The following is a 230,686-nucleotide window of genomic DNA, read 5'->3' on the forward strand; positions in this document are numbered from 1 at the left end:
CGTGGGGGGGGGGGGGGGGGGGGGGGGGGGGGGGGGGGGGGGGGGGGGGGGGGGGGGGGGGGGGGGGGGCCCCCCCCCCCCCCCCCCCCGGCCGGGTGGCCGCCCTACGCCGAGGGCAGTTCCTTCAGCTGGATGTTGCGGAAGGAGACCTGGTCGTCCGCCCCGTGGTTCTGGAGGCCGATGTAGCCGTCCTTGAGGCTGCGGACCGGGTCGGTGTTGGTGAAGTCGTTGATCTTCACTCCGTTGAGGAAGATCTGGAGCCGTTCACCCTGCACCTTGATCTCGTAGCTGTTCCACTGGCCCGGCGGCCTCAGCACCTGGTCGCGTGCCTTGATGTTGGCCGCCTTGAAGGTGTAGACGGAGCCGGTGGTGCGGTCGACGGCGTCGGAGGCGTCGATCTGGACCTCGTAGCCGTTGTTCACCGCGGACCAGGGGTCGTCGGACTCCGGGAAGCCCACGAAGACGCCGGAGTTGTCGTCGCCCGCCATCTTCCAGTCGAGCTTCAGGGAGTACGACTTCAGCTCCTTGGCCTGGTAGGTGAGCAGGCCCATGCCGCCCTGGGAGCGCAGTTCGCCGTCGACGACGTCGAACGTGCCGGGTCCTGCCTGCTTCCAGCCTTCGAGCGTCTCGCCGTTGAAGATCGACCGGTAGCCGGTGCTGGGCTTGCAGTCGCCCTTGACCTGGCCGGCGGCGTACCGCACCCCGCCGAGGAGGAGCTTTCGGAAGTCCGCGTCGGCGTACGACTCCTTGGTGTGGCCGAGGCCGGTGTAGAAGGAGCGGCCGCCCTCGTAGGCCTGGCACCAGGTGATCGGGTGATCGCCCTTCATGGTGCCGCCGGTGTAGGTGGTCTCGTCGAGCGTGGCGAGGACCTTCACCTTGTCGCGCGGGTTGGTGCGGTAGTTGTACAGCTCGTCGGTCCGCTCCCAGGCCTCGCCGAGGTGGGCGGTGGCCGGGTGCTTGTGGTCCTCGACGCGGACGGTGACGGGCTGGATGGCGGGGTGGCCGGAGAAGTAGGCGCCGACGAGTCCGCCGTAGAACGCCCAGTCGTACTCGGTGTCGGCGGCGGCGTGGACGCCCATGTAGCCGCCGCCGGTGGCGATGTAGTTCTCGAAGGCCTTCTGCTGGTCGCCGTTCAGGACGTCACCCGTCGTCGACATGAAGACGACGGCGTCGTAGCGGGCGAGGTTGGCCGTGGTGAACTGACCGGCCTCCTCGGTGGCGTCGACCGTGATGTTGCTGCCCTTGCCGAGTTCCTTCAGGGCGGCGATCCCCTCGGGGATCGCGTCGTGGCGGAAGCCGGCGGTCTTGGAGAAGACCAGGACGCGCTTGGCCGTCTTGTCGGGCGGGGTGTTGGAGAGCTCGAAGTCGTCGATGTCGTAGAGCGCGCCCTCGCCGCCCTTGAACACCAGGAACAGTTCGGTGGCCTTCTTCGGGGCGCCGCGCAGGGGGACGTCGATGTCCTGGAAGGTCTCCCAGCCGCCGGTCACCGGCACCGGTGCGGAGCCGAGGATCTTGCCCGTCGCCGAGCCGGTGCGCACTTCGAGGAAGCCGCCCACGCCGCCGGAGGAGATCCGGGCGGTGAGCTTGGTGGAGTCGCCCAGGATGTACGGCTTGAAGGAGATCCAGTCGTCGTTGTGGATGTCGCCGACGGTCTTGCCGCCCTCGGCGTTCGCCTTGTCGAAGGTGTTGATGCCGGACGAGGCGTTGAAGTGCTCGGCCTGGCGGTGGCGCGGCTGGAGCTGCGACTGGTCGTGGCCGGTCAGCGCGGCCTGGCCGCCACCTCCGCCGTCGGTGTACGAGGCGTCGATGACTCCGAAGATGTTGGCGTTCGGGTCGTGCCCGCCGTCCATCTCGGTCTTGATGGTGCCGGTGCAGCCGTGTTCCGTCGTGATGGGGTGGCCGTGGCTGTCATGGCCGAGCACGAAGCGGACCTCGACCTTGGAGCAGTCGATCGTGCCGTCTTCGGGGTCGGTCACGGTCACCTTGAACGGGATGTCGTCGCCGAAGGTGAACAGCTGGCCGTCACCCGGGAGTTCCAGGCTCACCTTGGGTGCCGTGTTGCCGACGGTCACGTGCACGCTGGCCGAGCCGGTGCGCCCGGAGGGGTCCTTCGCGGTGACGGTGGCGGTGTAGGTGCCGTTCTTCTTGTACGTGTAGGTGGGGTTCGCGGCGGTGGAGGTTCCTCCGTCGCCGAAGTCCCAGGCGTACGTGAGGGCGTCGCCGTCACCGTCGGCGGTGCCGGCGGAGGAGAACTGCACCTTCAGGGGAGCCGTGCCCGACGTCTTGTTCGACGCGGCCTCGGCGATCGGGGAGCGCCCCCCGGTGGCGTTCTCGATGCGGTAGAGCGCGGAGTGCTCGTCGCCACCGAACCAGGAGAGGCCGTAGTCCAGGACGTACAGCGCACCGTCGGGTCCGAAGGCCATGTCCATGATCTGGGTGCCGGACCACGGGATGTCGTTGATGGACTGGACCTTGCCATCGGCGTCCTGCTCGATGCGCTTGATCCACTGCCGGCCGAACTCGCCGGCGAAGAAGTCTCCGTCGTACGCCTCGGGGAACTTCACGGGCGAGTCGAGGTCCGCGTCGTAGTGGTAGACCGGTCCTCCCATCGGGGACTCCGAGCCGGTGCCGAACTCCGGGACGGACCCGCCGTCGTACGGAATCCAGGCGGCCTGGGCCGGCGGCAGGTCGACAATGCCGGTGTTGTGCGGCGAGGTGTTCTTCGGGGCCGCGCAGTCGAAGGCGGCGCCGGAGGTCTTGGTGGCGAAGTCGTAGTCCATGTAGGGGTCGTTGGCCCCGGTGCAGTAAGGCCAGCCGAAGTTGCCGGCCTTGGTGACCCGGGCGAACTCGACCTGTCCGGCCGGTCCGCGCTTGGGGTCGGCGGCGCCGGCGTCGGGCCCGTAGTCGCCTACGTAGACGATGCCGGTGGGCTTGTCGACGGTGAAGCGGAACGGGTTGCGGAAGCCCATCGCGTAGATCTCGGGGCGGGTCTTGTCCGTCCCCGGCGCGAAGAGGTTGCCGTCCGGGACGGTGTACGAGCCGTCGTCCGCGACCTTGACGCGGAGGATCTTGCCCCGCAGGTCGTTGCTGTTGCCGGCGGAGCGGCGGGCGTCGAACGCCGGGTTTCGGTCGGGGCGCTCGTCGATGGGGGTGAAGCCGTCGGAGGCGAAGGGGTTGGTGTCGTCTCCGGTCGACAGGTACAGGTTGCCGTCGGCGTCGAAGTCGATGTCACCGCCGACGTGGCAGCACATGCCCCGGGACGTCTTGACGTCCAGGACCTTCTTCTCGCTGCCGAGGTCGAGGGTGCCGTCCTCGTTGAGGACGAAGCGGGAGAGCCGGTTGACCCCGTCGAACGGGGCGAAGTCCGCGGCGGTGCCCGTCTCCGGGGCGTCGCCCGCGGGGGTGTCCAGCGGGGGCGCGTAGTAGAGGTAGATCGCCCGGTTCTCGCTGAAGTCCGGGTCGACCCCGATGCCCTGGAGACCTTCCTCGTCGTGCGAGTAGACGGGGATGACGCCGGAGATCCTGGTGTTGCCGGCACTGTCGGTGATGCGCAGCTCGCCGCTGCGCGAGGTGTGCAGCACGCTGCGGTCGGGGAGCACGGCGAGCGACATGGGCTCGCCGGTCTCGGCCGCGCCCTTGGCGAGGGTGACCTGCTGGAAGTCCTCGGCCGCCGGGGCCGGTGCGGGTTCCTCGTGGGCGACGGCCGTGCCCGAGGCGGCACTCAGGCTGAGGGTGGCGGCGGCGAGGAGGCCGCCGGTGAACAGGGCGAGGGATTTGCGGACGCGGAGCCTTGTCCGGGTCCTGCTTCTTGTTCTGTGCACGAGTGTCCTCCGGAGAGTGCCGGTGGTACGGGCGGGTGCTGCCGTGCGGTGAAGCGCGGGGACTGCCGCGCAGGTCAGCCGGGCCTGTGCGGCGTCGGTGACGGGGGTATGACAGTGGCCTATGTCATGTACACGTCTAAAACGGTAGACCTGTTCGTCCGGGACGGAAAGCCCTTGCGCAGCGAAGTTGTTGAACTTTTTCCTTGGCCAGGACAAAGAGGAGTGTGGGCAGGGAGGAGCGGCCCAGCGGCGTGTGCGGTGCCGCCGGGCACGATCGAGCCCCTCCGGTGCTCGAGGAGCGGGGGTCCGGGGGCGGAGTCCCCGGACCCCCGCCTCTCAGCCGTTGCCCCCGAACGCCGCGTCGAACGACGCGCTCGGCGGGTCAAAATCGAACCGCTTCAGCGACGCCAGCGCCTCCGGCGCCCCCGCCAGCCGGTCCATCCCGGCGTCCTCCCACTCCACCGACACCGGACCCTCGTACCCGATGGACCGCAGCATCCGGAACACGTCCTCCCACGGCACGTCCCCGTGCCCCGCCGAGACGAAGTCCCAGCCGCGCCGCGGATCGCCCCACGGCAGGTGGGAGCCGAGCCGGCCGTTGCGGCCGTCCAGGCGCTTGCGGGCCTCCTTGCAGTCGACGTGGTAGATCCGGTCCCGGAAGTCGTACAGGAAGCCCACCGGGTCCAGGTCCTGCCAGACGAAGTGGCTCGGGTCGAAGTTCAGCCCGAACGCCGGCCGGTGGTCCACCGCCTCCAGCGCGCGGTGCGTCGTCCAGTAGTCGTACGCGATCTCGCTGGGATGCACCTCGTGGGCGAACCGCACGCCCTCCGCGTCGAAGACGTCGAGGATCGGGTTCCAGCGCTCCGCGAAGTCCTCGTACCCCCGCTCGATCATGTGCGGCGGGACCGGCGGGAACATCGCGACCAGGTGCCAGATCGACGAGCCCGTGAAGCCGATGACCGTGTCCACGCCGAAGGCGGCTGCCGCCCGCGCGGTGTCCTTGATCTCCTGCGCGGCCCGGCGGCGCACCCCCTCGGGCTCCCCGTCACCCCAGATCCTGGCGGGCAGGATTCCCTGGTGACGCTCGTCGATCGGGCTGTCGCAGACGGCCTGGCCGACCAGGTGGTTGGAGACCGCCCAGCACTTCAGCCCGTACTTGTCGAGCAGTTGGTGCCGGCTGTCCAGATAGCCGGGATCGGCCAGGGCCTTGTCCACCTCGAAGTGGTCTCCCCAGCAGGCGAGTTCGAGGCCGTCGTAGCCGAAGTCACGGGCGTACCGGCAGACGTCCTCCAGTGGGAGATCGGCCCACTGACCGGTGAACAGGGTGAAGGGACGGGGCATGCGCAGGACCTCCTACAGCTGTACGGGAGTGAGGACGGAGTTCTTCGCGGCGCTCTCCTCCACCGCCGCCAGCACCCGCTGCACCTGGAGCCCGTCGGCGAACGAGGGTACGGGAGCCGCCCCTTCGGCGATCGTCCGCACCGCGTCTCGGGCCTGGTGGACGAACGTGTGCTCGTAACCGAGTGCGTGCCCCGGCGGCCACCACGCCTCCAGGTACGGATGCTCCGGCTCGGTGACCAGGATGCGCCGGAAGCCGGCCGTGGTGGCGGGCTCGGTGTGGTCGTGGAAGGACAGTTCGTTCAGGCGCTCCAGATCGAAGGCGAGCGAGCCGAGCTCCCCGTTGATCTCCAGGCGCAGCGCGTTCTTGCGCCCCGCCGCCATCCGGGTCGCCTCGAAGGACGCCAGGGCGCCCGAGGCGAGCCGGCCGGTGAACAGCGCCGCGTCGTCCACGGTCACCGTGCCGGACTCCCCGGCTGCCCCGACGCCGCCCAGACCCCCCGACGGGCCGGCGAGCAGCGGGCGTTCGCGGACGAAGGTCTCGCTCACGGCCGAGACCCCCACCAGCAGCTCCCCCGCCAGGTACTGGGCGAGGTCCACGATGTGCGCGCCGAGGTCGCCGAGCGCGCCGGAGCCGGCGTGCTCCTTCTTCAGCCGCCAGGTGAGCGGGGAGGCCGGGTCGACCAGCCAGTCCTGGAGGTAGGTGGCCCTGACGTGCCGCAGGGTGCCGAGCCGGCCCTCGGCGATGAGCGTGCGGGCGTAGGTGAGGGCCGGCACCTTGCGGTAGTTGAACCCGACCATCGCGGTCTGGCCGCGGGCGGCGGCCCGCGCCGCCGCCTCGGTCATGGCCTCCGCCTCCGCGACCGTGTTGGCCAGCGGCTTCTCGCACAGCACGTGCTTGCCCGCCTCCAGGGCGGCGATGGCGATCTCCGCATGGCTGTCGCCGGGGGTGCAGATGTCGACGAGCTGGACGTCGTCCCGTGCGATCAGGGCCCGCCAGTCGGTCTCCACCGCCGCCCAGCCGTGCCGGTCGGCGGCCGCCTCGACCGCCGTACGGTCGCGTCCGCAGATCGCGGCGAGCACCGGCCTCATCGGCAGCTCGAAGACATGGCCCGCGGTGCGCCACCCCTGTGAGTGGGCGGCGCCCATGAACGCGTATCCGACCATGCCGACCCCGAGCGTCGGTGCGCTCGCCATCGGCCGGTGCGTCGGCGGCGCGGCCGCCTCCTGCTCCGTCTCTTCCCTACGGGCCATCCGGGCTTCCTCCTCGTCGGTGGTTCGGTCGGTGCGGCGGGAGGGTCAGCACCCTCCCGCGGGACGGCTCAGTTGAAGCCCGTCGGCAGGTACTGGTCGACGTTGTCCTTGGTGACCACGGCGGAGTACAGGGTGAGGTTGGTCGGGATCTCCAGCTCCGCGAGGCCCGCCACGCCCTTGGCCTGGCCGAGTGCGCGGGCCAGGTCGACGGCGGAGGCCGCCATGGTCGGCGGGTAGAGAACGGTGGCCTTCAGCACGCTGTTGTCGGCCTTGATGGCGTCCATGGCGGACTTCGCCCCGGCCCCGCCGACCATCAGGAACTCGTCGCGGCCGGCCTGCTGGATCGCGCGGAGCGCGCCCACGCCCTGGTCGTCGTCGTGGTTCCACAGGGCGTCGAACTGCTTCTGCGCCTGGAGGAGCTGGGACATCTTCGCCTGGCCGGACTCGACGGTGAAGTCGGCCGCCTGACGGGCCACCAGTTCGATGTTGGAGTAGTTCTTCAGCGCGTCGGCGAAGCCCTGGCTGCGCTGCTTGGTGAGCTCCAGACTGTCGATGCCGGCCAGCTCGACGACCTTGGCGTTCGACTTGCCCTTGAGCTTCTCGCCGATGAACGTACCGGCGTTGAGACCCATGCCGTAGCTGTCTCCACCGACATAGCAGCGGTACGCCTGCGGGGAGGCGAAGATGCGGTCCAGGTTGATGACGGGGATGCCCGCCCGCATGGCCTCCAGTCCGACCTGCGTGAGCGCCTTGCCGTCGGCCGGGAGAATGATGAGGACGTCGACCTTCTTGTTGATGAGGGTCTTGACCTGGCCGATCTGCGCGGCGGTGTCGTTGGAGCCCTCGGTGGTCTCCAGGGTCACCTCGGAGTACTTCTTCGCCCGCGACCTGGCGTTCTCGTTGATGGCGTTCAGCCAGCCGTGGTCGGCCTGCGGTCCCGCGAAGCCGATGGTGACGGGCTTGCCCGGCTTGTCGTCCGCGGCGGGCGCGTCGCTCTGCGCGGCGGTGTTCTTCTCCTTGGGCTCGTTGCTGGTGCAGGCGGTCAGGAGGGCGCCCGCGGAGACTGCGGCGGTTCCGAAGAGCAGTCCTCTGCGACTGGTTTCTGGCATGGCTGTCAAACCCTTCATCCATTGCGGCGTGGGATGCGAACAGGGGGTCGTGCGGGGGGGGAGAGAGAGACGGGGGGTCAGGTCTCTCCGTGGGCCGACGTCCGGCGCTGGACGAGGACGGCGGCGACGATGATCGCGCCCTTGGCGATCTGCTGGACATCGCTCTGCAGGTTGTTGAGCGCGAAGATGTTGGTGATCGTGGTGAAGACGAGGACGCCCAGGACGGAGCCGACGATGGTGCCGCGGCCTCCGCTGAGCAGGGTGCCGCCGATGATCGCGGCGGCGATGGCGTCGAGCTCGTACAGGTTGCCGTTGGTGTTCTGGCCGGAGCCGGACAGGATGATCAGCATGAAGGCGGCGATGCCGCAGCAGAGCCCGGACAGCAGGTAGAGGTAGAGCCGCTGCCGGCGGACATCGATGCCGGCCAGCCGCGCCGCTTCCGCGTTGCCGCCGACGGCGACCGTGCGGCGGCCGAAGGTCGTACGGTTCAGCACCAGCCAGCCGACGACGGTGACCGCGGCGAACAGCATGACCAGCGGCGGGATGCCGAGGACGTACGCGTCCGGCAGTCCCAGGTCCAGGACCGACTTGACCGTGACGATCTGCGTCTTGCCGTCGGTGATGTTCAGGGCCAGTCCGCGGGCGGACGCGAGCATCGCCAGCGTCGCGATGAACGGCACCAGCCTGCCGTACGCGATCAGCACCCCGTTGACGAGTCCGGCGCCGAGACCGACCAGGACGGCGGTGAAGAGGATGCCCGCGAAGCCGAAGTCCTGGGTGGCGAGCGTCGTCGCCCAGACGGAGGCGAGGGCGACCATGGCGCCGACGGACAGGTCGATGCCGCCGCCGATGATGACGAAGGTCATGCCGACGGTGACGACACCGATGACGGATGCCTGGGTCAGGATGAGCTGGAGGTTCCCGGTGTCCAGGAAGGCGTCGGGTTCGGTGATCCCGCCGACCACCACCAGTGCGGCGAGGACGCCGAGCAGGGAGAGGTTGCGGACGTCCGCGCGCAGCCCGAAGGTGCGCGGGGATCCGTCCTTCTTCGGGGACGCGGGGGCGGTCACGGGCGCGGCGCCCTTGTCCGGCCCGCTCTGCTGCGCCGATGAGACGGGCTGCGTCATGACGTCGGGCTCCCTTCCATCACGAGGTCGAGTACGCGGTGCTCGTCGAGCTCTCCGGCGTCCGCCGTATGGACCACGCGGCCCTCACGCAGGACGAGCACCCGGTCGGCGAGGCCCAGGACTTCGGGCACTTCGCTGGAGACGAGCAGGACGGCGAGGCCTTCGTCGGCCAGCCGGCGGATCACGGCGTAGAGCTCGGCGCGGGCGCCGACGTCCACCCCGCGGGTCGGTTCGTCGAGCAGCAGCACCCGGCAGCCGCGCAGCAGCCAGCGGGCGAGGACCGCCTTCTGCTGGTTGCCGCCGGAGAGGGTGCGGACGGGTGTGTCCGGGTTGTCGGGGCGCAGGGAGAGTTCGCGGGTGGCGGCGCGGGCCGCCTTGCGCTCCGCTCCCCGGTCGAGCCAACCCGCTCTGGAGAAACGGGACATGGAGGAGACCGAGACATTGCGGGTGACGGATTCGAGCATCAGCAGGGCCTGTGCCTTGCGTTCCTCCGGGGCCAGGCCGATGCCGGCGGCGACCGCGGCGCGTACGCTGCCGGGCCGCAGCGGCCTGCCCGCGACCGTGACCCGTCCGGCGGTGGCCTTGCGGGCGCCGTAGATGGTCTCCAGGATCTCGGATCGCCCGGAGCCGACGAGGCCGGCGAGGCCGACGATCTCGCCGGGCCTCAACTCCAGGTCGACGGGGTCGAACTCACCTTTCCTGGTGAGGCCTTGGACCGTGAGGACCGGGGCGGGGGCCTGCGGGGCGCCGTCGGGAGCGGCTTCGGGCCGGGGCGGGAAGACGTACTCGACGTTGCGGCCGGTCATCAGGGCAACGATGTCGCGTGTCGGCGTGGACTCGGCGGGGAGTCCGACCGCGACGGCCCGGCCGTCCTTGAGCACGGTCACCCGGTCGCCGATCCTTCGGATCTCCTCCAGGCGGTGCGAGATGTAGACGACGGCGACGCCGTCGGCGGTGAGTGAGGCGACGATCCGGAAGAGGTTGTCGACCTCGTCGGGGTCGAGGGCCGCGGACGGCTCGTCCATCACGATCAGGCGTACGTCGTGCGAGAGCGCCCGGGCCATCGAGACGATCTGCTGCTGGGCCGCGGAGAGTTCACCGACCGCGCGGGCGGGGTCGATCTCCGGATGGCCGAGCCGTCTCAGGAGGGCGGCGGCCGCGGTGCGGCCCTCGCGGGTGCGGACGACGAAGCCGGCGCTGGTGGGTTCGTGGCCCAGGAAGACGTTCTCGGCGACCGACAGGCCCTCGACCAGGTCGAGTTCCTGGTAGATGGTGGCGATCCCGAGGCGCATCGCGGTGATCGGCGACTTGAGTACGGCAGGGGCGCCGCGCCAGGTGATCTCGCCGTCGTCGGGCTGGTGGGCCCCGGCGAGGACCTTGATGAGCGTGGACTTGCCGGCGCCGTTCTGGCCGAGGAGGCAGTGGACTTCGCCGGCCTGGACCTCCAGGTCCACGCCGTCGAGGGCGCGCACACCGGGGAAGGACTTGGTGATGCCGGACATGGTGAGCAGCGGTGGTTCTGGAGCCATGACGAATCCCCTCGGCGGATGGGGTGCCCCTGCGCGGGCGAGTCCGGAGGCAGGGGGAAGGGCCGGTGAGCGGGCAGGGCGCAGTGCGGTCCCGGGGGTGCTCCCCGGACCCCGGCCTGGGCGCGGGGCGGTGCCTTTGTTGCCGTCGGGCCCTGACGCGGGCCGGTGGAGGGCGGGGCGGTGGAGGGTGGGGCGGTGGAGGGTGGGGCGGGTGAAGGATCAGGCGGGTGAGAAGAGGTGGTCACTGATGAGCCTGGCCGCGCCGATGACTCCGGCCGCGGGTCCGAGCTCGCCGAGCACGATGGGGAGGTTTCCGGTGGCCAGCGGCAGGGACTGCCGGTAGACCTGGGTCCGGACGCTGGCCAGCAGCGTGTGGCCCAGTCCGGTCACCCCGCCGCCGATCACCACCAGACCGGGGTTGAAGAAGCTGACGAGTCCCGCGATGACCTGTCCGACCCGGTTGCCGCCTTCGCGGATCAGGTCGAGCGAGGTGGCGTCGCCGGCGGCCGCGGCTGCCGCGACGTCGACGGCGGTGAGTTTCCCGGACGCCTCGAGCCGGGCCGCGAGTTCCAGGGACTGACCGGCGCGAGCCGCGTCCTCGGCGTCGCGGGCCAGTGCGGCGCCGCTGAAGTGTGCTTCCAGGCAGCCCCGGTTGCCACAGGCGCAGGGGCGGCCGTCGGGTTCGACCTGGATGTGGCCGATGTCGCCGGCGCTGCCCGTCGTCCCGCGGTGGACCTCTCCGCCGACGACGATGCCGCAGCCGATGCCGGTACCGATCTTGACGCAGAGGAAGTCGCCCACGGAGCGGGCGACGCCCGCGTGCTGCTCCCCCATCGCCATCAGGTTCACGTCGTTGTCGACCATGACGGGGCAGCCCAGTTCCTGGCTGAGCGCCTCGCGGACCGGGAAGCCGTCCCAGCCGGGCATGATCGGCGGTGCGACCGGGATGCCTTCGGGGAAGCGGACCGGTCCCGGTACGCCGATGCCCGCGCCGTCGAACCCTTCGGCGAGCCCGGAGGCCCGGAGCTTGGCCGCCATGGCCAGCACCTGCTCGAAGATGGCAACGGGCCCTTCGCGTACGTCCATGGGGTGGTTGAGGTGGCCCAGGACCTCCAGCTCCGCGTTGGTGACCGCCACATCGACCGATGTGGCGCCGATGTCGACGCCGAGGAAGCGCAGGGCCGGGGCGAGCCGGATGTTGTGCGAGCGACGCCCGCCGCGGGATGCGGCGAGTCCGTCGGCCACGACAAGGCCGGTCTCCAGCAGTCTGTCCACCTCGACGGCGAGCTTGGAGCGGGAGAGATCGACCTGATCCCCCAGCTGTGCCCGTGAGTTGGGCCCGCCGTCGCGCAACAGCCGAAGCAGTCGCGCCTGATGCGCATTCGCGGGTCGTGCCGTCATCCGTCTCACGCGCCCCTCCCCGCCACATCGGCCTGTCCGTCGGGCTTTGGAGGGGAACGTAGCAGCGGTTGCCGGGAGTGGGAAGAAGTTGCGCAGGAATCCACTACAACTTTCTCCACCCTGAGGACAAAGGGGGGTGCGAGGGGGCCGCCCCGCCGGGCCGTCACACGGAAACGTCCCCGATCGCGGCCGCGCCGGCGATCGGGGACGTGGGGGGTGGGGCGTGAGGGGCTTTCGTTTGGATCGGGCTCGCGAGCCCAGCCTGATCCAGACGAAAGCCCCTCACGCCTCTTCGCGCTGGTGGTACGTCTGACGGGTGTGCTCGGTGTGGGTCCGCATGATCGCGGTCGCCCGCTCCTCGTCGCGCGAGGAGATCGCGCCGATCAGGGAGCGGTGCTCGGTCCAGGACTGGGTGCCGCGCTGCCGCGCGACGGGGGTGTAGTACCAGCGGACCCGGCGGTCCACCTGCCCGGCCAGTTCGGAGAGGACCACGTTGCCGGCCAATTCCATGACCTTGGCGTGGAAGGCGGCGTTCGTCGCCACCGCGAGGTCCACGTCGTCGTCGGCGACGGCCTGCTCCCCCTTGGCGCAGAGCTCCTCCAGGGCGGCGATGCCCGCCGTGCCGGAGTTGGCGGCGGCGAGGCGGGCCGCCTCGGCCTCCAGGAGCGTACGGACCGAGAGGAGCTGGTCCGCCTCCTCCTCCGTGGGCTCATGGACGAACGCACCCTGGGCGGGCCGCAGGTCGACCCATCCTTCGGTGTTGAGCCGCTGCAACGCCTCACGCACCGGCTGCCGCGACACGCCGAGATGCCCGGCCAGCTCGCTCTCGACCAGGTGCTGGCCGGGGCGGAGCGCCCGCGTGGTGATGAGTTCGAGCAGCGCCTCGTAGACGCGCTCACGCAGCGGGCCGGGCCGTTCCAGCTTGGGCACGGCCCCTGGCGGCAGTCCTGTGGACAACATCGCGGTCCCCCTCCGGGCGACGAGCAATTGCTTATCGTCTACAGTCTACCGAGCACAGCGCCCCTCAGGGGCAGCGGATCACCTGTCCCGCGTAACTGAGGTTCCCGCCGAAGCCGAAAAGCAGCGCCGGAGCGCCGGTGGCGACCTCGCCCCGCTCCACCAGCTTGGACAGGGCCATCGGGATCGAGGCCGCGGACGTGTTGCCGGAATCCACGACATCCCGGGCGATGACGGCGTTGATGGCGCCGATCTTCCTGGCGACGGGTTCGATGATCCTCAGATTGGCCTGATGCAGCACCACCGCGGCCAGATCCTCGGGGGTGATTCCCGCCTTTTCGCACACCTTGCGGGCAATGGGCGGGAGCTGTGTGGTGGCCCAGCGGTAGACGGACTGCCCCTCCTGGGCGAAGCGCGGCGGCGTGCCCTCGATCCGTACCGCGTCCCCCATCCCCGGCACGGAACCCCACAGCACCGGCCCGATGCCCGGCCGGCCGTCCTGGCCGGCGTCGGCGACCACGACGGCGGCACCGGCGCCGTCACCCATCAGGACGCAGCTGGAGCGGTCGGTCCAGTCGACGATGTCACCCATCTTGTCGGCGCCGATCACGAGCGCGCGCGTGGCGGCGCCCGCCCGGACGGCATGGTCGGCGGTGGCGAGGGCGTGGGTGAAACCGGAACAGACCACGTTGATGTCCATCACCGCGGGCGAGGACATACCGAGGCGCGCGGCGACCCGGGCCGACATGCTCGGCGAGCGGTCGATCGCGGTGGAGGTGGCGACCAGCACCAGGTCGATGTCGGCCGGCTGGAGGCCGGCAGCGGCGAGTGCCTTGGCCGCCGCGTGCGCCGCCAGCTCGTCCACCGGTTCGTCGGGGCCGCCGAGGTGCCGGGTCTTGATGCCGACACGGCTGGTGATCCACTCGTCGCTGGTGTCGACCATGGCCGCCAGATCGTGGTTGGTGAGCACCTTGGCGGGCTGATAGTGGCCGAGCGCCACGACACGTGAGCCGGTCATGTTCAGGTTCCCCTCGCTACATATGGCAGGAACCATCCAGTCTTGGTCGCTACCGCCCGGTACAGGGGCACGTGATCCCACAGGAATACCGGCCGGAGGTTGGAGGGCCTGACAACAGCCTTGACCGAACCGGAAAGCATACTGTAGACAATATTCTGTCGACCAGACAGTCGCAAGCTGCCCCTCAGCTCCTCCGCTTCCCCCGCACGTGCCGCTGCTTCCCCGCTCCAGCCTCGCTCGGTCAGCTACCGGACGGAGAGCCCCGTGAAAGTCGCAGTTGTCGGTGCCGGCGCTATCGGTGCCTATGTCGGGGCCGCGCTCCACCGCGCCGGCGCCGACGTCCATCTCATCGCCCGCGGGCCGCATCTGGCCGCCATGCGCCGTGACGGCGTACGCGTCCTCAGCCCCCGCGGCGACTTCACCGCACGTCCCTCGGCCACCGACGACCCGTCGGACGTCGGCCCCGTCGACTTCGTGTTCCTCGGGCTCAAGGCCCACTCCTACGCGGCGTCGGGCCCCCTGGTCCACCCGCTGCTGCACGACCGTACGGCGGTCGTCGCCGCGCAGAACGGCATCCCGTGGTGGTACTTCCACGGCCTCGCCGGCCCGCACGCGGGGCGTCGCATCCACAGCGTCGACCCGGCCGGCACGGTCAGCTCCACGCTGCCGCCCGAGCGGGCCATCGGCTGTGTCGTCTACGCGGCGACGGAGATCGAGGCGCCCGGCGTCGTCCGCCATCTCGAAGGGACCCGGTTCGCCATCGGGGAGCCCGACCTGACCCTGTCACGGCGCTGCCACGAGTTCAGCGAGGCCATGGTCGCGGGCGGGCTCAAGTGTCCCGTCGAGGCGGATCTGCGCAAGGACATCTGGATCAAGCTGATCGGCAACATCTCGTTCAATCCGATCAGCGCCCTGTCCCGGGCCACCATGGGCCAGATCTGCCGCCACCCCGACACCCGCGCGCTCGTGGAGTCGATGATGCGCGAGACCCTCGACGTCGCCGCCGCTGTCGGCTGCCGGCCCGAGATCTCCGTGGAACGGCGCATCGCGGGCGCCGAACGCGTCGGCGACCACAAGACCTCCACCCTCCAGGACCTGGAGAAGGGCAAGCCCCTCGAACTCGACGTGCTGCTCGCGGCCGTCGTCGAACTGGCCGACCTGGCCGGGGCCCCCGTCCCGACGCTGCGCGCCGTCCACGCGCTCGCCGACCTCCTCGCCTCCACCTCCTCGGGCGCAGCGGCGCCGGCAGGGAGCGCATGATGAGCGACCACCGCAAGCGACGCGCGCCCAAGCAGTACGAAAGGCTGACGCACCCCCTCGTCCGGGGCACGGACGGTGTTCTGCGCCGGGCGAGCTGGGACGAGGCCCTGGACCGCGCGGCTGCCGGGTTCCGGCAGGCCCGCCGGGATCACGGCCCCGATGCCTTCGCGATGCTGTCCTGCTCCCGCGCCACCAACGAGATGAACTACGTGGCGCAGAAGTTCACCCGGGTGGTCATGGGCACCAACAACGTGGACTCCTGCAACCGCACCTGCCACGCCCCCAGCGTCGCCGGGCTCTCCGCCGCCTTCGGTTCGGGCGGCGGCACCTCCTCGTACGAGGAGGTCGAGCACACGAACCTCATCGTGATGTGGGGCTCCAACGCCCGCTTCGCGCACCCGATCTTCTTCCAGCACGTACTGAAGGGCGTCCACAACGGCGCCCGCATGCACGTCGTCGATCCGCGCCGCACCTCGACGGCCCAGTGGGCGGAGAGCTGGCTCGGCCTGAACGTCGGGACGGACATCCCCCTCGCCCACGCCATCGGCCGCGAGATCATCCATGCGGGTCTGGTCAATCAGACGTTCGTGGACCGCGCGACGACGGGTTTCGAGGAGTACGCCGCGCTCGTCGAACCGTGGACGCTCTCGGCCGCCGAGCAGGTGACCGGGGTGCCCGCGGAGGCCATCCGCGATCTGGCCCACGCCTACGCCACCGCCGAACGGGCCCAGCTGTGCTGGACACTCGGCATCACCGAGCACCACAACGGCACCGACAACGTCCGCGCGCTGATCAACCTGTCGATGCTCACCGGGCACGTCGGCCGGTACGGCTCCGGCGTCCAGCCGCTGCGCGGCCAGAACAACGTGCAGGGCGGCGGCGACATGGGCGCCATCCCCAACAAGCTGCCCGGTTTCCAGGACATCCTCGACGACGCCTCGCGGCACAAGTTCGAGCGGACCTGGAACGCCGTCATCCAGCCCCGGTACGGCAAGACGCTCACCGAGATGTTCGAGTCCATGGAGAGCGGCGAGCTGCGCGCGGTGTACTGCGTCGGCGAGAACCCGGCGCAGTCGGAGGCCGACAGCGAGCAGGCGGTACGGCGGCTGCGGTCCCTCGGCCACCTGGTCGTCCAGGACATCTTCCTGACGAGGACCGCCGAACTCGCGGATGTCGTCCTGCCCGCGACGGCCGCCTGGGCCGAGACGGACGGCACGACGACCAACAGCGAACGCCGGGTCCAGCGCGTACGGGCGGCCCTGGTGCCGCCGGGCGAGGCCCGGGAGGACATCGACATCATCTGCGCCCTGGCCCGGCGCCTCGGCCACGACTGGACGTTCACCGACGCCGAGACCGTCTGGGACGAGCTGCGCTCGCTCTCCCCCGACCATTTCGGGATGACATATGACCGGCTGGAGGAGCACCAGGGCCTCCAGTGGCCCTGCCCCGACACGGACAGGCTCCCGTCGAGCTTCCTGCACGGCCGCCTCTGGGAGACCGATCCGGTACGCCGCGGCCCGGCCGCCCCCTTCGGCCTCGTCGCACATGATCCGCCGGTCGACCTCACCGACGAGGCGTACCCGCTGCGCCTGACGACGGGCCGCCGCCTCGACTCGTACAACACCGGTGTGCAGAGCAGTGGTTACGCGTCGCCCTTGCGGCGTGGCGAGTACATCGAGCTGTGCCCCGAGGACGCGGTCGCCTACGGAGTCACCACCGGCGAGGAGGTGCGGGTGTCGTCGCGCCGGGGCAGTGTCACCGCGCCGGTGTGGATCGATCCCGGGCTGCGCCCGGGGCTCGCCTTCATGACGATGCACTTCCCGGACGAGGTCGACACCAACGCGCTGACGATCGAGGCGAACTGCCCGATCGCCGGCACCGCCGAGTTCAAGGCCTCCGCCGTCAGGATCGAGAAGCTGGTGCCCGCATGGACCTGAAACACACGGACGCCGTCGCGACGGACGCCGAACGGGAGGCAGTGGACGGGCTGTTGGGTCCTGCGCCGTCCGGCTGGGACGGCGGCACGACCCGTAGCGGCGAGGACCTGCACTGGGCGCGGGGCGGCGCCTCGGCCGCGAAGGACCGGCGCGACCAGCTGCTGCCCGCCCTGCACGCGGTGAACGACCGGATCGGCTGGATCAGCGAGGGCGCGCTCGGTTACATCTGCCGTCGGCTGACGGTGGCCCCCGCCGAGGCGTACGGCGTCGCGACGTTCTACGCGATGTTCTCGCTGCGCCCCCGCCCGGCGAAGGTCCTCCACGTCTGCACGGACCTGGCCTGCGCGGCCCGCGGCTCGGCCGAGGCCGCCGCAGGGCTGACGGCGGGCCTGGGCCCGGCGGGCACGCCCGCGGAAGGCGCGGTCTGGCAGGAGAGCCCGTGCCTGGGCCTCTGCGAGCGGGCCCCGGCGGCGCTGCTGATCCAGGCGGGCGAGCCGTCGCCCACGAGCGCCGCCCCTCACCGCACAGCGGTCATCGCCCCCGCCACCCCGGCCGCCCTCGCCTCGGCGGCCCGTTGCCCCGCCGACGTGCCCACCGAGCCCCCACCGGAAGCCGCCGTCCCCCAGGCCGGCCACCCGGACCTCGTCCTCCTCAAGCGCGTCGGCACGACGGACCCCGCGTCCCTCGACGACTACCGGGCAAGCGGCGGCTACACCGCCCTGCGCCGCGCCTTCGCCCTCGGCCCCGCGGGCGTCATCCGCGAGGTGCTGGACGCGGGCCTCGTCGGCCGGGGCGGCGCCGCGTTCCCGACCGGCCGCAAGTGGGAGGCCACGGCCGCGCAGCCCGACACCCCGCACTACCTCGTGTGCAACGCGGACGAGAGCGAGCCGGGGACCTTCAAGGACCGGGTGCTGATGGAGGGCGACCCGTACGCCCTCGTCGAGGCGATGACCGTGGCCGGTTACGCCACCGGCGCCCGGCGGGGCTTCGTCTACCTGCGCGGCGAGTACCCCCGGGCGTACGAACGCCTGAGCCACGCCCTGGCCGCCGCCCGCGCCAGGGGGCTGCTCGGCCCGGACATCCTGGGCCAGGGCTACGCCTTCGACATCGAGATCCGACGGGGCGCGGGCGCGTACATCTGTGGTGAGGAGACCGCGATCTTCAACTCGATCGAGGGACAGCGCGGCGAACCGCGGTCCAAGCCCCCGTTCCCGGTGGAGAAGGGCCTCTTCGGCAAGCCGACCGCCGTCAACAACGTGGAGACGCTCGTCAACGTCCTGCCGATCCTGGAGCACGGCGCCGCCGCCTACGCGGCCACCGGCACCGGTGCCTCCACCGGCACCAAGCTGTTCTGCGTATCGGGGCAGGTGACCGTGCCCGGGGTCTACGAGCTGCCGTTCGGCGCGAGTCTGCGCGAACTGCTGGAGCTCGCCGGCCCGCCGCGGGATCTGCGCGCGGTTCTGCTCGGCGGCGCCGCGGGCGGCTTCGTGCGCCCCGACGAGCTGGACATCCCGCTCACCTTCGAGGGCACGCGGGCCGCCGGTACGACGCTCGGCTCCGGCGTCGTACTGGTCCTGGACGGATCGGTCGAGCTGCCCCGCATCCTGCTGCGGATCGCCGGGTTCTTCCGCGACGAGTCGTGCGGGCAGTGCGTGCCGTGCCGGGTCGGGACCGTCCGGCAGGAAGAGGCGCTGCACCGGATCATGGACCGTACCGGTGCCGCGGCCGCCGACGACATCGCGCTGATGCGTGAGGTCGGGCAGGCCATGCGTGACGCGTCGATCTGCGGTCTGGGTCAGACCGCGTGGAATGCCGTCGAGTCCGCCATCGACCGTCTGGGGGTCTACCAGTGACCGCTGTACCGCTCCAGCTCCCGCGCCGGCTGATCGAGTTCACGCTCGACGGCCGGGAGACCCGCGTCCCCGAGGGCTCGACGATCCTGGACGCCTGCCGGGCCGCGGGCAAGGACATCCCGACCCTGTGCCAGGGCGACACGCTCACCCCGAAGAACGCCTGCCGGGTCTGCGTAGTCGAGGTGGCCGGGGCCCGCACCCTCGCCCCGGCGTGCTCGCGCCGGGCCGAGGCGGGCATGACGGTGCTCACCGACAGCGAGCGGGCCCGGCACAGCCGCAAGGTCGTCCTGGAACTGCTCGCCTCGTCCACCGATCTGTCGACGACGCCGCGGGCCGCCGGGTGGATCAAGGAGTACGAGGCGAAGCCCGGGCGCTTCGGCGCCGACGCGGCGCGCCTCAACGAGGAGCCGAAGGTCGACAACGACCTCTACGTCCGGGACTACGACAAGTGCATCCAGTGCTACAAGTGCGTCGACGCGTGCGGCGAGCAGTGGCAGAACACCTTCGCGATCGCGGTCGCGGGCCGCGGCTTCGACGCCCGCGTCTCGACCGAGCACGGGGTGCCGCTCACCGACTCGGCGTGCGTCTACTGCGGCAACTGCATCGAGGTGTGCCCGACCGGAGCGCTGTCCTTCAGGACCGAGTTCGACATGCGGGCGGCCGGGACGTGGGACGAGCCGGCCCAGACGGAGACCACCACCGTCTGCGCGTACTGCGGAGTCGGCTGCAACGTCACCCTCCATGTGCAGGACAATGAGATCGTGAAGGTCACCTCGCCGCACGACAACCCGGTGACCCACGGCAACCTCTGCATCAAGGGTCGTTTCGGCTTCCAACACGTACAGAATCGGGTCTGACTTCATGGGACGGGTCACCGAGCGCCGCCGCACCATCCGCATCCGGGACGGAGCGGTCTCCACCCGCCCGGACACCCTCGTCGCCGAGGAGCCGCTGGAGATCCGGCTGAACGGCAAGCCGCTCGCCATCACGATGCGCACCCCGGGCGACGACTTCGCGCTCGCGGCCGGCTTCCTGGTGAGCGAGGGCGTGATCGGCGAAGGCTCCGAGGTGCGGTCGATCGTGTACTGCGCCGGGGCGACGGCCGACGGGGTGAACACGTACAACGTGGTGGACGTGCAACTCGCCCCCGGTGTGGTGGTCCCCGACATCACGCTGGAGCGCAACGTCTACACGACGTCCTCCTGCGGTCTGTGCGGCAAGGCCAGCCTGGACGCCGTGCGCACCACGACCCGGCACCCGGTCGCCGACACTCCCCCGGTCCGCGTCGGACCCGAGCTGCTGGCCGCCCTCCCCGACCGGTTGCGCGCCTCGCAGCGGGTCTTCGACCGGACCGGGGGTCTGCACGCGGCGGCGCTCTTCTCCGAGACGGGTGAGCTGATCGACGTACGGGAGGACGTCGGCCGGCACAACGCGGTCGACAAGCTGGTGGGCCGGGCCCTGACCGACGGGCGGCTGCCGCTGTCCCGGGCGATCCTGCTGGTCTCGGGCCGGGCCTCGTTCGAGCTCGCGCAGAAGGCGGTGATGGCCGGCATCCCGATGCTGGCGGCCGTCTCGGCGCCGTCGTCCCTCGCGGTCGACCTGGCGGCCGAGACCGGCCTGACCCTGGTCGGCTTCCTGCGGGGTCCTTCCATGAACGTGTACGCGGGCGAGCACCGCATCGCCCTGGAGGCGACGGCCGTCCAGGGCTGAGGAGCTCCGACCGCTGCACGGGTCGGGGGTCGGCCGGCGGGGAGCGCCCCCTGCGCCGGCCGGCCTCCGACGAACCCTCAGCCCACCGGGGCGGTCTCCCGCGCCACCGCCCCGTCCGGAGAGATCTCCTCCCGCGGGTCCCGGGCGCGCCGCTTCGCGATCACCGCGCACACCATGAGCTGCATCTGGTGGAAGAGCATCAGCGGCAGCACGGCGAGGCCCGCCTGCGCGCCGAACACGACGCTGGCCATCGGCAGTCCCGAGGCGAGGCTCTTCTTGGAGCCGGCGAACTGGATGGCGATGCGGTCCTCCCGGCCGAAGCCGAGCCGCTTCGCCCCGTACCAGCTCACCATGAGCATCAGCGCGAGCAGCACCGCCTCGGCGCCGAGCAGAGCTCCGAGCCGCGCCGGGGTGACCTGGTGCCAGACGCCGGCGACCATGCCCTCGCTGAAGGCGGTGTAGACGACCAGCAGGATCGAGCCGCGGTCGACGTAGCCGAGGACCTTCCTGTGCCGGGCGAGGAAGCCGCTCAGCCGGCGCCTCAGCAGCTGGCCCGCGACGAACGGCAGCAGCAGTTGGACGCCGATCCTCAGCAGGGCGTCGGCGGAGAAGCCGCCGCCGCTGTTGCCGAGGAGCGCCGCCGCGAGCAGCGGGGTGACGAAGATGCCGGCGATCGAGGAGAAGGAGCCCGCGCAGATCGCGGCGGGCACGTTGCCGCGGGCGATCGAGGTGAAGGCGATCGACGACTGGATGGTCGAGGGGACGAGGCAGAGGAAGAGGAAGCCGCTCTGCAGCTGGGGCGTCAGCACGTACGGCACGAGTCCCCTGCTCGCCAGGCCCAGCAGCGGGAAGGCGACGAACGTGCAGGCCAGGACGGTGAGGTGGAGCCGCCAGTGCTTGAGGCCGTCGAGGGCTTCGGCGGTGGACAGCCGTGCGCCGTAGAGGAAGAAGAGGAACGCGACCGCCCCGGTGGAGGCCCCTCCCGCCACATCGGCGGCGGTGCCGGAGGCCGGCAGCAGCGCCGCGAGTACGACGGTTCCGATCAACGCCAGGATGTACGGGTCGACCGGCAGCCAGGAGGGCAACTGCGGCGTTCGGCGGCTCATGTGCTCCACGTGTCTCTCGGTCGGAATCGTGCCCTCCCCATCCTGCTCCCGCTCGCCGACATCGGGAATCCCGTATACCGCTCTGACTGTGATCACGGATCGCGATAGCGTGGTGCCATGTACGACCCCGCGCAGCTGCGCACCTTCCTCGCCGTCGCCCAGACGCTCAGTTTCACCGCGGCCGCCCGCCGGCTCGGAGTGCGGCAGTCCACGGTGAGCCAGCACGTGCGGCGGCTGGAGGACGCGACCGGGCGTCAGCTGTTCACCCGGGACACGCACCGGGTCGACCTCACCGTGGACGGTGAGGCGATGCTCGGCTTCGCGCGGACGATCCTGGAGGCCCACGAGCGGGCGTCGGCGTTCTTCACCGGCACCCGGTTGCGCGGGCGGCTGCGCTTCGGGGCCTCGGAGGACTTCGTGCTGACCCGGCTGCCGGAGATCCTCCAGTCGTTCCGCCGCGACCACCCGGAGGTCGAGCTGGAACTGACCGTCGAGCTGTCGGGGACCTTGCACCAGCGCCTGGCCGCGGGCCGCCTCGACCTGGTGCTGGCCAAGCGGCGGACCGGTGACACGCACGGGGAGCTGGTCTGGCAGGACGCTCTGGTCTGGATCGGTGCGCCCAAGCTGCGGATCGACCCGGGACGGCCGGTGCCACTGATCCTCTTCCCTCCGCCGGGCATCACCCGGGCGCGAGCGCTGGAGGTCCTGGAGGAGCAGGGCCGCTCGTGGCGGATCGCGTGCACGAGCGGCAGCCTCAGCGGGCTGATCGCCGCCGCCCACGCGGGGCTCGGAGTGATGGCGCACAGCCGCGGTCTGGTCCCGCCGGGGCTGGCCCCGGTGCCGGCGGGGGCGGGGCTGCCGGAACTCGGCGACGTGGACTTCGTCCTCCTGCACGGCAGACGGCGGGGTGGTGCGCAGCAGGCAGCGGAGGCGCTGGCCGCGGCGATCCTGGCGGGCGGCGACCGCCTGGTCCGGCCGCGCGGCGGTCTGGGTGCGATCAGTGCGCAGGGGCGCGCATGACGGGGCGCGGGGAGGGGGAGGATGCACGGGAGGCGGCGGGTCCTGCCGGAGCGGCCCGGCCCGGTCGGCGCCGCGGATGCGGACCGATCGCCCGTATCCGTACACAACCGCGTGATCGCGGCGTACAGATTCGGTGGAGATTCACGCGCGAGCCACTTACTCCATGGTCGGAAGCACGCCCGGGCCTTGCCCATCTGGCCGGATTTCACCACCTGCCCCCTGCGTACCGCACCTGGAAGGGGCCGTTCCCGGCCCTCCCGCGGCGGCGTCCTGTGGGGTAGCGTCACGGCGCTGTGCGGAGCGCCACAAGGAGCAGGTCATTGCGTGAGTTCACTGTCCCACCCATGGCGGCCGCGCCCCACGTAGGCGGGCTCGCCGATGTCGTGTTCGACTACGCCGAGGAGGATCCGCACCGGGTCGCGCTCGGCCGGAAAGATGCGGACGGACGCTGGCGGGATGTCACATCGGCGACGTTCCGCGACGAGGTGCTGGCGCTGGCCAAGGGGCTGATCGGCCACGGGGTCCGGTTCGGCGACCGGGTCGCCCTGATGTCGCGGACGCGGTACGAGTGGACCCTCTTCGACTTCGCCCTGTGGGCGGTGGGCGCGCAGTCCGTCCCGGTCTATCCGACGTCGTCGGCGGAGCAGGTCCTGTGGATGCTGCACGACGCCGAGGTGTCGGCGATCATGGTCGAGCACGAGGACCACGCGATGACGGTCGCGTCGGTGATCGACCGGCTGCCGCAGCTGAAGCGGCTCTGGCAGCTGGACGCCGACGCGGTGACCGAGCTGGTCGAGGCCGGTGCCCACATCGACGACGAGGTCGTGCACCGGCACCGGCGGGCGGTGACCCCCGAGTCCGTGGCGACCGTCATCTACACCTCGGGAACCACGGGACGCCCGAAGGGCTGTGTGATCACGCACGCCAACTTCATGTTCGAGACGGAGACGATGGCGTCCCGCTGGGAGTCGGTCTTCCACTCCAGGCCGGGCGACGAGGCGGCGACGCTGCTCTTCCTTCCGCTGGCGCACGTCTTCGGCCGGATGGTGGAGGTCACGGCGATCCGCGGCCGGGTGAAGCTGGGCCACCAGCCGGAGCTGTCGGCGAAGGCGCTGATGCCGGACCTGGTGTCGTTCCGTCCCACCTTCATCCTCGCGGTCCCGTACATCTTCGAGAAGGTCTTCAACGGTGCCCGGCGCAAGGCCGAGACCGAGGGCCGGATCGGGCCGTTCGACAAGGCCGTCGACATCGCCGTGAAGCACGCGGAGGCGATGGAGGCACGGGCGTTCGGCACCGGTCCCGGGCCGTCCGCCGCGCTGCGGATGCAGCACCAGTTCTTCGACAAGGTCGTCTACAAGAAGGTGCGCGAGGCGATGGGCGGCCGCATCCGGCACGCCATGTCGGGCGGCTCGGGGATGGAACGGCAGCTCGGGCTGTTCTTCGCGGGCGCCGGCGTCACCGTGTACGAGGGGTACGGGCTGACCGAGACGACCGCCGCGGCCACGGCCAACCCCCCGGAGCGCACCCGGTACGGCACGGTGGGCCAGCCGATCCCCGGTACGACGGTGCACATCGCCGACGACGGCGAGATCTGGGTGCACGGCGCCAACGTGTTCGGCGGGTACCTGGGCGACCCCAAGTCGACCGACGCGGTGCTCAACGACGGCTGGCTGGCCACCGGCGACCTGGGAGCCCTGGACGAGGACGGCTATCTGACGATCACCGGGCGCAAGAAGGAGATCCTGGTGACCTCCGGCGGCAAGAGCGTCTCGCCGGCCGGTCTGGAGGAGCGGGTGCGGGCGCACCCGCTGGTGGCGCAGTGCATCGTGGTCGGCAACGACCGGCCGTACATCGCGGCGCTGGTCACCGTCGACCAGGAGTCCGTGGAGCACTGGCTCGCGATGCAGGGACGGCAGCCGCTGTCCCCCGGGGAACTGGTGCGGGATCCGGATCTGGAGATGGAGGTCCGGCGCGCGGTGGTGGCCGCGAACACGGCGGTCTCGCAGGCCGAGTCGATCCGCACGTTCCGGATCCTGGCCCACCAGTTCACCGAGGAGCACGGTCTGCTGACACCGTCGCTCAAGCTGAAGCGCAAGGCGATCGAGGTGGCGTACGCGTCCGAGGTGGACGCGCTCTACCGCTGAGGGCCCCGCCGCGCGAGCGGCTCCGCGCGCGCGGAGCCGCGGCGGCACGCCCCGGGGGTACCGTTCCGGTGAAACGGGGCGCGGACGGGAATGCGCGGGCCGTCTTGATCGTTGATCCTGGGAGTCCCACCCCACAACGTTAGGATCGACCGCTCGTGAGCCAGGTCCCCTCCCTCACCCTCAACAACGGCGTCGAGATGCCGCAGCTCGGTTTCGGAGTCTGGCAGGTGCCGGACGACGAGGCCACGGCGGCGGTCGCCGCAGCCATCGAGTCCGGGTACCGCAGCATCGACACCGCCGCGATCTACCAGAACGAGGTGGGCACCGGAAAGGCCATCGCGGCCTCCGGTGTCGCCCGCGAGGAGCTCTTCGTCACGACGAAGCTGTGGAACTCGGACCAGGGTCACGACGCGACGCTGCGCGCCTTCGACGCCTCCCTCGACAAGCTGGGCCTCGACTACGTCGACCTGTACCTGATCCACTGGCCGGTGCCGGCCAAGGACGCGTACGTGGACACGTACAAGGCGTTCGAGAAGATCTACGCCGAAGGCCGCGCGAAGGCCATCGGCGTCTCGAACTTCCTCCCCGAGCACCTGGAGCGCCTGCTGGGCGAGACCTCCGTGGTGCCGGCCGTGAACCAGATCGAGCTGCACCCGCAGCTCCAGCAGGCCGAGTCGCGTGCGCTGCACGCCCGGCACGGCATCGCGACCGAGGCCTGGTCCCCGCTGGGTTCGGGCAAGGGCCTCCTGGAGGTCCCGACGGTCGTCGCGGTCGCGCACAAGCACGGCCGCACCCCCGCACAGGCGGTGCTGCGCTGGCACCTCCAGACGGGCAACGTGGTGATCCCCAAGTCCGTGACACCGTCGCGGATCGCGGAGAACATCGACGTGTTCGACTTCGAGCTGGACGCCGACGACCTGGCCGCGTTCGCGGCGCTGGACGAGGGCAAGCGGCTCGGCCCGAACCCGGGCGAGTTCAACGCCGGCGCTTGAGGCAGCGCCGCTGACAGACCTGTGACCGCCGCCCGGCCCTGAGCCGGGCGGCGGTTTTCGCCGTACGAGCCGCAGGAAGGGAACACCGGACATGAGCGGGGACGCCGCGCCCGTCGTCGGGGCGGGTCTTTACCGGCTGCGCAATGTGGGCAGCGCACTGGTGCTGGAGGTGCGGGACGCGGCGAAGGGCGGCGGCGCGCCGGTGCAGCAGAACGACGTCGACGGATCGGCCGCCCAGCACTGGGAGTTCACCCCCGTTCACGAGGGCGCGGCCCTGCACCACGTGGTCAACGCCCACAGCGGCAAAAGGCTGGACGTGCGCGGAGCCTCCACGGAGAACGGGGCCGTGATCCAGCAGTGGCGGGCGAACAACTTCGGTGCCCAGGAGTGGCTGGTCGAACGGCACCTGGAGGCCCCCGGCACGGTGACCCTGGTGAGCTTCGTCAGCGGACTGGTCCTGGAGGTCGCCGACGGCAGCACGGCGAAGGGCGCGTCGGTCCAGCAGTGGGAGGACACCGACTCCCCCGGTCAGTGGTGGCGTCTTGAGCCGGTGTCCGGCACTTCCTGAAGCCGCGTGTTCAGGCGCGTCGGCCCAGGTGGACCGTACGGGCCATCAGCAGGTAGGTGTCGCGGCGCAGGTGCAGGCCGGCCGGGTCCTCGGGGTCGAGCAGCCGGTCGAGCGCCGCGATGTCCTCGGCGTCGAGCCGGTCGCCCAGCCCGTCGCGGCGGCGGGCGAACTCGGCGATGACGTGGTCGCGCGCCACGTCGCCGAGCGGTGCGGGCAGGTCGAGCAGGAAGCTGCGGGTGCCCTGCGGGGCGAGGCCCACCGCGGTGAACAGGGCGGCCCAGTCCTCGTTCTCGCGCGTGGCGCCGGGCAGATCCGCGCGCATCTCCTCGAACGCCTCGGCGTGCGCCGCCTCCATGCGGGCCTCCAGGCCGGGCCGGCCGAAGCCGAGGTCGCGCGGGAGCTGGCGGGGCTGCAGTCCGCCCTCGACGAGCGCGACGGTGCCGCCCGGGTTCAGCAGGGCGGCGAAGCCGGCCAGCACGGCGCGCTGATCACCCATGTGGTGCAGCGTGTTGCCCGCCCACACCAGATCCGCCGACCCCAGACCGGCCAGACCGGCCGGGACGTCGGCGTGCAGGGTGGTGACCCGGTCTCCGAGCCCGAGCCGCTCGGCGCGGTTCCGGGTGCGCTCCAGGAGCGCGGGGGTTCCGTCGACGGCGACGACCTCCGCCCCGGGGAACGCCTCGGCGAGCAGGCAGGAGATCACGCCGGGGCCGCTGCCGATGTCCAGGATCCGGCGCACCTTCGGGGCGTCGGGCAGACCGGCGACCCAGCGGGCCGCCTCCGTGTACTGCTCGCTGCTGAGTTCGGCGTTCTGCTCCAGCAGCGGGCCCATGACGCCCCAGTCGAGGTCGAGGGGGTCCTGGTGACTCCCGTGCGCCGCGCCGTGCCCGTGTCCGTGGTTGCCGTCGTGGTGGTGACCGTGCCCGGTGTGGTTGCTCATGGGAACAGCCTCACCACACCGCGGACGTGGGGCAAACTTTGTTGCTGTTACGGCAAGCCGCCTGCCTTGCGGTACTCCTGCGGGCTGACGCCCCGTACCCGTTTGAAGGCGGTGCTGAAGGCGAACGCCTGGCTGTATCCGACCTGGTGGGCGACCGCCTCGACGGTCGCGTCCGTCTCCCGCAGCAGGTCCGCCGCGACGGCGAGGCGCCAGCCGGTCAGATACGCCATCGGGGGCTCCCCCACCAGCTCGGTGAAGCGCCGGGCGAGTCCGGCCCGGGAGACCCCGGTCCGGGCGGCCAGCGCGGCCACCGTCCACGGGTGGGCGGGTTCGTTCTGGAGCAGCCTCAGCGCCTGTCCGACGACGGGGTCGCCCATCGCCCGGTACCAGGCGGGGGCTTTTGCGCCCGGCCGGGAGAACCAGGTGCGCAGGGCGTCGATCAGCAGGAGGTCCAGGAGCCGGTCCAGCACCACGCTCTGCCCCGGCTCGTCGCGCGCGATCTCCTCGTCGAGCAGCGCCGGCAACGGTCCGCTCCGGCCGCCGGAGGGCAGGACGACCAGCGGGGGCAGCGCGTCCAGGAGCCGGCGGCTGATCTCCCCGTCCAGCAGGTACGTGCCGACGAGCACGGTCGTCGACCCGTCCGGTGCGTTGCCCCAGGTGCGTACCCCCAGGTCCATGGCCTGCGAGAGCGGCTCCCCGCGCAGGGTGGCGCAGGTGCCGCCGGGGCCGATGCGAGCCCGGGGTTCGGTGTCCGGCAGGTCCGCGACGGTGTACGGCTCCGGGCCACGCGCGACGGCCAGGTCTCCGGGGCGCAGCAGCACGGGCTCGGTGGCTCCGGCGGGGATGATCCATGCCTCGCCCGCGGTCACGGACATCAGGCAGAGCGGGGCCCGGTCCTCGATCCGTACGGACCAGGGCGCCTCCATCACCATCCGCAGCAGGAAGGCGCCCCGGGCCCTCGGCCCGTCCAACAGTCCGGCGAGTGCGTCCATGCGGGGCAGCGTAGACGCACGCGTAGGGAGCTGAGCGGCTCGGGGATGGAACGCGTGGGGCGGGGCGGAGAGCCTTGGGTCATGACACGGAACACGGAGAACCAGAAGCAGCGATTCCCCGCCACGCGCCCGGTGCTGGTCACGAGCGGGACGGGCAAGACGGGCCGCCGCGTGGTGGAGCGGCTGGTGGCGCGCGGGGTGCCGGTGCGCGCCGGATCACGGCGCGGCGAGGTCCCCTTCGACTGGGCCGACCCGTCGGGGTGGGAGGGCGCGCTGAGCGGTGCGGAAGCGGCGTACGTCGCGTACTACCCGGATCTGGCGGCGCCGGGCGCGCCGGAGGCGATGACGGCGTTCGGGGAGATCGCCGGGCGGTGCGGGGTGCGGCGGCTGGTGCTGCTCTCGGGGCGGGGCGAGCCGCAGGCCGTGGTGGCGGAGGAGGCGTTGCGCGCGGCCGCGGGGGACGCCGGGCTCACAGTGGTGCGCTCGGCCTTCTTCGCGCAGAACTTCAGTGAGGGGGCCCTGCTCGAAGGGGTGCTCGGCGGTGAGGTGGTCTTCCCGGCGGGCGGGAGTGCCGAGCCGTTCGTGGACGTCGACGACGTGGCCGATGTGGTGGTCGCCGCGCTGTGCGGCGACGGCGGAGCGGGCGCGGTCCACGAACTGACCGGCCCCCGGGCGCTGACCTTCGCGGAGGCCGCCGCCGAGCTCGCCGGGGCGACGGGGCGCGAGGTGCGCTACCTCCCGGTGACGGGCCCCCGGTACGCGGCGATGCTGGAGGAGTACGGCGTTCCCGAGGCCGAAGCGGGTTTCCTGGCCGGGCTGTTCACGTTCCTGCTGGACGGGCACAACACGCCGGTGACCGACGGGGTGAAGCAGGCACTGGGCCGCGACCCGAAGCCGTTCGCCGCCTTCGCCGCCGAGGCGGCGCGGGACGGTGCCTGGGACGCGTAGCCGGTGGCCGCGTCCGCCCGCGCCCTACCGTCGGCGGAACGCCAGCAGCCGGTACTGCGGGTCCGCGCGTCGGCGGTCGGGTCCGGGCAGTGCGGTGAGGACCTGGGCGAGCTGTTCGGCCGCCGCGCCGGGCAGGGCGAGGCGCGAGGTGTAGTACCCACGCCGCACACCGTCCGCGGCTCTCAGCGGGGTCCGGCCCTGTCCGTGGCCACGGAACACCGCGCTGCCCCCCACGTCCAGGCCGTGCTCGGCGCCGTATTCGATGATCCGCTCCATGCCGTCGGACGGACCGAGCGCCAGATACGGGGCGAACGCCTCGTCGATGTCGCTGCCGACATCGTGTCCCGCGTCCTTGTCGACCGTGGTGACGAACACACCGCCGGGCCGCAGCACCCGCGCCGCCTGCGCCACCACGGCCCGAGCCGCCCCCTCCTCGCGCAGCAGGTGCAGCAGCCAGACGGCCGTCACCGCGTCGACCGCCGCGTCGGGCAGGGGCAGCCGGCGCGCGTCGGCGAGCACCACGGCACCGACGCGCTGCCGGGCGACACGGGCCATGCCCCGGGCGGCGTCGGAGCCGAACACCCGCAGCCCGGGGCGGCCGCCGGCGATCCGCTCGGTGACCAGTCCCGTACCGCAGCCGATGTCCAGCAGGGTGCGGGCGGCGGGCGGGACCAGACCGAGCACCGCGGCCGCTGCGGCCTCCGCCCGGGGCACGCCGCCGCGCGTGGCGTCATAGACGGCTGCCTCGTCGTCGTAGTTCAGCATCCGGCCGACTGTACGACACGGCCCGGGTCGCGCGCCCCGGAGACGACGCCTGTATTGCCGGTGGGCCACGTGGGCCATAACTTGCCGTTATGGAGCTTGAGTTGCGCCATCTGCGGACCGTACGTGCCATCGCCGACACCGGAAGTCTCACCAAGGCGGCCGCCGCTCTCGGGCTGGCCCAGCCCGCCCTGAGCGCGCAGCTGCGGCGGATCGAGAAGGCGCTCGGCGGCCCGTTGTTCGAGCGGGATCACACGGGTGCGCGGGCGACGCTCCTGGGCGAACTGGTGCTGGAGCGGGCACGGGTGGTGCTGCCGGCGGTCAGCGAGCTCCAGGAGGAGGCGGTGCGGTTCGCCAACGCGTGGGGTGCCATGGAGCGGTTCCGGCTGGGCGGTACGCACGGCCCGCTGCTCGGCGGGCTGGTCGACCGGCTGGCCGCGGCGCACCCGACGGCGCCGGTGTCCACGTACACCTCGTGGTCGGTGGCGGAGCTCGCCTCGCAACTGGTCGACGGCAGACTGGACTTCGTCCTCATCGGGGCCTGCGGTGAGAGTCCGCCGCCGGCCGCCGACCGGCTGGAATGGCGGGTCATCGGGATCGATCCGGTCTTCGTGATGCTGCCGGAGACCCATCCGCTGGCCGGTGAGGCCGAGTTGGACCTCTCCGCGCTGGCGGACGAGTGCTGGGCGGACGTGCCGGGCGACGGCTGTTTCGCGGACTGTTTCGTCGCGGCCTGCGCGCGGGCCGGCTTCAGCCCGGTGTCGGTGTACGAGACGGACACCGCGTCGGTCGTCCATCTCGTGCAGGTGGGGCGGGCGCTCGGGCTGTGCCGGGCGACGTTCCCGCCGACCCCGGGGGTGGTGACCCGTCCGGTGGCCGGTTCGCCGCTCAGCTGGCGCCATCTGCTGGGCTGGCACCCCCGGTCCGCTGCCGCCCGCACGGCGGCCGGAGCGGTGACCGGGCACACCCGGGCGGCGTACGCGCAGGCGGTGGAGCGCAGCGGCAGCTACACGCGCTGGCTCGCCGCGCATCCGCGCTTCGGTGCCGCGTCCTGACCGCCGGACGGGCCCTACTCCGCGCCGTGTCCGGGGGCGACGGCCTCGACCCTGGCGGCCAGGGCCAGGTCCTTCTCGGTGACCTTTCCGCCCGCGTCGTGCGAGTTCACGGACAGGGCGACCGTGTTGTAGCCGAGCGTCAGGTCGGAGTGGTGGTTCAGCTCGTCCTGGATCCGGGCGACGTGCACGGTGAGGCCGGTGGCGGCGAAATGCGAGGGGAGCCGGTAGGTGCGGGTGATCCGGTCCCCTTCCAGCGTCCAGCCGGGCAGTTCGCGCAGCCGGTTCTCGATCTCGTCCTTCGGCAGCGGTGCGGCGGGCATGCGGTGCTCCCTCGGTGGGGTCTTGCTGGTCAACGATGCCGGTGACGTTACGGTCTCGGTATGACAACTGTCGCGCTTGACACGGGGGTAGGGCCGCTGCTGCGCAGCTGGCGGGAGCGTCGCCGGATCAGCCAGCTGGAGCTGGCGCTGCGGGCCGATTCCTCGGCCCGGCACATCTCCTTCATCGAAACGGGCCGCTCCCGCCCCAGTGAGGAGATGGTCCTGCGCCTGGCGGGCCATCTGGACGTGCCCGTGAGGGAGCGCAACGCCCTGCTGGTGGTCGCCGGTTACGCGCCGCGCTTCACGGAGACCGCGCTCGACGACCCGGCGATGGGCGCGCTGCGTGAGGGCCTGGACCGGCTGCTCCGGGGGTACGACCCGTACCCGGCGTTCGTCGTCGACGGCCTGTACACCGTGGTGGCGGCCAATCAGGGGATGACCCGGATGCTGGACGGGGTGGCGGAGCATCTGCTGGCCCCGCCGCTGAACGCGATGCGGATCACTCTGCACCCGGAGGGGCTGGCTCCGCGGATCCGCAACCTGCGGGCGTGGCGGGCCGATCTGCTGGCCCAGATGGAGCGTCAGATCGCGTTGGTCCGGTCGGCGGAGCTGCGTGCGCTGTACGAGGAGGTCGCGGCCTACCCCGTACCGGCGGAGGTGGCCGGCGAAGCGGACCGGACCGGGCCCTCGTCCTCGGTGCCCTTCGCCCTTCCGCTGGTGATCGAACACGGCGGGCAGCTGCTCTCCTTCGTGGCGTCCATCGCCACGTTCAACACCCCGATGGACGTGACGGTCGCGGAGCTGGCCATCGAGACGCTGCTGCCGGCCGACGAGGCCACCGCCGCGTATCTGCGGAGCCTCACTTGTTGACGACGGGGCGGGTCCACGGGGCCTCGGCCCGGGCCAGGACGTAAGCGGCCAGGCACACCACCACCAGCACCGCCACGGCCAGCAGGAGCGGCAGGATCGGATGCCCGTGGAGGACGCAGACGGCCCCGACGAGGGCGCCGGCCAGCATGGCGGCCGCTGACAGGACCCGGCGGCCCGCCTTGCTGCCCGGCCCTCCGGCGAGCCGGCCGTCGGAGGCGATGCCGGTGATGGTCAGGGTGAGGACGGTCGTCTTGAGATCGGGGACCGCGAGCGCGCGGGCGACGGCGTTCTGCAGGCCGAGGCCCAGGGCGAGCAGTGCGACGAGGGTGAAGCGCACGCCGCCGGTGTACGGGCTGCCCGAGATGAGCGTGACGACCAGGGCGGCGAGGACACACGCCGTCTCGGCGCACAGGGCGTGCAGCAGCATGCGCCCGCGATGTGTGTGGGATCCGTGGACGATCCGCCCTCCAATCACCGCCCCGGCCACGAACCCGCCGAGGGCGACGAACGAGGCGGCCAGCGAGAACCCGGGGGCCCCGGCGAACGCGAACCCGGCGAAGACCACGTTGCCGGTCATGTTCGCGACGAAGACCCTGCCCAGTTCCAGATAGCTGACGGCGTCGACCAGCCCGGTGACGACGGTCAGGGCGAGCATCAGCGGCGGCAGCGGTCCGTGCCGGTCGTTCATGTCCGGTACGAGGGTGGTCCATGCCTCACGCAGCACTACGGGCACGGGCATGGACACGGGGCGCGCTCCGATCACGGGTGGGTGATCAGGATCGTGCCGTCGTGCCCCTGCCGCGTGCCACAGCCGGCGCGCGTCGCCCCCGTGCCGCTCGAACGGCGCAGGGGCGACGGGCCGGCAGGCGGGCACCTCGCCGTGCGAAACCCTAGACGCGTGCCCCGTTGTCCAGCGGGCCCCGGCGCGCGGCCCCCGACTTCTTGCGCGGGCCGCGTGCGGGCGGTGGCGCCTTGCTGCCGCGCTCCAGGAGGAGGGCGGCCGGGACGGCGGTCATGACCGACGAGTACGTGCCGACGACGATGCCGATCAGCAGGGCGAGGGCGAAGTCCGCGAGGGAGTCGCCGCCCAGCACCGCCAGCGCGACGAGGATGAACAGCGCCCCCATGCCCGTGTTGACGGTTCTCGGCACGGTCTGCAGTACGGCCCGGTTCGCCACTTCGGAGAGGCGCTTCCCGCGGGCCTTCGCCCACAGCTCCCTGACCCGGTCGAAGACCACGACCGAGTCGTTGACGGAGTACCCGATGACCGTGAGGAGGGCCGCCAGGAAGATGCCGTCGACGGTACGTCCCAGCCAGGCGAAGGCCCCGACCAGGATGATCACGTCGTGGACGAGCGCCCCGACGGAGGCCACGGCGAACGTCCACCGGAACCGGATCGCCAGGTAGCCCAGTTGGACGACCACGGCGATGGCCAGGGCGATCAGGGCGTTGCGCCGCAGTTCGTCGCCGAGGCTGGGGCCGATGAGTTCGTCGCGGACCTTGGTGGTCTCTCCGCCCTCCTCTGCGAGAGCGGCACGCAGGGCGTGTTCGCCGTCGTTGTCGAGCTCCCCGGTGCGCACCGAGATGTCGCCGGCGCCCGCCGTGGTGACCTCCGCGTCCTCGAAGCCCGCACCGGCCAGCGCCGTGCGCGCGCTCTCCACGTCGACGGGGCGGCTGGTGGAGTACTCGACGAGCCGGCCGCCGGTGAACTCGACGCCCAGGTTGACGCCGCGCATCAGGATGCCGGTCACCGCGACCGCGATCAGGACGGCGGAGATCAGCAGCCAGCGCCGGGGGGAGCGCATCAGCTGCGGGTCCCGGCGGGCGATCCAGGTGCGTACCCGGCCGGGACTCGCGATGCCGTTGACGCCCCGGTAGTCGCTGACGAACCGGGAACGGGCGGCCGTCTCGGTGAGGGCCCGGGCGATGACGAGCGCGGAGAACATCGACGCGAGGACGCCGATGCCGAGCGTGACACCGAAGCCCTTGACCGGGCCGGAGCCGAGGAAGAAGAGCAGGCCCGCCGCGATGAGCGTCGTCACGTTGGAGTCGGCGACCGCGCTCCAGGCGTGCCGGAACCCGGCGGTGAGCGAGGCACGCAGCGACTTGGCCGGGCGGAGCGCGTACTCCTCTCTGGCCCGTTCGAAGACCAGCACGTTCGCGTCGACCGCCATCCCGATGGCCAGGACGAACCCCGCGAGGCCGGGCAGGGTGAGGGTGACGCCCAGCGCGACCAGGGCGGCGTACGAGATCACCCCGTAGGCGCCCAGGGCCACGGCGGCGAGGGCGCCGAAGAGCCGGTAGACGACGGTGATGAACAGCGCCGTGGCCGCGGCGCCGATGAGGGCGGCATGGGCGCTGGCGTCGATGGCGGCGGCGCCGAGCGTCGGGCCGACCGTCCGCTGCTCGACGATCTCGACGGGCACGGGCAGGGCGCCGCCCTGGATCAGCAGGGCCAGTTCCCGGGCCTCGTCGGCGCTGAACGAGCCGGTGATCAGGGTGGATCCGGAGGGCAGGCCGGTGCCGCAGGCCACGGTCGGGGAGACCTGGGGCGACGAGATCACCTTGTCGTCGAGGACGATGGCGACGCGGCGCCGCTCGTCCTGGACGGGGTGGCAGGCCGCTTCCCCGGTCAGCCGGGTCCAGTCCCGGCCGGCGTCCTTGTGGAAGTCGAGGGAGACGGTCCATCCCGCGCCCTGCTGGGCGTCGAAGGCGGCGGACGCCTCCTTGACCCCGGCGCCCGAGAGGGCCGCCGCGCCGAGCGCGAGGGTGCGGCCCTCCTCGTCGGGGAGGGCGAGCCCGTCGCCCGCCGGGGCACCGGGGCCCTGTACGGCGTGGAAGGTGAGCTGGGCGGTCCTGCCGATGACGTCGGCGGCCTTGCGCGGGTCCTGGACATCCGGGAGCTCGACAATGATCCGGTCCTCGCCGGAACGGGTCAGGGTCGGCTCGGTGACACCGAGCGAGTCGATGCGCTTGCGCAGCACCTCGAGGGTGCGCTCGGTGCTCTCCCGGTCGGCCTTCGCGGTGTCGGAGTCCTTGGCCTGGAGCACCATGCGGGTGCCGCCCTGGAGATCGAGGCCGAGTCTGGGGGACATGGTCAGCGTGATGAGCACGGAGACGAGCAGTACGGCCGCGGCCAGAACCGCCCGCACCATGGTGGCGCGGGTCATGCGTGTTTCCTCCGAGGGGTGGCCGCGCCCGCACCTCCCCGGTGGCCCCGAAGGGCGCTAGGACGGCGGCGACGGCACAGCGGTGACGCGGGACGGGACCGGTGACGGGTCCCCGGGCCGGTGGACGGCGTCCCTCGGAGGTCCCCGTACGCCGGGGAGCGCGGCACGGAAACGGTGGCCGGCCGCGCTGGGTGCGGCGGGGGCGGAGCCGGCGACGGGGTGCGGGGGCGTGATTCCGGGCGGGAGCGGTGGCAGGGTGCCGGCACCGGGCGGAGGCAGGTGCTGCGGAGTACGGGGTTGCTCCGCGGCGGCCCGGGGTTGTGGTCCGGTCGCAGGTCCGGGGCGGTGGACTCCCGTGGCGGTGACCGCACCGGTGCGGCGCGGGGCGTCGCGGACATCGCGGTCGCCCGGCGCCCGGTCGGCCGGATGGGTGCGCACGGTGCGGTCCGTGCGGTCCGTGCGGAGGAGGCGAAGGGCGTGGTGGGTATGGGGGGCGGCCGGCCGGATTCCGGCCGGGCCCTGGGTGGTGGGCGCGGGACCGGCCGACGAACGCGTGGGGAGCCCTGCTCCGGCGGCCGCGGGCGCGCCGCCCGCCACGGCGAGGACGGCGAGGAGCAGCGCGGCGAGGAGCCGCCGTGCCGCCGACGTGCGTCCTCCGCGCGCCGGGGTCTGCGGCCTGTTCCCGGGAGGCGCGTTCCCCGGGGGCGGCCCCGGGAGGGGGGTCACCCGGATCGACCGGGCAGGGCCCGCGCGGCCGAGGCGTGGCGGAGCACGGAGCTGAGGATCAGCCCGGCACCGCGCACGACCGTGGTCGCGGGGTCGTCGGTGAGCCGGACGGGGACGCCGAGGCGCAGCGCTATCCGGTTGGTGATGTCCGGGCGCAGCGCACCGCCTCCGGCGAGCAACGGGCCCCTGCGCAGGGCTCCGAGGAGCGCGCCGTGCCGGTCCTGGTGCCACATCCCCATGACCATGTCCAGGACGGCCCGGACGACTGCGGTGGGTGCCTCGCCGGGTTCCAGGTCGCTGGTTCCCGTCTCGGCAAGGCGGGCGTCGCGGATTCTTCCGTCGACGAGGAGGGTCGCCTCGGTCAGTTCGGCGCCGATGTCGACGACGAGGAGCGGGCCGCCGTCCTGCGGGCCGGCGCAGGCGGCAGCGGCCCTGGCGCTGTCCAGGACGATGACGCGCGACGGGCCGAGCGCGGTGAGGAGGTCCCGGGCGGCGGCCCGGTGTCCGGGCCCGGCGAGGACGGGGTGGCTGAGGACGATCACGGTGTCGCCGCGGTCGGCGCCCAGGGCCGTGTCGGCGATCCGGCCGAGCATCCGGCCGCAGGAATCCATGTCGACGATGCGTCCGCGCCGGACCGGCCGGCCGGCGCGGACATGGTCACCGGCCGGGTCGGCTCCGGTGTCCGCGAGGAGGCCCTGGCCGGGGACCCAGGCGCGGGTGCGCGAACTGCCGAGGTCGAGCGCGAGCCCGCGGGTGAGCCCCCGGTGCTGGGGGTGCTGAAGGTGCTGCGGTTGCTGGAGTTGCGGGGAGGGCTGGGCGTGCTGCCCGTGAACGGAGCGAGTCTGTCGCTGCCCGTCGCGCAAAGAACGCATCGCCCCTCACCCCCGGCCCGCTGTCGCGGCCGTACACGCACCCAGTGACCCGCTGATAGCGAGGCATGACCGAACCCTCACTATGCAATAGGGAGGCAAAGAAAGCCACTCCCTCGCAAAATCGAAGGATCCGGTGGAGGAGGGGAAGGTGCCGCCGGGCAGAGGCGGTTCCGCACCCGCGGGCGGCCGGCCTCGCGCCGCCGGACACCCCCGTGTCCGACGGCCGCGCGGTCACACCTCGGACGGCAGGAACTCCGCGATCAGCTCGGCGAACTCCTCCGGGCCGGCGATCCGCACACCCAGGTCCTCCGCCTTGGTGCGCTTGGAGCCCGCCTTCTCACCGGCCACCAGGAGGGTCGTGCGCTTGGAGACGCTGGAGGAGGACTTCCCTCCGGCGCGCTCGATCAGCTCGTTCATCTGGTTCCGCGAGAGCTTCTCCAGGGCCCCTGTCATCGCTCCGGTCACCACCACGGTCATCCCGTCCAGCGGCTTCCCGTCCCCGCCCTCGCCGCCGGCCTCCGCATCGTCCTCCTCGCCCGGCTCCGGCGGGGGCGTCGCGCCCGGCTCAGTCATGGTGAGCCTGGCGGCGACGAGCTTCTCGATGAGCGGGGCCAGCTCCACCAGCTCCGCGACCACGCCGGCGGCCTTCTCCTTGCCGATGCCGTCGACCCGCTGGAGCGTCTCGACGTCGGCGGCTCTGATCCGGTCCATGTCCGCGAAGTAGCGCGCGATCCGCCGGGACATGGAACGCCCGGTGCCCCGCACCCCCAGGGCGCAGAAGACCCGGGAGAGCGGCTGTGCGCGCGCCGCGTCGATCGCGGCCAGCAGATTGTCGGTGCTGGTCTCGCCCATCCGCTCCAGGGCGAGCAACTGACCGCGCTCCAGAGTGAAGAGATCCGCGAAGTCCGCGACCAGTCCGGCGTCGACGAGCTGGACCACCCGGGTCGCGCCGAGGCCTTCGATGTCGAGCTGATCACGCCCCGCCGCGTACGAGATGGAGGCCACCAGGCGGCAGTCCCGGCCCCGGACGCAGCGCCAGCGCTGCTCGCTGGTGTCGATCTCCGAACCGCACTGCGGGCACACCTCGGGGAAGACGACCGGCTGCTCGTCACCGGTCCTCAGGTGGGCGACGGGGGCCTCGATGCGGGGAATGATGTCGCCCGCCTTGTAGACCATCACGTGGTCGCCGATCCGCAGATCGCGGCGGGTGATGTCGGCCGGGTTGTGCAGGGTGGCGTATCCGACGGTCGATCCGTCGATCTCGACCGGCTCCAGCACGGCACGCGGCGCGATGATGCCGGTACGGCCCACGTTCCACTCGACGCCGAGCAGGCGGGTGACCTTCTCGACGGCCGGCAGTTTGTACGCGATGGCCCAGCGCGGCGCCCGGGTGCCGGAACCGGCGTCGCGCTGGTCGGCGGCGAGATCCGCCTTGATGACGATGCCGTCGATGCCGAAGGGCAACGAGGCGCGCAGCGAGGCGACTTCCTCGACCCGCGCCTGCACGTCCTCGACGGTGGTCACGGTGCGCGGCGCCACCGCTGTGTCCCCCGCGGTGTGCACGCCGAGGCCCGCGACGAGCCCGAGGGTCTCGCTGTGGGGCAGTTCGGCCAGCGTGGCGGTGAGGTCCCCCGAGCCGGGCAGCGCCAGCGCGCCGTATGCGAAGAACGTCATCTCCACCGTGTAGGGCCGGTCCTTGGCCCTCAGGGTGCCCGCCGCGCCGTTGCGCGGGTTGGCGAAGGGCGCGCCGCCGTGTTCGGTTCGCAGTGTGTTGGCCTGCTCGAACTGCTCGGTCGTCATGAGGATCTCGCCGCGCATCTCGATCGTGACCGGCTCGGCGAGCTGCCGGGGCAGGCCGACGACGGTTCCGATGGCATGCGACACGTCCTCGCCCGCGGTGCCGTCGCCACGCGTGATCAGCTGCTCCAGCCGGCCGGCGCGGTAACGGGCGGCGACCGCGAGGCCGTCGAGCTTCGGCTCGACGCTCCAGGCGGTGACGGGCCTGCCGATCCGGCGCTCCAGCGACACGGTCCAGGTGGCGAACTGCTCGGCCGAGAAGACGTTGTCCAGGGACAGCATCGGGACGGTGTGCGGCACGTCCCCGACCGCCACTCCCCCGGCCACCTTGCCGGTCGGCGACTCCGCCAGCACGTCCTGCGGATGGTCCTGCTCGTATGCGGCGATGCCGCGCGCCAGCCGGTCGTACGCGTCGTCGTCGAGCACGCTCTCGCCCGTGGCGTAGTACGCGGCGGCGGCCTGCGACGCCTCTTCGACCGCGGCGGCGTAGGCGGCGGTATCGGCGAGCACAACAGCTGAGTTCGTCATGCCCCCATCCTGCCGTCCACCACTGACAACGCCCTGGTCGGCAGCCTCGCGACGTCAGTCGCCGCGCACCGGCACCTGCGGGCCCGACGCCTCGCGCAGCCAGTGCCTCAGGACCCGGTGCACGGTTTCCGCGCCCACCAGTTCGGACGCCCGTTCCCCGCCTTCGGCGACGGCCGCGTCCAGCGGGTCCGTCATACCGCGCGGCGACAGCAGGAACGGCCGGGACTGCTCGCCGCCCAGGCCGCCGTGGGAGCCGATCTGTTCCTCGAAGGCGTGCACCGAGCCGGCCTCGGGGTCGTACATCGAGTTGACCATCACATCGGCGACGTGCGGGAAGGTGTCGGTGCGCCGGATCGCGTCCGCCGCACCCGGGCCGAAGGGTGCCAGCGGGCCCTGCCCGTCCTTCAGTTCCCCCACGGGTATCCGCGCGCCGTCGCGCCCGATCACCACCGAACCGTCGTGCTCGCTGCGGACGAGCAGGAAGCCGATGCCGGGATGGTTGGCGAGCGTGCCGAGCAGGGCGGGGTGGCGGCGGTCGAGCTGCTCCTGCGAGGCGCGGCCCTCGATGTCGGGGAAGGAGATCAGCCCGAGGTTGCCGGAGGCGAGGACGACGGGGTCGGAGGCCGTCGCCACCTGCTTCTCCTCACCTGCGGCGACCGGGCGGCGCAGGGCGATCCGGACCGCGTCGCGGGCCTCGGACCCGCTGCGGGTGCGCTGGGCCCGGCGCGGCACCGGCAGGCCGCTGCCCGCCCGTACCAGGTCCTTGAGGGTCAGCCCGTACGTCCCGGCGAAGGTCTCCCCCGGGCTCTGGCCGTGGTCGGACAGGAGCACGATGCGGTAGTCGCGGGGGGTGTGCTCGGCGACCTCGACGATCAGGGCGAGCGAGCGGTCCAGCCGGGCGAGGACCTTCTCGGCGTCGCGGCTGCGCGGCCCCGAGTGGTGGGCCACCTCGTCGTAGGCGACGAGATCGGCGTAGACGGCGGTCCGTCCGCCGAACATGTCCCCGATGACGGCGGTGACCACCACATCGCGTTCCAGGACGGTCGCGAAGGCCCGGATGAACGGGTAGAGACCGCCGCGCTTGATCCGGGGTGTCTCCTTGCGGATCCGGGCCCGGGTCGACTGCCCGATCTCGCGTCCGACCTCGGCGACGAACGAGAGCGCGGTACGGACGGCGTTGGCGGGGTCGGCGAAGTAGGCGAAGTATCCGGCCCGGGAGCGGCGGCCCTTGCCCCGCCGGGCGGTCATCGACAGGACGAGCGCGAGTTCGTCGGCCCCGCCGCTGAAGAGGTTGCCGCGGCTGGCCCCGTCGAGGGTGAGCAGTCCGCCGTCGCGGGTGCGCTCGATGGCGCGGCGCTGGAGTTCGAGGGCGCTCGCCGGTCTGCTGGAGACCATGACGTCGCCGGTCTCCTTCTCGTACCAGCGGAAGGCGGGGACGTCGTGGTTGCTGCCGTGCAGGATGCCGAGCTGGCTGGCACCGGTCTGGCTGGACCAGTCGGTGCGCCACGGGGTGAGCCGGTGCCCCTCGGTGTCGGCCAGCCAGTGCGCCACGGTCGGCATGAGGCCTTCGGCGGCGGCCTGGGCGAGGACGTCGTGGCCGACGCCGTCGAGCTGGATGAAGACGGTGCCGGGCGGCCCCTGGTCGCCCTCTCCGTGCGTGCCGCTGCGGCGGCGCCGCCGTTCGGCCAGGCGCGAGAGTCTGCGGGTGTAGGCGTTGTCGTCACGGACGGCCAGTGCCGTGGACGTCGCGGAGGCGACGGCGGACATGACGGCCGCGACGACGACGGCCGTCTCCGGGGCGGCGTCCCCCCGCCCGTCCGGGATGAGCCGCAGCGCGACCAGGAACAGCGAGCCGTTGAGGAAGAAGACCAGCATGCCGAGGACGAGGGCCGGCACGATGAGCAGGGCCCGTACGAGCACCGGCCAGACCAGCGCGGAGAGCAGACCGAACGCGCCCGCCCCCCAGGCCGCGGTGAACGCGGTCTTGGTCACGCTGTCGCCGTCGTCCGACTGGAGCTGGAAGTCCGGCAGAATCCCGGCGAGCGCCAGCATGGTGAGCGTCGATACCGCCCACACCACGACCACCCGCATCAGGGCGCTGCCGGCTCTTCGCCATCGCCCGTCACCCACGCCTCTGCCACCTCACGTCCGGGCCACGCCGTTCCGGACCCTGCCCCAGCTTTTCACAGGGGGCACGCGGTGCCGCGAGGCCCTCCGCCCGGCACGGTCGCGGTGCTCAGCAGCCGTCGTAGCCGGCGGTCGGCATGGAGAGCCTGCGGTGCACGCCCGCTTTCGTACGGGCGTTGTACAGCGGTTCGTCGAGACCGGCGATCTCCAGCCGTACGCCGCGCCGCTCGCACTCCGCGGTGAACTGCGGCACGGAGGCGATGGCCCGGGCGAGCACCCGGTCGGTGGGGGCGACGAAGAGTTCGACCTCGCCCCCCTCGATGTCGGCCCAGAGGGCCCGGTGGTCGGGGCGCAGTCCGTAGAGGCGCAGCTGCCGGGTGACGACGTAGCCCTGGTCGGCGGCCCACCGCGCGCACATGGCGTGCTGGCTGCGGGTGTCCACGAGGAACGGATCGCTGTCGAGCTCCTCCAGCGGCGTGAGACTGGCGATGGCCGCCACCCGTACGTCCCCCATGACCGGTCCCCCGTGCTAGGCGTTCCTCGACCCTACCGGCCGGATTCCCGCACCAGAAGGCGCACGTCAGAGCAGGAAGGGGGCGCACGAGGCGCGCCCGGCAGCATCCGGGGTGCCCTCCGCCCCGTAGGCTCGTCGGCAGTTCCTACGAGTCCTACGAGCAGGAGGCGGCACGTGCCGGTGGAGATCACCTGGTGGGGTCATGCCACCTGCACGATCGAGGACTCCGGGGTGCGGGTCCTGACGGACCCCCTTTTCGTACGGCGCTTCGCGCATCTGCGCCGGCGCCGCGGTGAGCTGCCCGGTCCGGCGGCCGCGGTCGCCGACGTCGTGCTGATCTCGCACCTGCACTCCGATCACCTGCATCTGCCGTCCCTGGCCCGCCTCGCCCCGGGCGCCCGGCTGGTCGTTCCGCTGGGCGCGGTCCGGGCGGTGCCGGGGCTCCGGCTGCTGCGGAGAATGCGCGGGCTGCGGATCACCGAGGTGGCGGCGGGCGACGAGGTGCGTGTGGGCGCGGTACGCGTGAGGGCCGTGCCGGCGCTGCACGACGGGCGGCGCCTTCCGGTCGGCCCGCATCGCTCCCCCGCGCTCGGATACGTGGTGGAGGGCGAGGCGCGCACGTACTTCGCCGGCGACACCGGGCTCTTCGACGACATGGCGCACGCGGTCGGCCCGGTCGACGTGGCCCTGCTGCCGGTCGGCGGGTGGGGGCCGAATCTGGGCCCCAGCCACCTCGACGCGACGCGCGCCGCCGAGGCGCTGGCCCGGATCGCGCCGCGGGAGGCGGTGCCGGTGCACTACGGCACGTACTGGCCCATCGGGATGGACGGGGTCCGGCCCCACGAGTTCCACTCGCCCGGTGACGAGTTCGTGCGCCAGGCGGCGCTGCGGGCCCCCCAGGTGACGGTGCACCGGCTGCGGCACGGTGAGCACGTGCGGCCGGGAGCCACCGGGTGATACACGAGTTCCTGGGACGCACGGTTCTGCTGCCCCCGGAGTCGACGCAGCAGGCGGTCGGCTACCCCTCGCTGTTCCTGCTGGTGGCACTGGGTGCCCTGGTGCCGGTGGTGCCGACGGGGGCGCTGGTGAGTTCGGCGGCCGTGGTGGCGTTCCATCAGTCGTCGCCGTTCTCGTTGCTGATCGTGTTCGCGGTGGCCTCGTCCGCGGCGTTCCTCGGGGACATCTGCCTGTACTGGCTCGGGAAGCGCGGGGTGCGGTCGAAGAACGGTTCCAAGTGGCTGCGGGCCATCAGCGACCGGGCCGCGCCGGAGCGGCTCGCGCAGGCGCAGCGGAAGCTCGACGATCACAGCGCGACGGTGCTGGTGCTGTCCCGGCTGGTGCCGGCGGGGCGGATCCCGGTGATGCTGGCGTGTCTGCTGGGCCGGATGCCGCTCAGGCGCTTCGCCCGGGGCGATGTGCCGGCCTGTCTCGCCTGGGCCGCCACGTATCAGCTGATCGGGATTCTCGGCGGCTCGCTGTTCCCCGAGCCGTGGCAGGGTGTGGTGGTGGCGGTGGGTCTGACGCTGCTGATCAGCGGGGCACCGGCGGTGTGGCACCGGCTGCGTGCCCGGTCCGGACGGTGACCGCCGGCGCCCGAGTCAGCCGCTGACCGTGCGCGGTTCGCTCGCCCGGTCGAGGACGCGCGAGCCGCCGATCGGCAGGTCCCAGAGCCGCTCGCGCGGATGACCGGCCCTTCGCCAGGCGGTGCGCAGCCGGGCGAGCGGTTCGAGTACGGGCTCCGCGGAGAGCAGGAACGTCGCCCAGTGCATGGGCGCCATGGCGCGGGCCCCCAGGTCCTCGTACGCCTGCACGGCCTCCTCCGGGTCGGCGTGCACGTCGGCGAGCCACCAGCGCGGCTCGTACGCCCCGATGGGCAGCAGGGCGAGGTCGATGCCGGGGTGGCGGCGGCCGATCTCGGTGAACCAGTGGCCGTATCCGGTGTCCCCCGCGAAGTAGATCCGCTGCCCCCGGCCGGGCCCCGCGGTGTCCTCGATCACCCAGCCGCCCCACAGCGAGCGGCAGGTGTCGGTGAGGGTGCGCTTGGACCAGTGGTGCGAGGGCACGAAGTCGAAGCGGACGCCGTCGAGTTCCGCCGACTCCCACCAGTCGAGCTCGGTGACGCAGCCGAAGCCGCGGCGACGGCACCAGCGGCCGAGCCCCGCCGGGACGAACAGCGGGGTGTGCCGGGGCAGCCGGCGCAGGGTGGGGGCGTCGAGGTGGTCGTAGTGGTTGTGGCTGATGACGACGGCGTCGACCGGTGGCAGGTCCTCCCAGGGGACGCCGACGGGGGTGATGCGGGCCGGGGTGCCGAGGATGCGGCGGGACCACACGGGATCGGCGAGCACGGTCAGTCCGCCGGTACGGATGATCCAGCTGGCGTGCCCGGCCCAGGTGACGCAGGTGGTTCCGGCCGGGGCGGCGGGGAGCGGCTCGGGGGCGTAGGGCAGCCGGTGGATGCCACGCAGTCCCTCGGCGTTGGGCCGGATGGAGTGTTCACGGGCCAGCCGGGACATGCCCGTCAGGCCGGGCAGGGGCGCGGTGAGCCGGTCGGCGAAGCTGACCGGCCACGACCGCTCCTCTCCGAGGGGGCGGGGCGCCAGCACCTCGCCGCAGGTCACCCGGCGCGGGCCCCGGGCGAGGGAGCGCTCTGCCTGTTCCGTCATCGAGGACTCCCGTCTCACAGAGCGTCGGCGCAGCGCGTCAGCGGAGTTCGTCGAGGGCTGCCCGGAACATGCTCAGCGCTGCCGCGACATGCGGCAATTCGAGAGGTTCCGCGGCGGTGAGCGACTCCTTCTGCTCCCGCGGGGTCGAACCGATCAGCGATCCGGTGCCCAGCCGCACCCGCAGCGCGCCCAGTTCGTCGCCGAAGCGGTGGCCCCCGGGGGCCGGGGCGCCCAGCCGGTCCGTCAGGTACTCCTCCAGCTCCAGCGAGTCCGTGACGCCGCGTGCCGCGAGCCTGGAGCGGAGCGGGCCGAGGTCCGCGTAGAGGTGGCGGCCCGCCTGCGGGGGCCTGGCCAGCGCGCCGGCGGAGAGGACCGCCCGGTGGGCCTCCGCGGTGACCCGGGCCTGGAGGGCCGCGGCCCGGCGGACCCGTTCGGTGACGGCGTCCGGTTCGCGCAGCGCGTGGGCGGCCGCCGCCGCGACCGGGCCCGCGACGAGGGCGCCGAGCGCGGTGAGGATGTCGAGCGTACGGGCGTGGCGCACCGCCGACCGGTCGGTGTCCGGGAACCGGGCGACGGCGACCGGCCACGCCGACGGGGTCAGCGCGCCCGCCAGGTCACAGACGACCGTCACGTCGTCCGGGCACATCTCGGCCGGGCTGAGCAGCACCGTGTCGTGCGGCCGGTGCAGGGTGTCGCGCCACGTCTCGTCGCTGACGATGTGCAGCCCCTCGGCGACGGCCGCCTCGCACGCCTCGCGCACCAGCTCCGGCGGGGCGACCGTGGCGGTCGGGTCGTCCACCACCGAGATCAGCAGCAGCCGCGGCCGCCCGCCCTCGGCGCGCACCCGGCGCACGGTCTCCAGGAGTGCGTACGGGTCGGGCACGCCGCCGCATTCGGCGGGGGTCGGGACCTGGTAGGCGGGCCTGCCCAGCAGCCGGGCCTGCGGGATCCAGGAGGCGGGGCAGGGGCGCGGCACCAGTACGTCGCCGCCGTGCGCGGCGATCAGGGCGAGGAGCAGCGGGGAGGTGCCGGGCGCGGCGGCGATGTGCTCGGAGCCGCCGTGCAGTCCGCGCCGGTCCCAGTAGGCGCGGGCGGCGTCGCGCAGGGGCGCCGAGCCGCCGGCCGGTTCGGGCTGTCCGCCGGCCGCGGCGGCGGCCAGGACCTCGGCCAGTTCGGGCAGGACCGGCAGCCCGGGATCCGGTGCGGGCGGTCCGTACCGCACGGGCCCGCGGTCCTCCCGGATCCCGGGCGCGCCGCTCCCCTGACGTCCGGTCCGCTCCCGGCCCATCCGGGCCTCCTTCGCCGCTGCTCGGTCATCCCGGCCGTCGCCCGGGCCGTGTCAGCCCCTTTATACGAGCTAATGGAGTGGGGCGCCTGCGCTACCGGGAAGCCGTCCGGGCGCCCCCGGCTCCTGTCCGGAGTTCCCGGACGGGACCTGGCACAGCCCCGCCGGGGGCGCCCGGCGGGCGCGGGAACCGCACCGCACCACGACGGCCCCATTGACACTCGCCCCGCCGCGTCATTACGGTCACGCCAGGATTTCGAACGAGTGACGAAATATCGAACAAGTCGAGGGGCAACTCCCGTGCGTATCACCGGAATCAGCACACATGTGGTCGGAACACCCTGGCGCAACCTCACCTATGTGCAGGTCCACACCGACGAGGGCCTCACCGGTGTGGGCGAGACCCGGATGCTCGGCCGCACCGACGCGCTCATCGGCTATCTGCGCGAGGCGGAGGCCAATCACATCTCCGGCTCGGACCCGTTCGCCGTCGAGGACCTGGTACGCCGGATGAAGTACGGCGACTACGGGCGGGCCGGCGAGATCGTCATGTCCGGCATCGCGGTCGTCGAGATGGCCTGCTGGGACATCAAGGGCAAGGCGCTCGGCGTCCCGGTGTGGCAGCTGCTCGGCGGCAAGGTCACCGACCGCGTCAAGGCGTACGCCAACGGCTGGTACACCACCGAGCGGACCCCGGAGGCCTACCACAAGGCCGCGTCGGCAGTCGTCGCGCGCGGCTACCGGGCACTGAAGATCGACCCGTTCGGGACCGGCCACTTCGAGCTCGGCCAGGAGGAGACCCGGTACTCGGTGTCGCTCATCGAGGCGGTCCGGGACGCCATCGGCCCGGACACCGAGCTGATGCTGGAGATGCACGGCCGCTTCAGCCCCTCGACCGCGGTGCGGATCGCCCACGAGATGGCCCCGTTCCGGCCGGCCTGGCTGGAGGAGCCGGTGCCGCCGGAGAACCTCAAGGCGCTCGCCAAGGTGGCGGGCAAGGTCGACATGCCGATCGCGACGGGCGAGCGCATCCACGACCGCATCGAGTTCCGCGAGCTCTTCGAGTCGCAGGCCGTCGACATCATCCAGCCGGACGTCGGGCACATCGGCGGCATCCTGGAGACCCGGAAGCTCGCCGCGACGGCGGAGACCCACTACACGCTGATCGCCCCGCACAACGTCGGCGGCTCGGTGCTGACGGCGGCCAGCCTGCAGGTCGCGGGCTGCACACCCAACTTCAAGATCCTTGAGCACTTCAACGACTTCGCGGACGCCGACATCAAGAAGGTCGTACGCGGCGCCCCGCAGGTCGACCCGGAGACCGGCTGCTTCGAGCTCTCCGACGCCCCCGGTCTCGGTGTGGAGCTCGACGTGGACGCGGCCGCCGAATTCCCGCAGCAGCAGGCCAGGTTCGACCTGTGGGCCGACGGCTGGGAGAAGAGGCAGCCCAAGTGAGCGAAGGACCCGCCCTCTCGCGGGCGATCACCATCGACCGGCCCGGCGAGCACCGGCTGACGCACGGACCGGTCGTGGAGCCCGGCCCGGGCGAGGTCCGCGTGCGGGTGGCCGCCGCCGGGATCTGCATGAGCGACCGGGAGGTGTACGACGGCCACCGCGACCCGGGATACGTGCACTACCCGGTGGTGCCCGGACACGAGTGGTCCGGGACCGTCGAGGCGGTCGGTGCGGGCGTCGATCCCGCCCTGCTCGGCCGGCGGACGGTCGCCGAGGGGTTCCGTTCCTGCGGGAGCTGCGAGCGGTGCCGCAGCGCGGAGACCTCGCTGTGCACCTCGGGCTACGACGAGACGGGCTTCACCCGGCCCGGGGCGTTCGCCGACCATGTCGTGGTGCCCGCACGGCTGTTGCACCCGCTGGCCGACGACGCGGACCTGCGCGCCGCCGCGCTCCTGGAGCCCGCGGCCGTGGTCGCCGCCGCCGTGCGGGCCGGGTCGCCGGAGCCGGGCGAGCGGATCGCGGTCGTGGGCGCGGGAACGCTCGGGATGCTCGCGGTGCAGCTGCTCGCGGCGGTGTCCCCGCGGGAGCTGACGGTGATCGACCCGAGGGACGAACGCGCGCGCCAGGCACTGCGCTTCGGGGCGAGCGAGGCCCTGGCGCCCAAGGAGGCCGCACAGACGCACGGCCGCTACGACCTGGTGGTGGAGACGGCCGGGGCCGCTACCACCGCGGCCGACGCCTGCCTGCTCGCGCGGCGCGGCGGCCGGGTCGTGCTCACGGGGATGTTCGCGCCGGGGGCCGTCGGCATCGACCCGGTGCACCTGTCGCTGAGCCAGCTCACGGTGCGCAGCGTGTTCGGGGCGTCCTCCGCCTCCTGGTCGTACGCGGTGCGGGCGTTCACCGCGGGACTGCTCGATCCGGCGGCGCTGATCACGCACGAGTTCCCGCTGGAGCGCTTCGCGGAGGCCGTGGCGCTGGTCGGGGGCGGCGCCTGGGGGACGGGCAAGGTGCTGCTGCGCCCCCAGGGCCTCCCTGATCCAGCCTGATCCATACGAAAGGCCCAAGCGGGAGTCCGGCAAATCCCCTCACCCTCCTTCGGATCATGCCGGGCTCGGGGCCCGCGTCCGACTCCCCGCGCGGGTCGGCCGGACGCCCCGCCTCCCGCCCGACGCCCCTTCACCCGAACCTCGTCCGACCCACCGAACACGAAAGGTCGCTCATGACCTCCGTATCCCCTGCTCCGTCCGGATCCCGTACCGGCGTCCGGCGCCCGGGCGAGCCCGCACTCAGCACCCTCGGGCTCGGCGCCCCCGCCCCGGACCCGGCCGACGCGTCGCCGCACACCTTTCCCGACGGCGGCACCTGGCGGACCGAGATCCCGTCCGTGGAGGGGCCCGAGGCGCTGTCCGTCGTGCTGAAGGAGAGCGCGCGGCTCGACGTCCCCGTCCACCGGGTCAGCCAGGGCAGCGGCGTCTGGATGCTCAGCGACACCGAGATCACCGACATGGTCGAGGGCTGCGCCGAACGCGGCATCGAGCTCTGCCTGTTCACCGGTCCGCGCGGCAGTTGGGACACCGGGGCCTCGTTCCGTACCGACTCCGGCGGGGCCGGGCTGCGCGCCCGCGGCCATGACGCGCTGGCCGGATGCGTCGAGGACGCGCTGCGGGCCTCCGCGCTGGGGGTGAAGTGCCTGCTGGTGGCGGACGAGGGAGTGCTCTGGACCCTGCACCGGCTCCGCGAGCAGGGGGTGCTGCCCGCCGACACGACGTTCAAGGTGTCGGCCCTGGTCGGCCCGGTGAACCCCGCCTCGTTCGCCGTGTACGAGCAGCTCGGCGCGGACTCCGTCAACATCCCGTCGGACCTGACGCTCGCCCACTTCACCGAGATCCGGCGGGCGTCGGCCGCTCCGATGGACCTGTACATCGAGGCCCCGGACGACCTCGGCGGCTATGTGCGGATGTACGAGGCGGCCGAGCTGATCCGGCGCGGCGCCCCGCTCTACCTCAAGTTCGGCCTGTCCAGGGCGCCGGGCATCTATCCGTTCGGGGCCCATCTGCGCGATGTCGCCCTGGACACGGCGCGCGAGCGGGTCCGGCGCGGCCGGCTGGTCCTGGATCTGCTGGCGCGGCACGGCGCCGACGGGAACATGTCACCGCTGGGCTCCCGGCTGCCGGGCACCCTGCGGCGCTTCCCGGCGAGGTGAACCACGGCTGGGCGGGTCCGCGAACCGAACCCGCCCAGCCGGCCCCGGCGCCGCTCAGCCCGCGAAGGCCGTACCGGGCATGCCCCGGCCTGCGTCCGGCAGCACGAGCAGCGACCCAGAGAGCGGGTGCGGTGCGTCAAGTCCCGTGCGGGCGGTGGAGATGTAGAGGTCGCGCAGGTCGCGGCCGCCGAAGGCGCAGGCCGTGGGGCGTCGCACCGGCAGTCCGACGACACGGTCCAGCCTGCCGTCGGGCGTGTAGCGGCGCAGCGCGGCACCGTCCCACAGGGCGACCCAGACGGCCCCCTCGGCGTCGACCGTCAGGCCGTCGGGGAAGCCGGCGCCCTCCTCCACGGTCGCGAACGGGCGGCGGCCGCTGACCTGCGCACCGTCCACGTCGAAGACGTCGATCCGGCGGGTCGGCGTGTCGATGTAGTACATCAGCCGGCCGTCGGGGCTCCATCCGGTGCCGTTGCTGCAGGCCACCAGCGGCAGCACCTGGGTGGCCGTGCCGTCGGGGGTGACACGGGTGAGGCTGCCGCCGACCTCCGATTCGTCGTAGCGCATCGTGCCCGCCCAGAGCGCTCCGTCCGGCGCCACCGCCGCGTCGTTGCCGCGGCGTCCCGGCTCGGCGTCGTGGACGAGCCAGCGGAACGCCCCGTCCGCGTCGTAGAGCCCGATGCCGTCGCGCAGATTGACGACGAGGCCGCCGGCGGTCCGGGGCTTGGCCGCGCCGACGTGCTGTTCGGTGGCCATGACGGTCCGCCGGCCGTCGGCGGGGTCGTAGGTGTGGATCCGGGCGGAGAGGATGTCGACCCAGATCAGCCGCCCGGCGACCGGGTCCCAGGTCGGGCCCTCACCGAGTGCGGCGTGCTCCCGTACCGCGACGTCGAGGTGCGGGCGGCTCACAGCTCCCTCCGGTGGTGTCCCAGGCGGCCGGAGAGCGCGTCGGCGCCCTCGGCGGCGAGCGCGGCCAGTTCCGCCTCGCGCTCCTCGCTCCAGCGGATCATGGGGACGGAGACGGAGAGCGCGGCGACGACCCGGCCGGACCTGTCCCGTACGGGCGCGGCGACGCAGCTCACATCCGGGTTGGACTCCCGGTGCTCCACGGCGATGCCCCGTTCCCGTACGGAGGCGAGGGCCGCCCGCAGCTCCCCTTCGTCGGTGATGCTGTCGGGCGTCATCCCGGTCAGTTCGAGCCCGTCGAGGCGGGCATCGAGCTCCCGGGCGGGAAGGGCCGCAAGCAGCATTTTGCCGACCGACGTGCAGTGGGCGGGCAGCTTGCGGCCGGCGGCGGACACCATCCGGACCGCGTGGGTGGAGTCCACCTTGGCGATGTAGATGACGTCGGTCCCCTCCAGGATCGCCACGTGGACGGTCTCGCCGCAGGTCTCCGCGACCTGCCGGGCCACCTGCTGGCCCTCGGCGGCGAGGTCGAGCTGTTCGGCGTACCGGCTGCCGAGCTGGTAGGTGCGGACACCGAGGCGGTAGCGGCCGGGCTGGTCGGGGATCGTGACCAGGTACGAACGCGCGGCGAGCGTCGTCAGCAGCTCATGGACGGTGGTGCGCGGGAGCTGCAGCTTGCGGGTCACCTCCGGGGCGGAGAGCGTCCCGTCGCCGTGGAGGAAGAGTTCGAGTACGTCCAGCGCCCGGGTCACCGCGGGGACGAGTCGCCCCATGGTCGTGCACCACCCTCTCGTGTTCGGCATTCCGGCCAGTGACCGGCATCACGAACACAGGCTAAGCGTGGCGCGCTCGCCGGGGCAATGACGGGGTGATGTGCGGCACCTGGCACACGGGAAGGAGGGTGCCGTTCGTCCCCTTACGGGAGTAAATGACGGGCGGACCTCACTGCCACGACGCCGGCCGCGCGCACGATTCGGGCGCGCCTGCCGGTTCGGCGGGGGCGAGCAGGGTATTCGCTGTTCCATGTCTTCACCGAGCTTCCCTTCACCTCCGCCGAGATCCGCGGGCCTGCGGGGCGTTCTGCACCGGAGCGACCTGGCCGTCTTCCAGAACCTGGCCCAGCGGCACTGGCCGGCCGCCGCACCCGTACTGCCGCGCCTCAGCCGCAGCGCCAATCACGGGCTGCTGTGGGTCGGTGCCGCGGCGGGCATCGCCGCCTTCGGCGGCAGTGCACGCGCCCGGCGGGCCGCTCTGCGCGGGATCGCGTCGCTGGCGGTGGCCTCGGCCGCGATCAACACGGTCGGCAAGAGTGCGGTCCGCCGCGAGCGGCCGATACTGGACGCCGTGCCGGTGATCCGGCAGCTGAAGCGCCAGCCGGTCACCACCTCCTTCCCGTCGGGGCACGCCGCTTCGGCCGCCGCGTTCGCCACCGGGGTGGCGCTCGAATCGAAGGGCTGGGGGGCGGTCGTCGCGCCCGTCGCCCTGTCGGTGGCCGCCTCCCGCGTCTACACCGGCGTGCACTACCCGAGCGACGTGCTGGCCGGTGCCGCGCTCGGCGTGGGGGCGGCGTTCGCCCTGCGCGGCCTCGTTCCGACCCGGGGGCAGTTGCCCGCGCCGGGCCGCCCGCCCGCCGACGCGCCCGTCCTTCCGGACGGCCAGGACCTGGTCGTTGTCGTCAACCAGGAGTCGGGGACGGCGACGGCCACCGCAGCACTGGTCCGGGACGCGCTGCCGAACGCGGAAGTGGTGGAGTGCCCCCCGGCGCACCTCGCCGCCGAACTGGAGAAGGCGGCCGGCCGCGGCCGGGCACTCGGCGTGTGCGGGGGTGACGGCACGGTCAACCAGGCCGCGGCGGTGGCCGCCGTGCACGGCCTGCCGCTCGCCGTGTTCCCCGGCGGGACACTGAACCACTTCGCGTACGACCTGGGCATAGAGACGGTGGCGGACGTCTGCTCCGCACTCAGGGCCGGAAGCGCGGTCCGGGTGGACCTGGGCCGTTTCCGGCCCGGGCCGGAGGGCCCCGGCGGCGCCCACGGCTACTTCCTCAACGCCTTCAGCCTGGGCGTCTATCCCGAGCTGGTGCGCACCCGCGAACGCTGGTCCCCGAGGATCGGCGGCTGGCCCGCCGGTGTCCTCGCGGCCCTGGAAGCGCTGCGGGGGCAGCGCCCCCTGGAAGCCGAACTGGGGGGCCGCAGGCGGCCGTTGTGGCTGCTGTTCGTCGGCAACGGGTTGTTCCAGCGGGTCGGCCCGGCGCCCGGGCGGCGGCACAACCTCGCGGACGGACTGCTGGACGTACGCGTCGTGCACGGGGGCCGGACCCCCGCCCTGAGGCTGCTGGCGGCCGCGGTGGCCGGCCCGCTGACCCGCTCCCCCATCCATGCGGCGGAGCGGCGCCGGCGCATCCGCATCTCCGGGCTGAAGCCCGGCACCCCGTACGCGTACGACGGCGAAGTGGCGCACAGCCAGGGCGACCTGATGATCGACAAGCTGACGGAGGCGCTGACCGTCTACTGCCCGAGGCCCGCGTAGGAACAAGCCGGAAGCAGGAGTGACGAAGGGGCGGCCGACGACGAGTCGGCCGCCCCTTTCGCGTGTCCGCACCCCACCGCCCCACCACCCCGCACCGTCCACATCGCGAGATATCCATCTCATCATTCGGCGTGAGGGCATACGGTGACCGTACCGATCAGCGTTTTGCGGCCCGCGTACAGCGGTTCGCGTTCGAGAGAGGATGCACGGTCATGCCGAAGGAGACCGCCGTCTACACCCACGGCCACCACGAGTCGGTACTGCGTTCGCACCGCTGGCGTACCGCCGCCAATTCCGCGGCCTACCTCGTCGGCGAACTCCGCTCCGGAATGAGCGTGCTGGACGTCGGATGCGGGCCGGGCACCATCACTGCGGACCTGGCCTCCCTGGTCGCCCCGGGCCGGGTGACGGCCGTCGACACCACCCGGGAGATCCTGGATCAGGCGGCCGCCGCCGCGTCGGAACGCGGCCTGGACAACGTCGAGTTCGCCGTGGCGGACGTGCACGCCCTGGAATTCCCCGACGACTCGTTCGACGTGGTCCACGCCCACCAGGTTCTCCAGCACGTCGGCGACCCGGTGCAGGCGCTGCGCGAGATGCGACGGGTCTGCCGCCCCGGTGGAATCGTCGCGGCCCGCGACAGCGACTACGCGGCGATGAGCTGGTTCCCCGAGGCGCCCGGCATGGACGCCTGGCTGCGGCTGTACCGCCAAGTGGCGCGGGCCAACGGCGGCGAGCCGGACGCCGGACGCCGGTTGCTCTCCTGGGCGCGCGAGGCCGGCTTCACCGACATCACCCCAACGGCCGCCTCCTGGTGCTTCGCCACCCCGGAGAGCCGGGACTGGTGGAGCGGTCTGTGGGCGGACCGTACCGTCGGCTCCGTCTACGCGGAGCTGACGGTGGACGGCGGACACGCCACTCCCGAGGAGCTCACCGCGATCGCCGACGCCTGGCGCACCTGGGGCGAACAGGGTGACGGCTGGTTCATGGTCCCGCACGGCGAAATCCTCTGCCGGGCCTGATCCACCGCCCGGGTACCGGCCGACACCGCCGGCCCCGGGCCGCCCCGCCCCCCTCCGCCGAATCGATCGCACACCGCTGACCGGCCAACTACCCTGTTCGGCATGGAAATCCTGGGAACCACGCTGCGTATCTGCGTCGACGACCTGGAGGCCGCGGTGGCCTTCTACGAGGACCTCACGGCCAGTCCGGCGCTGCGCTTCGAACGCGGCGGGGTGTCCGTGGCCGCCATCAGCTGCTTCCTGCTGATGAGCGGCCCCGAGTCCGAGCTGGAGATCCTGCGCAGGGTGACCGCGACGATCGCGGTGAAGGACGTCGACGAGGCCCACGCCTCCCTGACCCGGGTGGGCGCCCGTGTCATCGCGGGCCCGGTGCCCACCCCGGTCGGCCGTAACCTGATCGCGGTCCACCCGGACGGCTCGGTCTTCGAGTACGTCGACCGCAACCGGGCCGTCTGACCCCCGGGGCCGCAGCGGGCAGCGGGCAGCACCGGGATTCAGGGTGATGGAGGAATGAGCCGGTGAGTTACAGCCTGTGGTTGATGCGGTTCGTGGACGGCCGGGCCGTCCCGCTGGACGCCGAACGGCTCCAGCAGGTGATCGCGCCGTACACGGCGGCCGGCCTGACCGACGGCTTCGCCCTGCTGACCGCGGAGGACGGCGGCGAGGCGGACGTCTACGCCGACGCCTCGGGACCTGACGGGCTGACCGGCGTGATGGTGACGCATTTCGCGAAGGGGGCCGTGCTGGACGTCCTCGCGCGGCTCGCCGGTGAGCTCGGGGCCTTCGTCCTGCCGCAGGACGGCCGCGTGCTGCTGGCGCACGAGGACGAGCGGCAGCACCTTCCTCCGGAGGTACGGCAGGACGCGACGGTCGCCCCTCTCACGGGCGAGGCGATCCAGGCGGAGATCGACCGCATCTGAAACCCGCGGACACGGCACGCATCGCCGTCGCGACGCGTACCGCCCCCCATGACCGGAGTCGTCAACCCCGCGGCCGCATGCGGAAGTTGTAGGCGTCCGGCAGCGGCTCACCGGTGCGTTCGGTGAGTTCGGCCCACACCTCGTCCAGGATCTCCGCGCCTTCGCGCAGATCGGCGACCTCGAAGCCCTCGTCGAACAGGGCGCGGGCGGCTGCCCTGTCCCCCTCCGCGAGCAGGAGTAGCGCCTCCAGGAGACGGAAGCGTCCCCGGGAGCGGACATCCGGGAGCAGGCCCGCCCAGACGGCGCGGGCACCGGCGGGGCGGCCCGCCGTCAGCAGCGCCTCGATCGCCTCCCGGCCGAGGGCCGCCGTGGCCGCCGTCCAGGCCTCGCCGTCGTCGCGCTTCGCGCACAGGTCGTCGAACGCCTCCGTGTAGTGGTCGGCCGCCCGGTCCCGCTGGCCGCTCTCCTGGGCGGCGACGGCCAGGCAGCGCAGCAGTGGCCAGCGGGACGTGGCGAGGGCCAGTCCGCGCTCCCAGCTGCGGACCGCCTGCGCACGGTCGTCGGTGTGCCATTGGGCGACGCCGAGGTGGTATTCGGTGACCGGTCCGGCGGAGGCCGTCTCCAGCATGTCGCGCCAGTGCGGGGAGACGAGGGTGGGGCCGGGCGGCGCGACGTGGCGCGGCTCGGGGAAGGCGCCCTGTTCCAGCAGTTCGAGCCAGGGTGCCTGCTGCTCGCCGAGCGTGGACTCCGCGAACGGCGTGCCGGGCAGCTTGTACCCCGCACGCCGCACTTCGAGGGCGCCCCATCCCGATCCGGTGGCGAGGATCTCGCCCGGCTCGGTGTCGGCGCAGCGGCGCCATGCGGCGTACGCGGCGTCCACGTCGGCGCGCGGCAACGCCTCGGCGAGCCGCTGCTCGGTCTCGGCACGGGCCGCGGCCCAGTCCCCACCGTGCACGGTGGCGGGGTCGGCGGCCAGCGGTCCGTACGACTCCAGCCAGCTGAACTCGCCTCCGGGCTCCAGCGGCACGTGCTCCAGCTGGGTGCGGGCGAGCCCGGCCTGGATCTCGGCGTAGCCGACCGTGCCGGGCTCGGTGAGCCACTCCTGCCAGCGACGGCCGCCGGGCCCGCTGCCCCACAGGAAGAGCTTGCGGCCGCGCAGCAGGTCGGTGGAGGTCTGGACGAGTCCGTGGCCCTGCTCGTCCAGGGAGGCGATCCACCGGCGGGCGCCGTCGGGCACCTCGTAGAAGTAGTCGGCCGGGAAGTCGCCGCGCAGCGGGTAGGTGCGGTCGACGCCCCCGGTCTCGGGCATCGGCACCCGGGTCAGCGTCCGCTCGTATCCGAAGTGCCAGGCCTCGTCGGCGGGCGCGAGGACCCGGGTGCCTTCGCCCTCCGGGACGGCGATGTTGGACCACCAGTAGACGGGTGCGGGGTGTTCGTGCGGGTTGCGTATCCGTACACCGACATGGAGGAAGTCGGAGTCCTCCGGCAGCCACAGGTCGACCTGGAACGGCAGGTCTCGCAGCCGTTCCCATTCCCAGAGGCGGACCATCTCGCCGCCGTCGGGCGCCGGGACACGAGCGGCGTGCACCGGGGCGCAGGACAGGGTGGTGTGACCCGTGGCGCCGATGTTCCACTCGATGCCGCCGGAGAACCAGGCGCCGTTGAGCGCGAAGTCGGCGGGCTGCAGCACGGGGTTGGTGTAGACGAGGTCGCGGCCGGTCGGCTTATGGAAGAGGGAGTGGACGCGCCCGCCGAGTCCGGGGAGCACGGTGGCCCTGAGGCGGTCGTTCTCGATGACGATCGCGTCGAGGTCCGTGGCCGTGCGCTCGCGTCCGTAGCCGTCGAGGACGCGTACCGGAAGTACGGTGGCGAGGGGTTCGTGACCGAGCTGACGGGCCATGTCGCGGGGCAGCTCCGCCCGGTCCCGGTCCTCGATGACATGCATCTCGTCGAGGGGCCGCAGGGCGGGCAGCGGATTCTCCGCTCCCGTCGCCGCCGCGGGCATGGTCAGTACGGTGCGTCGTACGGTGGTGGCCAAGGCAACCTCGCTCCCTCGCGCGGGCCGCCGCAGGTCCGGGCGCCCCCCGATGACCATGGAACACGCTGGACGCCGCCCGGACCAGGGGATCGGCCGTCAGACTTCGGCAAAAGCCGCGACCACCAGGTCGGTGAGCAGGGCGCCCGCCGTGCCGTCCGGGTCGAGATCGGGGTCGTACACCGTGACGTTGAGGCCGACGCACCGGGGCGAGCGGACCAGTGTCCGCAGCAGCGGGCCCAGTTCACCGGGGAGCAGTCCGCCGTCGTCGGGGCTGTCGACGGCCGGCATGACCGACGGGTCGAGCACATCGGCGTCCAGGTGCACCCAGAAGCCGTCGAGCACCGGGCTCTCCAGGCTCTGGACGATCCCGTCCGCCAGCTCTGCGGCGCCCCGCTCCCGGATCTCCCCCACGGTCGCCACCGGAATCCTCAACTCGGCGAGCTCGGTGCGGTCCTCGTCGTAGTCGCGGATGCCGAGGACGCGCACGTCCTCGTCCCTGAGGTAGGGCCGCAGCCCCTCCAGACCTGCGAGATCGTCCTGCCCCCGGCCGGTGGCGATGGCCAGCTCCTCACCGGCCGCGGCACCGACACCGCCGCCGTTGCCCTCGTGGCGGAAGTCGGCGGACCCGTCGACCGACACCAGGCCGTACCGTCCGATCCGGCGCAGGGCGAGCGAGGCACCGAGCTGGATGGAGCAGTCGCCGCCCAGGACGAGGGGGAAGTCACCGGCGCGCACATGGCGCTCGACACGATCGGCGAGGGTACGGGTGTAGCGGGCGATGGCGGCGGCGTTGAAGACCCCGTCGCCCTCCTGCCACGCACCGCGGTCGTAGCGGGGCGGCACGACGACCCCGCCTTCGGACGCGCCGAGCCGCTGCATGATCCGCTGTTCCCGCAGAGCGCCTGCGAGCTTGTAGCAGCCCGGTACGGTGCCGGGGGCCGGGGGACGGAGTCCCAGGTTGGAGGGGGCGTCGAGCACGACGATATTTCGCATGCGCTTCATCCTGCGGGCCGTACTCTTGCTCATCAATCGGTTTGCGGAATGCGACAGAAGAACGGCGGGACACGATGGGCACGCAGCACACCTACCGAGTGATCGTGCGCGGTACGTGGAAGGGGCTGACGGACGAGGCCCGCGAGCGCCTGCTTGCCGAGGTGGAGCAGCACGGCCTCGCGGGGATGCAGTTCAGCGAGGAGGGATCGCTGACCTACGACCGGGTGCTCAAGCATTTCAGCTTCCGCTACGTGGTCGTGTCGGACGCCGCGGACGGTGAGGAGATGGCCGGCGCCATCGCCGAGGACCGCGCGGAGACGGCATTGCGCAAGGCCGGCTACGGGCACGGCGAACTGCGTTCGACCGCGACGGACATGGACACCATGAAGATCAATGCGAAGGGGCGGCGGGGGCCGGGCGGGGGGTGACGCCGGACCGGCGCGCCGGTCGGCCGAAGTGATCCGCCGACCGCGCCACCGCCACCGCGGCCACCCGCCGGAGAGCCGGTGGCGCCGGAAGTGACTGCGGCGGCTCGGCGTGTTCGTGGTCCTGTTCCCATGGCGAAAGCCCGACCGGCTCGGTCGGGCTTTCGTTTCGGAGCCCGGCCGGGCGGACGGTTACGGAGAACCGCCGCAGTACGCCGGATCGCGTTGCTCGCGGTCCCTCAGTCGGTGGCCGCCTGCCGGTGGGCACGGATGATGTCCGCGTACCGTCGGCCGCTGGTCTTCACGGTCCGTTTCTGCGTGGTGTAGTCGACGTGGACGAGGCCGAAGCGCTTGTCGTAGCCGTAGGCCCACTCGAAGTTGTCGAGAAGCGACCAGGCGTAGTAGCCGGCGAGCGGGGCGCCCTTGCGGACGGCGCTCGCACAGGCGGCGAGGTGCTGCTCCAGATAGCGGGTGCGGTCGGGGTCGTGGACGGAGCCGTCGGGGCCGGTGGCGTCGGGGAAGGCGGAGCCGTTCTCGGTGACGTACAGCTTCCGTACGCCGTAGTCCTCGGTGAGCCGCAACAGGAGGGCCTCCAGGCCGCCGGCGTCGATCTGCCAGTCCATGCCGGTGCGGGGCACCTCGGGGAGGCGGACCTCGCGGGCGTGCGGGACGGGCCCCTCCGGGTCGTCGGCGACGGTGACCGGGAAGTAGTAGTTGAGGCCGTGCCAGTCGAGGGGGGCGGCGATGACGTCCAGGTCCCCGAGCCGTTCGGGGAGTTCGACGCCGTAGAACTCACGCATGTCGGCGGGGAAGCCGCGCCCGTAGACCGGGTCCAGCCACCAGCGGTTGGTGTGCCCGTCCATGCGGGCGGCGGCGGCGATGTCCTCGGAGCGGCCGGAGGCGGGCTCGACGGTGGAGTGGTTGGTGACCAGGCCGACCTGGGCGGCGGGGGCGGCGGCACGAATGGCCTGCGTGGCGAGGCCGTGACCGAGCAAGAGGTGGTACGAGGCGCGCACGGCGGCGGTGAGGTCCGTGAGGCCGGGGGCCATCCGTCCTTCCAGGTGGCCGATCCAGCCGGAGCAGAGCGGTTCGTTCAGCGTGGCCCACTGGGTGACCCGGTCACCGAGGCGCTCCGCGACGACGGAGGCGTAGGCGGCGAGGTGTTCGGCGGTGGCCCGCTCGGTCCAGCCACCGCGGCTGTCCTGGACCCGGTCCTGGAGGGCCTGCGGCAGGTCCCAGTGGTAGAGCGTGACGGACGGCGTGATGCCGGCGTCGAGGAGGCCGTCGACGAGCCGGTCGTAGAAGTCGAGTCCGGCGGCGTTGACGGGTCCGTCACCGCCGGGGACGATCCGTGGCCAGGCGACCGACATCCGGTAGGTGTCGGTGCCGAGCTCCTTCATCAGGGCGATGTCCTCGGGCCAGCGGTGGTAGTGGTCGCAGGCCGTGTCGCCGTTGTCGCCGTTGTCGATGGCGCCGGGGACGTGGGAGAAGGTGTCCCAGATGGACGGGGCCCGGCCGTCCTCGGCGACGGCCCCCTCGACCTGGTAGGCGGCCGTCGCTGTGCCCCAGGCGAAGGAGGGCGGGAAGGCCGCCAGGTCGAGCGTGGCGGAGCCGAGGGGTTCGGGAGGGGGGACGGGCACAGGGAGCCTCTTCGTGTTCGGTGTGGAGATGATCGGCAGGGCCGGGGGCGGGGCGGCCGCGCCGGGTGTCACTTGACCGCGCCCGCCGTGAGGCCGGCGACGAGGTAGCGCTGGAGCAGGAGGAACCCGACGACGACGGGGACGCTCACCACCAGGGAGGCGGCCATCACCTGGTTCCAGTACACGTCGTTGAGCGTGGCGTAGCCCTGGAGTCCCACGGAGAGCGTGCGGGTCTCGTCGTTCGTCATGACCGAGGCGAAGAGGACCTCGCCCCAGGCGGTCATGAAGGCGTAGATCCCGACGGCTATGATGCCGGGCCGGGCGGCCGGGATGATGACGCGGAACAGCGCACCGACCGGGCCGCAGCCGTCGACCTTCGCCGCCTCGTCCAGCTCGCGCGGGATGGAGTCGAAGTACCCGGTGAGCATCCAGATGGCGAAGGGCAGCGAGAAGGTCAGATAGGTGAGGATCAGGCCCTCACGGGAACCGAAGAGCGCGATACCGGTGGCGTTGCCGATGTTGACGTAGATGAGGAAGAGCGGCAGCAGGAAGAGGATGCCGGGGAACATCTGCGTCGACAGGACGGTGACCGTGAAGGCCCGCTTGCCGCGGAAGTCGTAGCGGCTGACCGCGTACGCGGCGAAGATCGCGATGGCCACCGAGAAGACGGTGGCGGCGCCCGCGACGACGATCGAGTTCATGAAGTAGTGGGCGAGCGGGACCGTCTCCCAGATGTCCGCGTACGGACTCAGGGTGAAGTGGGACGGGATCCATTCGAACTTCCCCGAGACGTCCTCCAGCGGCTTCACCGAGCTGGACACCATCACGTACACGGGCAGCACCACGAAGGTGGTGAGCAGGGTGAGGAAGATCCGCCGGGTCCACAGGAAGGAGCGGGGGGCGGCCATCGGGGAGCGCGGCCGTCGCGTGCGCGCGTGGGTGGCCTCAGGCATCGGTGGCCTTCTTTCCCCGGCTGGTGAGCAGCAGGTAGACGCCCGTGACGACGAGGAGGAAGAGCAGCAGGAGCACGGACATGGCCGAGCCGGTGCCGAAGTTCCACGTCCGGAAGGACGACTGGTAGATGTGGAGCGAGATGAGGTCCGCGGCCTCGGGCGCCGCCTTGCCGAAGAGCACGAACGGCGTGTTGAAGTCGTTGAACGTCCAGAGGAACAGGACGAGCACCAGGACCTGGTTGATGGAGCGGAGCGACGGCAGGGTGATGTGCCGGATCTGCTTCCACATGCCGGCCCCGTCGAGCGCGGCCGCCTCGTACATGTCCCGGGGGATGTTCTGCAGGGCCGCCATGACGGTGAGGAAGGCGAAGGGCCAGCCCTTCCACACGGACACCACGAGCAGGGCCCAGAAGCTGTTGTCCCCGAGGAGCCAGAAGGCGGGGCTGTCGCCCACGCCGAGCTGGTCGTGGAGGACGTGGTTGATCATGCCGTTGTCACGCTGGAACATGAAGGCCCAGGTGATGACCGCGGCGTACACGGGCAGGGCGTACGGGACGAGGAAGAGGGTGCGCAGGATGCCCCGGCCGCGGAAGTGCTCCTGGAGGAATATCGCGGCGGCCGTGCCGAGGAGCCAGCACAGGCCGACGGACAGCAGGGTGAACTCGCACGTCGTCACGAAGGACTTCAGGAGCGCCTGCCCGACGGGGGCGTCGAAGTCGATCGCGACGGAGAAGTTGTCGAACCCTGACCAGGGGGACCCGGACCAGTTGCTGATGTAGAACTGCGTGAGCTCGCGGAAGCTCATGGTGATGCCCATGAGCATCGGGATGAGGTGGACGAGGAGTTCGAGGAGCAGGGCGGGCAGGAGCAGCAGGTAGGGCAGTGCGATGCGGCGACGCCCGGAGCGGCGCGGTGCGGGCGCCTCTCCGGGTGCGGCCTTGCGCACCGCCGGCCCCTTCGGGGGAGTGACGACGGTATGGGTCATGGTGCGGGTGCCTACTTCTTCGGCATCTGCTGCTGGGCCTTGTCGAGCTCGGCCTTGACGGACTCGTTGGTGACCGGCTTGCCGGCCGCGGCGTCGGCGAACAGCTCCTTGACCGCGGTGCCGACGACCGTCTCGAACTGCGATTCCTCGGGGACCTGCGGCAGGGCGGTCGCGCTGGTGGCGAGAGTGTCGCGCAGGACCTTCAGGGAGGGGCTGTTGAAGGCGGGGTCCTGCTGGGCGGTCTTGACCGCCGGGATGGAACCGTAGGTCTTGTTGAGGAGGACCTGCTCCTTGTCGCTGGTCATGAACTTCACGAACTTCAGGGAACCGTCGAGGTTCTTGGTGTTCTTGAAGACGGCCATGTTGATGCCGGCGACCATGGAGTTGGTCTGCGCACCCGATCCGGGCGTGCCCGAGGGAACAGGGGCGGGGACCACTCCCCACTCGTCCTCGTTCATGCCCTGGCTCTTGAACGTGGCGGAGGCGGTCTGCCACAGGACCATGCCGGTCTTGTCCTTGGCGAAGTCGCTCAGGGACTGGTTCTGGGCGTACTCGGCGTTGCCGGGAGCGACGATCTTCTGGGTGGCCATCAGATCGATGTACTGCTTGACGGCGGCCACGGCTCCGTCGGAGGTGAAGTCGGCCTTGCCGTCGGCGGTGAAGAAGTCGGCGCCGTGCTGCTTACCGAGGACGAAGACCTGGTGGATGTTGTTGGACAGGTTGGAGCCCTCGACTCCGATGCCCCACTTGCCGTCCTTGCTGAGCTTCTTGCCGGCGGCGGCGACCTCGTCCCAGGTCGTCGGCGGCTTGGCTATGCCGGCGTCCTGGAACATCTTCTTGTTGTAGTAGAGGGCGTAGGCCATCGAGTACAGCGGGACGGCGGCCGGGTCCTGCCCCTGGACGCCGGTGGAACCCAGCGCGGAGTCGACGAAGCGGCTCTTGCCGCCGACGGAGTCGAAGTTCTTCGCGTCGAAGGGCAGCAGGGCGCCGCTGGACTGGAGGGAGGCGCTCCAGGTGTTGCCGATGTTGAGGACGTCGGGACCCTGGCCGGAGGTGGTGGCGGTGAGGATCCGGTTGAGCAGGTCGGCCCAGGGCACGACCTCCAGCTTCACCTTGATCCCGGTCTCCTTCTCGAACTTGTCGAGTTCGGGCTGCAGGACCTTCTTGTCGACCTCGATGCTGGCGCCCTGGTTGGAAGCCCAGTACGTCAGCGTCTTGGGGTTCTCGTTGGATCCGGCTCCGCTCGTGGAACCGCCGCAGGCGGCCGCAGTGAGGACGAGGGAGAGGGTGACAGCGCCGGCGGCTGCGACTCTGATTCTGCGCATGATCCTGGAGTCCCTTTCAGGGAGTCGGAAGGAGTCGGAAGCCAAGGAGGGTGGGCGCGATGCCCCGCGGTCGATCCCCACTAGCCTCTTGGCTTAATTTATGGTGTGAGTTAAACCCCGGGAGAAGGTCGCGTCAAGAGGCGTCGCGGCGGTATGTTGCACACGAGGCCTAGGAAAGAGGGTGTCCGGTGAGTGTGCGCAGCGGTCGTACGGTGCGTGACCTGCGGTGGGAGAACCGCAGCGCCATATTGCAACGGTTGTATTTCGACGGCCCTCTGAGCCGCTTGGCACTCGGCCCGGTCACGAGTCTGAGCTCGGGTTCCGTCAGCAACGTGGTGGCGGACCTCGCGGCCGAGGGCCTGGTGGAGGAGGCCGGCAGCGTGGACTCCGCCGGCGGCCGGCCCCGCACGCTTCTGCGCATCCGCCAGGAGAGCGGCTACATGATCGGCGTCGACATCGGCGAGACCCGGGTGCGGATCGAGCTCTTCGACCTGGCCCTCACCGAGCTGGCGCGCACGGAGAAGCCGCTCGCCACGAACGGACCGCGCAGGGAGGACCGCTACGACGTCACCGTCGTGATCGCCCACGTCCGTGACGGCATCGCGAAGGTCCTCCGGCAGGCGGGCATCGACGCCGGGCAGCTGCTCGGCGTGGGCGTGGGTGTCCCGGGCATCGTGGCCAGGACACCGCAGGACGGCGCGATGGTCCACGGGCAGACGATCGGCTGGGACGCCGTACCGCTGGAACGGCTGTTGCGTGAGTCGGTGGCGCTGCCCCCCTCGGTGCCGTTCTTCATCGACAACGGGGCCAAGACGCTCGGCCAGGCGGAGATGTGGTTCGGCGCCGGACGCGGAGCGAGCAGTGCCGTCGTCGTGCTCTTCGGCTCCGGTGTCGGGGCGTGCGTCGTCAGCGACGACCTGCGTTCCGGACGGGCCATCGAGTGGGGCCATCTGACAGTCCGGGTCCGGGGACGCCGCTGCCGTTGCGGCGCTTTGGGCTGCCTGGAAGCGTACGCGGGAGCGGAAGCGCTGCTGGAGCGCTGGCGCGAAGCGGGCGGCTGTCCGCCGGCCGGCGCGGACGAGGAATCCGCGCTGACCGCGGTTCTCGCCGCCGCCTACCCACCCGACCCGGAGGCGGAGGCCGACGCGACCGCGCTCGCCGTCCTGGAGGAGACCGCCGAGTACCTGGGCGCCGGATTCGCCGATCTGATCAATCTCTTCCAGCCCGAGCGGATCCTCGTCGGCGGCTGGGCCGGCCTCCAGCTCGGGGCCCGGTTCCTCGACAGTGTCAAGACGTACGCCACGTCCTACGCCCTCACCTACCCGGCCGCCCATGTACGGATCGAGCTCGGCACTCTTGGGCCGGACGCCGTGACGGTCGGTGCGGCCATCCTCCCGCTCGCCGACTTCTTCGCCCGTGGAGGCCGCCGGGCGGCGGCGGAGGTCACAGAGCCGGTGCCGGCGTGGAAGAGCACGCTCCGGCAACGGGCCGCGCATTGAGCGCGTCCCGGCAGGCCCCTCCCCTCCGGTGCCGGAGCTGACGGGCCAACTCAGCGGCACGGGCGGGACGAGGGGCCGGCGGCCGTCATGCGGCCCCGTGCTTCTCCACGGCACTCACGTGGAGGGGAGCCTGCCATTCCATGGCTCCCGCCGAGCGTCCCACCATGAGCCGGAACTCCCCGGGTTCGGTGCGCCATGCCCCGTCTTCGCAGGACCAGTGCCGCAGCGCCCGCGGGGCCACGGTCACCTCGGCCGTCACCGCGTGCTCCGGGTCGGCGCGGACCGACGCGTAACCGGCCAGCCACCGGGCGGGGCGTTCCACGCTCGATCCGGGACGGGCCATGTACACCTGGACGACCTCGCGCCCGGGGCGCTTCCCGGTGTTGCGCAAGGTCACCCGGAGGGTGAACGGGGCTCCGGCCTCGGTGTGCGCCGGTGCGTCCACGCGCACGTACTCCCAGGTGGTGTATCCGAGGCCGTGCCCGAACCAGTAGGCGGGCCGACGTTCTTCGCGGAGCCAGGCTCGGTAGCCGATGTGCAGACCTTCGGTGTAGTCGAGCCGGCCGTCGACGGGACCGGTGTGTGTGACGGGCGCGTCGGCGAGGGAGGCCGCCCAGGTCGTGGGGAGTCTGCCGCCCGGCTCGCTGCGTCCGAACAGGACGTCGGCCAGGCCGGCGCCGGCTTCCTGGCCGGGAAACCAGGTGAGCAGCAGGGCGCCCACGTCGTCACGCCAGGGGAGCTCGACGGGGCCCCCGCTGTTGACGACGGCGACGGTCCGGGGGTTGGCGGCGGCTACCGCGCGTACGAGGTCGTCCTGCTGGTGGCCGAGGGACAGGTCCGTGCGGTCGTAGCCTTCCGTCTCGCTGTGTTCGGTCGAGCCGACGACGACGATCACGGCGTCCGCGTCACGGGCCGTTTCCACCGCCTCGGCCAGCGCGCCCGCCGGGTCGCGCTCCGGCGGTGCGGCGACGACGACGGTGGCCCGGCCGGTACCGGGGACCAGTTCGCGGCGTGCTACGAGGTGGACGGTCCGGTCCTTGACCAGGTGCGTCCAGGCGGTGTGCAGGGGCGGGGCGACGTGCACGATCGCCGGATCGTCCGTCTCGCAGGGGTAGGTGTCGTCGAGGACCGGGTTGCCGTCCACGCCGAGCGTCATCCTGCCGAAGCCGCCGATGCCGAAGGTCCACATGCCGGTGGTCCTGGGCCGGAGCAGGGTGCTGATCTCCACGGTGTGCGCGCCGGGAGGCAGGTCGGGTTCGAGCTGTCTGCCCGACAGACGGCGCTCGGCGGACAGCTCTCGTCCTTCGGCGTCCAGGCAGCGCAGGAGTACACCGGGTTCCTTCGACCGGGGGTCCGTGCACCTGTCGGTGTCCAGCGGCGGGGGCGGCACGGTGAGTGAGGGGCCCGGCGCGTAGACCACGCGACCGCGTCCGCGGAGGTGTGCGCGGATGCCGTCGAGGGGCGTGACGACCGCGAAGGGGAACACCCCGGCGCTGCCGCCTCCCTGGACGCGCGGCGACGCGGCGTGTTCGCCGATCACCGCGACCGTCGGCAGGGCGCCGAGGTCGAGAGGCAGGACGCCCTCGTTGCGCACCAGTACCGTTCCGGCCGCGACCGCCCGGCGCAGCAACTGCCGGGTGGGGTTGGTTCGCAGCACTGGACGGCGGCGGGGTCCTTGGAGCGCGCCGACTCGATCCGCGAGCCGGAGCAGGCGGCGCACCTTGTCGTCGATGGCCGATTCGGGGACCAGACCGTCGTCGACGGCCTGGACCAGATGCTGCGCCCAGGGGCTTCCCGGTCCTGGCATGGCCAGGTCGAGGGCGGCTCGGGCAGGTCCCTCGGTGGTGCGGACGGCGGCCCAGTCCGAGACGGCGACCCCGTCGAAGCCCCACTCCCCCTTGAGCGGTTCGGACAGGAGGGGGTGGGCCGTCATCGTGGTGCCGGCGACGCTGTTGTAGCCGGCCATGACCAGCCATACGCCGGCGTGGACGGCCGCTTCGAAGGGAGCGAGGTAGACCTCGCGCAGGGTGCGGTCGTCCATCCGGACGTCGGCATGAAGCCGGTCGGTCTCGGAGTCGTTGGCGACGAAGTGCTTGGCCGTGGCGGCGATCCCCTGCTCCTGAATGCCTCTGATCAGCGCGGCACCGGTACGGGCGGTCAGTTCGGGGTCCTCCGAGTAGCACTCGAAGTGCCGGCCACCCAGTGGTGTGCGATGCATGTTCAGGTTGGGCGCGAGGACGACGTCGACGTCCCTGCGGATGGCCTCGGACGCGAGCAGCCCCCCGAGGTCCCGCAGCAGCTGTTCGTCCCAGGACGCGCCGAGGGCCGAGGCGGAGGGCAGCAGGGCGGAGGTGCGCCGCTCGTCCCATGCTTCGCCCCGCACGCCCGCGGGTCCGTCGGAGAAGACCATGGGCCTGAGCCCGATCGTCTCCTCACCGGCTGTCCGCCAGGTCGTGAAGCCGGTGAGCAGGCGCACCTTCTGCGTCAGGTTCAGCTTCTCGATCAGCCGGTCCAGCATGTCGTCACGCATCGCTACCCGTGCTTCTTCCATAGGTTCTTCCTGGGCAGAGTCCCGGTGCGTCCCCGGTGCTTTCCCCGGCCCGCCCGACGGCGGTCCAGGGGTGAGGGGTGGGTGCGCCGAGGGCCCGGCCGCCCCCCCAAGGCGGCCGGGCCGTGTGGCGGGATGGCCGACCGGGTCAGGGCAGGCGGTACTCCGCGTTCAGTACGGCGCCGCGCTGCGGCTGGTTCTGGTCGTAGCCGCGCGGGTCGCACTGCAGACCGCCCACGATGCAGTGGTCGACCATGGCCTTGAGGGTGCGCTCCTCCCACGCGTTGAAGAAGTCGTAGTGGAAGGAGTAGCCCCGGCCGCTGGCCAGGCGGACCTGGCTCATGTCGCCGTTGACCGGCCACGCCATCTTGAACTCGATCATCGGCAGGGCGACCGGGTGGGAGGCCGGGCACATGTTGTCGTTGGTGCCGGGCTTGACGACCGGATACGACATGTGGCTCTTGTGGTCCGGCGTGTCCAGGTGCAGGCCGTCCCAGCAACTGGGCGCCTGCATACGCATGTTGAGCTGGACGTCGGGCCGGCTCGGGCAGCTCGCCGGGAAGTCGGTGTTGAAGAAGCTGTCACCGCATTCCCAGCCCTCGACGAATCCCTTGTGCGCGCGGAACTCCTGGGCGCTCTGCATCGGGCTGCCGACGACGAACCGCAGTCCCTTGGGGAAGGGACGGACACTCCGGTAGTCCGTCACTCCCGCCTTGTAGTAGATGACCTGCGGGCCCACCGGCAGGATCTTCTGCTCGCCCTTGTACAGCGAGGGCATCCAGTACGCGGAGGCGTCCGCCGGCGCCTTGCAGGTGGTGCTCCCGCCGGAGAGCGAACCGGTGGTGCTGGCCGCGTTCGTGGAACGGTTGCCCATGAACGTGTGGTCGTGGGACTTTCCGAACTGGCCCGGGTAGACGATCGGGTCGTCCGGGGCGGTGTGCGTGACGTCGCAGTTGGCCTGGAACTCGTGGAAGTAGGCCTGGGGCGGGGTGTCACCGGACGGGGTGACACCGGTGACCGGCGGGACGGCGGGAATGTAGCCGTCACCGTCGGCGTCGTCACCCGACGCCTGGGTGGACGCGGCCATCTGGTGCCCGGTGTGGTTGACGGCCGCGGCGACGGCGGGCGGGATGCCGTCGGCCGGGTCCGTGGCCGAGGCCATGGTGCCGATGCCGAGAACACTGGCGACGAGGGCTGTGCCGACGAGGAGTAGGGAGAGTCGCTTCGGACTCGATCTCATGGGGGATCTCCTGCCCATGGGGTGGTTTCGCGCGTACGCGGAGACGACACGCGCGTGGTGAGGTGGATCCGTGCGGTGGTGCCGGGGTGGCGGGGCCCTGCGGCGGGCCCCGCCACCCCCTCACGGGATGCGGCGTCGTCAGCTGTAGATGCCGAACTCGTGAAGCGAATAGCCCCACCCGGTGCCGCGTGCCGTCAGCTGCAGACGGACGTGCCGGGCGGTGACGGAGAGGTCGATCGTGTCGATGTCCCCGTTGCCCGTGGTGGTGGAGTAGGCGGGGCGCCAGGTGGTGCCGTCGTCGGAGACCTGTACCTCGTAGGACTTGGCGAAGGCGGGGTCCCAGACGAGCTGCAGCGTGCGAATCGGCTTGGCCGCGCCGAGGTCGACCTGGATCCACTGGGGATCACTCCAGTCGCTGGCCCAGCGGGTCGTGGTGTTGCCGTCCGTGGCCAGACCCGGTGCGCAGGGGCAGTCGCCGTACTGGGCCTGGTAGGAGGAGGCGGTGGTGGGCCGGTTCAGGGCGATGTTGGTGCCGGCCACGGGGGGCGCGACGACCTTGACGGACTTGGTCTCGATGCCGGCGTTGCCGTGTCCGTCCTCGGCCTGGATGTAGACCTTCCAGACGCCGAGCTTGTCGGGCGCGGTGACGGCGAACGTGCCGTCACCGGTGGAACGCCACTGGGCCTCGACGAGCCGCTTGTCGCCGTTGGCGTAGTTCCCGCTGAGGAAGATCTTGGGCGTGACCTTGTCGCCGTCGGGGTCGCGGATGTCGGCGCGCACCGTGAACTCACGGCCCGCCGGGGCCGCGGAAGCCGGGGTGACGGCCATGTTCGTGATGACGGGCGGGGTGTTGTCCCCCGCGGTGGAGCCGGTGTACGCCTTCTTCACGGCGTAGTAGGACAGCCGCTTCAGCCCGTCGGGCACGAGGTTGAACCAGATGCCGCCGAAGTCGTGTTCGAGCCCGTAGTGGAAGAGGGTCGCGCCGAGCGCGACGCCCTGGTGGCCGGTGATGCAGCCCCAGGCCTTGGTGTACCCGTCGGCCTTCTGTACGTCGGTGGGCTCGTCCGGGATGCCGTTGGCGTCGTCGGGCACCTCCCACTCTCCGGCGGGCCCGCCCTCGGTGATGATGTAGGGCTTGTTGTAGCCGCCGTCGATCCAGTCCTGGCGCACCTTGCAGAGGTTGCCGTAGGAGTTCATCGAGTACAGGTCGAGGTCGGGGGCGTTGCGCTTGTAGTACGGCCAGGCACCGGTCCAGGCGTCGGTCGACGTGACGGGGTGGTCCGGGTCGATGGTGTGGATCTTCTTGGCGACGTCGTTGACGAACGACGTGTAGGCGTTGCGCTGGGCCTCCAGCTCGGTGCCGCCGTAGCAGTTCTGCAGACCGAGGACGGACTCGTTGCCCACGTTCCACATGAGGGTGGCCGGGTGGCTCTTGTAGGTGTCGACCCACTTGGCGAACTCGGTGAGCATGTCGTTCTTGTACGTCGTGTCGGTGACGTAGTTGACGCACCCTCCGGCGCCGGGGCCACCGCCGGGCTGGAGCCAGAAGCCGTTGATGACCTTGAGCCCCTGGGCGGCCGCGGCGTCGAGGAGCGGCTTCGTGGAGCCGTCGGTGCCCCAGGTGCGGATGGTGTTGGCGCCCATGGACTTGATGTCGGGCAGGTATCTGGGCGCGTCGGCGACGGACGGCCCCCAGGTGAGGCCCTTGACCGTGTACGGCTGCCCTCCGACGGTCAGCTGCCAGTTGCCCTGGGAGCCGGTCACCTTGACCGCGCCGGCGGGGGCGGGGTTGCCGGTGCCGTCACTGCCGTAGACCTGGAACTCCCACAGGGAGTAGCCGTAGCCGTTGGCGCGAGTGACGCCCTGCATGCGGACGTACCGGCCCGAGCCGGAGACGGCGATGTCGTCCGTGCCGCCGTCGCTGCCCGTGACGGTCTTGAGGGTGTGCCAGTCGGTGCCGTTGTCGGATGCCTGGATCTCGTAGTTCTTGCCGTACGCGGCTTCCCAGGTCAGGACGACACGGCTCAGGTCCTTGCTCGCCCCGAGGTCGACCTGGAGCCATTCGCCGTCCCGGCGATCGCTCGACCAGCGGGTGCCGCTCAGATTGCCGTCGACGGCGGCTCCCGCGGCGTACGCCTCGCCTTCCTGCGAGGAGGCCGTGGCCGGCTTGCCCTGGGAGAGGAGCGTCTGTGCCGCCTGCGCCTGCGAGGACAGGCCCACAGTCAGCGAGGACGCCAGCAGGGTGCCGAGTACCGCGAGGGACATCCCTGTGCGACGCCGGGAAGGGGTGAGTACGGACGGTGGTCTGGACACGTGTGCTCCTGGCTGGTTCATGACTCCGGGCGCGGGCCGTCTGTCGGGGTGGCCGCGCCCGGCGTCTCGTGTGAGGGGGGAAACACGGTGCGGTGGTGCGGGCCCTTCCGGGCCGGGCCGCGGGGACGAGAAATCCCGGCCCGGAAGGGAATCGGAGGCCTCATCGCCGGGTGACGCGAGGCGGCCGGCGGCTCAGGGGTACGAGACGACCGTGGAGGGAACCGTGGAGGTGCCCGCGGGCACGGTCGAGGCGCCGGTGTCGTTGATGACGTGCTCGTAGTGGCCGTTGCCGCCGAGTGAGACGGTCAGCAGGCTGTGGAACTTCACGCCGGGCTTCACCGGGGCCTTGAAGCCGTGGTCCTGGCGGATGTTCGGGTCGACGTTGTAGTTGCAGTAGCTGCCCAGCCCCCACGCCTCGTGGGTGTTCACCGAGTCGTCGACGCGGTAGGCGGCGTAGCCCTTGGTGGTGCCGTTCTGGATGGCGGCCTGGTTGGGGGCGTCGTACGCCTTCTCGTTCTGGTAGAAGACCGTCCGGCCGCGCTCGCCGTACCACTCGACGTCGTACTTGTTGAAGTGCTCGACGAACAGGCCGGTGGCGAGGACGTCGTCGCCGTTGACGCGGACGCCGTAGTCGGCGCGGTTGGTCTCCCAGCCGACGCCGTCACCGTGGTCCGCGCGCCAGACCCAGGTGTGGTCGATGATCGCGTCGTCGCTGTTGACGACCACGCTGGTGGTGGCCTTGCCGGAGCCCGCACCACCGACGCGGATGTACACGTCCTGCACGGTCGTCGGGTTGGCGGCGTGGTCGGTCGAGGAGTTCTGCGGGCCGAGCTCCAGCAGCGTCGGGGAGTTGACCGGACCGGCGTCGATCAGGAAGCCCGCCAGCCTCACTCCGTCGACATCGGCCACCTTCATCGCCGTCACCCCGTTGTCCGGGATGATCGTGGCGAGACCCAGACCGAGCACGATGGTGTTCGCCCGGTTGACGTTGATCGTCCGGTCGACGTGGTAGACGCCCGGGGTGAACAGCAGGTTCAGGCCCTGGGCCAGTGCCTGGTTGATCGTGGCGGCCGTCGTGCCCGCCTTGACCACGTAGAACTTGCTCAGCGGGATCGACTCACCCTGCGGGTTGCCGTTCGCCCAGGTCGTGCCCCGGGCGTTGGTCCGCTTGGCGGGCGCGAACACCTTGTACTCGCTGCCGTCCAGGTAGAGGTAGGGCTTCTCGCGCGAGATCGGAGTGGTGTCGAGCGTGGTGTAGCGGGGCTCGGGGAAGCCGGTTGCCGGAGCGCCCTCGACACCGGAGAAGGTCTGGTTCCAGACGGAGTTGGACCAGCCGCCGATCGTGCTGTCCCGGGTGTACCACTGCTGCTGCGAGTAGTTGCCGACCTGGCCGTCGACCTTGGAGTCGGCGATGTAGCCACCACTGGCCCAGCCGTAACCGGCCGGCGCCAGGCTGAGGTCGCCCTTGACGTGCATGCGGCGGAAGGAGGAAGCCTGGGAGACGGCCCAACGGTCCGTCCCACTGACCGGGTTGACGGTCAGACCCTCCACGCCGCGCCAGAAGTTCTGCGTGGCGTTTCCGTTGAACCAGCCGGCGTCGACGGTCACATCACCGTTGATGGTCGTGTCGCCGGGCTTGAGGCCCAGCCCCGCGAGCTGGGTGTAGAAACCCACCTGCGCGTTGAGGTTGTTGTACGTCCCCGGCTTGAACAGGAACGCATGGCGGCCGGATCCGAACTGTGCCGACTCCTGCTGCCTGAACACCTCGTCCAGTCGGCCCTGGATGTCCGGAGTCGAAGGATCGATGATGTGGACGTTGGGCCCCAGGTCGCCGCCCCCCGGCAGGGTCGGCCCTCCGCCGTCGCCGCCGTACACCTGGAACTCCCAGAGGGAGTAGCCGTATCCGGTCGCCCGCGTCACTCCCTGCATGCGTACGTACCGGGCCGTTCCGGAGACCGCGACGGTCTCGGTGCCGCCCGCTCCGGTCGTGGTCGAGTAGGCGGTCGACCAGGTGGTGCCGTCCGTCGACAGCTCGATCCGGTAGGACTTGGCGTAGGCCGCCTCCCACCGCAGCACGACCTGGCTGAGCGCGACCTGGCTGCCCAGGTCCACCTGGAGCCACTGCGCGTCGGAGGCGGCGCTCGACCAACGCGTTCCGAGATCCCCGTCGACCGCGCCGGACGCCGCCGTCCCGTAGTGCTCCTGGCTGGACGCCGTGACCGACTTGCCCTGGGACAGGAGCGTGGGGGCGGCCTGCGCCGAGGTCGCCGGAACGACCGAGAGAAGGGTGGCGGCCAGCGCGGTGACAACAGCACCCGTGAGACCACGCCGCACCCGCCCGCGGGCGGGTGGTGGAGCAGTCGCGGGCATGCCAAATATGGACATGGGGAATCTCCTTGAACGAGAGAAGCGCGGGGGAGAGCGCTCTCCCGTACCTTGCCGCCCCCGTCGCGTGCGGTCAATATCCCTGACGGGACTTTCCTTCCGCCTTGAGTTAACCCTTGGTTTTCATTGTCGGAGCCTTGCGTTCCTGACCGATGGGGCACCAGGAGGCAGGCGGCCCACGCGGGGTGACGCCGGATCGGCTGTCCATGCGTCAGTCCGGCCGCCGAGGTCGATGGACCGCAGCAGACCCGGCGAGTTGACGGCGTCGAACCCGGGCGCGGGCGGACCGTCCTTGATCGCCACCCCGTCCGGGTGACACTCCTTGCGCGTTCTCGCCCCGGGGGCGGGCCGTGGAGCCCCTGACAGCCCGCCGCTATGGTGGGCCGATGTCGTCGATCAAGAAGTTCCAAGTCACCTTCGACTGCGCGGATCCCGAGCGCGTCGCCCGTTTCTGGTGCGAGGTGCTCGGGTATGTCGTACCGCCGCCGCCGGAGGGGTTCGACAGCTGGGAGGCCTACAAGGACTCGCTGCCGTCCGGACAGCCGCTGTCGGGGTTCGCCTGCTCCGATCCCACCGGCGAGGGCCCGCGCATGTACTTCCAGCGCGTCCCCGAGGGCAAGGTCGTCAAGAACAAGGTGCACCTCGACGTACGGGTCGGAACCGGACTCGTCGGCGAGGAGCGCCTTGCCGCACTCGAGGCCGAGTGCGCACGGCTGCTCCCGCTGGGCGCCGTACGCGGACAACTGCTGCTCGCCGATGACGAGAACGAGTCGTGCCTCAACATGCAGGACGTCGAGGGCAACGAGTTCTGTCTCGACTGAGCGACCGGACCGCCGTCCGTGCCGGCCCGACCGGCATGGGCGGCACAGCCGGTGAGGTGACGTGGCGCGGCGGCGGTCTCCGTCGGGCGCGATCCCCCTCACCGCGCGCCCCTCCTGCGGCTCAGGCCGTCAGATGCCCCAGCACCGAGCGCATCGCCCGGCGCACTGCCTCCCGCGACTCCTCCGTCGGGTCGAGGGTCTCGAAGGCGTGGCGGCCGTTCGGTACGTCGATCACCTCGACATCCGCCCCGCATTTCGCCGACGCGTCCAGGAACTCCTCGACGGTGGCGGCGATCCCCGGCGACTCGCGCCCCACCCGCGTGATCACGACGGGCAGGGTGCCGGCATCCGCCACCGCGTCCACCGGACGGAACCGGCCGTCCACCGGCCCCCAGGCGGGGGGCGGGGCCAGGACCGGATAGGAGGCCGCCAGGCAGCGCAGCCAGGCCGGCGGCCGCCTCAGCCAGTCCGCCGCGATCAGGCCGCCGCCCGAGAGGAACCACAGCGCGATCCGGTCCTCGTCCACCCGGGGGTCGGCCCGGACCAGCTCCACCGCGGAAGCCACGTCGGCTGCGGCGCGCGGGTAGTCGGCCGTGTCGTGCAGCCGGTGATCACACGTCACACCGACGACCTCCGCCGCGGCCGCGTACCGCGCGTACCCCTGCAGGGCCGGCCAGTCGCGCGGGGTCGGCAGGACGCCGGCGGGCACCGGGCCGCCGTGCACGAACACCAGCGCCGGTCGGGGGCCCTCCGCGTCCGGCACGTACAGATCGACCTTGCCTGTCCGCTCGTACGCAAGTGCCGGCACGTCCAGCAGGAACGGCCGCAGGTGCGCGGGCGGCTCCGAGGAACCCGGCGGCACCAGGTGGTGGCCCTCGCCCGCGGCGGCCCGCAGCAGGATGTCGGCCAGTTCGGCCGGTTGGGACAGCATCGGCCAGTGCCCGGTGGGGAGTTCGAAGAACGACACGAGGGGGTCGGCCAGCGGTACGAGCGCGGGGTTACCGAAGTCCACCTGCTGCTGGACCATCTCGATACTCGATCCGTTCGCTTGGCACAGCACACCGGTGACGGGCAGCGCGGCCGCCCCGCCCGTCAGCCGCAGCGGCTGGAGCAGGGTGCGCAGCGGCTGGGGCGAGGCGAGGTCGGTGAGCCGGTCGAGCGCCCCTTCGGGGACGCCCAGGGTGCTGCCCCAGCGCTGCCACTCGTCGCGTGCCGGGGCGGCCAGGCCCGGCCCGGCCCCCTCCGCACCGGCACGCCCGACCACCTCCGCCCGCGCGGCCGGGTCCGCGACGACGGCCAGCGCAGGCATGCCGTCCTCGCCCGGCCCGGTGTCCACGCAGACGATCCGGCCGACGCGTCCCGAGCGGCGGTCGGCGGCGCCCAGCACCGGGTACGTGCCGTAGTCGTGGCCGACCAGGACGATCTCCCGGTCCGGGCCGACGTCCGCGCTCACCGAGTCGATCAGCGCCAGCACGTCCTCGATGTGCGTCTCCAGATCGACGGCACCGCTCGCGTCACCGCGGGGCCCCCCGAGACCGGTGAGCGCCGCCATGTGCACCCCGGCCCCCGCCGAGGCCAGGTGGGCAGCGGTCCCCTCCCATACGTGGGCGCCGGTGAACATGCCCGCCACCAGGATGAATTCGGTCATGGCCCTCTCCTCCGTGATCCGTCGTCGGCGGACCGGCCACGATCGCCCGGCCGCCCTCGCCGGTACCGTAGAAGCTCCCTCAGAGGGAGGTTCAAGTGTTCACGTCGCACGACGGCCTGTGCAGCATCGGCGAGCTCGCCGAGCGTGCGGGCGTCACCGTCAAGGCCGTCCGCTTCTACTCCGACAACGGCCTGCTCCCGGAGGCGGCTCGCAGCGTGGGCGGGCATCGCCGTTACGGCCCCGACGCCGTCGGCCGGCTGCGCACGCTCCGCTCCCTGCGCGCCCTCGGGCTGCCGGTACGCGAGGTCCGCCGGGTCCTCGGTGAGGACGAGGACACGGCAGACGGCGTTCTGGAGGACGCCGTCGCGGGACAGTTGCGTGAACTCGGTTCGCAGCTCACCGCGCTGCGCTGGCGGGAGGCGGGGCTGCGGCTGGTGCTGGAGTGCCCCCCGGAGGAGCGGGCCGACCGGTTGCGCCTGGTCGGGTCGGTGGCGACCCCGCCGAACACCGGCGCGCTGGCACGGTTCTGGCGAGCCTGGCTGCCGGCACGGATGCCGGCCAAGGCGACGGCCGCGTTCCTCGAGGTGGCCGTGCCACAGCCCCCTGACGACCCCGAGCCGGCCCAGGTCCTCGCCTTCGCCCGGCTGTACGCCCTCGTGACCCGCCCGTGCACAGGTGCGGAGCGGCCCCAGCCCGAGGCGCACCGCGCCGCGGAGGCCCGGGCGTCCGCCGTTCTGTACGCGGGTCTCGCGCAGGCCTACGAGCTGGCCGGCGCACAGCTGCGCCGGGGCGGCGGGCCGCGTCCCGGCGAGGAGCTGGACAGCTTCGTGGACGCGTACGCGAGCGCGTACGGCAGCCGGGACACTCCGGCGTTCCGCCGCCTGCTCGCCGGTCAGCTCGCCGGCGACCCGCGGATCGACCGGTACTGGGAGCTGACGGCTGATGTGATCACCACTCCGGGTGACCCCCCGGAGCCGACGCCCGGCTCCGCGCACGACTGGTTGTTCGCCGCGCTGGACGGCCAGACCTCCGCCGCGACGGGCTGAAGCGCGCGGCGGCACGGCTCGGTGCCACGCGGGTCAGCGCATCTCCGCCGTGATCGCCCACCGTTCGTGGTCGCGCCAGGCCCCGTCGATGAACAGGAAGTCCGGCGAGAAGCCCTCCAGCCGGAATCCCGCCCTGCGCACCAGGGCGATCGAGCCCGCGTTGTCCGGCTGGATGTTGGCCTCCAGCCGGTGCAGGCCGAGCGGTCCGAACGCGTACCCGAGTACGAGGCCGAGCCCCTCGCTCATCAGGCCGCGTCCGGTCGCGTGGGCGAAGCCGCCGTAGCCGAGCGCACCGCAGCGGAACCCGCCCATGACGATGTTGTTGATGTTGATGAACCCCGCGATCGCCCCACCGGCCGGGCGCCCGGCCGTACCGCTCCGCTCGCACACGAGGAATCCGGCCTTCGCCGGGTCCTCGATGAGCACTCCGGCGTAGGCGGCGTACGCGTCGGGGTCCGCCGGCGGGAACAGCCAGGGGCGGTGCAGTTCCCGGCTCTCGCGGGACCTGGCGGTGAACTCGTTCGCGTCGGCATGCGTGAAGGGGCGGATCGCCGTGCGCGGACCCTCGGCCAGGTAAGTGGTGTCGGACATCGAGCCAGCGTAGATCGTCGCCGCCCGCCCCGTCGGAGCGGTCGCCCCATGCCGTGACCGCGCACGTTCGCGGTGTGCCGCGCGCTGATCCACCAGGGATTACGGGGCAGCCCGTAGTGACTGCTCGACCGCACGGTGTACGTCGTCGGCGTGGGCCTCGGGCTGTCGAACCAGCTCGTCCAGTCGGGTGCCAGTGATGCCGCGCGCCCCGTCGTCACTCCACAAAATAGTGACTCGCCGCGTCCGCCGGAGTCGCTCCCGCATGTGCGCTGGTGCGGGGCACCCGGGGAGGATCCGCTGCTGTTGCCGCAGCGTGCGTCCGGTGAACGCCGGGAGGCGGCGGAGGCGCCGGCCGCCTTCCTCGACACGTACTCGCTGGAGCCGCCGCACCGCTACCTGCGCGACAGCGGCCTGGACGACGCGACCGCCCGCGCCTTCCCGACCCGGCCGGGCTTCCGGGTCACGGCACTACTTGGTGCGCCTGCGGAAGACGTACGCCCCGCAGGCCATGCCTGCCAGGAACATCACGATCAGCCACACGTACAGCGGCATGGTCACCAGCGGGACGATGAGGCGGACCTCGACCTCGTCGGTGTTCTCCACGATGAACACGATCGACAGGACCGCGATGATGATGACGAGGATGCGGGCCGGTGTGAACGCGCCCGTGCTGCCCTTGCTGCCGCTCGACACATCCTTCGGGCTCATGTGGCGGCCCCTTCCCTGGGTCTGTGCGTCACCGCCCCCGGAGCACCATGATGACTCCGTCGGGTGGTCGGGGGGCGGTGGTGTACGACCATTCAGGTGACGGCCGTGACCCGCGCTCCCCCATCACCGCCCCGTGTCACCCACCACCGGCAGCTCCAGCACTCCGGTGTCCCCGGGAGCGCTGACGACCGTGACGGGCTTGATGCCGCGGTTGCCGAAGTACGCGCCGTCGCTGCCCGCGATCACGAATTCCAGCCGGTGCCCGGCCTCGTACCGGTGCACGATCCCCGGCAGCCGGACGGTGAAGGGGCGGGTCACATCGGGCACCCTGACCGGCGAGACGAGCCGGTTGACCAGCGTCTTGGCGCCGTCCGGCGCCACGTCGTACACCTTGGCGAACAGGACGAGCTTGTCGGAGGCGTCCCCGCTGTTCTGCACGCGCTCCGTCTTCGGCGAGACGACTTCGATCGTGGCCTCCGGGGCTCCGACCACATCGACCGCCGAGGCGAGCGGGGCGCTGGTCCAGCCGAGGTAGGTGCCCTTGGTGTCGTACGGCTTCGGGTCCGGCAGTCCGATGAGACCGGCGAGTGAGCTCTCCGAATGACTGGTGGGGAGCAGCCAGTTGGTGTACTGGCGGCTGCCGCGTGCGACCTCGGCGCGGTTGTCGACGAGCTTGCCGTCGCCGGAGAGGTACATCGTCCGCGTGAGGCCGGGGACGGCGTCCGCGGTGCCGTAGCCGCTCCGCCAGTCGCGGTAGTAGGCGAACTCGGGTCCGGTGTCCGCCGCCGGCTCGTGGCGGAGGTAGTGGCCGAACCAGGCGAGGATGCGGCCGCCGACGTAGCTGCTCTCCAGATTGCCCTGGGCCAGGTCGAGTTCGCCGTCCACCTGGCCGCCGCTGTGGCCCCACGCCTGCCAGATCATCTTGGCCGTGGTGCCCTGCGCCTTGAGCGTCCGGTACGTGGCGGTGGCCTCGTTGAGGTTGAACAGGGTGTCGGCCTGCCCCTGGATCAGGAGCGTGGGCGCCTTGACGCGGTTCAGGTACGAGACGGGCGAGACGCTGCGCGCGTAGTCGAGCATGGCGGCGGTCCTGTCGGCCGGGTAGCGGCCGGAGTTGAGGAACCGGATGGTGTCGCAGGCCTGCGCGGCGAAGTGGAGACAGTCCAGGCTGTTGAAGCGGGACGGGTCGAGGCTGGGGCTGAGGATCGTCTGCCCCTCCCCCATCAGGTAGAAGGCGTTGGTCCACTGCCATTTGAAGACACCGGCGGTGTCGGAGGAGACGCCCGTGGCCGCACCGGTGTTGTTGGGGGCGAGCGCGTAGCCGAGGTCGTTCCAGGTGATGAGCGGGACGAGGGCGTCGACGCGGGGGTCGACCGCCGCGGTGGCCATCTGGATGGCTCCGCCGTACGAACCGCCGATCATGCCGACCGTGGGGTCTCCGGGTGCGTCCTGGGTGACGAATTCGGCCCGGGTGCCGTCGTCGGCGGCGCGGGTTCCGCCGAGGAAGTCGATGAGCGCCGCCGCGGCCCTGCCGTCGGTCTTCGGATCGTCGAGCGTGATGAGGCAGCCGGACTTGCCGAAGCCGAGACCGGAGTAGACGAGTCCGGCGTAGCCGCGCGAGGCGAACGCCCTGCCGATGCCGTCGGTCGAACCGTCCGACTTGCTGCCGCCGAAGCCGTTGGTGGCGAGCACTGCGGGAACCGGGTGCTGGGCGTCGGCCCCGGCGGGGCGGTAGAGGTCGGCGTCCACGGTGCAGGAGCGGCCGCCCGCGGCCACGGTGAACTTCAGCGGGGTGACGGTGTATTCGGACGAGGCGGCCGTTCCCGCCTGCGCGGTCCCGGCGAGCGCGAGAGGGGCGGCGAGTGCGGCCCCGGCGACGAAGGCGAGTGTTCTGCGGGACAGCGGCTTCGACGACTTCGACCGGGACCGGAAGCGGGAACCGGAGACAGCACGCGACACGAGGACCTCCACACCGAGGACACCTTACCGACCGGTAAGTACTGGGCCGCGCCCATGCTGTGACACCGGTCATAGCCGTGTCAACGCCCAGGACGGTGATTCCTGAAGGCCGCTCAGCTTCCTCACATGCCCGGCTCCGTGCGGGGCCTCCGCCCACGCGCTCAGACCAGCGCCGGCACCTCGACGGTGAGGGTGGCCCGGCCGCCGTCGGCCGGGGCGTCGAGTACGGCCGGGACCCCGAGGGGGATCGTCAGCCCGGTGGGGCCGTGCCCGAAGCCGAGCTCCTCCACGACCGGGACGCCCAGCGGGCCCAGCCGGTCGGCGAGCACCGCCCGGACCTTCTCGTACGGTCCGCAGCCCGCCCACGAACCACAGGCCACCCCGGCCACCCCGTCGAGTGCCCCGGCCCGCGTCAGCTGGGTGAGGATGCGGTCGATGCCGTACGGGTCCTCGGTGGTGTCCTCGATGACCAGCAGTCCCCCTCGGGCCGTGGTGCGGGCGTGCGGGGTGGCCAGGTCGGCGGCGAGCAGGCTCACACAGCCGCCGTACGTGATGCCCCGGGCCCGCCCCGGGACCAGCGCTCTCGCGGCGTCGAGCCCCAGCGTCAGCACCGTCTCGGGCTCGAACAGGGTGGCCCGAAGCGACTCCTGGGTGCGCGGGTCCTTCAGGAAGGTCTCCGTGCCCACCATCGGGCCGTGCAGGGTGGCGAGCCCCGTCCGCAGGGCGAACGCCTCGTGGAGCACGGTGATGTCGCTGTAGCCGACGAAGACCTTCGGCCCGGCGGCCCGCATCGCCGCCCAGTCCACCAGATCGACCATGCGGTGGGCCCCGTACCCGCCGCGGGCGCAGATCACCGCGTCGACGGACGGATCGCACCAGGCGTCCTGGAGGTCGCGGGCCCGCATCTCGTCCGTACCACCGAGATAGGCCAACTCCGGGTGCGCGTCCAGTACGTGGGGCATCACGACCGGGTCGAGCCCCCAGTCGCGCAGCAGGTCGAGGCCGGGCTCCAGCCGGTCGACGGGCACCGGACCGCTCGGGGAGACGACGGCGACCCTGGCGCCCACGCGCAGCCGGGCGGGGCGGGTCAGGGGGACGAGGGTCACTTCCTCAGCTCCAGCCGGGGCACGTCGGTCCGCTCGACGCCGAACGTCTGGGCGTAGAGGGAGAGTTCGGCCTCCAGGGCGCTGATCATGGTTTCGGCGCGCCGGAACCCGTGCCCCTCGCCCGGGTAGGTGATGTAGGCGTGCGGGATGCCGCGCCCCTCGATCGCGGCCAGGAACCGCTCGCACTGTACGGGCGGGCAGATCGGGTCGTCCTCCCCCTGGAGGAGCAGGAAGGGGGTGGTGAGCCCGTCGGTGCGGCTGATCGGCGACCGCTCGCGGTAGCGGTCGGGGACCTCGGCGAGCGGACCGACCAGCGACTCCAGGTACTGCGATTCGAAGTCGTGGGTCTCGTCGGTGCCCCAGCCGGTCAGGTCCAGGATGGGGTAGATGATCGTGCCGCAGGCGTAGACGTCGGTTCCGGTCAGCGAGGCGGCGGTGGTCCATCCGCCGGCGCTGCCGCCCCGGACGGCGAGCCGCCGGGGATCCGCGATGCCCTCGGCCGCCAGCGCCCCGGCGACGGCGGCGCAGTCCTCCACGTCGACGACGCCCCACTGCTCGCGCAGCCGGTTGCGGTAGGAGCGGCCGTAGCCGGTGGAGCCGCCGTAGTTGACCTCGGCGACGCCGATGCCGCGCGAGGTGAAGTAGGCGATCTCCAGGTCGAGCACGAGGGCCGCGTGGCCGGTCGGGCCGCCGTGCGCCCACACCACGTAGGGCGGCAGTTCGTCGTCCGGGCCCGTCCGGTCGGGGCTGTGCGGCGGGTAGACCTGGGCGTGGATCTCGCGGCCGCCGGGGCCGGCGAAGGTGCGGACGAGGGGCACGGGGTAGTACGACGGGTCGACCGCGTCCTCGTGGGGGGCGCCGATGATCCGGGTGTGTCCGGTCGCCGTGTCCAGCTCCACGATCTCGTACGCGCTGTGCGGACTCGCCGCGATGCCGATGACGCGGCTGCCCTGCACGGCGAGGGTCTCGGCCCACTCGGTCCAGGGACCGGCGATGTCGACGAGGTCGCCCGTCTCCGGGTCGAGGATGCCGAGCGTGGTGGATCCCTTGCCGTGGAGTGCGGCGATCAGCCCGTTGTCCAGGGGGTGGAACCAGTTGAGCCCGATCTTCCACAGCGGCCCCGCGAACTCCTCCTCGCGGGGGCAGAGTCCGGTGACGTCGCCGCTGCGCGGATCGGCGCGGTAGAGGTTCCACCACCCGCTGCGGTCACTGGCGAACAGCAACTGTCCGCCGGTGGTCCACCGGATCTGCGGTACGGACTCCTCCGGGCCGCCCACGAAACGCCGGGCGTCGTGGAACGTGTCGTCCTCGCCGATGTCGGCGAGCATCACCTCGGTACCGTCCCACGGCATCCTCGGGTGGTCCCAGGCGATCCAGGCCGCGCGCCGCCCGTCGGGCGAGACCTCGGGGGCGGTGACGAAACGGTGGCGCCCGTCGGAGAGTTCGCGCACCGCGGACCGGTCACCGGCCGCCGAGCCGTCCAGCGGCACAGCGGCGAGCACCCTGCGCAAATCAGTGGGCCCGTCGCCGGTGAACTCCTCCAGGACACACCAGACCTCACCCGCCGCGCCCCGGCCCGGGTGCAGTCGCGGGTCGGCCCAGCGCAGTCCGCCACCGATCGCGGAGACGGGCGTCAGGGGCCACGGCGCGCTCGGCCCGTCGGGGGCGTAGGCGTACAGCCGCTGGTCGTCGAAGTGGACGAAGACGATCAGCGGGCCGCCCTCGGCGCGTTCGGTTCCGGCCCAGGGCCTTCCGCCGTATTCGATGACGCGGCTGCGGGCGTTCCACGGCGCGGGCAGTTCCGCGGTGGTGCCGTCCGCCGACCGGCGGATCAGCGCGCGCCGGCCGGCCTGGGACGGGCGCGGCTCCGTCCACCACAGCTCGTCGCCGACCGCTCCGACGTACTCGGGGCGGCCGTCGCGGGAGGCGGCAAGCGCGGCGTCGATCGGTGACGGCCAGCTTCCGTAGGCCCCAGTGGATTCCATGATCAATTCCCCCGAGTGGTTCAGGCGGTGCGCAGATAGTGGTCCAGGACCCGGACCCCGAAGTGCAGGGCGTCGACGGGGACGCGCTCGTCCACGCCGTGGAAGAGGGCCTGGTAGTCGAAGCCGACGGGCAGTTTCAGCGGCGAGAAGCCGTAGCCGGTGATGCCGAGCCGGGAGAACTGCTTGGCGTCGGTGCCGCCCGACATGCTGTAGGGCACGGCGTGGCCGTCCGGGTCGAACAGCTCGACGGCCGCGCGGAGTTTGGCGAAGGTGGGCGAGTCGACCGGCGCCTGGAGCGGCACCTCGCGGTGGTGGAACTCCCAGTCGACCGAGGGCCCCGTCAGCCGGTCCAGCGTGGCGTGGAACTCGTCCTCGCCACCGGGGACCATCCGGCCGTCGATGTAGGCGGTGGCGTGGCCCGGGATCACGTTGACCTTGTAACCGGCGTCCAGCATGGTCGGATTGGAGCTGTTGCGGACGGTCGGCCGGACGAGGTCGGCGGCCGGGCCGATTTTACCGAGGAGTTCGTCCACGTCGAAGCCGGGGGCGTCGAGGTCGGGGTGGATGCCGTGCAGGGCGGCGATCTCGGTGAGTGCGGCGCGGACGGTCGGGGTGAGGCGCACCGGCCATTCGTGCTCGCCGATCCGGGCGACGGCCGCGGCGAGCAGGCTGACCGCGTTCGCGCGGTTGACCTTGGAGCCGTGTCCGGCCTTGCCGTGCGCGGTGAGTTTGAGCCATCCGGTGCCGCGTTCGCCCGCCGCGATGGGGTAGAGCGGCAGGTTCGGCCCGGCGTGGAAGGTGAAGGCTCCCGATTCGCTGATGCCTTCCGTGCACCCCTCGAAGAGTGCGGCGTGCTGATCGGCGAGGAACCCGGAGCCGTCGTCGGCGCTGGCCTCCTCGTCCGCGGTGTACGCGATCACGATGTCGCGGCGGGGGCGGATGCCGGCCCTGGCCCAGTACCGGACGACGGCGAGGACCATCGCGTCCATGTTCTTCATGTCGATGGCGCCGCGGCCCCAGACGACTCCGTCGCGCACCTCGCCGGAGAAGGGGTGCACGCTCCAGTCGTCGGCCTCGGCCGGCACCACGTCCAGGTGGCCGTGGACCAGGAGCGCTTCCGCGGACGGGTCCGTGCCCGGGATGCGGGCGACCACGTTGGTACGGCCGGGGGTGCGCTCCAGCATCGCCGGTTCGAGTCCGGCGGCGGCCAGCCGCTCGGCGACGTACTCGGCGGCCGGGCGTTCGCGGCAGTCGCCGCCGCCCCGGTTGGTGGTGTCGATGCGGATCAGTTCCGAGGTGAACGTCACCGATTCGTCGAGCGCGAGCTCGTCGACGCTGTCCTGGGGGATGCTCGCCTCAGCCATACTGTTCCTCCACGGCGGACGACACGATGGTCGTCACCGCCTTGAACGTGCGGATACCTTCGTACATCGTCGCGCTCGTGTAGGCGACCCGCCTCTCGCCGCAGGGTGCCACGCCGGGCACGACGGTGGCCGCGGCGGCCAGGTGCTCCGCGTCGAACTCCAGCTCCACGGTGAACGGCCCGCCCTCCACCGGTGTGTACCGCCCGGCCAGCGCGGCCGCTTCCCCGGCCGCCGCACGGATGTCGGCGGCGGTACGGGCAGGGGTGCGGCAGACCGCCGCGTAGCGCGACACGTAGTCCTTGACGGCGACCGTCCGGGCGTCGGGGGCGTACCCCTTCGCGTCCACGCAGGTCAGGTCGTCGCCGGTGACGAGGACGACGGGGACGCCGTACTCCGCGGCCACATGGGCGTTGAGGAGCCCCTCGCTGGCCCTGGCCCCGTTCAGCCAGACGCCCGTGATGGAGTTGGCGAGGTAGGTGTGGGCCAGGACGCCCTCCGTACCGGCGCCCGTGTGGTAGCCGACGAAGGCGACGGCGTCGACGTCACCGTGCTGGATTCCCTCCACCATGCTGAGCGACTTGTGCTTGCCGGTGAGCATCTGGACCCGGTCGTCGAGCCGCTCCAGCAGCAGGTTGCGCATGGTCCAGTGGGCCTCGTTGACGAGCACCTCGTCGGCGCCCCCGTCGTAGAACCCGAGGGCGGCCGCGTTGACGTCCGAGGTGAACAGGGAGCGGCACCGCTCCCACTGCGGTGTGCCGGGCAGCACATCGGCCGGCCAGGTCACGCCGGTGGCGCCTTCCATGTCGGCGCTGACGAGGATCTTCATGCGGCCACACGGTACGCGTCGAAGAACGCGCAGGCCAGGGCCGCCGAGACCTCCAGAGGTCCACGCCAATGAAGGCCCCGGCCCCGGTGCGCGGCCGGGGCGCTTTCAGCCGGCGGAGGCGGTGCGGCGTTCGTGGACGCGCAGGTTCAGCGTGACGAGGTCGAGCAGCGGCGTGTCGACCGACAGGCCGCGGGCCCGTTCCACCAGGTCTCCGAAGACCTGCTCGGCCTCGGTCGGGGCGCCCTGGGCCACGTCGCGGTACAGCGAGGCAGTGAGGGGCGATCCGTCCGTGGTGAGCATCGTGGCGACGGCGTCGAGCTCCTTCTGCCGCACGGGGTGGCCGGCTGCGGCCGCGACGGCGGCGCATTCGGCCAGGAGGGCGGTCACGAAGCCCTGTCCGCCGGGAACGGCGCGGACGTCGCCGACCGTGCCGCGCATCAGACAGGTCAGCCCCGCCAGGGTGCTGATGAAGACCCACTTGCCCCACATCGCCGCGACGACGTCCGCGGACCGGTGCGTGTCGATGCCCGCGTCGGTGAGGACGGCGGCGACCGCCTCCACCCGTTCGGACGTGCCGCCCCGCTGCTCGCCGATCGTGAGGCTCGCGACGGGGGCGAGGCGCACGATGTCGCCTTCGGTGTTCAGCGTGGTGATGATCCTGGCGACCCCGCCCAGCACCGACTTCTCGCCGAACCGTTCGTTGAGCCGGGCCAGGTGCGCCATCCCGTTGAGGAGGGGCACGATCGCGGTGCCAGGTCCGACGGCCGGGGCGATGTCGTCGAGGGCCCCGTCCAGGGCGGTCGCCTTCACCGAGAGGAGTACCAGGTCGTAGGGGCCGGCGAGCCGGTCAGCCGTGACGAGCCGGGGCGTGAGCGTCTCCTCCTCCCCCAGCCCGGTGATGCGCAGCCCCCGCTCACGGAGGGCGGCGGCGCGGCGGGGACGGACCAGGAAGGTGACGTCCTTGCCCGCCCGGGCGAGCCGGGCGCCGAAGTAGCCGCCGGTGGCTCCCGCTCCTACGACCAGAATCTTCATGTACGTGCACCTTCCGCAAGCCGTGATCAGGGGTTCGGGGGTGAGGGAGGGGACCGCTCAGCCGCCGATGCGCAGGACCAGCTTGCCGGTCGACGTGCGCCCCTCCATCAGCAGGTGTGCGTCGGCGGCGTCCGAAAGTGCGAACTCGGCCGTCACGGGGAGGTCGACGTACCCGTCGGTCACGGCGCGGAAGGCGCGCTCGGCGACGGTGCGCAGGGTGGCGGGGTCGCTCGCGGCCAGCTCCAGGATCGAGAAGCCGGCCACCGACCTGCTCCCCGGGTAGAGCTCGCTCTGCCCGACGGCCCAGGGCTGTGCGCCGCTCGCGTTGCCGAAGGAGACCAGGCGCCCGAAGACGGCGAGCGCGTCGACGCCGCGGCGCAGCGTGTCCCCGCCGACGGAGTCGAGCACCAGGTCCACCCCCCGGCCGCCGGTGGCGCGGCGGACCTCGTCCGGGAAGGTGTCGCCGACGAACACCTCGTCGTAGCCGTGCGCCAGGGCGTACGCGGCCTTGGCCGCCGACGAGACCACGCCGTACACGGCTCCGGCGCCCGCGGTCCTGGCCAGTTGCCCGGCCACGGTGCCGACCCCTCCGGCCGCTCCCTGCACCAGCACGCTCTCGCCCGCCCGGAGCCGCCCGATCTCGTGCAGCAGGGCGTGCGCGGTCGGCAGCACGGTGGGGAGGGTGGCGCCGGTGCGCAGGTCCACACCGTCGGGGAGCGGGAAGACGGTCGCGGCCGGTGCGGCCACCACGTCCGCGTATCCGCCACCGTCGAGGAACGCGGCGACCTCCTGCCCGGCCCTCAGCCCTTCGACCCCGTCGCCGACGGCCCGCACCCGGCCCGAGACCTCCAGGCCCGGGACGAAGGGCAGTTCGGATACCCGGTACCCGACGGCCCTGGCCTTGAGGTCGGCGAAGTTGACGCCCGCGTAGGCCACGTCGATGGTGACCTGACCGGGGCCGGGCTCGGGGGCGGGTGTCTCGACCACGGTCAGCACCTCGGGGCCGCCGTATTCCTTGAACTCGATCGCACGCATGACGGACCGCCCCCTGGACGTAGTGTTCAACGAAAACCGAACACTCGAAGTGTAAGATATTCATCGAACACTCGGCAAGGGGCCACGGACGACGGGGAGCGCATCATGCCCAACCAGCCTGCGGGCAGCGGCCATCGCGCCGCTCCGGTACACACGGACCCCGCGGAGGTCTCCGTGCTCGGAGCCCTCTCCGCCCTCGCCGATCCGGTCCGCCTCCAACTGGTGCGCGACCTGGCGGGCTCCGATGACTGGACGCGCACCTGCGGGAGCTTCGACGTGCCGGTCGGCAAGGCCGCACTCAGCCATCACTTCACGGTGTTGCGCGGGGCGGGCCTGGTGGAACAGCGCGACACGGGTGCCAAGCGCGTCAACCGCCTGCGCCGCGAGGAGTTCGAAGCCCGCTTCCCGGGCCTGCTGGACCTGCTGCTGCGGGAGGACGACGCCTGAGACGGGAGCTCGCACGGATCGGGCACGGACCGGGCACGGAAAAGGGCCGGCACCCCGCAGTCGGGGTGCCGGCCCTTTTCCGTGGTCAGCGGCGCTTGGCGCCCTTCAACAGCTTCTCGATTTTGGCGAGTTCCTTGTCGCTGAAGTCGAGGTGACGGATCACCTCGACGCTGTTCTCCAGCTGGGCGACGCTGCTCGCGCCGACCACCGCCGAGGTGACCCGGCCGCCGCGCAGCACCCAGGCGAGCGCCATCTGGGCCAGCGACTGGCCGCGGTCGGCGGCCAGTTGGTTCAGCTCACGGAGTCGGCCGACCAGTTCCGGGGTGACCGAGTCGGCCGACAGGAACGGGCTGTTGCCCGCCGCCCGTGAGCCCTCCGGGATGCCGCGGAGGTAGCGGTCCGAGAGGACGCCCTGTGCCAGCGGCGAGTAGGCGATGGAGCCGATGCCCAGTTCGTCCAGGGCCGTGAGCAGGCCGTCCTCGACCCAGCGGTCCAGCATGGAGTACCGGGGCTGGTGGATGAGCAGCGGAGTGCCGAGGTCCTTCAGGATCCGGGCGGCCTCCCGCGTCTGCTCGGCGGAGTAGTTGGAGACACCCACGTACAGCGCCTTGCCCTGCTGCACCGCCGAGTGGAGGGCTCCCATCGTCTCTTCGAGCGGGGTCTCGGGGTCCGGCCGGTGGGAGTAGAAGATGTCGACGTAGTCGAGGCCGAGACGGGTGAGGCTCTGATCCAGCGAGGAGAGGAGGTTCTTGCGCGATCCCCACTCCCCGTACGGGCCGTCCCACATCAGGTAGCCCGCCTTGGTGGACACGATGATCTCGTCCCGGTGCCGGGCGAAGTCCGTCCCCAGCGCACGGCCCATCGCGGTCTCGGCGGAGCCGGGCGGCGGACCGTAGTTGTTCGCCAGGTCGAAGTGGGTGATGCCGAGGTCGAACGCCCGGCGGAGGATCTGGCCCTGGGACTCCGGCGTCCGGTCACCGCCGAAGTTGTGCCACAGACCGAGCGAGAGGGCGGGCAGCTTCAGACCGCTGCGCCCGGTGCGCCGGTACGGCATGTCCTGGTAGCGGTCGGCGGACGGGATGTACATGCGGGCTCCACGGGAGAGATCGTTCAGGTTCGCGACGGGGCACGACGTGCGGAGTCCAGGTTCGCGCACAACGATCCAGCAGTCCAACAGGAGATTCCGCTGGGATTCAGCGCCTATATTTCTCAATCATGGAGTTGCGCCAGCTGGAACATTTTGTCGCCGTCGCCCAGGAACGCCATTTCACCCGGGCCGCCGAGCGCGTCGCCGTGTCGCAGTCCGGGCTGTCCGCCTCCGTCCGCGCCCTGGAGCAGGAGCTGCGGACCCCGCTGTTCAGCCGGACCACCCGCAGCGTGCGGCTGACCGAGGCGGGGCGCGCCCTGCTGGTGGAGGCCGAACGCACGCTGGCGGGCGCGCGGGCCGCGAAGGACGCCGTCGACGCCGTACGGGGGCTGCTGCGCGGGACCCTGTCGGTGGGCGTGGAGCAGTGTGTGGCCGGGCTGAACCTGCCGCGGCTGCTCGCCGCCTTCCACCGCGAGCACCCGCACATGGAGATCCGGCTCCGCCAGGAGGGGACGACGAACCTGGTCGACGGGGTGGCCGGCGGCCGGCTGGACATCGCCTTCGCCGCCACGGTCTCCCCGGTGGAGTGGCGCGGCGAGCTGGTTCCGCTGGCCCGTGAGCCCATGGTCCTGCTGTGCGCGCCCGGACACCGGCTGGCCCCGGCGGACCGGGTCGGGTGGGAGGAGCTGGCCGGTGAGGCGTTCATCGACTTCCATCCGGACTTCGGGCCGCGCCGCGCCGCCGACGAGGCGTTCGCGACCGCGCGGGTGCGCCGCACGGTGGCGCTGGAGGTCAACGACGTCCACACCCTGCTGGAGCTGGTGCGCGAGGGGCTCGGTATCGCGGTGGTGCCGCACCACTTCTCCCGCAAGCCCGAGGCGCGCTGTCTGGTGGCGGTGCCGCTCGACGGGGCGGACCAGCCGTACTACGAGAGCGTCGTGGTGCTGCCGACGGCGCAGGCGATGAGCCCCGGAGCGAGGGCGCTGATGGCGCTCGTACGGGAGGGGACCGGGCCCTGAGGCGCGCTGGTCAGCCGCCCAGCACCTCGGCGACCGCCCCGTCGTCCTGGGCGACCCCACTGCAGCTGTCGCTCGCCTTCGACGTGTCCCGGGCCCTGATCGCCTGCCGCCGTGGTGCTCCTCGGCCGGGTCGAGGACGTCGCGGCGAGGCGGAGACCGGTGCTGCTGCCCTGACTGGGCGCCCCAGCGCCGGGCGGACTCCACGCCCGGGGCGGGGGCGCGCCCCGGATCAGCGGGCGGCCAGGACGAACCACCGCGCCGGCAGGTCGATCCGGGTTCCGTCGGGCAGGTACTCGGTCTGCGGCAGTACCGTGTCACCGCTGTCCAGGGTGGTCAGCCCCGCCGCCCGCAGCACCTCCGGCACCTCCGCCTCGGTGGCGCTCGCCGGTTTCAGCCCGTGCTCGAAGACCCGCCGCAGCTTCTCGGGCGGCCCCTCCGGGCCCTTCGCGGCCTGCTGCAGCACGTCCTTCGAGGACGGGGTCAGCTCGGCGACGAACGCCCGGCCCCGCTTCCCCAGCAGCGTCGCCACAGCCGCCGCGACCGCCGGCCTGGCCTCGGGTTCGCTCTGGTGGATGACCGCCCGCATGTAGACGTTCGTATCGCCGATCCGCTCACGCAGGGCGCGCACCGCGTCGCCGTCGACGAGGTCCAACTGGAGGAACTCGGCGACACCTTCCGGGTCCGCACGCCGGGCATGACCGACCGCCGCGTGCGAGAGGTCCACACCTATCGCGTGGGCGAACCGGGTGGCGAGATAGCGGGTCTGGGTGCCGTTTCCGCAGCCGAGGTCGACGATGGGGAGCGAGGCGTCCGCGTACGGCAGGAGCAGTGCGCTGTGCGGAACGGCGCTCAGCGAGGGGGCGGCGTCCCAGATCGCCTCGCCGGGTGCGTCCGAGGTGGTCGACCAGAAGCCTTCCCACGCCTCGCGATACTGCTGTGACACGTCCATGCGCGCTCCCAAGTCCGGCCGCCCCGATGCTTTTTCGTCAGCACCGGACTACCGTCCCCCGCCGCCCGGGGCAAGAGTGCGTGCGGCGTCGGCCTCGTGGTGAACGGCTACCCGGTGAACGGCGCCTTCACCAGGAGCTCGGCCGGGGGCGCGGAACGCGGGAGAGCGCCAGTTCGAACCAGACGGTCTTGCCGTGCCCCGTGGTACTCGTGCCCCATTCCCGGGCGAAGCTGCTCACGAGGGCCAGTCCGCGGCCGGACTCGTCGTACGGCGTGGCGCCCAGCAGCGTGGCGGGGGCGGGCTCGTCGTCGCTGACCTCGCACAGCAGCGCGCCGGTGCGCACCAGCCGGAGCCCGATGTGATGGACACGGCCGTGCTTCACGGCGTTGGTGACGAGCTCGCTGACCATCAGCTCGGCCGCCTCCACGGCGTCGGGCAGATCCCAGTCGAGGAGCCTGCCGCGTACCAGCCGACGGGCCCGGGCCACCTCCCTCGGATCCAGCGCCAGTTGCCACTCGGCGACGTCGTCGTCCGGGATGCCGTTGAGCCGGGCCATCAGCAGGGCCACATCGTCCTTGCGGCCGCCGCTGGGGTTCAGGGCCCTGATGATCGTGTCGCAGGCGTCGTCCATCGACGCGGCAGGATGGGCGGCGGAGGCGCAGAGGGCCGCCAGACCCGCCCCGATGTCCTGGCCGCGCACCTCGACCAGGCCGTCGGTGCACAGCACCAGCCGGTCACCGGGCCGCACCCGCACGGTGGCGGTCTCGAAGGCGACGCCGCCGACGCCGATCGGTGCGCCGGTCGGCAGGTCGAGCAGTTCGGCCCGGCCGTCCTCGGCGCGGACCAGCACGGGCGGGATGTGCCCGGCGTTGGCGATCTGCAGCTCGGAGCGGATGGGGTCGTAGACCGCGTAGAGGCAGGTCGCGAGGTACTGCTCACCGAGACGCTGGGCCAGGTCGTCGAGGTTGCGCAGCACGTGGGCGGGCGGCATCTCCATCATGGCCATGGTCAGCACGGCGGTCCGTAACTGGCCCATCATCGCAGCCGAGTTGAGGCCGTGACCCATCACGTCACCGACGACGAGCGCGGTCCGGGAGCCGGGGAGCTTCACCGAGTCGAACCAGTCGCCCCCGACCCTGCCGAGCCGGGCGCCGGGCAGGTAGCGGGTGGCAATGTCGCAGCCCGCCATGCGCGGTTCGATCTGCGGCAGCATGCTGTCCTGGAGGGTCTCGGCGACGTTCTCCTGGTAGGTGTACATGCGGGCGTTGTCGAGGACGAGCCCGGCCCGGGCGGCGAGTTCGGCGCCCGTGGTGCGGTCCATGTCGTCGAAGGGTTCGCGGCCGGGGCGGCGCATCAGCACCATGAAGCCGAGCACCACGTCTCGGGCCTTGAGGGGGACGATGAGCAGGGAGCGGTGAGTGATCAGGGGCCGCAGGTCGCGCTTCTCGAACTCGCCCGAGATCCGGTTGCTCAACTCCTCGCTGACGTAGGGGACGATGACCGGTTCGCCGGTGACCATGCACTGGAAGAACGGCGTGTGCTCGGGGAAGGCGATGGACTCGCCGACGGGGACGGTGTCGTCCCATCGCCCCGGTTCGTCGTTGTGCTCGACCCAGACGCGGTGCCAGATCGTCGTGACGTCCGGCGGGCCGTCCGGGAAGCCCTCACCGGCCAGGACCGCGGCGCGCAGATGCGTACCCGCGAAGTCGGTGAATCGGGGAACGGCGGCGCTGGTGACCTCGCGGATGGTCCGCTCCAGGTCGAGTGAGGTGCCGATGCGGCCGCTGACCTCGTTGAGGAACTCCAGCCGCTCGCGGACCGCCGCGTATTCGAGGTCCAGCTCGGGGCGGGGTGCGGTGTGCGGGACGGACGTGTCCCCGGCCGCGCGCTGCCGGCTGTCGGCGCCACGCCGCCCGGTGCGTCTCGGCACACCCCAGTCGGGGGTCACCGGAACCCGCTCGTGGCGACTGAACTCCAGGACGGGATAGCCGAGTTCGAGGACCTGGGAGACGATCCTGGTGGCTTCCTGGACGCTCATGCTGGGCAGGATCTCGGGCAGCCGTGAGGAGAGCTCCCGGTATCCGGGAAAGTCGGTGTGCAGGGCGAACCCGGGGGCGATCGTCTCGTCGTCCCGGCCCTCGCCCTGCCCGTCGCCCCGCAGCGACGCGGAGTCCGCGGCGAGCACCAGCAGGCGCTCGGGGCCGGGTCCGACCAGCGGATAGGCCCACCACAGCACGTCGATCCGCCCGCGGCCCGATGCGTCGACGCGGGCCCGGCCCGCCGCCGGGTAGGCGACGGTGCCGCTGAGCGAGCTGCCGAGTTCGGGGCCGAACTCGACGTACGCCGTGTCCGGCAACGGGTCACCACTCCGCCGCAACGCCCCCGCCACCGGCAGGAGTTCACCCGCCGGGCAGCCGACGGCGTCCTCCCGGGCAACTCCGAAGAGTTTCCGCGCACCGGTGGACCAGTGCGAGACGAGTCCGTCCCCGTCGACGACGACCACGGCGAGCGGCACGCGGCCCGCCGCGGTGTCGGTCTGTGGTGTCCTCTGCGGCGGCACACCGAGGTCCATGGGCGGAAGGCTCCTTCCTCACCGCAAGGTTCTGCGGTCCGTGCGTGCGTCCACGGTACGGCCCCGCGTCCGGCGTCGCGGGTCATCGGCGCAATCACCCCCGAGGGGGTGGTGCGCCCCGCGTGACCGTACCGGACCGCGCCACCGGGCCGGGGGTGAACCGGAACGGTGGCAGGTCCCGCGCCGCGCGGCCGGGGAACCTCTCCCTCAGTCCTCGTGGCCGAGCTGGAGGTCCCGTTCGGTGCGCCCGCCGCCCGCGACCTGGAGCACGGTGGCGACCGGCGGATATCCAGCGGCGATCACGGTGTACTCCCCCGTGGAGAGGTCGACGAAGCGGAACGAGCCGTCGGGCCCGGTGGTCAGCGTGTCGACCACGTTGCCCGCCGCGTCCAGGAGCGTCACCCGGGCGTCCTCGACGGGCCGTCCGCCACTCGCGCGGACGATCCCGCGCAGTACCGCGCCGCCGGCCAGTTCGATGTCCTGCCGGGTCTCCCGGGCCGCCTGGACGCTGACCGGCAGCGCGGCGGGCCGGAAGGCGGGTGCGGAGGCGGCGAGGGTGTACTCCCCCGCGACCAGTTCCGTGATCACGTACCCGCCCTCGCGCCCGCTGCGGGTGGAGGAGACGACTTCGCCGCGTACATCGGTCAGGGTGACGGCCGCGTCCCGTACGGGCACACCGTCCGCCGTCACGACGGTGCCGGCCAGCCGCCCGGCGCCGCCGAGCACCACGTCGAGTTCCACGGGCCGTTCGCCCACCGTGACGCTCACGGCCTGTGGCTGGTGGCCGCCCGCGGCGGCGATGAGGACGTACGAGCCGGCCCCGGGCACGCTCATCGCGTACCGTCCCTCGTCCCCGCTGGCACCCCTGCCGACCTGCTGCCCCTGGACGTCGATGAGGGTGAGGGCGGCGCGCGGGACCTTCGTTCCGTCGGGGTGCTGGACGCTGCCGCAGACCGGCACCCCGGAGAGGTAGCCGGTGGTGGGGGCTGCTGGATCGGTGCGGGCGGAGGGGATGGTCGCGGGGTCGGCTGCGGTTTCGGGGCTGTGGTGGGACACCAGCGGTTTCTCCTTGAGGAAGAAGGCGAAGAACAGGCCGAGCACGAGGACCGGCACGAGGTAGAGGAAGATCCGGGGCATCGCGTCGGCGTACGCCTGGATGTAGGCGTCCCGCAGCGCGGGCTCCATCGCGTGGACCAGTTGCGGCGTGATCGACTCCGGGTCGGGCAGACCGGCCCCCGAGGGCAGCCGCACGGCGAGCGCGTCGGCCAGCCGTCCGGCGAAGAGCGTGCCGAACACGGCGGCGCCGACGCTGCCGCCGATCTGCCGGAAGTAGTTGTTGGCACTGGTGGCGGTGCCGAGGTCGGCGGGGCGTACGGAGTTCTGCACGGCGAGCACCAGCACCGGCATGATCAGCCCGATCCCGAGACCGAGGACGGCCTGCGCGATGCTGCACTCGAGGCGCGGGGTGTCCGTTTCGAGCCGCGACAGCAGCCACATGCCCACCGCGGAGATCGCGCTGCCCGCGATCGGGTAGACGCGGTAGCGGCCGGTACGGGAGATCAGCTGGCCGGAGACGACGGAGGCGCCGACGATGCCGCCCATCATCGGGAGCATCAGCAGCCCGGACTCGGTGGCGGTGGCCCCGTCGACCATCTGCAGGAACGTCGGCAGATAGCTGGCGGCGCCGAACAGCGCCACCCCGACGACCGCACCGACGAGGGCGGTGACGTTGAAGATCGAGTCCCGGAACAGCCGCAGCGGGATGATGGGTTCGGGGGCGCGGTGCTCGACGGCGAGGAACAGCAGAGTCGTTCCGGCGGCTCCGGCGGCCAGCCCCAGGATGGTGCGCGACCCCCACGCGTACTCCGTCCCGCCCCAACTGGTCAGCAGGACGAGGCAGGTGGAGGCGGCGGCCAGCAGCACGGCGCCGAGAATGTCGAGACGCGGCCGGACCGAGGGCTTGGGGAGCTTCAGCACGACGGTGATGACGACGAAGGTCACCAGGCCGAACGGGACGTTGATGTAGAAGCACCAGCGCCACGAGGCGTGGTCGGTGAAGAAGCCGCCGAGCAACGGCCCCGCCACGGACGCGAGCCCGAAGGCCGCACCGATGAGTCCCATGAACCGGCCGCGTTCCCGGGGCGGTACGACGTCCGCGATGATCGCCTGGACACCGATCATCAACCCGCCGCCGCCGACGCCCTGGAGGGCGCGGAAGGCGATCAGTTCGTCCATGGTGCGGGACCAGCCGGCCAGTGCGGAGCCGACGATGAAGACCACGATCGCGAACTGGAAGACGCTCTTGCGGCCGAAGAGGTCGCCGAGCTTGCCGTAGATCGGGAGACCGATGGTCGAGGCGAGCAGATAGGCGGTCACCGCCCAGGACATCTTCTCCAGGCCGTGCAGCTCGCCGACGATCTTCGGGAGGGCGGTGGCGACGATCATCTGGTCGAGCGCCGCGAGCAGGAGCGTGAGCATCAGCCCGACGAAGACGAGCCGGATGCGGCGGGGGTCCGCCCCGTCAACGGCCGGGGCCGGGGCCGCGTGCTCCGTCACGGCGGACGGCGAAGGAGGCGGGACGGCCATCGGCACCGTCTCGGTGCTCTCCGTACCGCCGGGCTCGTCCTTCACCAGCGTGATCCCACCCACCACGTGCCGCTCCCCTCGTCGCACTGCCGCCGCCCATTTCTCGCATTGCGCGACAAGCGAGGGCAAACGTGACGAGGGGGCGCTGACGGCGCGCTCAGGGGGCTTATCCCCCGGTGGGAGCCACTACGGCGCACAACCGACGGGCCGAAAAGACCACCCGAACCGGTGAGGCCGGGGAACTCGGCCGGGGACTACTTCTCCACCTCGGCCGCGAGGTTCTGCAGCAGTTCGTCGTAGATGCGGCCAAGTCCCTTGGGGGCGAAGGTCTTCTCGAAGAAGCCACCGACACCGCCGGCGCCGTTCCACACGGTGGAGACGACGACCTTGGACTTGCCCTCACCGGCGGGGGTGACGGTCCAGGTCGTGACCATCGAGGAGTTGCGGTCCTTCTCCACGAGCTGTCCGTCGCTCGGCTCGCCGACCTCCAGCAGGCAGTCGCGCACCCGCTTGCTGGTGGCCTGGAGCTTCCAGTGGACGAGGGTTCCCTCGCCGTCGCCGCCCTCCCGGACCTCGTACTCGCTGAAGTGGCCGGGCAGCACCTTGCCGCGGACGTCCTTGTAGTCGGCCAGCGCGTCGAACACCGTCTCCGCGTCCGCCGCGATGATCCGCTCTGTCGTGGCCTCGACCTGCGCCATGGCTGTTCCTCCAGCACTCGGTTGTTCGGGGTGTGCTGAGCCAACCACCTCGGCAGCCCGGCTCAAAATCCGGCCCGGGACGAAGGGGAGAAAACGATCAAGGGAACAAGTGTTCTATTCTCGGGTCAGTGCTACCGAGGAGGCGTCCATGCGCTGGGACAATCTGGCCGATAACCCCGCCGAAACCACCAAAACCGGTACCGGTGCGTTGTTCGCCGCCGAAGCGGTGACGACCCGGACCTTCGACACCCCCGAATTCAGGGGGATCACCTTCCACGAGATCCGGGCCCGCTCGATCGTGAACCGCGTGCCCGGTGCGTCCCGGATGCCGTTCGAATGGACCGTCAATCCCTACCGGGGCTGCAGCCACGCCTGTGTCTACTGCTTCGCCCGCAAGACCCACAGCTATCTGGACCTCGACACCGGGATCGGCTTCGACTCGCAGATCGTGGTCAAGACCAACGCCCCGGAGCTGGTGCGCCGGGAGATCGCCTCCCCCCGCTGGCACGGCGCGCACATCGCGATGGGCACCAACGTCGACTGCTACCAGCGGGCCGAGGGCCGCTACCGGCTGATGCCCGGCATCCTCACCGCCCTGCGCGACCACGCGAACCCCTTCTCGATCCTCACGAAGGGGACGCTGATCCTGCGCGACCTGGAGGTGCTGCGGCAGGCGGCCGAGGTCACCGAGGTCGGCGTCTCGGTCTCCGTGGGCTTCACCGATCCCGAACTGTGGCGGACCGTGGAGCCCGGCACACCCTCCCCGGAGCGACGCCTCGACGTCGTACGCGCGCTCAGCGAGCACGGCATCGGCTGCGGGGTGCTGATGGCGCCCGTCATCCCGTACCTCGGCGACCGGCCGGAGCAGCTGCGGGAGACGGTCCGCGCGATCGCCGCCGCCGGCGCGACGTCGGTGACCCCGCTCGTCCTTCATCTGCGCCCGGGCGCCCGGGAGTGGTTCATGGAGTGGCTCGGCAGGCACCACCCGCACCTGGTACGGCGGTACGAGCGGCTGTACGCGGACGGCGCCTACGCACCCACGTGGTACCAGCGCCGCATCACCCGGCTCGTGCACGAGCTGGCCACGGAGTACGGCATCGGCCCCTCGCACCGCGGCACGGCGCGCGGCTTCCGCGAGGGCGGCGAGCCGCAGACCCCGCCGCCCGGATCCGGGCCCACCCAGCTGACGCTGCTCTGACCGGCGCCCCGGACGGCAAACGGGTCATCTCTCACCGGATCGGGTCCTTCCGTCCCTGAATACGGGGAGCATCCGGCGGGGGCTGCGCCGCGCGCAGCCGTGTTCCCCACCACGGGAGGCCATATGACGAACCGTTCAGGATTTCTGTTCGCCGCCGTCGGGGCGACGGTCGCGGGTCTGGTGACCGCGGCACCGTCACCGGCGAGCGCGGACAGCGACGCGCAGCGCGTCGCACCGCTGAAGTGGACCGCCTGCTCGACCCGGTCGTCCCCGACGCTCCAGTGCGCGACGGTGCGCTCGCCGCTCGACCACGACGATCCGTCGGGCCGCCAGGTCACCCTCGCCCTGACCCGGGTGCCGCACACGGCGAAGACGTTCCAGGGACCGCTGCTGGTCAATCCGGGCGGGCCCGGCGGCAGCGGTCTGTCCATGGCCGGTTTCGTCGCCGACTCCCTGCCGAAGGCGGTCGCCGCCCAGTACGACGTGATCGGGTTCGACCCGCGCGGTGTGGGCAGGAGCCGGCCGGCGCTGGACTGCGTACCGAAGTACTTCGACCCGGTACGGCCCGACCCGGTGCCCCACTCCCTCCGGGACGAGCAGGTCAACCGTGACCGCGCCCGCGGTTTCGCGGCCGCCTGCGGCGAGAAGTACCCCGGCCTTCTCCCGTACATGGACACGGTCAGCGCGGCCGAGGACCTCGACGTGATCCGCCTCGCGACCGGCTCGCGGCAGCTCAACTACCTCGGCTACTCCTACGGCACCTACCTGGGCGCGGTGTACGCCAAGCTGTTCCCGGACCGCGTCCGGCGCCTGGTCCTCGACTCGAACGTGGACCCGGACGGGGTCTGGTACGACGACAACATCAGCCAGGACTACGCGTTCGACACCCGCCACAAGGCGTTCGCCGCCTGGGTGGCGAAGTACGACGCCACGTACGGGCTCGGCAGCGACCCGGCCAAGGTCGAGGCGGCCTGGTACCGGATGCGGGAGGCGGTCAGGAAGCACCCCGCGGGCAAGAAGGTCGGCGCGGGCGAACTGGACGACACGTTCCTGCCCGGCGGCTACTACAACGGGTACTGGCCGGCGCTCGCCGGGGCGTTCGCGGCCTATGTGAACGACAAGGACGACAAGGCCCTGGTCAAGGCGTACGAGCGCTTCGGCGCGGTCGACGCGGAGGGCGACAACGGGTACTCGGTCTACTCGGCCGTGCAGTGCCGGGACGCGCGGTGGCCGGCCGACTGGAACGTCTGGCGCAACGACAGCCGACGGGTCCACGCCAAGGCCCCGTTCATGACGTGGGGCAACACCTGGTACAACGCCCCGTGCGCCGACTGGCCGGTGGAGCCGCTGAATCCGGTACGGGTCTCCAACCACCGGCTGCCGCCGGTGCTGCTCTTCCAGGCGACGGACGACGCGGCCACGCCGTACGAGGGAGGCGTCACCCTGCACCGCAAGCTCAAGGGCTCCAGCCTGGTCGTCGAGGAGGGCGGCGCCAACCACGGTGTGACGCTGAGCGGCAACGACTGCCTGGACCGCTACCTGACGGACTACCTGGCCAAGGGCACGGTGCCGCGCGGCAAGGGCGGCGACGTGGACGCGGTCTGCGCGAAGACCCCCGATCCGAAGCCGCCGGCCGCCAAGCTCGCGCGCCCGGCGTCCCGTACGGACGCGAACGACCGCGGCAGCACACTGCACGGGCTGCTCGGCTTCCGGGGCTGACGCCTCTGAAGGGGCGCGCGGAGTCCGCGCGCCCCTTCAGCACGCCGGCAGGCGGCTGAGCGCGTCCTCGGCCGCCTCGCCGAGACGGGCGTGGGGCAGGGCCGCTTCCAGGACGGAGCGGGCCCGCGCGTCGCCGAGCCGCCCGAGGCCCTCGACGCAGGCCAGCGCCACCCGCCAGTGCGGCTCGTCCGGCCCCAGCAGCCGGGAGAGGGTGCGCATGAGCGCGGGCACGGACTCCGGGGCCCGCAGCTCGGTGAGCAGGCGGACCGGGTGGAGGGCATAGGCGGTGCGCAGGCTGTTGGTGGCGAGCGCCGCGGCCGCCCGCGGGGTGCGGGGGTCGCCGAGGCGGGCCAGGGCGTGGGCGGCGCCGACGCAGCGTTCCGGGTCGCGGTGGTTGAGCAGGAGCACCAGCGTCTCGAAAGCGCGGCGGTCGCCGCCGCACCCGAGCCGGAACGCGGCGATCTCGCGCGCCCAGAGCGGGCGTTCGCGCTCGATGAGCACCTGGGCCAGTTCCTCGTCGTCATCGGTGACGAGCAGTCTGCGGTAGGCCGCCGACTCCCCCGCCTCGTCCGCCAGCCGGTGCGTCAGTGACCGGTACTCCTCGTCCATGACCGTCAGCGTATCGGTGGACACGCAGCGTGGCGGAGTGGACTTCGGATGTGAGGGGGGCCACAACAACCGAGGGCTGGCGCGCTCGTTACTCGCCGGTTAGCCTCAAGTGAGCGGGACACTCCCCCGCCGGTTCGGGTGGCCTGGTGACGCAGCCACCCGGAGTGTTTGTCGGTTCGGCAGCTTTGCGAGACGTGACTCCGGGACAGAGTCCGTCGCCCCTTCCCGGTCCCGGCGTGTGCTTCGCGCCCGGGGCCTGAGCACCACGACAGGCAATTCCCGCACGCCCCACGCCGGTCGGGCCCTTCGGCCCCTCTCATCGGCCGCGCGCTCCGTGCGTCCCTCAGTCGTCACTCATCCCTGGAGTCCCGTGATGGACATCCCGTTCAGCACCATTGCCGTCGTCGGCCTCGGCACCATGGGTACCGGCATCGCCGAGGTCCTGGCCCGCGCCGGCCGCGAAGTCATCGGCATCGACGTCGATGACGCGGCCGCCCGCCGGGCCGTCGCCTCTCTGGAGGCCTCCACCGCCCGCGCCGTGGAGCGCGAGCGGATCACGGAGGAGGAGCGGCGTGACGCCCTCGCCCGGTTCCGCGCCTTCTCCGACCTCCAGGCCGCGGCCGAGGCGGAGCTGGTCATCGAGGTCGTGCCGGAGACGTACGAGATCAAGCAGCAGCTCTTCCGCGAGCTCGACGCGATCGTCTCGCCCACCGCGATCCTCGCGACGGGCACGAACGCCCTGTCGGTGACCCGCCTCGCGGCGGAGTCGCAACACCCGGAGCGGGTCCTCGGGCTGCACTTCTTCAATCCGGCGCCGGCGATGAAGCTGGTCGAGGTGGTCTCCTCGGTGCTGACCGCGCCGCCGGCCGTCGAGGCCGTCACCGCGCTCGCCCGGGAACTGGGCAAGGAGCCGGTCGCGGTCGGTGACCGGCCCGGGTTCGTCGCCGACGGTCTGCTGTTCGGGTACCTCAACCAGGCCGCGGCCATGTACGAGGCCAACTACGCCTCCCGCGAGGACATCGACGCGGCGATGAAGCTGGGCTGCGGTCTGCCGATGGGCCCGCTCGCGCTGCTGGACCTGATCGGCATCGACACCGCCCGTACCGTCCTCGAGGCGATGTACTCCGCCTCGCACGACCGGCTGCACGCTCCGGCACCCGTCCTGGGCCAGCTCGGCGCGGCCGGGCTGACCGGCCGCAAGTCGGGCCGGGGCTTCTACACGTACGCGGAGCCGGGCAGCCAGACGGTGGTGCCGGACGCGCTGACTCCGGCCGAGGACGCCGGGGCGGGCGCGGGCCGCACGGTGCGTTCGGTGGGGGTCGCGGGCTCCGGGACGATGGCTTCGGGGATCGCGGAGGTCTTCGCGAAGGCCGGGTACGACGTGGTGCTCGCCGCGCGCAGCCAGGAGAAGGCGGACGTCGCCAAGGCCCGGATCGCGAAGTCGCTGGAGCGGTCGGTCACCAAGGGGCGCCTGACGGCCGGGGCCCGGGACGAGACCCTCGCCCGGATCACCGCGGCGGGGTCGCTGGACTCCTTCGACGGAGTCGATCTCGCCGTCGAGGCCGTCGCCGAGGACCTGCTGGTCAAGCAGCAGCTGTTCGCCACCCTGGACAAGGTGTGCAGGCCGGGCGCGGTGCTCGCGACCACCACCTCCTCGCTGCCCGTCGTCTCGATCGCCCGGGCCACCTCGCGGCCCGAGGACGTCATCGGGATGCACTTCTTCAATCCCGCACCGGCCATGAAGCTGGTCGAGGTCGTCCGTACGGTGCTCACCGCCGACGATGTGCACGCCACGGTCCGCGAGGTCTGCGGGAAGGTGCGCAAGCACCCCGTGGACTGCGGGGACCGGGCCGGGTTCATCGTGAACGCGCTGCTGTTCCCGTACCTCAACAACGCGATCAAGATGGTCGAGGAGCACTACGCGACCCTCGACGACATCGACGCCGCGATGAAGCTGGGCGGCGGCTACCCGATGGGGCCCTTCGAGCTCCTGGACGTCGTCGGGCTCGATGTCTCGCTCGCCATCGAGAAGGTGCTGCACGGGGAGTTCCGTGATCCGGGCCTCGCCCCCGCACCGCTCCTGGAGCATCTGGTGGCCGCGGGCTGCCTCGGCCGCAAGACGGGGCGCGGCTTCCGCGAATATGCCCGCCGCTGAGCCGGAACGCTGGGGCGGGCTGCTCGGCCCTTCGGGCGGCCCGCCCCCACAGGCGCGCTCTCCTGCACCGATGCAGTACGTTCACACCATGTCCCAGCCCGCCAGGTCCCCCCGTGTGTCCGCCGCGCCCGACGTCCCGGAGAGTGCCGCAGGCACCCGCGCCGCCGCCCAACGGCTCAAAATGCGCCGCGAACTGGCCGCGGCGGCGATGGAGCTCTTCGCCACGAAGGGGTACGAGGCGACGACCGTCGACGAGATCGCCGGTGCGGCGGGCGTCGCCCGGCGGACGTTCTTCCGGCACTTCCGGTCCAAGGAAGAGGCCATCTTCCCGGACCACGACGACACCCTCGTACGGGCCGAGGCGGTCCTGAACGCCGCCCCCGCGCACGAGCACCCGCTCGACACGGTCTGCCGCGGCATCAAGGAAGTCATGCGGATGTACGCGGCGAAGCCCGCGGTCTCCGTGGCCCGGTACAAGCTGACCCGCGAGGTGCCCACCCTGCGGCAGGCCGAGATCGCGTCGGTGGCCCGCTACGAGCGGCTGTTCACGCGCTATCTGCTGGGCCACTTCGACGAGCGCGACCACCACGCCGGCAACGACGATCCGCTGCTGGCGGAGGTCGCCGCGTCCGCCGTGGTGACCGCTCACAACCATGTGCTGCGGCGCTGGCTGCGCGCGGACGGCCAGGGCGACGTGGAGGCGCAGCTGGACCTCGCGTTCGCCATCGTCCGTGACACGTTCGGGACCGGGATCGGCGCGGGCCGGACCGCCGGGACCGAACCGGCGAAGCCGCCGGCCGCCTCGGTGAGCACCGAGGGCGAGGTCCTGGTGGCCGTGGCCCGTACCGACGCGCCGCTGGACGAAGTGATGCGCACGATCCAGCAGGCCCTCAAGGAGCGCTGAGGGGCCCTGCGGCCCCCGGCGCCCACCTTTTCGGGCGACTTCAGAGGGCCTCGCCGGTCTGCCACGGCGGCGGCGCGGAGCCCTCGCTCCAGGCTGTGAGCGCCTCCCCGTCCAGGCACAGGATCCCGCACTGCTCCGCGTAGTCCAGAGCGGGGCCTGTGTACTCGCTGGTGGTGACGCAGACGGCGATCTCCGCCTCGTGCACGGCGTAGCAGGTTCCGCCGAATCGCTGGAGGTCCTGGGAGCCGACTTTGTTGGCGGGGCCGTAGTACTTGCACTGGACGACCAGGCGCCGTCCGTCCGGGGCCGTCGCGATCACGTCCGCCCCCAGATCACCCGCTCCGCCCACGACCTGCACCTCGGAGCACCCGTCCCGCTCGCAGAGCGCGGCGATCGCCTCCTCGAAACCGTCGGGGTCCAGGGCCGCGTAGTCCGCGGGCTCCTCCTCAAGCTCCGCGGGCTGTGCCTCCTCGGGCTCCACCGGGACCAGCTCCGGTTCGGCCAGGACAACCGTGCGGGCGATGCCGTCGTCGCGGGGATGGCCGACCGGCTCGGGGGGCAGGCCCGAGGGCTCCCGGGGCGGGTCGAAGAGTTCGCGGGCGGCCTCGGAGAGCGGACCGCGCCCTCTCGGCGGTCTGCGGCGCGGCCTGCGGAGGTACAGGAGCAGGGCGCCCGCCGCGCCGAGGGCCGCGACCGGCACCACGGCCACCGGATGCGTGGACACGCCCTCCCACACGGTGCGCACCGCCAGCCACCCACCGCAGATCAGCAGGGCGACGGCGCCGAAGCCGAAAGCGGTCCTGCGCACGCTGAAGGCCTTCCTGTACCTCTCGGGACCCCGCTCTCGCACCGGTGCCGTCATCCGCGTCGCCCCGCCTGTCCGGATATGAGTATTCCAAGATCATTCATCTCTGCCGTCTGCCCCGCTCCGGGGGATCCAACGGCCGTGAAATGCGGTTGCCGGAGCCGGGGTCCGGTGCTGTGGTGTGCGGATGAACGATCGAGCTACCGCACACCGTGAAGAGCTGCTGGCCGTCTTCGACCGCGAGATGCGCGAGCGGGCCCGGCCGGACGGCCCCGGTGTCCGCGTCGAGCGCGCCGGCGACGTCGTACGGCAGGTGGGCACCGGCCACGACTGGAACGGGGTGGTCTGGTCGTCGCCGGATCTGGACTCCGTACGGGCGGACGCGGCGATCGCCGCGCAGGTGGCCCACTGCACCGGGCTCGGGTACGGGGAGTTCGAGTGGAAGCTGTACGAGCACGACCGGCCGGCCGACCTGGGGGCGAGACTGCTGGCCGCCGGATTCGTGCCCGAGGCTCCGGAGACCCTCCTCGTGGCACCGGTCGCGGAGCAGCCCCTGACCGTCCGGCTCCCGGAGGGCGTCCATCTGCGCACGGTGCGCGACGAGGCGGATGTGGAGCTGATGGCCCGGGCGCACGAGCAGGCCTTCGGCTCGGACGGGTCCAGGCTGCGCCACCAGGTGCTGGCCCGCCTGAAGGAGGACCCGGAGCATTTCGTGGGGGTGCTGGCCATGGCGGGCGACGAGCCGGTGAGTTCCGCCCGGATGGAGCTGTACCCGGGCACGGGCTTCGCCGGGCTGTGGGGCGGCGGCACGGTCGAGGCGTGGCGCGGCCGAGGCGTCTACCGGGCGCTGATCGCCCACCGGGCGGGTATCGCCGCCGAGCGCGGCTACCGGTACCTCCAGGTCGACGCGACCGAGGACAGCCGTCCGATCCTCCAGCGCCTCGGGTTCACAGCCCTGGGCACGACGACGCCGTACGTCTACCGCCCCGCCTCCTGACCGCCCAGGGAGGGGCACATCGCAGCAAAACGCCTGCCGTGTTGCTCATGCGTGGCACCCGGATGACAATTGAGGGAAATTGCTGGCACCCAGTGCCTTGCCAGCTGTCACGGAGTGCCATACGTTGAAGTCGTCCGGGCGGCCGGCGTGCTGAGACCTCACGTACGCCGGCTGTCCCCGCAAGCCAGGTGCCTGCGCGCCCGGACGCCTGCGTCACAGGCAAACCCTTCTGCTCCACAGAGCAAGCAGCACAAGCACCACCCGCCGAACCGACGGCACACCTCCACGCAACACCGCTCCCCCTGCTCCGCAGGACCCTCAAGCGTTCCCTCAGACGCCGCACCACCGGAGGCACACCGTGAAGGAAATCCTGGACGCGATCCAGTCGCAGGACAGCAGCGCCGCAGACTTCGCGGCCCTGTCCATCCCCGATTCGTACCGCGCGGTGACCGTGCACAAGGACGAGGCCGAGATGTTCGCCGGCGTCGCCAGCCGCGACAAGGACCCGCGCAAGTCGCTCCACGTCGAGGACGTCGCGGTGCCGGAGCTCGGCCCGGGCGAGGCCCTGGTGGCGGTCATGGCCAGCTCGGTCAACTACAACTCCGTGTGGACGTCGATCTTCGAGCCCGTCTCGACCTTCGGCTTCCTGGAGCGCTACGGAAAGCTCAGCGACCTCAGCAAGCGCCACGACCTCCCGTACCACGTCATCGGCTCCGACCTGGCGGGCGTCGTCCTGCGCACCGGCCCCGGCGTCAACGCCTGGAAGCCCGGCGACGAGGTCGTCGCGCACTGCCTCTCGGTCGAGCTGGAGTCCTCGGACGGCCACAACGACACGATGCTCGACCCCGAGCAGCGCATCTGGGGCTTCGAGACCAACTTCGGCGGCCTGGCGGAGATCGCACTCGTCAAGTCCAACCAGCTGATGCCGAAGCCGGATCACCTCAGCTGGGAGGAGGCGGCGGCTCCCGGACTCGTCAACTCCACCGCGTACCGCCAGCTGGTCTCGCGCAACGGCGCCGGCATGAAGCAGGGCGACAACGTCCTCATCTGGGGCGCGAGCGGCGGACTCGGCTCCTACGCCACGCAGTTCGCCCTGGCCGGCGGCGCCAACCCGATCTGCGTCGTCTCCAGTGACCAGAAGGCGGAGATCTGCCGGAAGATGGGCGCCGAGGCGATCATCGACCGCAACGCCGAGGGCTACAAGTTCTGGAAGGACGAGCACAACCAGGACCCGCGCGAGTGGAAGCGCTTCGGCAAGCGCATCCGTGAACTGACCGGTGGCGAGGACGTGGACATCGTCTTCGAGCACCCCGGCCGCGAGACCTTCGGCGCGAGCGTGTACGTGACCCGCAAGGGCGGCACGATCGTCACCTGCGCCTCCACCTCCGGCTACAACCACGAGTACGACAACCGCTACCTGTGGATGTCGCTCAAGAAGATCGTGGGCTCGCACTTCGCCAACTACCGCGAGGCGTGGGAGGCCAACCGCCTGGTCGCGAAGGGGAAGATCCACCCGACGCTGTCGAAGGTCTACTCCCTGGAGGACACCGGCCAGGCCGCGTACGACGTCCACCGCAACCTCCACCAGGGCAAGGTCGGCGTCCTGGCACTGGCTCCCACCGAGGGCCTGGGCGTGCGGAACACGGAGCTGCGCGAGCAGCACATCGACGCCATCAACCGATTCCGGGACATCTGACATGACCGGCCGTCAGAAGGACCGCCCCTGGCTCATGCGGACGTACGCCGGTCACTCGACCGCCGAAGCGTCCAACGAGCTCTACCGGCGCAACCTCGCCAAGGGCCAGACGGGTCTGTCGGTCGCCTTCGACCTGCCGACCCAGACGGGTTACGACCCCGACCACGTCCTCGCCCGCGGCGAGGTCGGCCGGGTCGGCGTGCCCGTCTCGCACCTCGGCGACATGCGGCGGCTGTTCCAGGACATCCCCCTGGAGCAGATGAACACCTCGATGACGATCAACGCCACCGCGATGTGGCTGCTGGCGCTCTACCAGGTCGTCGCCGAGGAGCAGGGCGCCGACGCGGACAAGCTGCAGGGCACCACGCAGAACGACATCGTCAAGGAGTACCTCTCGCGCGGGACGCACGTCTTCCCGCCGGGGCCCTCGCTGCGGCTGACCACCGACATGATCACGTACACGGTCGGCCGCATCCCGAAGTGGAACCCGATCAACATCTGCAGCTACCACCTGCAGGAGGCCGGGGCCACCCCGGTCCAGGAGATCGCGTACGCCATGTCGACGGCGATCGCCGTGCTCGACGCGGTCCGCGACTCCGGGCAGGTGCCCGAGGAGAAGTTCGGCGACGTGGTCGCCCGCATCTCCTTCTTCGTGAACGCGGGCGTCCGCTTCATCGAGGAGATGTGCAAGATGCGCGCCTTCGGCCGCATCTGGGACCGCGTCACCCGCGAGCGCTACGGCATCACCGACGCCAAGCAGCGCCGCTTCCGCTACGGCGTCCAGGTCAACTCGCTCGGCCTGACCGAGGCGCAGCCGGAGAACAACGTCCAGCGCATCGTGCTGGAGATGCTGGCCGTCACCCTCTCCAAGGACGCCCGCGCCCGCGCCGTGCAACTGCCCGCCTGGAACGAGGCGCTGGGGCTTCCCCGGCCCTGGGACCAGCAGTGGTCGCTGCGCATCCAGCAGGTCCTCGCCCACGAGAGCGACCTGCTGGAGTACGAGGACATCTTCGCGGGTTCGCACGTCATCGAGGCCAAGGTGGACGAGCTGGTCACCGAATCGCTCGCCGAGATGGACCGGATCGAGCAGATGGGCGGCGCCATGGCCGCCGTCGAGTCCGGCTATCTGAAGTCCGAGCTGGTCTCGTCGCACGCCGCCCGGCGCGCCCGGATCGAGGGCGGCGAGGAGAAGATCGTCGGCGTCAACATCTACGGGACGACCGAGCCCAACCCGCTCACCGCCGACCTCGACGCCGCGATCATGACGGTCGACCCGGCGAACGAGGCCCGGGTCGTCGCCGCGCTCCACGAGTGGCGCGACAACCGTGACGAGCCCCGCGCCACCGAGGCGCTGGCCGCGCTGAAGAAGGCCGCCGCGGGCACCGAGAACATGATGGAGGCGACCGTCGAGTGCGCCCGCGCGGGCGTCACCACCGGCGAGTGGTCCTGGGCCCTGCGCGACGTGTTCGGCGAGTTCCGCGCACCGACCGGGGTGTCGTCCGCCCCGGTCGCGGTGACCGCTGAGGCGGGCACCCCGCTCGCCGTCGTACGCGAGAAGGTCGCCCGGACCGCCGGGGAACTGGGCGCGGGCCGGCTGCGGCTGCTCGTGGGCAAGCCCGGTCTCGACGGGCACTCCAACGGGGCCGAGCAGATCGCCGTACGCGCCCGTGACGCCGGCTTCGAGGTCGTCTACCAGGGCATCCGCCTCACGCCCGAACAGATCGTCTCGGCTGCCGTCTCCGAGGACGTGCACTGCGTCGGCCTGTCGATCCTGTCCGGCTCGCACGCCGAGCTGGTGCCGGACGTACTGAACCGGCTGCGCCGCACCGGCGCCGGCGACATCCCGGTGATCGCGGGCGGGATCATTCCCCCGGCCGACGCCGAGGCCCTGATCAAGGCCGGTGTCGCCGCCGTATTCACCCCGAAGGACTTCGGCATCACGGAGATCATCGGCCGTATCGTCGACGAGATCCGGAAAGCGAACAAGCTCGACCCTCTGGAGGTCCCCGCATGACCACGCCCGTGAACCGCCCTCCCGTCTCCCACCACCACCCTCAAGAGACGTCCCCGCGGGACGGCACCTCACGTCTGCGTCCGCGCCGCTCCTGCCTGGCCGTGCCCGGCTCGAACCCGCGGTTCCTGGAGAAGGCCCAGGGCCTCCCGGCGGACCAGGTCTTCCTGGACCTGGAGGACGCCTGCGCGCCGCTCGCCAAGGAGGGCGCCCGGCACCACATCGTCGACGCGCTGAACAACGGCGACTGGACGGGCAAGACCCGGGTCGTGCGGGTCAACGACTGGACGACGCACTGGACGTACCGCGACGTCATCACGGTCGTCGAGGGCGCGGGGCCGAACCTCGACTGCATCATGCTGCCGAAGGTCCAGGACGCCCAGCAGGTCGTCGCGCTGGACCTGCTGCTCACCCAGATCGAGAAGACGATGGGCTTCGAGGTCGGGAAGATCGGCATCGAGGCGCAGATCGAGAACGCCAAGGGCCTCGTCAACATCGACGACATCGCCGCCGCCTCTCCCCGCCTGGAGACCCTGATCTTCGGCCCGGCCGACTTCATGGCGTCGATCAACATGAAGACCCTGGTCGTCGGCCAGCAGCCGCCCGGGTACGGCGCGGACGCGTACCACTACATCCTGATGCGCATCCTGATGGCGGCCCGTACGCACGACCTCCAGGCGATCGACGGCCCGTTCCTCCAGATCCGCGACGTGGACGCCTACCGCGAGGTCGCCGGCCGTGCCGCAGCGCTCGGCTTCGACGGCAAGTGGGTGCTGCACCCCGGTCAGGTCGACGCGGCCAACGAGGTGTTCTCCCCCGCGCAGGAGGACTACGACCACGCCGAGCTCATCCTCGACGCCTACGACTGGTGCACCTCCGAGGAGGGCGGCAAGAAGGGCTCCGCGATGCTCGGCGACGAGATGATCGACGAGGCCAGCCGCAAGATGGCCCTGGTCATCGCGGGCAAGGGCCGTGCAGCCGGCATGCAGCGCACCTCCAAGTTCGAAGCGCCGGAGGCCTGATCATGCAGTTCGGACGCACGTACGAGGAATTCGAGGTCGGTGCGGTCTACAAGCACTGGCCCGGAAAGACCGTCACCGAATACGACGATCACCTTTTCTGCCTGCTGACCATGAATCACCACCCGCTGCACATGGACGGCAACTACGCCGAGAAGACGACCGACTTCGGCAGGAACGTTGTCGTCGGCAACTACATCTACTCGCTGTTGCTGGGCATGTCGGTCCCGGACGTCTCCGGAAAGGCGATCGCCAATCTGGAGGTCGAGTCACTGAAGCACGTGGCGCCGACCTTCCACGGCGACACGATCTACGGCGAGACCACCGTTCTGGACAAGACGCCGTCACGGTCCAAGAGCGACCGCGGAATCGTTTATGTGGAGACCAAGGGCTACAAGCAGGACGGCACGCTCGTCTGCGTGTTCCGCCGCAAGGTCATGGTTCCCACCGAGACGTACATCAAGGAGCGGGGCGGCGAGCAGCCCGGCCGCCCGGAGCTGAAGCAGCCTTCGCCTTCGCAGAAGAACGTGGAGAAGTAGCCATGACGCGACTCGCCCAGACGGCCGGTCTCAACGACGTCCAGCAGGAAATCCTCTCCACGGTCCGGGATTTCGTCGACAAGGAGATCATTCCGGTCGCGACCCAGCTGGAGCACCGCGACGAGTACCCGTCCGAGATCGTCGAGGGGCTCAAGGAACTCGGCCTGTTCGGGCTGATGATTCCCGAGGAGTACGGGGGTCTGGGTGAGTCGCTCCTCACGTACGCGCTGTGCGTGGAGGAGATCGCCCGCGGCTGGATGAGCGTGTCGGGGATCATCAACACGCACTTCATCGTGGCGTACATGCTCAAGCAGCACGGCACGCAGGAGCAGAGGGACACCTTCCTGCCCCGGATGGCGCTGGGCGAGGTCCGCGGCGCCTTCTCGATGTCCGAGCCGGCGCTGGGCTCCGACGTCTCGGCGATCAGCTCCAAGGGCGTCAAGGACGGCGAGGAGTACGTCCTCGACGGCCAGAAGATGTGGCTGACGAACGGCGGCACCTCCTCGCTCGTCGCGGTCCTGTGCCGGAGTGACGAAGGACACCCCGAGGGCACACCGCCGCACAAGTCGATGACGACCTTCCTGGTGGAGAAGGAGCCCGGATTCGGCGAGGTCCGGCCCGGTCTCACCATCCCGGGAAAGATCGACAAGATGGGCTACAAGGGCGTCGACACCACCGAACTCATCATGGACGGACTACGCATTCCGGCCAATCGTGTGCTGGGCGGCACCACGGGCCGAGGGTTTTACCAAATGATGGACGGAGTGGAGGTCGGCCGCGTGAATGTGGCTGCGCGTGGTTGCGGCGTTGCGCAGCGTGCATTCGAACTGGGTGTTTCCTACGCGCAGCAGCGCAGCACCTTCGGAAAACCGATCGCCCAGCACCAGGCGATCCAGTTCAAGCTGGCCGAAATGGCCACCAAGGTCGAGGCCGCGCATGCGATGATGGTAAATGCAGCGCGCAAAAAGGACTCCGGGGAGCGAAACGACCTGGAGGCAGGGATGGCGAAGTACCTCGCCTCCGAGTACTGCAAGGAAGTCGTCGAGGACGCCTTCCGTATCCACGGCGGTTACGGCTTCTCCAAGGAGTACGAGATCGAGCGCCTCTACCGTGAGGCCCCGATGCTGCTGATCGGTGAAGGTACCGCCGAGATCCAGAAAATGATCATCGGGCGCCGACTCCTCGAGGAGTACCGCTTGCAGGGGTGATTGTCCCTTTCGAGGTGATTTAGCCGCGAAGAAGATCACACCCTGTCATCCTCATCCGGTGCCTTCCAGACGTCCGACTCGGCTGCTGGCTTGCCCAGTTGCGGTCCGCAACCGATAACATCGCCGGAAAAGCCGCCGTCCCCCGTTGCCAGCGCGGCATCATCCGCTACGAAGGTCATCCATGCCCGACAGCCTTACCTCTGCACCACGCGGCGGGGTCCGCCTCGCACGCGGAGCTTCGCCGTGGCTCCTGCCGACCGTCGCCACCGCCGCACTCAGCCTGTCCCGCGCCCGCAAGTCCGGGCGCTGGGCGGCGGTGGCCGTGCCCACCACCGCGCTCGCGGCGGGCATGCTGTGGTTCTTCCGCGACCCCGAGCGCGAGATCACCCAGGGGCGCGTCATCTCACCGGCCGACGGCGTGGTGCAGAGCATCATGCCGTGGAAGGACGGACGCACCCGCGTCGCGATCTTCATGAGCCCGCTGAACGTGCACGTCAACCGCGCACCGCTGGCCGGCACGGTGACATCGGTGGAGCACATCCCCGGTGGGTTCGTCCCGGCGTTCAACAAGGAGAGCGAGAACAACGAGCGCGTTGTCTGGCACTTCGACACCGAGCTCGGTGACATCGAGATGGTGCAGATCGCAGGTGCGGTCGCCCGTCGCATCGTCCCCTACCTCCCGCAGGGCACGAAGGTGGACCAGGGCGAGCGCATCGGCCTGATCCGCTTCGGCTCCCGGGTCGACATCTACCTTCCGGAAGGTATCGATGTCGCGGTCGAGGTCGGCCAGGCCACCACCGCGGGGGTGACTCGAATTGACCGTGATTGATCCCGACACACAGGCCGGCTGGGTGCCGGAGGCCGACGCCGAGGACGACGCCGAGGACATGCCGCTCTCGATGCGGCTGTCGATAGCGGACACCCTCACTCTCGGTAACGCCACGTGCGGATTCATGGCGGTGTACTTCACCACCACGGGGATCCTCATCCCGCACCTCACGGGCAGCGACGAGAGCGGCATGGCGCGGCACTCCGCGGCCACCGCCGTGATCCTCATGCTCATGGCAGCCATCTTCGACCTGTTCGACGGACTCGTGGCCCGCAAGCTGCGTTCCTCGCCGATGGGTGCCGAGCTGGACAACCTCTCGGACCTGGTCAGCTTCGGGCTCGCCCCGGCGTACTTCGTCCTCGTGTACGGCATGGTCGCGGACGACGCACACCAGCGGGTCTCGGCGCTCGCGGCGATCGTGGTGCTGCTGGCGGTGGTGCTCAGGCTTGCGCGCTTCTCCTGCGTGACGCTGAAGGACGGCATGTTCCAGGGCATGCCGAGCCCCTTCGGAGCGCTCACGGTCATCTCGATCGTGCTCCTGGAGCTGCCCTTCGTGCCGACGCTGCTCGCGATCATCGGAGTGGCGTGGCTGATGGTCAGCCGGGTCGAGTACCCGAAGCCGCGGGGCGTCCTCGCGGTGGCGATGCTCGGCTGGATCGTGGCCGCGATGGGTCTGCTGGCCGCGTGGGCGTTCGACGCCCCGGGCGGTCAGCTCCTGCTGCAGACCGGCTGCGCGCTCCAGGTGGTCCTGGGGGCGGTCATCCCGCTCTTCGCGACCGCCCGCCGGGTGAACACCTTCCGCGACAACCGACGCGAGGCACGGGCAGCCCAGCTCCCGTAGTCACGTACCGCACAGCATGCACGAGGGCCCGGATGCTCCCCAGCATCCGGGCCCTCGTGCATGCCTGTCCCGGCTTCGTCGGCACGTCGGATCGACGGCGGGAAAGCAGTCGCCACATTCCGGGCCGCGCAGATCTGCTGTACCCGAGGGCGACTCCCCCTTCAGCTCGTCCTTCGGTTCCGGATTCTCCCGGGGAATTCACCGCTATGCGGACGGTCGCCTTTCCGCTTTCGCGTTCTCGGGTGGCGGTCGGGCACCCGGACGCCATTTCCGCACCATTCCGCTCACGGCCGCGTGAGAGTGTCCGGATAGGTCGGCCGAAGGCCATGGCGGATCCGATCGGTGCCATTGCATCCGAACCGGTTGACGCCGGTCAGCAGACCTCGTGACCGTTCTCTTCGGCGATGCGATCGGCGTCTGCGTGCAGCCGGTCCGCGCCGGTCGCGGCCGCGGTACGGAATGCCGTCCGGGTTCCGCTTGAGCCCCTGCCCCGGTGCCTGGGGAAACCTCGCCGGTATGGCGAATCTGCTGTGCCGCAGCCGGGCCCGATAAGGCGAACAGCGTGACACCGGCTGACCGCGCGTTCCTCACGGCTCCCCTTCGCCCGCGACTGAAGGACTCCATTACCTGTCGTCTTTCGGGTGCGGAGTGGAAAAGGCGTAGAGCGCGCCCGAGCCCTTGCGCGTGAAGCCGGCGCACCGGCGCACTGGGGACCGCGGGGGCGGCACCCTCGAGCCCGCAGGCCGAGGAGGCCCGACCAACCCGCCCAGAACACCAGATTCTCACAGCGTTTCGTCGCGAATTTGAGCATCGCAAGCAGAATCTTGCGCAGCAGCGTGGACTTCCTTGCGTCACTGCTCCTAGCCTGTGGGCGTCCGAAGAGCCCCCACGAGCCGCAAGGACGACTGAAACGTGACCCCACCACCCCGACGCCAGTTGCTCAGACGATCCATATCCGCCTCTCTCTCGCTGGCGATCGCCGCGTTCGGCACCGCCGCCGCCGTTGTCCTGTCCAGCGCGCCCGCCGCCCAGGCTGCGGGTGTGCCCGCCCCCTCGCCGGTGGCGGTCCCCGGTCGCGGTGCGACCGTTCCGTTCAAGGAGCAGGAAGCCGAGTACGCCGCCACCAACGGCACGCTGATCGGCCCGAACCGCCTGTACGGCACGCTGCCCTCGGAAGCCTCGGGCCGGCAGGCCGTGACGCTGGACGCGGTCGGCGAGTACGTGGAGTTCACGCTCACCGCGCCCGCGAACGCCATGTCCTTCCGGTACTCGCTGCCGGACAACGCCGGCGGATCGGGCCGGGACGCCTCGATCGACGTGCGGGTGAACGGCGCTTCGCCCAAGGCGGTGCCGGTCACCTCGAAGTACGGCTGGTACTACGGCGGCTACCCGTTCAACAACAACCCGGGCGACACCAACCCGCACCACTTCTACGACGAGGCCCGCACCATGTTCGGGTCGACCCTCGCGGCCGGTACGAAGGTCCGGCTGCAGGTCTCGTCCACCGCCGCCTCCCCGTCGTTCACCATCGACCTGGCGGACTTCGAGCAGGTGGCCGCGCCCATCGCCAAGCCCTCTGGCTCCCTCGACGTCGTCGCCGACTTCGGTGCCGACCCGACCGGGGCCGCGGACTCGACCGCCAGGATCCAGGCGGCCGTGGACGCGGGCAAGGCGCAGGGCAAGGAGGTGTACATCCCGCAGGGCACCTTCCAGGTCCGCGACCACATCGTCGTGGACAAGGTCACGCTGCGCGGCGCCGGTCCCTGGTACTCCGTCCTGACCGGGCGCGACCCCTCGAACCGGAGCAAGGGCGTCGGCGTCTACGGCAAGTACGCCGGGGAGGGAGGCAGCAGCAACGTCACGCTCAAGGACTTCGCCATCATCGGCGACATCCGGGAGCGGGTGGACAACGACCAGGTGAACGCCATCGGCGGCGCCCTGTCGAACTCGACCGTCGACAACGTCTGGATGCAGCACACCAAGTGCGGCGCCTGGATGGACGGCCCGATGGACAACTTCACCATCAAGAACAGCCGCATCCTGGACCAGACCGCGGACGGTGTGAACTTCCACTACGGCGTCACGAACTCCACCGTCACCAACACGTTCGTCCGCAACACCGGTGACGACGGTCTGGCGATGTGGGCGGAGAACGTCCCGAACGTGAAGAACAAGTTCACGTTCAACACCGTGGTCCTGCCGATCCTCGCCAACAACATCGTCACGTACGGCGGCAAGGACATCACCATCTCCGACAACGTCATGTCGGACACCATCACCAACGGCGGTGGGCTGCACATCGCCAACCGCTACCCGGGCGTCAACTCCGGTCAGGGCACCGCCGTCTCCGGTACGACCACGGCAGCGCGCAACACCCTGATCCGTACCGGCAACAACGACTACAACTGGCAGTTCGGCGTCGGCGCGATCTGGTTCAGCGGGCTCAACGAGCCGATCAACGCCACGATCAACATCTCCGACACCGAGATCCTGGACAGCTCCTACGCCGCGATCCACCTCATCGAGGGTGCGACGAACGGGCTGCACTTCGACCACGTCAGGATCGACGGCACCGGCACCTACGCCCTTCAGATCCAGGCACCGGGCACGGCCACCTTCACCGATGTCGTGGCCACGCACATCGCCCAGTCCAACCCGGTCCACAACTGCGTGGGCAGCGGCTTCCGCATCACCCGGGGCTCCGGGAACTCCGGCTGGTACGCCGATCCGCCGGCCTGCACCGGCACCTGGCCGGCCCCGGTGTGGACCAACGGCGGGGTGCCCGGTGGCGGCACCGGCCCGACGGACCCCACCGACCCGCCGACCGACCCGACCGACCCGCCCACCGACCCGCCGGCCGAGACCGGGAACCTCGCCCAGGGCCGTAACGTCACCGAGTCCGGCCACGCGGACGTGTACGGCGCTTCCAACGCCGTGGACGGCAACGCGAACACCTACTGGGAGAGCACCAACCACGCGTTCCCGCAGACCATCACCGTGGACCTGGGCGCGGCCAAGGCGGTCAAGCGCCTGGTCCTGAAACTGCCCCCGGCGGCTGCCTGGGCCACCCGCACGCAGACACTGAGCGTGTCGGGCAGCACCGACAACAACAGCTTCAGCTCACTCAAGGCATCGGCGGGCTACACCTTCGATCCGTCGAGCGGGAACCGGGCGACCGTCACCCTGCCGGGCACGCCTTCCCGCTATCTGCGGCTGACGTTCACCGGCAACACGGGCTGGCCGGCCGCGCAGCTCTCGGAACTGGAGGCCTACACCAGCTGATCCGGACACACCCCCGGGGCGCCACGCGCGGCGCCCCGGGGGCCTCGTGCCGGTGCCGTCTACTTCAGCGTGTACGACTTCGCGAGCGCCGCCGCCTGCGCGGGCCTGACGACCTTGAGGCCGCCGGGGGTCTTGGCGTCCGGCTTCATGATCACGCTCTCCCGGGTGGACGGTGCCGCCGGGTCGGAGAAGTCGTGCGGCATCCCGAAGTCGCTGCCGAAGTCCGTGATGGTGAGCAGGGCCTTGTCGATGCCCTCACGGGTGAGGTCCTTGGAGGCGCAGGCCTTCTTCAGTGCCTCGCCGAACAGGCTCGCCGCGTTGTAGCCCGCGATGACGCCGTTGTCGAGGCCGTCCTTCGGGTACTCGGCGCCGTACTCCTTGGCGAGCTTCGCCGGGCCCGCGCCCGGGTCGCCGATGGGCAGGGTGGAGGCGGCGACGTAGTAGTCCTGCGTCAGGGCCGGGCCTGCCTGCGTCTTCAGCAGCTGGGGGGCGAACGCCGAGTTGTTGCCGACGACCGGGACCTTGAAGCCGGTGGCGGCGGCGACACCGACCAGCGAGGCCGCCTGGCGCGGGCCGGCGCTGACGATGACGGCCTTGACACCCGCCTGCTTGAGCGCGGCGACCTGAGCGGTCATGTCGTTGTCGGTGGGCTTGATCTTCTGCTCGACGACGGTGAGGCCCGCCTCCTTCGCCGCGTACTTCGAGCCGGCCAGGGCGTTCTCCCCGTAGTCGCCCTCGAAGTAGACATGACCGATCTTGTCGCCCTTGGCGATGCGCTTCTCGGTGAGCAGGTAGTCGATCAGGTTGATCGTCTCGACGTCGTACGTGGCACCGATGACGCGGACGTACTTGCTGCCGAGCAGGTTCGCCGACCACGCCTGCGGCAGGACGAGTCCCTTGTCCTGGCCGTCGATGCGCTGCTCGACCGCGGCCACGAAGGGCGAACCGATGAACTGGACGAAGCCCAGCACCTTCGGCTCCAGCTCGGTGTAGCCGGCGATGGCCTTCTGCGGGTCGTATCCGTGGTCGCGCACGGTCAGTTCGACCTTGCGCTCACAGATGCCGCCCGCGGCGTTCGTCTGCTTGACCCAGAGCTGCTGGGCCTGGGTGACGCTCTTGCCGAGCGAGGCGTAGACCCCGGTCATGTCGGTGAGCGCGCCCAGCGAGATCGTCGAGTCGCTGACTCCCTCGCCGGTCTTCACACCGGCCTTGTCCTGGGCCCCCTCGTCGGAGGACTTGGCCTTCTCGCTGCAGCCCACGAGGGTGAGGGTGAGGGCCGCGCACACGGCCCCGAGCACACGCAGTTTCATTTCTTCTCTCCCGAGTTCTTCATCAGACGTGTCAGGCCGCCGGGCAGGAACAGAACAGCCGCGACCACCGCGGCGCCGTACAGGTAGCGCGATGCCTCGCCCGGTGCCAGACCGCCCGTACCGGGGGCGGAGACCAGGGGCAGGGAATCGCTGTAGTGGGTGAGCAGCTGCGGCAGCAGCGAGACGAACGCGGCCCCGACGACCGCTCCCGCCACGGTGCCGAGCCCGCCGATGACGATCATGGCGAGGTATTCGAGGGACAGGACCATGCCGAAGTACTCGGGCACGGTCCGCTGGAAGACCAGCGCGAGCAGGACGCCCGCCAGTCCGGCGTACATCGACGACAGGACGAAGACACCCGCCCGGTAGCGGGCCACCGGCACGCCCATCACACCGGCCGCGATGCGGTGGTCGCGGATGGCGTTGAGGGCCCTGCCGGGCCGGCCGCGCAGTACTCCGCGGGCGAACAGGCCGCTCAGGAGCAGGGCGAGGAGCGCCGCGTACCAGAGCTTCTCGGAGGACTGGAACGGCACCCCGGCCACGATGACCTCGGTGTCGTCGAAGCCGAAGCCGAAGAGCGAAAGGGGCGGGACGGCACGGCCGTTGAAGCCGCCGGTGAGCGAGCCCGCGTTGAACAGGACGTGCTGGCCTATGAAGATCAGCGCCAGGGTGGCGATGCCCAGGTAGGCCCCGCGCAGCCGGCTCGCGATAGGGCTGAACAGTCCTCCGGCGGCTCCCGCGAGGAGCACGGCGAGCACGGCGGCGAGCCAGCTGGGAAGGCCGAGTCCGGAGAGCTCGTGCCCGTTCTCCGTACTGCTCTCCCCCGCCAGGACGCAGTAGCCGTACGCGCCCACCGCGAGGAAGAAGGCGTGGCCCATGGAGAGCTGACCGGTGGCGCCGGTGAGGAGGTTGAGCCCGATGGCGCCGATGGCGGCGGCCATCGCGAAGAGTCCGGCCTGAAGCCAGAAGCGGTCCAGGTAGAACGGGAACGCGAGCAGCAGGACCGAGCCGACGGCCCAGAGGTAGGTGCGCGGGTGGCGCAGCCGGGCGGCGAGGACGGTGCCGGGGGTGGCGAGCCGGGCTCCTGCGGCGGTCTCGGTCGTCGTGGTCTCAGACACGGGCGAGCTCCTTCGTACCGAAGAGTCCCGCGGGCCGCAGGAGCAGCACGAGCACCATCACGAGGTAGGGGGCGAGGTCGCCGATGCCGCGGCCCAGGAAGGACAGGTCGCTCTGGTAGCCGGTGGCGAGCGATTCCGTGACGCCGACGATCAGCCCCCCGGCGAGGGCACCGGTCGTCGAGTCGAGTCCGCCGAGGATCGCGGCCGGGAACGCCTTGAGGGCGGCCAGTGAGGTGGCCCGTTCCAGTCCGGGTGTGGGGAAGACCGTGAGGAAGAGCGCGGCCACCGCGGCGAGCGCTCCGGCCACCGCCCAGGCGGCGAGCGAGACCCGGCCGAGCTTGATCCCCATCAGGGCCGCGGTCTGCGGGTTCTCGGCGGCGGCCCGCATCGACACGCCCCAGGAGGTGAAGCGGAAGGCGAGCAGGAACAGCGTGATGAGCAGAGCGGCGGCGAGGAACGCGGCGATCCGGGTCTCGGCGAGGGTGATGCCGCCGATGGTGACGACGCCGTCGCCCCACGGGTCGCCGAGCGCGAGTACGTCCGTGCCCATGCGCCGGGTCAGTTCGGTGGTGAGGAGGATGTCGACGCCGATGGTGACGATGGCCAGGACGCTGTGGTCACTGCCCCGGTAGCGGCGCATCACGAGGAACTCGACGGCCGCTCCGACGACGGCCGCGCCCGCGATGCCGACGGCCAGGGCGGGCCAGAAGCCGATGTCGTCGTGGAGGACGGCGGTCACGTAGCCGCCTGCGAGCAGCAGGGAGGCGTGGGCGAAGTTGACGACCTCGGTGGCCTTGAAGATGACGACGAAGCCGAGCGCGATCAGTGCGTAGACCGAGCCGATGGAGAGGCCGCCGAGGAGGAGTTCGATGAAGGTGGTCATTCCTGTGCCCCCAAGTAGGCCTGGACGACGGCCGGGTCGTTCTGGACCTCGGCGGGGGTGCCGCCGGAGATCCTGCGTCCGAAGTCGAGAACGGTCACGGCGTCCGCGAGCCGCATCACCACTCCCATGTCGTGTTCGACGAGCACGATCGAGATGCCGAGGCTGTCGCGCACCCCGGCCACGACCGCGGCGGTGCGCCGCCGTTCGTCGGCGGTCATCCCGGCGACGGGTTCGTCCAGGAGGAGGACCTGCGGCTCCATGCACAGGGCACGGCCGAGCTCGACGAGCTTCTGCTGCCCGTACGGGAGCGCCCCGGCAGGACGGTCCAACTCCTTCTCCAGACCGATGAATTCGGCGATCTCGCGGACCCGGTCCAGATGGCGGCGCGCCTCGCGGGCCGCCGACGGCAGGCGCAGTCCGCTGGCGAGGAACCCGGCGCGGGTGAGCCGGTGCCGGCCGAGGAGGAGGCTGTCGGTGACCGTGGCGTGCGGGGGCAGCGCGAGGTTCTGGAAGGTACGGGCGACGCCGAGTTGGGCGATCTTGTGCGGGGCGAGTCCGGTGAGTTCCGTCGTGCCGAGGTGGACGGTGCCGGATGTCGCCCGGTACACCCCGGACAGCACGTTGAAGGTGGTCGACTTCCCTGCCCCGTTGGGACCGATGACGGCGTGCACGCTGCCGGGTTCCACGGTGAAGGAGATGCCGTCGAGGGCGGTGAGCCCGGCGAAGCGGACGGTGACGTCGCGGACGGCGAGTGCGGGCGGAGCCGCTTGCTGGACGACGGTCACGCGGACCACCTGCTCAGGGTGCGTACGGAGCCGGAGGCCCGGTCCGCGTCCTCGGCGGCCGCCTCGTCGACGACGCCCAGATAGCGGCGTCGCACCTCGTCGGAGGCGGCGAGTTCGTCGGCCGGCCCCTGGAGGGTGACCTCGCCGACCTCCAGGACGTACGCCGTGGAGGCCAGGCGCAGGGCGATCGCGGCGTTCTGCTCGACGAGCAGGACGGAGGTGCCCGACGCGTTGATCTCCTGCACCGTCTCGGCGATGCGCTGCGCCATCAACGGGGCCAGCCCGAGCGAGGGTTCGTCGAGCAGCAGCAGCCGGGGCCGGGCCATCAGGGCCCGCCCCATGGCCAGCATCTGCTGCTCACCGCCGGACAGCAGCCCGGCGCGCTGGTGCGCGCGCTGGGCCAGTACCGGGAACAGTTCGTGTACGCGGGTGAGCGCGTCCGCCGACGCCTTGCGCCCGCCGCGGGCCCCGAGGGCGCCCGCCCTCAGGTTGTCTGCCACCGTCATGCGGGCGAACACCTGTCGTCCCTCGGGCACCTGGACCACTCCGGCGGCCACCACCTGGGCGGGGCGCAGCCCGTCCAGGGGGCGTCCGTCGAAGCGGACGGTGCCCGTACCCGTCCCGCGGTGGAAGCCGAGGGTCCGCGAGATGGCCCGCAGCAGCGTGGTCTTCCCGGCCCCGTTGCCGCCGAGTACGGCGGTGATCGCGCCGTCCGGCACATCGAGGGAGACGTCGCGCAGGGACCGTACCGGGCCGTAGCCCACGGACAGTGCGCGGATCTCTAGCGTTGCCATGCGTCCTCCTCCTTCCGCCTTGTCGTGGAATCGACGCGTCGATTCGTGGTGCGCAGGGGTTCCGGTCCGGGGTGGCCGACAACTTCCGCCGTGCCTGCCCGTGTCCGCCCCTGTGTCTCTGTGGGGCCACAGACCAGCAGCGGGCGGGCCGCGCGTCCACGGTCACCGGCCGAAACGCTGCGGGTGCCCCGTGCGGAAGGCCGCCTGTTGTGCACGCGCACAGAGGCGGGGTGCCGGCTGTCGCCCGGGGCCCGGACCGGTGCCATCCTCACGACGGCGGTCCGGCGAGTCGGGGCGGCCCCCAGGGTGTGCGGAGAACGGAGCGGGCATGCGGCAGCGCGGGGACGAGCGGGGGTGGGCGCTGCTCGACGCGCTGCTGGACGACGAGACCGGGCACGACCTCGCGGCGCTCGCCGGTGCGGTGCTGGGGCTGCCCGAGCGTGGCCGGTACGCGGTGGCGGTGGTCCCGGTGCGCGAGGGCGCCCGGGACCGTCCGGGCGACGCGCACGGGATGCGGCTGCTGTGGCGGTCGCGGCCGGAGCGGGAGATCGCGGTGGTGGCGCTGGGCGAGGCGGATCCGGCGGCCGTCGCCGCCCTGTTGTCGGACGGGCGGCCCGGTCCCGGCGGGGTCAGCCCGGTGGTGGACGGCCTGTCGGCGCTGGGTACGGCCCGCCGGCTGGCCGATGCGGCGCTGCTGACGTGCGGCATGGGCGGCGAGCGGGTCGTCTGCCTGGACGGCCGGGTCCCCGCGGCGCTGGTGGCGGGGCAGCCGGCCCTCTCGGCCCACCTGGCCACGGACGTCTTCGGCGCGCTCCTGGCCCGCGACCCGGCGGACCGGGCGCTGCTGGTGTCGACCCTGGACGCGTGGTTGGAGTGCGACGGGTCGGCGGGGCGGACGGCGGTACGGCTGTGCTGTCACCGGAACACGGTGCTGAACCGGCTGCGGCGGCTGGAGGCGCTGACGTCACGGTCGTTGTCGCGGCCGCGCGAGATGGTGGAGCTGATGCTGGCGCTCGACGCCGTACGGCTGGTGCCCGGCTTTCCGACCCCCTCCGGCGATGGGGATTGAGGAGAGCGGGGCCCGGGGCAGTGCCCCCGGACCCCGCGCGTCACCTCAGCGCAGGAAGTCCCGGGCGATGGACTCCGCCACCCGCTCCAGCAGCGGCCCCGCCTCGGCCATGCAGACCGCCGGGTCGGGCTCCAGCTCCGTGAGCGCGTACGCGCGGCGGATGCCCGCCCGCCGCAACGCCTCCGGTGCCAGTGCCAGGCGTCCGCAGACCGCGACGACCTCGATTCCGGCGGCACGGGCTGCCGCGGCGACACCCGCCGGGGCCTTGCCGTGCAGGGTCTGCTCGTCGAGTGAGCCCTCGCCGGTGACGACCAGCGTCGCCCGGGCCAGCGCGGGAGCGAAGCCGAGGACGTCGAGCATCACCTCGATCCCGGACCGGAACCGCGCACCGAGCGCGACGAGCGCCCCGTACCCGATACCGCCCGCCGCACCGGCTCCCGGCAGCTGTGCCTCCTCCGGCCCCAGCACGGAGGCGTAGTGGACGAGCGCCGCGTCGAGCACCGCGATGTCGTCCTCGGTCGCGCCCTTCTGGCGGCCGTACACCTCCGGCGCGCCCTTGGGCCCGGTCAGCGGATTGTCGACGTCGCTCGCGAGGATCAGGTCGACCTCGCCGAGCCGCGGGTCGAGGCCGGACAGGTCGGCCGTGGCCAGATCGGCGAGGCCACCGCCTCCGGGGCCGACAGGCTTGCCGTCCGCGTCCAGGAACCGGGCGCCGAGCGCCGCCAGCATGCCGGCCCCGCCGTCCGTGGTCGCGCTGCCGCCGACGCCGAAGACGATGGTCCGCGCGCCCGCTTCGAGGGCGGCGAGCAACAGCTCACCGGAGCCGTACGTGGTGGCCGTGAGCGGGGCGAACACGCCCGCGGGCAGGTGCTGGAGGCCCGAGGCCTCGGCCATCTCGACCACGGCTGTGCGCTCGCGCACCGCGTACGCGGCGGTCACGGGGTCGCCCAGCGGCCCGGTCACCCGCGTCTCGCGGCGCTCGAATCCGGCGGCCACCGCGGCCGCCACCGTGCCGTCGCCGCCGTCCGCCACGGGCAGGGTCTCGACCCGCACCTCGGGGACGACGTGCCGGAGCCCGGCCGTCACCCGCTCCGCGACCTGTACGGCCGTGAGCGAGCCCTTGAACTTGTCCGCCGCGACGAGCACGCGTGCGGTCTTCACTGCTCCGTCCGTCACCTTGATTCCCTTTGCTTTCGAACAGGCAGTCGCGCCGCCCCGACCCTATCCGCAGCACCCCCTCCCTGCCCATGGGTGTCCGGGCCCTGGACCCGGCCACTACGCTGCCTTCGTGACCACCCATGACTACGCCGCGTACATCGAAGGTCTACCGAAGGTCCTGGCCGGTGCGGCCTGCGTCTTCCGTGACGAACGGGGGCGGGTGCTGCTCGTCGAACCGAACTACCGCGAGGGCTGGACGCTGCCCGGCGGCACGATCGAGTCGGCGGACGGCGAGTCCCCGCGGCAGGGGGCGCGACGCGAGTCGGCCGAGGAGATCGGCATCGACCGGGAGCCCGGCCGGCTGCTGGCGGTGGACTGGACGCGCGGCACCGCGCGGCCGCCCATCGTGGCCTATGTGTACGACGGCGGGGTGCTGGACGAGGAGCAGTTGAAGTCGGTCCGGCTCCAGGAGGAGGAACTCCTGTCGTGGAAGCTCGTCGAGCCCGCGGAGATCGACCATTACCTGTCCGGGGCGCGGGGTGGGCGTGTGCGTGCCGCGCTGGACGCGCTGGAGTCCGGCGCGGGCACCGTGGAGCTGGAGGACGGCCACCCCGTCGGCTGACGCGCCCGGGCGGCCCGCCGGTCGTCCCTGCTGGTCCTGCGGCCTGATCCCGTTCTCGCGCACGGTCTTTCATGTACCTCGCCATGGCCGTGACGTCAGCAGCGGTCCCCCGTGCGGGGGCGGGCCCGGAGCAGGTCGTCGCCACGTTCTCCGCCGGGTCCGGCTCCCCGACGCGTGCGGTATCGTTGACGGCTGCGAAGGGGAGTAGCCCTGCAAACCGGTCGTCGACACACTGGAACCTCCGGGTTCCCGGTGGCCGGGCTCGTGGATCATCGCGGGCGGGCGAGACCTTCGGTCAGGTATGACACACCCACACCCCGTGGGCGGTGCCGTCATGCCGGGCCGAGTGGTCCTCCGAAGAGCCCGACCGGCGCTTCGCGGAAGATCCGGGGCCCGGCTCCAACAGAAAGCCACCCGGAATGCATCTCGACCCCCTGGCGATCCTCACCGCTTTCGGGCTGATCTTCCTCGCGGAACTCCCCGACAAGACGATGTTCGCGTCGCTGGCCATGGGCACGCGCATGCGGCCGCTCTACGTGTGGTTCGGTACGTCGTCCGCGTTCATCGTGCATGTCGCCATCGCGGTCGGGGCGGGTGGTCTGCTCGGTCTGCTGCCCGACTGGATCGTCAAGCTCGTCTCGGCCTCCCTCTTCGCCTTCGGCGCGTTCATGCTGCTGCGGGCCGACGCCGGCGACGACGACGAGGAGGGCGGCCCGAAGACGGTCACCGGCTTCTGGCCGGTGTACTCCACCGCCTTCATGGCGGTCTTCATCAGCGAGTGGGGTGACCTCACCCAGATCACCACGGCCAACCTGGCCGCGAGCAACGGCGCCTGGTCCACCGCCATCGGGTCCGCTGCCGCCCTGATGTCGGTATCGGCGCTGGCGCTGCTCGCCGGACGCTTCATCGCCAAGCGGGTACCGCTCAAGACCGTGCAGCGCATCGGCGGGGTGTGCATGCTGGGGCTGGCTATCTGGACGGTCGTCGAGATCTTCACCGGCTGACCGGGCCGGTACGGCGAAGGGCTCCGCGTGTCTGCGCGGAGCCCTTCGCCGTACGGTCCCTAGAAGAGCACCGGCGAGCTGTCCCCCGTACCGTTCTCGAAGGCCAGCAGGCGCTGCTTGCGGTCGAGGCCGCCGCCGTATCCGGTGAGGCTTCCCGAGGCGCCGATCACCCGATGGCAGGGCACGATGATGCCGACCGGGTTCTTGCCGTTGGCCAGCCCCACCGCGCGCGAGGCGCCCGGCTTGCCGAGGTTCTCGGCCAGTTCTCCGTAAGTACGGGTCTCGCCGTACGGAATCCGCTGGAGCTCGGCCCAGACGGAGCGCTGGAAGGGGGTGCCGGCGAGGTGCAACGGGAGGGCGAACTCCCGCAGTTCACCGGCGAAGTAGGCGTCCAGTTGCTCGACGACCGCGTCGAAGGGGGCGGGATCCGGCTCGCCGAAGGTCTCCTCGGGCGGGCGCTGCCGCTGGTCGGTCATGTAGAGGCCGGCGAGGAGCCGGTCGGTGGCGACGAGGGTCAGCGGGCCGTAGGGGCTGTCGATCACGGTGTGCTGCCGGGTCTGTCGGATGGTCCGGGGCTGCCCGGCCCGCGGCGCCGCGGCAGCGATGTGCGTGGTGGTGATGTGCGTGGTGGTGATGTGCGTGGTGGTGATGTGCGTGGTGGTCACGAGGAACTTCCTTGTACGGGAAGGTGGTTGATGGGGTGGTCGTCGACGGTCCACAGATACTGCACCGCGTAGGCCCGCCAGGGCCGCCAGCCCGCCGCGCTCGCGGTGAGCGCGGCCGGTGTCGAGGGCAGGCCCAGCTGCTGGGCGGCCCGGCAGATGCCCAGGTCCGTCGGCAGGAAGGCGTCCGGGTCGCCCAGCGCCCGCATGGCGATGACCTCGACGGTCCAGGGGCCGAATCCGGGCAGGGCGCCCAGTTCGGCCCGCGCCTGCTCCCAGTCCGTGTCGGTGCCCAGCCGCAGCGAGCCGTCCGCCAGGGCGTCGACGAGCGTGGTGAGGGTGCGGCGCCGGCTGCGGGGCAGGGCGAGCTGTTCGGGGTCGAGCCCGGCCAGCGCGTGAGGCGCCGGGAAGAGATGGGTGAGGCCGCCCTCGGGGTCCTCGACGGGTGTGCCGTGGGCGGTGACCAGCCGGGCCGCGTGGGTCCGGGCGGCCGCGGTGGACACCTGCTGGCCGAGCACGGCCCGGACGGCGAACTCCGCACCGTCGACGGTCCTCGGCACCCGTCGGCCGGGCCCCTGGTCGACCAGCGGGGCCAGCAGCGGATCGGAGCGCAGTTGCTCGTCGACGGCGACCGGGTCGGCGTCCAGGTCCAGCAGCCAGCGGCACCGGCTGATGGCCAGTGTGAGGTCGCGCGGGTCGGTGAGCGAGAGCCGGCAGGCGATGTGGTCGGGGTGCGGGGTGAGGGCGACGATGCCGTGCCCGTGGGGCAGGTCGAGCGTGCGGCGGTAGGCCCCGTCCCGCCACTCCTCGACACCGGGGACGGCTGTCGCGGCGAGGTGCCCGAAGAGGTTGCCGGGGTTGAGCGGGGCGCGGTACGGGAGGCGCAGCGCTATCACGCCGGGCGTGGCCGGTGGCCGCGTAGAGGTGGCCGCGCGGCTGCGCAGCTCCCCCGGCGCGAGGGCGAAGACCTCACGGACGGTGTCGTTGAAGGTGCGGATCGAGGCGAACCCGGCCGCGAACGCCACTTCGGCCATGGGCAGCCCGGTCGTCTCGATGAGCACCCGCGCGGTCTGCGCCCGCTGGGCCCGGGCCAGGGCGAGGGGCCCGGCGCCCAGCTCGGCGAGCAGTTGCCGCTCGATCTGCCGGGCCGAGTAGCCGAGCCGCGTGGCGAGCCCGGGAACGCCCTCCCGGTCGACGACCCCGTCCCGGATGAGGCGCATCGCGCGGGCCACGGAGTCGGCGCGCGCGTTCCACTCGGGCGATCCGGGGGTGGTGTCGGGGCGGCACCGCTTGCAGGCCCGGAACCCGGCCTGCTGGCAGGCGGCGGCGCTCGGGTAGAAGGTCATGTTCTGGACCTTGGGCGGCACGACGGGGCAGCTGGGGCGGCAGTAGATCCGGGTGGTCAGGACCGCCGTGAAGAACCAGCCGTCGAACCGGGCGTCCTTGGACTGGACGGCCCGCACGCAGCGCTCGGTGTCGGTGTGCATGGTTCAAGCATGGGCCACGGCCGGGGGCGGGGCTGGCGAGAATCCGACATCAGCCTCCGGCTGCCAGGACCTCTCCGACCCGCCGCGGGCCCGCTCCGAGTTGACAGTCGATGCCGCGGTGAGAGGCTTGAACGAGCGCGCTGCCGGAGGGGCCGGAGGCCCGTCGGCCCGTGCGGCCCGCCGCCCGGTCCGGCACAGCGCGGAACATGAGGGAGACCCCGTCATGACGGACACGGCCGCGCCGATCTGTTCCCACCTCGACCAGGTCCGGCGCGTCACGCCGGACAGCCCGGACTCCTGTCCGCAGTGCGTGGCGCAGGGCGACCCGTGGGTCCATCTGCGCGAGTGCCAGAGCTGCGGGCACGTCGGGTGCTGCGACTCCTCCCGCAACAAGCACGCCACCGCGCACCGTGAGGCCACGGGCCACCCCTTGATCCGCTCCTACGAGCCGGGCGAGACGTGGTGGTGGTGTTACGAGGACCAGGTGACCTTCGACGTCGACGGCGTCGGGCCCGCCCGGCCGCCCGGCGCGTCCTAGGGTGTGAGGCCGGGGACGGTGCTCGCGCGCACGACCAGCTGATGCGGGATGGTCAAAGTGGCGGCCGGCACACGGTTGTGGGGGCTGTAGATGCGGTCTGCCAGGCACTGGAGGGCGCGCTCGGCGATCTGCTGCTTGTCGGGTGAGACGGTGGTCAGGGCCGGGTGGCTGAAACGGCCGTCCTCCACGTCGTCGAAGCCCACGACGGCCAGTTGCTCCGGCATGCGCACGCCTCTCAGGTGCGCCACGTGCATGGCACCCAGAGCCAGCTCGTCGCTGAACGCGAACACGGCGTCGGGCACGGTGCCGCCGTCGAGGAGTTCGGCCATGGCCCGGGCCCCGTCCTCCCGGTGCAATGAGGTCACGCTCCGCTCCCATTCCTGCCGGGGCGGGATGCCGGCCCGGCGCAGCGCCCGGCGATAGCCCTCGGCGCGCTGGTGTGCGGTGCCGTTGCTCAGATGCGGCTGGAGCCCGATCGCCGCGACGTGGCGGCGCCCCAGCCCCAGGAGGTGCGTGGTCGCCTCGTCCGCCGCGGCCACGCTGTCCACCGCCACGTGATCCGCCTTGCCCTGGGAGCTGCGTTCGCCGAGCAGCACGATGGGCAGGGTGTCCGCGGTGGCGGTCAGCTCGTCCGCTGTCAGTGCCCACGGGCTGATGATCAACCCGTCCATCACCCGGCCGCTGTCACCGGTCAGCAGCCGTCGTTCGGCCTCCGCGTCCCCCCGCGTCTGCTCGATGATCACTGTCCACGAGCGGCGACGCGCTTCGTCGACCAGCAGCCCGGCGAGCTCCCCGAAGTAGGGCGAGTGGAACTCCGGGATGGCCAGACCGATGATTCCGGTACGCCCGGCCCGCAGGCTGCGAGCCGCGAGGTTGGGCCGGTACCCCAGCTCGTCGATCGCCTCCTGCACCCGCTGACGCGTCTGGGCCGCGACGTGCGCGGATCCGTTCACGACGTTCGAGACGGTGCGCGCCGAGACCCCGGCGCGGGCCGCCACGTCCTTCAGGCTGCTGCTCATGCGCCCATCGTGGCACGCCCTGTCCCCGCGGATGAATCTCCGCCCGAGTTATTGCAACGTTGAAATCAACGATGCAATATGGCGGGTGACCACTCCAAGGAGGACGCATGAACCCGCACCCGTATCCCGGAGTCACGCTGACCGACCTCGACGTCGACGTGTCGTCCGACGTCACGGCCCTCTACTCGGACGGCATCACCGCCCGTAGGGGCGCCTTCGCCCCCGAGTGGGCCGACCGGCTGCGCGAGGACATCGAGGCGGCCTTCCAGGAAGCGTTCGCGCGCCCCGGGGGTGCGGTCGGCCGTGGCCCGCACCGCTACTACGTGGAGATACACCCCGAGCAGCTGCGGGACTTCGTGGACCTCGTCGACCACCCCTGGGTGCGGTCGGTCTGTACCGCCGCGCTCGGCCCCGACTACCGCATCGTCGAGCTGGGCTTCGACGTGCCGCTGGAAGGAGCGGTCAACCAGCCGTGGCACCGGGACTTCCCCATGCCGGAGGAGACCCGCGCCGAGCGACGGCTGACCTCCCTGGCGTTCAACGTGACCGCCGTGGACACGGAGGAGGACATGGGCCCCTTCGAGATCGCGCCGGGCACCCAGTGGGACGACAGCCCGGAGTTCGGCCACGGCATGTTTCCGCCCCGCTCGCACTACGCGCGCTACGAGGAGCGGGCCGTGCGCAAGTACCCGCAGCGTGGTGACATCTCCGCCCGCAGCGCGCTCACCATCCACCGCGGCACCCGGAACAACTCCTCGAAGTCCCGTCCGGTGCTCGTCCTCGGAGTGGACGGCCCGCAGGCCGCCAACGGCGACCGGCACGACACCGCCGTGACCCGCGCGTACTGGGAAGCTCTTCCGGAGCGCGTCCGGCGTCATCTCGACTGTGCGGTCGTCGAGGTGCTGGAGCCGGTGACGCAGAAGCACACCATCGAGGGCCTTGTCATGGGCGACGCCTGAACCGGCCGCCCGGGCAGGGACGGGGGCCGGCGGATCCTCGGGGCACACCGGCCTCCCGGCGGCTGTGCCCGCTGACCTGCCGACGGGCTCGCGCGCCCGCGCTCAGGGCCGCGCCGCCGCCAGCGCCTCCTCGAACTCCACGTACGCGTGCGCGTCGAAGAGCACGAACCGCACCTCCACGACGGGCGCGGCGGCCTCCGCCAGTACGGTACGGACGGCGATGCGGGCACCGTCGTCCATCGGCCAGCCGTAGATACCGGTGGAGATCGCCGGGAAGGCGACGGTGCGCGCCCCCAACTCCGCCGCGACACGCAGGGCTTCGCGGTAACAGGACTCCAGCAGCGCCGAGCGGTCCTCGGCACTGCTCCAGACCGGGCCGACCGTGTGCACGACCCAGCGGGCGTCGAGCTTTCCGGCCGTGGTGGCGACGGCCTGACCCGTGCGTAGCCCCTTGCCATACTGCGAGGCGCGCAACTCCCGGCAGGCGGCCAGGATTTCCGGCCCGCCCCGGCGGTGGATCGCGCCGTCCACCCCGCCACCGCCGAGCAGCGAGGAGTTCGCGGCGTTCACGACGGCGTCGACGGACTGCTGGGTGATGTCGCCCCGTACGAGGGTGACGGTGACGGCGGAAGATGTGCGCATGCGGCCATCATGCCGTGACACGTGCGCCCGTGGCGGCCGACCGCGCGCGACGGACGTCAACGGCGGCCGGAGGGCCCAGTTTCCCGTAGCCGCCGCCATACCGCCTTCGCCGCGTGGTGTCCTGACATGCCGTGCACCCCGGGGCCGGGCGGGGTCGCCGAGGAGCAGATGTAGACCGACGGGTGCGCGGTCGCGTACGGCACCCGGGCGAGCCTTGGACGGATCACGGTCTGCAGCCCGGAGAACGCACCGCAGGCGATGTCCCCGTCGACGTAGTTCGCGTTGCGCACGGCGAGTTGGGGCGGTCCGGTCACCGCGCGGGCGAGCACGAGGTCGCGGAACCCGGGGGCGAAGCGCTCCAGTTGGCGTTCGATGACGTCGGTGGCGTCACCCTCCCAGCCCGCCGGGACATGCCCGTACACCCAGAAGACGTGTTTGCCCTCGGGGGCGCGGGACGGGTCGGTGAGGCTGGGCTGTGCGGTGATCAGGAAGGGCACGCCCGGGTCGCGGCCGGTGACGGCGGCGCGCAGCGCGGTGTCGATCTCGCCGGCCGTGGGACCGATGTGGACCGTACCGGCCCTGCGGGCCTCCTCCGCGGTCCAGGGGACGGGGCCCGACAACGCGTAGTCGATCTTGAAGGTGGAGGCGCCGTAGCGGTAGCCACGGTAGGCGTTGCCCAGTCCGGCGATCCGGGCCAGCGCGGTCGGGGAGGTGTCGAAGACGTAGGCGCGGGCCGGCGGCAGTTCGTCCAGCCGCTTGACCTCCGTACCCGTGCGAATGGCACCGCCCTGTTCGCGCAGGTACGAGGCGAGGGCGTCGGAGATGGCCTGGGAGCCGCCGCGCGGCACCGGCCAGCCCTTCTCGTGCGCGGCGAGCGCGAAGAGCAGGGCGATGCCGCCGGTGGCGAGGCCGGTGGTGGGGGCGATGGCGTGGGCGGCGAGTCCGGCGAACAGGCCGCGGGCCTTCTCGCCGCGGAAGCGGCGGGACAGGAGTGCGGCGGGCTGGAGGGCGTCGAGCCCGAAGCGCGCCCAGCGGTACGGATCGCGGGGAAGCCCGTCCCAGGGGGTGCGCAGGAAGTCCTGGGCGAGGGTGTCCCAATGGCCGACGAACGGTGCGAGGAGCCTGCGGTACGCCCCCGCGTCCTGCGGTCCCAGTGCCATGGCCGTCTCCCCGACCGAGGTGGCCAGCACGGCTGCCGTGCCGTCCGGGAAGGGGTGGGCCAGGGCGAGCCGCGGCTGCAGCCACTCCAGGCCGTGCCGGGCCAGCGGCATCGCGCCGAAGGCGGGTGAGCCGATGCCCAGCGGGTGCACCGCCGAGCAGGGGTCGTGCCGGAAGCCCGGCAGCGTCAGTTCTTCGGTACGGGCTCCGCCGCCGACGGTCTCCCCGGCTTCGAAGACCTCCACGGCGAAGCCACGGCGGGCCAGTTCGGCTGCGGCGGTCAGTCCGTTGGGGCCTGCCCCCACGACGACGGCATCGAGCATCGACGGCACCTTCGGACTCCTTTGTCAGCCGATGGTCTGAGCGCCCAGGATATTCGCAGGCGCCGGCGGCGCGGGCGCGGGTATCGTCCTCGCCCGATGAACACTCCGAACCCCTCGCGGCGGCCGCACCCGGAACCGTCCCCCGCCACCTCCCCCGGAACGGACGGATCCGGACCGCGCCGGACGATCGACGAGATGGCGGAGCGCCTGACCGCCGTGCCGGGCATCCGCGCCGTCGTGCTCGGCGGCAGCCGGGCCCGGGGTACCCACCGGCCGGACTCCGACTGGGATCTGGGCCTCTACTACCGGGGCGCGCCGGACCTCGCCGCACTGACCGCGCTGGCGTCCGCGTTCCAGGGCTCCCCGGTCGAGGTGGCCGGTCCGGGTGGCTGGGGCCCGTGGGTGAACGGCGGGGCGTGGCTACGGGTGGACGGCGTTCAGGTCGACTGGATCCTGCGTGATCTCGACCAGGTCGAGGCGGTCTGGTCCGATTGCCGTCGGTGCCGCTTCGAGGTGTGGGTCCAGCCCGGGCACCCGCTCGGCTTCTGGTCTCCCGCCTATCCCGGCGAGGTCGCCCTCGGGCGCGTACTCGCCGATCCGCACGGCGAGTTGACGGCTCTCCAGCAGGCGACGTCCGCGTATCCGGAGCCGCTGCGCAAGGCGCTCACCGATGCCGTCTGGGAGGCGGAGTTCTCGGTCGGGGCGGCCCGCAAGTCGGCGCCGGCCGGTGACCGGCTCCATGTGTCCCTCTGCCTGTCGCGGGCGTTCGGCATCCTCGTCCAGTCACTGCACGCCCACCACCGCACCTGGTGCCTCAACGAGAAGGGCGCGCTGGCCGCCGCCGCGGCCCTGCCGAGGACCCCTGCGGACTTCGCGGCGCGGGTGGGTGAGGCGCTGACCGGGCCGGCCGTCGTATCGGTGGAGGCGGCAGCGGCGGTCGTGCGGGACGTGCGCGAGGTCCTGGACCGGTCACGTCACTGAACGGGCTCGCGGAACTCAGTCGCGCTGGATGGCGGTGACGCAGCGGGCGAGCAGCTCGCGCAGGGTGTCGCGTTCCTGTGGGGTGAACTCGTCGGCGATGCGGCGTTCGATGCGTACCGCCTGCCCGTCGGCGAGCCGCAGCGTCTCGACTCCGGTCTCGGTCAGGCGCGTCTCCAGCATCTTCTGGTGCCAGGGGTGGAGGGATCTGACGATCAGCCCGCGCTCCTCCAGGTGTTTGAGCACGGCGGCCATCGCCTGCGGTGTCACCAGGCAGGCCCGGGCCAGTGCCGCACCCGACATGCCCGGGTTCTCCGCGAGGGCGAACAGTGCCGCGTACTGCGCGACGGTCAGATCGGCGCCCTTCAGTGCGGCGCTCTTGGCTGCCATGAGGGCCTGCTCGGCACGTTTGATGTCCATGCCGAGGCGGTCGCCGGCGGTCATTCCCATGCTCGCGAGCGTACAGCCACGAGCACACGACAAGGATCGGGCATGAGACAGGTATGGAAGTTGAATCAAGGTCTTGATATAACTCAACCCATGAACATGCATCCCGCTCAGAGTCATGCTCCTGCCGCCTATACCGGAACCGTCCTCATCACCGGCGCCACCCAGGGCCTCGGCCTCCACCTCGCCCGCGACCTGGCCGGCCGCGGCGCGACCCTGCTGCTGCACGGCCGCGACAAGGAGCGGCTCGACCGGGCCGCCGCCGAGGCCCGGGCGCTCTCGGCCGGGCGAGCGGAGGTCCGCACCTATCTCGCCGATCTCGCCGACCTGGACCAGGTCCGTGCCCTGGCCGCGGCCGTCCGGGCGGCCGAGCCCCGGCTCGACGTGCTGGTCAACAACGCGGTGGCCGGCGGCGGCGCCGAGCCGCTGCGCCGCGAGGTGAGCGCACAGGGCCACGAACTGCGGTTCGCCGTCAACTACCTGACACCCTGTCTGCTGACCAGGGAACTGCTTCCGCTGCTCACCGCTTCGGCCCCGGCGCGGGTGGTCCAGGTGGCGTCGATGGGGCAGTCGCCCATCGACTTCGACGACGTCATGATGGAACGCGGCTATGAGGGCCTCGAGGCCTACTGCCGGAGCAAGCTCGCGATGATCATGTCGACGTTCGACCTGGCCGCCGCCGGGACGCCGGGCGGCGGGGTCACGTTCAACGCCCTGCACCCGGCCCATCTGATGGACACCGAGGGGGTGCGGGCGTACGGGCTGACTCCGGCGGTCCCCGTCGAGGAGGGTGTCCGTCCGGCGGTACGGCTGATCACCGACCCGGCGCTCACGGAGGTCACCGGCCGGTACTTCGACCGCTTCACGGAGGCGTCCGCCCATGAGCAGGCGTACGACCCGCAGGCGCGCGAGCGCCTCGCCGCGCTGACCCGCACCCTGCTGGCCTGAGTCCCCCGATCAGGCCCCGGTGCGCAGCGCGGCCAGGATGCGCTCGGCCGTCGCGTGGTCCCGGGCCGCCGTGAAGGGAAGGTCGTTGCCGCCGGTGATCCGGAACGGCGCGCCGGACAGGGTGGCCTGGGCGCCGCCGGCCTCGGTGACGAGGAGGAGACCCGCCGCGTGGTCCCACGCGTATTCCCAGTTGAAAGCCAGGGCGTCCAGCTCACCGCGGGCGACGGCGAGGTATTCGAGGCCGGCCGAGCCGCAGGGACGGGCGTCGATGCCTTCGGTGCGCAGGCCGAGCAGCGCCCGCTTCTGCGCGTCGGTGGTGTAGTCGGGGTGGGACATCGCCACGTGCAGTACGGCGTCGGGCGCGGGCGAACCGGAGCGTATCGCGGTGCCGTTGAGCGTGGCCCCGCGGCCGCTAACGGCGACGGCCATCTCGTCCAGGGCGGCCGCGTACGTCCAGGAGGCCAGCAACTCGCCGCGGTGGGCGAGGGCGACCAGGGTGCAGAACCCCGGTTCACCGCGGACGAACTGGCGGGTGCCGTCGACCGGGTCGACGATCCACACGGGCGCGTCGCCGCCCAGCGCCTCGTACACGGCCGGGTCGGCGTGGACCGCCTCCTCGCCGACGACCACGGAGCCGGGCAGGAGTCCGCTCAGGGACGTGGTCAGGTGCTCCTCGGCGAGCCGGTCCGCGGTGGTCACGAGGTCGTGCGGACCGTTCTTCTCGACGATCTCGTGTGCGGCGAGCTGCCGGAAGCGCGGCATGATCTCGGCGGCGGCCGCTGCGCGGACCGCCGCCTCGACCTCGGTCAGGTCCCCGGCAAGGAAGTCATCGATCATGCCCCCAGCTAAGCACGGGCGGCCGGGACGCCGACGACCCGGTCATGTCGGGGAAGTGGCCGCCCGATGACCCTCAGCGCCCGACGGCGTACCCCTGCATGCCCCGCGGGTTCGCCGCCGCGGACAACACCCCGGTCTCCGGGTCCCGGGCGACCGCGCACATCCGGCCCTCGGACCACGGGTCGCCGACCGTGACGTCGTGACCGCGCCGGCGCAGTTCCGCGACGACGCCGGGATCCATGCCCTCCTCCACGGTGACGCTGCCCGGGCGCATCCCGCGCGGGTAGAAGGAGCCGGGGAAGCTGTCGTTGTGCCAGTTCGGGGCGTCGATGGCGCCCTGGAGGTCGAGTCCGCCGCGGACCTCGGCGCGCAGGGCGACGGCGAGGAAGAAGTGCAGCTGCCACTGGTCCTGCTGGTCGCCGCCCGGGGTGCCGAACGCCATCACCGGGACGCCGTCGCGCAGGGCGAGGGACGGGGTGAGGGTGGTGCGGGGGCGCCGGCCGGGGGTGAGGGAGTTCGGCAGGCCCTCGTCCAGCCAGGCCATCTGGAGGCGGGTGCCGAGCGGGAAGCCGAGCTCGGGGACGACCGGGTTCGACTGGAGCCAGCCGCCACTGGGGGTCGCGGAGACCATGTTGCCCCAGCGGTCGACGACGTCGACGTGGCAGGTGTCGCCGCGGGTCGCGCCGTCCCCGGCCACCGCCGGCTCCCCGGTGCGGTCCGCGGTGACGGTCGGCTCCCCCGCGCCTTCCTTCGCGACCGTCGGCTCGCCGGCACCGGCCGCGGGTACGCCCAAGGCGTCGGACATGGACTCACCGGCGGCGACGGCGCACGCGTGCCCGCTGAGCACGGGGACGCGGCCGTCGGGACTCCCGGGGCGGAGCTCGTGCGAGGCCACGTCGGTGACCAGGGCGCGGCGGGCGGCGTTGTACGGCTCGGAGAGCAGCGTGCCGAGCGGGACCTCGGCGGCGTCGCCGTACCAGGCCTCCCGGTCGGCCATGGCGAGCTTGCAGCCCTCGATGAGCAGGTGGACGTACTCGGCGGAGCCGTAGCGGGGCAGCTCGGCGGGGAGCAGGGCGAGCTGCTGGAGGAAGGCGGGGCCCTGGCTCCAGCCGCCGGCCTTGGCGAGCGTCCAGCCGTTCCAGTCGTAGGTGGCGGGGGCCTCGTACGACGCGGACCAGCCGGCCAGGTCGGCGGCGGTGAGGGTGCCGGTGTGGCGGCTGCCGCTGGTGTCCAGGGTCGGGACGGCCGCCTGGCGGACGAGGGCCTCGGCGATGAAGCCCTCGCGCCAGATCGCGCGGGCGGCCTCGATCTGGGCGGTGCGGTCGTCGCCGCCGGTCTCCTCGGCTTCGGCGATCAGGCGGCGCCAGGTCGCGGCGAGGGCGGGGTTGCGGAACAGCTCACCGGGGGCCGGGGGCTTGCCACCCGGAAGGTAGACGTCGGCGGAGGACGGCCATTCGGTCTCGAAGAGCTCGCGGACGGTCTCGACGGTCCGGCCGACGCGCTCCACGGGTGCGTGCCCGTCCTCGGCGTAGCCGATGGCGTACCGCAGCACCTCGGCGAGGCTCCTGGTTCCGTGGTCGCGCAGCAGCAGCATCCAGGCGTCGAAGGCGCCCGGTACGGCGGAGGCGAGCGGTCCGGTGCCGGGGACCAGGTCGAGGCCGAGGGAGCGGTAGTGGGTGACCGTGGCACCGGCGGGGGCGCGGCCCTGGCCGCACAGGACCCGGACGTCCCCGTCACGGGGCGCCAGGATGATCGGCACCTCGCCGGCCGGGCCGTTGAGGTGCGGCTCGACGACGTGCAGGACGAATCCGGCGGCGACGGCGGCGTCGTAGGCGTTGCCACCGTTCTCCAGAACCGCCATCGCGGACTGCGAGGCGAGCCAGTGGGTGGAGGACACCATGCCGAAGGTGCCCTGGAGGGTGGGCCGGGTGGTGAACACGGGGGCGGCTCCTTGCTGCGGCATGCGAGGCTCTGCGGTCCGTTGCGGATCGTACGTTCGGGCGGGCGGGCCCTCGGGAGCGGGGCCGTCCGCCCGTACGGGCACGGGAACCATGTGAACGGGGAAGCACGACGAGGAGGGCCCCTCGGCGCGGAAGCACCGAGAGACCCTCGCAGGACAGCAGACGCGGCCGGTCAGCCGGCGTACTGGGCGAACACCTTCGTGTAGTCCCAGGGCTGCTGGGAGACGCCCGAGCAGGTGTCGGCGCCGCCCCCCGTGCACGGACGGTCACGGTTGACCGACCAGAAGGTCAGCCGTGCGAGGTGCCGCTGCTGCGCGTACCCGAGGATGGTGCGGAAGTCCGCGACCGTGACGGTCTCCCCGTTGTCCGTGATGCCGTTCATCGACGAGATGCCGGTGTGCCGGTAGGCCTGGTCGTCCGAGTAGCCGTAGGCGCTCTTGACCGTGCTCTTCAGCCCTTCGGCCGCACTGACGGTGAGGGCGCCCATGTTCTGACCCGCCCCGCCGAAGTTGAACGGCATGATCGTCCAGCTGTCGACGGTCAGTCCGGAGGCGGCGGCCTTGCGGACGAGGCTGTCGTCGGGGCCGTTCTGACCGGTGCCGAAGGTGACGTAGACCTTGAGCCCCGGATTGTTGCCCTTGACCGTCCGCAGCGCGTCGACCGTGCGCTGCTGGACGGTGGCACTGTCGTACGCCGCGGCCTCGATGTCGATGTCGATCGCCTTGAGGCCGTAGGCGTTGATGACCTTCTGGTACGCGGCGGCCAGCTCACCGGCGCTGGAGCACGAGCTCTCGAGCTTGTTGCCGCTCCAGCCGCCGAACGACGGGATCACGTCACCGCCCGCGGCCCGGACGGTGTTCACCGTCTGCTGGTCCACCCCTCCGGTCAGCGGCCGGCCGCCGTCCCACTGCGGGTTGCAGTAGCCGTTGCTGAGGACGAAGGCGAGGGTGAACCACTTGACGCCGGTGGCGTTCATGACGGTGGTCGGGCTGGGCGGGCTGCCCCAGCCGTTGTAGAGGTAAGGGGCGACGGCCATGGCACCGGCGGGCGGCGTCGGGTCTCCCCCACCGCCGGTGGGCGCGGTCCACTTCTGGTTGGCCGCGCCCGTGCAGGTCCAGATCTGGAGCCGGGCGCCGTTGGCCGCACTGTTGCCCGTGACGTCCAGGCACTTGTCCGCCTGCGGATTGACGATGTCGTGCGCCGCAGTGACGGTCCAGCGCTGAGCGGCGGAGCCGTTGCACTCCCACAGCTGGACCGTGGTGCCGTCAGCCGTCCCCGCCGACGTCACGTCCAGGCACTTGCCCAGCGCCTTGATGCTCCCGTCCGAACCGACGTCCCACTGCTGGGCGTTGGTGCCGTTGCAGTCGTAGAGCTGCACCGGGGTGCCGTTGGCGGTGCCCGCGGCGGCGACGTCCACGCACTTGCCGGCGAGCCCCGTGATCGGTCCGGTGGCAGCGGCGGCCCCCAGGGCGGGGGAACCGGTCAGGCCCGCCAGCAGTGCCGCGGCCGCACCGGCACCGAGCAGGCTCCGGAGCGCGGGCATGCGTGCGACAGCCGGGCGCACCCGCATCAACTGTTCACCGTCCACTTCTGGTTGGCCGCGCCCGTGCAGGTCCAGATCTGGAGCCGGGTTCCGTTCGCCGGATTGTTGCCGGCGACGTCCAGACACTTGTTGGCCTGTGGATTGACGATGTCGCGCGCCCCGCTCACGGCCCAGCGCTGGGCAGCCGAGCCGTTGCAGTCCCACAGCTGCACGACAGTGCCGTCCGCGGTTCCGCCGGAGGCCACGTCCAGGCACTTGCCGAGCGCACGGATCGTGCCGTCCGCGTTCACGCTCCACCGCTGGGCGTTGGTGCCGTTGCAGTCGTAGAGCTGCACCGGGGTGCCGTTGGCGGTGGCCGCGGCGGCGACGTCCACGCACTTGCCGGCCAGACCGGAGATCCGGCCCCCCGTCTCCGGCTGGGTGTCACTGGTGGTGACCCGCACGTGGTCGACGACGAGCTGCTGGGGGAAGGTGGTGTTGCCGTCGGGGTCGCCCGGCCAGTAGCCGCCGACCGCGAGGTTGAGGATCAGGAAGAAGGGCTTGTTGAAGGCCCAGGTGTTGCCGCCGGTGTCGGCCGGCGTGCGGTGCTGGTAGACGTTGCCGTCGACGGACCAGGTCACCGAGTTGGGCGCCCAGTCGATGGCGAAGGTGTGGAAGGCGTCGGCGAAGGCCTGCCCGTTCGGAAGGGTGTATCCGGCGCCGATACCGGCGGAGCCGGAGTAGCCGGGGCCGTGCAGGGTGCCGTGGACCGTGGAGGGCTCGAAGCCGACGTTCTCCATGATGTCGATCTCACCGGAGTTGGGCCAGCCGACCTGCCCGATGTCGTCACCGAGCATCCAGAAGGCCGGCCACATGCCCTGCCCGCGCGGGATCTTCATCCGGGCCTCGACGTGCCCGTACGTCTGGGTGAACTTCCCGGAGGTGTTGAGCCGGGCCGAGGTGTACTGGCATGTGCCGTACCAGCACTGGTAGTTGTTCGGGTTCTCCTTGCGCGCGGTGATGACCAGATGGCCCTGGCCGTCCAGCGCGGCGTTGCTGTTGCCCGCCGTGTAGTACTGGCGCTCGTGGTTGTTGACGTTGTCGCCCGTCTCGATCTGCCACTTGCTGCCGTTGACCGCCGAGCCGGCGGCGCCGTCGAACTCGTCGGCGAACGTCGTGGCCGCGGCGGCGGCAGTGGTGTCCGCCATGGGGGCGGCGGACGCGGGGCCACCCCCGCCCGCCAGGGTGGTCGTGACCAGGGCGAGGGTGAGAACCGAGAGTACGGAGTGCAGCAGGCGCCGCGTACGGCGTGGGGAGTCCATGACTCTCCCTTCCGGTGCGTGAGGGGGAGGAAGGGGGCATGTCATGTATATGACAGTCATATACATGACATGAACAGGGCGCGGGCATGTACGGGAGCCGCGCCGACCGGGGCGGGGGGTGACGTGAAGCGGCCCCTACGGGTGGGACGGTGGGGCCGCTTGATTCACGCTTGGTTCACCCTGTGATTTAAGAAGTGAACTAAGCAGGTGTCAAGACCTTGGTACATACCACTGACCGGAGCGGCCGAGATGCGCCTGCGCAGTGCGCGGGCGCCGCCTCGCAAACACCGCCACCCCGATCACCCGAGCCCCGCGCCGGCCGCACGGACCGGCCAGGAGTCGAAGCGACGAGGACGTCACTCGCGCGTGACGTTCGCAGTGAGCAGACGGAGCAACTGCCGGGCGGTCGTGTGCTGCTCGGGGGTCAGACCCATGGCGTCACCGATGGACACCGGGACACCGCGGGCCTTGTCCTGGAGTTCCACTCCGGCCGGGGTCAGATGCAGGGCGACCGAGCGTTCGTCGTCGGTGCGGCGTTCGCGGCGGATCAGGCCGTTCGCTTCGAGGCGCTTGAGCAAGGGGGAGAGCGTGCTGGATTCCAGCTGGAGGGCGGCACCCACCTCGCGCACGGGGACGGAGCCCCTCTCCCAGAGCACCAGCATGACCAAGTACTGCGGATAGGTGAGTCCCAGCACCCCCAGCAACGGCCTGTAGCGCGCGGTGACCGCCCGCGAGGCCGCGTACAGGGCGAAGCACAGCTGGTCGTCGAGCAGGAGCGAGCCCTGCTCCATGGGTTCCTGCACGGCCTCGTCCATGGCCTCGATCCTCACGTCGAGCGATCAGCGGGCGCCATCGTAACAAGCACTCCGCTACGCCGCACCGCTCGATTAAGTTGCGCGCGACTTAATCGAGTCCTACTGTATTTGCGTACCCGCCCAGCAGGCCGGGAACCGAGATACCGGAGGAACCACCATGTCCCAGTCCCCCGTGCGCCCGGTGCTGGAACCGGCAGCCGCCGCGTTCACCGAAGCCACCGCGAACCCCCCGTACCTGTTCGACCTCGTCCCCGCCGAGGGCCGCAAGGCCGTCGACGAGGTCCAGTCCGGCGCGATCAGCAAGCCGGACGTCTCCGAGGAGTGGGTGACCGTCCCCGGCGGCCCCACCGGATCGGTCCGGACCCGCATCGTCCGTCCGGCCGACGCCGACGGGCCCCTGCCGGTCATCATCTACATCCACGGGGCGGGCTGGGTCTTCGGCAACGCGCACACCCATGACCGGCTGGTCCGCGAACTGGCCGTCGGCGCCCGGGCGGCCGTGGTGTTCCCCGAGTACGCGCTCTCGCCCGAGGCGCGTTACCCGGTCGCCATCGAGCAGAACTACACCGTCGCCCGATGGGTCGTCACCGACGGCGCCGCCAAGGACCTGGACGCCACCCGCATCGCCGTGGCCGGTGACTCGGTGGGCGGCAACATGAGTGCCGCGCTGACCCTGATGGCCAAGGAGCGCGGCGACGTGCCCCTCGTCCAGCAGGTCCTCTTCTACCCGGTCACCGACGCCGCGTTCGACACACCGTCCTACCACCAGTTCGCCGAGGGCTACTTCCTGCGCCGGGACGGCATGCAGTGGTTCTGGGACCAGTACACGACCGACGAGAAGGAGCGGGCCGAGATCACCGCCTCCCCGCTGCGGGCCACCACCGAGCAGCTCACCGGCCTGCCGCCGGCCCTGGTCATCACGGGCGAGGCCGACGTCCTGCGCGACGAGGGCGAGGCGTACGCGAACAAGCTCCGCGAGGCCGGCGTCCCCGTCACCGCGGTCCGCTACCAGGGCATCATCCACGACTTCGTGATGCTCAACGCACTGCGCGAGACGCACGCCGCCGAGGCAGCGATCGGTCAGGCGATCACCACCCTGCGCACCGCGCTCGGCACCGTCTGACGTCACCCGTCCGGTCTCTCCCCCTCTCCTCGCGGGAGGAGACCGGACCCGTCGAGGGCCGGCTGCGGATTAAAACCTCCCGGCTGGGGCGTTATGCCCGGTCGGAGCCGATGTGGTCGGTGCCGAACCCGAGGCATAGGGCCCGGCGGAGAACTGGAGGCATGGCTGTGCACGGTGAGTACAAGGTGCCCGGCGGCAAACTGGTCGTGGTGGACCTGGACGTCCGGGGCGGGGCGCTGCGGGACGTACGGGTGGCGGGTGACTTCTTCCTGGAGCCGGACGAGGCGATCCTCGCGATCGACGCGGCGCTGGAGGGTGCTCCGGCCACCACCGACACCGCGGGCCTGGCCGCCCGGATCGACGCGGCCCTGCCCGGGTCGACGGTGATGCTGGGGCTCACGTCGGAGGGCGTGGCCGTCGCCGTACGCCGGGCGCTGGCGCACGCCACGGAGTGGAGCGACTACGACTGGCAGCTCATCCACGACGCCCCGCAGTCCCCCGCGCTCCACATGGCCCTCGACGAGGTCATCACGGCCGAGGTCGCCGCCGGACGGCGCCCGCCGACGCTGCGGGTCTGGGAATGGGACTCCCCCGCGGTGATCATCGGCAGCTTCCAGTCCCTGCGCAACGAGGTCGACCCGGCGGGCGTCGACCGCCACGGCGTCACGGTCGTCCGGCGCGTCTCCGGGGGCGGGGCCATGTTCGCGGAGCCGAGCAGCACCATCACGTACTCGCTCGCGGTGCCCCACTCCCTCGTCTCCGGCCTCTCCTTCGCCGACAGCTACGCGTACCTGGACGACTGGGTGCTCGAGGCGCTGGGCGACATGGGGATCAAGGCCTGGTACCAGCCGCTCAACGACATCGCGACGGAGGTCGGGAAGATCGCGGGGGCGGCCCAGAAGCGCGTGGTGGGGCCGGACGGAGGGCCGGGCGCGGTGCTGCACCACGTGACGATGTCGTACGACATCGATGCCGACAAGATGCTCGACGTCCTGCGCATCGGCAAGGAGAAGATGTCGGACAAGGGCACCAAGAGCGCCAAGAAGCGCGTCGACCCCCTGCGCCGGCAGACCGGGCTCCCCCGTCAGGCCGTCATCGAGCGGATGATCGCGTCGTTCCGCAACCGGCACGGGCTGTCGCAGGGCCATGTGACCCCCGAGGAGCTGGCCAGGGCCGAGGAGCTCGTGCGCACCAAGTTCGGCACGGAGGAATGGACCGCCCGGGTGCCGTAGCGGCGCTGCGCGAGATCACCGCTCCCGCGGGGCGACGAGCCCCGACTCATAGGCGAAGACGACGAGTTGGGCGCGGTCACGGGCCCCGAGCTTCGTCATGGCGCGGCTGATGTGCGTCTTGGCGGTGAACGGGCTGATGACCATGTGCGCGGCGATCTCCTCGTTCGTCAGCCCCCGGGCCGCCAGCGCGCTGACCTCCCGCTCCCGGCGGGTCAGGGTCTCGAAGCCCGGCGCGCTCGTGCGGTCGGGGGGCCGGGCGACGAACTCGCCGATCAGCCGGCGGGTGATGGCGGGTGAGAGCAGGGCGTCGCCGCGGGCCGCGACGCGTACGGCGTGGAGCAGTTCGGCGGGTTCGGTGTCCTTGAGCAGGAAGCCCGCAGCGCCGGCGCGCAGCGCGTCGAAAACGTACTCGTCCAGGCCGTAGTTGGTCAGGATCACCACGTGGACCCCGCACAGCAGCGGGTCGGCGGCGATCGCCCTAGTGGTCTCGATGCCCGTCATCACCGGCATCTGTACGTCGACGAGGGCGATGTCGGGGGTGTGCAGCCGGGCCAGTTCCAGTCCTTCCCTGCCGTCCGCGGCCTCGCCGACCACCTCGATGCCCTCCTCCGCATCGAGCAGCGCCCGGAAGCCGGCCCGCATCAGGGCCTGGTCGTCGACGATGAGGACCCGCAGCGGGGTGTCGACGTCCCCGCTCATCCGGCGGACCCGGCGGTGCGCAGGGGCAGTTCGGCGTGTACGGAGAAGCCGCCGGCCCGGCGCGGTGCGGCGGCCAGGGTGCCGCCCAGGGCCGTGACCCGTTCCCGCATGCCGGTGAGTCCGGTGCCCGCGGTGACGGTGTCGGCCGGGCCGCACGGGCCGTGGTCGTCGACGTGCACGGTCAGCGCGCTCGGCCCGTAGGCGAGCTCGACGGTCGTCGGGGCGCGGTCGGCGTGCCGGGCCACGTTGGTGAGGGCCTCCTGCACGATGCGGTAGGCGGCACGGTCCACTGCCGCGGGCAGCGGCCGCTCGTCGCCGCTGACGGTGACCGCGAGCGGGATGCCCGCGCTGCGGGCCCGTTCGGCGAGTTCACCGATCCGGTCGAGCCCGGTGCCGGGCTCGACCACGTCCGTGCGCAACACCTCCAGTGTGGCGCGCAGTTCACGCATCGCCTCGCCGCTCGCCTCCTGGATGGCGAGCAGCGCGGGCTCCACCTCGGTGCCGCGCTTGCGGGCGAGGTGGACGGCGACGCCCGCCTGGAGCTTGACGATCGAGATGGAGTGGGTGAGCGAATCGTGCAGTTCGCGGGCGATCCGCAGCCGCTCCTCCCCCGCCCGGCGCAGCGCGGCTTCGTCCCGGGTGCGTTCGGCGTCGAGCGCACGTTGCTCGGTCTGGCGCAGATAGGCCTGCCAGTTCTTGTCGATGAGTCCGGTGACACCGGCGCAGAGGAACCAGCCGAGCAGCAGCAGGGTCCGCTCCACGACGCTCTCGGCGGCGGGTGAGGCGGTGAGCAGGACGGTGAAGTAGCCGGCGAGGAAGAGCGCACCGGCGGTGACGCCCCAGACGCGGTGTCCGCTGCGGGCGGCGGCGTGCACGGCGGCCAGCACGGGAAACGCCGCCCAGGTGCCCGGATGCGCGTGGAGCACGTAGCCCGCCATGGCGAGTGTGGTGAGGGCGAGCACCGTGCGGGGTGCGCGTCGGTGCTCGGCCAGTGCCAGCGAGCCGATCGCGACGAGCACCAGGTCGAGCACGCCGGGCGCCGACGCCGCGAGGGCGGCGACGCTGACCGCCGCACCGATCGCCACCGCGAGCACCGCATCCAGCAACCGGGTGCGGCGGCCGGCGTCCCCCGTGTCCCCCGTCATGTGCCGCACTTTAACTTCCGTACGGCGGCGGGGGCATCAGCCCTGAGGACCGGCCGGGCACTACTCCCCGGGCAGTAGTGCCCGGCCGTCTCCGGCCGGACGGGACCGGCCGCGATTGCCTCCGGCGGTACGACGCCCCGGCTCCGGTCCGCGGGCGAGCATCGTCGCCATGACCAAACCTTTCCGCTACACCTCACCCGTACCTCCGAAGTCGGCGACCGGCGTGGTCGCCGACGTGTACGCCCAGATGGCCACGGACTTCGGGATCGAGCGCGCCCCGACCTTCGTCGTCCTGTCCGCTTCCCCGCCGCTCCTCACCGCTGCCTGGGCCCTGCTGCGCGAGTCGCTGCTGGCCGGGCAGGTCTCGCGTACGGACAAGGAGGTGGTGGCGGCCGGGGTGTCGCTCGCCAACCGCTGTCCGTTCTGCGTGGACGCGCACACCGTGCTGCTGCACGCCACCGGCGACCACCGGCTGGCGGAGACGATCGCCCGCGGTGAGCAGCCCGACGATCCGTCCCATCGCCGGCTGCTGGCCTGGGGGAAGGACATGAGCACACCGCAGCCGTTCCCGCCCGGCGCCGCACCCGAACACATCGGGACCGCCCTCTCCTTCCACTTCATCAACCGGATCGTCTCCTCGCTGCTGACCGAGACCATGCTGCCCGGCGGTCTCCAGCGGATCCGTGCCGTGCGCAGTGCGGCCGGCCGGTCCCTTTCCCGGACCGTGCGCCGCGAGTTGGTGACCGGCCTGAGCCTGCCCCTGCTCGACACGGAGGGCGAGGCGCCCGCCTGGGCGGCGGGCACCGCCGTCGGCACCGCGTTCGGCGCCCTGCGCACCGCGGCGGAGCTGGGTGCCGGGCTGCTGAGCGACGAGGACGCGGCGCTCGTACGGGAGTCGGTGGCGACCTGGGACGGAGTCACTCCCCTTCCCCCGCACGGGGCGGATCTGCCGCGCCGGGACGAGCGCCCGGGTGCCCGGCTGGCGCTGCTCGCGGCGCGCGCCCCGTACCGGATCACGGACGAGGACGTCGCCGCCTGGCTGGCGCCGCCGTTCACCGACCACTGCCTGGTCCAGCTGATCGCGTTCGGTGCGATCCGCGCCGTCGCGCGCGTCGAGGCCACGCTCAGTCTGAGCGCACCCACTCCTTAGGGCGCGGCCGGCGGGCGGTGCTCGAACCAGCGGCGGTCGGCCTCCAGTTGGGCGGCCAGCGAGATGAGCCGTTCCTCGCTGCGGGAGGGGCCGAGCAGCTGGGCCCCGACGGGGAGCCCCTCGGGGGTGAAGCCTGCCGGGACGTTGATTCCGGGCCAGCCGAGGACGTTCCACGGCCAGGCGTAGGGGCAGGCCTCGGCGATCGCGACATCGGTGCGCCAGGCGCTCAGCCCGTCGAACCTGCCGATACGGGGAGGCGGCAGGGCGGTCGTCGGGGTGAGCAGTACGTCGAAGCCCGTCCCGGCGCGGCCGCGGGAGGGGTGGAACAGGGCGCCGATCCGCCGGTGTTGGCGTACCTCCCGCTCCCGTGCCGCTCGCACCACCCTGCCCCCGAGGCGGGTTCCGGTGCGCAGGGCGCTGCGGGTGCGAGGGTCCAGGAGGAGCGGTTCGGGGTGCCTGGCGGCGAGTTCGGCGATGCCGGCGGTGGCCCGGGGTACGAAGCCGAGGCCGATCAGCCCGTAGCGGGGCCGGGCCTCCTCCACGTGGTGGCCGAGGCGGGCCAGTGCCTCGGCGAGTTCGGTGACCGCGCGGCGGACGTCGGGGTGCGGGGCCGAACCGGTGAGGGTGAGCGGGGGGCGCCAGGCGAGGGCGATGCGCAGCCGGCCCGGGTCGCGGAGCACGGCGGCCGAGGCATCGACGGGCGGCGGGCGGTGCGGGTCGTCGGGATGGGCTCCCGCGACGGCGTCCAGGAGCAGGGCGGCGTCCGCGACGGTCCTGGCCAGGGGGCCGTTGACCGTGAGCCCCTGGAAGGCGTCGCTGTGGGGGTGCACGGAGATCCGGCCGCGCTGGGGTTTGATGCCGACGAGGTGGGTCCAGGCGGCGGGGATGCGGACGGAGCCGGCGCCGTCGGAGCCGAGCGCGGCGGGCACCAGTCCGGCGGCGACGGCGGCCGCGGAACCGCCGGAGGAGCCGCCCGGGGTGTGGTCGGTGTTCCACGGGTTGCGGGTGACGCCGAACGCCGATCCTTCGGTGAACGGCCACTGGCCCAGTTCGCACGAGTTGGTCTTGCCGACGATGACGGCCCCGGCCGCGCGCAGTCTGCGTACGGACTCGCTGTCGGCGGTCGCGACGGGCAGTTCCCCCGCGCAGCCGAAGTGGGTGGGCAGCCCGGCGACATCGGTGTCGTCCTTGACGGCGACGGGCACCCCGAGCAGCGGCAGCCGCTCCCCCGCGTCGAGCCGGCGGTCGGCTTCGGCGGCCTCGGCGAGTGCGGCGGTCGCGCGCAGGTGCCGGAAGGCGTTGAGGGTCCCCTGGCTCGCCTCGATCCGGGCGAGGGCCTCGGTGACCAGCCGGGTGGCGGTGGTGCGGCCGTCCGCGAGGGCCCGTGCGCTGCCGGCCAGACCGGTCGGGGCCCCGACGTCCGTTCCGGTGGATTCCACTGAGGTCATGGCTGCCCGCCTCCTCGTACCGTCAGGTGCGCGCACCTGTCCGACCGAACGAACTTACTGGAGGGTAACGAGTCGCGGCCGATCCCTCAACCGCTCACCCGGCCGGCGTGGTGCCGCCCCGCGGGGAGCGGCACCACGCCCCGCAGGCAGGACCTACGGCCGGACGGAGATCTCACCGATCCCGGTACCGAGCCCGGCGCAGTGCGCCGTCGACTGGCCGGACTGGCCCGGGTTCAGCGTGACGTGCTCGCCGTCGACGTCCGGCGACCAGCCGCAGACCAGGTGCACCCAGAAGGTCTGCGCCGCGGAGCCGTTGTTCCGGCACAGCGCGTAGCCGGTGTAGTCGTCGACGGCGTGCTTGCCCGTGTCGCAGGAGAGCCCGGGCGGTGTCTTCGCCGGAGCCGCGGCCGAGGCCGCGGTGGCGAGGCCGGTGGACACCGCGAGCGCCGCGGTCAGTCCTGCGACGGCGGCGCCCCGCACGACGGCCCTGGACAGGCTCCCGATGGACTTGTTCATGTTTCCCTCTCGGTCGTGGTGAACGGTCGTGACGGAGACGGTGCCTGGCAACCGTCCCCCCGCCTCCCTAACCGAAAACACCTCAGGACGTCACGCTGCGTACGCACCCTTGGTGTGCTTGGTGTGGCGGAGGTACGCCGGGCGGCTGTCCCTCCCCCGGCGTACGCTCGAATGATCGAACCGGAGACCCGGACAGCCCCGCCACGACCCTTCGAGGAGGCGACGTGACCGGCCCACACCTCGGCACACGCCCCGCCGCATGGACTGCGGCGATCGTTCTCTCCGTCACCGGCAGCGCCCTCGTCGGGGGCGGCACGGCCCATGCGGAGGACATCGACCACCTCACCGCGCAGCAGATCGCCGACCGCTCCCGCGACGCGCTGCTCGGCGCGCAGTCCCTGCACCTGAGTACGAGCGGAGACCTCGGCAGGGGCAGTACCCCCATGTCCCTGGAACTCACCCTGGACCGGCACGGCAACTGCAACGGCTCCGTGGACCTGGGTGACAACCAGGGGTCGGCGCTGATCGTGAAGCGGGGCGACGACGTCTGGATCAAGCCGGACGCGGACTTCTGGAAGAACCAGGTCCCCAACGGCGGTTCCGCCTTCGCCGCGATCGTGGGCGACCGCTACGTGAAGGGGTCGGCCGACGACCCGCGGCTGACCGCCCTGACCAGGACCTGCGATCTCCGCACCTTCCAGAAGCTGGTCAGCGACAACGCGAACGACGACACCGGCACGCTCAACAAGGGCGCGAAGACCACGCTGGGCAAGGCGTCCGTCGTTCCGCTGACCAGGATGCGCGCCGGCACCACGCTGAAGCTGGACGTGGCGGCCACCGGGAAGCCGTATCCGCTGCGCCTCACCATCGAGGGCGACGGCGCGGACGCGGTCGTGGGCTTCTCCGCGTTCGACGAGCCCGTGCCCAGGACCACGCCCTCGCCGGCCGACTCGTTCGACGTCAGCGCGCTGCTGGGCCGGACGACGAGCCCGGTGTGACGCTCTCGCGCCCGGTGAGCACCACGTACAGCACCAGCGAGGAGACCAGGCCGACCGCCCAGCCGTAGTCGGCGAGGGGCTTCAGGAACGGGATGAGACCGTCCGCCGGGAACGGTCCCTTTCCGGGCTCCGAGTGCGAGCCGCCGATTGCCAGGACACCGCCGACGGCGAAGGCGGCGACGGCCCGCCGGTTCCAGCCGTTCGTGTACCAGTAGCGGCCACCGGGCCGGTAGAGGTCGGCGAGGTCCAGCACGGTGCGCCGGACGATCCAGTAGTCGGCGATCAGGATGCCCGCCACCGTACCGAGCAGCCCGCCGACGAGTCCGAGCCAGGTGAAGATGTACAGCTCGGGCGTCTCGGTGAGCTTCCACGGCATGATCACGACGCCTACGACGCCCGTGATCAGTGCTCCCCTGCGGAAGTTGATGAACTTCGGCGCGAGGTTCGCCAGGTCGTACGCGGGTGAGACCACGTTCGCCGCGATGTTCACGGAGATGGTCGCCACCAGTACCGTCACGAGCGCGTAGAGCAGACCGAAGACGTTGTCGGTGCGGGCGACCAGTTGCACCGGGTCCCAGACCGCTTCGCCGTACACGGCCTGCGAGCCGGAGGTCACCAGGACGGAGAGCAGCGCGAAGAGCGTCATCGTCGTGGGAAGGCCGAGCGACTGGCCGCGGATCTGGGCGCGTTGGCCCGCGCCGAAGCGGGTGAAGTCGGGGATGTTCAGGGAGAGCGTGGCCCAGAAGGCGATCATGCCCATCAGGGACGGGAAGAAGACCGGCCAGAACTCCTTGCCCCAGCCCAGCTTCGAGGGCTGGTCGAGCAGCGGGCCGAGGCCGCCCGCCTTGACGGCGACCCAGACCAGCAGCACCAGTGCGCCGACGATGACGAAGGGGGCCGCCCAGTTCTCGAAGCGGCGCAGGGTGTCCATCCCCCGGTAGATGATGGCGAGTTCGAGCGCCCAGAAGAGTGCGAAACAGAGCCAGAGCGTCCACGGCTGCCCGCCGATCGTGTCCGCCTCCGCCCAGCCGCCGAAGATCTTCCCGAGCAGGGTGAAGATGCCGACGCCGCCGATCCAGGTCTGGATGCCGAACCAGGCACACGCCACGGCGGCCCGGATCAGGGCCGGCAGGTTGGCTCCGCGCAGCCCGAACGAGGCGCGTGCCAGCACCGGAAAGGGGATGCCGTACTTGGGTCCGGCGTGGCCGGTGAGCAGCATGGGCCCGAGGACGATCAGGTTGGCGAGCGCGATGGTGAAGACCGCCTGCTTCCAGTCCATACCGAGGGCGACGAGGCCGGAGGCGAGGAGCCAGGACGGGATGTTGTGGGCCATGCCGACCCACAGGGCGGCGAAGTTGTACGTGGTCCAGTCGCGCCGCTCCAGCGGGACGGGCAACAGATCCGCGTTGACGAACCGGCTGTCTTCGGGGACGGCGCCGGCGGGGAGTTCGACGCGGTCCGGCGCCGTGGGTATCCGGTCCTGGGGTGGTGGCGGTGGGGCGTTCGATGTCATGGCGGCTGGACCCTTCGCTCGGGAACGGTGCCGTGCGGGGCGGGGCGCGGGGGGTTGCGTACGACCGGAGGGGCGCGGCGGTCAGTCGGTCAGCGCGGGAATGATCTCCGAGCCGTAGGCGTCGATGGTCGCCTCGCGGGCGTCGTGCATGTTGTAGACGGCGAACTGGTCGACGCCGAGGTCGCGCAGCGCCCGGAGCTTCTCGATGTGTGCCGCGGGCGGTCCCAGCAGGCAGAAGCGGTCGACGATCTCGTCGGGGACGAAGGTGGTGTCGGGGTTCCCTGCGCGGCCGTGGTGGCTGTAGTCGTATCCCGAGCGTCCCGCGATGTAAGCGGTCAGCGCCTCGGGGACGAGCCCGGAGTGCTCACCGTAGCGGGAGACCAGGTCGGCGACGTGGTTGCCGACCATGCCGCCGAACCAGCGGCACTGCTCGCGGGCGTGGTCGAGGTCGTCGCCCACGTACGCGGGCGCGGCGACGCAGATGGTGACGGAGTCCGGGTCGCGACCCGCGTCGGCCGCCGCGTCCCTCACCGCCTTGATCATCCACTCGGTGAGGAAGGGGTCGGCGAGCTGGAGGATGAAGCCGTCGGCCTTCTGTCCGGCGAGCGCGAGCGCCTTGGGGCCGTACGCACCCATCCAGACGGGCAGCCGGCCGTCCTTGACCCAGGGGATCCGTACCGGCTGTCCGTCGACGAGCGCCTCGCGTCCCTCGGCGAGGTCGCGGATGACGTCGATGGCCTCGCCGAGCCGGGCCAGGGTGTTCGGGCTGCGTCCGGCGACGCGCATCGCGGAGTCGCCGCGGCCGATGCCGCAGACCGTGCGGTTGCCGTACATGTCGTTGAGGGTGGCGAAGGTGGAGGCGGTCACCTCCCAGGTGCGCGTCCCGGGATTGGTCACCATCGGGCCGACCACCAGGCGTTCGGTGTGTTCGAGGATGCGGCTGTAGATGACGAAGGGCTCCTGCCAGAGCACCGCCGAGTCGAAGGTCCAGCCGTAGCGGAAGCCGTTGCGTTCCGCGCGGCGCATCAGACCGACGACGGCCGAGGCGGGCGGATCTGTCTGCAGGACGAGTCCGAAGTCCATGCCAGGTGCTCCTAGTCCAGGTACTGACAGGTGGCGCGGGGGGTGTACATGCCGTGGCCGGCGCGGCCGGTGAACGTGCGGCGGTCGATGACGACCTCACCGCGCGAGAGCACCGTCTCCACCTGTCCGGTGAGCCGCCTCCCCTCGTACGCCGAGTAGTCGACGTTCATGTGGTGGGTCTCGGCCGAGATGGTCTGCTCGGCCGCCGGGTCGTAGATGACGATGTCGGCGTCGGCCCCGGGCGCGATGGTGCCCTTCTTGGGATAGAGGCCGAACATCCGGGCCGGGGAGGCGCACGCGATCTCGATCCAGCGGCGGCGCGAGATGTGGCCGTCGACCACCGCCTGGTGCAGCAGGTCCATCCGGTTCTCGACGCCCGGCATGCCGTTGGGGATCTTCGAGAAGTCGCCGCGGCCCCTTTCCTTCTGGCCGGAGAAGCAGAAGGGGCAGTGGTCGGTGGAGACGACCTGGAGCTCGTTGTTCCGCAGCCCGCGCCACAGCGCTTCCTGGTGTTCCTTCGGCCTCAGCGGTGTGGAGCAGACGTACTTGGCGCCCTCGAAGTCCGGCTCGGCGAGGTTGTCGGTGGAGAGGAACAGGTACTGCGGGCAGGTCTCACCGAAGACGGGCAGCCCCTTGTGCCGGGCGGCGGCGATCTCCGCCACGGCCTCGTCGGCGGAGACGTGCACGACGTACAGCGGGGCGCCGGCGACCCGGGCGAGCTGGATGGCGCGGTGCGTGGCCTCGGCCTCCAGCACCACCTTCCGTACGTCCCCGTGGTAGCGGGGGTCGGTGCGGCCCTCGGCGAGGGCCTGCTCGACGAGGACGTCGATGGCGATGCCGTTCTCCGCGTGCATCATCATCAGGCCGCCGTTGGACTCGGCCCGCTGCATGGCGCGCAGGATCCGGCCGTCGTCGCTGTAGAAGACGCCGGGGTAGGCCATGAAGAGCTTGAAGGAGGTGATGCCCTCCGAGACCAGCAGGTCCATCTCCTTGAGCGACGACTCGTTCACGTCGGCGAGGATCATGTGGAACGCGTAGTCGATGGCGCAGTTGCCGTCCGCCTTGGCGTACCAGGCGTCGAGCCCCTCGCGCAGGGAGCGCCCCACGGACTGGATGGCGAAGTCGACGATCGTGGTGGTGCCGCCCCAGGCCGCGGCGCGGGTGCCGGTCTCGAAGGTGTCCGCCGCGTAGGTGCCGCCGAACGGCATCTCCATGTGCGTGTGCGCGTCGACACCGCCCGGGATGACGTACTTCCCGGTGGCGTCGATGGTCCGGTCGGCGGTCCAGCCCGCCGCCGCTTCGGTGTCGTGCGCGGCGAGTGCCGCGATGCGGCCGCCTTCGACGAGTACGTCGGCGTGGATCTCGTCGGACGCGGTGACGACGAGGCCGCCGTGGATGACGGTGCGGCTCATGTACCCCTCCTCACTGTGGCGGAATGGGTCTACGCACGTAGACAAGGTGCGTGGTGAAGAACGTAGAAGTGGGTTACCCACTGTGGCAATACCGCTGCCGCTAACCGCTGAAGACGTTTCTGTTTCACCCGTCCGGCACTCGACCGGCCCCCTCCACGGCGCGGTCCGCCGCCCCGGCGGGGCTCCCACGCAGGGCTTACGCGCGGGAGGAGCGGGGGTGCGACGCGGCCCGCCGCACCCCCGTCCTCATCCCGCCGACCGCAACGCCTCGGCGAGGATCGCCGCGCCCTCCTCCGCCTCCGGAATGGAGAGGGAGAGCGGCGGGGCGATGCGCAGCACGCTGGTGTCGTGGCCCCCGCCCTTGCCGAGGAGCAGGCCGCCCTCCCGCGCCGCTTCGAGCACGGCCGCGGCCGCTTCGGGGTTCGCCTCGTCGGTGCCGGGCCTGACCAGCTCCATGCCGATCATCAGACCGCGCCCGCGCACCTCCCGTACGCACTCCGAGGCCGCCCCGATCGCCCGCAGGCGTTCGATGAGCAGACCCCCGACGCGGCGGGCGTTGCCCTGGAGATCGTGTTCGAGGAGGTACGAGAGGTTGGCGAGGCCGGCGGCCATCGTGACCGGGGAGCCGCCGAACGTCGAGATGGAGTTGGCGTCCAGGCAGTTCATGACCTCGGCGCGGGCGACCACACCGCCGATCGACATGCCGTTGCCGATGCCCTTGGCGAACGTCAGGATGTCCGGCGGCCCGTTCTCCCTGTGCGCCTGCCACCCCCAGAAGTGCTCACCGGAACGCCCCCAGCCGGTCTGCACCTCGTCGGAGATCCACAGGATGCCGTGCCGGTTCAGGACCTCGCGGAACGCCGCGTACAGACCGTCGGGCGGGGAGGTGAACCCGCCCACGCCCTGGATGGGTTCGGCGATCAGCGCGGCCGGCGAACGGGTGTGGCCGAGCAGGTCCTCCAGGTCCGCGACACAGGCGGCGATGAACTCCCGGTCGCTCAGGTGCGCGTACGGTCCGCGGGTGCGGACGCCGCCGTGCACGTACAGCGTCTGCAGCGGCGACAGGCTGGTGGGCGACCAGGCGTTGTTGCCCGTGATGGAGACCGCGGAGAAGGACCGGCCGTGGTAGCTGTTGCGCATCGCGAGGATCTGGTTCGACCTGCGGTACGTGGTGGCGAGCAGCAGGGCCGTGTCGTTGGCCTCGGTGCCGGAGGTGGTGAAGAAGACCCGGGCCTCCGGGATGCCGGAGAGCGTGGCGATGCGCTCGGCGAGCTCGACCATCGGCCGGTTCAGGTAGAGCGTGGAGGAGTGGATGATCCGCCCGGCCTGCTCACTGACCGCCTTGGTGACCTCGGGCAGCGCGTGGGCCGTCATCGTGGTGAGGATGCCGCCGAAGAAGTCGAGATAGCGCTTGCCGTCCGCGTCCCAGACGTGGCGGCCCTCGCCGTGGGTGATCTCCAGCGGGTCGCGGTAGTAGAGCGCCAGCCAGTCAGGACTGACGGCGACGTGCCGACGGTGCAGGCTGCTCACGGCTCCACCAGCCCCTCATAGGCGTCGGGGCGGCGGTCCCGGTAGAAGGCCCACTGCTGACGGACCTCCTCGATCAGCCCGAAGTCCAGGTCCCGGACGAGGAGTTCCTCCTCCTTGTCACTGGCGACGTCACCGACGAACTGGCCGCGCGGATCGACGAAGTAGCTCGTTCCGTAGAAGTCGTTGTCGCCGTACTCCTCCTGGCCGACGCGGTTGATCGCGGCGATGAAGTACTCGTTGGCGACGGCGGACGCGGGCTGCTCCAGCTGCCAGAGGTAGCCGGAGAGACCGCGCGAGGTCGCGGACGGGTTGTACACCAACTGGGCTCCGCCGAGTCCCAGTTGCCGCCACCCCTCGGGGAAGTGCCGGTCGTAGCAGATGTAGACGCCGACCTTGCCGACCGCCGTGTCGAAGACCGGCCAGCCGGCGTTGCCGGGCTTGAAGTAGTACTTCTCCCAGAACCCCTTGACCTGCGGGATGTGGTGCTTGCGGTACTTGCCGAGGTACGAGCCGTCGGCGTCGATGACCGCGGCGGTGTTGTAGTAGAAGCCGGACTGCTCGACCTCGAAGACCGGGACGACGATCACCATGCCGGTCTCGCGGGCCAGCTCCCGCATCCGCTGCACGGTCGGGCCGTCGGGCACGGGCTCCGCCCAGCGGTAGTGCTCGGGCTCCTGCACCTGGCAGAAGTAGGGTGCGTTGAACACCTCCTGGAACCCGATGATCTTCGCGCCCTGCCGGGCGGCCTCGCGCGCGTGTTCCTCGTGCTTGGCGATCATGGATTCGGTGTCGCCGGTCCAGGTCGCCTGGACGAGTGCGGCGCGTACGACGTGGGACATGAGCTGCTCCTTCGACGCGGCGTCAGAGAGCCTCTTCGCGTTTCTACGCCCGTAGACACGGGCGTAGGGGAGAACGTAAGCCCCGTCACAGAGCAGGGCAAGACCATCGCCGTGAACCAGCGGAGTCGATCATGTTTCGCACCCATGCGGTCCATCGTCGGGGCTGGGCCGGATGGTCCTACCCGATGCCCGCCACCCGCAGGGCGTGCTCGACATCCCGCTCCCGGGCCTCGGAGACGGTCCGGGCCGCCGCCAGCAGATGCGGTACGAGGTGGTGCGGATCGCTCTGGGCGACCCTGGCCGCGTCCTGCGGTGTCCGTACGCGGACGAACGCCCCGAGCAGCGCCTGTGCCTGGGGACCGCGGCCGGCCCGGTCGAGGGCGAGCACGGCGTCCGCGATCTCCGCGGCAGGCCGGGCCACGCCCTGGCGCAGCAGGTGTCCGCAGTCCTCCGGGCGGCCCGCGCCCGCGAGCGCGTCCACCGCGGCCGCGAGCCCGGCCGGGGGCAACGAGGACACCTCCCACAACAGGGTCGCCCAGTCCGCGTCCAGCCCCGCGCGGTGGAGTTCGGCGGCGAGGACCGGCAGCAGCTCGGGAGACCGGCCCGCCGCCTCGCAGAGCACTCCGTGTGCCTCTCCGCTGCGCCGCTGGACCCGGAGCCGGACGAGGGTCTCGACGGTGGCGCGCGCGGACAGCAGCGCGGCCGGGTCCTGAGGCGCGGCATGCCTGGCCGGGTCCTGCGCCGCCGCTTCGGCACGCCTGGCCGCTTTCCGGTCCGCTCCGGGCCTCGTCCTGGCCGGGGTGTCCTCCGCGCCGCCGAAACGGGCTCCTCGCGGCAGGGCGGCCGCCATGGGCAGGACGGGCGCGGCGGCCGCGGAGCTCTCCTCCTCGGCCTCCAGCCCGGCGAAACGCGCGCCCCGCGGCTTCCTGCGGGGCGGTGTGCGTACCGGCGCGGGCGACGGCCCGGCGGGACGCTGTGCGCCCCGGGGCTTCGGTGCGCCGGGCGGGGGCTCCTCCTCCGTCCGGCGTCGGTCCGCCGGCGCCGCCACCGCGGCCAGTCTCCTGCGGAGCTCCGTACAGCGGGCCGACGCCCGGGCGTGGTCGTCGTGGGCCCATGCGACAGCCTCCGCGTCCGCCGCGCCCCCTGCGCCGCCCGTGCGGGCCGCGCTCAGCCGCTCGGCCGCGTTCGCCTGTTCCCGCAGCATCAGTTCCAGCCGCTCCGCGAGCAGCTGCCGTCCGCCGGGCCGGTTGTCGTGCGCGGCGGCGGAGGCGGCGTAGAGCTCGGCCGCCCGTACCGAGGTACGTTCGGCGAACGCGACGCCACGCAGCGACGCGAGGTCCGTGAAGAGTGATTCCACGACATCCCAGGGCGGGATCTCGGTACCCGCCAGGCAGGCCCGCATCCCCTCCGGATCGCGCCGGCAGAAGACCCCGTACCAACCCCGCCCGGGATCGAGGAGCCCCGCCAGCTCCCGCAGATGGAGCGCGAACGCCCCCATGGACACCGCTTGCTGATGCAACGTCATCAACCCCCTCGGCCGCCGTCGACTGGAACCTTCCAGTCCGCAGGCATTCGACCGCAGTCGTGTTACGGGGCGACTACGCGCACTTTTCACCCAAGGTCCGGAAGGGGCGCGGCCGTTGGCACGAGCGCCCCGTCGCGGCGCGAAGGCTCAGAAGGTGATGGCGATTCCGGTCTGCGGCCGCTTGCCGAGCCGGACGATCATCGCCGGGTAGTCGAGCAGCCAGTACTTCCAGGTGTATTTGCGGGCGATGGCCTTGCGCACACCGGTCGTGCCCTTCTCGTCGAGCAGCCTGCCGCTCCCGTCGGCGCTCGGGGCGCCCTCCGCGATCCGTCCGCGCACGTCGCAGACGGTGACGCGGACGCGGCTGTCGTTGCGCAGTCGCTTGACCTTCCACGAATCGCTCTTCGTCCAGACGACCAGTTCGTTCCCGTCAGCCGCCGCCCACACCGGCGTGGCCACGGGTGTGCCGTCCTTCCGGTAGGTGGTGAGGCTGACGTACTCGCTGCGGGCGAAGTCCTGGAGGCTCATGGTCCAACCCTACTCAAGCCCGTCCGCCCTCCGCCCGGTTACCCGGCGAGTGAGACGATCTCCGGTCCCGCGGCGCACCGCGGGAGGCGTTCGCCGTCCCCGAGCGGAACGTTTCCGCGTCGCGTCCGTCAGTTGTTCCGCAAGAACTCCTGGGCCCGGGCCTCTCCGGCGGTCACCGCCGCCCCGTGGCTCTCGATCGGCTCGACGACGGAGTCCTCGAACAGGATGTACGTGACACCGGACGCCGCGCCGCCGGTTCTCGGGTCCGGATCGATCCCGAGCGCCTCGGCGGTGGCGTACGAGGCCTCGCCGATGATCCCGGCGGGTCCGGTGTCACCGACGACGGCGTACACGACCTTTCCCTCGTGGACGACGGCGACGACGCTGCCGCCTTTGATCCCGGCGCCGCTGAAGTCCCAGAGGGAACTGCGGCTCGGCACCACGACGTACGGCAGTTCCTCCGCGTTCAGGGGCCGGTCGTCGGAGGTGTGGAACGCGGTGTCGCCCTGGAACCACGGGTCGGTGTCCACGTTGCAGGCCTTGGTCACCTGGCCGTCGCAGTCGATGTCCAGATCCGCTTTCCAGAACACGGCCCCGTTCAGGCCGCACACCGGCACGGAGGAGGAGGCCCCCTCGTCCGTCCGGTAGTCACCGTTGGAGATGCGCTTGCAGGACGAGACCTTGGCCAGCAACTCGGCCGCACCGACCGCGTTCTGCTCGACGGCGGCAGGGGCGGTGGAGGCAGGGGCGGTCGGAGCAGGGGTGGTGGGAGCGGGAGCGCCGGGAGCGGTGGCGGCGGGCGTGGGCGAGGCGGTCACGGCCGGCCCCTGGCCGGGCATCGAGCGGGCAGAGGCGGCGGGAATGAGGTGCGGCATCGAAACCGGACGCGCTCTGCCTACCGGCGTGAGCCCGTCCGACCGGAACACCGAGCCGCCGTGGGCGGCGGGCGTCAGGGATCCGGAGGCGAGCAGGGCGGCGCCGGAGACCGTGGCGAGGGCAAGCGTTCGCATACGCACCGTGGGGGGTGCCCTTCTGTGAGGAGTCTTTCCCTTGCTGACATCAGCCAAGACACCCCCCCCCGGTCATCGCCCTCGTCGAGGCCGCGGGGCCGGCCCGACGCACATCTCCCCGCGCCCGACCGGCCCCGCCCGTACGACTACTGATGAGCCATCAGCCCTGGCGGGCCGGCCTCACCACCATGGCCGAACCGCCGCCCCGCCGTTCCGTCTCGGCGGCTGCGAGCCACCGGCCGTCCGGCAGTCGCTGCACGCCCGTCGCCGCCCCGATTTCCGGGTTGAGCTTGAAGACATGCCCCAGGGCCTCCAGTTGTCGCCGCACCGGGCTGTTCCACAGCCCCGGTTCGAGCTCCGTGGCCGCCGCGTTGCGCTGGCTGGCCCGGGGCGCCGCGATGGCGTCCACCAGGGGCAGCCCCCGGTCGACGGCGCCGATCAGCGTCTGGAGCACGGTCGTGATGATCGTGGCGCCGCCCGGCGATCCCAGCGCCAGCACCGGCTTCCCGTGCTTCAGCACGATGGTCGGGGAGATCGACGAGCGGGGACGCTTGCCCGGACCGGGCAGGTTCGGGTCGTGGACGGCCGGGTTGGCCGGTGCGAACGAGAAGTCGGTCAGCTCGTTGTTGAGCAGGAAGCCCCGCCCCGGCACCGTGATGCCGCTGCCACCGGTCTGCTCGATCGTCAGGGTGTACGCGACGACGTTGCCCCACTTGTCGGCGGTCGTGAGGTGCGTGGTGTTCTCGCCCTCGTACGTCGTCGGCGCGGCCGTACCCGCACCGGCGCAGTCACCGGGGTGCCGCGGGTTCCCCGGCGCGAGCGGGCTGGTGAGCACCGCGTCGTCCTTGATCAGGCACTCCCGCGAGTCCGCGAACCGCTGGCTGAGGAGTTCCTTCGTCGGGACGTCCTCGAACTTCGGGTCGCCGACCCAGCGTCCACGGTCCGCGAAGGCGATACGGCTCGCCTCGATGTAGCGGTGCAGGTACTGCGCCTGGCTCGCCTTCGAAAGGTCGGTGGACTCAAGGATGTTGAGGGCCTCGCCGACCGTCGTGCCACCGGACGAGGAAGGCGCCATGCCGTAGACGTCGAGCCCTCGGTAGCCGACCTTCGTGGGTGCCTGCCGCAGCGCCCGGTAGGAGCGCAGGTCCTTCGTGGTGAGGTCACCCGGACGCACCACCCGGGTCGACGCGGGGTCGACGGGCGGATTGCGTACGGTCCGCACGATGTCGTCGGCCAGCTTGCCCCGGTAGAGCGCGTCGACTCCGTCGCGGCCGACCTCCGCGTACGTACGCGCCAGGTCGGGGTTCTTGAAGACGGACCCGACCACGGGAAGCGCACCGCCCGGCAGGAAGAGCTTCCGGGTGGCGGGGAAGTCGGCGAACCGGGCCTGGTTGCCCTCGGTCTGGGAGCGGAACGTACCGTCGACGACGAAACCGTCGCGGGCCAGGCGCTCGGCCGGCTTCAGGACCTGCCGGAGCGATTTGCTGCCCCAGGCGTCGAGCGCCGCGTCCCAGGTGGCGGGGGTGCCCGGGGTGCCGACGCCGAGGCCGCTGGTGACGGCGGACTCGAACGGGAGGGGCTGCCCGTTCTCCAGGAAGAGTGAGGAATCCGCGCTGCGCGGCGCGGTCTCACGGCCGTCGATCGTCTCCACCGTGCGCGTGCGGGCGTCGTAGTGCACGAAGTATCCGCCACCGCCCAGACCCGCCGAATACGGTTCCGTCACCCCGAGTGCCGCCGCGGTGGCGACGGCCGCGTCCACCGCGTTGCCGCCCTTGCGGAGCACCTCGATGCCGGCGGCCGTCGCATCGGCGTCGACACTGGAGACCGCTCCCCCGTAACCGGCCGCCACGGGAGACTTGGGCGGCGGCGGGACCGGTGGCGCGGACGAGGACGGGGCGGCTGCCCCGACCGTCACCACAGCGGCGAGAACCCCTACCAACGACACATTCCGCGCAACGGAACGCCTCATGCGCACCTCCAATGAAGGATCGTCCGCGCAGGGTAACGCCGCCCCGGCCACCTCGTCAGGACCGCCTCGAACTTGCGGCCGAATGCCCGCCGACATGCCCGCCCCTGACTGACGACGCAGGCCCACCTCTCCGCCCCGGGACCTTGACCGCCGACATGTCAGTGGTCTCTGCCGGCATCACGGCCCTGGCCGACCTTTGTCGGCAAGCCGCCGAGGTGGGCCAGGGCGCGCTGCGGAGCGTGCGCGGACCATCGGCCGATGGCCGCGTACGAGCGTCCGCCGGCGACCACCGCCGAGGCGGCGACCAGCCGCACTGCCACGAACGGATGACGCACTCCCCGGCGCCTGACGCGGATCCGGCAACAGTCGCAATCACTTGTGGCGGCTGTCAGTGGGCGTCTTGCACGCCCCGGGGCCGAGGGCCGCCGAGCGCGATCGGCGGCGGCCCCCGGCCTCACAGTGCTGTCTTGGTCGATGGACGGCCGGTGGGGTCAGGCGTCGCTGGTGTCGCTCGGTGTCGCCTCACCGAGCATGGCGAGGGTCAGCACGTTGCCGGCGATGCCCCAGCCGCCGTCGGCGACATCTTCGATCAGAACCATGGTGTTGTTGCGGGCCCGCTCGCCGTAGAGCTCGACGTACAGCTCGGTGGTGCGGGTGACGATCTCCTCCTTCTGCTTCGGGGTAAGGGTCTTCTCGGGGACCTTGAAGTTCGCGAAAGGCATGACTGGACGTTCCTTCTCTCAGTGGGGCGTGACAAAGGGGCTTCGCAGGGAGCTGCCTGCGGCGAGCAGGCTGTCCAGTCCGATACGGCGGAAGAAGTCGGGGCGGGCCGCGGTCGGCGACCGCGGAGACGACTTCGCTGCCGTCTCGGCTGGGGTCTATGCGGGTGCGCAGAGGCCGAGTGCCGTGCGGCGTCGCGACCAGACGCGCGACGGCTGCAGCGACCTCGGTCACATCGGCGTCCGGGGGGGGATGAGCGCGGCCGGGCGCTTGCCCCCATCGTCCGGTGGCTGCAGGCGCTTCAGATGATTCCGCCGTTGGCCCGGACGACCTGTCCGTTGATCCAGTGGCCGGCCGGGGAGGCCAAGAACGCGACGACTTCGGCGATTTCGGCCGGGGTGCCGAGTCGCTCCAGCGGGGGCTGGGCGGCCAGGCGGGCGATGGTCTCCTCGTCCTTCCCGTCCAGGAACAAGTCGGTGGCCGTGGGGCCGGGCGCGACGGCATTGGCGGTGACGTCCCGGCCCCGCAGCTCCCGGGCCAGAATCAGCGTCAGCGCCTCGACCGCGCCCTTGCTGGCGGAGTACGCGCCGTAGCCCGGGAAGGCCAGCCCCACCACGGACGTGGAGAACGTCACGATCGCACCGCCAGGGCGCACCCGACGGGCGGCCTGCTGGACGACGACGAATGTGCCGCGAATGTTGGTGCGGTGCAGGTCGTCCAGGACGGCCAGGTCCAGGTCGGCGATCGGCGCCATGTGCATCCGCCCGGCCGCGTGCACGACGACGTCGACGCCGCCGAACTCTGCCTCGGCCGCGTCGAACAGGGCTGCGACTGCGTGTTCGTCGGCGACGTCGGCGCGCACTGCGATGGCCCGGACACCGCTGGTGACGGCATCCTTCACGGCGGCTTCCGCCTCGTCCCGGTTGCCGGCGTAGCCGACCACGACCGCGTACCCGTCGGCGGCCAGCCGGCTGACGGTCTGGCGGCCGATGCCGCGCGAGCCGCCGGTGATGATCGCGACGCGGGGCGAGGCGGGAGGCTGGGCCGGGGCAGCGGTCCCGTCGGGGGAAGGGGGGATGGGCACTGCTGACTCCTGTGGTGGATGTGGATCGGGCCGCGGTCTCGCCGTCGCCCTGCTGCGTCCTCCACGATCGGCCGGTCCCCCGCCCCTAGCCAGGGCTGCGTTTACCCAAGGGGTGCCACCCCCTGGCTACCGTCCGGCGCGCAGGCGACGATGGAGGGGTGAACCTTCCTGAACTCGGCGCCTTCCTGAGGTCGCGCCGCGACCGCCTCCGCCCCGCCGACGTCGGTCTCCCCCATGGCCCGCGTCGGCGCGTCCCCGGGCTGCGCCGTGAGGAAGTCGCCCAGCTTGCCGGGCTGTCGGCCGACTACTACACCGAGTTGGAACGCGGCAGCGGAAAGAACGGCGTGCAGCCCTCGGCCCAGACCGTGGCCGCCCTCGCCCGAGCCCTGCGCCTGAACGGTGACGAGCGCGACCACCTGTTCCACCTGGCCGAACGGCCGCTCCCCCGGTCTGCACACGGGCCGTCGGCACATGTGCAGCCCGCGCTCCTCGGGCTGCTGGACCGGCTGTCCAACACCCCCGTACGCGTCATCACCGACCTGCACGAAACCCTGGTGGAGAACGACCTGGCTCTGGCCCTGTTCGGCAAGTCCCCGGCACACCGCGGCCCGACGGCGAGCTTCGTGTACCGCTGGTTCACCGCCCCGCAGGCGCGCGAGATCTACCCGCCGGAGGATCACCCGCACCACTCCCGGGTGTTCGTGGCCGACCTCCAGGCAGCGGCTGCCCGGCGGGGCCGGGACGCCGAGGTCACGAAGATGGTCGCCGTGCTCCGCCGCCGTAGCCAGGAATTCGCGGCTCTCTGGGACACCCACGACGTCGCGGTGCGTCGCATGGACCACAAGAAGATCGTCCACCGCGCGCTGGGCATCATCGAACTCGACTGCTACAACCTGCTCAGCGAGGACGGAAGCCAGCGCCTGCTGTGGTTCACCGCGCCGCCAGGAAGCCCGGGAGCCAAGCAGCTGGAACTGCTGTCCGTCATAGGCACCCAGGACCTGAGCGTCACTGGCGGCACGGCGCCGGAGGGGTGGTCTGCGGCGGAATCCCGATCGCAGCGCTGACCCGCGCCGCCGAGGACGCCGAGGGGCTGCCCGATCAAGGCGTGGCGGCGGCCAAAGGTAGTTTCCCGTGACGCCGCGGCTGCGCCCCTTGGCCGAGGGCGTTGAACATCTCGGGGCTACCGGGAAGGCCGGCGTCATCGACGGCACCGGGATCCGTCTCCGCCGCCAGGCCGTCGTGCCGCGAGGACTGCGGTCGCTTCCTCTCCGGAACAGCAACGGCGCGCACGACTCCGTTTCTGAGGGCGGCAGTTGCCACACCCGGCACAAGCCATGACGACTCCGCCGATCTGGTTCCGGTACCCGTGTCGGTGCCACGCCTCATCGCCCAGGCCCTCCACGTACGAGCAGGCCGGCGCAGCAGCGCTCACCGCTCGCGACGTGCGCTCCGCACGTTCCGCTTGTGGGACTGCCGCAGGGAGAGGCCGCTCATGGGCGGGGCCGACATGGGCGACCCCCTCGGACCACACCACCCGTTCCTGGAAGTCCGCCGCGGCCACGGCCGTGCCACCCGAACACCGGCCGCCTCCTGTTGCACCGAAAGGAGAGCGAAAGTTTTCGATGCATCGAATGTTTCGGCATCCCCGAATCGACGACATCTCAACTCCTCTTCCCCGATACCCCATTCACACTTGCGTTGACCAGCACAGAAGTGATTCATGGCGCCATTCAAGTTTCGGAAACGTTACGGAAACCGTTGACAACTCCTGTGCCAGGCCCGACTGTTGGGACGCTCTCCCCGGCCGCGCATGGGATGCGCACGACCGGGCTGTGTCACCTCACCGATGACACGCCGACGCGCGCTCGGCGTGGATCTTGGTCACAGACCGCGCTTTTCGCGAGGAGGAAACAACTCATGAGCGACACCCCCCAGAATTCCGACCCACGTCAGATCAGCCGCAGAAAACTCATCCTCGGCAGCGCCGGCGCCCTGGTGGCAGCCGGGACAGCAGGGCTCCTGCTGCCCGGCACGGCGCGCGCCGCCACGGTCCTCACCAGCAACGCGACCGGCACGCACAACGGCTACTACTACTCCTTCTGGACCGACACCCCGGGTTCCGTCAGCATGACGCTGTCGGACACGGCCGGCTCGTACAGCAGCCAGTGGGGCAACATCAACAACTGGGTCGGCGGGCTCGGCTGGAGCAACGGCAGCCGCCGCGCCGTCACCTACTCCGGCTCGTTCAACCCGGGCAGCAACGGCTACCTGGCGCTGTACGGATGGACCGCCAACCCGCTGGTCGAGTACTACATCGTGGAGAACTTCGGCCCGTACAACCCCGGTTCGGCCGGCACGAAGCGCGGCACGGTCACGGACGACGGCGGTACGTACGACATCTACGAGTCCACCCGCACCAACCAGCCCTCCGTGGAAGGCACCAAGACCTTCCAGCAGTACTGGAGCGTCCGGCAGAGCAAGCGCAGCAGCGGCACCATCAACACCGGCGCGCACTTCGACGCCTGGCAGTCGGCCGGGATGCCGATGGGGGCGTTCAACTACTACATGATCATGGCCACGGAGGGCTACCAGAGCACCGGCAGCTCCAGCGTGAGCCTGGGCGGTGGCGGGACCACGCCCACCACTCCGCCTACGGACGGGGGCACCACTCCCCCGCCCGGCACAGGCGCCTGCAGCGCCACCTACCGCACCACCAGTTCATGGAACGGTGGCTTCAACGGCGAGGTGACCATCAAGGCCGGCAGCAACGGTGTCACCGACTGGAAGGTGCCGGTGACACTGGCCGGCGGCCAGACGGTCACCTCGCTCTGGAACGGCACCTCGAGCCGGAACGGGAACGTTCTGACCGTGACCCCGGTCGGGTACAACCGCACCCTGAACGCGGGGCAGTCGACGTCGTTCGGCTTCACCGTCAACGGACCCAGCAGCCCGTCCCCCTCGGTCGGCAGCTGCGGCGTCGGCTGACCCCGGCATCCCGCGCACCCACGTGCTCCGGCGCGGTGCCCGGCGGGCACCGCGCCGTTGCCCGTCCCGGGGTTCGGCGAGCCGGTCAGGGCCGACCGGCAGGTCCGGTCAACTCGGACGGACAACAGTATTGACAGTACGCCGTCACGTCGCTGTGATACATGGGAGCGCTCCCACTCCTGAACTGCCCTACGGTTCCCCCCTCAAGGAGGCGCACATGCCGACCCTTCCCCTGCGATTACTGCGCAGACCCTGGACAGCCGCCGGAGCGGCCCTCGCACTGGCCTTGTCCCTCTTCGTCGTGGTACCCGCGAGCGGCTCGGATCTGGCGTCCACGTGCAAGGTCGACTACACCGTCGACGAGTGGGCCGGTGGATACACCGCCCAGGTACGCATCACCAACACCGGTCCCGCGCTCAGCAGTTGGCGGCTGACCTGGACGTACGGCGGCGACCGGCAGGTCACCTCCGCCTGGAACGCGACCGTCACGCAGGCCGGTCGCTCCGTGACCGCCGACAACACGGCCTGGAACGGAGCACTGTCCAGCGGCGGCACCGTCGACTTCGGCCTGCAGGGGACCTGGCAGTCGGCCGGTTCCGCGCCGACCGACTTCGCCCTGGGCGGCGTGTCCTGCGGCGGCGACGGCACCACGCCGCCGACCACGCCCCCCACCACCCCACCGACCACGCCGCCCCCCACCACACCGCCCTCCGCCGAGTGCGGGGATGCCGCCGTCTGCGAGGACTTCGAGGACCAGGCCGGTCCGGCCCCCGCCGGGGCCTGGCGGTTCACCGCGCCCGACTGCCAGGGCACGGGCACGGCGGCCGTCGACAACGCGGTCGCGCACAGCGGCACGCGGTCGCTGCGGCTGGACGGACGGGCCGGCTACTGCAACCACGCCTTCGTGGCCTCCACCGCGGACCTCTCGTCGGTCGGCCCGGTGCTGCACATCCGCATGTGGGTGCGGCACACCACCGCGCTGCCGGCCGCGCACGTCACCTTCGTGTCGATGCCGGACAGCTCCCAGGGCGGCCGGGCCCTGCGGGTCGGCGGACAGAACGGCGCCCTGCAGTGGAACCGGGAAAGCGACGACGCCACGCTCCCGGCGCAGAGCCCGGTCGGGGTGGGGCTGAGCCGGCCTCTGCCGACGGGCATCTGGCAATGCCTCCGGTTCGCGGTCGACACCTCGGCACCGGGACTCGACACCTGGCTGGGCGACGAGCAGGTGCCGGGGCTGCACGCCGACGGCGTGCCGACGCAGGACGTCGACGGCCAGTGGCTCTCCCGGACCACTCCGCCGAGGCCCACCGCCCTGCGGCTGGGCTGGGAGAGTTACGGGACGGGCGACGACACCCTGTGGTTCGACGACGTGGTCGTCGGTTCCTCACCGGTCGGCTGCTGACGAACGACTGCCCCGGCGAGCGGGGACGCCCGCGACGGCCGGCCGACGACGGCTCGCGGGGGCGGAGCCCGTCAGCCGGTCGCCGGCGTTCTCCGCCCGCGGCCGGCGGCACCGACGCGCCTCCGCGCGTCGAGCTGACGTGCGGTGACGGCGGCAGCCCGCGCGTGCGGGCTGCCGCCGTCACCCCGGGACCGTGGCCGGCCCCACCCCCTTCGTACCGCGCCGCCGCTACCGCACGGTCACCGTGACCGGCCGGTGTACGGACTGGCGCGGGAGGGTGACGGTGAGGACTCCCCTACCGGCGTCCCAGTGGTACGCGTCCGGGGAGAGCCGCACCCCGCGCGCGGTGACCGCGGTGGGGGCGTGGGTGGCCCCCAGCAGGGCGAGCGTCCACCGGCGGTTCTTCACCTGCCCCTTGAAGGAGCCCTTGGCCCCGCCGATGGATACGGTCCGCTGCGCGCCCTTCTCCTGGTACGTCACGGTCGTCGTGGCGCTCCGGTTCTTCTGCGTCGTGGTGCCGTCGTCCTCGTACATGCGGTACGAGCCCGAGTCGCCTGCGGCGATGGACAGCGTGACATCCGTCAGCGGGTTGCGGTCGTTGTCGGTGACATCGTGGGTACGGGTGGGCAGGATGCCGCCCGACCTGATGAAGACGGGCATCGTGTCGAGGGTGGTCGTGACGTCCCGCGTGGTGCCGCCGGCGTACGTCTTCCCGGTGAAGTAGTCGGTCCACTGCCCCGGCGGGAACCACACCGAGGTCGTGGCGCTCTCACCGGGCGTGGTCACCGGGGCGACCAGTACGTCTGAGCCGTAGAAGTACTCACTGTCGGCGGCCGCGTACGCCTGCGGCTCCTCGGGGTACTCCAGGTACGTGGGGCGAACGATCGGGACGCCGGTGCGGTTGGCCTCCTCGGCGAGTGTGTAGGTGTAAGGCACCAGATTCTCGCGCAGGTTGAGGAACGCGTCCGCCGACTTCCGCGCCGAGGGACCGTACTGCCAGGGCAGTCGGTCGCCGTGGTTGCTGTGCAGACGGTCGACCGGCTGGAAGGTGCCGAACTGGACCCAGCGGGCGTACAGGTCGTCGGGCAGCTTGTGCGTGGCCTCCTCCGAACCGGGGATGCCCGTCGTGTCGTTGTGCCCGCCGATGTCGTGGGTGATGGCCGCCATGCCGGTCGCCGCGGACTCACCGGGGGTGTAGCCGACTTCCAGGCGCAGGGTGCCCCAGGTGGAGGAGGTGTCCCCGGTGAAGTGGATGGTGGTGCGCTTGTCCGCCCACGGGCCGGTGGGCAGGGCCTGCTGACCGCTGTACCCGCCCGCCTGGAGCGAACCGTAGGCGCGGGAGAGGACGAAGCCCCGGCCGATCGCCTTCGCGGAGGCGTCGGCGTACTGCTGGTTGATCCAGGCGTCCGGAGTCACTCCGTTCAGCGAGGACTGCGAGGAGTCGCAGCACCAGTCCAGCCACCAGAAGTCGTTCCCCTGCTCGTCCATGGTCCGGTGCAGGTCCATGTAGGCCTTGAGCTGGTCCGGGTCGCCGAAGTCGAAGACGTAGCAGTCGTCTCCGCAACCGCCCTCGACCAGCTTGCCCTTGGCGGTGGACTGCGCCTGGGCGAACTGGGGGTCGGAGGCCCGGATGCTCGGGTGCACGTTGAGCGTGTTGTGCAGTCCCTGGGCCTGTGACCAGTCGAAGAACCCCGCCGGGTCGGGGAACTTGGCCGGGTCGATCTCCCAGCCGCGCCAGGTGTCACCGGCCTTGAAGTCGGTGTCGGTCACCAGGACGTCGAGGGGCACACCCTCCGCACGGAACGCGGGCAGGATCTTGTCCCGGTAGTCGGCGGCCGTCCGGTCGATGTACTCGGAGTACCAGACGCCGTACGCCCAGGTCGGCAGGAGCGCGGGCGGCCCGGTGAGGGTGGCGAGGTCCCCGAGGCCCTGCTTGTAGTCGTGGCCGTAGCCGAAGACGTAGCCGTCCTGGTAGGGGGCGCCACCGTGCTCGGGGCGGGGGCGCACCTTCCTCGCCCCGATGTCGTACAGCGCCGACGCGGAGTCGTCGAGCAGGAACCAGCCGTCCTGGCTGAGCAGGCCCGGCGTGGTGACGGGGGCGGCGCCCTCGCCGGTCACGCCGTCCAGGCCGCGGCGGTATCCGCCGAGCGCGAGGTGCGGCTGCGGCTCGGCGTCCGCCGGGGCGGCCAGGGAGAGGGTGTCCACGTTGATGTGGCAACTTGCCGGGTCGGGACAACCGAGGGTGACGTCGTTGGCACCCGCCTTGAGGGTGACGGGGACCGCGGCCGTCCGCCAGTCGTCCCAGTCCTTCGTCACAGGGAATTCCAGCGTCGCCGCCGGCCCGCCGGCCGTGGTCGTCACGGCGGCGGTACGGGCCCGGTGGAGGCCGTCGCCGCCCTGCCCGTTGGCGTAGCGCGTCCGGAGCGTGTACGTGCCGTCGGCGGGTACGCCGACCACGTGGGCCGTCAGGCTCGACCCCTGCTTGAGCTCGGCGACGAAACCGTTGCCCGCGTACCCCTGGTGGTCCAGGGCGCCGGTGGCCGAGCCGCCGATCCGCGCCGCTTCGGCCTCGCAACTCACCCCGAAGCGGCAGTCCTTGATCGCGGTGTGCGCGGCGGACGGGTAGGTGGCGTCGTCGGCCCGCAGCAGGGCGACACTGTCGACGTTCACGGATCCCGAGTCGGAGGCGGTCCGGGTCAGTGCGATCGTGTGCGGCCCCTTGCCGAGCTTCACCTCCGCCGTGGCGTTCGCCCAGGTGTCCCAGTCCGCCGTGGCCGGCAGGTTCACTTGCCGCGGCGCACCGCCGTCCACCGAGAGGGACAGCGTGCGGGTCTGCGTCTTGCCGTCTCCACCGCGGGAGTTGGCGTAGCGCAGTGCGAAACGATAGGTCCCGTCGGCGCTGACATCGATGTCAGCGGCTGCCGAACTGCCGGTGGCCTCGAAGCCGGCGGCAAAGGCCGCGCCGGTGTGGTCCCGGTGATCGGAGGCGGTGCCGAGCCCGTCGAGCCGGAGATCCTCCGCCTCGCACAGCGCGCCGGGTGTGCAGACGAGCCGCTGCCAGGGAGCGGCGGTCACCGGCTTCGCTCCCGCGTCGAGCCGGACGGAGAGGTTCTGTGCGTCGAACGGCCCGGAGCCGACGCGGTAGCGCAGGGTCATCGCGCTCGTCGAGACGGTCAGCCAACCGCCCTTCGTCCGCGCGGTGTAGGCGGTCGGGGTGAACCCCTCGCGCCCGATGGCGTTGAACGTGGGTGCGTCGGTGAACTCGCTGTCGCCCGCGTACTCGGTACGGATGAGTGTCGGCGAGAGGATCTCGAAGCGGGCGTTCCCGGAGGTGACGGTCGGGACCCCGTGACCGTGGCCCCCTCCGGCGGAGGCGACACCGGCGCCGGTCAGCGTCGTGGAAGCGGCCACGGCGAGGGCTGCGGCGACGCCCACTCTCCGGCGCACGCGCCGTTGTCTCCTGCCCGAACTCATCGATGCGGGTATCACACGCAACTCCGTTCTCCTGTACGTCGGCCGGTGGCCGCGGCATGCGGACTCCGACCGCTTCCCACGTGAGCAATTCAACGTTGTAAAACACCTGCTCGGCACGTAGGACACCACGCCGTCTCGGCCGGTGTCCATCACGGCGCGGCAAAGAGTTCGGCTCCGCACCGGTCGGCCGCTTCAGCCTCGGTCACGGCGCGTCAGCCGGGAGCCGGTGACCTGCCCCTCCGGGCGCCGGAGGCCGGAGGGGGTCAGACCGAGCAGTGGGCCGGCCCGATGACGCCGTCCGAACCGGTCACCGTCACCGCCTCGCTCCGGTCGGCCGTCCGCGCCTGGGCCGCGGTGCAGAACAGCTGCTGTCGTGCGGGTTCGGAGAGCCCGGTGACCGGGGTCTTCACCGTGACCAGTACGCCCTGCGCACTCAGCTCGACCGCCAACTTTACCCGTGTGTTGGGCAGTTCAGATCGAAGGCCGGCAGCCCGCTCGGCCCCGCTGGGACCGTCGAAGAGGAGGTCGAGGGCCCTGGCCGCACCGGCGGGTGGCTTCTCCCCGTAGCCGCTCGACCCGCTCCCTCCGTCCGACGGCTCGGCGTAGCGTACGACCGGCATCAGGCGGGCGGCCGACGACGACGAGACGAAGTACAGGACGGTGCCCATCTGTCCGGCCGGTGCGACCTGCACGATCGCCGGTTCGCCGGCCTCGACCACCTCCGTCGCCCGGATGCCGCAGCCCGCGGACAGCAGCACCAGGGACAGCAACGCGCCGGCCACCCGCCCTGACCTCATCGCCCCTCCAGCGGTAGTTCGACGGTGAACACCGCTCCGCCGGAAGGCCCGTTCGCGGCATGGAGCGTGCCGCCGTGCAGCCGGACGTTCTCCCGGGTGATCGCGAGACCCAGTCCGCTCCCCGCCGACCGGGTGCGGGCCGCGTCGGCCTTGTAGAAGCGGTCGAAGATGTGCGGGAGCACGGCGGCGTCGATGCCCGGACCGCTGTCCTCCACCTCCGTCACCAGCCGGGCCGCGCCGTCCCGCCGCCCGGTCCGCAGCCGTACGGTGACGGGTTCGGCCCCGTGCCGCAGGGCGTTGCCGACCAGGTTGGCGACGACGACGTCGAAGCGGCGGGGGTCGAGCACCGCCCTCACTCCGTCCGGGAGTTCGGTGCGGACCCGGCCGTCCCAGTGGCGTGCCTGGAGTGACTTGCGGATGGTCTCGGCCACGTCGACCTCGTCGCTGTGGAGATCGGCGGCCCCGGCGTCGAACCGGGAGATCTCCATCAGGTCCTCGACCAGCGTGGCGAGTTTTCCGGTCTCCGCGCTGATCAGCCGCACGGCCGCCGCGGTGTCGGGGCGCAGCTCGGCGGCGTCCTCGTCGAGCACCTCCGTGACGGCGAGCATGCCGGCGAGCGGGGTGCGCAGTTCGTGCGAGACGTCCGAGGCGAAGCGGCGTGCCCGCTCCTCGGCCCGGCGGAGTTCGTCGACGGACTCCTGGAGCTTGGTCGAGGACTCGTTGAACGTACGGGCCAGTTCGCTGAGTTCGTCGGAGCCGCGGACCGCGATGCGGGTGTGGAGCTCGCCCCGGCCGATCCCGGCGGCGGCGCGGCGCAGGTCGCGTACCGGACGCAGGACGCTGCGCGCGGCGAGCAGCGCCGGGACCAGGGCGATGAGCAGGGCGGGCAGGGCGCCGTCGCGGGCCGCGGTGACCATGGCGGCGACGTTCGCCTCCTCGGTGGAGAGCGGCATCACGGCGTAGAGGACGAGCCCGGTGGGCTGGCGGCCGTCGCCGCGGTTGAAGAGGGCCGGCATGCCGACGGTCAGCCAGGGCCTGCCGTCCTTGACGACGCGCTGGAAGGAGCCGTGGCTGTTGTCCCGCACCGCCGCGCGCAGTGCGGCCGTGATCACGGTCGAGGTGGGCCGGTCCGAGGAGGAGACCCGCAGGTTCCCGTACTCGGCGAAGACGGTCCAGGTGCGCGCCTTGCCGTCGCGGGCCAGCGCGAGGCACATGTCCCGGAGCCCGACCCGGTCGGGCGGGAGGTCGATGCCCCGGGCGCTGATCCGGTCGCGGAACTGGGCGACGGCGGTGTCCTGTGCCTGTTGCAGGATCGCCGAGCGTGCCTCGCGGTAGGTCAGGGTCGCGGTGGTGGCTGCGCTGACCGCGGCGACGAACAGGAACGCGGCTATGAGGCGGCTGCGCAGGCCGAACCGGGCGGGGAGCAGCTTCATCCGAGGGGTCCGAAGCGGTAGCCGAAGCCTCGGACGGTCTGGATGTAGCGGGGGTTGCCCGCCACGTCCTCGATCTTCTGCCGCAGTCTGCGCACACACGCGTCGACCAGCCGGGCGTCGCCGTGGTAGCTGTGCTCCCACACGTATTCGAGCAACTGCTGGCGGCTGAAGACCTGTTCCGGCGCGGCCGACAGGTGCAGGAGCAGTTTCAGTTCGGAGGGGGCGAGCAGCAGCCGCTCCCCCGCCTTGGCGACGGTGAGACCGACCCGGTCGACCGTCAGTGCGCCGTGGGTTTCGAAGCCGCTGCGGCCGGCGGGTTCGGCGAGCCGCCGCAGCACCGCGCGGATCCTGGCCTCTATGACTTCGGTGCGTGCGGGCTTGACGATGTAGTCGTCGGCTCCGGCCTCCAGTCCGACGACCACGTCGAAGTCGTCGCCGCGCGCGGTGAGCATGATGATCGGCAGCTGGCTGGCCTCCCGGATGCGGCGGCAGACCTGGACACCGTTCATCCCCGGCAGCATGAGGTCGAGCAGGACGAGCTCGGGCCGGAACTCCTCCAGCGCGGACAGCCCCGCCTCGCCCGTCCCGACGCCCCGCACGTCGTGCCCGCGCCTGCGCAGCCCCAGCTCGACCCCTTCCCGTACGGAGGGGTCGTCTTCGATCAGCAGCACGCGAGGCATGGCGTCAGTATCCCAGTGATCAAGGAGTGGATTCGGAAGTGTGTGCGTGTGGCCGGTGCCGCCTCAGGTGCGCCGCAGTCGGCTCCGTACGGCGCTCAGCGCGGTGTCGACCTCCCTCAGCCGCAGCGGGCGTGCCAGCAGGGCCACGACGCCGAAGAGGACGAGCACCCCGGTCCCGGCCGCGGCGAAGTCCCCGGTCCCCGGCCCGTCGGTGTCGACGGCGCGCGCCGCCGCGTAGGCCAGCAGCCCCGCGGGCACGCACGCGGCCACCAGCCGGGCGTGTGCCCCCACACCCGGCGAGCGCAGCAGCGCGGGCGTCGGCGCACCGGGCGCGGAGACCCTGCGGTGCAGTACGTACGCGGTGACGGTGAACCCGGCGAACAGGGCCACGGAGTACGCCCCCGCCATGCCCGTCACCGCCCAGCGCGCGGGCAGCAGCAGATAGGCGGCCACGGACAGCCCGGCGTTGAACGCGGCGATGACCAGGTTGAGGAGAAAGGGGGTGCGGGTGTCACCCATCGCGTAGAAGCCGCGGGAGAGGACGTACTGCCCGGAGAAGGCGATGAGTCCCGGTGCGAAGGCGGCCATCATCCCCGCCATCACGGTGATGTCCGCCGGGCCGGTCTGTCCGTACCCGAAGACGGACCCCATCACCCACGGGGCGAGTGCGAGCAGGGCGGCGGCGGCCGGGACCACGACGGCCGCGGAGGTCCGCAGCGCGTACGAGACGTCCCGCCGCACCCCGGCCAGATCGCCGTCGGCCGCGGACCGGCTCATCCGTGGCATCAGGGCCGTGACGAGACTGACGGTCACGATGCCCTGCGGCACCACCCACAGCTGATAGGCGTAGCTGTACGCGGTGTAGCCCGCGCCCCCCGCCAGGTGCTGGTCCGCCGCGTGCTGGCCCGTGGCGGTGGAGAGCCGGGTCACCACCCAGTAGGCGGCCTGGTTGGTGAGCACGAGCATGACGAGCCAGCCGGCCGCCCGCAGCGGCCGGGTGAGTCCGCTGCCGCGCCAGTCGAACCGCGGCCTCCAGCGGAACTTCGCGGCGCGCAGGGCGGGCACCAGCGCGAGGGTCTGCACGGCGATCCCGGCAGTGGTGCCCCAGCCGAGCCATTGCGCCTGGGCCGAGGTCAGTTCCCCGCCCGAACTCGCCGCCGTCCAGAGGTACAGCCCGAACACCGCGATGATCACGAGGTTGTTGAGGACGGGGGTCCACATCATGGCCCCGAACCGGTTGCGGGCGTTGAGCACTTGTCCGAGCAGGGTGAAGAGCCCGTAGAAGAGGATCTGGGGCAGGCAGTAGCGGGCCAGCGCGATGGTGAGTTCGGCCTGGTCACCGTCGTACGTGGGGGCGTACACCGAGATGATGAGCGGGGCTCCGACGACGGCGAGCGCCGTGAGTACGAGCAGCCCGACCGTGCAGAGGGTGAGCAGGCGATCGGTGTAGGCGGCCCCGCCGTCCTCGTGCTCCCGCGCGGCGCGGACCAGCTCGGGGACGAAGACGGCGTTGAGGGCGCCGCCGATCAGCAGCATGTAGAGGATGTTGGGGACGGTGTTGGCGACCGTGTAGCCGTCGGCCCGCAGCCCGGTGCCGAGCGCGGCGACGACGACCGCCGAGCGCAGGAAGCCCGTCGCCCGCGACACGACGGAGCCGGCGGCCATGACGGCACCGCTGCGCAGCACCGAGCCGGACCTCTGCGGCTCGCGCTCGTCCGTGGCGACCGTGCCCGTGGTCGCGTCGGCCGCCGTCATCGGTGCGCCATGTACGCCTGGAACGCCCGGTACAGCGTTTTGTTGGCCGCGCCGCCCACTGATGTCTCCCACTCTCCGAGGGTCTCCACGACCTGTCCGCCCGTGCCGAACTTCCAGCGCAGCAGGCCGAAGGGGCGGTCGTCGGGATCGAGGGTGGAGGATACCCCGCGCATGTCGTACACCTGTGCGCCCTGGGCCTGGGCGTCGAGGAGCATCTGCCACTGCAGGGCGTTGCTGGGGCGGACCTCGCGGCGGTGGTCGGCGGACGCGCCCGTCTGGTACCAGACCCGGCGGCCGGTGCTGATCATCGTGTGGGCGGCGAGTATCTCGCCCCCGTGCACGGCGAGGCACAGTTTCATCCGGCCGGGCTGTTCGGCGTTGAGCACGGCGTACTGGCGCTGGTAGTAGGCCAGGGAGCGGCCGAGCCGGAAGCCGTCGCGTTCCTCGGTGATCCGCAGCAGGCGGTGGAACTCGGGGAGTTCGGCCGCGCTCCCGGTGACGATGCGCACCCCCGCCTTGCCGGCCCTGCGGACGTTGCGCCGCCACTCCTGATTGAGCCCCGCCCAGAGGTCGTCGGGCGTCCGGCCGGCCAGCGGCACCTGGAAGACGTACCGGGGCTGCGCATCCGCGTCGTCGCCGTCCCCGCCGCAGCGCCGCCAGCCCCGGGCCCGCAGCCGGTCGGCCACGGCCGCGCCGAGCGGGTCGACCTCACGCGCCAGTACGTCACCGACGGTGCGGCCGGGACCGGTGGCGGCCTTGAGGCGGGCGGTGTCCCAGCGGCGGTAGGCCGGGGACGGGCCGATGCGTACGGCGAACGCCCCCGCTCCGCGCAGATGGGTCATGAGCGGCCGCAGCCACCGGTCTATTCCGGGATCGGCCCAGTCGGCCACCGGCCCTTCCGGCAGGTAGGCGAAGTATTTCCGGGTGCCGGGGAATTGCCGGTAGAGAATCAACGCGCTGCCGGCCAATTCACCGTGGTCGCCGAGCCAGCCGACCGTTTCCGAGGACCACTGGTCCTTCACACCGGCCCAGGACGGGTACTGGAGAAAGCTCGCGTCCGCGTGCGTGGCCACGTGTGCCCGGTGCTCGGCGGCCGTCAGGGCGCACACCCGTAGTTCCTGATCACGGCTGCGGTCTCCGGTCGCGAGCAGCGCTGACATGTCCGTGGCCCTCCCTCGTGGGCCCCGCGGCGGTTCTGCGGGGCTGCACAGGATGCTCACAGCGGATCATGACCGGGCTGCGCGCCGGATGTGACCGGACGATGACCGTTGCGCTGCGCTTCTTGTCACACACCGCATTCCCGCTTTTCCCTCGATTTGCGGAACTTAGGCTCCGGTGAATGCCTCGTCCAAAGACGACGGAGCAAGGCCCAGGAGGTTTTCCCGTTGATCCCCGTCCCTCTCATATCCGCCGCTCGGCACACCACCCGTTTCAGGAGCCCCGCCTGTCACGCGCGACTCGCCCTGGTCGCCGGCACCGCGGTGCTCGGTGCCCTGCTCACGGCCTGCTCCGGTGGCGCCGCGGCCTCGGGCCATGACGGCCGGAAGCAGGGCGCCACCCCATCGAAGGCCGCGGACACCCGGATCGCGGTGAACCTCCACGGCACCGCGGCCGCCGCGGGCAGGCCGGTGACGGTGACGGTGGCCACCGGAAGGCTGCGCACCGTCACGGTCGCGGCGGACGGCGGCGGCGCCCTCACCGGCAGGCTCTCCGCCGACGGCAGGACCTGGACGTCCGACCGGCCGGCGGCGCCCGGCACCACGTACCGCGTCGAGGCGAAGGACACCGGCGGCGGCGACGACACGGCCGCGTTCACCACGGCGGCGGCGGACAAGGTGAACAAGCTGACCCTCGCCCCCGGCAAGAACGCCACGGTCGGCATCGCCCAGCCGCTGTCCATCGTGTTCGACCACCCGGTGAAGAACAGGGCGGCGGTAGAGAAGGCGCTCAAGGTCTCCACCTCGAACGACACCGAGGGCTCCTGGGGCTGGCTGGTCGACTACTCGGGCCGGGACCGCGTGGACTGGCGGCCCGAGGAGTACTGGAAGTCCGGCACGCGCATCACCCTCGACGCCGAACTCAACGGCGTCGACTCGGGATCGTCGGGCGGCTGGTTCGTACGCGACTACGCGACGACGTTCACCGTCGGCAGCAGTCAGGTGGTCAAGGTCGACCTCGACCGCCACCGGCTGGCGCTCAAGCGCGACGGCAGGACGGTCATGGACGTGCCCATGTCGGCGGGCACACCGGGCGGCGACCGGGCGTCCTGGCGGGGCACCGCCGTACTGATGGCGAAGGAGGGCACGATCAACATGAACTCCGAGACGGTGGGCCTCGGGGACGCGTACGACAAGATGGTCGACTTCTCGATGCGGCTGACCTGGTCGGGCATGTACGCCCACGCGGCGCCGTGGAACGCCGCGTACTTCGGTGTGGCCAACCACAGTTCCGGCTGTGTCGGGATGAGCGACGCCGACGCCGCCTCCCTCTACCGCGCGGCCCACGTCGGCGATCCCTTCGAGATCACCGGCGCGGACGCCAAGGGCACGGTCGCGGAGGGCAACGGCTACGGGGCCTGGAACGTCTCCTGGGCCGACTGGCGGACCAGGAGCGCTCTCGGCTGACGGCACGACGGACACGGTCGGCATGACCGGTACGGTCGGCACGGCCGGCACGCAGCTGACCTTCTCCCCGCCCGGCACGGGCCCTCGCGGGCGTCCGTGCCAGGTGCGAGAAGTGATCACCGGCTGCTGCCGGACGGGCACCACCGCCCGGGGCCGCCTCGCGGCGGGCCCCGGCTACCTCGCTCCCGGCATCAGCGTGCCCGGCTGAGCCGGACCGACACCCGTCGCCTCCGTCTTCGGGTTGCGACGCTCGCGCTTCGCCACCCAGGTGGCGAACCAGGAGAGCAACATACACATCCCGATGTAGATCGGCGAGATCACCATCACCACGGGGATGAAGGGCAGATCGTAGTCGAGGTTGGACGCGATGAGCTTCCCGGCGTGCAGGAACTCCTCGTACGTGATCAGGTAGCCCAGCGAGGTGTCCTTCAGCGCCACCACCAACTGGCTGATAATGGTGGGCAGCATCGCGCGTACCGCCTGCGGGGCCAGCACGAAGGACGTGACCTGGGTCTTGCGCATACCCAGCGCGGACGCCGCCTCGCCCTGGCCGCGCTCGACCGAGTTGATGCCGGTACGGAACACCTCGGCGAGCACCGAACCGTTGTACAGCGTCAGCCCTGCGACCAGGGCCGGCAGCGGCTGCACCTTCAGCGCGACGAAGACGAAGAAGATCATCACCAGAACGGGCATGGCACGGAAGAACTCGACGAGGACGGTCGCCACCCAGCGCACCGGGCGGTGGTCGGAGAGCCGGCCCACCGCGAGGACGGCCCCGAGCGCCAGCGAGAGCACCGCGGCGTACGCGAACGCCTTGAGGGTGTTGCCGAGGCCGCGCAGCAGCAGTTCCTGAATGCCCTTGTACTCGAAGGGCGTCCATTTGGCGCTGGTGAACTGGTCGGTGTCGAAGAGCAGGTAGATGACCCAGCCGACCAGGGCGAGGATCAGGATGGTCGAGACGATCCCGTAGACGAGGTGCCGCTTGCGGGTCTGCGGCCCGGGAATGTCGTAGAGCACCGTGGCACCGGGGGTGGAGTGGGCGGTCATCGGGCGACTCCCCAGCGCTTCTCCAGCACGTTGAAGATCGCGCTGATGGTCAGAGTGATGATCAGGTACCCGACGGCGATCCAGACGAAGGTCCAGATGATGCTGTAGCCCAGCTCGTTGAGGGTCTTGTAGGTGCCGAGCAGTTCGGTGACGCTGAACGCCCCGGCGATCGCGGAGTTCTTGGCGAGCGCGATGAGCGTCGAGCCGATCGGCGGGATCACCGAGCGGAACGCCTGCGGCAGCACCACGTTGCCGAGTGTCTGGCCGAACGTCATGCCGAGGCTCCGCGCCGCCTCACCCTGCCCGGTGGGCACGGTGTTGATGCCGGAGCGCAGCACCTCGCAGATGAAGGCGGACGTGTAGCAGCCGAGGGCGAGGATCGCGAAGACGTTGAACGGCAGTACCAGGCCGAAGCGTGGCAGGCCGAGCAGCACGGCGAAGAAGAGCAGGGTCAGGGGGGTGTTGCGCAGCACGGTCACCCAGACCGTGCCGATCACCCGGAGCGAGCCGACGGGCGCCACCCGGAAGGACGCCATGACGAAACCGAGGATCATCGCCAGGATCGAGGCCCAGACGGTCAGTTCGACGGTTCCGAGGAAACCCTTGCCGTAGAGCGAGAAGTTGTCCGTGAGTACGTCCATGTGTCGTGGCCGTCCTCTCAGTTCGCCGGGTAGTTGTCGATGGGCGGCGGCTTCGGCGCGGGCACCCCGGAGAGACCGAGCGTCGCCTCGAACGCCTTCTTCCAGTTGCCGTTCTTCTCGTTGGCCTCCAGCGCGTCGTTCAGCGCGAACCGCAGCGCGTTGTCGCTGCGCGGGACCCCGATGCCGTACGGCTCCTGGGAGAAGGGCTTGCCCACGACCTTCATCTCGTCGGGCGCCTTCGCGGCGAAGCCCAGCAGGATCGCGTCGTCGGTGGTGACGACGTCGACCTGGTACGTCAGCAGGTTGTCCACGCAGATCGAGTACGTGTCGTAGGCGACCAGTTTCGCCTTCGGGTAGTCGGCGGCGATCCGCTGGTACGGGGTCGAACCGGCCGCCGAACAGACCGTCTTGCCGGCCAGGTCCTGCGGTCCGTGGATGTCGTTCTCGTCCGTGCGGACCAGCAGCCCCTGGCCTGCCATGTAGTACGGCCCGGCGAACCCGACGAGCTTCTTGCGCATGTCGTTGATGGTGTAGGTGCCGACGTAGTAGTCGATCTGCCCGTTCTGCAGGGCGGTCTCGCGGTTGGCGGAGGCGATCGTCTTGAACCGGATCGTCTTCGGGTCGAAACCCAGCGAGGCCGCCATCATCCGGGCGATCTCGATGTCGAAACCGGAGTAGACGCCCGTGGCCGGGTCCTTCTCGCCGAGGTAGGGCTGGTCCTCCTTGGCGCCCACCCGCAGATATCCGCGCTTCTTCGCGCTGGTCCAGGTCCTGGAGTCCGGCAGGCTGAAGGAGGTGTCGACCTTGTAGACCGGCAGCGCCTCGGCCTGCGGCCCCTTCACCGGCGGGCTGCCGTCCTTGCCGCAGCCCGCGGCGAGTACGGCCAGCAGGAGGCCGGCACAAGCGGCCAGTGCTCTTCTCGTACGCAACACAGGGCCCCCCGTCAGTGCTTGAGGATCTTGGACAGGAAGTCCTTGGCGCGGTCGCTCTCCGGGGCGGTGAAGAAGTCCTCCGGGGTGCGGTCCTCGACGATGCGGCCGTCGGCCATGAAGACGACGCGGTTGGCCGCGGAGCGGGCGAAGCCCATCTCATGGGTGACGACGACCATGGTCATGCCCTCGCTGGCGAGCTGCTGCATCACCTCCAGCACCTCGTTGATCATCTCCGGGTCGAGTGCCGAGGTGGGCTCGTCGAAGAGGAGCGCCTTGGGGTCCATGGCGAGGGCGCGGGCGATGGCCACGCGCTGCTGCTGGCCACCGGAGAGCTGGGCGGGGAACTTGTCGGCCTGACCGACGAGCCCCACGCGCTCCAGCAGTTCCCGGGACCGCCGGTCCGCCTCGTCCTTCTTCCGCCTGCGGACCTTCAGCTGCGCCAGCGAGACGTTGGCCAGCACGGTCTTGTGCGCGAACAGGTTGAACGACTGGAAGACCATGCCGACTTCGGCCCTGAGCTGCGCCAGGCCCTTGCCCTCCTCCGGGAGGGGTCTGCCGTCGATGGAGATGTGGCCCGACTCGATCGTCTCAAGGCGGTTGATGGTCCGGCAGAGCGTTGATTTGCCGGAGCCGGAGGGGCCGATGACCACCACCACCTCCCCGCGGCCGACGGTGAGATTGATGTCCTGCAGTACGTGCAACTTTCCGTAGAACTTATTGACGTCACGCAGCTCGATCAACGGATCGACGGCCATTCGCTGCCCTACCCAATTATCGCTTTGTCGAGGTCAGCGCAAACTATCCACTCCGGAAAGGGACTTCACACCCGACACGCGTAAATGGGTCATAAGGCGTTTTATCTAGTTGCGTGGTGCACGCGGCCCGGAGTCACCCCTCTGCCGACTCCGAGTACACCTGAGACAGCTCGGGGCTGCCCGTCATCGCCCAGTCCAGACCGGCCGCGACCACATCGATCTCGCGCCCCGAGGCGAGGCGCACCACGGGTTGCCCGCTCGGCCAGATGTGCCACAGCGCACCGTCTACGTTCCGCACCAGAACCGTGCCGAGGTAGAGCCCCGCGTCGTTGCCCAGCCACGGCAGCTCCTCCGGGTCGTCGCGCCAGCGCGGCGGCAGTTGATCCAGCGCCGCCAACGAGGCCGGACTGTCGTCGAGTTCGAGCCCCCGCTCCCCCGCCCGGACGCGCAGCAGCTCACATTCGGCGAGCAGTTCTGCCACGCCTTCCGGATCGGCCTCGACGGCGGCTGCGAGCCCCGCCTCCCGCGTTCCGTCGTGACGCTTACGCCAGTTGTCCAAGAAAGGGATGTTCATAACACTCAGGATCCCACCCCGGCCCGGATCCGCACCACAGGGCGCGCGGCCTGTCGTTCGAGTGCTGAACACCACGCGTACGCCCCACGTTCACCCCGGCACACTCCGGGCTGGTAGGTTCCCCCTCCATGAGCAGCCCCGAGTCCGACAGACGCTAGCCACCGGTCCCCCGGTGGCTTCCCGCGTACACGCCTGACCGACCGCCCGTCGTCATGGCCGCTCGCGCTGCCGCCCTCCGGACCCATGCGATGCGGGTCGCGCCGCCCGGTCCTACATGCGGGCAGGGCTCCGCCCGGACACCTCACGGCTCTGCGCCGTTCTGCCGCCGTGCCGTTCTGCCGCGTTGCCGCCCGTCCCACGGGCGGGTGCGGCCCGCATCCCCGACCGGTTCTGTCCATCAGCCGTCCATGGGGTTCTTCATGCCGTTTTCCGTCTACGCTCTCGGGCTCGCCGTCTTCGCCCAGGGCACCTCCGAGTTCATGCTGTCCGGTCTGCTGACGGGCATCTCCGACGACCTGCACGTCTCCATTCCCGCCGCGGGCCTGCTGACATCGGCCTTCGCCGTGGGCATGGTCCTCGGGGCGCCCGCGATGGCGCTCCTGGGCCGAAACTGGCCGCGCCGCCGGGCCCTGTTGTCCTTCCTCTGTGTCTTCGCCGCCGTGCACGTCATCGGTGCGGTCACCTCCAGTTACGGAGTGCTGCTGGCGACGCGGGTCGTCGCCGCGGTGGCCAATGCCGGGTTCTGGGCCGTCGCCCTGGTCACCGCGGTCAGCCTCGCCGGGCCCGCGGCGCGGGCGCGGGCCACGTCCGTGGTGGTGGGCGGCGTCACCGTCGCCTGTGTGGCGGGGGTACCCGCCGGAGCGTGGCTGGGCGGTGCGTGGGGGTGGCGTGCGGCGTTCTGGGCCGTGGCCCTCGTCACACTGCCGGCGATCGCCGTGATCGCGGCGACGATTCCGGCGGGGCGGCCCGCGGCCACCCTGCCGAGCGCGTCCGCCGAACTGCGGACGCTGGCCGGGCCCCGGCTGCTGCTGACCCTGCTGACGAGCGCGCTGGTCCAGGGAGCGACCTTCTGCGCGTTCTCCTACCTCGAACCGGTCGCCCGCCACGTCACGGGGCTCGGCGCGGCGTGGGTACCCGCCCTGCTCGCGCTGTTCGGCGTGGGCTCGTTCATCGGGGTCGCCGTCTGCGGCCGGATCATCGACTCCCGCCCACTCGCACCGGCCGCCGTGGGCCTGGTGGCCCTGGCCGTCGGCTGGGCCCTGTTCGCTGCGGGCGCCGGCAGTCCCGTGGTGGTGGTCGCGCTCGTCCTCGTCCAGGGCATGCTCGCGTTCGGCACCGGGACCGCGCTGATCTCCCATGTGTTCCGGCTGGCGGGCGGCGCGCCGACCCTGGCCGGCTCGTTCTCCACCGCGGCGTTCAACGTGGGCGCCGCGCTCGGGCCCTGGCTCGGCGGGCTGGCGATCGGCGCGGGCTTCGGCTTCCGGTCGCCCCTGTGGGTGAGCGCACTGCTCATGGTCCTCGCACTCGGGACGGCGTCGGCCGCCCTGGAGACCGTACGGGCTCAGGCGCCGCAGCCGGATGCCTGAACACGCCGCCCCCGTGCTCAGAGGTCGAGGTCGACGACCACCGGGGCGTGGTCGGAGGCGCCCTTGCCCTTGCGCTCCTCGCGGTCCACGTAGCTGTCCTTGACGGCGGAGGTGAACGGGGCGTTCCCGTAGACGAGGTCGATGCGCATGCCCCTGTTCTTCGGGAAGCGCAGCTCGCGGTAGTCCCAGAAGGTGTACGGGTGGTCGTACTTCAGCGGGCGGGGCATCACGTCGCTGAGGCCCTCCTCGCGCAGCGTCGCGAGGGCGGCCCGCTCGGCGGGGGTGACATGGGTGGCGCCCTCGAAGAGCGCCGGGTCCCAGACGTCCTCGTCGGTCGGAGCCACGTTGAAGTCGCCGAGGACGGCGAACGGCTGCGCCCCCGCGGCGTCCGCCGCCACCGCCTTCTGCAGCGCCTCGAACCAGCGCAGCTTGTACGCGTAGTGCTCGTGCCCGACCTCGCGGCCGTTGGGCACGTACACCGACCAGAGACGGACCGGCCCGCAGGTCGCGCTGATCGCCCGGGGCTCCTGCACGCCGTCGTAGTCGGGGCCGCCGGGCAGCCCCGTCACGACGTCGGCCAGGCCGACGCGGGAGACCATCGCCACCCCGTTCCACCGGCCCGTGGCGTTGACCGCGGACTCGTAGCCCAGCTCACGGAGGGCTTCGGCCGGGAACTGCTCGGCCGTGCACTTGGTCTCCTGGATGCACAGCACGTCCGTGCCGGTGCTCTCCAGCCAGGCCAGCATCCTCGGCAGGCGGGCGGTGATCGAATTGACGTTCCAGGTGGCGATGCGCATGTACGTAAACCTAGCGGCTCCCACTGACAGCGGCGGGGGCGGCGCCCGTCACACGCCGGTGGACTGCCCCGGGGTCAGCCGGGCGTGGTCGGAGCCGCCCAGGTTGCCGATGTGGGTGTCGTAGATCGGACGGGCCAGATCGGTGAGCAGCGCGTCGTGGATGTCGATGGCGCGGCGCGGCGCGACCTCGCGGACGTAGTCGATCACCTCGGAGATCTTGCTCCAGGGCGCCATCACCGGGAGCAGCAGGGTGTCGACCGGCTGCTCGGGCACGGTGAGCGCGTCGCCGGGGTGGAAGACGGACCCGTCCACCAGGAAGCCGACGTTCGTGACCCGCGGGAGGTCCGGGTGGATCACCGCGTGCAGTTCGCCGTGCACCTGGACGTCGAACCCGGCCGCCGAGAAGGTGTCGCCGTGTCCGACGGTGTGGACGCGTCCCGGGAACGCCGCCGCGAGCTGGTCGGCGACGCTGTGCAGCGTCCAGACCTCGGCGGCCGGGTCGGCCTCCAGTCCGGCCCGCAGCCGCTCCTCGTCGAAGTGGTCGGGGTGCTCGTGCGTCACCAGGATCGCTTCGGCGCCGATCGCGGCGTCCTGCTCCGAGAACCCGCCCGGGTCGATGACGAGCGTGCGCCCGTCCTTCTCCAGGCGGATGCAGGAGTGGGACTGCTTGGTCAGCGTGAGCGCGAGCGGCTCGGGGTTCTGGGCGTTCATGCACTCCATCCTGCTACGCGGGAGGCGTCGTTTCGGCCTGAATCACGGACTGGGCGATCCTGAAGGCGGCGCTCGCGGCCGGGATCCCGCAGTACACGGCGGTCTGCAGCAGCACCTCCCTGATCTCGGCGGGGGTGAGGCCGTTGCGCAGGGCGGCGCTGACATGGGCGGCCAGGCCCTCCAGATGTCCGGAGGCGACCAGGGCGGTGAGCGTGACACTGCTGCGGGTGCGCCGGTCCAGCCCCTCCCGGCGCCAGACCTCGCCCCAGGCGTAGCGGGTGACGAATTCCTGGAAGTCGCCGGTGAAGTCGTCGGCGGCGGCCATGACCCCGTCGACATGGGCGTCGCCGAGCACCTCCCGGCGGATCTTCATGCCGGGCCCGTAGGGATCGGGCCTGCCGCCGGTCTCCGCCTCGGGCTGCGCGACGGCGGCGGTGAGCTCGGCGACGGGCAGCACGGGCGCCGAGAGCCTCGGCGCGAACGACGGCGCGGGAATCGCGGCCAGCGTGTCCTGCCAGGCCGCGGAGAAGTGGGTGAGCAGGAGGTCGGTGACGGCTCCCGGCTGCTCGACCGGCGCCAGGTGGGAGGCGCCCGGGACGAGGGCCAGCCGTGCGTCGGGTATGCCCGCGACCAGGGTGCGGGCGTCACCGGGACCGGTGACCTTGTCCTCGGCACCGACCAGCACGAGCGTCGGAACACCGATCCTGCCGAGCTCACCGCGGATGTCGAAGGCGGCCAGTGCCTCGCAGGCGGCGATGTAGCAGCCGGGATCGGTGGTGCGGACCATCTGGACGGCCCATTCGACGATGGCCGGCTGCGCGGCGGCGAACCCCGGCGTGAACCAGCGCTCCGGCGCGGTGCGGGCCATCGGCTCCAGCCCGTTGGTACGGACGATCACCCCGCGCTGCCGGAACTCGTCGGCGCTGCCGAACCGGGCCGAGGAGGCCACCAGAGCCAGCGAGGCCACCCGCTGCGGATGACGCAGCGCGAGGTCGGCGCCGATCGCGCCGCCGATGGAGCAGCCCGCATACCCGAAACGCCGCACCCCGAGTCCGTCGAGCGTGGCCACGAGCCGGTCGGCGAGCTCGGTGACGGCGGTGGTGGGGTGCGCGGGCGCGCCGCCGTGTCCCGGGAGGTCGTAGCGGAAGACTCTCCAGTGCTGGGTGAGCTCGGGTATCTGCCGGTCCCACATGTGCCAGGTGGTACCGAGGGAGGGGCCGATCACCAGGACTGGTGCGTCTTCTGGCCCGTCAAAGCGGTATTGCAGGGGTTCAACGTTCTTCTCACTCACCCACTCACGCTCCCACATCTCACATTCGCTCCGTGAGCGGGGGCGGGACACTCGCCAGTTCTCCCCACGTTGCCGCGGCCGACCGTAGATCCTCCACATTCGGCTTCACGTACCAGCGCTCGGTCGTGCGGACGTCGGTGTGCCCGGCCCAGCGGGCGAGAAGATGGTCCGAGGGGGAGCTGGCGCTCCCCGGCAAGGGATTTCGTGTCCTGTTCGACCACGACCTTGTTGCCCATCAGGGTCCGCGTCCGGTTGACGGTCAGGGTGGCCCCGCCCAGGTCGACGTCGCTCCAGCGCATTCCGCAGATCTCCGCCGTGGCCCCGCAGAGGATGGATGGTGGCGGGCCGTGTCACGCCGCCGGGCGGTAGCAGCGGCCCGGGGCGCGCCGGGCGCCGGCAATGGCCCCTCACGGCGGTGCTGCCACAGGGGCGTCATGCCATTACGGGACAGCCCTGATCAAGGGGCCCCGGGGCCGGCGCTGAAGTCGTGCATGTCGGCCAGGCTGCTGGAATCTGCACGGTGAGTGGCGTAACCCCCGCGCCAAAGCGCCAGTCGTCGACTGACGTGATGAGTGCCAACTTGCCGACTCCCCCGTGAGCTACCAACGGCGGCGCTGCGGGACCGGGTTGAGTTTGGTGGTGAGCGCCGAGAGGAAGGTCGGGAGCTTGTCGACCATGGCTCTGGGGACCGGGGTGGTCTGGACGGTACCTCTTCTCACGTCCTGGACGACGAGTGCGTAGGTGCCGTTCTCCTCCACGAGTTCGGCAGCGAAGAGCAGTGTTTGTGTGGCGGCTTCCATCAGAACTCCTGAGCTGGGATGTCGTTGAGCCAGGCGGCCCACGCCTTGGTGGCCTGCTGCTCGTCGGTGTGCTCGGCGAACAGGTGGTGGCCGAGCCAGATCGGCACGTTCCACGTGCTGCCGTTGAAGAACCGGTACAGAGCGTCTGGGCCCCGGAGGCCGACGAAGTCGGTGCTGAGCCAGTCGACGACCACTTCGACGGGGTCATGGTCCGGGCCGGGGGCGAGGAGCGTGAACCGGTCGCCGACGGCCGCGTTCTCGGCAAGGCCGAGGCGTCGGCGCAGGGCGTCGAAGTCGGCGGCGTCAGCGGTGGGTTCGGGGCGCTGGGACCTGACGTAGACGGCGGGGCGGCCGGCGAAGTGCCGGAGGTACTCGGCGAGGGCGTGCTGGTGGAAGTCCACGTACTTCTCGGCCACGTCCGTCTTGGCGTCCCAGTTCCAGGCGTCGTCGACGACGCCCGTATGCACCCAGTGGATGCCCATCCGCAGGTGGCTCATGCCGCCGTCGGTCGGCTCGACGCGGTAGCTGAGGGTGTTGGAGAACCCGCCGTCCTGTGTCGCCCGGACACCGAAGTGATGCGGCGGCTCCCACGCCACGACCGTGGCATCTCCCCGGGTCGCCTTTCCGCCGACGCGCGGCTCGATCTCCATCGGATAGAGCCAGCCGAGGTTGCCGGCGCCGGTGGCCACCGCGTCCCAGACCTGCTCGGGCGTCACGGGCAGTTCCTGTTCCCGGCGGACCTCGAACTCTCGTGCCATGGTCGGTACTGCTCCTTCGTCGTGGTTCATGGTCGGTGGGTGAGCGGGAGGGCGGTCAGCCGCCGCTGCAGCGGGTTGTCCCGCCAGTCCAGCGCCGCCCCATCGGCCAGGCGCAGCTCGGGCAGCCGGCGCGCCAGCGTGCCGATGGCCACCTCTGCCTGGAGCTTGGCCAGAGGTCCGCCGAGGCAGAAGTGCGGGCCGTGGCCGAAGCTCAGGTGGCGGTTGCCGGGGCGGCACAGGTCGAGCCGGTCGGGGTCCTCGAACCGTTCGGCATCGCGGTTGGTCGCGCCGAGGAACAGGTACACCAGCTCGCCCTCCGACAGCGTCCGTCCGCCGATCTCCAGTTCCTCCGCCACCACCCGGACGATCGCCTGGGTCACCGTGTCGTAGCGGGCCAGTTCCTCGACCGCGCCACGGATCAGGCCCGGGTCCTCACGCAGCCTGGCCAGTTGGTCCGGGTTGCGCAGCAGGGCCAGCATGCCGTTGCCGATCAGGTGGGTGGTGGTCTCGTCTCCGGCGGTGATCAGGACGAAGCACGTGGACAGCAGTTCGGAGTCGGTGAGCCTGTCGTCCTGGGTCTGGGTGGCGACCAGGGCGCTGATGAGGTCGTCGCCCGGTTCCCGCCGGCGCCGCCGGATGAGCCCGGACAGGTACTCCTCGTACTGGTCGATCGCCGCCTCGGACTTGTCGATGTCCTCGCTGAGCCGGCCGAAGCGGCTGAACCAGCTCTTGACCTGTGGCCGGTCTTCGTCCGGGATGCCGAAGAGCTCGCAGACGACGGACATCGGCAGTGGCGAGGCGACCGCCTCGATCAGATCCATGGTGGGGCCCGCGGCGACCGCCTCGTCGATGAGCCGGTCGACGATCCGCTGTACGCCGTCGCGGAGGGCCTCGACACGCCGGGCGGTGAACGCCTTGTTGGCCAGTTTGCGCAGGCGGGCGTGGTCCGGCGGGTCGGTGTTGCTCATCACCCGGCCGAGTCGCTCGGTGAGCCGGCTGAGGGCTTTGAGGTCGCCGCCGAGCGAGCTGTAGGCGCGGGTCATCCTGTCCCGGTCGTTGGACAGCCGCAGGTCGCCGAGCGCCGCCTCGACGTCGGCATAGCGGGTGAGGTACCAGATGCCCTGGGGGCTGCGGTGGACCGGGTCGTCGCGCCGCATGCGGGCGTACAGCGGATACGGGTCCCGCCGGGCTTCCGGGGTGAGCAGGGCTGCGGCGAATCCGTCGGGCCCGGCGGGGTCCGAGACGGGGGCGTGGGGCTGGGCAGGGCATACGGCGAGGCCGTCGGGCCGGGCGGGGCCTGCGGATTCGCGAGCCCCGCCCAGGGTTTCGGTGAAGGTCATGTCGGCCGCGCTACCGCTGGGTGTCCATGGCGTCGGCAAGGCTCTTGGGCCGCATGTCGGTCCAAGCCTCCTCGACGTGGGCCAGGCAGGCGGCGTGGGTGTCAGGGCCGTGGACGAGGGTCCAGCCGGCCGGGACGTCCGCGAACTGCGGCCAGAGCGAGTGCTGGTTCTCGTCGTTGACGAGGACGAGGAAGGTGCCGTCCTGATCGTCGAAGGGGTTGGTCATATGTCAGTCCTCCTGTAGGGAAAGGGTGGTAGCGCCGGTGGCTTCGGCGATCCCGGCGGACAGGATCGGTCCGATCTGGGACAGCGATCCTGCTTGGGTCATCTGGTCGTGCCGGGTGGTGATCTCGTGCGATTCGATCCGGCCCGCGATGTACGGGTGCCAGACCTCCGGGCCGGCGTCGTCGTCGCCCCGGCCGATCGTGGAGTTGAAGAGCAGCAGGTCGCCGTCGTACCTGCCGGGAACGAAGTCGACCGCCAGCTTCGCGTTGTTGATCATGATCTGGACGATCACCTCCACCTGCCGCTCGTTCAGGCCGGCCAGCGCGCTGCCTCGCCGGTTCAGGACTTCGACGACCTCGGCGTAGGTGATGTCCCGGTCACCCAGCTCGTCCGGGTCGACGTCGAGCACCCCGACGAGCACGTCCCGCACGGTGGGAACCGGCTCTTCCTCGAACCGCACATCCTTCACCGGGTATGCGTCGAGGATCGCCAGCAGTGCGGTCCGCTCACCGCGCGCCTGCAGCTCGCAGGCCAGCGCGTGAGCGATAAGCCCGCCCGCGGACCAGCCGAGCAGCAGGTACGGGCCCTGCGGCTGGATCTTCTGGACGTGGTCGGCGTAGTCGGATGCCATCTCCTCGTAGGAGGTAGGCAGCGGCTCGGGCCGGCCGAGGCCGCGTGCCTGGAGCGCGTAGACCGGGTGTTGCGGGCCGAGGTGGTTCAGCAGCCCGCTGTACGACCAGCTGATGCCGCCGCCGGGGTGGACGCAGAACAGCGGTGGTTCCGTCCCGGTCGAACGCAGTGGCAGCAGCACGTCCAACGCGTCTTCGGGATCGTTCATGGCCAGGCGTTCGGTGAGCCCGGCCACGGTCGGCGCCTCGAACAGCAGGCGCAGACCCAGCTCCAGGCCGAGGGTCTCGCGGACCCGGGAGGCCAGCCTGGCGGCAAGCAGCGAGTGGCCGCCCAGGTCGAAGAAGCCGTCGTCGATGCTGACCTGCTCCCGGCCGAGGACTTCGGCGAAGAGGCCGCACAGGAGTTGCTCCTGCGGTGTCCGCGGGCCGCGACCGGCGTCCGACGCCCCGTAGTCCGGAGCGGGCAGAGCGGCCCGGTCGAGCTTGCCGTTGGCGGTCAGCGGCAGCGCCTCCACGGTGACGAACGCCGCCGGCACCATGTAGTCGGGGAGTTCGCGGCGCAGCCGTCCGGACAGCTCGGCCGTCTCGGGCGGGCCCTCGGGCGCGGCCACCAGGTAGGCGACCAGCCGCTTGTCACCGGGCCTGTCCTCACGGGCGACGACGGCCGCCTGGGCGACGCCCGCGCAACTGGCCAGGACCGCCTCGATCTCTCCGGGCTCGATCCGCAGACCGCGCAGCTTGACCTGGTGGTCGACGCGTCCGGCGAACTCCAGCGCGCCACCGGGGAGCCACCAGGCGAGGTCGCCGGTGCGGTACATGCGGCTCCCTGCCGGGCCGTACGGGTCGGCGGTGAAGCGCTCCGCCGTGAGGCCGGGCCGACCGAAGTAGCCGCGGGCCACGCCCGTTCCCGCGAGGTACAGCTCACCGACCATGCCCGTCGGCACCGGCCGCAGCCGGTCGTCGAGCACGTAGGCGCGCATGTTCGCCATCGGCGCGCCGATCGGCACGGTCGCGGCGTTCTCGGGGAGGTCGTGCACCGGGTGGCAGGTGGCCAGGGTGGTGGCCTCGGTGGGGCCGTAGCCGTTGACCACCTCGATGCCTGGGCAGGCCGCCAGCACCCGGGCGGCGGCGGCCGGGGAGACCACGTCGCCGCCGGTCCACACCTCGCGCACCCCGGCGAGCAGGCCGGGACGCTCCTCGGCGACCAGCCGGAAGAGTCCGGCGGTCAGCCACAGCCCGGTCACTCCGTGCGCGCTGATCGTGTGCTGGAGCAGGTCGAGGTCGAGCCGCTCGGGCGGTGCGACCACGACCCGGCCGCCGTTGAGCAGCGGAACCCACAGTTCGTAGGTCGAGAGGTCGAAGGCGGTCGGGGAGTGCATCAGCACCCGCTCATGTCCGCCACCGCGCGCACGCCACTCGGGGGTCAGCGCGAGGCCCACCACGTCCCGGTGGGTGACGGCCACGCCCTTCGGACGTCCGGTCGAACCGGAGGTGTACATGATGTACGCCAACTGCGCCTCGTGGCAGTGCACTTCGACTGCGCTGCCACCGGCTTCCTCGGACTGCGTCAGTGCGGCGAGCACTTCCTCGGTGAGCACGACGGCCGCTCCGCTCTCCCGCAGGATCAGGTCGATCCGGGACGAGGGGAATCGCGAGTCCAGGGGTACGTAGGCACCGCCGGCCTTGATGATCGCCAGGATCGCCACGACCAGCTCCGCCGAGCGGTCCAGCAGGACCGCGACCGGCGTCTCCGGCCGCACGCCCTGGCGGATCAGCGCCCTCGCCAGGCGGTCGGCCCGCAGGTCGAGTTCCGCGTAGGTCAGCTCGGTGCCGCCCGCCACGACCGCCACCGCGTCCGGTGTAGCCCGCACCTGACGGGCGAAGAGCGCCGGCACCGAGGCCGACGGCAGCTCCGTGGCCGTGTCGTTCACCGCGTACAGCAGCCGGTGGCGTTCCTCGTCGGACATGAGGTCGATCAGGCTGATCGCAAGGTCCGGGTCGGCGACCGCCGCCTGCAGCAGGCGGACCCAGCGCTCGAACAGCAGCTCCACGGTGGACGCGTCGAAGAGGTCGGTGGCGTACTCCACAGCGCCGACCAGACCGGCGGCTTGGCCGTCCGGGGCGAACTGCTCGGCCAGGCTGAACGTCAGGTCGACCCGTGAAGTCCCGGTCGGGGCCTCCACGTGACCCGTCTCCAGCCCTTGCAGCGCGAACTCGCCGAGCGGCGCGTTCTGGAGGGCCAGCATGATCTGGAACAGCGGGTGGTGGGCGAGCGACCTCACCGGATTGGCAACCTCGACCAGGTACTCGAACGGCACGTCCTGGTGGTCGTACGCGGTGAGCGCCTTGTGCCGTACCCGGCCGAGCAGGTCGGCGAAGCCGGGGTCGCCCCCGGTGTCGGTGCGCAGCACCAGGGTGTTGACGAAGAAGCCGACGAGCTCGTCGAGTGCCTGGTCGGTACGGCCGGCGATCGGGCTGCCGATCGGGATGTCCGTTCCGGCACCGAGCCGGGTGAGCAGGGCGGCGAGGCCGGCTTGCAGCACCATGAACATGCTGGCGCCGCGCGCGGTGGCCAGGTCGCGCAATGCCTGGTGCAGCTCGGGGTCCATTCGAACCACGACCCGGTCGCCCCGCTGGGAGGCCACCGGCGGGCGGGGCCGGTCGGCGGGCAGCTGCAACTGCTGCGGAATGCCTGCCAGCTCCTGCTTCCAGTAGGCGAGCTGCCGGGCGAACAGGCTGTTCGGGTCGGTGGCGTCGCCGAGCAGGTCGCGCTGCCAGCGGGTGTAGTCGGCGTACTGCACCGCCAGCGGGGCCCACTGGGGCCCCTCGCCCCGGCAGCGCGCCGCGTAGGCCTCCGCGAGGTCACCGGAGAGCGGTCCCATCGACCAGCCGTCCGCGGCGATGTGGTGCACCACGACCAGCAGTACGTGATGGTTGGGGGCGAGCGCGTACAGCTCGGCCCGGACCGGCGGATCGGCGGCCAGGTCGAACCCGCACCGGGCCGCGTCCGCCAGCCGCTCGGCCAGCCGGCTCTCGTCGAGCTCGACCACCGGGAGCTCCGGGTGCGCCCGTTCGGTGCTCAGGACGACCTGGTACGGGACGCCGTCGGTCTCGCGGAAGACCGTCCGCAGGCTCTCGTGCCGGCCGATCACGTCCGCGAGCGCGGAATGCAGGGCCGAGCGGTCGAGGTCGCCGGTCAGGCTCAGCGCGAGCGGCATGTTGTAGGTGGCGCTCGGCCCGTCCATCTGGTGCAGGAACCACAGGCGGCGCTGGGCAAAGGACAGCTCGACCCGCTCGGGGCGAGGGCGGGCGGCCAGCGCGGGCCGTGCCGCGCCGGAGCCGTCCAGGCGGGCCGCCAGTGCGGCCACGGTCGGCGTCTCGAACAGGGTCCGGACCTCCAGCTCCGCGCCGAGGGTCGTCCGGACCCTGGCGGCGAGGCGGGTCGCCAGCAGGGAGTGCCCCCCGAGGTCGAAGAAGTTGTCCTCGACCCCGACCTGGGCAAGCCCGAGCACCTCGGCGAACAGTTCGGCGAGGAGCTGCTCCTGCGGGGTGCGCGGCGCCCGCCCGGCCACGGCGGCGCCGAGGTCGGGGGCGGGCAGTGCGCGGCGGTCGAGCTTGCCGCTGGCTGTCAGCGGCAGCGCGTCCAGCGCCACGAACGCCGACGGCACCAAGTAGTCGGGCAGCCGTCCGCGCAGCCAGTCCCGGACTTCGCCGATGAGGGCGCCGGCCCCCCGGCTGCTGGTCGGGTGATTGGTCAGCGATGACAGCGCCCTGCCGGGGGCCCCGGCAGGCCGGTACGGCTCGATCGGGGAGTCGCGCAGCGTCCGCGGGCCGGCGAAGACGACGTCCACGGCTTCGGCCGTGCTCGCCGACCAGGTGACCGCCACCACGCGGTCGAACTCCCGCCCGAGGGCGTGGAAATCCTCCGGGTCGGGGAGGCCGCTCTCTTCGGAGGTGTCTTCAGTGGCGCGCAGCCGCTCCCACAGCTCCGCGAGCGGCGCGTCCCCGTCCTGCACCGACCTGGCCAGGGCGACTTCCCGCACCACACGGCGGTTCGGCACCCCGGTGATCCGCAGCACCTCGGCGGGCGGCTGGGCGAGCAGCTCGCGCAGCTCGGCCGACGTGGTGATCTGTCGCCCCCATGCCAGCTCGACGGGCCGCCGGTCCGGGGCCTTCGGCGTGATCGGAGACTTGTGCAGCGTCACGTCGTAGCGGTAGCGGGACAGTTCGTTGTGGTGGCGGCCCCGCTTGATCTCCACGGACACCGCGCCGATGTCCGTGCCCCGGGTTCGCAGTGCGGTGAAGAAGTCCGGGTCGACCAGCAGTTCCTTCTCCACCCTCACGGCCTGCTCCACCGCGTGGCGCACGGCTGCGAGGTCGGTGCCGTCGCCGGTCCGGTGCAGCTGGACGGCGGTGGCGAGCGGGCGCAGCAGCCGCAGGTTGCGGACGTCACCGATGAAGACCGCGCCTCCGGGGGCGAGCAGCCGCATCAGCTTTCCGATCACGTCGGCGAGGTAGTCGGCGGACGGGAAGTACTGCACCACCGAGTTGATCACGATGGTGTCGAACTCCCCGGCCGGCAGCCCGTCGGTGTCGTGCGCCGGACGGGTCTGCAGCACCACGCGCCCGGCCAGCGCCTGCTCTCCGGCCACTTGGGTGGTCAGGGCGTCGATCGCGGTGGCGGAGAAGTCGGTCGCCCAGTAGGTCTCGCAGTGCGGCGCGACCTGCGAGAGCAGCAGACCGGTACCGACACCGACTTCCAGCACCCGGCGCGGCCGCAGGGCCAGGATGCGGGTCACGGTGGCGTCCCGCCACTCCCGCATCTGCTCGACGGGAATCGGGTCGGAGTCGTAACTACTGTTCCAACCGACGAAGTTGTGACCGAAGGCCGCTTCTTCGGGGGCGATGGGCAGGGCGTCGTAGATGTCCTGCCACTCGCCCACGTGGTCCGTTTCGAGCCCGCCGTCCCGGGGCGTGTCCTGGCGCGGGACGACGTAGCCGACGATCCGGTCGTCCCGAGCCACGACGGCCGCCTGGGCGACGGCGGGGTGCTCGGCCAGCGCGGCCTCGATCTCGCCGGGCTCGACGCGGAAGCCGCGGACCTTCACCTGGTCGTCGGCGCGGCCGACGTACTCCAGCTGACCGTCGCCCCGTCGGCGCACCAGGTCGCCGGTGCGGTACATGCGCGCACCTGCCGGCCCGAACGGGCAAGCGACGAACCTCCCGGCCGTCGGACCCGGCCGGTTCAGGTACCCCCGCGCGAGACCCGCGCCCGCGACGTACAGCTCACCCGTCACGCCGGGCGGCACCGGCAGCAGCCGGTCGTCCAGCACGTACACCCGGGCGTTGGCGATCGGCCGGCCGATCGGCGGCACACCGGCCACCGGGGACAGCGGGTCGCTCATGGTCGCGCACACCGTGGTCTCGGTCGGGCCGTACGCGTTGATCATCCGGCGTCCGGGCGCCCAGCGCTCCACCAGCTCCGGCGGGCACGCCTCGCCCGCCACCACCAGCGTCGAGACGGTGACCTCGCCGTCCGGCACTGCGGCGAGGACGGAGGGGGGCACGGTCACGTGGGTGATGCCGAGGGCCGGATCGGTCAGCGCGGCAAGTGGCTCTGCCGCCGGGGGCAGCACCAGGGCCGCGCCGCACAGCAGGGCGGTGAAGATCTCCGAAACCGACGCGTCGAAGCTGGGCGAGGCGAACTGGAGGACGCGGCTGGCGGGTTCGATCGCGAAGCGCTCGATCTGTGCGGCTACCAGGCTCGCCACTCCGGCGTGGCTCACGACGACGCCCTTGGGGCGGCCTGTCGAGCCCGAGGTGTAGATCACGTAAGCCGGGTGCCGGATGTCGACCGCTACCTCCGGACCTGTCTCCGGCAGCCCGTCAACGTCCGCCACCATCGCGGGATCGTCGATCACCACCGCCGGACGCGCGTCCGCGAGCATGAACGAGATCCGCGACGCCGGATACCCCGGATCCACCGGCAGATACGCCGCACCCGCCTTCAGCACACCCAGAACCGCCACCACCGACTCCACCGACCGCGGCAAGGCCACCGCCACAACCTGCTCCGGACCGACCCCCCTCGCGATCAACGCATGCGCGAACCGGTTCGCCCGCACATCGAGCTGTCCGTACGTCAACTCCTCCGCGTCACCGACCAACGCCACCGCATCCGGCGACACCGCAACCCGCGCCGCGAGGGCCTGCGGCAGCGGGACAGTGCCCACGTCCCGGACCGTCGCGTTGTCCTGTTCCACCAGTCGGTGCCGCTCGTCGGTGTCGAGGAGGTCGATCCCTCCGATCGCCTGCTCCGGGTCGGCGGTGACGGCCTCCAGCAGGAGCGTCCAGCGCCGGACCAGGGAGGCGACCGTCGAGTGGTCGAACAGGTCGGTGGCGTATTCGACGGCGCCGACGATTCCGGCCGGATTTCCGTCCGGACCGAACTGTTCGACCATGCTCACTCCGAGGTCGAACTTGGCGGTTCCGGTCGCGACCGCGTAGGTGGCGACGTCCAGGCCGGGCAACGAGAACCGGCCCATGGGGGCGTTCTGCACAGCCAGGATGGTCTGGAACAGCGGGTGGTGGGAGAGGGACCGGGACGGGTTCAGCGCCTCCACCAAGTGCTCGAACGGCACGTCCTGGTGCGCGTAACCCGACAACGCCGTCTCCCGCACCCGGCCCAGCAACTCCGCGAAAGTCGGATCACCGCTCGTGTCGGTACGCAGCACCAACGTGTTCACGAAGAACCCGACCAGATCGTCCAGCGCCTCATCCGTACGCCCCGCGATCGGACTCCCGATCGCGATATCCGTACCCGCACCCAACCGCGTGTACAACGCCGCCAACGCCGCCTGCAACACCATGAACAGACTCGTCCCGGTACTCCGCGCCAACTCCTGCAGGGCGGTGTGAAGTTCTGAGTTCAGCTCCAAGCCCATGTGGTCCCCGCGCCAGCCTGCGACGGCGGGACGCGGCCGGTCGGTGGGCAGTTGGAGGAGCTCCGGCAGGTCGGACAGCTGCCGCTTCCAGTAGTCGAGTTGCTCGGCGAATCGGCTCTGCGGATCGGCGGCATCACCGAGCAGCTCGCGCTGCCACAGCGTGTAGTCGGCGTAACTCACCGGCAGGGCCGACCGGCTCGCCGTCCGGCCTTCACATCGAGCCGCGTACGCCTCGGCCAGGTCGCGGGCGAGCGGTCCGGTGGACCAGCCGTCGGCGGCGATGTGGTGCATGACCAGCAGCAGTACGTGCTCGTCCGGCGCCAGGGCGAACAGTTCCACCCGCAGCGGCGGCTCCGTCGCCAGGTCGAAGGGCTGCCGGGCGAAGTCGGCGAGACACTGATTCAGTGCGTCCTGTGTCACCTCGGCCGGATGGGCCGGAAGACGTACCGAGGCAGAGTCCAGTACACGCTGGCAAGGTACGCCGTCGATTTCGGGAAACACCGTTCGCAGGCTCTCGTGCCGGACCACCACATCCGCGAGCGCATGGTCCAGCGCGGCACGATCGAGTGTTCCGGTCAGCCGCAGTGCCAGCGGGATGTGGTACGTCGCGGCGGCGGCGTCCATGCGGTGCAGGAACCAGAGACGGCGCTGGGCGAAGGACAGCGGCACAGCCTCGGGCCGCTCGTACGCGGTCAGCGCCGGGCGTGCCCGGCCGGCCTCGGTCAGCACCTCGGCCAGGCCGGCCACGGTGGGTGCCTGGAAGAGTGCGCGCAGCCCGAGTTCAACGCCGAGGACCGAGCGCAGCCTGGCGACCAGCCTGGTGGCGAGCAGGGAGTGCCCGCCCAGCGCGAAGAAGTCGTCGTCGACGGAGACCTTCGGCACGTCCAGCACCTCGGCGAACAACTCGGCGAGGATCTGCTCCTGCGGCGTGCGCGGCGCCCGTCCGCTGCCTTGGGGAGTGCGTTCGGGCGTGGGCAGCGCCGCCCTGTCCAGCTTCCCGTTCGGCGTCGACGGCAACGCATCCATCACCACGAAGACGGACGGCACCAGGTAGTCCGGCAGGCGCTCGCGCAGGTGCGCCGCCAGCTCCGCGGGACGGACGGCCAGGTGGGAACGGGTCGCCACGTATCCGATGAGCCGGTCGTCCCGAGCCACGACGGCCGCCTGGGCGACGGCGGGGTGCTCGGCCAGCGCGGCCTCGATCTCGCCGGGCTCGACGCGGAAGCCGCGGACCTTCACCTGCTGGTCGGCGCGGCCGACGTACTCCAGTGCGCCGTCGGTCCTACGCCGCACCAGGTCGCCGGTGCGGTACATCCGCGCGCCCGCCGGCCCGAACGGGCAGGCGGTGAACCGTCCCGCCGTCAGCCCCGGACGGTTCAGGTAGCCGCGTGCCAGACCAGGTCCGGCGACGTACAGCTCCCCTTCCACACCCGGCGGTACGAGGCGCAGCCGCTCGTCCAGCACGTACACCCGGAAGCCCGCCACCGCTCGTCCGATCGGCGGCACGCCGGACCCCGGAGACAACGGATCGCTCATGGTCGCGCACACGGTCGTCTCGGTCGGGCCGTACGCGTTGATCATCCGGCGTCCGGGTGCCCAGCGCTCCACCAGCTCCGGCGGACACGCCTCGCCCGCCACCACCAGGGTGGTGGCCGTGAGTGCGGCGGTGTCCAGCGCGGCCAGAGCCGAGGGCGGCAGCGTCACGTGGGTGACGGCGAGACTGGGGTCCGTCAGGGCATCCAAAGGGACTTCGGCCGGGGCCAGGACGAGGGCGGCGCCGGTGAGCAGCGCGCTGCAGAGGTCCCAGAAGGACGCGTCGAAGCTCGGCGAGGCGAACTGGAGCACCCGGCTGCCCGGCTTCACCCCGAGCCGGTCCACCTGCGTCGCCACCAGGCCCGCCACGCCGGCGTGGCTCACGACGACGCCCTTGGGGCGGCCTGTCGAGCCCGAGGTGTAGATCACGTAAGCCGGGTGCCGGATGTCGACCGCTACCTCCGGACCTGTCTCCGGCAGCCCGTCAACGTCCGCCACCATCGCGGGATCGTCGATCACCACCGCCGGACAAGCGTCCGCGAGCATGAACGAGATCCGCGACGCCGGATACCCCGGATCCACCGGCAGATACGCCGCACCCGCCTTCAGCACACCCAGAACCGCCACCACCGACTCCACCGACCGCGGCAAAGCCACCGCCACAACCTGCTCCGGACCAACGCCCCGCGCGATCAACGCATGCGCGAACCGGTTCGCCCGCACATCGAGCTGTTCATACGTCAACTCCTCCGCCTCACAGACCAGCGCCACCGCATCCGGCGACACCGCAACCCGCGCCGCGAAGAGCTCGGGCAGGCTCCCGCCGGGCGCCGGGTCCTCGGCGACGAGCATCAGTTCGCCGCGTTCCCCGGCGGTGAGCAGGTCGATCCCGCCGATCGGCCGGTCGGGCGCCGCGGCGACGGCGGCCAGCAGCCTGGTCCACCTGGCGGCCAGGAGCTCGACCGTCGGGCGGTCGAACAGGTCGGTGCTGTATTCGATCGCTCCGCCAAGCCCGGCCGGCGCGCCGTCGGGCCCGTGTTCCTCCGCGAACCCGAAGGTCAGGTCGAGCCTCGCGGTCCCGGTGAGCACGGCCATCCCGGAGACCGTGAGTCCCGGCAGTTCGAAGTCGCCGCCCGGCGCGTTCTGCACGACCAGCCCGGTCTGGAACAGCGGGTGGTGGGAGAGGGACCGGGACGGGTTCAGCGCCTCCACCAAGTGCTCGAACGGCACGTCCTGGTGCGCGTAACCCGACAACGCCGTCTCCCGCACCCGGCCCAACAACTCCGCGAAAGTCGGATCACCGCTCGTGTCGGTACGCAGCACCAACGTGTTCACGAAGAACCCGACCAGATCGTCCAGCGCCTCATCCGTACGCCCCGCGATCGGACTCCCGATCGCGATATCCGTACCCGCACCCAACCGCGTGTACAACGCCGCCAACGCCGCCTGCAACACCATGAACAGGGTTGCCCCCGACCGTCGCGCCAGCTCCACCAGCTTCCCGTGCAGTTCGGCGTCGATCGTGAGTTCCAGCAGGTCGCCGCCGTACGACATGACGGCCGGGCGCGGCCGGTCGGCGGGCAGTCGCAGGTGCTCGGGCAACCCGGCCAGCGTCCGCTTCCAGTAGGCGACCTGGCGGGTGAACACGCTCTCGGCGTCGTTCTCGTCGCCCAGGATCTCGTGCTGCCACAGGGTGTAGTCGCCGTACGTCACCGGCAGCGGGGGCCACACCGGCGCTTCGCCACCCTGCCGTGTGGTGTAGGCGGTGGCCAGGTCACGGGCGAGCGGGCCCATGGACCAGCCGTCCCCGAGGATGTGGTGCATGACCAGCAGCAGTACGTGCTCGTCCGGCGCAACGGCGAACAGCTCCGCCCGCAGGGGTACTTCCGAGGTGAGGTCGAAGCCGCGCACCGCCGACTCCCGCAGCAGGGCGCGTACCTCCTGCTCTCCGGCCGTGCGCACGGTCAGCGGGAGGGCGGCCTCGGCGGTGTCGAGCACCCTCTGGTGCGGGACTCCACCCGTGTGCGGGAAGACCGTGCGCAGGGTCTCGTGCCGGGTCACGACGTCCACGAGCGCGGCGCTCAGCGCGGCCCGGTCGAGGTCTCCGGAGAGCCGCAGGGCCAGCGGCATGTGATACGTGGCGCTCGGCGCCCCGAACTGCTGGAGGAACCAGAGCCGCCGTTGGGCGAACGACAGCGGCATCGGTTCACGGCGGGGCCTGGGCACCAGGGCCTGCCGTGCGGTTCCGGCGTCATGCAGTCCGGCCGCCATCCGGGCAGGGGTCGGACTGCGGAACAGGGCGCGCAGTTCCAGTTCGACCCCGAGGGTCGCCCGGACCCGTGAGACCAGCCGGGTGGCGAGCAGGGAGTGCCCGCCCAGCGCGAAGAAGTCCTCGTCGACCCCGACCCGGGCGAGGCCCAGCACCTCGGCGAACAGCTCGCACAGGATCTGCTCCTGGGGGGTACGCGGCGCCCGGCCACCTGCGGTCGTGGCAGGTTCCGGCGTGGGCAGGGCCGCCCGGTCCAGCTTGCCGTTCGGCGTCAGCGGCAGCGCGTCGAGCAGCACGAACGCGGACGGCACCATGTAGTCCGGCAGCCGCTCGCGCAGGTACGCCGCCAGCGCTCCCGTGTCGGTCCCGGCCCCGTCGGAAGAGACGACGTAGGCGACGATCCGGTCTTCCCGGGCGAGTACCGCGACCTGGGCGACGCCCGGGTGCGCGGTGAGCTCGGCCTCGATCTCGCCCGGCTCGACCCGGAATCCGCGCACCTTGACCTGGTGGTCGATCCGGCCGGCGAATTCCAGCTCGCCGTCGGCACGCCAGCGCACCAGGTCACCGGTGCGGTACATCCGCGTGCCCGCCGGACCGTACGGGTCGGCGACGAAGCGTCCGGCGCTCAGCCCCGGCCGGTTCAGATAGCCGCGGGCGAGCCCCGCTCCGGCCAGATACAGCTCACCCAGCACACCGGGGGCCACCGGTCGCAGGGCCGAGTCCAGCACGTACGCGCGGCAGTTGGAGATCGGACGCCCGATCGGTACCGGCAGCGGGCAACCGGTGGGATCGGCCGGCAGCGCGTAGGCGATGATCACGTGCGTTTCGGCGGGTCCGTAATGGTTGTGCAGCACCCGGCCCGGTCGTCCTGCCTGGAGGCGGCGCACGGCACCGCCCAGCCGCATCGCCTCTCCGGCCTGCGCGACCAGTCGCAGGTGCGGCAGGTCCAGCCCCGCCTCCTCGGCGGCCTCGGCCAGCGCCTCGACCACCAGGTTCGGCGCGAACAGCTCCTCGACCCGGTGCCGGTCCAGCCAGTGGGCGAACAGTTCGGCGCTGCGGCGCTGCTCCTCGGTCGGTACCACCAGGGTCTTGCCGTACAGCAGCGCGGAGAGCACCTCCTGCACCGAAACGTCGAAGCTGATCGCGGTGAACTGCGCGGTGCGCGTGCCGGGTTCCCCGCCGACGGCCCGGTGGTGCCAGGCCAGCAGGTTCAGCAGTCCGCCGACGGGCATCACCACGGCCTTGGGTCGGCCGGTGGAACCGGAGGTGTAGATGACATAGGCCGGGTGCCGGCTGTCCACCGGGACGGCCGGATCATGCTCCGGCAACGGGCCGGCCGGTGTGACGGCCGCGAGGTCGTCGAGCACCACGGCCGGACAGGCGTCCCGCAGCATGTACTCGATGCGGACGGCCGGGTAGTCCGGGTCGACCGGCAGGTACGCCGCGCCCGTCTTGAGTACCGCGAGGACGGCCACCACCAGCTCGGCCGAACGGGGCAGCCGCAGGGCGACGACCTGCTCCGGGCCCACACCGCGCGCGATCAGCGCGTGGGCCAGGCGGTTTGCCCGGCGGTTCAGCTCGCGGTAGGTCAGCACGGTGTCCTCGAACAGCACCGCCGGGGCGTCCGGAGTCGCCCGGACCTGCGTCTCGAAGAGCCCGGGCAGGGTGGCACAGGGAACCGGGCGGGCGGTGTCGTTGCGGCCGACCAGCAGCTCGCGGCGCTCCTCGGGGGTGAGGACGTCGATCCGGCTCAGCGGACGCTCCGGCTCGGCGACGACCGCCGTGAGCAGTCGCTGCCACCGGGCGACCAGTACCTCGACCGTGGCGGGGTCGAACAGGTCGGTGCTGTACTCGACCCGGCCGACGATGCCCTCGGCCGGCCCGCCTGTGCCGCCGCGCTCCAGCAGGTGGAATCCGAGGTCGAACATGGCCGTGGGCGTCCGCACCAGGACGATCTCGGTGTCCAGACCGCTCAGCGTGAACTCGGTGCGAGGCACGTTCTGCAGCGCGAGCAGTACCTGGAACAGCGGCTGGCGGGCGAGCGACCGGGACGGGTTCAGGGCCTCGACGACATGCTCGAACGGCAGGTCCTGGTGCGCGTACGCGCCGAGCGCACCCTCCCGGACCCGGCCCAGCAGCTCGGCGAAGGACGGGTCGCCGCTGGTGTCCGTGCGGAGTACCAGGGTGTTGACGAAGAACCCGATGAGGTCGTCCAGTGCCTGGTCGGTCCGGCCGGCGATGAGGCTGCCGACCGGGATGTCCGTACCCGCACCGAGCTTGTCCAGCAGCGATGCCAGCGCGGCCTGCAGCACCATGTACACGCTGGCGCCGTGCTGCCGCCCCAGCCGGATCAGCCCGTCATGGAGTTCGGCGTCCAGTTCGATCGCCAAGTGGCCGCCGGAGTGGGAGGGGATGGCGGGACGGTGACGGTCGGCGGGGAGCCGGATCTGCTCCGGCAGGTCCGCGAGCGTCCGCGTCCAGTAAGCCGTCTGACGGGCCGACAGGCTCTCTCGGTCCGTCGCTTCACCCAGCAGTCGGTGCTGCCACGCGGTGTAGTCGGCGTACTGCACGGGCAATGGCGCCCACTGGGGCGCCTCGCCGCGCCGACGCGCCGCGTACGCGGTGGCCAGATCGGCGGCCAACGGTCCCAACGACCAGCCGTCGCCGGCGATGTGGTGCATCACCAGGAGCAGCACGTGCTCGTCCGCCGACACCTCGAACACCTGGGCGCGCAGGGGCGGTTCGGCTGCGATGTCGAATCCGTCGGCCACCGCTGCGGCCAGCAGTCCTGGCAGGGCCGGCTCGTCGGCCCGGGTGACCTGCACCCTGGGGCGCGCCTCCCCCGTGGGCAGCACCTGCTGGTAGGGCACGCCGTCCGCGCTCGGGAAGACCGTGCGCAGGGTTTCGTGCCGGTCGGCGAGGTCGCCGAGCGCCGCCTCCAGGGCCGCCAGGTCCAGCGGCCCCGAGAGCCGCCAGGCGAGCGGCATGTTGTAGACCGAGTCGGCGCCCTCGAGCTGGCGCAGGAACCAGAGCCTGCGCTGAGCGGACGACAGCGGTACCCGCTGGGGCCGCTCCCCACGCTCCAGGGCGAGCCGGGCCCGGCCCGCGCCGCCCAGCCCGGCGGCGAGCCCCGCGACAGTCGGTGTACGGAAGAGGGTGTGCAGGGCGAGCTCCACGCCCAGCGTCGCACGGGCCCTGGCCACCAGCCGGGTGGCGAGCAGGGAGTGCCCCCCGAGATCGAAGAAGTCGTCGTCGACACCGACCTGGGGCAGGCCCAGCACCTCGGCGAACAGTCCTGCCAGCACGTGCTCCTGAGGAGTCCGCGGTGCCCGGCCGACGGCCGTGGCGGTGGTTTCGGGCTCGGGCAGGGCGCGCCGGTCCACCTTGCCGCTCACGTTCAGCGGCAAAGTGTCGAGCGGGACGAAAGCGGTCGGCACCATGTAGTCCGGCAAGCGCTCGCGCAGGTGCGCCCGCAGGTCCTCCGGCCGGATCTCCGCCCCGGTGACGGGCACCGGATAGGCGACCAGACGGGTGTCCTGTGCGCGGTCCTGCCGCACGATCACCGCGGCGCGAGCGACCTGCGGGTGGTCGGTGAGGACCGCCTCGATCTCGCCGGGCTCGATCCGGTATCCGCGGATCTTGACCTGGTCGTCGGTGCGGCCGAGGAACTCCAGGTTCCCGTCGGAGTTCCACCGCACCAGGTCACCCGTGCGGTACATCCGCGAGCCGCCGGGACCGTACGGGTCCGCGACGAACCTCCCCGAGGTCATCCCCGGCCGGTTCAGATAACCCCGCGCCAGCCCCGCACCGGCGATGTACAGCTCACCCGGCACACCGGCCGGCACCGGCCGCAACGCGGCGTCGAGCACATACATCCGGACACCGCCGAGCGGCCGGCCGATCACCTGGCGGGGGCTGGATCGCAGGGGCGCGACGACCGAGTCGACCGTGCACTCGGAGGGCCCGTAGTAGTTCAGGGAGGTCACCCCGTCGGCCGCCCGCAGCCGCTCCCACAGCTGTTCGGGGACGGTCTCGCCGCCCAGCCCGACCATCGTGGGACGCCACCGCGGGTGGTCGAGGAGGCCGTTCTCGACGAGGGCCTGGAGGTAGGACGGGGTGCCGCCGACTGTGTCCAGCCCGGCCCGGGCGGCGTAGTCGAGGTAGGCCCGCGGATCGGACCTCGTCGCCTCGTCCAGAACGTGCAGTTCGTGGCCCGCGAAGAGGGCGAGCAGCTGGTCGAGGGAAGCGTCGAAGGAAACGGACGTGGTCAGCCCGATCCGCATCCGCTTCCCCAGGCGGAAGACCAGCGGACACTGATTGGCGAACAGGTTGCGCAGGCCGCGGTGGGTCGCCACCACACCCTTGGGCCTGCCGGTGGAACCCGACGTGTAGATCACATACGCCGGATGAGCCGGATCGACCACCACCAACGGATCGCTCACCGGACTCTCCGCCAACAGGGCAACCGTCCCCGGCTCGTCGACCACCAACCGCCCGACCGGCCCCTGCGGCAACCGCCCCCCGACAACCGAGTCCGTCACCACCACAACCGGACGGGCGTCATCCAGCAGATACGCGATCCGAGCAGACGGATACTCCGGATCCACCGGCACATACGCCGCACCCGTCTTCAGCACCGCGAGAATCGCCACCACCAACCTCGCCGACCGAGGCAACGCCACCGCCACCAACCGCTCCGGCCCCGCACCCCGCGCCACCAACACATGCGCCAACCGATTCGCCCGCGCATCCAACTCCGCAAACGACAACGACACCTCCGGCCCCACCACAGCCAAAGCATCCGGAACCGCACCCACCTGCCCCCGGAACAACTCCAACACGCTCCCGCCGAACACCTCGGCCACCGGACCCGCACCCAGGGCCGCCAACCCACCACGCTCCCCAGCCGACAGCAGATCGAGCCCGCTGAGCCGCCGCCGCGGGTCGGCGACCGCAGCGCGGAGCAGCCGCTCCCACCACCCGATCATCGTCTCCACGGCGGCCGGGTCGTACAGGTCGGTGGTGTACTCGACGGACCCGTCGATCCCGTCCGGCGAGCCGTCCGCGGCGTGCCGCTCGGACATGGTGAAGATCAGGTCGAGCTTGGCCGTGGTCGACGTCGACGGCATGTCGTCGACGCGCAGCCCGGGCGGGGCGAAGTCTGCCCTGGGCGCGTTCTGCAGCACCAGCATGACCTGGAACAGCGGGTGGTGCGCGAGCGACCGGGACGGGTTGAGAACCTCGACCAGGTATTCGAACGGCAGGTCCTGGTGGGCGTACCCGGCCAGCGCCGTGTCCCGCACACGGTCCAGCAGCTCGGCGAACGTCGGATCACCCGAGGTGTCGGTGCGGAACACCAGGGTGTTGACGAAGTAGCCGACCAGTTCGTCCTGCGCCTGGTCCGTACGTCCGGCGACCGGGCTGCCGACCGGGATGTCGTCGCCCGCACCGAGCTTGCTCAGCAACGCCGCCAGCCCTGCCTGGAGGACCATGAACAGACTGGTCCCGTGCGCTCGGGCGAGCTCGCGAAGACCGCGGTGCAGCTCGGCGTCCAGCCCGGCGTGCACGGAACCGCCCCGGTGCGAGGCGATCGCCGGGCGGGGCCGGTCGGTGGGCAGCTGAATGCACTCCGGCAGGCCGGCCAGCTGACGGGTCCAGTAGTCCGCATGACCGGCGAACAGGCTGTCACGGTCGGCGGAGTCACCGAGCAGCTCGTGCTGCCACAGGGTGTAGTCGGCGTACTGGACCGGCAGGGGCGCCCACTGCGGCTCCTTGCCGCGGTGGCGCGCCGCGTAGGCGGAGGTCAGTCCCTGCACGAGCGGGCCCAGCGACCAGCCGTCGCCCGCGATGTGGTGGAGCACCACCTGGAGCACGTGCTCGTCCGGCGCGAGCTCGAACAGCTCGACCCGCAACGGCACATCGACCGCCAGGTCGAACGGACGGTCCTTGGCCGTCGTGATCAGAGCGGACAGTCCGGCCTCGGTGGTCCGGACCGCCGACACGAGCAGCCGCGGGCGGGCTGCCGCCAGGTCCAGCACCTGCTGGTACGGCACGCCGTCCACCGCCGGGAAGACAGTGCGCAGGCTTTCGTGCCGGGCCACCACGTCCGCCACTGCGGCTTCCAGGGCCCGCCGGTCCAGATCCCCGCACAGGCGCCAGGCGAGGGAGATGTGGTAGTTCGCGCCTGCCCCCTCCAGCTGGTGCAGGAACCAGAGCCGTCGCTGAGCGAACGACAGCGGGATCATCTCGGGCCGCTCGCGCCGTACCAGGGCGGCTTGCGCCGGCCCGGCGGCCACCAGGGCGGCGGCCAGTCCCGCCGGGGTCGGCGCCTCGAACAGGGTGCGCAGCGGCATTTCCAAGCCGAGCGTGGCGCGGATACGGGCGGCCAGGCGGGTGGCCAGCAGGGAGTGCCCTCCCAGGTCGAAGAATCCGTCCTCCACACCGGCCGACGCCACACCCAGGACCTCGGCGAACAGCTCGCAGAGGATCTGTTCCTGCGGGGTGCGCGGCGCGCGGCGGGTGGCCACCGGGGTGGTGTCCGGGGCGGGCAGGGCCCGATGGTCCAGCTTGCCGTTGGCGGTCAGCGGCAGCGCGTCCAGCATGACGAACGCGGAGGGCACCATGTACTCAGGCAGCCGCTCACGCAGGTAGCCGCGCAGCTCGGCGGCTTCGGGTGCGGCGCCCCGGGCGGGCACCAGGTACGCCGCCAGCCGGGTGTCGTCGGCCCGTTCCTGCCGGGCCAGGACGGCGACCTGGGCGATGCCGGGGCACGCGGCCAGCGCCGCCTCGATCTCGCCGAGTTCGATCCGGAACCCGCGCACCTTCACCTGGTGGTCCGCCCGGCCGACGTAGCGCAGGCTGCCGTCCACCGCACGGCGCACCACGTCGCCGCTGCGGTACATGCGCGATCCCGGCGGTCCGAACGGGTCCGCCACGAACCGCCCCGCGGTCAGGCCGCGCCGGTTCAGGTAGCCGCGCGCCAGGCCCGCGCCGGCGACGTACAGCTCGCCGGGCACGCCCGGGGCCACCGGCCGCAGGCCGTCGTCGAGGACGTACGAGCGCAGGTCCGGGAGGGCCGCGCCGATCTGGCCGGCGGTGGCAGGCAGCCGGTCGAGCGCCGCGTACGTGACGTGCACCGTGGTTTCGGTGATGCCGTACATGTTGACCAGCCGCGGCGCGTCGTCCGGGTGGCGCTGATACCAGCTCGACAGTCGGCTGTGGTCCAACGCCTCGCCGCCGAACACCACCGTGCGCAGGGCGAGTCGGCGTCCGGTCTCCGGCGCCTCCGCGTCCGCCTGCGTCAGCTGGTAGAAGGCGGACGGCGTCTGGTTGAGCACCGTCACCCGCTCGCGGGCGAGCAGTTCCAGGAACCGGCCGGGCGACCGGCTGGTCTCGTGGTCCACGACCACCAGGCGGCCGCCGTGCAGGAGCGGGCCCCACAGCTCCCACACCGAGAAGTCGAAGGCGTAGGAGTGGAAAAGGGTCCACACGTCCTCGGCGGAGAAGCCGAACAGCTCCCGGGTGGTGTCGAACAGGCGCACCACGTTGAGGTGCGGGACCACCACGCCCTTGGGGTTTCCGGTGGAACCGGACGTGTGGATGACGTAGGCGGCGTGGCCGGGGTCGAGGGCGATCCCCGGGTCCGTGTCCGGCAGCTCGTCCAGGTCGGCGGTGTCCAGCAGCAGCCGGTCCACGCCCTCGGCCTCCAGCCGTTCACCGGTCCTGCTCGTCGTCACGAGCAGCGCGGGCCGGGTGTCCCGGAGCAGGTAGGCGATGCGGGTGGAGGGGTATTCCGGGTCCACCGGGACGTACGCGGCACCGGCCTTGAGTACCGCGAGGACCGCCACGACCAGGTCCGCCGAGCGCGGCAGAGCCAGCGCCACCAGCTGCTCCGGCCCCACCCCCCGGCCGATCAGGGCGTGTGCCAGCCGGTTGGCACGGGAGTTCAACTGGCCGTAGGTCAGAGTGGCTTCGCCGTCCGTGAGGGCGGTCGCGCCAGGGTTCGCCCGTACCTGCCGCTCGAACAGCGCGGGCAGACCGCTCTCCGGCAGCGCGCCGCCCCGGTCGGTGTCGGTCGGCAGCAGGGCCCGGAGCTCGTCGGAGGACAGGATGTCCACCTGGCCGATCCGCCGCCCGGGGGCGGCGACGACGGCACGCAGCAGCCGCAGCCACCGCTCGACGAATCCGGCGACGGTGGCCGCGTCGAAGAGGTCGGTGCTGTACTCCACCACGCCCGACATCCCGCCCCCGTCCGGGTGTTCGGCCAGGACGAAGTTCAGATCGCACTTGGCCGTCCCGGTGGGGGCCACTTCGGTCGCCACCCGCAGCCCCGGCAGGTCGAAGGTGCCGAGCGGCGCGTTCTGGAGGGTGAGCGTGGTCTGGAACAGCGGGTGGTGGGCGAGCGTCCGGGTCGGATTCAACGCCTCCACCAGGTGCTCGAACGGCATCTCCTGGTGCGCGTAGGCCTCCAGCGCCTCGGAGCGCACCCGGCCCAGCAGTTCGGTGAACGACGGGTCCCCGGACAGGTCGGTACGCAGCACCAGGGTGTTGACGAAGAAGCCGACCAGGTCGTCCAGGGCCTCGTCGGTACGCCCCGCGATCGGCGTGCCGATCGGGACGTCGGTGCCGGCGCCGAGCTTGCCCAGCAGAGCGGCCAGACCGGCTTGGAGCACCATGAAGAGGCTGGCCCCGCCGTCGCGGGCGAGTTCGCGCAGGCCCCGTTGCAGCTCGGCGTCGATGCGCACCGGCAGGTGGGCGCCCCGGTAGGTCATCGCCACGGGCCGGGGCCGGTCGAAGGGCAACTCGACCTGCTCGGGCAGGTCCGCCAGACGCGCACGCCAATAAGCGAGTTGGCCGTTGCGCAGGCTCTCCGGGTCGGCGGCGTCGCCCAGCAGCTCCTGCTGCCAGAGGGCGTAATCGGCGTACTGGACCGGGAGCGGCGGCCACTGCGGCCTCGCTCCCTCGATGCGGGCCCCGTAGGCGGTCGCCAGGTCCCGCGAGAGCGGCCCGGTCGACCAGCCGTCACCGGCGATGTGGTGCATCACCAGCAGCAGCACATGCTCCTCGGCGCCGAGCCGGAACAGTTCGGCGCGCAGCGGCGACGCGTCGGAGAGTTCGAAGCCGCGCCGCGCCGCCCGGGCCAGCCTGTCGGGCAGCTCGCGCTCGCCGACCTCGGTCACCCGCAGCAGCGGTCGTGCGGCGTCTGCGTCGAGCACCCGCTGCCACGGCACGCCGTCGGCCACCGGGAAGACGGTACGCAGGCTCTCGTGACGCTCGACCACGTCCCCGAGGGCGGCTTCCAGGGCGCGCCGGTCCAGGCTTCCGGACATCCGCAGTGTCAGCGGGATGTTGTAGGTGGCGCTCGGGCCCTCCATCCTGTGCAGGAACCACAGGCGGCGCTGCGCGGAGGAGAGCGGAACCATCTCGGGCCGCTCGCACCGTTCCAGTGCCGGGCGCGCCCGGCCCGCGGCGTCCACCGCGGCCGCCAGTTCCGTCACCGTCGGGGCGTCGAACAGGTCGTGCAGCCTCAGCTCCACGCCCAGTACCGACCGGGCTCGGGCGACCAGCCGGGTGGCCAGCAGGGAGTGTCCGCCGAGGTCGAAGAAGCTGTCGTCCAGACCGGGTTCGGCGATCCCCAGCACCTCGGCGAACAGCCCTTGGAGCAGGTGCTCGACCGCGGTGCGCGGAGCCCGCCCCGGTGCGGTGGGCTGCCGCCGGGGCGCCGGGAGGGCCTGCCGGTCGAGCTTGCCGTTCGGGGTCAGCGGCAGCGCGTCCAGCACCACGAAGTCGGACGGCACCATGTATGCGGGGAGCCGATTCCGCAGTCGGGCCCGCAGTGCGTCCGCCGTGACGGCCTGCCCCTCGACGGGGACGACGTGGGCGACCAGCCGGGATTCCTCGTCGGTGCGCACCGTGACGGCGGCGCGAGCGACCTGCGGGTGGTCGGTGAGGACCGCCTCGATCTCGCCGGGCTCGATCCGGTATCCGCGGATCTTGACCTGGTCGTCGGTGCGGCCGAGGAACTCCAGGTTCCCGTCGGAGTTCCACCGCACCAGGTCACCCGTGCGGTACATCCGCGAGCCGCCGGGACCGTACGGGTCCGCGACGAACCTCCCCGAGGTCATCCCCGGCCGGTTCAGATAACCCCGCGCCAGCCCCGCACCGGCGATGTACAGCTCACCCGGCACACCGGCCGGCACCGGCCGCAACGCGGCGTCGAGCACGTACATCCGGGCGTTGGTGACAGGACGGCCGATGATCGGGCGCGGGCTCGATCCCACGTGTGCGACCACGGAGTTGACGGTGCACTCGGAGGGGCCGTAGAGGTTGAGGCAGGAGGCGCCGTCGGCAGCCCGCAACTGCTCCCACAGCTGGTCGCCGACAGCCTCACCGCCGGCCGCGACCAGCGCGGGACGGTGCCGCGGATCATTCAGCAGTCCGGCCGGGACGAGGTCGTGGAGGTAGGAGGGGGTGGCCTCCACGTAGTCCAGTCCGTGGCACGCCACGTAGTCGACGAAGGCCTCCGGGTCGGTCCAGGTCGCGTGGTCCAGGACGTGCAGTTCGTGGCCCGCGAAGGGGGCCATCAACTGATTCCAGGAGGCGTCGAAGGACACCGAGGTGGTCAGCGCCACCCGCAGCCGCTTCCGGTCCTTCGGCCGCGGTGCGAACTGCGCCAGCCGGTGGTCGCAGAGCAGATTGCGCAGGCCGCCGTGGGTCGCCACCACACCCTTGGGCCTGCCGGTGGAACCCGACGTGTAGATCACATACGCCGGATGAGCCGGATCGACCACCACCAACGGATCGCTCACCGGACTCTCCGCCAACAGGGCAACCGTCCCCGGCTCGTCGACCACCAACCGCCCGACCGGCCCCTGCGGCAACCGCCCCCCGACAACCGAGTCCGTCACCACCACAACCGGACGAGCGTCATCCAGCAGATACGCGATCCGAGCAGACGGATACTCCGGATCCACCGGCACATACGCCGCACCCGTCTTCAGCACCGCGAGAATCGCCACCACCAACCCCGCCGACCGAGGCAACGCCACCGCCACCAACCGCTCCGGCCCCGCACCCCGCGCCACCAACACATGCGCCAACCGATTCGCCCGCGCATCCAACTCCGCAAACGACAACGACACCTCCGGCCCCACCACAGCCAAAGCATCCGGAACCGCACCCACCTGCCCCCGGAACAACTCCAACACGCTCCCGCCGAACACCTCGGCCACCGGACCCGCACCCAGGGCCGCCAACCCACCACGCTCCCCAGCCGACAGCAGATCAAGCCGGCCCACTGCCTCGTCCGGATCGCACTCGACGACGGTGTCGAGCAGGGCGAGCAGCCGTTGCTGGTGCGCGGCGAGTTCGTCGTCGCCGTACGCCTCCGGAGCGCCGTGCAGTCTGAGGAGCGGGGGGGTGCCGTCCCGGTAGTCGAACACCCAGACGGCCAGGTCGGTGGTCGACCCTGACACGAAGTGATGCACCGACGCGGGGTACCCGGCGAAACTCGGCCTGGCGTTGAAGGCCATGATGTTGACGATCAGCGGAAAGGCCGTGGCGATGCTGCCGGGTGCGCCGAGGTCGCGCAGCAGGTCCTCGCTGCGGTAGCGCTCGTGCGCGACGGCCGACTCGACCTCCCGGGCCACCTGGGCGACGAGATCACCCCAGGGCATGTCGGGGCGCACGGTGAGCCGCAGGGGCACCACGTTGGACATGGTGCCGGGCACGGACATCAGGCTGCGCTCGGAGCCCCGACGGGCGGTGACGGGAAGGGCGAGCACCACGTCCTGGGCGCCGCTCAACCGGTGGGCGTAGAGCGCCGCCGCCGCGATCACCACACGGGACCATCGGACACCGGCCCGGCCGGCCGCGGCCCGCAGCGCGTCGGGGCTCCGCAGTTCCCGCTCCTCGGCCAGGCGCAGGGTGCGGTGCGGGTCGGTCGCGGAACTGTCGGTGAGCCGCGTCGGGGCGGGCAGATCGGCGAAGCGTGCGGTCCAGTAGGAGCGGTCGGCGGTGAAGTCGGCGGACGCGCGGTAGGCGGCGTCGCTGTCGACCAAGTCCCGGAGGGAGCCGAACGGGCAGGGCGGGACGTCGCCGCCCTCGGCCAGGGCCGAGTAGACCTCGCCGACCCGCTGCCGGACCATGGAGCTGCTGATCGCGTCCAGCACCACGTGGTGGTAGTTCAGGTACCAGAGGAACTCCGTCGGCGACAGCTGGATCAGCGCGTGGCCGAACAACGGGTCACGGGCGAGATCGAGCGGACGGGCCAGGTCCCGCTCCATCCATTGCATGGCCGCAGCGCGGGCATCCGGCTCCGCGCCGAAGTCGAGGTGCGCGGGGGCCCAGTCCCAGGTCTCGCGGAGGACCTGGCGTGGGCCTTTACCGTCATCGACGAAGGTCACGTGCAGGGCGTCGACCTCGTCCACGACCCGGCGGAGCGCGGCGTCGAACAGCTGCGGATCGACCGGCCCGTGGATCTCCAGGCACTCGCCGACGCGGTATCCCGGGATTGGCGTCCGGGAGCGCTGCTCTGCGAGCCAGATCTCCCGCTGGGCAGCGGTCAGGGGAAGGACGTCGCCGTCACGACGGGACATGGGGGTACCTCCAGAAGTATGGGTGGGCATGCGCGCAAGGCGCGCCGACGGCACCGGCCTCGGTCTGTGTCACGTGGTCGGTGGGGCGGCGTGGCCTTGGTCAGGCGGCGATTTCGCCGGCCTGGAGCTGCCAGAGGGATGCATAGAGCCCGTGTCGGGCGAGGAGTTCGTCGTGGGTGCCCTGCTCGGCGACGATGCCCCGCTTGTCCATGACGTAGATCCGGTCGGCGTGGCGGACCGTGGAAAGGCGGTGGGCGATGACGACCATCGTCCGGTCCGCCGCGAAGCTTCGCAGCGTGCGCTGGATGGCGGCCTCGGTCTCGTTGTCCACGGCGGAGGTGGCCTCGTCGAGGATGACGACAGGCGAGTCCTTGAGGATCGCGCGCGCCAGGGCGATCCGCTGCCGTTGGCCGCCCGAGAGCGTGGCGCCGCGTTCACCGATCAGGGTGTCGTAGCCGTCGGGCAGGGCGGCGACGAAGGTGTGCGCCTCGGCCATGGCGGCGGCTCGGACCACGTCCTCGTGCGAGGCGCCGAAGGTGCCGTAACGGATGTTGTCGGCGATGCTGCCGTCGAAGAGGAAAGGGTCCTGCGCGACGAAGCCGATGGCGTGGCGCAAGTCGTTCCGTCGCAGGTCGCGGATGTCCTCTCCGTCGAGCAGCACCCTGCCGAAATCCGCGTCCTGATAGCGCATCAGCAGTTTGGCGATCGTCGTTTTGCCGGAGCCGGTGGCGCCCACCAGGGCGGTCACCTGCCCGGCCGGAATGGTCAGCGAGAGGTCCTCCAGCGTCGCCGGGCGGCCGGGGTAGGCGAAGGTGACCCGGTCGAGGACGATCTCACCCCGCACCTCGGCGAGGTCGAGCGTCCCGTCGCCGCTGTCGGCCTCGACGGGCAGGGCCCGCAGGCGCTGGACACGCTCGTAGGAGGCAAGGGTGCGCTGGTACTGGTCGGTGATGCCGCCGAGCCGGCTCATCCGCATCAGCAGCATCTGGGGCAGCCCGATCAGCGGGCTGAACACCTCGAAGCGCAGGGTGCCGTTGAGTACCGCACGACCACCGATCAGAAGGGTGCCGGCCATGGACGCGGTGGTGCATGCCCGAACGGTCTCGGCGTGGCGGATCGTGCTCCGGTCGGCCTGGCGGCTGCTCTCCTGGACCGACTCGCTCAGGCCGTCGACACGTTCGGCTTCATAGTCCTCGGTACAGAAGCTCTTGACGGTCGCACTGGCTTCGAGCGAGTTGATCACCTGGCTGCCCAGCCTGGCTCGATGCTCGCCGGTAGCGGCGTAGGTTGCCGCGGCCTTGTCCTGGTGGTGCAGTGACAGCCAGGCGATGACCGGGATCGGCAAGAACGCGATCCAGGCGATCTGCGGTGCCAGCAGGAGGAACGCCGGCACCAGGACGGCGAGGCTGGTGCCGAGCTGCAGCACGTCGTTGGCCGGGCCGGCGAAGAAGGCGCCCAGCTGACCTACGTCGTTGGTGAGTGTGCCGGTCACCCGGCTGGTCCGCTCCCCCTCCAAATGGCCGAGTTCGAGGTGCTGGACGTGTCGGTACGTGCGGCCCCGCCAGTCGTGCTCGATGCCCTGGCCGAGTCGCCGCCATTGAAGGTTCGAGGCGTAGGAGAGGCCGGCCACCGCGGCACAGGCGGCAGCCACCAGCCCTGCCAGCCCCAGGAGTTGGGCGGACGCCGTGGTCAGGCCGAGACTGACCAGCGGAGCCGCCTCGCCCTTGATGAGGACGAGGCCGGTCCATCCGAGGAAGGTGCCGAGCGCCATCTCCGCGGCCTGGCAGGCGACGGACAGGGCAGCAGCCCGGTAGAGCCGACGCCGGTGCGGGCCGACGATCTCCACCAGCGGGTGGCGTTCGACCTCGCGCCGGGGCACCTCGACCGTTCCACGCCAGGCTTTCCGGAGGACGGCCGCGGTCGCCGCTGCGACCGCGGCCGCAGCCGCCAACTGCTTGCTCCTTGCGGACCCCTTGATCAGCGCGGCCCCGGCCACGACCCCGCCGCCGACGGCGAGCACCGGGCGCACGACCAGGCCTCGGTCCGCCCGCGGGGCCGAAGCGATGGCGGACCCGGCCTGTGCGAGGCGTCCCGCCCCTGCCATCTGCTCCGCGATACGGGTGACGGCTCCGCTGATGATCCGGCCGACGTCCGCGGCGCGCATCCGCGCATCGTGTCGGACGAGCAGTCCGCCGGTCACCGGGTTGGCCCGGGCCTCGGTGATCCCGGGAATGCGACGCAGCGCAGCGGCGAGGACCTCGGCCGTCCGGGGCCGTCCGAGCACCAGCTCGACGTCCCAGCGCTGTCGGCCCGGGATGACCGAGCGCGGGCTCGCGCCCAATTCCACGGAGCGGAATCCGGCTGCGGCACCCAGTAGCGATGGCATGTGTACGTTCACCTGTTTGCGGAGGTCGCGGGAGGCCGTCATGGGCACGACGGAATACGGCGACGGAACGGGAAAATTCTGAACGGCGGATCTCTGCGGTCGAACGACCCTCAGACGGCCGCCGCCCAGGCACGCTGTGCCGCTATCGATCGGCATGCACGCCTGGCGGCGGCCCAGGTCCTTGCGGGCAGTCAGTGAGACTTGCCGGCAGCGGAACCGGAGGTAGCACGAATCTTCGGGGTCTTTGCGTCCCTTTCGGCGGCTTCCTCCCTGATGCCACTTGTGGTGGCGCGCTGGCCGACGAGGGAGTGCCCTTCGGATTCGCTGACGGCGATCTGGGCGGCCACCACGTCGGCGGCCACTTCGGCGGCGAGGTCATGGATGTTCTCCCCGGCCTCCTGCGCCGCCTTCTTCACCTCCATCGCGATCCCGACGGACGCCTTGACGACTCCACTCACCACTGGTTTGAGCAGGCGCTTGGCCAGCGGCGCGACGATGAGGCCGATCAGGAAGGGCGGAACTACTGGCGGCATGATTCTCCATCCTCTCCACGCATACGTATGACAGGGAACCCGGGTATGACGAAAGCCGGAGCAGCGCACAGCCGGCCGGTATTCCATCTCGAATAGTCGGGACTCGCCTGGCGAATTGCGGTATCGGACGCAGGAACGCGTCATCCGATCCCGTGATCACCGTACGGGAATCAGACCCGCCTGAGCCAAGCAGCTCCCTTCTGTTCACTCATGTGAGTGCTCATACCCTCTGCACGTAACTCTTGAATCCCGGCACACCCAGCACAAAGTAATACGCTTAGCCGATAATCTTCCTCGATTCGTGCCGCATTCCGGTTCCACCCGCCGCCTCGGCAACGGCGACGAGGCCACCCCGCCCCTGTGCCGTGACAGGGAAGACCCGCCCCCCACCCCCGCATCGCAAGACCCGCCGGCCCTCGCAGGAGTCGGCGGGGCAACCGCTGCCACGCCGCCCCGTCCCCGGCCAGTGGGCACAACCCGCCCGCTCACGCCTCGTACGGGTGAATCAGGATGGGCTGTCCCGTCGCCGCCGACGGCTCCTAGCCCAGTTTCCAGGCGGCTCGGCGCATTCGAACGCCCCTACCGCACATACCGGTTGCCTTACCGTGGCCAATTTCTCGATGGCACCATGACGCCATGCTCCGACGCACCCCGCCGGTCGCCCTGGCGTCCGTCCTCACCGCCTCGGCCGTCGCGCTGAGCGGTTGCGGCGGAGTCGCCACCTCCTCGACCACCACCCCGCTGGTGATCGGCGGCACCGTCCGGATCGCGGCGTCCAGCGAGACGCCGAGCTTCGACCCGTACTCCGCCTTCGGGGCCTCCCAGGCCCACTACGCCTACGACGCGCTGGTCAACGTCGCCCCCGACGGTGCACTGGTCTCCGGCCTGGCCTCCTCCTGGCAGGCCACGACCACCACCGCCACCTTCACCCTCCGCCCGGGCATCACCTGCTCCGACGGCACCGCGCTCACCGCGTCGGCGGTGGCCCGGGCACTCACCTACGCGGGCGACCCGGCCAACCAACTCGCCGGAGCCCAGACCGTCCTCCCGAACGTCCCGTTCAAAGCGAGCGCCGACGACGGCACCGGCACGGTGTCGGCGACTGCCGCCGCCCCCTTCCCTTTTCTCACCCGCACCATCGGCCTGCTGCCGATCGTCTGCCCCGCCGGCCTCGACCGGCCCCGTTCACTGGATCGCGTCACCCAGGGCACCGGCCCCTACGTACTCACCCGCTACACCCCCGGCGGACCGTACGAGTTCACCGTCCGCGACGACTACTCCTGGGGGCCCGCCGGGGCGACGACCAAGGAACCCGGCCTCCCCGCCCACATCGTCCTCTCGGTGGTGCCCCAGGCATCCACGGCGGCGAACCTGCTGCTCACCGGGGGCGTCGACATCGCGGGCGTGAGCGGGCCGGACCGCGCCCGGCTCACCGGGCGCGGCCTGTCCACCGCCGACGTGGCGACCGTGATCGGGCTGACCTTCTTCAACCAGCGCCCCGGGCGGGCGCTCTCCGACCGGGCGCTGCGCCGCGCCCTGGTCTCCGCCCTCGACCGCCGGGGGCTCGCCAACGTCGCCGTCGGCGGCACCGGCAGCCCCGCCACCGACTTCGGCGCCGAGGGCGCCGTCTGCCACGCCGACCTCGCCGACGCCAACCTGCCTGCGCGGAACGCCGCCGAGGCCCTGCGCGCCGCCGGCTGGACCCGCTCCGGCGACGGCCCACTCACCAAGGACGGCCGACCGCTCCGGCTCCGCCTGATCACCAGTCCCGAGCTGGGGCCGACCCTGGTCTCCGTCGCCGAACTCATGGCCCGGCAGTGGACGAAGCTCGGCGCCGAGGTCGACCTGGTCGCCGAAAGCCTGCCGGCCCTCGTCAATGCCATGTACCGGAGTGCCGATTTCGACGTGGTGGTCGGCAGCACGCCGGGGGTCGCGCTGCCGGTCGGTTTCATTCCCTTCTTCTCCGGCCCCACCCCAGCCCGAGGCCTCAACTTCGCGGGTGTGGTCAACCCCGAGTACGACGCACTGGTCGCCCAGGCCCTCCAAGAAACCGACACGACAGGATGCGACACCTGGAACCGGGCCGCCGCCGCTCTCTTCCGCTCGGCCGACGCGCTGCCGATCGCCCAGGGCCGGAGCGGCGTGTACGGCTACCGCACCACCTTCGCCACCACCTTCGGCGGCCGGCTCGTTCCCACCAGCATCCGCCTCCACGAGTGACCTGGGGCCACCATGTCCGTCCCTCAGCTGTTGCGGCACCCCTGGACCGTGTTCCTCGGCCGCCGCAGCGTCCGGCTGCTTCTCTCCCTCGGGGTCGTGGTCACCGCGTCCTTCGCGATGATCCGCCTCATCCCCGGCGATCCGGTCCGGGCCGCGCTGGGCGTCGACGCCGCCCCCGGGCTGGTGGCCGCTCGCAGGCACGCCCTCGGGCTCGACACCCCCTTCCTGTCCCAGTACGGCCACTACCTCGGCGGCCTCCTGCACGGCGATCTCGGTACGTCGCTGGTCACCGGAGCACCGGTCGCGGAACTGGTCCGGAGCCGGTTGCCGGCCACCCTGGAGATCGCCCTCCTCGCCTTCCTGGTCGCCCTCGCCGTCGCTCTGCCCGGCGGTCTTCTGGCCGCCGTCCGCACCCGTGACGGCCGCCGCCCGCGGACCGAGCTGGTGTTCACCGCGGTCACCGCCGGTCTGACCGGGGTGCCGGACTTCGTCCTGGCCGCCGGACTCACCGCACTGCTGGCCGTCGGCCTGCAACTGCTCCCGGTGGCCGGTGCGGCGGGCGCCGAGTCGTTCGTCCTGCCCGTCTTCGCGCTTTCCCTCGCCCCCACCGCCGTGCTGCTGCGCATCGTCCGGGTGGAGGCGCTGAAGGTGCTGAACGAGGACTATCTGCGCACCGCCCGGAGCAAACGGCTGTCTCCGGCACGCCGCTACCTTCGGCACGCGGCTCCGAACATGGCTTCCGCCGCACTTACCGTCGCCGGGAGCCTGCTGCCTGGTCTGATCGCCGGCACGGTGCTGGTCGAGAAGGTCTTCGCCTGGCCCGGCATCGGTTCCGCCATGGCCCAGTCCGTGGTCGCACAGGACTACCCGGTGGTCCAGGCCATGGTTCTGGTGCTCGGCATCACGGTGCTGCTCGCAGGCCTCTTGGTGGACGTGCTGCTCGCCCTGCTCGACCCCCGCTCGGCGATTCGGGAGATGTGACCATGAGTCCCCCATCCCGACTTCCACGCTCGCCCATGGCCTGGGCCACCGGGGTCATGCTGGCGTCGCTCATCGCGCTCGCACTCATCGGCCCGTTGGTATGGGGTGCGGCAGCCGACCGCCCGGACCTCTCGGCCGTGCTCCAGGGGCCCTCCGCGGTACACCCGTTCGGCACCGACAGCCTCGGCCGGGATCTGCTCGCCCGCATCCTGACGGCCACCCGCGCCTCCCTGTTGCTCGCGCTGGCGGCGGTGCTGCTCGGCGCGACCGCGGGAGTCCTCCTCGGGGCGTGCACCGCCGTCCTCGGCAGACGCTGCCGTCGGCTGACCGGCGGTCTGATCAACCTCCTGCTCGCCTTCCCTGCGCTCCTCGTCGCGATGTTCCTCGCGGTCGTGTTCGGTGCGGGCGCCACCGGGGCGGTGCTGGCCCTCGCAGCGGCGGGAGTCCCCGGATTCGCCCGGCTCGCCCAGACTCTCGCCGCAGGCGTCGCGGGCACCGACCACCTGGCCGCGGCGAGGGTCCTGGGACTGCGCCGCCACCGTCTGCTGTGGCGGCACGTCCTGCCCAACATCGCGGAACCGCTGCTCCTGAGCATCACCACGGCAGCCGGCACCGCCCTGGTCGCACTCTCCGGGCTGAGCTTCCTCGGCCTGGGCGTCCAACCGCCCGGCTACGACTGGGGACAGCTGCTCAGCCAGGGGCTCGACCGGATCTACGCCGAGCCGGTGCCTGCCCTCGCCCCGGGCCTGGCCATCCTCTACGCGGCCCTGGCTTTCCAGCTGCTCGGAGAGGTTTTGGCGGGAAACGTGGCGCGCCGCGGACCGGTGCCGCGCGCACCCGCCCCGGTGCCCGCTCCGAGCCGCCCCGCCGAGGACGGGCTGGTCCTTCAGGTCGAGGATCTCACCGTCGAGCTTCCCACCCCTGACGGCACGATCCGGCCGGTGCACGGTGTCTCCCTTTCTCTGCGGCCGGGCGAGATCGTCGGGCTCGTCGGCGAGTCGGGGTCGGGCAAGTCGCTCACCGCGCTCGCCATCGCCGACCTGCTCCCGTACGGCGCCAGGGCGTCGCGGCGCACTCTGCGCCTGCTGGGGGAGGACCTCTCCGCCCTGACGCAGAAGGAGCGGGACCGCCACCTCGCGACAGGTCTGTCGATGATCTTCCAGAATCCGGCCTCGGCGCTCAACCCGTCCCTGCGTATCGCCACCCAACTCACCGAGGCCGTCCGGGCCCACCGGGGTGCGAGCCGCGCGCAGGCCGCGGCGGAGGCCGCCGACGCACTGCGCCGGGTGGCCCTGCCCCCGGCACTGCTGCGTTCACGTCCTCACCAGCTCTCCGGCGGCCAGCGCCAGCGGGTGATGATCGCCTCGGGGCTGATGGTGCGGCCAGGGCTGATCATCGCCGACGAACCGACCACAGCGCTCGACGTCACCGTGCAGCGGCAGATCACCCAACTGCTCACCGACCTCCGGCGGGACACCTCCGCGGCGATCCTGTTCATCAGCCACGACGTCGCCCTCGTGGGTGAGTTCTGCGAACGGGTCCTGGTGATGTACGCGGGCACCATCGTCGAGGCCATGCCCGTCGACCGCCTCGCCGACGGGGCCCGGCACCCCTACACCCGGGCCCTGGTCGCATCGGTACCGGACCTCACCGCCGACCGGGGCCAACCGCTGCCGACGGTCGAGGGCGCACCGCCCGATCCGCTCGCACCCGCACCGGGGTGCCCGTTCGTGTCCCGTTGCCCGCGCCGCCAAGACCGCTGCGCCGAGCAGGCTCCCCCGCTGGCAGACCTCGATACCGACCACCGGATCGCCTGCTGGCATCCGGAGCCGGCGGCGGCCCCGGAGGCGGTGACCACCTCATGACCACTCTCCAGGTGATCGACCTCACCGTCCGCCACCCCGGGCCCCGTGACTCGCCCGCTGCCGTGGACGGTGTCTCGCTGGAGATCCCGTCCGGCACCACACTCGGCCTCGTGGGAGAGTCCGGCAGCGGGAAGTCCAGCCTGGCCGGCGCGATCGTCGGCCTTGTACCCGTGCAGGGTGGCCAAGTTCTGCTGGACGGCCGTGAGATCCGCACCCGCACCGTCCGCGACCGGCGTCGGCTCGGCCGCCTGGTCCAGATCGTCCTCCAGGACCCGGACACCGCGCTCGACCCTCGGATGACTGCCCGTCAGACGCTTGTCGAAGGCGCCACGGTCTTCCGTCGACTCGACCGGGCCGCCCGTGCCGAGCGCGTCACCGAACTCCTCGGCCTCGTCGGCCTGGATCCTCGGCTCGCCGATCGCCTCCCGCGACAGCTGTCCGGCGGTCAGCGCCAGCGGGTCGCCCTTGCCCGCTCCTTGTCCGTCAAGCCCGGCCTGCTCATCGCCGACGAGATCACCTCGGCGCTCGACGTCTCGGTGCAGGCGTCCGTCCTCAACACGATTCGTGAACTCCAGTCACAGCTCGGGCTATCCATGCTGTTCATCGGCCACAACCTGCCGGCGGTCTGCCACGTCTCGGACGTCGTGGCGGTCATGCGGCACGGCCGCATCGTCGAGATCGCTCCCACCGAGACGATCCTGCGTACACCGCGTCACCCCTACACCCGGACGCTGCTCGCCTCCGTGCCGTCTCTGCGCACGTCCCTGCCCGGGCAGAGGTCGTCGTGAACTCGGGCACTCGGACGCGGTGGTCGCCGTAACTTGGGCGACCGGCGCATTCGCCGCCGCCGACCGCCCGGACTACCAATCGCTGCGGAACGCGCGACCAACTCAGTGGCGGGACACCCCTTGGTCGATCCGGTGCCCGGTCGGCCGAGGACGACCGGGAAGGCAATTGCGGTCAGCGGTGGGCTCACAGCAGACGCGCTCACAGAGCACGACATGCATTTCCAGAAATGCACCGTCAAGCGGCCAACCACTTCATCACGCTATCGAATTACGACGCGATCTTGAGACCTGATTCCCGTGAGACGATGCGACGGACCTGAATTCGACGCCCCTGCGACGCAGGCCCAATGACGATCCGACAGAGAAGGGAACGCGATATGGGAATTCTTCGAGGAGTACCCATGGCCCCCGAGCGGAGCGCCGTGACATGACCGTCGCCCTGGACCCGACGTTGTTCCACCAGACCGGCGTGGGCCTGTCCGTACCGTTCGCCATCGCCGGGACGGGGATCCACCTGCCGCCCGCAGTCGTCACCAACCAGGAACTCACCCGTTCCCTGGACACCAGCGACGAATGGATCACCAGTCGCACCGGTATCCGCGAACGCCGCCGTCTGGCGCCGCACCTGGCGACCTCCGACATGTGCGTCGCCGCCGCCCACCCGGCCCTGGAATCCGCCGATATCGAGCCCGAACAACTGGACGCGGTCATCGTCGCCACCTACACGTGGGACCAGCCGCTCCTGTCGACCGCACTCATCGTCAAAGACGCCCTCGGCGCCCACCGCGCGCTCTCCCTGGACGTCACGACCGCCGCCTGCGCCTCCGGCATCCAGGCCATGCTGATCGCCGCCCACCTCCTCCAGAACCCCTCCATCACCACCGTCCTGCTGCTCGCCGCCGACTGCGCCTCCAGGGTCACCGACCCCACCGACCGCACCACGGGAGTCTTCTTCGGCGACGCCGCGGCAGCCGTCATCCTCACCCGCACCGAGACCCCCGGTGCGGGTCTGCTCTCCTACAGCCTGGGCTCCCAACTGTCCTACGGTGTCCAGATCCCCGCCGGAGGCTCCCGGGCACCCGCCAGCGCCGCCACCGTCGCCGCTGGAGATCACTACCTGTCCATGGACGGCCGCGCCGTCTGGAACGCCGCCACCACACGTCTGCCCGAAAGCATCACCAGCGCCGCTCACCGCGCCGGCGTGCCGATCGACCAGGTGCGGCACTTCTTCCTGCACCAGGCCAACCTGAACATCCTCAACGAGACCATGGCTGTCCTGGGGGTCCCCCGCGAGCGCGCCCCGGTCACCATCGACCGACTGGGCAACACCGGCTCGGCCGGTGTGTTCACCGCACTCCACACCGCCGTCGCCGAAGGCACTTTGCTCCCAGGAGACACCTACGTGCTGTCCGGAATCGGCGCGGGCTTCCAGTGGGGAACCCTCTGCCTCCGGCACGCCTGACCGATCCGCAACACCTCCAGCGCTGCCAGGGGTTGGCGGAGAACTTCAGCCCGGGGCGGGGTGTCACGTCGCAGCTCCGACGATGCACGGACGAGTGAACTCCCGGTCGGCCGCTGGCGATCCCGCTACCGTGAACGCCAGCATGGACGGTATGACCACCACGTACTCCCGGGATGAACGGGCCTCTCAGGCCCGGGCGGCCGAAGCCCAGCTGGCCGCCGACGGAATCGACGGGGTGGTGTTCGGCTGGGTCGACAACGCCGGGCTCACCCGGGTGAAGTCCGTCCCGCTCGCCCAACTCGAACACGCCGCCGAGCACGGTGTCGGCGCCCTCCCCTGCTTCGACGTCTCCCTGGTGGACGACTCCTTCACCACCACGGCCGCAAGCACCGGCCCGATGGGTGACCTGCGGCTCGTCCCCGACCTCGACCGGCTCACCCCGCTCGCCGCCCAGCCCGGCTGGGCCTGGGCTCCGGCCGACCGATACACCCAGGACGGCACCCCGCACCCCGGCTGCCAACGCGGCTTCGCCCGCCGGGCTACCGAGGCCGTCGAGCGGCGCGGGCTTTCGGTGCGAGCCGGGATCGAAATCGAGTGGGTGGTGGCCGACGCTGCCGGAACCGCCGCGGCGTCCGGGCCCGGGTTCGGGATGACCCGCTTCATCGAGCACACCGACTACCTGCGAGAGGTGCTTCGCGCCCTCGCCGCGCAGGGCCTGACCGTGCTACAGCTTCACCCCGAGTACGCCGCAGGGCAGTTCGAGGTCTCGGTCGCCGCCGAGGCGCCGGTCGAGGCCGCCGACACCACGATGCTGGTACGCCACACCATCCGGGCCGTATCCGCCCGGCACGGGCTGCGGGTCTCGTACGCGCCCGTCTTCACCGAGGGCGCGATCGGCAACGGCGGCCACCTGCACCTCAGCCTTTGGCGGCAGGGCCGCAACCTCGCAAGCGGCGGGCCTGGCCGCCATGGAGTGCACCCCGACGCCGAGCAGTTCCTCGCGGGGGTGCTGACCGAGCTTCCCGCCTTGCTCGCCCTCGGCGCCCCCGGCGTCGCCTCCTATCTGCGCCTGGTCCCCTCTCGCTTCGCCGGGGCGTACCGCTGCTGGGGCCTGGAGAACCGCGAGGCGGCGCTGCGCCTGATCACCGGCTCAACCGCCGGGCAGGCCAACGCCGAGTTCAAGTGCTTCGACGCCGCCGCCAATCCGTACCTGGCGATCGGCGGAGTGCTGGCCGCCGGGCTCGCCGGGCTCGACGCCGGCATGCCGCTGCCTCCCGAGACCCGGAACGACCCCGCCGCTCTCGGCAGCGCCGAGCGCCTTCCGGCGAGCCTGTCGGAAGCGACCGACGCCTTCGAGAAGTCCGCCCTCCTGCGACAGGCACTCGGCCTTGAGCTGTACGAGGCCGTGCTGGCCGTCCGACGGGCGGAGGCCGAGCTGTTCGCCGGGCAGACGGATGCGGACGTCATCGAAGCCGTACGCTGGCGGTACTGACAGGACGGCAATCCCGCCGGCTCCGCGACGGGCGGAGACGGCGGGCATCCGCACAGACCCGCATCATCCCGCTTCGGCTGCGGAAGACGATGCGAAAGCAGGATCGGTGACAACGGGCCCCAGCGGCTTCGTCATGTAGACCGCCTCGGCACCGTAGCTCGCGGGCAGCCCGATCTCGGGCCGGACGCGATAGCCCAGCCTGGCCCACAGCACCTGCGAGCCGCGCACGGCGACCAAGGAGAATGTGTGGTAGCGGCCCGCACGCACGGTCTTCTCCAGATGCCGCAGCATCTGGTGGACCAGGCCCCTGCCACGCACTCGTTCGGCGATCACCACGTCGTGGATGTGCAGGTTGCTCTCCGGCCCGCTCTCCCGGACCGCGTCCACCTCGGCCAGGCGCAGGTCCGGGTAGCGGAAAAGCGGGTACGGCAGGGCGAGCAGGTAGCCGCCGATGCGGCCCGCGCACTCCAGTACGAAGCAGGTCGAGGGCGAGGCCCGGTGTCGGGAGCGCAACGCCTCCCGCCCCTCGGACAGGCCACTCGCTGCGTAGGCGCTCTCCTCCAGCGCGACCACCTCGTCCCAGTCGTCCTCCACAAGCGGCCGGACTCGGATGCCGGTCATACGCCTTCTCCGTCCGGAGCCGAGCCGCCGACGCACGTGTACGGCAGCGGCGCGAAGCCGTTGAACCCCTGGGTGGTGTAGGCGACGGCGTACGCACCGCAGGAGTGGACCCAGACCGGGTCGCCGGAGGCGAGGGAGCCCGGGACCCGCACCAGGCCACCCTCCCGGGCGTACGCGTCGTCGCTGTCGCAGGTCGGACCGGCCACCACAGCGTTGACGAACGGCTCGCCGGGACGGGTAGGGAACTCCAGCCGGTACTGCAACTGATCCATCTCGTAAAGGCCGTTGAACTTTCCACAGCTGAGGTAGAGCCAGTCCTCTCGCGTGCCGTCGGCCCGATGGCGGGAGGTGAGCCGGGCGACGTGGGCGCGGATCGCGCCGTGGTCGGCGACCAGGTGCCGCCCGGGCTCCAGCAGGAAGGACAGCGGGGCGGCATTGATCGCACGCAGCCGTTCCATACCCTCGCGCATCACCGTGAACATCTTGTCCAGGGGCGGCTCCAGAGGTCGACCGCAGCGGTCGAGGACGCCCAGAGCAGGAAGCCCACCGCCGAGGTTGATCCGGTCCGGAACGATGCCCTGCCGGTTGAGCGTCCTCAGCAGGGCGGCCAGTGTCTCGATCGCCTCGCCCCAGGCTTCGGCCGTCATCTGCTGAGAGCCGACGTGCACCGACAGGCCGGAGGGCACCAGCCCCGCGTCTCGGGCGGCAACGAGCACCCGCAGAGCGTCCTCGGGCGAGCATCCGAACTTGTGGCTCAGGCCCCATAGCGCACCTTCACCAGTGGTCGCGATCCGACAGAACACCGCGGATCCCGGCGCGTGCTCAGCGATCGCGGCGACGTCCTCCCGACTGTCGGTGGCGAAGTCACGCACACCCAGCCGGTAGGCATCGGCGATGTTGCGGTCGGACTTGACGGTGTTGCCGTAGTGGATCAGCTCGGGGGCCACCCCGGTACGCAGCGCTTGCGCGATCTCCTGCGGTCCGGCCGCGTCGAAGCCGGAGCCGAGCCGGGCGAGATGATCGAGCACCTCATCCACCGGGCATGCCTTCATCGCGAACCGGATGGAAGTACCGGGAAGTTCGGCGCACAGGGCAGTGTACTGACGCCCGATGCCTTCCAGGTCGTAGATGATGGTGTCCTCGGCTGCGGCGGCGAGCCCGGTGCGTAGGGCGGAGGTGTCGTGCCGCCCGAGGAGGGTCGGAGCGGATCTCTGCACGGCGGCCGACGCCGTCAGGGTGCGGTGGTCGGTTCTGCCACGGTCGGCCGTCCGGCGCTGTTCGGCGATCTGACAGATGTCGGTGGCCTGAGGCCTCACGCGTGAACTCCCAATCCGACTGGATGATCGATGCCGACAACGTTCCGGCACCCATGAGAGGGAACGAGGGAGTCCAGAGGAGGGTTATGACACGTAAAGCGATTTCCTTCCCGCCGGACCGCATGAACCTGTAACGGCTCGGCCGACGCCTGCCGCGCACGCTGCGGGGACTGCCGGCCCTGCGGCAGCCGGGCACGAGCACCACGCCGCCCAGGAGCGGGCTGAGTGGGTGCGCCAAGGCGACGAGTTCGCGCAGGGACCGGTGGTGCGGCGGCACACCCCCTTCACCTCCGTTCTGCCCAAATCGGCCTCGGCATACCGGCATTGGAGCAGATACCCGTCAGCGCTCATGAGCCGCCGGCGGGACCTACGCGCGGTGAACAAGAAGGCCGCCCAGGCCGAGCGAACCGCCCAGCAGAAAGCCGGCCGGGAAGAGGCCAAGTACCGGCAGGACATCCGGGCACTGGAGAAGGAAATCGCAGGCCTGGTGCGCCCGGGGCTCGGACGGCTCGTGAAGGAGCCGGTCGGCGACATGAGTCGGCCTCGGTGAGCACGCGGCAGGAGCGGATCCTGCCTGCGGACGCAATCCGCGCCCTGCCCGAGGGGACGGCGCTCTGCTTCGCCACCGGCATGCGCGCCGCGATGCTCGGCCTAAGCCCGTGGTACCTGGAGCCCGGCGCCGATCCAGATCGGCCCAGCGCATGCCGCACACTTCGGGATCATGCCCGGCCCGGATGGCGTAGCTGCGGTATGCGCCAGTGGAGCGGTATTCCTACCGTTGACTCATGTCACTCGCTTCGTCGGATCCCTCTGCCACGCTCGCCCCTCCGGTCCCCGCATCGCGGATGACGGACGAGTATCTGCGCTCCCTGGGCCGGGTCGCCTATCTCTGGGGGTGGCCACTGGTCAACATGCACAACCGGCTGACGATCATGGAGAAGGTGCCCGCTCCGGGGCTGCTGGGCGGTGTGGTTCCGGCCGGTCCGCCGGGGACGGTGGGAATGCTCCACGACTACATCACTCCGGACGAACGCATCGTGGCCTGCCCGAACCAGGACGTGGTCTACGGCTTCGGCATCCTGGACGCCCGGCGCGGCCCCGTGGTGATCCAGGTGCCCGACTTCGGGGACCGTTTCTGGGTCTACCAGGTGGTCGATCAGCGCACGGACTCGTTCGCGCAGCTCGGTTCGCCGTACGGGACGAAGCCCGGCTGCTATCTGCTGGCGCCGCAGGAGTGGGATGGCGACGTCCCTCAGGGCATCACGGACGTGTTCCGGTTCGACACCCGGATCGCCGTGTGCATCCCCCGGGTCTTCATGAACGACACCGACGAGGACCGGGCAGCGGTCCAGCCGCTGGTGAACCAGGTCATGGCCTATCCCCTGGCCGAGTACACCGGGCAGACGCGGACCACGGACTGGTCGAAGGCGCCGTCCTTCCCGGCGGGGGACGCGACCGGCGGCGAGCAGGAAACGCAGTGGGTCGATCCAGCCACGTTCTTCGACCTCCTGCCGGCGATCCTGGACGAGGTGCCCCCGAGGCCCGGCGAAGAAACGCTGTTCGGAGTGTTCCGCTCACTCGTGGACGAGGCCGCGTCTACCCCGCACGCGGCCACCGTGCTGCGCGACACGGCGACCGACGCGAACGACACGCTGGTGCAGGAGCTCTTCCAGTTCCGCAACATCGGCGTCCCTCTGGACCACCACTGGAGCACCCAGCGCAACGGAGCGGCCTTCGGCGGCGACTACCTCAGCCGCACCGCCATGGGCAAGGCCAACATCTTCGTCAACACCCCCAGAGAGACCGCGTACTTCTACCAGGACTGCGACGAGGCCGGGGAGCTGCTCACCGGCGAGCACAACTACACGCTCACCTTCCCCGCCGGCGCGCTGCCCCCGGTGAAGGGCTTCTGGTCGGTGACGCTCTACAACGAGCATCACTTCTTCCACCGCAACGAACTGGACCGCTACTCGCTGGGCACCAAGAACAAGGGTCTGGTCCTCGGTGACGACGGTTCGCTGACCCTGTACGCCGGGGCGCGCCCGCCCGCCGACGAGCACCGGGCCAACTGGCTCCCGGCACCGGCCGGGCGCTTCTCGCTGTATCTGCGCGCGTACTGCCGAGCCCGCGGCTCTCGACGGGACCTGGCGGCCCCCGGCGGTCACCAGGACCGCGGGCTGAGGACGCCGTGCCGCGGCCGCCCGGGACGCGGCACGGCGCTCAGGCGGAGGCGGGGCCTTTGTCCTCGGTGTCCACCGTTTCGAAGTCGCCCAGGCGCCGGCTGCCGTCGAAGGCGGGTACGCCGGGCCCGTCCCTGGCCGGTCGCCACCGGGGAGCGAGTCGGTCAGGGACCAGAGCATCGCGGCCGGTACGGGGGCGGGGACGCGTGGTCGCGGCCGGTGCGCGCGGCGCGGGTCATGTGACGTCGAGGAAGCCGTAGGCGTCGGCGCGCTCGGGGCGGTCCCGGCACCCACTTCGGCGACAACACCGCGGCCCGCACGCTCACCCGACACGTCAACGAGACGGGCGCCGACCACAAACGCGACCATCCCGGCCGTTTCGGCCACTTCGCGTCCCTGCCCCGCCTGACGTCGACGCCGCTCTCGATGAACTGGCTTACGTCATGGACCAGTTCGGCAGCGACGGCGTCACGGTGAAGACCAACGCCCACGGCGTCTACCTCGGCGATCCGCGCTTCGAACCGCTGCTCGCCGAACTTGGCCGCTGTCGCACCCGGTATTCGCGCACCCCCCTCCCCGCCCCACGAGGAGCCCGTATCCCTGGGCCGTCCGCGCCCCATCGGACCGCTCACGTCCCGATCGTGTGGAAGTCCCGTCGCAGTTCCACGAATCCGCGTTCCTCGCGGCTGGGATGGACACGGTTCGTGAGCAGGATCGCGTAGCGGCCGGCCTCCGGATCGATCCACAGGCTCGTGCCGGTGAAGCCCGTGTGCCCGTAGGACGCCGGGCCGAAGCTGTCCCCCACCGGCGAACCGGACGGATCCTGTCCCTGCCAGGCCAGTGAGCGGCGCAGATTGAGGTGGTCCGTGCGCGGGGCGGTCATGACGGTGAGGGTGTCCGGCCTCAGAAGCGGCGGGCCGCCGCCGAGCAGGCAGCTCGCGAGCCGTTCCAGGTCCGCGAGGGTGGCGAAGAGGCCCGCGTGCCCGGCGACGCCGCCGAGGACCACCGCGTTCTCGTCGTGCACCTCCCCGACCACGGTCCGGCCGCGCCAGGGGCAGGCTTCGGTGGCCACCGCACGGGCACGGCCTGCGGGGCCCGGCCGGAAACCGGTGTCGGTCAGGCCGAGCGGGGCGCTGACGAGGTCGTTCATCAGGTCGTCCAGGCCCTGGCCCGTGGCATTTTCGGCGATGAGGCCGAGCAGGATGAAGCCCTGGGAGGAGTACGTGACATGAGTTCCGGGCTCGGCCGTGCGCGGCAGCGGACCGAGCGCCGTGAGCAGCGACTCGCGGGTGGGGTGGTCACGGTAGAGCGGGACACCGCCCGGCAGTCCGGAGGTGTGGTCGAGGAGTTGGGCGACCGTACGGGCGGCATGCGGGCTACCGGCGTAGCGGGCGAGGTGGTGCCCGACGGTGTCGTCGAGGCCGAGGACGCCTCGGTCGACGAGTGCCATGACGACCAGGCCGACGATCGGCTTGGTCACCGACGCGAGGTCCCACAGGTCCCGGCCGTCCAGAGCCGGTCCGTCGACGGCGCGGGCGCCGGTCCAGCCGCGGTCGTACGGGCCCGTCGCGTCGCCCAGCGACCAGGCGGCGCCCGAGTAGAGGCCCCGCATCCGGCCGTCGTCCAGGAGCCCGCGGCGGGCGGCGGCGTAGGACGTGTCGTTGGCGCTCACCGCGTCTCCCCCGCCTCTTCGAGCCGGCTCGCGGGTTTCCCCGCGCCCTTGCCGCCGCCCGTGGGGCGCTCCGGCACCAGCCCCAGCCGGACGCCGGGCTGCGCGGCCAGGCTCGCCGACACCGCGGCGGCGGCGGAGTGCACCATCGGTCCGTACAGCCGCGCGGCCGCCTCGTCGAGCGTGAAGGCGAGGCCGGTCAGCACGAGGGCGCCGACCGCGTGGCCCGTCGCGTCGCGCACCGGGGCGGCGAGCGCGCGCCGGTCGAGCCAGGCGTCGCTGCCGTCGAAGGCATAGCCGTCACGGGCTGCCGCGGCCAGGGCCTCGCGGGTC

The 230,686-nt window shown here is 71.6% G+C and carries 174 protein-coding genes and 1 pseudogene (1 of these 175 only partly in view); 64 read left to right on the top strand and 111 right to left on the bottom strand.

Annotated features, from left to right (window positions below; all coding sequences use genetic code 11):
• Nucleotides 1-104: 104 nt before the first annotated feature.
• The 9 genes from ACFYPA_RS03865 to ACFYPA_RS03905 all read right to left on the bottom strand — a co-directional run bounded on the left by ACFYPA_RS03865 (nucleotide 105) and on the right by ACFYPA_RS03905 (nucleotide 13,554).
• Nucleotides 105-3,821 (bottom strand): ThuA domain-containing protein, encoded by a 3,717-nt coding sequence (locus ACFYPA_RS03865; protein WP_359317894.1) that lies wholly within the window; start codon nucleotides 3,819-3,821, stop codon nucleotides 105-107.
• 336 nt (nucleotides 3,822-4,157) lie between these two features.
• Entirely contained in the window at nucleotides 4,158-5,162 is a 1,005-nt protein-coding gene (locus ACFYPA_RS03870; protein ID WP_359084598.1) for a sugar phosphate isomerase/epimerase family protein, read from the bottom strand.
• Nucleotides 5,163-5,174: 12 nt separating this feature from the next.
• Nucleotides 5,175-6,413, bottom strand: coding sequence for a Gfo/Idh/MocA family oxidoreductase (locus ACFYPA_RS03875; protein WP_359317891.1), 1,239 nt, complete (start codon nucleotides 6,411-6,413; stop codon nucleotides 5,175-5,177).
• 68 nt (nucleotides 6,414-6,481) lie between these two features.
• The gene (locus ACFYPA_RS03880; protein ID WP_359084600.1) at nucleotides 6,482-7,522 is read right to left on the bottom strand and encodes a substrate-binding domain-containing protein; all 1,041 of its coding nucleotides are present in this window, start codon (nucleotides 7,520-7,522) and stop codon (nucleotides 6,482-6,484) included.
• Between the two features lie 77 nt (nucleotides 7,523-7,599).
• Nucleotides 7,600-8,649, bottom strand: a complete 1,050-nt coding sequence (locus ACFYPA_RS03885) for an ABC transporter permease (protein WP_359084601.1) — start codon at nucleotides 8,647-8,649, stop codon at nucleotides 7,600-7,602.
• Nucleotides 8,646-10,178 carry a sugar ABC transporter ATP-binding protein gene (locus tag ACFYPA_RS03890; protein WP_359317888.1) on the bottom strand — a complete coding sequence of 511 codons (1,533 nt, stop codon included), beginning with the start codon at nucleotides 10,176-10,178 and terminating at the stop codon, nucleotides 8,646-8,648. Before ACFYPA_RS03890 ends, ACFYPA_RS03885 begins: the two co-directional genes overlap by 4 nt.
• 219 nt (nucleotides 10,179-10,397) lie before the next feature.
• On the bottom strand, nucleotides 10,398-11,579 hold the full coding sequence (locus ACFYPA_RS03895; RefSeq protein WP_359084604.1) for an ROK family transcriptional regulator: 1,182 nt from the start codon (nucleotides 11,577-11,579) through the stop codon (nucleotides 10,398-10,400).
• A 282-nt stretch (nucleotides 11,580-11,861) separates the two neighbouring features.
• Nucleotides 11,862-12,539, bottom strand: coding sequence for a GntR family transcriptional regulator (locus ACFYPA_RS03900; RefSeq protein ID WP_359084605.1), 678 nt, complete (start codon nucleotides 12,537-12,539; stop codon nucleotides 11,862-11,864).
• Nucleotides 12,540-12,603: 64 nt separating this feature from the next.
• Nucleotides 12,604-13,554, bottom strand: a complete 951-nt coding sequence (locus ACFYPA_RS03905) for a beta-ketoacyl-ACP synthase III (protein ID WP_359084606.1) — start codon at nucleotides 13,552-13,554, stop codon at nucleotides 12,604-12,606.
• A 177-nt stretch (nucleotides 13,555-13,731) separates the two neighbouring features.
• On the opposite strand from ACFYPA_RS03905, the gene ACFYPA_RS03910 reads away from it, so the two are divergent.
• From ACFYPA_RS03910 to fdhD, 5 genes are read left to right on the top strand one after another with little or no spacing between them, the layout of a single operon-like run.
• Nucleotides 13,732-14,814 carry a 2-dehydropantoate 2-reductase gene (locus ACFYPA_RS03910; RefSeq protein ID WP_389130366.1) on the top strand — a complete coding sequence of 361 codons (1,083 nt, stop codon included), beginning with the start codon at nucleotides 13,732-13,734 and terminating at the stop codon, nucleotides 14,812-14,814.
• Nucleotides 14,811-16,751, top strand: coding sequence for a molybdopterin oxidoreductase family protein (locus tag ACFYPA_RS03915; RefSeq protein ID WP_389129334.1), 1,941 nt, complete (start codon nucleotides 14,811-14,813; stop codon nucleotides 16,749-16,751). The genes ACFYPA_RS03910 and ACFYPA_RS03915 overlap by 4 nt, the downstream gene beginning before the upstream one ends.
• Entirely contained in the window at nucleotides 16,742-18,604 is a 1,863-nt protein-coding gene (locus ACFYPA_RS03920) for an NAD(P)H-dependent oxidoreductase subunit E (RefSeq protein WP_389129337.1), read from the top strand. Before ACFYPA_RS03915 ends, ACFYPA_RS03920 begins: the two co-directional genes overlap by 10 nt.
• A complete protein-coding gene (locus tag ACFYPA_RS03925; RefSeq protein WP_359084610.1) occupies nucleotides 18,601-19,461 on the top strand; it encodes a 2Fe-2S iron-sulfur cluster-binding protein in 861 nt (286 codons plus the stop codon). The genes ACFYPA_RS03920 and ACFYPA_RS03925 overlap by 4 nt, the downstream gene beginning before the upstream one ends.
• Nucleotides 19,462-19,465: 4 nt before the next feature.
• The gene (gene fdhD / locus ACFYPA_RS03930; protein ID WP_359084611.1) at nucleotides 19,466-20,314 is read left to right on the top strand and encodes a formate dehydrogenase accessory sulfurtransferase FdhD; all 849 of its coding nucleotides are present in this window, start codon (nucleotides 19,466-19,468) and stop codon (nucleotides 20,312-20,314) included.
• Nucleotides 20,315-20,391: 77 nt separating this feature from the next.
• Here fdhD and ACFYPA_RS03935 read toward each other — a convergent pair whose 3' ends face one another.
• Entirely contained in the window at nucleotides 20,392-21,420 is a 1,029-nt protein-coding gene (locus ACFYPA_RS03935; protein WP_359084613.1) for a bile acid:sodium symporter family protein, read from the bottom strand.
• A gap of 117 nt (nucleotides 21,421-21,537) precedes the next feature.
• On the opposite strand from ACFYPA_RS03935, the gene ACFYPA_RS03940 reads away from it, so the two are divergent.
• The 4 genes from ACFYPA_RS03940 (at nucleotide 21,538) to ACFYPA_RS03955 (ending at nucleotide 26,144) form a co-directional block, all read left to right on the top strand.
• Nucleotides 21,538-22,440, top strand: a complete 903-nt coding sequence (locus ACFYPA_RS03940; protein WP_359084614.1) for a LysR substrate-binding domain-containing protein — start codon at nucleotides 21,538-21,540, stop codon at nucleotides 22,438-22,440.
• A 344-nt stretch (nucleotides 22,441-22,784) separates the two neighbouring features.
• Nucleotides 22,785-24,584, top strand: a complete 1,800-nt coding sequence (locus ACFYPA_RS03945; protein ID WP_389129341.1) for an AMP-dependent synthetase/ligase — start codon at nucleotides 22,785-22,787, stop codon at nucleotides 24,582-24,584.
• Nucleotides 24,585-24,739: 155 nt separating this feature from the next.
• Nucleotides 24,740-25,576, top strand: coding sequence for an aldo/keto reductase (locus ACFYPA_RS03950; RefSeq protein WP_359084616.1), 837 nt, complete (start codon nucleotides 24,740-24,742; stop codon nucleotides 25,574-25,576).
• A 91-nt stretch (nucleotides 25,577-25,667) separates the two neighbouring features.
• Nucleotides 25,668-26,144: an RICIN domain-containing protein gene (locus ACFYPA_RS03955; RefSeq protein WP_359084617.1), complete on the top strand. Its 477-nt coding sequence runs from the start codon at nucleotides 25,668-25,670 to the stop codon at nucleotides 26,142-26,144.
• A gap of 10 nt (nucleotides 26,145-26,154) precedes the next feature.
• Here ACFYPA_RS03955 and ACFYPA_RS03960 read toward each other — a convergent pair whose 3' ends face one another.
• Nucleotides 26,155-27,084 carry a class I SAM-dependent methyltransferase gene (locus ACFYPA_RS03960; protein WP_359352172.1) on the bottom strand — a complete coding sequence of 310 codons (930 nt, stop codon included), beginning with the start codon at nucleotides 27,082-27,084 and terminating at the stop codon, nucleotides 26,155-26,157.
• Between the two features lie 47 nt (nucleotides 27,085-27,131).
• Complete coding sequence (locus ACFYPA_RS03965) at nucleotides 27,132-28,076, bottom strand: AraC family transcriptional regulator (protein ID WP_359084619.1); 945 nt, start codon at nucleotides 28,074-28,076, stop codon at nucleotides 27,132-27,134.
• 81 nt (nucleotides 28,077-28,157) lie between these two features.
• On the opposite strand from ACFYPA_RS03965, the gene ACFYPA_RS03970 reads away from it, so the two are divergent.
• Entirely contained in the window at nucleotides 28,158-29,024 is an 867-nt protein-coding gene (locus tag ACFYPA_RS03970; RefSeq protein ID WP_389129345.1) for an NmrA family transcriptional regulator, read from the top strand.
• 24 nt (nucleotides 29,025-29,048) lie between these two features.
• Here ACFYPA_RS03970 and ACFYPA_RS03975 read toward each other — a convergent pair whose 3' ends face one another.
• Nucleotides 29,049-29,789 carry a class I SAM-dependent methyltransferase gene (locus tag ACFYPA_RS03975; RefSeq protein ID WP_389129347.1) on the bottom strand — a complete coding sequence of 247 codons (741 nt, stop codon included), beginning with the start codon at nucleotides 29,787-29,789 and terminating at the stop codon, nucleotides 29,049-29,051.
• 89 nt (nucleotides 29,790-29,878) lie between these two features.
• Here ACFYPA_RS03975 and ACFYPA_RS03980 point away from each other — a divergent pair, with 89 nt between their 5' ends.
• Nucleotides 29,879-30,841: a LysR family transcriptional regulator gene (locus ACFYPA_RS03980; RefSeq protein WP_389129350.1), complete on the top strand. Its 963-nt coding sequence runs from the start codon at nucleotides 29,879-29,881 to the stop codon at nucleotides 30,839-30,841.
• Between the two features lie 14 nt (nucleotides 30,842-30,855).
• Here the strand turns inward: ACFYPA_RS03980 and ACFYPA_RS03985 are convergent, their stop codons facing one another.
• Nucleotides 30,856-31,161, bottom strand: coding sequence for a 4a-hydroxytetrahydrobiopterin dehydratase (locus tag ACFYPA_RS03985; protein ID WP_359084623.1), 306 nt, complete (start codon nucleotides 31,159-31,161; stop codon nucleotides 30,856-30,858).
• 60 nt (nucleotides 31,162-31,221) lie between these two features.
• Here ACFYPA_RS03985 and ACFYPA_RS03990 point away from each other — a divergent pair, with 60 nt between their 5' ends.
• Nucleotides 31,222-32,031, top strand: coding sequence for a helix-turn-helix transcriptional regulator (locus ACFYPA_RS03990; RefSeq protein WP_359084624.1), 810 nt, complete (start codon nucleotides 31,222-31,224; stop codon nucleotides 32,029-32,031).
• Here ACFYPA_RS03990 and ACFYPA_RS03995 read toward each other — a convergent pair.
• The 6 genes from ACFYPA_RS03995 to ACFYPA_RS04020 form a co-directional block, all read right to left on the bottom strand.
• The gene (locus ACFYPA_RS03995; protein ID WP_359352261.1) at nucleotides 32,021-32,764 is read right to left on the bottom strand and encodes a YoaK family protein; all 744 of its coding nucleotides are present in this window, start codon (nucleotides 32,762-32,764) and stop codon (nucleotides 32,021-32,023) included. The genes ACFYPA_RS03990 and ACFYPA_RS03995 overlap by 11 nt on opposite strands.
• A 157-nt stretch (nucleotides 32,765-32,921) precedes the next feature.
• Entirely contained in the window at nucleotides 32,922-35,201 is a 2,280-nt protein-coding gene (gene secD, locus ACFYPA_RS04000) for a protein translocase subunit SecD (protein WP_389129355.1), read from the bottom strand.
• A gap of 722 nt (nucleotides 35,202-35,923) precedes the next feature.
• Nucleotides 35,924-36,799, bottom strand: coding sequence for a rod shape-determining protein (locus ACFYPA_RS04005; RefSeq protein WP_359317856.1), 876 nt, complete (start codon nucleotides 36,797-36,799; stop codon nucleotides 35,924-35,926).
• A gap of 231 nt (nucleotides 36,800-37,030) precedes the next feature.
• A complete protein-coding gene (gene ligA, locus ACFYPA_RS04010) occupies nucleotides 37,031-39,124 on the bottom strand; it encodes an NAD-dependent DNA ligase LigA (RefSeq protein WP_359317853.1) in 2,094 nt (697 codons plus the stop codon).
• A gap of 54 nt (nucleotides 39,125-39,178) precedes the next feature.
• Complete coding sequence (locus ACFYPA_RS04015; protein ID WP_359084629.1) at nucleotides 39,179-41,254, bottom strand: alkaline phosphatase family protein; 2,076 nt, start codon at nucleotides 41,252-41,254, stop codon at nucleotides 39,179-39,181.
• 106 nt (nucleotides 41,255-41,360) lie between these two features.
• Nucleotides 41,361-41,765, bottom strand: coding sequence for a hypothetical protein (locus ACFYPA_RS04020; RefSeq protein ID WP_359084631.1), 405 nt, complete (start codon nucleotides 41,763-41,765; stop codon nucleotides 41,361-41,363).
• Between the two features lie 174 nt (nucleotides 41,766-41,939).
• On the opposite strand from ACFYPA_RS04020, the gene ACFYPA_RS04025 reads away from it, so the two are divergent.
• Together ACFYPA_RS04025 and ACFYPA_RS04030 are read left to right on the top strand one after the other, a co-directional pair.
• Nucleotides 41,940-42,722, top strand: a complete 783-nt coding sequence (locus ACFYPA_RS04025) for an MBL fold metallo-hydrolase (protein WP_359084633.1) — start codon at nucleotides 41,940-41,942, stop codon at nucleotides 42,720-42,722.
• Complete coding sequence (locus tag ACFYPA_RS04030; RefSeq protein ID WP_359084704.1) at nucleotides 42,722-43,348, top strand: VTT domain-containing protein; 627 nt, start codon at nucleotides 42,722-42,724, stop codon at nucleotides 43,346-43,348. Before ACFYPA_RS04025 ends, ACFYPA_RS04030 begins: the two co-directional genes overlap by 1 nt.
• A gap of 15 nt (nucleotides 43,349-43,363) precedes the next feature.
• On the opposite strand, the gene ACFYPA_RS04035 is transcribed toward ACFYPA_RS04030, so the two are convergent.
• Together ACFYPA_RS04035 and ACFYPA_RS04040 are read right to left on the bottom strand one after the other, a co-directional pair.
• Nucleotides 43,364-44,428, bottom strand: a complete 1,065-nt coding sequence (locus tag ACFYPA_RS04035) for an MBL fold metallo-hydrolase (RefSeq protein ID WP_359084635.1) — start codon at nucleotides 44,426-44,428, stop codon at nucleotides 43,364-43,366.
• 37 nt (nucleotides 44,429-44,465) lie between these two features.
• Nucleotides 44,466-45,716: an aminotransferase class I/II-fold pyridoxal phosphate-dependent enzyme gene (locus ACFYPA_RS04040; RefSeq protein WP_359084636.1), complete on the bottom strand. Its 1,251-nt coding sequence runs from the start codon at nucleotides 45,714-45,716 to the stop codon at nucleotides 44,466-44,468.
• A gap of 297 nt (nucleotides 45,717-46,013) precedes the next feature.
• Between ACFYPA_RS04040 and ACFYPA_RS04045 the strand changes: the two genes are divergently transcribed.
• From ACFYPA_RS04045 to ACFYPA_RS04055, 3 genes are all read left to right on the top strand, one after another.
• Nucleotides 46,014-47,168: a mandelate racemase/muconate lactonizing enzyme family protein gene (locus ACFYPA_RS04045; protein WP_359317849.1), complete on the top strand. Its 1,155-nt coding sequence runs from the start codon at nucleotides 46,014-46,016 to the stop codon at nucleotides 47,166-47,168.
• The gene (locus ACFYPA_RS04050; protein ID WP_359317846.1) at nucleotides 47,165-48,214 is read left to right on the top strand and encodes an alcohol dehydrogenase catalytic domain-containing protein; all 1,050 of its coding nucleotides are present in this window, start codon (nucleotides 47,165-47,167) and stop codon (nucleotides 48,212-48,214) included. Before ACFYPA_RS04045 ends, ACFYPA_RS04050 begins: the two co-directional genes overlap by 4 nt.
• A 173-nt stretch (nucleotides 48,215-48,387) precedes the next feature.
• Nucleotides 48,388-49,371 carry a hypothetical protein gene (locus tag ACFYPA_RS04055; protein WP_359084639.1) on the top strand — a complete coding sequence of 328 codons (984 nt, stop codon included), beginning with the start codon at nucleotides 48,388-48,390 and terminating at the stop codon, nucleotides 49,369-49,371.
• Between the two features lie 54 nt (nucleotides 49,372-49,425).
• Here ACFYPA_RS04055 and ACFYPA_RS04060 read toward each other — a convergent pair whose 3' ends face one another.
• Both ACFYPA_RS04060 and ACFYPA_RS04065 read right to left on the bottom strand, forming a co-directional pair.
• Complete coding sequence (locus ACFYPA_RS04060; protein ID WP_359317843.1) at nucleotides 49,426-50,277, bottom strand: SMP-30/gluconolactonase/LRE family protein; 852 nt, start codon at nucleotides 50,275-50,277, stop codon at nucleotides 49,426-49,428.
• Nucleotides 50,274-51,047 carry an IclR family transcriptional regulator gene (locus ACFYPA_RS04065; protein ID WP_359084641.1) on the bottom strand — a complete coding sequence of 258 codons (774 nt, stop codon included), beginning with the start codon at nucleotides 51,045-51,047 and terminating at the stop codon, nucleotides 50,274-50,276. Before ACFYPA_RS04065 ends, ACFYPA_RS04060 begins: the two co-directional genes overlap by 4 nt.
• A 250-nt stretch (nucleotides 51,048-51,297) precedes the next feature.
• Between ACFYPA_RS04065 and ACFYPA_RS04070 the strand changes: the two genes are divergently transcribed.
• From ACFYPA_RS04070 to ACFYPA_RS04085, 4 genes are all read left to right on the top strand, one after another.
• Nucleotides 51,298-52,803, top strand: a complete 1,506-nt coding sequence (locus ACFYPA_RS04070) for a phosphatase PAP2 family protein (protein ID WP_359317840.1) — start codon at nucleotides 51,298-51,300, stop codon at nucleotides 52,801-52,803.
• A 212-nt stretch (nucleotides 52,804-53,015) separates the two neighbouring features.
• Entirely contained in the window at nucleotides 53,016-53,825 is an 810-nt protein-coding gene (locus ACFYPA_RS04075; protein WP_359317837.1) for a class I SAM-dependent methyltransferase, read from the top strand.
• Between the two features lie 102 nt (nucleotides 53,826-53,927).
• Nucleotides 53,928-54,281: a VOC family protein gene (locus ACFYPA_RS04080; protein ID WP_359084644.1), complete on the top strand. Its 354-nt coding sequence runs from the start codon at nucleotides 53,928-53,930 to the stop codon at nucleotides 54,279-54,281.
• Between the two features lie 62 nt (nucleotides 54,282-54,343).
• Nucleotides 54,344-54,745 carry a hypothetical protein gene (locus tag ACFYPA_RS04085; RefSeq protein ID WP_359084645.1) on the top strand — a complete coding sequence of 134 codons (402 nt, stop codon included), beginning with the start codon at nucleotides 54,344-54,346 and terminating at the stop codon, nucleotides 54,743-54,745.
• Between the two features lie 61 nt (nucleotides 54,746-54,806).
• Here ACFYPA_RS04085 and ACFYPA_RS04090 read toward each other — a convergent pair whose 3' ends face one another.
• Nucleotides 54,807-56,783 carry a DUF5107 domain-containing protein gene (locus ACFYPA_RS04090; RefSeq protein WP_359317834.1) on the bottom strand — a complete coding sequence of 659 codons (1,977 nt, stop codon included), beginning with the start codon at nucleotides 56,781-56,783 and terminating at the stop codon, nucleotides 54,807-54,809.
• Between the two features lie 96 nt (nucleotides 56,784-56,879).
• Nucleotides 56,880-57,776, bottom strand: coding sequence for an arginase family protein (locus ACFYPA_RS04095; RefSeq protein ID WP_359317831.1), 897 nt, complete (start codon nucleotides 57,774-57,776; stop codon nucleotides 56,880-56,882).
• 74 nt (nucleotides 57,777-57,850) lie between these two features.
• Here ACFYPA_RS04095 and ACFYPA_RS04100 point away from each other — a divergent pair, with 74 nt between their 5' ends.
• Nucleotides 57,851-58,204 (top strand): DUF6204 family protein, encoded by a 354-nt coding sequence (locus ACFYPA_RS04100; RefSeq protein WP_359084648.1) that lies wholly within the window; start codon nucleotides 57,851-57,853, stop codon nucleotides 58,202-58,204.
• A gap of 236 nt (nucleotides 58,205-58,440) precedes the next feature.
• Here ACFYPA_RS04100 and ACFYPA_RS04105 read toward each other — a convergent pair whose 3' ends face one another.
• From ACFYPA_RS04105 to ACFYPA_RS04120, 4 genes are all read right to left on the bottom strand, one after another.
• Nucleotides 58,441-59,841 (bottom strand): GH1 family beta-glucosidase, encoded by a 1,401-nt coding sequence (locus ACFYPA_RS04105; RefSeq protein ID WP_389129367.1) that lies wholly within the window; start codon nucleotides 59,839-59,841, stop codon nucleotides 58,441-58,443.
• A 68-nt stretch (nucleotides 59,842-59,909) separates the two neighbouring features.
• Nucleotides 59,910-60,749 (bottom strand): carbohydrate ABC transporter permease, encoded by an 840-nt coding sequence (locus ACFYPA_RS04110; protein WP_359084705.1) that lies wholly within the window; start codon nucleotides 60,747-60,749, stop codon nucleotides 59,910-59,912.
• Between the two features lie 37 nt (nucleotides 60,750-60,786).
• Nucleotides 60,787-61,779, bottom strand: a complete 993-nt coding sequence (locus tag ACFYPA_RS04115; RefSeq protein WP_359084650.1) for a sugar ABC transporter permease — start codon at nucleotides 61,777-61,779, stop codon at nucleotides 60,787-60,789.
• A gap of 11 nt (nucleotides 61,780-61,790) precedes the next feature.
• Nucleotides 61,791-63,104 (bottom strand): extracellular solute-binding protein, encoded by a 1,314-nt coding sequence (locus tag ACFYPA_RS04120; RefSeq protein WP_359084651.1) that lies wholly within the window; start codon nucleotides 63,102-63,104, stop codon nucleotides 61,791-61,793.
• A gap of 188 nt (nucleotides 63,105-63,292) precedes the next feature.
• On the opposite strand from ACFYPA_RS04120, the gene ACFYPA_RS04125 reads away from it, so the two are divergent.
• Entirely contained in the window at nucleotides 63,293-64,603 is a 1,311-nt protein-coding gene (locus ACFYPA_RS04125; protein WP_359084652.1) for an ROK family protein, read from the top strand.
• A gap of 85 nt (nucleotides 64,604-64,688) precedes the next feature.
• Here ACFYPA_RS04125 and ACFYPA_RS04130 read toward each other — a convergent pair whose 3' ends face one another.
• From ACFYPA_RS04130 to ACFYPA_RS04150, 5 genes and pseudogenes are all read right to left on the bottom strand, one after another.
• Nucleotides 64,689-67,133: a glycoside hydrolase family 3 C-terminal domain-containing protein gene (locus ACFYPA_RS04130; protein ID WP_359317825.1), complete on the bottom strand. Its 2,445-nt coding sequence runs from the start codon at nucleotides 67,131-67,133 to the stop codon at nucleotides 64,689-64,691.
• Nucleotides 67,134-67,299: 166 nt separating this feature from the next.
• On the bottom strand, nucleotides 67,300-68,391 hold the full coding sequence (locus tag ACFYPA_RS04135; protein ID WP_359084654.1) for a DUF1996 domain-containing protein: 1,092 nt from the start codon (nucleotides 68,389-68,391) through the stop codon (nucleotides 67,300-67,302).
• Nucleotides 68,392-68,529: 138 nt separating this feature from the next.
• Nucleotides 68,530-70,656, bottom strand: a complete 2,127-nt coding sequence (locus ACFYPA_RS04140) for a discoidin domain-containing protein (protein ID WP_359317944.1) — start codon at nucleotides 70,654-70,656, stop codon at nucleotides 68,530-68,532.
• Nucleotides 70,657-70,896: 240 nt separating this feature from the next.
• On the bottom strand, nucleotides 70,897-73,089 hold the full coding sequence (locus ACFYPA_RS04145) for a discoidin domain-containing protein (RefSeq protein WP_359317822.1): 2,193 nt from the start codon (nucleotides 73,087-73,089) through the stop codon (nucleotides 70,897-70,899).
• 213 nt (nucleotides 73,090-73,302) lie between these two features.
• Nucleotides 73,303-73,413 (bottom strand): annotated as a pseudogene (locus ACFYPA_RS04150) (2-phosphosulfolactate phosphatase); the annotation flags it as partial.
• 62 nt (nucleotides 73,414-73,475) lie between these two features.
• On the opposite strand from ACFYPA_RS04150, the gene ACFYPA_RS04155 reads away from it, so the two are divergent.
• Nucleotides 73,476-73,910, top strand: coding sequence for a VOC family protein (locus ACFYPA_RS04155; RefSeq protein ID WP_359317819.1), 435 nt, complete (start codon nucleotides 73,476-73,478; stop codon nucleotides 73,908-73,910).
• 121 nt (nucleotides 73,911-74,031) lie between these two features.
• On the opposite strand, the gene ACFYPA_RS04160 is transcribed toward ACFYPA_RS04155, so the two are convergent.
• Nucleotides 74,032-75,558, bottom strand: coding sequence for an alpha/beta fold hydrolase (locus ACFYPA_RS04160; RefSeq protein WP_359317816.1), 1,527 nt, complete (start codon nucleotides 75,556-75,558; stop codon nucleotides 74,032-74,034).
• A 95-nt stretch (nucleotides 75,559-75,653) separates the two neighbouring features.
• On the opposite strand from ACFYPA_RS04160, the gene ACFYPA_RS04165 reads away from it, so the two are divergent.
• Complete coding sequence (locus ACFYPA_RS04165) at nucleotides 75,654-76,604, top strand: MerR family transcriptional regulator (protein WP_359084658.1); 951 nt, start codon at nucleotides 75,654-75,656, stop codon at nucleotides 76,602-76,604.
• 33 nt (nucleotides 76,605-76,637) lie between these two features.
• Here ACFYPA_RS04165 and ACFYPA_RS04170 read toward each other — a convergent pair whose 3' ends face one another.
• From ACFYPA_RS04170 to ACFYPA_RS04210, 9 genes are all read right to left on the bottom strand, one after another.
• A complete protein-coding gene (locus tag ACFYPA_RS04170; protein WP_359084659.1) occupies nucleotides 76,638-77,195 on the bottom strand; it encodes a GNAT family protein in 558 nt (185 codons plus the stop codon).
• A gap of 468 nt (nucleotides 77,196-77,663) precedes the next feature.
• Nucleotides 77,664-77,903, bottom strand: coding sequence for a LapA family protein (locus tag ACFYPA_RS04175; protein ID WP_359084660.1), 240 nt, complete (start codon nucleotides 77,901-77,903; stop codon nucleotides 77,664-77,666).
• Nucleotides 77,904-78,026: 123 nt separating this feature from the next.
• Nucleotides 78,027-79,802, bottom strand: a complete 1,776-nt coding sequence (locus ACFYPA_RS04180; RefSeq protein WP_359317941.1) for a CocE/NonD family hydrolase — start codon at nucleotides 79,800-79,802, stop codon at nucleotides 78,027-78,029.
• Between the two features lie 218 nt (nucleotides 79,803-80,020).
• A complete protein-coding gene (locus tag ACFYPA_RS04185; RefSeq protein ID WP_359084662.1) occupies nucleotides 80,021-80,965 on the bottom strand; it encodes an LD-carboxypeptidase in 945 nt (314 codons plus the stop codon).
• A complete protein-coding gene (locus ACFYPA_RS04190; RefSeq protein WP_359084663.1) occupies nucleotides 80,962-82,950 on the bottom strand; it encodes a prolyl oligopeptidase family serine peptidase in 1,989 nt (662 codons plus the stop codon). The genes ACFYPA_RS04185 and ACFYPA_RS04190 overlap by 4 nt, the downstream gene beginning before the upstream one ends.
• A gap of 20 nt (nucleotides 82,951-82,970) precedes the next feature.
• Nucleotides 82,971-84,314: a M20/M25/M40 family metallo-hydrolase gene (locus ACFYPA_RS04195; protein ID WP_359084664.1), complete on the bottom strand. Its 1,344-nt coding sequence runs from the start codon at nucleotides 84,312-84,314 to the stop codon at nucleotides 82,971-82,973.
• Nucleotides 84,307-85,140 (bottom strand): M55 family metallopeptidase, encoded by an 834-nt coding sequence (locus ACFYPA_RS04200; RefSeq protein WP_389129377.1) that lies wholly within the window; start codon nucleotides 85,138-85,140, stop codon nucleotides 84,307-84,309. Before ACFYPA_RS04200 ends, ACFYPA_RS04195 begins: the two co-directional genes overlap by 8 nt.
• Before the next feature lie 105 nt (nucleotides 85,141-85,245).
• Nucleotides 85,246-86,172, bottom strand: coding sequence for a ketopantoate reductase family protein (locus ACFYPA_RS04205; RefSeq protein WP_359352224.1), 927 nt, complete (start codon nucleotides 86,170-86,172; stop codon nucleotides 85,246-85,248).
• Nucleotides 86,173-86,229: 57 nt separating this feature from the next.
• Nucleotides 86,230-87,207, bottom strand: coding sequence for a zinc-binding dehydrogenase (locus ACFYPA_RS04210; RefSeq protein ID WP_359352226.1), 978 nt, complete (start codon nucleotides 87,205-87,207; stop codon nucleotides 86,230-86,232).
• Between the two features lie 105 nt (nucleotides 87,208-87,312).
• Between ACFYPA_RS04210 and ACFYPA_RS04215 the strand changes: the two genes are divergently transcribed.
• Nucleotides 87,313-87,654 (top strand): transcriptional regulator, encoded by a 342-nt coding sequence (locus tag ACFYPA_RS04215; protein ID WP_359084668.1) that lies wholly within the window; start codon nucleotides 87,313-87,315, stop codon nucleotides 87,652-87,654.
• Between the two features lie 85 nt (nucleotides 87,655-87,739).
• Here the strand turns inward: ACFYPA_RS04215 and ACFYPA_RS04220 are convergent, their stop codons facing one another.
• Nucleotides 87,740-88,741, bottom strand: a complete 1,002-nt coding sequence (locus tag ACFYPA_RS04220) for an aldo/keto reductase (protein WP_359317805.1) — start codon at nucleotides 88,739-88,741, stop codon at nucleotides 87,740-87,742.
• A gap of 128 nt (nucleotides 88,742-88,869) precedes the next feature.
• Here ACFYPA_RS04220 and ACFYPA_RS04225 point away from each other — a divergent pair, with 128 nt between their 5' ends.
• Nucleotides 88,870-89,760: a LysR family transcriptional regulator gene (locus ACFYPA_RS04225; RefSeq protein ID WP_389129381.1), complete on the top strand. Its 891-nt coding sequence runs from the start codon at nucleotides 88,870-88,872 to the stop codon at nucleotides 89,758-89,760.
• A gap of 229 nt (nucleotides 89,761-89,989) precedes the next feature.
• Here the strand turns inward: ACFYPA_RS04225 and ACFYPA_RS04230 are convergent, their stop codons facing one another.
• From ACFYPA_RS04230 to ACFYPA_RS04245, 4 genes are all read right to left on the bottom strand, one after another.
• The gene (locus ACFYPA_RS04230; protein ID WP_359084671.1) at nucleotides 89,990-90,709 is read right to left on the bottom strand and encodes a class I SAM-dependent methyltransferase; all 720 of its coding nucleotides are present in this window, start codon (nucleotides 90,707-90,709) and stop codon (nucleotides 89,990-89,992) included.
• A 127-nt stretch (nucleotides 90,710-90,836) separates the two neighbouring features.
• Nucleotides 90,837-93,281: a SpoIIE family protein phosphatase gene (locus ACFYPA_RS04235; protein WP_389129384.1), complete on the bottom strand. Its 2,445-nt coding sequence runs from the start codon at nucleotides 93,279-93,281 to the stop codon at nucleotides 90,837-90,839.
• 207 nt (nucleotides 93,282-93,488) lie between these two features.
• On the bottom strand, nucleotides 93,489-95,933 hold the full coding sequence (locus tag ACFYPA_RS04240) for an MFS transporter (RefSeq protein WP_359317797.1): 2,445 nt from the start codon (nucleotides 95,931-95,933) through the stop codon (nucleotides 93,489-93,491).
• Nucleotides 95,934-96,121: 188 nt separating this feature from the next.
• On the bottom strand, nucleotides 96,122-96,565 hold the full coding sequence (locus ACFYPA_RS04245; RefSeq protein ID WP_359084675.1) for an SRPBCC family protein: 444 nt from the start codon (nucleotides 96,563-96,565) through the stop codon (nucleotides 96,122-96,124).
• Between the two features lie 148 nt (nucleotides 96,566-96,713).
• On the opposite strand from ACFYPA_RS04245, the gene ACFYPA_RS04250 reads away from it, so the two are divergent.
• Nucleotides 96,714-97,763, top strand: coding sequence for an Rv2578c family radical SAM protein (locus ACFYPA_RS04250; protein ID WP_359317795.1), 1,050 nt, complete (start codon nucleotides 96,714-96,716; stop codon nucleotides 97,761-97,763).
• Nucleotides 97,764-97,886: 123 nt separating this feature from the next.
• On the top strand, nucleotides 97,887-99,482 hold the full coding sequence (locus ACFYPA_RS04255; RefSeq protein WP_359317792.1) for an alpha/beta hydrolase: 1,596 nt from the start codon (nucleotides 97,887-97,889) through the stop codon (nucleotides 99,480-99,482).
• Nucleotides 99,483-99,518: 36 nt separating this feature from the next.
• On the opposite strand, the gene ACFYPA_RS04260 is transcribed toward ACFYPA_RS04255, so the two are convergent.
• On the bottom strand, nucleotides 99,519-100,091 hold the full coding sequence (locus ACFYPA_RS04260) for an adenylosuccinate lyase (RefSeq protein WP_359317790.1): 573 nt from the start codon (nucleotides 100,089-100,091) through the stop codon (nucleotides 99,519-99,521).
• Between the two features lie 373 nt (nucleotides 100,092-100,464).
• Between ACFYPA_RS04260 and ACFYPA_RS04265 the strand changes: the two genes are divergently transcribed.
• Entirely contained in the window at nucleotides 100,465-102,246 is a 1,782-nt protein-coding gene (locus tag ACFYPA_RS04265; protein WP_359317787.1) for a 3-hydroxybutyryl-CoA dehydrogenase, read from the top strand.
• 88 nt (nucleotides 102,247-102,334) lie between these two features.
• Complete coding sequence (locus ACFYPA_RS04270) at nucleotides 102,335-103,150, top strand: TetR family transcriptional regulator (RefSeq protein ID WP_359084683.1); 816 nt, start codon at nucleotides 102,335-102,337, stop codon at nucleotides 103,148-103,150.
• A 40-nt stretch (nucleotides 103,151-103,190) separates the two neighbouring features.
• On the opposite strand, the gene ACFYPA_RS04275 is transcribed toward ACFYPA_RS04270, so the two are convergent.
• Nucleotides 103,191-104,012, bottom strand: coding sequence for a restriction endonuclease (locus tag ACFYPA_RS04275; protein ID WP_359084685.1), 822 nt, complete (start codon nucleotides 104,010-104,012; stop codon nucleotides 103,191-103,193).
• 130 nt (nucleotides 104,013-104,142) lie between these two features.
• On the opposite strand from ACFYPA_RS04275, the gene ACFYPA_RS04280 reads away from it, so the two are divergent.
• The 6 genes from ACFYPA_RS04280 to ACFYPA_RS04305 all read left to right on the top strand — a co-directional run bounded on the left by ACFYPA_RS04280 (nucleotide 104,143) and on the right by ACFYPA_RS04305 (nucleotide 111,425).
• A complete protein-coding gene (locus tag ACFYPA_RS04280; protein WP_389129392.1) occupies nucleotides 104,143-104,952 on the top strand; it encodes a GNAT family N-acetyltransferase in 810 nt (269 codons plus the stop codon).
• A gap of 358 nt (nucleotides 104,953-105,310) precedes the next feature.
• Nucleotides 105,311-106,648 carry a crotonyl-CoA carboxylase/reductase gene (gene ccrA / locus ACFYPA_RS04285; protein WP_359317782.1) on the top strand — a complete coding sequence of 446 codons (1,338 nt, stop codon included), beginning with the start codon at nucleotides 105,311-105,313 and terminating at the stop codon, nucleotides 106,646-106,648.
• A gap of 1 nt (nucleotide 106,649) precedes the next feature.
• Nucleotides 106,650-108,662 (top strand): protein meaA, encoded by a 2,013-nt coding sequence (locus ACFYPA_RS04290; protein ID WP_359084690.1) that lies wholly within the window; start codon nucleotides 106,650-106,652, stop codon nucleotides 108,660-108,662.
• Complete coding sequence (locus ACFYPA_RS04295; protein WP_359084691.1) at nucleotides 108,659-109,681, top strand: CoA ester lyase; 1,023 nt, start codon at nucleotides 108,659-108,661, stop codon at nucleotides 109,679-109,681. Before ACFYPA_RS04290 ends, ACFYPA_RS04295 begins: the two co-directional genes overlap by 4 nt.
• Before the next feature lie 2 nt (nucleotides 109,682-109,683).
• Nucleotides 109,684-110,217, top strand: a complete 534-nt coding sequence (locus tag ACFYPA_RS04300) for a MaoC family dehydratase (RefSeq protein WP_359084692.1) — start codon at nucleotides 109,684-109,686, stop codon at nucleotides 110,215-110,217.
• Nucleotides 110,218-110,219: 2 nt separating this feature from the next.
• Nucleotides 110,220-111,425, top strand: a complete 1,206-nt coding sequence (locus ACFYPA_RS04305; RefSeq protein WP_359084693.1) for an acyl-CoA dehydrogenase family protein — start codon at nucleotides 110,220-110,222, stop codon at nucleotides 111,423-111,425.
• Nucleotides 111,426-111,460: 35 nt separating this feature from the next.
• Here ACFYPA_RS04305 and ACFYPA_RS04310 read toward each other — a convergent pair whose 3' ends face one another.
• On the bottom strand, nucleotides 111,461-111,604 hold the full coding sequence (locus ACFYPA_RS04310; RefSeq protein WP_359352246.1) for a hypothetical protein: 144 nt from the start codon (nucleotides 111,602-111,604) through the stop codon (nucleotides 111,461-111,463).
• A 2-nt stretch (nucleotides 111,605-111,606) separates the two neighbouring features.
• On the opposite strand from ACFYPA_RS04310, the gene ACFYPA_RS04315 reads away from it, so the two are divergent.
• The 3 genes from ACFYPA_RS04315 (at nucleotide 111,607) to ACFYPA_RS04325 (ending at nucleotide 116,377) form a co-directional block, all read left to right on the top strand.
• Nucleotides 111,607-112,254 (top strand): phosphatidylserine decarboxylase, encoded by a 648-nt coding sequence (locus ACFYPA_RS04315; protein WP_359317776.1) that lies wholly within the window; start codon nucleotides 111,607-111,609, stop codon nucleotides 112,252-112,254.
• Nucleotides 112,241-113,095, top strand: a complete 855-nt coding sequence (gene pssA, locus ACFYPA_RS04320) for a CDP-diacylglycerol--serine O-phosphatidyltransferase (protein ID WP_359084695.1) — start codon at nucleotides 112,241-112,243, stop codon at nucleotides 113,093-113,095. Before ACFYPA_RS04315 ends, pssA begins: the two co-directional genes overlap by 14 nt.
• A 912-nt stretch (nucleotides 113,096-114,007) precedes the next feature.
• A complete protein-coding gene (locus ACFYPA_RS04325; protein ID WP_389129399.1) occupies nucleotides 114,008-116,377 on the top strand; it encodes a discoidin domain-containing protein in 2,370 nt (789 codons plus the stop codon).
• 59 nt (nucleotides 116,378-116,436) lie between these two features.
• On the opposite strand, the gene ACFYPA_RS04330 is transcribed toward ACFYPA_RS04325, so the two are convergent.
• From ACFYPA_RS04330 to ACFYPA_RS04350, 5 genes are read right to left on the bottom strand one after another with little or no spacing between them, the layout of a single operon-like run.
• Nucleotides 116,437-117,687 carry an ABC transporter substrate-binding protein gene (locus ACFYPA_RS04330; RefSeq protein ID WP_359084697.1) on the bottom strand — a complete coding sequence of 417 codons (1,251 nt, stop codon included), beginning with the start codon at nucleotides 117,685-117,687 and terminating at the stop codon, nucleotides 116,437-116,439.
• A complete protein-coding gene (locus tag ACFYPA_RS04335; protein WP_389129402.1) occupies nucleotides 117,684-118,805 on the bottom strand; it encodes a branched-chain amino acid ABC transporter permease in 1,122 nt (373 codons plus the stop codon). The genes ACFYPA_RS04330 and ACFYPA_RS04335 overlap by 4 nt, the downstream gene beginning before the upstream one ends.
• Nucleotides 118,798-119,688: a branched-chain amino acid ABC transporter permease gene (locus tag ACFYPA_RS04340; protein ID WP_359084698.1), complete on the bottom strand. Its 891-nt coding sequence runs from the start codon at nucleotides 119,686-119,688 to the stop codon at nucleotides 118,798-118,800. Before ACFYPA_RS04340 ends, ACFYPA_RS04335 begins: the two co-directional genes overlap by 8 nt.
• On the bottom strand, nucleotides 119,685-120,473 hold the full coding sequence (locus tag ACFYPA_RS04345) for an ABC transporter ATP-binding protein (protein ID WP_389129405.1): 789 nt from the start codon (nucleotides 120,471-120,473) through the stop codon (nucleotides 119,685-119,687). The genes ACFYPA_RS04340 and ACFYPA_RS04345 overlap by 4 nt, the downstream gene beginning before the upstream one ends.
• On the bottom strand, nucleotides 120,470-121,267 hold the full coding sequence (locus ACFYPA_RS04350; RefSeq protein ID WP_359084700.1) for an ABC transporter ATP-binding protein: 798 nt from the start codon (nucleotides 121,265-121,267) through the stop codon (nucleotides 120,470-120,472). Before ACFYPA_RS04350 ends, ACFYPA_RS04345 begins: the two co-directional genes overlap by 4 nt.
• 328 nt (nucleotides 121,268-121,595) lie before the next feature.
• Between ACFYPA_RS04350 and ACFYPA_RS04355 the strand changes: the two genes are divergently transcribed.
• The gene (locus ACFYPA_RS04355) at nucleotides 121,596-122,336 is read left to right on the top strand and encodes a helix-turn-helix domain-containing protein (RefSeq protein WP_359317766.1); all 741 of its coding nucleotides are present in this window, start codon (nucleotides 121,596-121,598) and stop codon (nucleotides 122,334-122,336) included.
• Between the two features lie 45 nt (nucleotides 122,337-122,381).
• Here ACFYPA_RS04355 and ACFYPA_RS04360 read toward each other — a convergent pair whose 3' ends face one another.
• Nucleotides 122,382-123,497 carry a glycerate kinase gene (locus ACFYPA_RS04360; protein ID WP_359084047.1) on the bottom strand — a complete coding sequence of 372 codons (1,116 nt, stop codon included), beginning with the start codon at nucleotides 123,495-123,497 and terminating at the stop codon, nucleotides 122,382-122,384.
• Nucleotides 123,498-123,624: 127 nt separating this feature from the next.
• Between ACFYPA_RS04360 and ACFYPA_RS04365 the strand changes: the two genes are divergently transcribed.
• Entirely contained in the window at nucleotides 123,625-124,116 is a 492-nt protein-coding gene (locus ACFYPA_RS04365) for an NUDIX hydrolase (protein WP_359317763.1), read from the top strand.
• Nucleotides 124,117-124,535: 419 nt separating this feature from the next.
• The gene (locus ACFYPA_RS04370) at nucleotides 124,536-125,120 is read left to right on the top strand and encodes a TMEM165/GDT1 family protein (RefSeq protein ID WP_359084036.1); all 585 of its coding nucleotides are present in this window, start codon (nucleotides 124,536-124,538) and stop codon (nucleotides 125,118-125,120) included.
• A 59-nt stretch (nucleotides 125,121-125,179) separates the two neighbouring features.
• On the opposite strand, the gene ACFYPA_RS04375 is transcribed toward ACFYPA_RS04370, so the two are convergent.
• A complete protein-coding gene (locus ACFYPA_RS04375; protein ID WP_359317935.1) occupies nucleotides 125,180-125,686 on the bottom strand; it encodes a methylated-DNA--[protein]-cysteine S-methyltransferase in 507 nt (168 codons plus the stop codon).
• A gap of 95 nt (nucleotides 125,687-125,781) precedes the next feature.
• Nucleotides 125,782-127,269 carry an AlkA N-terminal domain-containing protein gene (locus ACFYPA_RS04380; protein ID WP_359317760.1) on the bottom strand — a complete coding sequence of 496 codons (1,488 nt, stop codon included), beginning with the start codon at nucleotides 127,267-127,269 and terminating at the stop codon, nucleotides 125,782-125,784.
• 223 nt (nucleotides 127,270-127,492) lie between these two features.
• Here ACFYPA_RS04380 and ACFYPA_RS04385 point away from each other — a divergent pair, with 223 nt between their 5' ends.
• Complete coding sequence (locus tag ACFYPA_RS04385; RefSeq protein ID WP_359084034.1) at nucleotides 127,493-127,807, top strand: UBP-type zinc finger domain-containing protein; 315 nt, start codon at nucleotides 127,493-127,495, stop codon at nucleotides 127,805-127,807.
• Here the strand turns inward: ACFYPA_RS04385 and ACFYPA_RS04390 are convergent.
• Nucleotides 127,804-128,826: a LacI family DNA-binding transcriptional regulator gene (locus tag ACFYPA_RS04390; protein WP_359317758.1), complete on the bottom strand. Its 1,023-nt coding sequence runs from the start codon at nucleotides 128,824-128,826 to the stop codon at nucleotides 127,804-127,806. The two genes, ACFYPA_RS04385 and ACFYPA_RS04390, sit on opposite strands and share 4 nt — an antisense overlap.
• Before the next feature lie 107 nt (nucleotides 128,827-128,933).
• Between ACFYPA_RS04390 and ACFYPA_RS04395 the strand changes: the two genes are divergently transcribed.
• Entirely contained in the window at nucleotides 128,934-129,785 is an 852-nt protein-coding gene (locus tag ACFYPA_RS04395) for a phytanoyl-CoA dioxygenase family protein (protein WP_359317756.1), read from the top strand.
• A 102-nt stretch (nucleotides 129,786-129,887) separates the two neighbouring features.
• Here the strand turns inward: ACFYPA_RS04395 and ACFYPA_RS04400 are convergent, their stop codons facing one another.
• Both ACFYPA_RS04400 and ACFYPA_RS04405 read right to left on the bottom strand, forming a co-directional pair.
• The gene (locus tag ACFYPA_RS04400; protein ID WP_359317754.1) at nucleotides 129,888-130,427 is read right to left on the bottom strand and encodes an O-acetyl-ADP-ribose deacetylase; all 540 of its coding nucleotides are present in this window, start codon (nucleotides 130,425-130,427) and stop codon (nucleotides 129,888-129,890) included.
• Between the two features lie 56 nt (nucleotides 130,428-130,483).
• Complete coding sequence (locus tag ACFYPA_RS04405; protein ID WP_359317751.1) at nucleotides 130,484-131,917, bottom strand: NAD(P)/FAD-dependent oxidoreductase; 1,434 nt, start codon at nucleotides 131,915-131,917, stop codon at nucleotides 130,484-130,486.
• A 186-nt stretch (nucleotides 131,918-132,103) separates the two neighbouring features.
• Between ACFYPA_RS04405 and ACFYPA_RS04410 the strand changes: the two genes are divergently transcribed.
• Nucleotides 132,104-132,889 carry a nucleotidyltransferase domain-containing protein gene (locus ACFYPA_RS04410; RefSeq protein ID WP_359317932.1) on the top strand — a complete coding sequence of 262 codons (786 nt, stop codon included), beginning with the start codon at nucleotides 132,104-132,106 and terminating at the stop codon, nucleotides 132,887-132,889.
• Nucleotides 132,890-132,904: 15 nt separating this feature from the next.
• On the opposite strand, the gene ACFYPA_RS04415 is transcribed toward ACFYPA_RS04410, so the two are convergent.
• Nucleotides 132,905-133,336, bottom strand: a complete 432-nt coding sequence (locus tag ACFYPA_RS04415) for a MarR family transcriptional regulator (protein ID WP_359317748.1) — start codon at nucleotides 133,334-133,336, stop codon at nucleotides 132,905-132,907.
• A 90-nt stretch (nucleotides 133,337-133,426) separates the two neighbouring features.
• Between ACFYPA_RS04415 and ACFYPA_RS04420 the strand changes: the two genes are divergently transcribed.
• Nucleotides 133,427-134,281: an SDR family NAD(P)-dependent oxidoreductase gene (locus ACFYPA_RS04420; RefSeq protein WP_359084026.1), complete on the top strand. Its 855-nt coding sequence runs from the start codon at nucleotides 133,427-133,429 to the stop codon at nucleotides 134,279-134,281.
• A gap of 9 nt (nucleotides 134,282-134,290) precedes the next feature.
• Here ACFYPA_RS04420 and ACFYPA_RS04425 read toward each other — a convergent pair whose 3' ends face one another.
• The 5 genes from ACFYPA_RS04425 to ACFYPA_RS04445 form a co-directional block, all read right to left on the bottom strand.
• On the bottom strand, nucleotides 134,291-135,118 hold the full coding sequence (locus ACFYPA_RS04425; RefSeq protein WP_359084024.1) for an inositol monophosphatase family protein: 828 nt from the start codon (nucleotides 135,116-135,118) through the stop codon (nucleotides 134,291-134,293).
• Nucleotides 135,119-135,191: 73 nt separating this feature from the next.
• Complete coding sequence (locus tag ACFYPA_RS04430) at nucleotides 135,192-137,057, bottom strand: gamma-glutamyltransferase (protein WP_359317746.1); 1,866 nt, start codon at nucleotides 137,055-137,057, stop codon at nucleotides 135,192-135,194.
• 194 nt (nucleotides 137,058-137,251) lie between these two features.
• The gene (locus tag ACFYPA_RS04435; protein ID WP_359084020.1) at nucleotides 137,252-138,622 is read right to left on the bottom strand and encodes a ricin-type beta-trefoil lectin domain protein; all 1,371 of its coding nucleotides are present in this window, start codon (nucleotides 138,620-138,622) and stop codon (nucleotides 137,252-137,254) included.
• 26 nt (nucleotides 138,623-138,648) lie between these two features.
• Nucleotides 138,649-139,923, bottom strand: a complete 1,275-nt coding sequence (locus tag ACFYPA_RS04440) for a lectin (RefSeq protein ID WP_359084018.1) — start codon at nucleotides 139,921-139,923, stop codon at nucleotides 138,649-138,651.
• A 356-nt stretch (nucleotides 139,924-140,279) separates the two neighbouring features.
• Nucleotides 140,280-140,738 (bottom strand): MarR family transcriptional regulator, encoded by a 459-nt coding sequence (locus ACFYPA_RS04445; RefSeq protein WP_359084016.1) that lies wholly within the window; start codon nucleotides 140,736-140,738, stop codon nucleotides 140,280-140,282.
• A 157-nt stretch (nucleotides 140,739-140,895) separates the two neighbouring features.
• Between ACFYPA_RS04445 and ACFYPA_RS04450 the strand changes: the two genes are divergently transcribed.
• Nucleotides 140,896-141,861, top strand: a complete 966-nt coding sequence (locus ACFYPA_RS04450) for an alpha/beta hydrolase (RefSeq protein WP_359084015.1) — start codon at nucleotides 140,896-140,898, stop codon at nucleotides 141,859-141,861.
• A 167-nt stretch (nucleotides 141,862-142,028) separates the two neighbouring features.
• The gene (locus tag ACFYPA_RS04455; RefSeq protein ID WP_359084044.1) at nucleotides 142,029-143,093 is read left to right on the top strand and encodes a biotin/lipoate A/B protein ligase family protein; all 1,065 of its coding nucleotides are present in this window, start codon (nucleotides 142,029-142,031) and stop codon (nucleotides 143,091-143,093) included.
• Between the two features lie 15 nt (nucleotides 143,094-143,108).
• Here the strand turns inward: ACFYPA_RS04455 and ACFYPA_RS04460 are convergent, their stop codons facing one another.
• Both ACFYPA_RS04460 and ACFYPA_RS04465 read right to left on the bottom strand, forming a co-directional pair.
• Entirely contained in the window at nucleotides 143,109-143,792 is a 684-nt protein-coding gene (locus ACFYPA_RS04460; RefSeq protein WP_359354856.1) for a response regulator transcription factor, read from the bottom strand.
• On the bottom strand, nucleotides 143,789-144,937 hold the full coding sequence (locus ACFYPA_RS04465) for a sensor histidine kinase (RefSeq protein ID WP_389129419.1): 1,149 nt from the start codon (nucleotides 144,935-144,937) through the stop codon (nucleotides 143,789-143,791). The genes ACFYPA_RS04460 and ACFYPA_RS04465 overlap by 4 nt, the downstream gene beginning before the upstream one ends.
• 169 nt (nucleotides 144,938-145,106) lie before the next feature.
• Between ACFYPA_RS04465 and ACFYPA_RS04470 the strand changes: the two genes are divergently transcribed.
• Nucleotides 145,107-146,087, top strand: coding sequence for a carboxymuconolactone decarboxylase family protein (locus tag ACFYPA_RS04470; protein WP_389129422.1), 981 nt, complete (start codon nucleotides 145,107-145,109; stop codon nucleotides 146,085-146,087).
• Here ACFYPA_RS04470 and ACFYPA_RS04475 read toward each other — a convergent pair.
• Nucleotides 146,084-147,535 carry an amidase gene (locus tag ACFYPA_RS04475; RefSeq protein ID WP_389129425.1) on the bottom strand — a complete coding sequence of 484 codons (1,452 nt, stop codon included), beginning with the start codon at nucleotides 147,533-147,535 and terminating at the stop codon, nucleotides 146,084-146,086. The genes ACFYPA_RS04470 and ACFYPA_RS04475 overlap by 4 nt on opposite strands.
• Before the next feature lie 153 nt (nucleotides 147,536-147,688).
• Nucleotides 147,689-148,051 (bottom strand): hypothetical protein, encoded by a 363-nt coding sequence (locus tag ACFYPA_RS04480; protein WP_359084010.1) that lies wholly within the window; start codon nucleotides 148,049-148,051, stop codon nucleotides 147,689-147,691.
• Nucleotides 148,052-148,275: 224 nt separating this feature from the next.
• Here ACFYPA_RS04480 and ACFYPA_RS04485 point away from each other — a divergent pair, with 224 nt between their 5' ends.
• The gene (locus tag ACFYPA_RS04485) at nucleotides 148,276-149,049 is read left to right on the top strand and encodes a hypothetical protein (RefSeq protein ID WP_359084009.1); all 774 of its coding nucleotides are present in this window, start codon (nucleotides 148,276-148,278) and stop codon (nucleotides 149,047-149,049) included.
• Here ACFYPA_RS04485 and ACFYPA_RS04490 read toward each other — a convergent pair.
• From ACFYPA_RS04490 to ACFYPA_RS04545, 12 genes are all read right to left on the bottom strand, one after another.
• Nucleotides 149,012-150,562, bottom strand: a complete 1,551-nt coding sequence (locus ACFYPA_RS04490) for an NCS1 family nucleobase:cation symporter-1 (RefSeq protein WP_389129430.1) — start codon at nucleotides 150,560-150,562, stop codon at nucleotides 149,012-149,014. The genes ACFYPA_RS04485 and ACFYPA_RS04490 overlap by 38 nt on opposite strands.
• Before the next feature lie 81 nt (nucleotides 150,563-150,643).
• Complete coding sequence (locus tag ACFYPA_RS04495; RefSeq protein WP_359084007.1) at nucleotides 150,644-151,645, bottom strand: TIGR03842 family LLM class F420-dependent oxidoreductase; 1,002 nt, start codon at nucleotides 151,643-151,645, stop codon at nucleotides 150,644-150,646.
• 11 nt (nucleotides 151,646-151,656) lie between these two features.
• Nucleotides 151,657-153,057: a dihydropyrimidinase gene (hydA, locus tag ACFYPA_RS04500; RefSeq protein ID WP_389129433.1), complete on the bottom strand. Its 1,401-nt coding sequence runs from the start codon at nucleotides 153,055-153,057 to the stop codon at nucleotides 151,657-151,659.
• 246 nt (nucleotides 153,058-153,303) lie between these two features.
• Nucleotides 153,304-154,587 (bottom strand): aspartate aminotransferase family protein, encoded by a 1,284-nt coding sequence (locus tag ACFYPA_RS04505; protein ID WP_359084005.1) that lies wholly within the window; start codon nucleotides 154,585-154,587, stop codon nucleotides 153,304-153,306.
• Complete coding sequence (locus ACFYPA_RS04510; protein ID WP_359084004.1) at nucleotides 154,584-155,426, bottom strand: nitrilase-related carbon-nitrogen hydrolase; 843 nt, start codon at nucleotides 155,424-155,426, stop codon at nucleotides 154,584-154,586. Before ACFYPA_RS04510 ends, ACFYPA_RS04505 begins: the two co-directional genes overlap by 4 nt.
• A gap of 178 nt (nucleotides 155,427-155,604) precedes the next feature.
• Nucleotides 155,605-156,951, bottom strand: coding sequence for a hypothetical protein (locus ACFYPA_RS04515; protein WP_389129437.1), 1,347 nt, complete (start codon nucleotides 156,949-156,951; stop codon nucleotides 155,605-155,607).
• A 147-nt stretch (nucleotides 156,952-157,098) separates the two neighbouring features.
• A complete protein-coding gene (locus tag ACFYPA_RS04520; RefSeq protein ID WP_359084002.1) occupies nucleotides 157,099-157,479 on the bottom strand; it encodes a PPOX class F420-dependent oxidoreductase in 381 nt (126 codons plus the stop codon).
• 128 nt (nucleotides 157,480-157,607) lie between these two features.
• Nucleotides 157,608-158,489 carry a glycoside hydrolase family 75 protein gene (locus ACFYPA_RS04525; RefSeq protein ID WP_389129440.1) on the bottom strand — a complete coding sequence of 294 codons (882 nt, stop codon included), beginning with the start codon at nucleotides 158,487-158,489 and terminating at the stop codon, nucleotides 157,608-157,610.
• A gap of 160 nt (nucleotides 158,490-158,649) precedes the next feature.
• Nucleotides 158,650-160,458 carry a gamma-glutamyltransferase gene (gene ggt, locus ACFYPA_RS04530; protein WP_359354877.1) on the bottom strand — a complete coding sequence of 603 codons (1,809 nt, stop codon included), beginning with the start codon at nucleotides 160,456-160,458 and terminating at the stop codon, nucleotides 158,650-158,652.
• Nucleotides 160,459-160,616: 158 nt separating this feature from the next.
• Nucleotides 160,617-160,778 (bottom strand): hypothetical protein, encoded by a 162-nt coding sequence (locus ACFYPA_RS04535; RefSeq protein WP_359084000.1) that lies wholly within the window; start codon nucleotides 160,776-160,778, stop codon nucleotides 160,617-160,619.
• Nucleotides 160,779-160,949: 171 nt separating this feature from the next.
• Entirely contained in the window at nucleotides 160,950-161,180 is a 231-nt protein-coding gene (locus tag ACFYPA_RS04540) for a 4-oxalocrotonate tautomerase family protein (RefSeq protein ID WP_359083999.1), read from the bottom strand.
• Nucleotides 161,181-161,479: 299 nt separating this feature from the next.
• Nucleotides 161,480-162,262, bottom strand: coding sequence for an SDR family oxidoreductase (locus tag ACFYPA_RS04545; RefSeq protein WP_389129445.1), 783 nt, complete (start codon nucleotides 162,260-162,262; stop codon nucleotides 161,480-161,482).
• A 158-nt stretch (nucleotides 162,263-162,420) separates the two neighbouring features.
• Between ACFYPA_RS04545 and ACFYPA_RS04550 the strand changes: the two genes are divergently transcribed.
• From ACFYPA_RS04550 to ACFYPA_RS04560, 3 genes are all read left to right on the top strand, one after another.
• Nucleotides 162,421-163,326 carry a helix-turn-helix transcriptional regulator gene (locus ACFYPA_RS04550; RefSeq protein WP_359317717.1) on the top strand — a complete coding sequence of 302 codons (906 nt, stop codon included), beginning with the start codon at nucleotides 162,421-162,423 and terminating at the stop codon, nucleotides 163,324-163,326.
• A gap of 853 nt (nucleotides 163,327-164,179) precedes the next feature.
• Complete coding sequence (locus ACFYPA_RS04555) at nucleotides 164,180-165,247, top strand: glycoside hydrolase family 11 protein (RefSeq protein WP_359083995.1); 1,068 nt, start codon at nucleotides 164,180-164,182, stop codon at nucleotides 165,245-165,247.
• A gap of 217 nt (nucleotides 165,248-165,464) precedes the next feature.
• Nucleotides 165,465-166,649, top strand: coding sequence for a cellulose-binding domain-containing protein (locus ACFYPA_RS04560; protein ID WP_359354880.1), 1,185 nt, complete (start codon nucleotides 165,465-165,467; stop codon nucleotides 166,647-166,649).
• A 228-nt stretch (nucleotides 166,650-166,877) separates the two neighbouring features.
• On the opposite strand, the gene ACFYPA_RS04565 is transcribed toward ACFYPA_RS04560, so the two are convergent.
• The 6 genes from ACFYPA_RS04565 to ACFYPA_RS04590 all read right to left on the bottom strand — a co-directional run bounded on the left by ACFYPA_RS04565 (nucleotide 166,878) and on the right by ACFYPA_RS04590 (nucleotide 175,948).
• Entirely contained in the window at nucleotides 166,878-170,123 is a 3,246-nt protein-coding gene (locus ACFYPA_RS04565; protein WP_389129450.1) for a TIM-barrel domain-containing protein, read from the bottom strand.
• A 263-nt stretch (nucleotides 170,124-170,386) separates the two neighbouring features.
• Nucleotides 170,387-170,920, bottom strand: coding sequence for a hypothetical protein (locus ACFYPA_RS04570; RefSeq protein ID WP_359354886.1), 534 nt, complete (start codon nucleotides 170,918-170,920; stop codon nucleotides 170,387-170,389).
• On the bottom strand, nucleotides 170,917-172,353 hold the full coding sequence (locus ACFYPA_RS04575) for a HAMP domain-containing sensor histidine kinase (protein ID WP_359320855.1): 1,437 nt from the start codon (nucleotides 172,351-172,353) through the stop codon (nucleotides 170,917-170,919). The genes ACFYPA_RS04570 and ACFYPA_RS04575 overlap by 4 nt, the downstream gene beginning before the upstream one ends.
• On the bottom strand, nucleotides 172,350-173,033 hold the full coding sequence (locus ACFYPA_RS04580; protein WP_359083990.1) for a response regulator transcription factor: 684 nt from the start codon (nucleotides 173,031-173,033) through the stop codon (nucleotides 172,350-172,352). The genes ACFYPA_RS04575 and ACFYPA_RS04580 overlap by 4 nt, the downstream gene beginning before the upstream one ends.
• 63 nt (nucleotides 173,034-173,096) lie before the next feature.
• A complete protein-coding gene (gene murJ, locus ACFYPA_RS04585; protein ID WP_359354889.1) occupies nucleotides 173,097-174,788 on the bottom strand; it encodes a murein biosynthesis integral membrane protein MurJ in 1,692 nt (563 codons plus the stop codon).
• A complete protein-coding gene (locus ACFYPA_RS04590; protein ID WP_359320861.1) occupies nucleotides 174,785-175,948 on the bottom strand; it encodes a peptidoglycan bridge formation glycyltransferase FemA/FemB family protein in 1,164 nt (387 codons plus the stop codon). The genes murJ and ACFYPA_RS04590 overlap by 4 nt, the downstream gene beginning before the upstream one ends.
• Nucleotides 175,949-176,191: 243 nt before the next feature.
• Between ACFYPA_RS04590 and ACFYPA_RS04595 the strand changes: the two genes are divergently transcribed.
• Nucleotides 176,192-177,412 carry an Ig-like domain-containing protein gene (locus tag ACFYPA_RS04595; RefSeq protein WP_389130373.1) on the top strand — a complete coding sequence of 407 codons (1,221 nt, stop codon included), beginning with the start codon at nucleotides 176,192-176,194 and terminating at the stop codon, nucleotides 177,410-177,412.
• A 174-nt stretch (nucleotides 177,413-177,586) separates the two neighbouring features.
• Here the strand turns inward: ACFYPA_RS04595 and ACFYPA_RS04600 are convergent, their stop codons facing one another.
• The 5 genes from ACFYPA_RS04600 to ACFYPA_RS04620 all read right to left on the bottom strand — a co-directional run bounded on the left by ACFYPA_RS04600 (nucleotide 177,587) and on the right by ACFYPA_RS04620 (nucleotide 181,361).
• Nucleotides 177,587-178,459: an amino acid ABC transporter permease gene (locus ACFYPA_RS04600; protein ID WP_359320864.1), complete on the bottom strand. Its 873-nt coding sequence runs from the start codon at nucleotides 178,457-178,459 to the stop codon at nucleotides 177,587-177,589.
• The gene (locus ACFYPA_RS04605; RefSeq protein ID WP_359083985.1) at nucleotides 178,456-179,100 is read right to left on the bottom strand and encodes an amino acid ABC transporter permease; all 645 of its coding nucleotides are present in this window, start codon (nucleotides 179,098-179,100) and stop codon (nucleotides 178,456-178,458) included. Before ACFYPA_RS04605 ends, ACFYPA_RS04600 begins: the two co-directional genes overlap by 4 nt.
• Nucleotides 179,101-179,117: 17 nt before the next feature.
• Nucleotides 179,118-180,029 carry a glutamate ABC transporter substrate-binding protein gene (locus ACFYPA_RS04610; RefSeq protein ID WP_359354914.1) on the bottom strand — a complete coding sequence of 304 codons (912 nt, stop codon included), beginning with the start codon at nucleotides 180,027-180,029 and terminating at the stop codon, nucleotides 179,118-179,120.
• 14 nt (nucleotides 180,030-180,043) lie between these two features.
• Nucleotides 180,044-180,787, bottom strand: a complete 744-nt coding sequence (locus tag ACFYPA_RS04615) for an amino acid ABC transporter ATP-binding protein (RefSeq protein WP_359083983.1) — start codon at nucleotides 180,785-180,787, stop codon at nucleotides 180,044-180,046.
• A 133-nt stretch (nucleotides 180,788-180,920) separates the two neighbouring features.
• Nucleotides 180,921-181,361, bottom strand: a complete 441-nt coding sequence (locus ACFYPA_RS04620) for a DUF6278 family protein (RefSeq protein WP_359320870.1) — start codon at nucleotides 181,359-181,361, stop codon at nucleotides 180,921-180,923.
• Between the two features lie 419 nt (nucleotides 181,362-181,780).
• On the opposite strand from ACFYPA_RS04620, the gene ACFYPA_RS04625 reads away from it, so the two are divergent.
• Nucleotides 181,781-182,947 carry a Cmx/CmrA family chloramphenicol efflux MFS transporter gene (locus ACFYPA_RS04625; protein WP_389129458.1) on the top strand — a complete coding sequence of 389 codons (1,167 nt, stop codon included), beginning with the start codon at nucleotides 181,781-181,783 and terminating at the stop codon, nucleotides 182,945-182,947.
• A gap of 17 nt (nucleotides 182,948-182,964) precedes the next feature.
• On the opposite strand, the gene ACFYPA_RS04630 is transcribed toward ACFYPA_RS04625, so the two are convergent.
• From ACFYPA_RS04630 to ACFYPA_RS04675, 10 genes are all read right to left on the bottom strand, one after another.
• Nucleotides 182,965-183,744: an exodeoxyribonuclease III gene (locus ACFYPA_RS04630; RefSeq protein WP_359320876.1), complete on the bottom strand. Its 780-nt coding sequence runs from the start codon at nucleotides 183,742-183,744 to the stop codon at nucleotides 182,965-182,967.
• 48 nt (nucleotides 183,745-183,792) lie between these two features.
• The gene (locus ACFYPA_RS04635) at nucleotides 183,793-184,455 is read right to left on the bottom strand and encodes an MBL fold metallo-hydrolase (protein WP_359083979.1); all 663 of its coding nucleotides are present in this window, start codon (nucleotides 184,453-184,455) and stop codon (nucleotides 183,793-183,795) included.
• Nucleotides 184,456-184,468: 13 nt separating this feature from the next.
• Nucleotides 184,469-185,764 (bottom strand): alpha/beta fold hydrolase, encoded by a 1,296-nt coding sequence (locus tag ACFYPA_RS04640; protein ID WP_389129462.1) that lies wholly within the window; start codon nucleotides 185,762-185,764, stop codon nucleotides 184,469-184,471.
• Nucleotides 185,765-186,345: 581 nt separating this feature from the next.
• Nucleotides 186,346-186,546 carry a hypothetical protein gene (locus tag ACFYPA_RS04645; RefSeq protein WP_359320882.1) on the bottom strand — a complete coding sequence of 67 codons (201 nt, stop codon included), beginning with the start codon at nucleotides 186,544-186,546 and terminating at the stop codon, nucleotides 186,346-186,348.
• Nucleotides 186,546-187,304, bottom strand: a complete 759-nt coding sequence (locus ACFYPA_RS04650) for an SRPBCC domain-containing protein (protein ID WP_359083976.1) — start codon at nucleotides 187,302-187,304, stop codon at nucleotides 186,546-186,548. Before ACFYPA_RS04650 ends, ACFYPA_RS04645 begins: the two co-directional genes overlap by 1 nt.
• Before the next feature lie 26 nt (nucleotides 187,305-187,330).
• Nucleotides 187,331-188,644 carry a cytochrome P450 gene (locus ACFYPA_RS04655; RefSeq protein ID WP_359320885.1) on the bottom strand — a complete coding sequence of 438 codons (1,314 nt, stop codon included), beginning with the start codon at nucleotides 188,642-188,644 and terminating at the stop codon, nucleotides 187,331-187,333.
• A 10-nt stretch (nucleotides 188,645-188,654) separates the two neighbouring features.
• Entirely contained in the window at nucleotides 188,655-188,870 is a 216-nt protein-coding gene (locus tag ACFYPA_RS04660; protein ID WP_359083974.1) for an MbtH family protein, read from the bottom strand.
• Nucleotides 188,871-188,873: 3 nt separating this feature from the next.
• A complete protein-coding gene (locus ACFYPA_RS04665; RefSeq protein WP_389129466.1) occupies nucleotides 188,874-212,840 on the bottom strand; it encodes a non-ribosomal peptide synthase/polyketide synthase in 23,967 nt (7,988 codons plus the stop codon).
• 100 nt (nucleotides 212,841-212,940) lie between these two features.
• Nucleotides 212,941-215,226, bottom strand: coding sequence for an ATP-binding cassette domain-containing protein (locus ACFYPA_RS04670; protein WP_389129469.1), 2,286 nt, complete (start codon nucleotides 215,224-215,226; stop codon nucleotides 212,941-212,943).
• A 191-nt stretch (nucleotides 215,227-215,417) separates the two neighbouring features.
• A complete protein-coding gene (locus tag ACFYPA_RS04675; RefSeq protein WP_359083971.1) occupies nucleotides 215,418-215,759 on the bottom strand; it encodes a DUF5132 domain-containing protein in 342 nt (113 codons plus the stop codon).
• A gap of 636 nt (nucleotides 215,760-216,395) precedes the next feature.
• On the opposite strand from ACFYPA_RS04675, the gene ACFYPA_RS04680 reads away from it, so the two are divergent.
• The 6 genes from ACFYPA_RS04680 (at nucleotide 216,396) to ACFYPA_RS04705 (ending at nucleotide 224,567) form a co-directional block, all read left to right on the top strand.
• Nucleotides 216,396-217,979 carry an ABC transporter substrate-binding protein gene (locus ACFYPA_RS04680; RefSeq protein WP_389129472.1) on the top strand — a complete coding sequence of 528 codons (1,584 nt, stop codon included), beginning with the start codon at nucleotides 216,396-216,398 and terminating at the stop codon, nucleotides 217,977-217,979.
• Nucleotides 217,980-217,991: 12 nt separating this feature from the next.
• Complete coding sequence (locus ACFYPA_RS04685; protein WP_359318966.1) at nucleotides 217,992-218,960, top strand: ABC transporter permease; 969 nt, start codon at nucleotides 217,992-217,994, stop codon at nucleotides 218,958-218,960.
• A gap of 2 nt (nucleotides 218,961-218,962) precedes the next feature.
• On the top strand, nucleotides 218,963-220,825 hold the full coding sequence (locus ACFYPA_RS04690; protein WP_389129475.1) for a dipeptide/oligopeptide/nickel ABC transporter permease/ATP-binding protein: 1,863 nt from the start codon (nucleotides 218,963-218,965) through the stop codon (nucleotides 220,823-220,825).
• On the top strand, nucleotides 220,822-221,613 hold the full coding sequence (locus ACFYPA_RS04695; protein WP_359083966.1) for an ABC transporter ATP-binding protein: 792 nt from the start codon (nucleotides 220,822-220,824) through the stop codon (nucleotides 221,611-221,613). Before ACFYPA_RS04690 ends, ACFYPA_RS04695 begins: the two co-directional genes overlap by 4 nt.
• A 427-nt stretch (nucleotides 221,614-222,040) precedes the next feature.
• A complete protein-coding gene (locus ACFYPA_RS04700) occupies nucleotides 222,041-223,075 on the top strand; it encodes a 3-oxoacyl-ACP synthase III family protein (protein WP_389129479.1) in 1,035 nt (344 codons plus the stop codon).
• A gap of 151 nt (nucleotides 223,076-223,226) precedes the next feature.
• On the top strand, nucleotides 223,227-224,567 hold the full coding sequence (locus ACFYPA_RS04705; protein WP_389129482.1) for a glutamine synthetase: 1,341 nt from the start codon (nucleotides 223,227-223,229) through the stop codon (nucleotides 224,565-224,567).
• A 63-nt stretch (nucleotides 224,568-224,630) separates the two neighbouring features.
• On the opposite strand, the gene ACFYPA_RS04710 is transcribed toward ACFYPA_RS04705, so the two are convergent.
• Nucleotides 224,631-225,188, bottom strand: coding sequence for a GNAT family N-acetyltransferase (locus tag ACFYPA_RS04710; RefSeq protein ID WP_389129485.1), 558 nt, complete (start codon nucleotides 225,186-225,188; stop codon nucleotides 224,631-224,633).
• Nucleotides 225,185-226,405 (bottom strand): type III PLP-dependent enzyme, encoded by a 1,221-nt coding sequence (locus tag ACFYPA_RS04715; protein ID WP_389130376.1) that lies wholly within the window; start codon nucleotides 226,403-226,405, stop codon nucleotides 225,185-225,187. Before ACFYPA_RS04715 ends, ACFYPA_RS04710 begins: the two co-directional genes overlap by 4 nt.
• A 475-nt stretch (nucleotides 226,406-226,880) precedes the next feature.
• On the opposite strand from ACFYPA_RS04715, the gene ACFYPA_RS04720 reads away from it, so the two are divergent.
• Nucleotides 226,881-227,054, top strand: a complete 174-nt coding sequence (locus ACFYPA_RS04720) for a hypothetical protein (RefSeq protein WP_359354298.1) — start codon at nucleotides 226,881-226,883, stop codon at nucleotides 227,052-227,054.
• 235 nt (nucleotides 227,055-227,289) lie between these two features.
• Nucleotides 227,290-228,927: a DUF1254 domain-containing protein gene (locus tag ACFYPA_RS04725; RefSeq protein WP_389129487.1), complete on the top strand. Its 1,638-nt coding sequence runs from the start codon at nucleotides 227,290-227,292 to the stop codon at nucleotides 228,925-228,927.
• Nucleotides 228,928-229,312: 385 nt separating this feature from the next.
• Here ACFYPA_RS04725 and ACFYPA_RS04730 read toward each other — a convergent pair whose 3' ends face one another.
• Entirely contained in the window at nucleotides 229,313-230,296 is a 984-nt protein-coding gene (locus ACFYPA_RS04730) for a serine hydrolase domain-containing protein (RefSeq protein ID WP_389130379.1), read from the bottom strand.
• Nucleotides 230,297-230,352: 56 nt separating this feature from the next.
• On the bottom strand, nucleotides 230,353-230,686 hold the final stretch of the coding sequence (locus ACFYPA_RS04735) for a helix-turn-helix domain-containing protein (protein WP_359083957.1). The gene runs 590 nt beyond the window's last position; 334 of the gene's 924 nt are visible here — the last part of the coding sequence; the start codon falls outside the window, past its right edge — the gene reads right to left on this strand; its stop codon occupies nucleotides 230,353-230,355.

Origin of the sequence: Streptomyces sp. NPDC005775 (genome assembly GCF_042871565.1) — a bacterium.
Classification (GTDB): domain Bacteria; phylum Actinomycetota; class Actinomycetes; order Streptomycetales; family Streptomycetaceae; genus Streptomyces.

Coding starts and splice junctions, on each gene's coding strand:
- ACFYPA_RS03870 (WP_359084598.1), bottom strand. CDS start 5,162: ATGCCCCGTCCCTTCACCCTGTTCACCGGTCAGTGGGCCGATCTCCCA.
- ACFYPA_RS03875 (WP_359317891.1), bottom strand. CDS start 6,413: ATGGCCCGTAGGGAAGAGACGGAGCAGGAGGCGGCCGCGCCGCCGACG.
- ACFYPA_RS03880 (WP_359084600.1), bottom strand. CDS start 7,522: ATGCCAGAAACCAGTCGCAGAGGACTGCTCTTCGGAACCGCCGCAGTC.
- ACFYPA_RS03885 (WP_359084601.1), bottom strand. CDS start 8,649: ATGACGCAGCCCGTCTCATCGGCGCAGCAGAGCGGGCCGGACAAGGGC.
- ACFYPA_RS03890 (WP_359317888.1), bottom strand. CDS start 10,178: ATGGCTCCAGAACCACCGCTGCTCACCATGTCCGGCATCACCAAGTCC.
- ACFYPA_RS03895 (WP_359084604.1), bottom strand. CDS start 11,579: ATGACGGCACGACCCGCGAATGCGCATCAGGCGCGACTGCTTCGGCTG.
- ACFYPA_RS03900 (WP_359084605.1), bottom strand. CDS start 12,539: ATGTTGTCCACAGGACTGCCGCCAGGGGCCGTGCCCAAGCTGGAACGG.
- ACFYPA_RS03905 (WP_359084606.1), bottom strand. CDS start 13,554: ATGACCGGCTCACGTGTCGTGGCGCTCGGCCACTATCAGCCCGCCAAG.
- ACFYPA_RS03915 (WP_389129334.1), top strand. CDS start 14,811: ATGATGAGCGACCACCGCAAGCGACGCGCGCCCAAGCAGTACGAAAGG.
- ACFYPA_RS03920 (WP_389129337.1), top strand. CDS start 16,742: ATGGACCTGAAACACACGGACGCCGTCGCGACGGACGCCGAACGGGAG.
- fdhD (WP_359084611.1), top strand. CDS start 19,466: ATGGGACGGGTCACCGAGCGCCGCCGCACCATCCGCATCCGGGACGGA.
- ACFYPA_RS03935 (WP_359084613.1), bottom strand. CDS start 21,420: ATGAGCCGCCGAACGCCGCAGTTGCCCTCCTGGCTGCCGGTCGACCCG.
- ACFYPA_RS03940 (WP_359084614.1), top strand. CDS start 21,538: ATGTACGACCCCGCGCAGCTGCGCACCTTCCTCGCCGTCGCCCAGACG.
- ACFYPA_RS03945 (WP_389129341.1), top strand. CDS start 22,785: ATGGCGGCCGCGCCCCACGTAGGCGGGCTCGCCGATGTCGTGTTCGAC.
- ACFYPA_RS03955 (WP_359084617.1), top strand. CDS start 25,668: ATGAGCGGGGACGCCGCGCCCGTCGTCGGGGCGGGTCTTTACCGGCTG.
- ACFYPA_RS03960 (WP_359352172.1), bottom strand. CDS start 27,084: ATGAGCAACCACACCGGGCACGGTCACCACCACGACGGCAACCACGGA.
- ACFYPA_RS03965 (WP_359084619.1), bottom strand. CDS start 28,076: ATGGACGCACTCGCCGGACTGTTGGACGGGCCGAGGGCCCGGGGCGCC.
- ACFYPA_RS03970 (WP_389129345.1), top strand. CDS start 28,158: ATGACACGGAACACGGAGAACCAGAAGCAGCGATTCCCCGCCACGCGC.
- ACFYPA_RS03975 (WP_389129347.1), bottom strand. CDS start 29,789: ATGCTGAACTACGACGACGAGGCAGCCGTCTATGACGCCACGCGCGGC.
- ACFYPA_RS03980 (WP_389129350.1), top strand. CDS start 29,879: ATGGAGCTTGAGTTGCGCCATCTGCGGACCGTACGTGCCATCGCCGAC.
- ACFYPA_RS03985 (WP_359084623.1), bottom strand. CDS start 31,161: ATGCCCGCCGCACCGCTGCCGAAGGACGAGATCGAGAACCGGCTGCGC.
- ACFYPA_RS03990 (WP_359084624.1), top strand. CDS start 31,222: ATGACAACTGTCGCGCTTGACACGGGGGTAGGGCCGCTGCTGCGCAGC.
- secD (WP_389129355.1), bottom strand. CDS start 35,201: ATGACCCGCGCCACCATGGTGCGGGCGGTTCTGGCCGCGGCCGTACTG.
- ACFYPA_RS04005 (WP_359317856.1), bottom strand. CDS start 36,799: ATGCGTTCTTTGCGCGACGGGCAGCGACAGACTCGCTCCGTTCACGGG.
- ligA (WP_359317853.1), bottom strand. CDS start 39,124: ATGACGAACTCAGCTGTTGTGCTCGCCGATACCGCCGCCTACGCCGCC.
- ACFYPA_RS04020 (WP_359084631.1), bottom strand. CDS start 41,765: ATGGGGGACGTACGGGTGGCGGCCATCGCCAGTCTCACGCCGCTGGAG.
- ACFYPA_RS04035 (WP_359084635.1), bottom strand. CDS start 44,428: ATGACGGAACAGGCAGAGCGCTCCCTCGCCCGGGGCCCGCGCCGGGTG.
- ACFYPA_RS04040 (WP_359084636.1), bottom strand. CDS start 45,716: ATGGGCCGGGAGCGGACCGGACGTCAGGGGAGCGGCGCGCCCGGGATC.
- ACFYPA_RS04055 (WP_359084639.1), top strand. CDS start 48,388: ATGACCTCCGTATCCCCTGCTCCGTCCGGATCCCGTACCGGCGTCCGG.
- ACFYPA_RS04065 (WP_359084641.1), bottom strand. CDS start 51,047: ATGGGGCGACTCGTCCCCGCGGTGACCCGGGCGCTGGACGTACTCGAA.
- ACFYPA_RS04070 (WP_359317840.1), top strand. CDS start 51,298: ATGTCTTCACCGAGCTTCCCTTCACCTCCGCCGAGATCCGCGGGCCTG.
- ACFYPA_RS04075 (WP_359317837.1), top strand. CDS start 53,016: ATGCCGAAGGAGACCGCCGTCTACACCCACGGCCACCACGAGTCGGTA.
- ACFYPA_RS04080 (WP_359084644.1), top strand. CDS start 53,928: ATGGAAATCCTGGGAACCACGCTGCGTATCTGCGTCGACGACCTGGAG.
- ACFYPA_RS04095 (WP_359317831.1), bottom strand. CDS start 57,776: ATGCGAAATATCGTCGTGCTCGACGCCCCCTCCAACCTGGGACTCCGT.
- ACFYPA_RS04100 (WP_359084648.1), top strand. CDS start 57,851: ATGGGCACGCAGCACACCTACCGAGTGATCGTGCGCGGTACGTGGAAG.
- ACFYPA_RS04110 (WP_359084705.1), bottom strand. CDS start 60,749: ATGGCCGCCCCCCGCTCCTTCCTGTGGACCCGGCGGATCTTCCTCACC.
- ACFYPA_RS04115 (WP_359084650.1), bottom strand. CDS start 61,779: ATGACCCATACCGTCGTCACTCCCCCGAAGGGGCCGGCGGTGCGCAAG.
- ACFYPA_RS04120 (WP_359084651.1), bottom strand. CDS start 63,104: ATGCGCAGAATCAGAGTCGCAGCCGCCGGCGCTGTCACCCTCTCCCTC.
- ACFYPA_RS04130 (WP_359317825.1), bottom strand. CDS start 67,133: ATGCGTGACGACATGCTGGACCGGCTGATCGAGAAGCTGAACCTGACG.
- ACFYPA_RS04135 (WP_359084654.1), bottom strand. CDS start 68,391: ATGAGATCGAGTCCGAAGCGACTCTCCCTACTCCTCGTCGGCACAGCC.
- ACFYPA_RS04140 (WP_359317944.1), bottom strand. CDS start 70,656: ATGTCCCTCGCGGTACTCGGCACCCTGCTGGCGTCCTCGCTGACTGTG.
- ACFYPA_RS04145 (WP_359317822.1), bottom strand. CDS start 73,089: ATGTCCATATTTGGCATGCCCGCGACTGCTCCACCACCCGCCCGCGGG.
- ACFYPA_RS04155 (WP_359317819.1), top strand. CDS start 73,476: ATGTCGTCGATCAAGAAGTTCCAAGTCACCTTCGACTGCGCGGATCCC.
- ACFYPA_RS04160 (WP_359317816.1), bottom strand. CDS start 75,558: ATGACCGAATTCATCCTGGTGGCGGGCATGTTCACCGGCGCCCACGTA.
- ACFYPA_RS04170 (WP_359084659.1), bottom strand. CDS start 77,195: ATGTCCGACACCACTTACCTGGCCGAGGGTCCGCGCACGGCGATCCGC.
- ACFYPA_RS04175 (WP_359084660.1), bottom strand. CDS start 77,903: ATGAGCCCGAAGGATGTGTCGAGCGGCAGCAAGGGCAGCACGGGCGCG.
- ACFYPA_RS04190 (WP_359084663.1), bottom strand. CDS start 82,950: ATGGAATCCACTGGGGCCTACGGAAGCTGGCCGTCACCGATCGACGCC.
- ACFYPA_RS04195 (WP_359084664.1), bottom strand. CDS start 84,314: ATGGCTGAGGCGAGCATCCCCCAGGACAGCGTCGACGAGCTCGCGCTC.
- ACFYPA_RS04200 (WP_389129377.1), bottom strand. CDS start 85,140: ATGAAGATCCTCGTCAGCGCCGACATGGAAGGCGCCACCGGCGTGACC.
- ACFYPA_RS04205 (WP_359352224.1), bottom strand. CDS start 86,172: ATGAAGATTCTGGTCGTAGGAGCGGGAGCCACCGGCGGCTACTTCGGC.
- ACFYPA_RS04210 (WP_359352226.1), bottom strand. CDS start 87,207: ATGCGTGCGATCGAGTTCAAGGAATACGGCGGCCCCGAGGTGCTGACC.
- ACFYPA_RS04215 (WP_359084668.1), top strand. CDS start 87,313: ATGCCCAACCAGCCTGCGGGCAGCGGCCATCGCGCCGCTCCGGTACAC.
- ACFYPA_RS04220 (WP_359317805.1), bottom strand. CDS start 88,741: ATGTACATCCCGTCCGCCGACCGCTACCAGGACATGCCGTACCGGCGC.
- ACFYPA_RS04225 (WP_389129381.1), top strand. CDS start 88,870: ATGGAGTTGCGCCAGCTGGAACATTTTGTCGCCGTCGCCCAGGAACGC.
- ACFYPA_RS04230 (WP_359084671.1), bottom strand. CDS start 90,709: ATGGACGTGTCACAGCAGTATCGCGAGGCGTGGGAAGGCTTCTGGTCG.
- ACFYPA_RS04235 (WP_389129384.1), bottom strand. CDS start 93,281: ATGGACCTCGGTGTGCCGCCGCAGAGGACACCACAGACCGACACCGCG.
- ACFYPA_RS04245 (WP_359084675.1), bottom strand. CDS start 96,565: ATGGCGCAGGTCGAGGCCACGACAGAGCGGATCATCGCGGCGGACGCG.
- ACFYPA_RS04250 (WP_359317795.1), top strand. CDS start 96,714: ATGCGCTGGGACAATCTGGCCGATAACCCCGCCGAAACCACCAAAACC.
- ACFYPA_RS04255 (WP_359317792.1), top strand. CDS start 97,887: ATGACGAACCGTTCAGGATTTCTGTTCGCCGCCGTCGGGGCGACGGTC.
- ACFYPA_RS04260 (WP_359317790.1), bottom strand. CDS start 100,091: ATGGACGAGGAGTACCGGTCACTGACGCACCGGCTGGCGGACGAGGCG.
- ACFYPA_RS04265 (WP_359317787.1), top strand. CDS start 100,465: ATGGACATCCCGTTCAGCACCATTGCCGTCGTCGGCCTCGGCACCATG.
- ACFYPA_RS04270 (WP_359084683.1), top strand. CDS start 102,335: ATGTCCCAGCCCGCCAGGTCCCCCCGTGTGTCCGCCGCGCCCGACGTC.
- ACFYPA_RS04275 (WP_359084685.1), bottom strand. CDS start 104,012: ATGACGGCACCGGTGCGAGAGCGGGGTCCCGAGAGGTACAGGAAGGCC.
- ACFYPA_RS04280 (WP_389129392.1), top strand. CDS start 104,143: ATGAACGATCGAGCTACCGCACACCGTGAAGAGCTGCTGGCCGTCTTC.
- ACFYPA_RS04290 (WP_359084690.1), top strand. CDS start 106,650: ATGACCGGCCGTCAGAAGGACCGCCCCTGGCTCATGCGGACGTACGCC.
- ACFYPA_RS04295 (WP_359084691.1), top strand. CDS start 108,659: ATGACCACGCCCGTGAACCGCCCTCCCGTCTCCCACCACCACCCTCAA.
- ACFYPA_RS04300 (WP_359084692.1), top strand. CDS start 109,684: ATGCAGTTCGGACGCACGTACGAGGAATTCGAGGTCGGTGCGGTCTAC.
- ACFYPA_RS04305 (WP_359084693.1), top strand. CDS start 110,220: ATGACGCGACTCGCCCAGACGGCCGGTCTCAACGACGTCCAGCAGGAA.
- ACFYPA_RS04310 (WP_359352246.1), bottom strand. CDS start 111,604: ATGACCTTCGTAGCGGATGATGCCGCGCTGGCAACGGGGGACGGCGGC.
- ACFYPA_RS04315 (WP_359317776.1), top strand. CDS start 111,607: ATGCCCGACAGCCTTACCTCTGCACCACGCGGCGGGGTCCGCCTCGCA.
- ACFYPA_RS04330 (WP_359084697.1), bottom strand. CDS start 117,687: ATGAAACTGCGTGTGCTCGGGGCCGTGTGCGCGGCCCTCACCCTCACC.
- ACFYPA_RS04340 (WP_359084698.1), bottom strand. CDS start 119,688: ATGACCACCTTCATCGAACTCCTCCTCGGCGGCCTCTCCATCGGCTCG.
- ACFYPA_RS04350 (WP_359084700.1), bottom strand. CDS start 121,267: ATGGCAACGCTAGAGATCCGCGCACTGTCCGTGGGCTACGGCCCGGTA.
- ACFYPA_RS04355 (WP_359317766.1), top strand. CDS start 121,596: ATGCGGCAGCGCGGGGACGAGCGGGGGTGGGCGCTGCTCGACGCGCTG.
- ACFYPA_RS04370 (WP_359084036.1), top strand. CDS start 124,536: ATGCATCTCGACCCCCTGGCGATCCTCACCGCTTTCGGGCTGATCTTC.
- ACFYPA_RS04380 (WP_359317760.1), bottom strand. CDS start 127,269: ATGCACACCGACACCGAGCGCTGCGTGCGGGCCGTCCAGTCCAAGGAC.
- ACFYPA_RS04385 (WP_359084034.1), top strand. CDS start 127,493: ATGACGGACACGGCCGCGCCGATCTGTTCCCACCTCGACCAGGTCCGG.
- ACFYPA_RS04390 (WP_359317758.1), bottom strand. CDS start 128,826: ATGAGCAGCAGCCTGAAGGACGTGGCGGCCCGCGCCGGGGTCTCGGCG.
- ACFYPA_RS04395 (WP_359317756.1), top strand. CDS start 128,934: ATGAACCCGCACCCGTATCCCGGAGTCACGCTGACCGACCTCGACGTC.
- ACFYPA_RS04400 (WP_359317754.1), bottom strand. CDS start 130,427: ATGCGCACATCTTCCGCCGTCACCGTCACCCTCGTACGGGGCGACATC.
- ACFYPA_RS04410 (WP_359317932.1), top strand. CDS start 132,104: ATGGCGGAGCGCCTGACCGCCGTGCCGGGCATCCGCGCCGTCGTGCTC.
- ACFYPA_RS04415 (WP_359317748.1), bottom strand. CDS start 133,336: ATGGGAATGACCGCCGGCGACCGCCTCGGCATGGACATCAAACGTGCC.
- ACFYPA_RS04420 (WP_359084026.1), top strand. CDS start 133,427: ATGAACATGCATCCCGCTCAGAGTCATGCTCCTGCCGCCTATACCGGA.
- ACFYPA_RS04425 (WP_359084024.1), bottom strand. CDS start 135,118: ATGATCGATGACTTCCTTGCCGGGGACCTGACCGAGGTCGAGGCGGCG.
- ACFYPA_RS04435 (WP_359084020.1), bottom strand. CDS start 138,622: ATGCCCGCGCTCCGGAGCCTGCTCGGTGCCGGTGCGGCCGCGGCACTG.
- ACFYPA_RS04440 (WP_359084018.1), bottom strand. CDS start 139,923: ATGGACTCCCCACGCCGTACGCGGCGCCTGCTGCACTCCGTACTCTCG.
- ACFYPA_RS04445 (WP_359084016.1), bottom strand. CDS start 140,738: ATGGACGAGGCCGTGCAGGAACCCATGGAGCAGGGCTCGCTCCTGCTC.
- ACFYPA_RS04450 (WP_359084015.1), top strand. CDS start 140,896: ATGTCCCAGTCCCCCGTGCGCCCGGTGCTGGAACCGGCAGCCGCCGCG.
- ACFYPA_RS04460 (WP_359354856.1), bottom strand. CDS start 143,792: ATGAGCGGGGACGTCGACACCCCGCTGCGGGTCCTCATCGTCGACGAC.
- ACFYPA_RS04465 (WP_389129419.1), bottom strand. CDS start 144,937: ATGACGGGGGACACGGGGGACGCCGGCCGCCGCACCCGGTTGCTGGAT.
- ACFYPA_RS04470 (WP_389129422.1), top strand. CDS start 145,107: ATGACCAAACCTTTCCGCTACACCTCACCCGTACCTCCGAAGTCGGCG.
- ACFYPA_RS04475 (WP_389129425.1), bottom strand. CDS start 147,535: ATGACCTCAGTGGAATCCACCGGAACGGACGTCGGGGCCCCGACCGGT.
- ACFYPA_RS04480 (WP_359084010.1), bottom strand. CDS start 148,051: ATGAACAAGTCCATCGGGAGCCTGTCCAGGGCCGTCGTGCGGGGCGCC.
- ACFYPA_RS04490 (WP_389129430.1), bottom strand. CDS start 150,562: ATGACATCGAACGCCCCACCGCCACCACCCCAGGACCGGATACCCACG.
- ACFYPA_RS04495 (WP_359084007.1), bottom strand. CDS start 151,645: ATGGACTTCGGACTCGTCCTGCAGACAGATCCGCCCGCCTCGGCCGTC.
- hydA (WP_389129433.1), bottom strand. CDS start 153,057: ATGAGCCGCACCGTCATCCACGGCGGCCTCGTCGTCACCGCGTCCGAC.
- ACFYPA_RS04510 (WP_359084004.1), bottom strand. CDS start 155,426: ATGTCCCACGTCGTACGCGCCGCACTCGTCCAGGCGACCTGGACCGGC.
- ACFYPA_RS04515 (WP_389129437.1), bottom strand. CDS start 156,951: ATGACGTTGCATCAGCAAGCGGTGTCCATGGGGGCGTTCGCGCTCCAT.
- ACFYPA_RS04520 (WP_359084002.1), bottom strand. CDS start 157,479: ATGAGCCTCCAGGACTTCGCCCGCAGCGAGTACGTCAGCCTCACCACC.
- ACFYPA_RS04525 (WP_389129440.1), bottom strand. CDS start 158,489: ATGCGAACGCTTGCCCTCGCCACGGTCTCCGGCGCCGCCCTGCTCGCC.
- ggt (WP_359354877.1), bottom strand. CDS start 160,458: ATGAGGCGTTCCGTTGCGCGGAATGTGTCGTTGGTAGGGGTTCTCGCC.
- ACFYPA_RS04540 (WP_359083999.1), bottom strand. CDS start 161,180: ATGCCTTTCGCGAACTTCAAGGTCCCCGAGAAGACCCTTACCCCGAAG.
- ACFYPA_RS04555 (WP_359083995.1), top strand. CDS start 164,180: ATGAGCGACACCCCCCAGAATTCCGACCCACGTCAGATCAGCCGCAGA.
- ACFYPA_RS04560 (WP_359354880.1), top strand. CDS start 165,465: ATGCCGACCCTTCCCCTGCGATTACTGCGCAGACCCTGGACAGCCGCC.
- ACFYPA_RS04565 (WP_389129450.1), bottom strand. CDS start 170,123: ATGAGTTCGGGCAGGAGACAACGGCGCGTGCGCCGGAGAGTGGGCGTC.
- ACFYPA_RS04570 (WP_359354886.1), bottom strand. CDS start 170,920: ATGAGGTCAGGGCGGGTGGCCGGCGCGTTGCTGTCCCTGGTGCTGCTG.
- ACFYPA_RS04575 (WP_359320855.1), bottom strand. CDS start 172,353: ATGAAGCTGCTCCCCGCCCGGTTCGGCCTGCGCAGCCGCCTCATAGCC.
- ACFYPA_RS04580 (WP_359083990.1), bottom strand. CDS start 173,033: ATGCCTCGCGTGCTGCTGATCGAAGACGACCCCTCCGTACGGGAAGGG.
- murJ (WP_359354889.1), bottom strand. CDS start 174,788: ATGACGGCGGCCGACGCGACCACGGGCACGGTCGCCACGGACGAGCGC.
- ACFYPA_RS04590 (WP_359320861.1), bottom strand. CDS start 175,948: ATGTCAGCGCTGCTCGCGACCGGAGACCGCAGCCGTGATCAGGAACTA.
- ACFYPA_RS04600 (WP_359320864.1), bottom strand. CDS start 178,459: ATGACCGCCCACTCCACCCCCGGTGCCACGGTGCTCTACGACATTCCC.
- ACFYPA_RS04605 (WP_359083985.1), bottom strand. CDS start 179,100: ATGGACGTACTCACGGACAACTTCTCGCTCTACGGCAAGGGTTTCCTC.
- ACFYPA_RS04615 (WP_359083983.1), bottom strand. CDS start 180,787: ATGGCCGTCGATCCGTTGATCGAGCTGCGTGACGTCAATAAGTTCTAC.
- ACFYPA_RS04620 (WP_359320870.1), bottom strand. CDS start 181,361: ATGAACATCCCTTTCTTGGACAACTGGCGTAAGCGTCACGACGGAACG.
- ACFYPA_RS04625 (WP_389129458.1), top strand. CDS start 181,781: ATGCCGTTTTCCGTCTACGCTCTCGGGCTCGCCGTCTTCGCCCAGGGC.
- ACFYPA_RS04630 (WP_359320876.1), bottom strand. CDS start 183,744: ATGCGCATCGCCACCTGGAACGTCAATTCGATCACCGCCCGCCTGCCG.
- ACFYPA_RS04635 (WP_359083979.1), bottom strand. CDS start 184,455: ATGAACGCCCAGAACCCCGAGCCGCTCGCGCTCACGCTGACCAAGCAG.
- ACFYPA_RS04640 (WP_389129462.1), bottom strand. CDS start 185,764: ATGTGGGAGCGTGAGTGGGTGAGTGAGAAGAACGTTGAACCCCTGCAA.
- ACFYPA_RS04645 (WP_359320882.1), bottom strand. CDS start 186,546: ATGGAAGCCGCCACACAAACACTGCTCTTCGCTGCCGAACTCGTGGAG.
- ACFYPA_RS04650 (WP_359083976.1), bottom strand. CDS start 187,304: ATGGCACGAGAGTTCGAGGTCCGCCGGGAACAGGAACTGCCCGTGACG.
- ACFYPA_RS04655 (WP_359320885.1), bottom strand. CDS start 188,644: ATGACCTTCACCGAAACCCTGGGCGGGGCTCGCGAATCCGCAGGCCCC.
- ACFYPA_RS04660 (WP_359083974.1), bottom strand. CDS start 188,870: ATGACCAACCCCTTCGACGATCAGGACGGCACCTTCCTCGTCCTCGTC.
- ACFYPA_RS04665 (WP_389129466.1), bottom strand. CDS start 212,840: ATGTCCCGTCGTGACGGCGACGTCCTTCCCCTGACCGCTGCCCAGCGG.
- ACFYPA_RS04670 (WP_389129469.1), bottom strand. CDS start 215,226: ATGCCATCGCTACTGGGTGCCGCAGCCGGATTCCGCTCCGTGGAATTG.
- ACFYPA_RS04675 (WP_359083971.1), bottom strand. CDS start 215,759: ATGCCGCCAGTAGTTCCGCCCTTCCTGATCGGCCTCATCGTCGCGCCG.
- ACFYPA_RS04680 (WP_389129472.1), top strand. CDS start 216,396: ATGCTCCGACGCACCCCGCCGGTCGCCCTGGCGTCCGTCCTCACCGCC.
- ACFYPA_RS04685 (WP_359318966.1), top strand. CDS start 217,992: ATGTCCGTCCCTCAGCTGTTGCGGCACCCCTGGACCGTGTTCCTCGGC.
- ACFYPA_RS04690 (WP_389129475.1), top strand. CDS start 218,963: ATGAGTCCCCCATCCCGACTTCCACGCTCGCCCATGGCCTGGGCCACC.
- ACFYPA_RS04695 (WP_359083966.1), top strand. CDS start 220,822: ATGACCACTCTCCAGGTGATCGACCTCACCGTCCGCCACCCCGGGCCC.
- ACFYPA_RS04700 (WP_389129479.1), top strand. CDS start 222,041: ATGACCGTCGCCCTGGACCCGACGTTGTTCCACCAGACCGGCGTGGGC.
- ACFYPA_RS04705 (WP_389129482.1), top strand. CDS start 223,227: ATGACCACCACGTACTCCCGGGATGAACGGGCCTCTCAGGCCCGGGCG.
- ACFYPA_RS04710 (WP_389129485.1), bottom strand. CDS start 225,188: ATGACCGGCATCCGAGTCCGGCCGCTTGTGGAGGACGACTGGGACGAG.
- ACFYPA_RS04725 (WP_389129487.1), top strand. CDS start 227,290: ATGTCACTCGCTTCGTCGGATCCCTCTGCCACGCTCGCCCCTCCGGTC.
- ACFYPA_RS04730 (WP_389130379.1), bottom strand. CDS start 230,296: ATGCGGGGCCTCTACTCGGGCGCCGCCTGGTCGCTGGGCGACGCGACG.